Raw genomic sequence first — 230686 nt, 5'->3', positions numbered from 1 at the left:
TACCGACTCGGCAGGAAGAAGGGACTTAATGCACATGCGGCTCACTACGCCAACCGCATTTATCCGCTACAATGGCGCCAATGTGGATTCGGATTATTCCCGCCTTGACGATTGGTTTGAGCGTTTGAAAGTGTGGATTGAGCAGGGTATTGAGAACATTTACTTTTTTGTACACCAAAATCACGAGGAAGCCTCTCCCCTGCTGTCCACTTATCTGATCAAAAGATTGAATGATGAACTGGGAATGACATTGCAGGTACCACAACACCCAGCTACCGGCGGACAAACGAAGCTGCTTTAATTATTTAGAAATTCAATGGAATACCCTGTTGCGGAAAGATCAGCTTGACGCCCAGGGTATTTTCCTTTTTCAGCTCGGAAGTTATTTTCTCTTCATTAGTCCCAACCGGCTTGATATGCGTCACGACCACATTCAGGTTTTGCATTGCTTTTTGTCCGGTAAATCCGGCCAGTTTTTGCAGCTCTTTAAAAAACCATTTGGGAGTTAAATGTCCGAACAGGCTTTTGTCGGGCTGGCTGTTGGGATAGGATACTTCCAGGAAGATCGCGCGTAACTTTCCTTCTCTGACGAGCGGCGCGACTGCTTTCCAGACTATCTCCATTTTATCGGATTTTTCAACTTCATCAGGTCCGGTGTCGCCAAAATACAACAGGTAACTATCGCCGCTCCGCACCAGGAAAGCTGCACTTTCGGTAGGGGCACCGTGGCTGAGCCTGAAAGCGCGCACGTGCATGGCGGTACCGGCTAATGGAATTTCATTTTCTTCTGAAAGTATGTTATAAGTGTACTTTTTCAATGTCGGCGCTGCGCCTTCGTTGGTGAAGTTGGGCCAGCTTTCCCAATTGAAATAATGCGTTTTCAAAACCTTCATGCAATTTTCAAATCCGTAAATGTGCTTGGCGGTATCCTCCACTGCATTCAGCAGCATTCCCGAAACATGGTCGAGATGGGGATGTGAAATCAGGTAGCCTTTGATGTACTGCTTCAAAACGACTTCACCTGAAACCGGAAAGGTACCCTGTTGCACTGCGGACCGGATTCCATTAGTCAGCGTACCTGCATCCAGGCAAACAAATGCATTGCTACCTGCTGGCGCGACCATATAAGCAGACAAATTTCCATCATTCACCCCGCCTTTTACACCCAATGGAACTACCCTGAATGCATTTTGACCATAACCCGGAGCACACCAGCACAGGAGCGTAATAATAACTGAGAGCAGCGTTCGCATGATTTTAATAACTATTTCCGACGGATCTTTTTTGGTTAAAGGTAGGTAATTGCTCTTAAAACGGCTTGTTATGAAAATGGTTACGCTGGTATTTCCTCATCAGTTATTCAGGCAGAACCCTGCCGTAAGTGCCGACAGAAATGTGGTTCTGGTGGAAGAATACCTGTTTTTCAAACAATTTAATTTTCACAAACACAAGCTGTTTTACCACCGCGTATCCATGCAGGCCTACCGGCAACTTCTGGAAGATCAGCAGCTGCAAATCGACTACATTGAAGCGCACGAAGACCATAGCGACGTAAGAAAGCTGGTACCCTATCTGAAAAAGAAAGGGGTGGAAGAGATTCATTACGTGAATGTAACTGACGACTGGCTCCAAAGAAGACTGCAAAAAGCGGCAAAAAGTGCGGGAATTGAGCTGATATCTTACGAAACGCCGATGTTCATCAATACACAGGAAGATCTGGACAGGTACTTCATCAACAAAAAGCGCTACTTCCAGGCTGATTTTTACGCCAACCAGCGGAAGAGACTGAAAATACTGGTTGACGAAAACGAGGAGCCGGTCGGTGGAAAATGGAGCTTTGATACCGAAAACAGACTCAAATTCCCAAAAAAACAAGAACCGCCAAAGATCCGGTTTCCGGATCGCTCCGGACTGCATGACGAAGCCGAAGCCTATGTTGAAAAATACTTTGGCAAAAACTATGGTTTGATTCCGGAAGAGATTCGCTTTCCTGCCTCGCATGAAGAAAGTCAATCCTGGCTGGACCAGTTTCTTCAACACCGTTTTGAGGAGTTTGGCAAGTACGAAGACGCGATTGTTACCTCAGAGCATTTCCTGCACCACAGCCAGCTGACCCCCATGCTGAATGTAGGACTGATTACTCCAAAGCAGGTCATTGCAAAAACCCTGCGCTATGCCGAAAAGCACGACATTCCATTTAATTCAACGGAGGGATTTGTCCGCCAGGTAATTGGCTGGCGGGAGTTATGCATGGTGTTTACGAAAATAAAGGCAGCCGCCAGCGGACGCGCAACTATTGGGGTTTCACTCGAAAAGTCCCGGAATCATTCTGGAAAGGAACTACCGGCATTGAACCGGTGGATATCACGATCAGGAAGGTACTTGCTACCGGATACTGCCATCACATTGAGCGGTTGATGGTAATGGGAAACTTCATGCTGCTTTGTGAATTTGATCCCGACGATGTGTACCGCTGGTTTATGGAGCTTTTTATTGATTCCTATGATTGGGTAATGGTACCTAACGTGTACGGAATGAGCCAGTTTGCAGATGGCGGGTTGTTGTCGACCAAACCATATATCAGTTCAAGCAACTACCTGACCAAAATGAGTGATTATAAAAAGGGAGAATGGCAGGAGATCTGGGACGGGCTTTTCTGGCGGTTTATGGATAAGCAACGGAAGTTTTTCTCGCACAATCCCAGGTTAAGCATGTTGCTCAGAACTTTCGATAATATGCCCGACGAGAAAAGAAAAGCGCATCTTGACAATGCAAATGCATTTTTGAAAAAGCTGGATAGTTGATGATCGCGGCAAATCAGCGATATTGCATTGAATGCAATTGCCTGTTTATGCTTAAAATTATACGAACCACCAGCGACAATCCGGACTTTACGAGGCTGACTGACAAGCTTGATGATGAGCTATGCTCCATTTATCAGACCAAAAAAGAAGATTTCGAGGAATATAACCGCATTACGGACCTGAAAACGGTGGTACTTGCTTACGAAGAACAAGATTTAGTAGGTTGCGGCTGCTTTAAAAAGTTCGACGAAACGACACTCGAATTAAAACGGATGTTTATCGAACCCGCATTCAGAGGCCGGGGTATTGCGTCGGCAATTGTGCAGGAACTTGAAAAATGGGGCATCGAGCTGGGATACGCATCTGCATTCCTGGAAACCGGAGAAGGCCAGCCACAAGCTATTCAGTTGTACAAAAAGCTAGGCTACGAACAGATCACAGACTTTTCAAAGTATCAGGTCTCGGATTATAGTGTTTGTATGATGAAGAGTCTTTAAAAATGAAATCCTTTTTAGAAAAATAACGACAATGCAAGCCCTAGACTCCCCTCCTTTTTACCAAAGATTATCACTTTCCCTGTTAGGAATTGGCTTGATTATGGCGGCTATTTATCTGGGAGCTGATATCATTGTTCCACTGGCACTTGCTGGATTGATAGCGGTTTTGCTGCGGCCGGTGGAAAGGTGGCTGGTGAACATGGGAATGCCGAAGGTAGTGGCAATAAGCCTCGCGGTATTGCTGGCTGTATTGATCGTCTCCGCGGTGGGTGTGCTGCTTTCCATGCAGCTGGCAGATTTTTCGGACGAGCTTCCTAAGCTCAAACGCAACATCAACGAATTTTATCACGACGCCCGCCGCTGGATTCGCCGGGAATACAGCGTTACTTACCGGCAGCAAGCCGAATACCTGAAAAACGCTCAGACCAAAACACTTGAAAATTTCCAGGGAACAGAAACCCTGGGCGCTGTCACCGGTCCATTAACTACGCTGATCCTCATACCGATATACGCGTTTCTTCTGCTTTACTACCGCACTATGCTGCTCCATTTCATGGTAGTGGTGTTTCCCGAAGAACATAAGGAGAAGATACTGGAAGGATTGGGACAAATTAAGTCGATTATCCAGAGTTACATGGTAGGCTTGCTTTTCGAAACAACGGTTGTAGCAATCCTGAATTCCATCGGTTTGCTGATCCTGAATGTACAATATGCTGTGCTGCTCTCCATTATGGCGGCTATCCTCAACCTGGTACCTTATATCGGCGGGATCGTGGCGACGGTACTTGCAGTATTGGTGACATTTATCAGCCACCCCGAAGCAGATACCGTTCTCGGGGTTGTGGGAGTTTTTATAGCTGTGCAATTCATTGATAATAATTTCCTTGTCCCCGTGATCGTGGGTTCGAAAGTGAAAATCAATGCATTGGTATCGATTGTAGGAGTACTGGTAGGAGGCGCACTGGCGGGGTTATCGGGTATGTTCCTGTCCATTCCGGCAATTGCCATGATGAAAGTAGTATTCGATCGCGTCGACGATCTGAAACCCTGGGGTATTCTGTTGGGTGACCAGACGCCGGAACAGGAGAAGAAAGCCCTCTTCAAGCTGGTAAGACGCAAGAAAATGATTGAAGAGGAATAAAAAAGGCAGACAGAAAACCTGCCTGCCCTGCAACAAGTATTGCTGTTATTACATCGCGAACTGCTTGGTTTCAACTTCTGCCTTCAAATCATGCAGCAAGCTGAACAACCCAAAGAATGTGCGGTTGATATAAATGAAATGCTTCGAGCCGCGATTCATATTCATTTTCCGCAGCTCTTTATCGTTTGCATATTTTTCACCCAACTCAGCCAGCTTTTCAAAGAAACTTTCATCCGCAAAGTCGAACTTCTCGGAATTAAAAGGTTGAGTCAAAAGGCCTAGTATATCCCTGAAAAGATTTGAGAAATAGACGATCTCTTTCTCAGTATCCTTTGGTGTAAGTATTTCCAGATCCACCAAACCCTGTCTGAAAGTCGCGGGATCATTCAGTTTTTCGGGCTCCGCCAAATCAAAGTACGGCGTGTAGAACGATTCGGGAATCTCCTTGATGCAACCAAAGTCAATGGCGATCAGGTTATCCTGTTCGTCGATCAGGAAGTTGCCCGGGTGCGGGTCCGCATGTACTTTCCGCAGCTGGTGCACCTGATACATATAAAAGTCCCAAAGTGCCTGCCCGATCTTGTTGGCAAGTGTTTGATCCGTATTTGCTTTGCAAAACTCAGACAAATGCCTGCCTTGCATCCAATCCATTGTAATCACACGCTCGCATGAAAATTCGGGATAGTAAGCAGGAAAACGCAGGTTCGGAATATGTGCGCAGGCCTCTGCAATCTCGGTACTGCTCGCTATTTCAAGATTGTAGTTCGTTTCTTCGGTCAGTTTGGTTTCTACCTCCTTGAAGTACTTGTCCGAATCCTTTGCCTGAATATTGAACATTTTCATCGCAATCGGCTTCACAAGCGCGAGGTCCGAAGAAATACTCTCGGCTACGCCAGGATACTGGATTTTCACAGCAAGCTCCTTACCATTCAAAGTAGCTTTATGTACCTGTCCGATACTGGCTGCATTGATCGCATTCGGATCAAAGCTATCAAAAAGGTCAAGCGGCGATTTACCGAAATACCTCCTGAAAGTTTTGATAACAAGCGGAGCAGAAAGTGGCGGAACCGAGAACTGAGACAATGAAAACTTCTCGACATAAGCCTGTGGAAGAAAATTCTTCTCCATACTAAGCATTTGCGCCACTTTGAGCGCGCTGCCTTTCAGGTTTTTCAGACTATCATAAATGTCCTCTGCATTGTTACTGTTCAAATTATCACGCGCCGTTTCAGGATTCGTGATCTTTTCACCGTAATACTTCAAATAATTACCACCGATTTTTACACCGGTCGAAATCAATTTAGTGGCACGTCGGATTTTAGAGGTGGGTATACTATCAATCGTCTCCATTCCTACCTCAGCTTTTCTTTAATGAGAAATTTTCCAAAATCGATAACACTTTCAAGCGGACTCGTATCGATCAGGTCGAATGTCGCACGGATTGATTTTTCGATAAAAAGATCTGTTTTTTCAAATCCGAGAGACTCGTCATCGAGCCAGAACTTCAATGTCACCAGGAACTGTATCCACGCTCCTTCCTCCAACGCATCCTGCTGCGCCTTGCGAATACGCTCGCTTCTGATTTTCAGATAACCGTCGCTGCTCTTTGAAATAAACTCTTTGAAATGCGTTCTGAACTCTTTCAATTTCATCAGTCCGCTCAGACGGTTCCTGCTTTCCTGCAATGAGAAGATCACAAAGCTCCTGTTGGCTGTAAGTATCTCAAAGTAAGTGTAATAGTAAGTCAGCAATTTATCCCTGAACCCTAATGCATCCACTTCTCCGCTTTGGTCGATCAGCTGGACAGCAAGCTTGTGAAAGCTTACAAAAACCGTTTTCTCAACCGCATCTATCGACGAAAAGTGTTTGTAAAAATCCTTTTCAACAATCCCGTTTTGCTTGCAGAACAGGTATACCGACTCCGGTTTCCTGTTGTTCTCAAGACAGTATTGCATGAATAACTCGGTGATTCTTTCGGAGGTAATCTCCTGTGCAGCAGCCGGAAGTTCTTTTAGTCTAGTTGCCATTGTTTATTTGGATTAGCACAAAAATGTCTGAAATCAATAACGTAAACAGCGCGGTAATCGTGCCAGTTGCGCAGGGCGAATCCTGCGGAACATTAACCGAACACGTTCATCTTCAGGAACTCATTTACAAATTTCCCTTTCTGATCGTACTCTTTTGCCAGTTGCCTGAATTCACCGAGCTTTTCATACCTTTTTGCAAGAAGAGCGGGCGCGACAGTGAAAAGCTTACCCCAATGCGGCCGTACATCATAAACGGAAAGTTCCTTTTCAATAAACGGCAGTAATTTGCTAACAGCCGGCCAATCCTGTTTCCAGGTAAAATGAATCGCTACAGAATCCTGTTTGTAGCAAGGACTCATCCACAGCTCATCGCCTGCAATGGTTCGTATTTCGGAAGTCAGCAAATGTGGGGTAATCTGCTTTCCCATTCTCGAAATAGCCAAAATAGCATCTACGGCATTTTTTCTCGGCACAAAATACTCCGACTGCAACTCCTTGCCGCTGCTGGGCGTAAAACCCATCTTGAAATGCGGCATGCGCTCGTACCACGGACCGGCGACGCCCATTTGTTCAGTACAATTTTCAGCTGAAAGTTCGGGAATAGGATGCAGGTTTTTAGTAGCCAGCTTCCCGCCGAAAAACTCTTTTTCAGCTTTGAATGCCTTTTCACCCTCCTTGTATTTGACCCAGACTTCGGTAATGTCATCGCTGGCCCAGTTGGTAAACAAGCTTACACTGTACCCACTAGCCTCTATTTGGTCGAAATTCTCCTTCAATTGGCTCAAAGGCAGGTTTTCAAAAACGTATTGCCCCATCATAAACGTAGGTTCCACATCCAGCGTCACCTGCGTTACCACACCCAGTGCGCCCAGGTTCACCACGGCCGCATTGAATTTATCACCATCTTCTTTCCGGTTCAGCCGCACAAGCTCACCATTTGCAGTAACCATTTCCAGTGCCGATACTGCGGTGGAAAGATTGCCATTCTTTTCACCCGAACCGTGCGTAGCCGTAGCGCAAGCGCCGGCTACCGATATATGCGGCAGGGACGCTAGGTTATGTAATGCAAATCCTTTCTGATCCAACACAGGACTAAGCTGCCCGTATTTCAGTCCCGCATTGACGGTCACTGTTTTATTTTTTTCATCCAAAACAATCTGCTGCTCAGCGTCAGTTACAGAAATGAAGCGGGCTTTGGTATCCGCAATGTGATTGAAACAATGCCGCGTGCCGAGTACTTTTAGTTTCGGGTATTTGGTAACGATTTCTTTTACCTGCTGCAAATTCCGGGCTGCGTCCAGTTTGTTGGTACTGTATTCCAGGTTACCGGCCCAGTTTTTTAATTTTTCATCTGCTGCCAGACCAGATAGCGGACGGAATAGAGGAGCTGCCATTAATGCTGACGATAGTTTAATGAATGTTCGCTTTTTCATAAGGTTAGCTGCGGGCCTGTATATGATTTTACCACAAATTAGTTGAATAATCCGAAACCGCAGCACCTCTTTTCTAATGCATTTTATCGAGTATATCTTTGAGAATCAAGACTGCCTCAGTCATTTCATTTTCATTCAGATTACCAAAACCCAGCCGCACCGCGCTCAGTTTTCCTGTTTGAAATAACAGGGTTTGCGGAAGATGCAGATTTTGTTTCAGACAAGCCTTACTAACGCGCATCAGGTTGATATCTTTGCGCCATTCTGTCCAGAAAGCAAGTCCGCCGGGTGGTGATTTGAAGGTGAGGTACTCCCCCAATTGGGCGTCAAGCTGCGTACTGAGCAGGTCGCGCCGCTGATGGTAGACCTTCTGTGCTTTTTTGATGTGTCTTTGAATTTCGCCATCGTCGAGCATTTCGCCTAGTGCCTGTTCCATCATCAGGTCGCCCTGCCGGTCCATAATGCGCCGCAACTTTCCCAGCTCGGCAATCAGGTTCGCCGGCGCGACCATATAGCCCGATCGAAGCCCCGGCGCCAGCGCCTTGCAAAATGATCCGATGTAAACTACCATTCCTGCCCTGTCGGCACTGGCCAGCGGAAGTACCGGACTACTGTTGTAATGAAAATCATAATCGTGGTCGTCTTCCAGAATAATAAACCCGTATTTCGCCGACAGGCTCAGCAACTCCATTCGCCGCTCTGCCGACAATGTAACGGTAGTCGGGTAATGGTGGTGCGGGGTTAGGTATAGCATTCTGACCGAGGTTGTTTCGCACAATTTCCGAAGTGCTTCCACGGATATACCCTGACTGTCAACCGGAATGGAGATCATATTTGCACCTGCATTCTGAAAAATCATATTAGCCGTATAATAACTCAGATCACCCACTACTACCCTGTCGCCGCGCTTGATCAGCAGTGCAGAAGCCAGATAGATCCCCATTTGAACACCCCGGGTTGTCAGGATGTTTTCTGCATTGATATGTAGTCCGCGGGTATTATTGAGATAAGCAGCCAGTTTTTCCCTGAAATACATATTTCCTTCTACATGGGAGTAACCGAGGTATTTCCGGCTGTTCTTTCTGCGCAAAATTCCTGAGTAAGTTTTGGCGAGTTTGTCAAGCGGCGCCAGCCTTACATCAGGCAGCCCGTCGGTAAATTCCAGCTCTACATTGGATACAGAAACCGGCCGGTCCAAAAGCATGCTTTTATCAAATGAAAACCCGGCAGCCCGCGGGTAGCTGACAAGATCTTCCGCATTGATAAGCAACTGTTTACCCTCAGATTCCTGTAATTTGTACGTTATATAAGTGCCTTTGTTTGGCAGCATTTCTATCCACCCCTGCGCATGGAGCTCCTGGTAGGCAGCTACCACTGTTTTTCGGTGTACATCCAGGGTCTCTGCCAATGCGCGCGTGCCGGGCAGCCGGGCCCCATTGGAGAGCAACCCACGCTGGATTGCATTGATCATTTTATGAGCGATCTGCAGGTACACCGGAGTGCCCGAAAGGCGGTCGAGGAGGATTATGTTGTCGAAAGGTATTTCAACCGGACTATTCATGAGTTTAAAACCGGAGCATATAAACGGTCCGGCAAGGTAGTAGTTTTGTTGGCAAAGGAGGAAGGAGAATGGAGGAAAGGGAGGAAGTTTTAATTCTTTATATCTATGTTACGATTTTACATTTTAGTTGTTAGTTTGCTTTTGGCTGCTGCCCAATTACAGGCGCAGGATGTTTCGCTGGATCCGGTTACTGTTACTTCTTCAATTGTGGAGAAGCGGGCGTCGGAAACGGGGCGGAATATTGCTGTTATCAAAGGAGAATCTTTTCAAAACCTGCCTGTACATAGCATTGACGACCTGCTCAGGTATGTGCCAGGCGTGGAAATACAGGCACGGGGACCAATGGGATCGCAAAGCGACATTGTGCTGCGCGGAGGTACTTTTCAGCAGGTGCTGGTAATCCTCGACGGAATCCGCCTCAATGACCCGAATACCGGACATTTTAACAGCTATATCCCCATTTCGCCTGCGGAGATCGAGCGGGTTGAAGTTTTGAAAGGCGCTTCTTCGGCTATTTACGGTTCTGATGCCGTGGGCGGGGTTGTTCATGTAATATCAAAGACTTTTGCGGCCAGAACATTGGACGGGAATGAAGATGCGCCCGGTACGAAAACGAATGTCAACGCGCGTGTCTCGGCGGGGCAATATGGTCTGCTGAATGCAAGTGCCGGGGCATTTTACCAGGTCAACAAGCTGGCGGTGTCGGGCGGGATCTTATCCAATAATGCATCCGGCGTTCAGCAGCGTGGTACCAAAGGATTTTTCCACAACAATACTGCCTCGCTTTCGCTCAACTACCGGCTTTCCGATGCGTGGAATGTAGCGGTTCGCAGCTCGTACGATCACCGCGATTTTGCTGCTCAGAACTTTTATACCGTCCTGAAATCCGATACTGCAAGCGAAAAGGTTAAAACCTCCTGGAACCAGCTGCGGCTCGCTTATCGCAAAAACAAAAGCACATTTGCATTTGACGGAGGATACAAGTTTGTGGAAGATACCTATGCATTTAACCCGCATGCAATTGCGAATAACAGCAAATCGCGCCTTTGGCAGGGACTTGCTACCTGGCAGCAAGCTTTTTCACCGGCTACCAGCCTGATCGGCGGATTGAATTATCAGAACCGGAATATCGCGTCCAATGACCGTGGGAACCACTCCATTCACCAGCTCGCGCCTTTTGTTTCATTGGTTCAAAGTTTTGGTACAAATTTCACCGTGACGCCTTCTATCCGGCTGGACTGGCGGCAGAATATTGGTACGGAAGCTGTCCCGCAAATCACTTTATCATACAAAAAAGACAGCTGGCAGCTGCGCGGAAGTGCAGGCAAAACGATCCGCGACGCCGATTTTACCGAACGTTTTAACAACTACAACAAAGCCCTCGTGACCGGTGGTAATGTAGGTAACCCTGACTTGAAAGCGGAACGTTCTTTCAGCTACGAAGTGGGTGCAGACTGGTTTTTGACGACCAACAATACCGCTCAGCTCAAACTTTCGGGTACGTTTTTTCAAAGGCTGCAAAACGACCTGATCGATTATGTAACTACCCCTTATGCGCAAATGCCGCGAAAAGACAATCTATCCCCCACTGGCAACTTTGGGCTGGCGCTGAATATTGCAGAGGTGAATACAAGCGGTTTTGAGCTGGATGTGCAGTCGGCGACCAAGTTAGGCAAAGATCAGAGCCTGCTGCTGAATGCAGGATTAACGTGGCTGGACAGCCGGAACAGCAATCAGGTACCTTCGTTTTACGTATCCTCACATGCTAAATTCCTGGCCAATTTCTCTGCTATCTATCAGCTAAAGCGGTTTTCGTTCAGTTTGAATGGATTGTACAAACAAAGGGCCGCGCGCGAAGCTTCGGCGATTGAAGCAACTATCTCAAAAAACTACTTCGTAATGAATGCCCGCGCAGAATATGCCTTTGATGGCAGGATGCTAGCCGTTTTCGCGCAGGCAGACAATGCATTTGATGCAGATTACAGCGACTTACTAGGCTCTAAAATGCCTGGCCGCTGGGTTTTGGCGGGAGTACGATTTAATCTCGTGAAGTAGGAAAATCGTTATTCAGGCGCAGTTCGTATATTCAGGAGGTTAACAATCGACTATGACTTCCGGAATACGAATTGCGCTTTCTCTTTTTATGATCCTTGCAAATGCATTTGACCAAAATCTGTTTGCTGGCAAAAACCCCGGCTCTCCTGAACCGTCTAAAATGAATGTATACTTTATCAGCGGTCTTGGTGCAGATAAGCGTGTTTTTGACAAACTGAAACTGGACGATGCTATACAGGTCAACCATATTCAATGGATCAGGCCGCAAAGGAAGGAGACGATCGCGCATTATGCCGGGCGCCTGGTCGCGCAGATGGATACGACGAAACCATTCAAGCTGGTGGGCTTGTCTTTTGGTGGCGTAATTGCCAGCGAGATTTCGCGGATCGCGCTGCCTGAACAAATTGTGCTTATTTCGAGTACACCGCTAGGTATTCCCGTTTCTGCATTCAATCGCGGGTTAATACGGTTCTTCCTGCTTTCACCATTCGCCGCTCCGATTTTGAAATCGGCCAACAAGTATACTTACAGATATTTCGGTGCAGATACGCCTGAGCTGCAAGCTTTGTTAAAGAACATTTTGCACGATACAGACAGTAAATTCCTGAAATGGGCATTGATCAAAATGAGCAGCTGGGATCGGAAAACGAGGGCTGATCATATATATCACATTCACGGCAGCGCCGACAAGCTGATCCCGATTGATCTTGTAAAACCGGATGTTGTGATCAATGGAGCGGGACATTTGATGGTTTACGCGCAGGCTGACCAGATTTCTGAAATTTTGAACAAGCAGCTTTTGTCTAAATGATCAATCCCAATTATTGATCAGGATTATCTTTCCGATGTGCCCGCTGCTTTCCATTAACTCGTGTGCCTTTGCTGCTTCGTGAAGCGGGAACGTGCGAAAGATAACCGGCTTAAATGCGCCCTTTTCGATAACTGGCCAGACTTTCTCCCGAATTTCTGCTGTCAGCTGATTTTTGAATGCAACATCGCGGTTCCGCAAGGTGCTGCCTGTAACAACCAGTCGCTTTCGCATAATGAGACTGAAATCCACCTGATCTGCTTCCGGCTTTACCTTGCCACCTTTCATGGTGTTGATAAAAACGAGCCGGCCATCCTCCCGTAGTAACCTGATATTCTTCGGAATGTAATCACCGCCAATCATATCCAGGATCACATCTACGCCTTTATCTTTCAGGATTTCTTCAAAGTCTTCTTCTTTGTAGGGAATGCAAATGTCGGCACCGAGCCTGGAACAAGCCTGGCATTTTTCCTTTGAACCAGCGGTTGTAAATACACTGGCGCCAAAAGCTTTTGCAAGCTGAATGGCGGTAATGCCAATGCCGCTGCTGCCACCGTGAACCAGCAAGTGCTCGCCAGTTTTGAGATTGCCTCTCTGGAATACATTGTGCCAAACCGTAAAGACCGTCTCGGGCAGTGAAGCGGCTTCTGCATAATCAAAACCTGCCGGTATGGGAAGACAATGCCCTGCTTGCGCTACTGCATATTCGGCATAGCCGCCGCCAGTAAGCAATGCACAAACCTTGTCGCCCCGCTTCCATTCAGTTACTTCATCCCCCGTTTCCACGATTTCGCCGGCAACTTCCAGACCGGCAATGTCCGCAGGGGCACCTGGCGGCGGCGGGTATTTACCCTGCCTTTGCATCACGTCCGGACGGTTAACACCGGCTGCGTAGACTTTAATCAATACTTCGGTAGGCCGGGGTTGCGGCGTTTCCCGCTCGCCAATCTGCAAAACTCCGGGAGCGCCGGGCTGCGTGATCACGACTACTTTCATGCTGGATTTCGATTGCTGATTAATAGATTTCCTTACCGAAAGGTGTAAAAGACAAGCTCATCAGCTTGAAATGTTGCCTTGCGAACGGAAGTCCGACAATGGTAATGGCAAGAATTATTCCAAAAATCAGGTGCGTCAAAGCAATCCAGACACCGCCGAGGACGATCCAGATAATATTGAATATGGTAGAAAGGCAACCCGTATTTCCCGGCACCTCGCGCACTTGCTGGCCAAATGGAAATAGTGTTAGAAATCCGATCTTGAAGCATTGTATTCCGAATGGGATACCTACGATGGTGAGGCACAGCAAAAAACCAGAAATCATGTATTCCAGGAAGACAATAAAGCCGCCGAAAATAAGCCAGATGATGTTTCCAATGAGGTTCATAGCCAGAAGTTTTGTTTTACGATGATTCAGGTCGCATAAAACTAACAATGCCCCGGCTTAGTGTTCCGGGTTTGTTACAGGCGGTCGGGTGCGCCAGTCACTGGAAATATCGGCTGATTGCCAGTTTCTGATTTTAAGTAAATTGAAGAATGTAGTTTCTTCAATTTCGCGCACTTTACCGGGTGGCAGGTCGCCCAGTTCCAGATCTTCGATGCTTACTCTGACCAGACGCTTGCACCTGTGGCCGGCGGTACGCACCATTTTGCGGATCTGGTGAAATTTACCTTCCTGTAATGTTATTTTCAGCCAGGTATTCGGCACATTCTCCCAGTTTTCGCTCGGGTGTTTTGAAAGGATTGCTGGTCTTTCAATAATATCAACCTCGCAGGGTGCGGTGATGTATTCCTGTCCTCCTTTTACTTCTATCCCAATCCCATTGCGGAGTAGTTGCAGCGTCTGCTCACTTACATGATGCCCAACATTGACCCAGTAAGTACGCCGGTGCGGTTCTTCTCCTGTAAACAGCAGCCTGGTGACACGTTTGTTTGTAGTAAGTATCAGCAAGCCTTCGGAATGACTGTCCAGCCGTCCTATCGCATGCGTGCCTGCCGGAAAATCAAAATCAAGGTCACCCAACAGCCCCACCGGATGTGTGCTGATAAATTGGGAAACCATATTAGCGGGCTTATTAATAATGAAATAACGGTGACGCGGTTCGGTCATTTGTGAAGTTGTTAGAATTCCCAGCTCAGGCGAGCGGGATCCTGATAGCTGTTCCAGATCGTCAGGATATAAATTTCACGATCAGTTTCTTCGTAGATAATGAAACAGTCACGTACGATTTTGATCCGTACATTTTCTTCATCTGTATGTTTGCCGATTTTCGGAAAAGCTGCTATCAGCTGAATCGCTTCTTTAAAAAGCAAATTCAGCTTTTTACTGTAACTATTTGATTTATTCCTGTCAATCCAATAAGCTAAAATTGCCTTTCTATCTTCAAGAGCTCTTTGGGACCAGATTACTTTTTTAACCATTGGTCAATCTCATTGTCCGCCTCTTCATTTGTAAGGCTTTGCCCCCCACTAATTTGCTCCCTGGCTTCTGTAATTGCCTGCCTTTGTTCATTACTGAGATTAAAAGCCTTTTCTCCTTCAACTTCGAGCGCGAGCAAACGATAGGCTTCCGCCAATAAATGGTCGTTATCAATTTCCTGAATCTTCCCTATCAACCTTTCTTTTAAATCAGTGCCCGACATCATAATTAATGATTTTAGTTATTCGAAAATAGTCAGAATATCGATGGTTACCTAGTCGAATGTTTGTATTAACACGCTGGTCGATTCACCGGTGTTGGCTTTCATAATGCGCCCGCAGCATATCTTCTCCGAAATCATTGGTAAGATCCCGCACCACGGAATGGATGTGGTTGCCGCCGTTTTGGGTATTGTCAAACTCGATCAGGAATGTAGGACCGTGGATCCGGTAATAGTGGCCGTGCCCCTGACCAATTACCGGTTCGTGATCGCCCATCCAGGCAAAATGGATCTTTTCCAGGCCTGCTTTTTCCAGTTGCGCCCATTGCTGGTTTTTGAGTGTAATATGGTAACGCAGGAGATATGCCATGATCAGGTTTTTAAAAAGCGCTTTTTGCTCCCCATTCAATTCTTCCATCGCAACCCCTTCCATTTTGTCCAGCACAGCTTTGCGGGAATTGGAAGTAAATATTTCGTTTGGCGCTTTTCCGCCCAGATCCGCTTTTTTCTGCTGGGCTTCGGTGAGACTATGCAGTAACCTGAATGCAATTTCCTGCTCATCTTTCAATATAACCTTCCCTTTCTGTGGTACATCTGCAAGCACTTTTCCCGGATTACTTCCCATAAAACTCGGCGTGTAGGTAATCTGGTTTTTGATGGATGAAAAATGAAGTGATAAATGGTGGCCTTCCACACGCCAGCCCCACGGATCGCTGCCAGGTGTTCCAAAAACCAGGAATGCATAATTTTCAGGATCCCGGTAGGTATCGTTTGCCGGGCGGGTTTCTACTACCCTCAGCACATTTTCAAGATCAATAATCTGCTCTGCCTTACTATATCCTTCCTGGCTCAGCACAACCCTGATCAGCGACATAGCTGCTTTTCGCTGAGCTGCATTCATTTGTTTGAGTGACAAACCCTTACGCGCACGTGGCGTAAAATTCCAATCGAACCGCGCCGGATCCTGATAATCAAGCTGGGCCTCTTTCCGCTGCGTGTCATCGAGGGATTTCAGGAACGTATTTACCGCCACCGCCATTTGCCTGGCGAGCTTTTCGTCCTGTTCCGGTTTGGCTTTCAGGTCAGCGGCCTGCGCGCCTGGCAGCAGCCTGATCAGCAAAAAAGCAATCACTGTTATTCTAATTCCTAAATCTCTCATCAGCGCAGTAGTTTAAGAATGGCTATTTCCATTTGCAAAAAGGAAAGTAACGGGCGGCATGAAACTACCACTTCAATGCCGCCAATCGCCAGAATGTTCTTTAACTGCGCGGAAAGGAATTGACCGAAACCGACTAGTTTTACTGCATTAAGAAAATCAACATGATGAATTGGGACAAACTGCTTTCCGCCAAACGCTGGGGAAGTGAAGACAAATACAACGCAAATCCAGCCGAAGCGCGGTCTGAGTTTCAACGCGATTACGACAGGCTCATTTTTTCTTCTCCTTTCAGAAGACTTCAAAATAAAACACAGGTATTCCCATTACCCGGAAGTGTTTTTGTACATAACCGGCTAACCCACAGTCTGGAAGTGGCTAGTGTGGGAAAGTCTCTCGGCCGGATATTCTATAATAAGCTCTGCTCAGCCGACGCTGACATTGACTCAAAATATCCTTTGGTTAGTGAGATAGGGAACATCGTTTCCGCCGCTTGTCTCGCACACGATCTGGGTAACCCTGCATTCGGACACTCGGGTGAGGCAGCTATCTCGCATTATTTTACACACGGTGACGGATTAAAATACAAAACCCTTGTAAGTGAGGCACAATGGGCTGACCTGATCCATTTTGAAGGAAATGCAAACGCATTCCGGATACTGACACACCCTTATGCCGGAAAAGGCTACGGAAGTTTCGCTCTGACTTACGCTACATTAGCTGCCATTGCAAAGTATCCCTGCGAAGCCATTGCCGGGCATAATAAGGCCAATATTTACACCAAGAAATACGGCTTCTTCCAATCAGAGCAGGCTGGCTTTCAAAAGATTGCCAACGAGCTGGACCTGTATAAGGTAACCGACTCGCCTTTGGTTTATAAACGTCACCCGCTGGTTTATCTGGTGGAGGCGGCTGACGATATTTGTTACAATATCATTGACCTGGAAGATGCGCACCGCCTCAAAATCCTTTCTTATAAGGAAGTCGAAACTTTGCTGCTGGAACTTTGTAACGACCCTAAAATGCCGGCAAGGTTACAGGAGATCGACGACGACGATGCCAAGATCAGTCTGCTGAGAGCTAAATCGATCAACACGCTCATCGGGGCCTGCTCCGAACTTTTCTATGATGAACAATCCACGATTCTGTCGGGCGATCTGAACTGCAGCCTGATCGACGGAATTGCGGAACCTTACCGGAGCGCGATGAAAGAAATTGAGCGCATTTCCATCAGTAAAATTTACAATTATTCATCCGTGGTTCAGATAGAAGTAGCGGGGTACAAGGTAATCGGCGGACTGCTGGAAGAATTTGTGCCAGCCTACCTGAATAATACTTCGCATTATACCCGCAAGCTGGTAGACCTGATACCCAAACAATTCATCACATCCCGCACAGATACCTATTCCCGGATCCAGACCGTACTGGACTTTATTTCGGGAATGACGGACCTGTACGCAGTGGAACTGTTCAGGAAGATAAAAGGCATTTCGTTTCCATCTATTTCCTAGGCTAAATACCGCACTTACAATGCAATAAGCGTAATATTAATTCGAATATTAAAAGTTTTACGTAAATTGTTTTCCCGAATTATCCAGCCCTTTTAGATACGTAAACCCATGCAAATTGAACAGGTAGTTTATACCGAATCTTCCTCTCAGGTTACATTTAGTTTTAGTCCACAACTCCTATTTATATTCGGAAACCGCGAACTACTTGAGGGTAGCGGTCTGACTGCAAAGCTGGCAGCCGAATATCCCGGGGCGATCTTTTCCGGATGCTCGACAGCAGGTGAAATTGCAGATGTGAATGTGAAAGACAATACCATTATTATCACGGCGATCGGCTTCGATAAAACAGGTGTAAAAAGCTCGAAGGTTTGTCTTGAAGATATCCAGTTCAGCAGCTTTGAAGCTGGCAAGCAACTGGTAGACCAGCTTCCAAAAGAAGGATTGCAGCACGTTTTTGTTGTTTCCGACGGTCTGAAAGTGAATGGTACCGATCTGGTAAAAGGTATGACGGAGCACCTTCCGGCAGATGTTACCTTAACCGGCGGTCTTGCCGGCGACGGTTCCCATTTCGTGAAGACGGTGATCGTGGAGCCTGACGGCGCTGTGGCAACACAAAGTGTAGCGGCAGTAGGATTTTACGGGGACAGTCTGTCCATCGGTTTTGGTTCAAGAGGCGGCTGGGACAGTTTCGGGCTGGACAGAGTAGTAACCAAATCGAAAGAAAACGTTTTGTTTGAGATTGATAACCAGCCTGCGCTGGATCTTTATAAATCATTTTTGGGAGATAAAGCCAAAGAACTCCCGGCCTCGGGCCTGCTTTTTCCATTGAGCATGCGCGACAGCGAAGACCGCGCCCCTGTGGTACGTACCATTCTTGGCATTAATGAGGTCGAAAAAAGCCTCACTTTCGCCGGTGACATTCCGGAGGGTTCATTTGTGAGGTTAATGAAGGCAAACAACGACCGCCTGATCACAGGCGCGGAAGAAGCAGCGCACGCGGCGGCCGAGGGCCTGAAAAATGATCCCGAGCTCGCAATCCTGGTGAGCTGCGTCGGAAGAAAGCTGGTATTAAAACAAATGGTGGAAGAAGAAGTGGAATGCGTTTCGGAAGTATTGTCGGCTCCGTTTATGGCTGGCTTTTACTCTTATGGCGAGCTGGCACCCTTTAATCGCAATGCTTTGTGCGAGCTCCACAATCAAACCATGACCATTACCACTTTCAGGGAACTGTAATGTCTGCTATTGAAATAACGGAAACCAATTACCACCGGCTGCTTAAACGGCAGATCCGGAAATCATTGCCTTTGGAGCTGGCCGAACATCCTGGCTTACAGGATTTCCTTTTATCGGTCCATTTGGCTTATACCGAATACCAGGACGATCTTACGAGGGTTGAACATATCCTCGAACAAAGCTCAGGCGAGCTTTTCAAGGCAAACAGGGAACTGACCCGCGTTGCGCAGGAGAAGACCGAGGAAGCTGCACTGACCAGCAAAAGACTGGAACAGGTTGTCAGCAGCATTTCAGAGATACTCTTGCAACTTGATCGTGACGGTACCATCATCTATCTCAATAATGCATGGGAAACTGTTACCGGCTACACCGTAGCCGAAACGCTCAACCGTAACTGGATGGATTTCTTCTCCGAATCGGCTGATCAGATCAATGAAGTTCTGAATACGGAGCAGAATGCGGTGGATGCGATTATCAAAATCCACACGGCCGGTAAAAAAGAGATATGGGTCGGCGGATCGATTACCAAACAATATGCCGGAGACGAGCTCGTAGGTTACATTGGCGCACTTTCGGATGTGACCGAAAAGGTTAATTCCGAAAGGAAACTGAAATCCTACATGCGCGATCTGGAAAGGATCAATGCAGAACTTGACCAGTTTGCATACGTGGTAAGTCACGACCTGAAAGCGCCGCTTCGCGCCATCAATAACTTGTCTGAATGGATTGAAGAAGACATTAACCATTTGCTGGAAGGAGATACGCTCGACCAGTTCAAGCTGCTGCGCGGCCGCGTGCATAGAATGGAAAGTCTGATCAATGGGATCCTGTCGTATTCAAGGGCTGGCAGGATTAAAACTTCGAAGGAACGTTTTGCATTGAAGGCGCTGGTTGACGATCTGTCTGAAACTTTCAGCAGCAAAAAACCTGTACGCTTCAAACTGGACGGTGACGCAAGTCTTGAACTCGAAACAGAGAAGATTACATTGACCCAGATTTTACAGAACCTGATTTCAAATGGCGTCAAATACAACGACAAGCCGGAGATAGAGATCACGATCGGCTGGCGGGAGAAAGACACTCTGTACGAATTTTACGTAGGCGATAACGGCCCCGGAATCAGCCCCGAATTTCATGAAAGAATATTTGTGATTTTCCAGACTTTACAGGCGCGTGACGAAGTTGAGAGCACCGGTGTGGGACTCGCAATTGTGAAGAAAATACTGGATGAAAAAGGCGGCGTGATCCGGATAGAGTCTCAAATGGGTGAAGGGACCAAGTTCTTCTTTACCTGGCCGAAGAACGAATTGAAGAATACTGAAACCTCTCTCAAAAACAATCCATTTCAATAACAGCAAATATTTAAATGTCACTCTCCAATCCAGTTCCTATGACAATCCTTCTTGTAGAGGATGACGAAGTAGATGTTATGAATGTCAAACGGGCATTCAAAAAAAACAATATTTCAAACCGTTTGGTCGTAGCTTCGAACGGAATAGATGCCCTCGCTATGCTACGCAATCCTGAAAATGAGTTTGCAAGGCCAAAGATTGTATTGCTGGACCTCAATATGCCGAGAATGGGCGGGATCGAATTTCTGAAAGAAATCCGTCAGGACCCGGACCTGAGTTCGCTTTCTGTATTTGTGATGACTACCTCTAATGAAGACAGCGACAAAATAGACGCTTTCAACCTGAATGTAGCCGGATATATCCTGAAACCATTATCGATGGACCGGTTTATTGCCGCTGTATCCACATTGAACAGCTACTGGACACTTTGCGAATTTCCCGAATAAAAATCTCAGCGTTATCTCTTAAAAATCATGATCAGTCCCGATATCCTGTTAGTAGAAGACGACGACATTGATGCGATGTACTTTATGCGTGCAATGCAGAAGTCTTTGCTGGATGTTGGCGAGGTCAGGATTTGTAAATATGCGGAAGAGGCGCTGCAGATGCTCGACGTATGGATTCCTTCCTGCATTTTTCTCGATTACCAGCTCCCAAAGACGAATGGACTGGAATTGCTGAAAAAGATCAAGCGCATTGTTCCTAACCTGCCGGTTATTGTACTCACTTCGCAGGGAGATGAGCGTATTGCTGTCGAAATGATGAAGGCGGGCGCAATGGATTACTTTCCCAAGTCGGAAGTTACGCCGGAGAAGCTGACGAAGACGTTCCATACAATGGGGCAAATGCTCGAAGCCGGGAAAGGAAGAGAGCAGGCCAAGCAGGAACTGGCTGAAAAGGAGGAGTTTATCAACAAAATCGCATTACTCTCCCCTAATATCATTTATGTAATCGATATTGAAAAATGGACGAATATCTTCCAGAATAAGCAGATATCGAAAATACTGGGCTACTCCGACGATGAGCTTCTGCCGGAAAGCAGCAATGCCCTTTCGCGGATTGTGAATGATCAGGACCAGCTTACATTCCGCCGGCATTACCACTATATGCGGCACTGGGTGAAGGATTCGGATGTGGTGGAGAAAGAATTCAGGCTGCTGCACCGTGACGGATCGGAAGTTTGGATCATCACCAGGGAAGTACCTTTCAAGCGCAATGCAAACGGAACTGTGCAGGAAGTGCTGGGTACTGCTATTGATATTACCAGTCGCAAAAACGTTGAAAAGGAACTGATCAAGGCGAAACGCGACGCGGAAGAAGCGACGCGGATCAAATCTGATTTCCTCTCTACGATGAGCCACGAAATCCGTACGCCCATGAATGGGATTATCGGCTTCACCGACCTTTTAATGACGCGTGATTTTCCCGATGAAGACCGCGAGTATCTGCAGATGATCAAGTATTCGGCAGATAATTTGATGGTCATACTGAACGACATACTCGATTTCTCTAAGATAGAAGCTGGCAAGTTTGGCCTGGAAAACTTCGATTTCGACCTGAGGGAGAAACTGAGCTACCTGATCAAAACCTTTGAAGTTAGAGCAAAAGAAAAGGCCATTGATCTGACTTATCAGTTTGACGAAAACACGCCGACACTGCTGACAGGAGATGCTTACCGGTTGAATCAGATATTGGTCAACCTGGTGGGGAATGCGATCAAATTCACAGAAGAAGGCGGCTTTGTAAAAGTGATCGTATCGCTTCACAAAGATCTCGGAAGCAGCGTAGACCTAAAAATTGATGTGGTTGACTCGGGAATAGGTATCTCGGAAGACAAGCTGAGCGTCATTTTCGAAAGCTTTTCGCAGGCACATAAGAACAATGCGAAACACTATTTCGGCGGTACCGGGCTTGGATTGAGCATTACGCGTAAGATTGCGGAGCTGATGAACGGAAGCATTACAGCTCAAAGCAAACTGGGCGAGGGCGCTACATTCAGCGTGATACTTAATTTCGGCAAAGCAGAGAAAGACCTCAATGTAGTACAGGCTGATCCGGTTGAACATATCTCGCTCAAAGGTTACCGTATCCTCGCTGCCGAGGACATTATTGCCAATCAGATCCTGCTGAAACACCTTTTATCCAAGTGGGAAGCTGATTTTGTGATTTGCAACAATGGAAAAGAACTATTGGAACACCTCGACCATGCAGAGTTTGACCTGATCCTGATGGACATTCAAATGCCGGTAATGGATGGTATAACAGCTATGAAAACAATCCAGGGATCGTATCCGCACCTCATCAATGTCCCGGTGATTGCATTTACGGCAGATACTTTCGCTGAAAAGGAGCTGGAAGGTGTCAGGTTCAGCAGCTTTGTAACAAAACCGTTCAAAGCCGATGAACTGATCAGCGTGATCAGCCGCAGCCTGAAAGAACTACCCGCTCCCGTAGCCAGATACTAGCTGTTTGAACAATTTTGAAAGTAGCAGCCTGCATTGAATGCGGGCTTTTTTTTTGCATTAGTTTAAATAACTAATAAAATAGTTTTGAAACTAAATGAATAGTCTTAACTTTGAGATAATACCAAGTTAAAATTTAATAATACAGCTCAAAATTATGGAAGTACGCACATTGACACGCGCTGAGGAGGAGGTAATGAGGATTCTATGGCAACTTAAAAAGGCATTTGTAAAAGACATACTGGCCGAAATGCCTGAACCCAAACCTGCTTACAACACCGTTTCGACGATCATCCGGATCCTGGAAAAGAAAGAAGTTGTGGGCTACACAGCGTATGGAAAAACGCACGAATATTACCCGCTCATCAGCGAAGAGGAGTATAAGCGCCACGAGATGAAGCAATTGATGGTCAATTACTTTGATAACTCATTGCCTAACCTGGTTTCATTTTTCGTAAAGGACAATGATCTGAAAACGAAAGATCTGGACGAAATCATGAAGCTGATCAATCAGCACAAAAACGAACAATAAAAACCCTGTTAGCCATGGAAATGCTATTGTATCTCGGCAAGGTGAACCTGTATTGGATCCTGCTTTTTGCCTGTTATCGTCTGATGCTCCGGCAGCACACTTTTTTTCAGCTGAACCGGTTTTATCTGCTTGGCTCCCTTGCCGTTGCATTTGCATTACCATTTGTAATCTACCCCGAAACCGCACCTGCGCTGCCGGTTATTTACGAGGTGAATACAGCAGCAGTTTCCATTTCGGCTGTTCAGGAAGAGCAGCCGCTGATTACCTGGGTGCAGGTCGCGTGGATTTTGTATGCGATCGGGCTGCTCATTTCGGGTTATCTGCTTTTCAGGCATATACATCAGCTGCGGAGGTTTTTGATGGCAGGCGAAGTGATCGAGCTGGAAGATTGTACCGTCGTGATGATCGACTCCAACCAGATCGGCTCATTTTCCTTTCTGAAATGGATCGTGATCAACAGAAACGATTATGAAAGCCATTTTGACGACATTCTTTGCCACGAAATGGTACACGCAAAGCAGTGGCACAGCGCCGATATACTCTTTGTGGAGATCATGAAAGTGTTCTTCTGGTTTAATCCCGTTCTCCTGCTTTACAAAAGAGATTTGCAGGAGGTACACGAATTCCTCGCCGACTCGAAAGCTTCAAACCGCGAAAATTACGCCCGCTTTCTGGTGAGTTATGCGTTGAATGCGCCCATTGCTTCATTGACAAACCATTTTTTCAAACCATCACAAATTAAATCCCGAATCCAGATGATCTACAAAAACCGGAGTCCGAAATGGCTGCTCAGCACTTACCTGTTTGCTGCCACAATGATAGGAGCCACTGCATTGCTGGTTGCTGGCTGCGAGAAGGAAGATTACAGCGAGCCTGAGGTAGCGAAAACAGAAGAGGAAATATTGCCTGCGAAGGTTTTTACGGTTGTTGAAACCCAGCCTGAATTCCCGGGAGGTACAGATGCAATGCATCGGTTTTTAGCGCAAAAGATCAAATATCCCACTGCCGCTGTAAAGGCCAATGTACAGGGAAGGGTGTTCCTCTCATTTATAGTGACTGAAACAGGTAAGATACAGACCATTAATGTACTGAAAGGAATTGGTTACGGATGCGACGAGGAGGCAGTACGTGTTTTAAGGAGCTTTCCTGACTGGAAGCCCGGCGAGCAGAGCGGACAAAAGGTTAACGTTAAATATGTACTTCCCATTAATTTCCAGTTGGAAGAAGCAGATAACCAGGCTAAGCTGAACATACAAACTGGTGAAAAGGCGCCACTGTATGTTGTAGACGGCAAAGAACTTGAAAACGCTGATGATGCCAGAAAGCTGTCTCCAGACCAAATCGCCTCAGTGAATGTGCGGAAGGATTTCAAAACCACTTCCATTTATGGAAACAAAGGCAAGAATGGGGTCATTGAGATTACAACCAAACCAAATTCGACTGAAACGATCAAGACGGCCACTGTCACTGCATTCGTGCCGCTTGCCGGAGCTACCAACCAGCCTACTGCAAAAGTGCAGCAATTAGACCCGGAGCCGCGTTCCGGAATACAGATCAGAGCCAATCCTAACCTGTCTGTTGCCAAGGTTCCTTTATACATTGTAGACGGTGTTAAGCTGGCAAATGGCGATGGCGTGAGCAAGATGGACCCGAATATGATAGAATCTATAAGTGTGCTCAAAGAGACGGGTGCCACTACGATCTACGGAGAAGAAGGCAAAAATGGGGTAGTGCTGATCACAACAAAAAAATAGCTCCCACTATATGGAAATGCTCATTTATCTGGCCAAAGCCAACCTGTACCTAATCCTTTTCTATTGCTGCTACTGGCTGTTTTTTCGCCAACAAACATTTTTTCAATGGAACCGGATCTACTTGCTGGGTTCAATCGGAGCTTCGTTCCTTCTCCCACTTATCGTGTTTTACACACCTGTGGAGGTTGCGGAGCAAAGTACAGAAATGATGCAGCAGGTCGCAGCGAATGCGGTAACACCCGCGGCACCGGAAGAGCAGGTTAGCTGGTCGCAAATCTTGTTTTGGGTGTATGTGTCGGGTTGCATGTTCATGCTGGCTAAGATGTTACGGTCTTTTCAAAAGTTATTTGTTTTGGTCAAAAATGGCGAGCGCATTCAGCTGGAAGCGTATACCCTTATTTTTCTAGACTACAAACAAGCTAAAAAGACGAACTCCGGTTCATTTTCATTTTTCAAATGGCTGGTTGTCAACCAGGCCGATTATGAGAACAATCCTGACACCATTCTCCGGCACGAACATGTGCATATCCGCCAGTGGCATAGTCTGGATATCTTACTGATTGAAATTCTCAAAGTTCTATTCTGGGCCAATCCGGTGGTTTGGTTCTACAAAAGATCATTGCAGACTTTACATGAATACCTGGCAGATATGGAAGCTGCCAATCGTGACACCTATGCGCATTTCCTTGTTTCCTACGCGTTGAATGTACCCGGACAGGTACTTACCAATCATTTCTCAAATGCTTCGTTACTTAAAAACCGCATCAAAATGATTTACAAAAACCGCACATCCAAATGGCTCCTGAGCAAGTATCTGCTGATCTTGCCTATTACAGTCACCGCTGTGTTCTTAACAGCAGCCCGCGAATATATCCCTCAGCCGCGAACCGCAAGTCCCGCGATACTGACCGATCATGCAATGATTAAGGGAAGAATTTCAGATAAAAATGGCAAGCCGATACCAGGCGCAATTGTGATCGTTAAAAACAAAACACAGGGCGCCGCGACGGATAAGGATGGAAATTTTGAATTAGAAAATGTAGCAGCGGGCGCGTCGCTGGTCGTTAGCCACATTCAGTTCAAGTCGAAGGAAGTGGCTGTTACCAAAGGGAAATCTACATACGCCATTGTCATAGAACCAGACGATACCGTTTTAAAAGGTCCGACGATTACAGCTACCCCGAACAAACCAGAGCCTGCTGCTCCCAAAGCCGCTGCGCCGAATGGGAAACCTGCTAACAAAACTTTTACAGTAGCGGAGCAAAAACCGGAGTTCCCAGGCGGGCAGGCGGCCATGATCGAGTATCTGAAAAGCAATACCAAGTATCCTGCTCCTGCACTCAAAGCGAATGTAGAAGGCACCGTTATTGTTAGGTTTACAGTTGACAAAGAGGGCGGCCTGCAGAATGTGTTAATAGTGAAAGGTGTAGGCTTCGGATTGGATGGAGAGTCTGTTCGCCTGGTTAAAGGTATGCCTAAATGGAAACCCGGCATTCAGAATGGCGAGCCGCTGGAAATGACGCAGACCATTGAGATCAAGTTTGACCTGGCTGCTGCAAAAGGTGATAAACGGCAGGGATTTCAGTTGCCAAAAACGACTGGATTTACGAATGCTTTTCAGGTAGCCAAAGTAGAAGTTGAAGATCTGTTTAGCTCGTCACTTGCCTATTTTGAGCCAAAAACATTTAAACCCTCCGTAGATCCGCCGAAAGCACAGTACAGGTATCAAGCCGATTCAAGCAGCTATCGGTTTATGAACTATCAGAGTTCCAATCATCCCGCTTTTGCAATGAGTCTTCAAACAACAGGAAAATACAAGTATCAAAAACAACAGTTGAAGAAAGACAATTAATGCGATAGCTAGCCAGGCTGTTATTTCTGATAATGTTTCCATATTTTACGGCAAACATCATTGGAGATAACAGCATGTCACTTCTTAAAGCCGCTATTATCGGCGGCGGCCACATAGCCGACCAGAATCACATTCCCGCATTAAAGCGCTTATCGGACCGGGTTGAAGTTGTTTCAATTTGCAGCAGGGTTAAGGAAAAAGCCCGTGCGCTCGCCGACCAGCACCAGATTCCCTTTGCTTACGATAGTGCCGAAGAAATGTATGCAGGCGAAGGCCGGCCTGACTTTGTCGTGATTTGTACTGCAAACAACCTGCATTATCCATTTGCCATGCAGGCACTTGAAAACGGCTGTCACGTATTTTGTGAAAAACCACCTGCATTAACCGCCGCGGAAGCTGCGCAAATGGCAGATCTTGCCCAAAGCAAAGGCAAGGTTCTCGCCTATAATCTGCAACTCCGGCAAACGCCTGAATTCGGCTTCATCCGACAAGCCAGACAGGAAGGAACATTAGGTCAGATTTACCATATCAATGCACGCTACCTGAGACGGCGCGGAATACCGGGCTGGGGCAATTTTACCAATAAATCTGTGCAGGGCGGCGGCGCTTTAATGGACCTGGGCGTACATATCCTTGATCTGGCGTTGGAGATGATGGATTATCAACTGCCAGACAGAGTGGTGGCTAACACTTATGATTTTATCGGAAAAGCCGGCGGCAAAGGTTTGATGGGTGAATGGAATGCAGACAGCTTTGAAGTAGAAGATGCCTGTTTTGCACACTTATCATTTCCGAACAATGCCAGCATTACTTTGTCAGCCTCATTTGCATTGAATATGGAGGCAGAAAAAGACGTGAACCTGGAAGTATTCGGCACAAAAGGAGGAGCAATGTACAAGCCGCTTGGGCTCTTTACGGAAACGGGCGGAGAACTGGCAAACACCCACTTCCCGCACCTGGCAGAAACAGATATCCAGCTCAAAAACACGACTGCATTCCTGGATGCCATTGACGGAAAGCCTAGCAATATCTGCAACGCCCAACAAGGAGCTATTTTACAGGAAATAGTTGGCAGGATTTATGAAAGTGCTGGGAATTAAAGGGAGGATGGAGGAAAGGGACGAAAGGGAGGAACGAAAAAGTAGATCGAAAGTAAAAAACAGAAGATGGAAGCTACAATCTTGTATTGTCAGTCTGAGCGGAGTCGAAGACAGCTGCAGAATGTCTTCGACTCCGCTCAGACTGACAAATCCTTTATCTATTCTCCATAATGGCTACTTCGCAGTAGCCATTACCATTTTAATATCGTTCTTGGCGCCTAGTTCGAGTACGTCTACCAGGTCTTGTACTGCGAGGTTTTTGTCTACTCTTAAAACGACTGTGCGCTCTTCTACGTTGGCGAAAATGCTTTGCAATTCAGCTTCCAGCCGGTCGAATGGGATTGGTTCTTTGTCGATGAAATAGCCTTTATTTTCATCCACAGACAGTGTAATCTGCTTTTTGTACATCTGCTGCGTTGCCGATGCTTTTGGAAGCATTAGCTTGATCACGTTCGGATTTGACATCGTGGAGATGATCAAAAAGAACAGCAGCAGGAAAAACATAATATCGTTGAGCGAGTGTGTGAACACCTCGGGGGCAAACCGGCTCTTGCGACGTATTTTCATAAATAAATTGTCTTTTTACTTCGCAGCCACCGGCTTTTGTAATACATCCAGAAAATCAGAAGCCGCCATTTGCAAACGCAATGCAAACCCGTCGATTTTCATGTTCAGCAAGTGGTAACCCGCATAGGCGATCAAACCAATGATCAGACCTGAGCCGGACGTAATCATTTTTTCATACATACCCCCAGCGATTGTGCTGATATTGAAGTCGTTTGAAATGGATATATCGTAGAAAATCCGGATAATACCAGAGATCGTACCCACAAATCCAAGCATAGGCGCAATACCGGCAATTACACCGAGGTAAGGCAAATTCCCTTCCATGCGCTGGATTTCGATCTGACTTGCGTTTTCGATGGTGGTTTCAATATCCTTAATCGGATAACCAATGCGGCCAATCGCTCTTTCCAGAATGCGCCCGGCAGCATTGCGCTGGTTACGGCAAAGTGACTCGGCAGATTTAAGGTTTCCCTGCTGAATAAAATCTTTTACATTATCAACAAACTGATGCTCGATCTTTCCGTTCGCATTAATTCCTAAGAAGCGTTCGATAATCAAAAAAAGAGTTGCCAGAAAAAGCAATCCAAGCGGTAACATAACCCAACCCCCTTTTGCGAGAAGATCTATAATGGAAAGTCCCTGGTCAGCAACAGGCGCGGCTACCGTAGAGTCAGTAAGTGCTTGCAGAAGCATCATATTAAATATAATAGTGAAAGTTTAAGCGAATGGAACAGAGGTCAATCCTGGAAAAATGACTTTGAACATAAACGGAGGCAGGCCTCCCATATTGTTTAAAGGGCAAATATAGAAAAATTACTCTATGGGAACAGTAATGCACATTTTTAGGTAGATACATAAAAGATAAATGAGGCAATTGCACGAAAACAAAACCTCATTTCGCATAAATACCGCCTATTTTCTGTTATATTCTTCAGGTAAATACCTTCGTTCTGTTTCCCGATAGTTTATGAAAAAATACTCCTCAGTATCTGTCGCCATTACTTTCCTTGCACTGGCGCTTTTTCAACTTTCCTGCTCTAACGATGATGAACCGACTGTCGAATCAGGCAGTATGCTCGTGCATTTCGACAATATGGTCGGCAATGAAGACCTGGTTTTAAACAGCGGCAATTACATCAATGTGGCCGGAGAAGACTTCACTGTGACGCGGCTAAATTATTATGTATCAAACATCAGGCTCACCAAAGCCGACGGCAGCAGCTTTACGGTACCGAAAGATTCGAGCTACTTTTTGATCCGTGAAGGAAATGTACCCTCGCAAACCGTCAGGATCAACGATATCCCGGTGGGCAATTACACCGGAATAGAATACGTAATTGGGGTAGACAGCCTAAAAAGTATCGACGAGCCTGAGAACAGAAAAGGGATTCTGGATATATATACCGGCCCGACCAATGAAGAAACAATGTACTGGAACTGGAACCCGGGTTATATTTTCCTGAAATTCGAAGGGAAATCAGAGGTGTCGACCACAGCTAATGGAAAATACGAGTACCACATTGGTGGTTTCGGCGGCCGAACCGAGAAGACGCTTAATAATATCAAAACTGTTAAACTGAGTTTTGGAAATCAAACGGCAGCTGTGTCAACCACTACGTCGCCGCAGGTCTACATTAAAGCGGATATCCTCAAAATCTTTGATGGACCGACGCAATTGAGCATTGCGAAAAACCCGGGTGTGATGTTCATGCCTTTCTCGGCAAATATCGCGGCTAACTATGCAAATATGTTTAGTGTAAAGGAAGTGCAAGCCAACTGATTACAAGTCAGTAGTCTGGTATGAAAAACGTTTTCAAATTTTTGGTAATGCTCGCCTGGCTTGCGCTGGTCGCATTTTCTTGTGGAAAGGAAACCGAAAATCCGAAGCCTGAGCCTGAGCCAACGGGTCCTAAATCCGTACAATTTAAAAAGCCCTCGTATTTTCCGGAGCCTGTTTACGATCTGTCGAAAAATCCATTGACAGAAGAAGGAATCGAGCTGGGCCGGTTTCTGTTTTACGACGGTATTTTGTCACGAACAGATAAAATCGGATGCGGAACCTGCCACCAGCAGCAGGCTGCCTTCACCCACCATGGCCACGATCTCAGCCACGGCGTCGACGATCTGATCGGCACGCGGAATTCACCCTCGGTACAGAATATGGCCTGGAGTACCTCATTTTTCTGGGACGGCGGCGTGCATGCTATGGACGAAGTTCCCCCGGTACCTATTCAAAATGAAGTAGAAATGGGCGAACGTACCGGCAATGTGATTGACAAGCTTAAAAAAACGCCGGTAGCAGGTGCAGCCAAGCAGGTTGATTATCCCAAAATGTTTAAAGCAGCTTTTGGAACAGAAGAAATCACGGCGGATAAGATGATGAAAGCATTGTCGCAGTTTATGATGACGATGGTATCAGCTACCTCGCGCTACGACTATTATTTACAAGGCGACGCTTCTGCATTGAATGCACAGGAAAAGGAAGGATTGTCTGTTTTCAAACAAAAATGCAGTTCCTGTCACGCTACGGAGCTTTTCACCGATCATAGTTTCAGAAACAACGGACTACCACCCAACCGGATCAACGATCAGGGCAGGTATGCGATCACTTTAAATGAAAATGACAGGTTAAAATTCAAAGTACCCAGCCTGCGTAACATCGGGCTAACCGCGCCTTACATGCACGACGGCCGTTTTAATACGTTGGAGGAGGTACTAAACCATTATGCCAACGACAATGTAAAATCCAGCATCCACGAATCGGTTACCCTTGATCCGCTTCTGAAAACCGGCGCAAAGCAAGGTATACAACTTAATGCAACTGAAAAGCAGTCCATCATCGCTTTTTTGCGGACATTAAATGACCAGCAGTTTATCAGTGACAAACGCTTTTCAGATCCGGGCGTCGGGACATCGTTCTAGGCTATCGGCTTTCGGCAATTAGTTTTCAGCGTTTAGCTTTGGTGGTTACTTTTAACTTTTAATACTAAAAGTTATACTTTATCCACTGACTAAGGTCATGATTAAACATTCATTAAAATCAAGGAAAATTGCGATGCGCATTGTTTCTTTGCAGGGAATTCAAAAAAGCAGGTAAGTAAAATATGCAAAGCGGAGAAAAAAATGCACAGCCCTGGTTGGGCAAAATGCAGGAAAGATGGGGTTTGGAAACAACCAGGCAAGTTCTGATCGTACTGGCTGTTTTTAGCTTGGCAGGTTCTTCGGTAGTGTGGTTCAGAAAAGGACTTTTTTACCTCCTGGGCTACGATGATCTTACTCCGATGTGGCTTAAAACCATCACCTACATCATTTTTATATTCCCGATGTACCAGACGCTGTTGCTGGCTTACGGGTTTCTGCTGGGCCAGTTTTCGTTTTTCTGGGAAAAAGAAAAGAAAATGTTCCGCTGGGTTGCAGCCAAGTTTAAAGGCAACAAATAAATCAAAGATATATCCCGCATTGATTTTCAAGGAGTACAGGATTCCCTTTCCTGTACTCCTTATTTTATTTATACATTTGTGATTATTTCAATTCAGATCCAGAATAATATTTTATAATCCATGTTTGAGAACTTACAGGATAAGCTAAACAATGCCTTTCGCACACTAAAAGGAAAGGACAGGATATCCGACATAAATGTTGCCGCAACTACCAAGGAAGTACGTAAAGCATTGGTCGACGCCGATGTAAACTTCAAGGTTGCAAAAGAAATTACAGACCGGATCCGCGACAAGGCGCTTGACAGGAAGATATTGATCTCGGTTGAGCCGGGACAAATGTTCGTCAAGATCGTGCAGGAAGAGCTGACCGAATTGATGGGCGGCCAGGCAGAGGCAATCAATATCAAAGGAGATCCTGCCGTGATCCTGATCGCAGGTTTGCAGGGTTCGGGTAAAACGACATTCTCTGGTAAGCTCGCTGCATTGCTGAAAAAACAGGGACGCCAGGTATTGTTAACCGCTTGCGACGTGTACCGTCCGGCTGCGATAGACCAGCTGAAAGTGCTCGGCGAGCAGGTTGGAGTCGAAGTGTATTCGGAGCCTGAGAACAAGAATGCAGTGAACATCGCGCAAAACGCCGTGGCTCACGCGAGAAAAATCGGAAAGAAAATCGTGATCGTGGATACTGCGGGCCGTTTGGCTGTAGATGAAGTGATGATGAAAGAGGTGGAAGATATCAAATCTGCGGTGCGCCCCTCCGAAATCCTTTTCGTTGTGGATTCCATGACCGGACAGGATGCGGTAAATACAGCCAAAACATTTAATGAAAGACTTGATTTCGACGGGGTTGTTTTAACAAAACTCGACGGTGACGCACGTGGTGGAGCGGCGCTTTCTATCCGTCAGATTGTCGACAAGCCGATCAAATACATCAGTACCGGCGAAAAAATGGAAGCCCTCGACTCCTTCTATCCAGACAGGATGGCGAGCAGGATCCTGGGTATGGGTGACGTAATCTCCCTTGTTGAGCGCGCGCAGCAGGCTTTTGACGAAGACGAAGCGAAGCGTATCAATGCCAAAATGCGTCAGAATAAGTTTGACTTTGACGATTTCCTTGGCCAGTTACAGCAGATCAAGAAAATGGGTAATGTCAAAGACCTGATCGGCATGATCCCGGGAATGGGAAGCGCAATGAAAGATCTCGATATCAGCAATGAATCGTTCAAACCTATCGAGGCGATCATTCAATCAATGACCAAAAAGGAGCGGGAAAATCCGGATATGATCGACGGCAGCCGCAAAAAGAGAATTGCTGCTGGTAGCGGAACTACTATTTTGCAGGTAAACAACCTAATCAAGCAATTTGATGAAATGCGCAGAATGATGAAGAAAATGAACACGATGCAGGCAGCTGGAAAGCTGGGTAAAGCAATGCGCCGCTAGTAATGAAAAAACTGCTCTGCCTCTTCATATTTATTTTTACATTAAGTACCGGAACGTTGCAAGCACAGGCTTCCGTGGGTTATTACCCGTGGAGCAGCCTGCTTTCCATCAGTACCAATTCACGGAAAGCCATTTGGCTCGATACACGGTTTCAAACCAACTCACTATTTAGTAGTTTGAGCGTGGATCTGCTTCCGATGATCAACCTGAAAAGAGGCGAAGTGGTACAATGGTACATTGGCGGCGGACTTCGCCTGAATCCGCTTTACCGCATTGCAGACGCGGACGCAGATTTGATCACCATCGATGGATATTCGCTTAATGTAGGTGTACGGATTTCACCTTTACCTCAAAACCGGAACATTCAGCTCGCTCTCGAACTGAACCCGTATGTAAAAGATGAATTTGACAGCGGGGTATTGAAAAGCCACTTTGGGCTGGTTTATGTTTTTGGCAAAAAGAAAAAGACAGAGACAGTACCTGAACAGCCCGTCAATCCCTGACATTTAATAATTTCTTAGTACCTGAATGCTCTCAAATCCGGCAAAATCACCGTTAATTTGAGGGCATTTTTATTTTATCACGAATGAAATTTCTACGGTTAACCCTCCTGAGCTGCGTGCTGCTGACTTGTCAAAACGAAAGCATTCTTGCGCAAACAAAAATCAAAAAGACACTTTTTGTGATCGTTGACGGAATTTCAAGTGACAGTAAAGAGAAAATCCCCACACCTAACCTCGACGCAGTCGCAAAAACGGGCGGTTATACCCGCGCACACGTCGGCGGCGACAAAGGTACTTACTCAGAAACACCTACAATCTCTGCTGTGGGTTACAACAGCCTTCTGACCGGCACCTGGTTTAACAAGCACAATGTACCTGATAACGATATTAAAGATCCGAATTACCACTACTGGACTCTTTTCCGCTTTCTGGAAAGTCAGTACCCTTACAAAAAGACCGCCATTTTCTCAACCTGGCTTGATAACCGCACCAAGCTGGTAGGTGAAGGTTTGGAGCAGACCAACAAATTACAGCTCGACTATTCCTTCGATGGCTTCGAGCTGGATAACATCCATTTCCCGCACGACAAGCAGGCAGAGTACATTCACAAAATCGATGAGAAAGTAGTTGACGATGCTGCGGCTTACATTTACAACAACGGACCCGATATGTCGTGGGTATATCTTGAATATACTGATGATATGGGCCATCGTTTTGGCGACAGTAACCAGTTTCACAAGGCCATTCACATTATGGACGATCAAATGGGTCGGCTTTGGAAATCGATCCAGTATCGTGAAAAAACCTTTAATGAAGATTGGCTGCTCGTTGTTACCACCGACCACGGGCGCGACGCCAAAACAGGTAAGGGACATGGTGGGCAGTCGGACAGGGAACGGGGAACCTGGATTGTGACCAATGCGAAAAATCTGAATGCAAACTTCAAAAACAACCCTGGTATCGTGGATATCATGCCAACAGTAGCGCGCCACATGGATATAAATATTCCAAAAGACCAGGCATTCGAGGTAGACGGAATTGCATTCACGGGCAAATTGTCGGTAACAAGCCCCGTTGTGAAAAAGGAGGAAGGTAAGCTGCTGGTTTCCTGGCAGGCAATGGAGAAGGACGGAAATGTGAAAGTGTGGCTGACAACTACCAACAACTTTGCCAAAGGCTCGCGCGATCTTTACCACCTGGCGGCCGAGGTACCTGTTACAAATGGAAAAGCCGAAATAGATATCAGTAAATATCCATCCGGCTTTTTCAAAGTGGTGTTAGAAGCTAAATATAACAGCGTTAACCGCTGGGTTGTCGAAAAGTAGCGATCAGTTTCCGCCGCGCCCTGCTTTATAGGAATCGTATTCTTCCAGTAACTTCATGAGGTCGTCGTCGCCGGCAAAGTCCAGCTGCTGTTCCCGGATCACATATTGCATTTTATTCTTCTCATCCGTAAGCAGTTTCAGGAAGCTGTTGCGATTTTTCAGATCTACCAGGTTCATTTTCCCGTCCTTCAAAATGTAAAGCTTTGCCGAGGGGTCCATTTGCATGGTTGCGCTCGCCTTTTCCACCTTGATCGGCTTCACGTATTTTTTCAAAAGCTTTGTATTTCCATCGTACATCAGGCGGTAAAAGCTTTTCTCGGATTGATCGGCAACAGCAGGGTAGCCACTTCTGAATGTATATAAGTCAGTACCAGTTGGAAGATTGAATTCTTTGATCCCTCCCGAAACCCGGTACATACCAGAATCCGCTTTGTACTCCAGCTCGTCTTTATTCACATCGTACCGGATTTTGATCCCGTCATGCACGCGGTCGTCACTGGTGCGGACACTTCCGGTGTACCATTCTTTGAAAAGATAATGCGAGCCGTCGCTGCTTGCCGAAGCTTCATTATAGGGAGTACCTGCCAGGCCGGTGGAGTCCTGGGCAGTTGCAAGCTGGGCCAGAAGTATCGGTGTCAGGAGAAAAAATCTTCTAAGATATTTCATGATTTAAGTTGGTTAATTTGATAAGTTCGAAGTCGGGTAGCCGCTCAGGCTGGTTTCCCTGCCATCTTTAAGTACTTTTGCCAAAAAAATTGTACCCGTTCCATTGAATATAAGCGAGCAGCTCATACATATACGCCAAAGTTTAGCAGGCATCGTTCCGGAAATTTTCCTGGCTTTTCTTTTTTGTTTCATTCTGCTGGCTGAGCTGCTGTTTTTGAAGCGGGTTGATGCCAAAAAATCTGCCGCTTACCTGAGTAGCATTGCGCTCGCTGGAAGTGTGATTGTCATTTTGCTTCTGCTTCTGCAATGGAATGCCGAACCTTCGTTCCGCTTCCATCCGCTGCTGTTTCTGGATCGCCAGGCCGTTTTTTTCAAACTACTGATCGCATTTGCGTGGCTGTTTACATTGCTGCATGTCCGGATACTCAAATATGATTTCCCTCCCGAGTTCAATGCATTGCTGATTGCGGCGGTTGCAGGAATGAACCTGTTGAGTATGTCAACACATTTCCTCTCCATTTACCTGTCGCTCGAACTGATCTCAATCAGCTCTTACGTGCTGGTAGCGCTGTCGCCTTACCGGAAAGCAGCCGAAGGCGGGATCAAATACCTGCTTTTTGGATCAGCCAGCTCAGCGGTCATGCTTTACGGGATTTCCCTGGTTTACGGAATTACGGGAACAATGGACATCACCAGTGAAATGATGACGATCGGGCTGACCAACAATCCGGATTTTGTGGTAACGGTAACCATTGTACTGACAATCGCCGGGCTCCTGTTCAAGTTATCGCTTGTTCCTTTTCACGTCTGGACACCCGATGTTTACGAAGCCGCACCTACCCCACTCGTTTCATTCCTCTCCGTAGCGCCAAAAGCTGCAGTGATATTGGTGTTAATGCGACTAGCGGGAATTCTGCCTGCACAATACTTTCCGATTTTGGGAGGTATCGCGCTGATCAGCATTACTGTCGGGAATGTGGCTGCACTCTGGCAAAGCAATATACGTAGGTTACTCGCTTATTCTTCCATTTCACAAGCCGGTTACCTACTCGTGGGTATTGCAGCATACAGCAGATTTGGCTTTGAATCGGCTGTATTTTACACAGCAGCTTATCTGATTATCAATATGGCTGCATTCTTCCTGGTTGATTTACTCCAGCCCAGATCCGAGACCGCATTTACGGATTATGAGGGATTAGGTAAAAAATCGGTGTGGATTTCGGCGGCTTTAACGATTGTAATGGTCGCGCTGGCCGGACTGCCGCCTACCGGTGGTTTTACTTCAAAGCTGCTGGTGTTTTCGGCACTTTGGGAAAGTTACCATCAGCAGGAATTCCCCTGGATGCTATGGTTACTGATCGGCGGTATTTTGAATGCGGCGGTTGCACTCGCTTATTATATGAAGCTTCCCTATCTGTTGTTTTTCAAGAATGCGGGAAACAAACCTTACAGCGGAAATGATGGGTTTGCGGGTAAGATTGTGGCTGGTTTGCTATTGGCCGCCGTGCTGTTGCTGTTCTTTACGCCCGAGCTGCTTACCACCTGGATCTCTTCTTTTTGATCTGAGCTTAAAGAACAGGCCGGATTTTGTATCCCTGTTTCCGGAGCAATGCGATTACACCACGTTCGCCGCCCAGGTGGGCCGCTCCCACTGCAATGAACGTCGGCTTTTCTGAAACGATCTTCTCAATGCGCGAGATCCATTTTTTATTTCTGTCAAACAGCATAATTTCCTCGTTTCCGTCGAGGCCAAACTCACTTTTTAACGTCAGTTTGTAAAGCTCGTTGATGTTCTGCGTTTTGTAGAGCGCAACAAGCTCTTTGAACTCATTCCGCGCTTTTGGCAGATTATCGATCATCGCCAGGATCATTTTCACCTGGTCTTTGTAAGGTATTGAATCAAAAACGGCCATTTGCTCGTCCATCGATTCTATCCCTATCACTTCTGATTGCTGTTTTTTGGCAAGTTCCACGAGGGACATTTCGTACGATTGCGGCTGACAATTCAGCACTGCATTAAACAGCGGCCCCATTAGTACAAAGGGTTTAGCCTTCGCAAACATTCCAATCCCAACTCCCACAGAATCTTTGTAAAACTGATCGAGCTTGTTGTATTCCGATTCGGAAACGAGTTTTTTCAACTCGTTTCCGTCCCGCATATTCATCGACTTCATCATATTCATCATCATGCCCGGATCGTCCATATCCATTTCCAGCGCCACCTGCTCTGTTTTTGATAGTGCAGATTTAACCGAATCACTCAGCGCAAAATCAGCCGGGCAAATCAAATGAATGGTACCAAAGAGATAGGAAGGCTTGGGTTGCCCTGGTTTGGTGATCTCCCAAAGCAATGCATTTTCAGTAGGTGCCTGGGCAAAGCCTGCACCTGCAGAAATCAAAAAAGCAAAAACCCAAACCAAAACCTTCATATAATAAGTGTTTATTCCTGTCAGTCTGTCTTCGACTGCGCTCAGACTGACAAGTTTCATTCTCCTTCCTCCCTTTCCTCCCTCCTCCCTTTTCTCCATCAAAAAAACTACTCCTTATTGCTATCCACCAAAATCCGCTCGTCCCGGTTAACTAGCTCCCAGGCTGTATGGAAAACCAGCTTCACGATCGATGATTGTTTGTCGAACAGGATTTTTTCCACATCGTCACCTGGTTTGTGATAATCTTCGTGCACGCCGGTAAAATAGAAAATGACCGGCACGCCAACTTTGGCAAAATTGTAATGGTCGGAGCGGTAGTAAAACCGGTTCGGATCTTTCGGATCGTTGAATGTGTAATCAAGCTTGAAGTTGACGTACTTCTTATTTGCTTCTTCACTGATCTCGTGCAGCTTCGAAGACAGCTTGTCTGAGCCGATCAGATATACATACTTGTGATCATTTCTGTGCGCTTCGTCAACCCGCCCGATCATATCGATATTCAGATCGGCGATCGTGTTTTTCAATGGATAAAGCGGATTTTCGGAATAATATTCAGATCCAAAAAGCCCTTTTTCTTCGCCGGTCACATTCAGGAACAGGATACTTCTTCTTGGTCCTTTTCCTTCGGCTTTGGCTTTACTGAAAGCCTCTGCGATTTCAAGCAGTGACACAGTCCCCGATCCGTCGTCATCTGCTCCATTGTTGATCTCTCCATTCGGCGAGATACCGATATGGTCAAGGTGCGCGCTGATCACCAGCACTTCATCCTTCTTGTCGCTACCTTCCATAAATGCAGCAACGTTTTCGGTGTCAATCGTCTCGCTGATCCGCTCCACTTTCATCGACACCGAGCCTGTCGGATTTTTGGTCAGCGCTTTGCCCGATTTCTCAATTGACTCCCGGCTTTTGGCGAGTTTCGCAACTGAAGTATTGAGGATTTTTGCGCCTAAATCCTGCGACACACCAAATGCCGCAATGTTATTCGGATTCTCCTGAACCGGTTTCAATGTGGGAGCACTGAACCTGCGCGCCATTGCTGCACGCTGGCGGATCTCCTTATCAAGATCGTCCCCAGTTTTGTCAGTAATGATAAATACATATTTCGCTCCCTTTTCATGGGCCAGCTTCACTTTGTTCTGCCAGCCGACAGTCGCGCCCCATTTACTCTTTTCAGTAGTACCGCTGAGGAGGTATTTTCCGTCCGCACTTTTAGGCTCGCCTTCGAAGATGATCACCGACTTGTCTTTAACATCCAGGTTCTTATAATCAGAATAAGCCTGGTCCTCGATACCAAATCCCGCAAGTACAACATTGGCCGAGATCTCTTCCGGCACGGTCAGCAGTCCATTGAGGTAAAAGTCCTTATTGAACTCAAACTTCTTACCGCCTGCTTTTACATACACATCGCCGTAGCTTCTTTTATAGAGCGTGTACTTCTGAAGATAGCTTTTTGAACCGTCGGCAGCAGTTGCAGCAGGCTGCAAACCGAATTGCTTATAGTATTTTGAAACATATTCAGCCGCTTTTTTCTGCCCCGGCGAACCGGTATCGCGACCTTCCAAACTGTCAGAAGCGATAATTACAAGGTGTTTTTTAAGATCTTCCGGGGTAATGCTGTTTGCGTATTTGACAGCATCATCCTGCGCATTTGCAATCGTTGCAGCGGAAAGAAGTATCCCGGCCAGCAAGTTTTTGTTCATAGTAATGTTCATTGTTATGTCAATTGTTACAAAGTAACTAAACCCCGTGCCGAATGCAAAATGCAGGTGATTTGCGAATGGATTATAGTTGTAAATTTGAACTTCACTTATACACACTGTTTTATGCCCGAAATAAGCCGCTTTCTGGGAATTGTTATTCGCATGTTTTTTGACGACCACAACCCTCCGCATTTCCATGCCGAATTTCAAGATTTTAAAGCTGTCATCGGAATAAAGAATGCAGAGCTGCTTGAAGGATATCTTCCGTCAAAACAATTAAAATTAGTACAGGCCTGGGCAATTATTCACGAAGCAGAATTGTTAGACAATTTTACCCGCCTGGGAGAAGATCATAAATCGTGGAATAAAATAGATCCGCTTAAATAAGATGCTTTACTATATCAAAAAGATCATTTCAGTTGAAGATTATACAGTGAAGTGCCTGTTTAATACCGGTGAAGTGCGTGCTGTCCATCTTGAAAAGGTTATAGAAAGATATAAACTGATCAACGATGGACTAGTAAGCCGGCTGGCTGATCCTGACTATTTTAAATCAGTAAATCTAGATTCTTACGGAACATTAACCTGGGATAATGGTGTTGATTTTGACCCCGATAATCTTTATAAAATGTCAGAAGCAGAAATAGTCACATTCTGATAATTTCTATTAGATATTGCACTTCTTCGAGTATAAAGCCCCATTTTCAGCCGGTAACAATTATTTAATTGTAAAATACTGTTATTCAGCAGAAAATGTAGTACATTTGCACCTTATTTTGACACTACTTCAGTCAAAACAAGCATAGCGGGGCCTGTTAAAACATCCAACTATCCAATTCAGGTTTCGTAAACAATTGATCTATAAAACAATGCAAGCCATTCGTAACATCGCAATTATTGCGCACGTTGACCACGGTAAAACCACATTGGTTGACAAAATCATCCACGCTTCAAAGCTCTTCAGGGACAATCAGGAGTTCGACGACCTGATTCTTGACAACAATGACCTGGAACGCGAACGTGGAATTACAATTGTTTCTAAGAACGTATCGGTGCGTTACAAAGATGTTAAAATCAATGTAATTGATACACCAGGTCACGCAGACTTTGGTGGTGAAGTGGAACGCGTACTTAAAATGGCGGATGGCGTATTGTTGCTGGTCGATGCATTCGAAGGCCCAATGCCGCAAACGCGCTTCGTATTAGGAAAAGCGATCGATCTGGGATTGAAGCCGATCGTAGTTGTGAATAAAGTAGATAAAGAAAACTGCCGCCCGGAAGAAGTTCAGGAAAATGTATTTGACCTGATGTTCAACCTTGGTGCAACAGAAGATCAGCTTGACTTTGTAACTGTTTACGGTTCGTCGAAACAAGGCTGGATGGGCCCGGATTGGCAGAAACCAACTGATAACATTACTTACCTGCTGGATACGATCATCGAATCGATTCCTGAGCCGAAGATCGACGAAGGTACTTTGCAAATGCAGATCACTTCGCTTGACTACAATGCATTCGTAGGTCGTATCGCGATCGGACGTGTAAAACGCGGAACAATCAAAGAAGGATCTACATTGTCACTTTGCAAAGCTGACGGTGTGATCAAGAAAGTGAAAGTGAAAGAATTGCAGACTTTTGAAGGTCTGGGAAGAGTGAAAGTGTCAGAAGTTACAGCGGGAGATATTTGCGCAGTAACCGGGATTGAAGATTTCGAAATTGGTGATACCCTCGCTGATCTTGAAAATCCGGAGCCAATTGCACGTATCGCTGTGGATGAGCCAACTATGAACATGCTCTTCACGATCAACAACTCTCCATTCTTTGGTAAAGAAGGTAAGTTTGTGACATCACGCCACTTGCGTGACCGTTTGCTGAAAGAAACTGAGAAGAACCTCGCATTGCGCGTTGAGCCAACAGATACAGAAGATAAATTCCTTGTATTTGGTCGTGGTATCCTTCACTTGTCGGTATTGATCGAAACAATGCGTCGCGAAGGTTACGAATTGCAACTGGGCCAGCCTCAGGTTCTTTTCAAAGAAGACGAAAACGGCGAGCGCCTTGAACCAATCGAAACATTGGTTGTAGACGTTCCTGAAACAACAGCTGGTAAGGTAATCGAATTGGCAACGCAGCGTAAAGGCGAGCTTTTGATTATGGAGCCAAAAGGTGATTTGCAACACCTTGAATTCCTGATTCCTTCAAGAGGTTTGATCGGTCTTCGCTCAAACGTATTGACTGCAACACAAGGTGAAGCTGTGATGACGCACCGTTTCAAAGAATTCGGTACATTCCGCGGACCAATCCCTGGACGTATCAGCGGTTCTATTATTTCTAAAAACACAGGACCAGCAACTGGTTACACCATTGATAAATTGCAAGATCGCGGCCGTTTCTTTGTAGAGCCGGGCGACGAAATCTACGGTGGACAGGTTATCGGCGAGCACAACCGCCCGAACGATATCGTAGTAAACTTGCAGGAAGCGAAAAAACTGACCAACATGCGTGCTTCTGGTACAGATGATGGTTTGAGAATCGCACCGAAAATCAATTTCTCTCTGGAAGAAGCAATGGAATATATTCAGAAAGACGAGTATCTTGAAGTTACGCCTCAAAGTATCAGAATGCGTAAAATATACCTGGAAGAAAACGACCGCAAGCGTTATGCTTCTAAATTGGAGATGGTTTAAGCCGGATCTTATTTGCTGTTAAAAAACGAGGAAGCGCTGGCGCTTCCTCGTTTTTCTTTTTCTGACCTATAACATTTCCGGCTGTTAGACAGCTATTCAGAATTTGAAGTTTTGATTATTTCGTTGAGCGCCTCAACTTGCTTCTGATGCGTCTGTCTTGTGAGAAATATATAAATCAGTAGTCCAACTAACACAAAGCCCAGAATTTTCATCGGATTTGAACTCAGCCTTTCACCAGCTTGGTATTTTATAAGACCTAATAGTACCAGGAAGAGCAGAATTGATGCATCCAAAATCAAAGGCAAAGGTGATCTAAACATGAGTTCCCTATAAAGGAAGAATGAAAGTGCTACCCGGGTAATTACCAGCAAGATGATAATTCCGGATACTGGTCTTTTGAATGTTTTTATATTGCTCATAAGCTACATAATGGTTCAGATATGTATTCAGCATCCGGCAGAGCAAGTACCAAGCGTATCAAAAGCGGTATTTTCACAATTAAAATAAAGTGAAACGGAGACAATCAGACCTGCCGCGCCGGCCATTCCTCCCGAAATTATTCCAGCTGCTAAACTTCCTCCAATTTCCAAAACAAGCTCGTTTTCGCAAGATGCCATATCAATATTGAACTGTTGGCTACACATACCCGGACAATTTGGGAATTTCATGTTTGCAAACCGCTTATTGAGAGATTTTATCGAGATTTGTTTAACAAGCATATGCGCGAAGCTATTGGTATTTACCTTCTCTGTTTCAAGATACTGAGCTATCTTCTGAAATTCTCTAATAGCTTCGAAAACACGATCAGGGTCTCCTCCCGCTTTGATTTACAAATTCCCGAAGATCTTGCTCCGACTTTGTTTTTTGAAGCTTTAAGATCTCTATACTAGAAAGATTACGCTTTTTGACGGGAGACACCAAGTTGGCATTGATGAATAGCAGAAGATCAGCTGCTGCTTCTGCTGCCGTTTCTTGAGAAAGATTGTTGGCATCGACTCTTAGCAGCTTCAACTCGCTACTTGCCTTTCCAATCTGGGCTTTGTCACGTGCAGGCAGCGCATCTCGCTCGTTATTGCACGATAAGGTTGAAATAATGACGAACAAACTGCAAACGAATACTTTGAATAGCTTTTTCATCTTACTGTTTTTTAGTTGTTGATTAATCACTGACTAACATTAGATCTCGATTGAGACCAGGACTAATCAACTCCCAAAAACCTCTTTTCTCCAATCCGTTTATTTTTCGGCTGGCGCCAATGATCAAGGTAATTTTCTACAACCGTTCCTTCTCCTCGTCTGACGCATTATTGTTGTGCCTCCGCTTTCTTGCAAAGGTCTCCTTGCCGAAGCGATAGGTGAATGCAGCTCCGACCCGCCGGGTATCTGTTCTGTTCGTCTGGAAGTATTCCGACCGGATTAAGCTGATAGATCTGTTGTGGTAAACCCAGGAATGAAATATGTCTTCTACTGAAAGCCGGATACTCGCTTTTCCATTCCAGATCTTCTTCTGAACAGAAGCATTGGCGCGGTACATTCCGCTGGTGACAGTTTGGCCTGTAAAATCCCGGCTGGCGTAGTAGCCGCCCAGCTCGGCAGTCATTGTTTTGCTTAACGTGAAGTAATTATTGAGTTCAAAACGGGCGATATTGCTTTTAAAATCAAGCTCTTCGGTAAGTACCTTCCCTTTCAGCCCTACTCTCGAAAGCCGCAAAGTCGTGTTAGTATACCACCATTTAGTAATCGATGCAGAAACTGTGGTGTTGAGCAGCGCCATAAAACCTCCGCCAATGTTGTCCGGCCGGTTTATAAAGATCGTATCGATCGTTTGGGTGGTCGGGAAAATGGTACTGCTGAACTTGTTATAGCTCAGGCCCATATTCAACCATTGCTTACGCTGGTATTTCAGCTCCGCACGGGTCTGGTACTGCGGGTTCAGATCGGGATTCCCTGAGCTATAAGTATACTGATCGCGCTGAAAAAGGAATGGGTTCAGCAGCTGGTAATTTGGCCGGCTGATCCGCCGCACCAGCATTAGACCGAAGGTATTATCGCCTTTTTTGTCAGGTTTGAAGCTTACAAAAGCGCTTGGGAACAAGCCTGTGTATTGTTTCCTGAAAGTGGTGCCGGCAATTGCCTCATTACCCAGTTGAACGCCCTCGATATTTGTGTTTTCAACCCGCAGCCCAAGTTGCACTCCCATTTTGCCCCAGTTCTTTTGTGCATTCAGATAAGCTGCATTGATGTTTTCTTTGTACTTGAAATGATTGGATTGTGTGTTGTTGATGCTCTCACGACCATTTTCAAGATTGTAGTAGTTAAATACATTATCAGTATTGATCAAACTCGACTTAAAACCCGCCTCGATTTTTCTCTTTTTCGCAAACGGATGCACATAATCCGCTTTGGCTGTATATATGTTGAAATCGGCCGGAATGCGGTAAATAAAATCCTCCCGCCTGATCATTTCACCCGAAGGCTCGAATGCGACGTTCCGTAAAAACTGGTTTCCATTATTTACGTAATGCAGGTAATTAGCATCTACGGCCAGCTCGCGCCCTGCTGTATTAAACTTGTGCAACAAATTAAAATTCAATCCTGTATTGTTCCGCGTGTCGCCGCCGCTTGTTCCGCCGGAGCCGGTTACTGCCAGTTGATTAGATGCATCGTAATTCCTGCTGTCGTAATCGAAGTTCCCGTTTCTTTTGGTTCTGTTCAAATTCAGGATCAAGCCCAGCGTGGTTTTCGGCGTCGCTGCAAAGTCGATACCTACATTAGCATTGACACCATTGTTTCTATAAACCTGCTCATTCGTCAGGTCCACCCGCGAAGCCAGCCCGCCTGATTCAGTATAAAATCTTCTGTCAAATACATCTTCACTGTAATTTTTCTCAAAACCATATCCCAGATTGGCAAAGGCATTCCACTTTTTATAGTTGTAATTCAGGTTCAATGCATTGTTTGTTCTTGCATACTTACCCTGGCTCAATCCCGCAGAGAAGCTGCCTGTCAAACCGCCTATCCTGTTTTTCTTTAAGCGAATATCGATCACTGCGTTCCCGCCCGCATCGTATTTCGCCGAAGGATTGTCTATCAATTCTATCTTGTCCAGCAAACCGCCCGGCAGCGATTTCAGGTAAGCAGCCAGATCTGCACCCGACATGTAAGTACTTTTCCCATCAATTAAAACCAGCACGCCACTTTTTCCATTCAAACTGATTTCCCCATTCCCATTTACAGAAATGCCAGGTGTTTTTTCCAAAACCTCCATTGTATTGCTCGTCGCACTGCTGATCATCGATTCCACATTCACAACCGTACGGTCAATTTCCTGCTCAATAAGCGGCTTTTTAGCTTTTACGGTTACTTCTTTCAACTCGATGTTCTTAGCTGGAAGCAATACAATTACCGGCAGCACGATAGAGGAATGCGCACTGTCGAGTGTCATCGGCACGCTTATGAATCGTTTTTGGCCAATCGAGGATAAATCCAGCAAAAATGTCCCGCTTTCCAGTGCATTGATCTGGAACTTGCCGCCCGCATCGGTAATCCCGCCTTTTACAAAAACAGAATCAGGCATTTTCAAAACGCGTACGGTCACTCCGGGCAAAACCTCATTTCCGGCATCTTTCACCGTACCCGAGATTGCATGCGGCGCTGTTTGGGCATATAGTCTGCCGACAAAAAGAAAAATGGTTAAAAAACTGCTTATCGTTTTCATGGCTTCATCAATTTGAAAATGTTCTGATGAAGCAAATATTCACAGCAGCGCAGGCGACAGAAAATAATAGTGTCGTAACTTTCCAAATGGCTGACAGACGCTGCAAACAGCGGGTCGAAATGATTGAAAGGGATATTTCTGCATTCTGTCAGGAATTGCGGTGCGTCCGGCAGAGAGATTTGAGATGTCAGATCGCGAAATGCACATTTGTGATCTCATAAAATGACAAGTTGAAATGGAAACGAAAACGGATATCTGGACAAAGACCGGTTTTTCAACGCGGGATAAATACATTTTCCTTTCTGCCTGCGCCGCCGGGCCGATCTGGGTAGCGATGCATTTTTTCCTGAATATCCTCGGCGTAAGTGGTGATGAAGCGCTGGCAGCAGCTTTAACTGCGTTTTTTCTAGGAGGTGTATTCACCGGCCGCTACTTCGCTGAACTGGCCATTGTGCGGATCAAAAAGCCACAAAAGTTGCTGTTGTTTGTTCTTTGCATTTTTGTAGTCAGCTTTATTACAGTGCTGGCGCAACTTGGCTTTTCACAGGAACGCTTATCAGCATTCGGTCTGCTGCTGGTGTGGGTGCTTTTCATGATCATCAGCATCACACTCGGCATGTTCGTCAAGCTCGTACGTGCAATTGGTCTCGATGAATTACAGGAAGCACGGAGCCAGGCAGCGCATAGTAAAAGCGAGTTGCATTTGCTCCAATCGCAATTAAGTCCGCATTTTTTGTTTAACACATTGAATAACCTGTACGGACTATCCATTACGCAGCACGAAAAAATTCCGCCTCTGTTGCTCAAACTGGCTGATTTGCTGCGCTATTCCGTTTACGACGCCAGCGAAATGTTCGTCCCGCTCAAAGATGAGCTGGCTTATATTGAGAACTACATTGATTTCGAAAAAATCAGGATTGGCGAGCGGCTGCAACTGACTACGGATATTGAAAAAGTAGTCGATACACAAATTCAGATCGCGCCGATGCTGCTGATCGTATTTGTGGAAAATGCATTTAAACACTCAAAGAACACAACCGACGAGAAGATTTACATCGATATATCCATCAAAACCTGGAATGGACTGATCTTGTTTTCTGTCAAAAACTCGCGCGGACCGGCGAAAGAGGAAGTGAAGATCTTTGAAAAAAACAGTGGTTTTGGACTGCCGAATGTAAAAAAACGCCTCGAACTGCTTTATCCAAATGCACACGAGCTGACGATCAAAGAGGAGGCGGATTCTTACCAGGTCATTTTGAGACTTAATGCGCATTAAAATGCAGAAAATCAATTGCCTCATAGTCGACGACGAGCCCATCGCGCGGGATATCCTCAAAACTTACTGCGCGCATTTTCCCTATCTGAATGTGGCAGGTTCAGTTGGCAACGCATTGGAAATCAAGCCAATCTTATTCGAGCAAAAAGTCGATATTCTTTTCCTGGATATCAATATGCCGGTAATGGACGGAGTTACCTTTTTGAAAACACTCAAAAATCCGCCGCAAGTCATTTTCACAACTGCTTACCGCGAATATGCGCTCGATGCATTCGAACTTTCAGCTTGTGATTACTTATTGAAACCGTTCTCGTTGGAACGCTTTGTTGTGGCAGTCGACAAAGCGGTCGAACGATTGCAGCCAAGTAGCCCGCCGGCTATCGAAACTTCTGCGCAAAAGCCTGATGATTTTATTTTTATAAAAACCGACGGCAAAATTTTCAAAGTACTGTTTAATGAACTGCTTTACGCGGAAGCCAGTGGTAACTACATCAAAATAGTACTTACAACCAGCACGCTGCTCCCGGCAATGACATTCTCGAACTTCGAAGAAATGCTGCCAAAAAGCACTTTTATCCGCATTCACCGCTCCTTTATCGTCAACAAATCAAAGATCAGCCACATTGAAGGCAACCGCATTTTCCTCAACCAAACCGAGCTACCGATCGGGACGAGCTATCGGGAGGGTTTATTGAAAGAGCTCGGGCTGAATTCATAAGTAACTTCTTACTAAGCCGCAAGTTGTTCTCATTATTTACCAGTCAATAAGTCATATCCGCCGACAGCACATCGGCAAAGAAGCCGTATACAGTACTTCATACATTGTTAACAGATCTGCCTGACTTCAATGCGATCTATTATAACTCTTGTATCAGGTCTGCTATCAATGAATTGTTCCCGAATATTGCCACGTCTGATATGTACCTGCATTATCTTCTCCTACTTTTTCCTGATCATACTGCATGCTGTTAACATCCCAAGGGGTGACGACCTTTATTGTCTGCTGTTGTTTACCCAATCTTTCAGGGATGCCAAAAGCTGGACACAATGTTTTCAGTTGCTGTTTGAACAATGGGTCGAGCATCGCATCATCTACTCCCGACTCACTGCGCTGGCTTCCTACTGGCTGCATGGCACCCTGAATTTCAAAACGATTATGATAATAGGCAATGCGTCGCTGCTTGGCATCACATTTCTTATTTACAGACTCCTGCAAAGAATTGGCTTATCGATTTCCTATCTGTTACCAGTGGTATTAACACTTTTCAGCCCGGTTATGTATGAAGGAAATCTCTGGGCAGGAGCAGCTACGGTTTACATGCCGGTATGTTTTACCGGCATGTTATCTATTTACTTACTTACCGTTCCTTCGCGCATCGCTTTCGTATCGGCAGTGTTTGCTGCAATATTAGCTACCTATTCTTTTGGCAATGGGATGTTTACTTTTCTTGCTGGATGCGCCGTTTTACTGTATCTGAAAAAAACTCTGACAGCCTGCCTGTGGATGCTCGTTGGTCTGGCCGCTGCACTAATATATTTTGGTGGTTTCAAAACCCACAGTGCAACGAGCGCATTTGACTGGGCAGTTCATTTCCGATATCCCGCATACATTTTCTACAATTTTTCCGCGTTTGTAGGAGGAATATTCAACTACTATGAGAATGTCAATGGCCCAGTTGCCTTACAGAATATTCCCGCCATTTTGTGTGGTGTCGCAATATCTGTTTTTATAGCTTGGAGCCTGTTTAAAATTGCTACCACTCGGTCGCACGATGAGCGCGGAATGTTCGCTGTCAAAGCTACGTGGATAGGATTTGTTATTTTTATCGGCATTACTTCTGTGGTAATTGCCTATTCCAGAACCTCGGCACCACAAATGACGGTGGTTTCCAGCAGGTACAAGATCTACTCAATGACTGCCTTTCTGCTGGTTTACCTGTGGTGCCTTATCTCTTTTAAAAAGCAAAGGACTATCGGGATTATTTTTGCGACTACCAGTGCAATTCTGCTCGTATTTAATTACTTTGTTTACTATGAAAAGTTTGTTAACTATAAGTCGCACAGCTTAGCTGGCCTCTTTAATTATACAAACCGTGGCCAATGGATCATATACAACGGCTCATACTTTGAAGGTGCAAGCAAGCTGATTTGCGATAGTATCCGCAACAACCCTAAGCCGGTTTTTCATTTCCAGCCTGTTTTCCACGAGCTTAGTAGGGAAGCACTCAGCAAAGCACCTGCTTTGCTTGATGTGCGGGTTATTGAGAACAAACATTCTTCCAACCGATTTATAAGCAGTATTTCTGTTGGCACTAATGCATTTCCTACCACGCCCAATATGTCGCAGGGAGTGTATTTGGTTATGTACAATGAAGAAGATATCGTTCTTTTTGCTGCAAATCCATTGAAAAACGGGAGGTTTAATATGCTGCGGCAGCGGAATTATTTCAAGCCTGGATTTTACCTGGAAGAAGACATCCATAGAGCGATGCGCAAGGGCAAGGTCTACAAACTTGCCGTGTTCTGTCCGACAGAAAAGGAGAAGCTCAGGCTGATTAATCACCAAATTACGGGTATATAACCCCCGGAGATACTGAGCCAAACAGCCCCCGTCAACTCTTTTTTCGCATTTTAGTTTTGAGTAAAATGCATTCATCAAATTTGGAGTAATTGCGCTATACCAGCAATTTATTCTGACATTATGACTACCATAAAACAATCTATTTTCTAACACTTATTATACTATTTCAAGAATTTTTAGTTTTTTGTTTTTATGTGAACAAATCCTGTATGTTTGTGTTGTTAAATACACATTATTCATTAACATACTTTATTTCAATTAGTTATAAAATGTCATATATAGAACCAGCTCCCATTAAGGACAAAGAAAATCCTTTGGAGTCAATGATGCAGCGTTTTGATAAAGCAGTGGACATTCTAGGAATATCCGAAGAAATGTACCATATATTGAAAGTACCACGCAAGCAGGTAATTGTCGGTTTGCCAGTCACAATGGACTCAGGCGAGATCCGGACTTTTGAAGGTTACCGCGTGATCCACTCTACCATCCTGGGCCCGAGCAAAGGCGGTATCCGTTTTGATCCGGATGTAAATCTCGACGAAGTGCGCGCGCTTGCCGCGTGGATGACGTGGAAATGCGCAGTAGTGGATATTCCTTACGGAGGCGCAAAAGGTGGCGTTGCTTGTAATCCAAGAGAAATGTCTGCCGGTGAGATCGAACGTTTGATGCGCGCTTACACCACTGCATTGCTCGATGTTTTCGGCCCCGACCAGGATATTCCTGCACCGGATATGGGAACTGGCCCGCGTGAAATGGCGTGGTTAATGGATGAATACTCTAAATCGAAAGGAATGACAGTACCCGCAGTGGTAACAGGAAAACCGCTCGTCCTCGGCGGGTCACTGGGCCGAACGGAGGCAACGGGCCGCGGCGTAATGGTTTCGGCACTTGCCGGAATGGAGAAGCTGCGCATTAATCCTTACCGCGCTACTGCGGCTGTGCAGGGTTTCGGTAATGTAGGCTCACACGCGGCTATGCTGCTCCGCGACCGTGGCGTGGCTATTCACGCGATCAGTGATATTTCCGGTGCTTATTACAACGACAAAGGAATTGATATTGCTGCCGCAGTAGCTTACCGCGACGGCAATAAAGGTTCGCTCGAAGGCTTTGCAGGCGCAGAACTTATCCCAGGCGACGATCTGCTCACATTACCTGTCGACGTGCTGGTACCAGCCGCCAAAGAAGACGTAATTACCCGCAAAAACGTATCCGGCATTCAGGCAAAAATGATCGTCGAAGGCGCAAATGGGCCTACTTCTTCCAAAGCCGACGATATTATCAATGAAAAAGGAATTATGGTTGTGCCGGATATTCTGGCTAATGCGGGCGGCGTGACTGTTTCTTATTTTGAATGGGTTCAAAACAGGATCGGCTACAAATGGACGCTCGAACGAATCAATCGCCGTACCGACCGGATCATGAAAGATTCATTCGATAAAGTCTACGAAATTTCTCAAAAACACAAAGTATCACTCCGCATCGCTGCATACATCGTGGCGATCGACAAGGTTTCCAGTACTTATAAGTTTAGAGGCGGGTTTTAGGAAGTCATTTGTTGTCATTGTGGTCATTTATTGTCATTGAGGTCATTGAGGTTATTTATGTTGTAGTAGATGTTTAGGCAAACTAGCACACTTCCGACACTAACAACAACAATGACAATTAATGACTATTAAATGACCACCAATAACCCCCTTTCCATCAACATTACCCCTACATTAACAAACCCCGCTGCTGCATCTTCTTAAAGACAGAAATGTTAACTTTAAGGCAACAAAGCAGCTCAGTATGTCATTAAGTCCGCGTTTTATCGCATTTATCCTCGCGTTCCTTATCTCGCTCATTACCACTACATTTCTTGCATTTGTAGACGGTGTTTCAAAGGGTATGTTGTTCGTTGTGGCGATTGCCTCCTTCATCTCATCCTTCTTCCTCGTATTGTATGCCGTCGACATCCTGGTTTTCCGGGAGGTGAACAAAATGTACCGTACGATACACAAGCTGAAAATGCGCGATTTCAATATGGCGCCGCGCAAAAAGCTGATCCAGGAATCAAATCCCCTGAAAACGATCAACGATGAAATTTTTGTTTATGTAACCAAAAAACAGAAAGAGATCGACGAGCTTAAAAAGCTGGAATTGTTCAGAAGAGAGTTCCTGGCCGACGTTTCGCACGAATTCAAAACACCTATTTTCGCAGCTCAGGGCTTTATTCACACATTGCTTGATGGCGCCATGGAGGACGAGAATGTACGTGAAAGGTTCCTCAGAAAGGCCGCGAATAACCTTGATAGTCTTGATGTACTGGTTAAAGACCTGCTGGTTTTATCCCAGATGGAAACCGGCGATATTAAGATGAACCTGCTGCCTACGGACATGCGTCAAATGACAATCAACATTTTTGGCCGGCTTGAAAATATCGCCAAAGCCAAGAATGTAGTGCTGAAAGTGAAACCCGACGAGCTGCCGGAAGTCTGGGTAATGGCCGACGCCGACCGGATGGAGCAGGTAATGCTCAATCTGATCGAGAATGCGATCAAATACGGAAATGAAGGGGGAAAAGTAGTTGTACAGTTTAGTGAAGGCAAAAAATACATGGAGGTGGCTGTGAGAGATACCGGCCCGGGTATCCCACATGAACATTTGAACCGTATATTTGAGCGTTTCTATCGGGTAGACAAAAGCCGGAGTAAGGAAATCGGCGGCACCGGTTTGGGACTGGCGATCGTAAAGCACATCCTGAATGCGCATAATACCAAAATTGCAGTGATGTCAAAGCCCGAGAAAGGAACGACTTTCTCATTCAAACTTGAAAAAGCCTTTGGTACCACACACGCCGAGGCTGGGGAGGAAGAAATAACAGCCCAGTTGAATTCTTAACATTTCAAATCCATAAACCATTAAGCATGTTTGTACATAACGTATTTTTCTGGCTCAAAGAAAAAGACAACGCGGCCGCGCGGGAACAACTTCTGGCAGGTATCAAGTCCCTGGAAGCAATCGAATCCATTGAATCCGTTTACATCGGCACCCCAGCCGCAACCCGTCGCCCGGTCATTGACGCCACTTACGACTTTGCCGAAATCCTGGTCTTCGCCGACGAGGCTGCACACGACGTGTACCAGGTTCACCCACTTCACAAAAAATTCGTAGAAGAGAACTCGCACCTTTGGGAGCGCGTGCTGATCTACGACGTAGAGGCATAACCGAATGCAAACATTTGTTAACAAGTTATCCACAACCAGCATGTGGATAACCTGTTAATAAATCCACATTAACCGCAAATACAGCGCGTTAACCTGCATTTACGAGTTATCTACACTGTGGATAACTTATTTGACAATACGTTTGCCAGCTGCCTGATGGCACTATTCACGGAATGGGATCGTTTTATAGAAAGTACAAAACGAACGAAGCCATGAGAACAAACAGAGTCATGTTGTCGGTGATCGTAACGATTATTACAGCAATAAGCATTTCATCCTGTACCTACCGGTCCTCCTACAATCCAGGCTATGATTATGGTTACAGGCACGGGCATCGGTATTATTACCGCGCACCAGCTCCACCGCCACGTGTAGTGGTCGTGAAGCCGCACCGCCGGGTAATACATGCGGATCACTACAGACCAAGCCGACAAAATGATAAAGTATACAGACGTCAGTATAACCGGGGCAACCGATATGGTCATGGAAACAGGACCAGGGGACCAAGATGACGTAACCATTTTAAGCCTTAATTAAACAGGCCGGAAGCCGGAGATAACTCTTCGCTTTCCGGCCTGTTCTTTTATCTATGCATATACTCGATATACTGGAATCAGATGCTGAGTTGTATCCGGGCAAACTGGCTTACGGCTTTATAGGCAAAGACGGCGAATTGACCGAGCAGATATTTTACGCTGAGCTAAGTCAGCAAGTAAATGTCATTTCGGCCGGGCTCTCCGATCGGTATCCGACAGGCTCGCGCGTGCTGATCTTGTTGCCTGCGGAGGCCGCCTTTATCCGCTTCTTTCTTTCGTCTCTGAAAGCAAAACTCGTTGCGGTACCTTGTCCGATTGGTTACTCCGAATCGGGTATTCACCGGATCCTGAATATTATCCGCAATTGTGAAGCGGCAGCGATCATCACCAACAGAAAAACCTTTAAAATGCTTTTCCAAAGGCAAAATGATGCCGTAAAATCGTTACAGGATTGTTCTGTTGAGTGGCTGTTTACCGATGAAATGGCATTTGATACCGCGCCTGTCAGCAATGCGGTTCAGAAAATTGATCCTCACCAAACGGCTTACCTGCAATATACCTCCGGCTCGACTAGCCTTCCTAAAGGAGTGATGATCAGTCACGCCAATCTGGTGGCTAACCTGAGTGCGATCAACAACTGTTTTGGAAGAACTGCCGATGATGTTTCGGTGACCTGGCTGCCGCATTACCATGATATGGGTTTGGTAGACGGGCTTTTATCTCCTTTGTATACGGGCGGAACAGGGATTGTCATTTCTCCTCTTTTATTCATTACCAAACCGTTTTTGTTCCTTCAGGCTATCAGCAACTACCGCGCAGGATTTTGTGGCGGTCCCGGTTTCGGACTTGATCATTGTGTTGCCAGAATATCCGGCGAACAGCTTGCAACACTGGATCTGAGTTCTTTGCGCGTGCTATATGTAGGTGCGGAACCGATACGCATATCCAGCCTCGAAAGGTTTGCTGAAACCATGAAAGTCACCGGGTTCCGGCGCAACAGCCTGGTACCCGCCTATGGATTGGCCGAAGCTACACTGGCCGTGAGCTTACATTTGAATGGAACGCCGATGGTCTACCACAAAACAGCTGACCATTCCAAGGAGGTAGTCGCCTGCGGGCCGCCGGTGGAGTTTACCGAAGTTGCGATCGTTTCGCCAGAGACAAAGCAGGCATTACCACCGACCGAAACAGGTGAGATATGGGTCAAAAACGCTGGTGTGGCATTGGGATACTGGAAAAACCCGGAAGCTACGCAAGCTACTTTTCGGGCATATACCAGTGATGGCGACGGACCTTATCTGAGAACGGGGGATCTGGGCTTTATGGAAAACGGGAAACTCTTTATTACCGGCCGCACCAAAGAGCTGATTATCATCCGCGGCGTGAATTACTATCCGCAGGATATTGAAGAGGTGGTCGCCGAAAGCCACGTGGATGTTCAACCCAATGCAACTGCCGCCTTCTCAGTCAATACCGAAATTGGCGAATCGCTCGTGATTGTAGCAGAAGTAAGACGTATAGCACAGACAGATGAAGATTCGGATCAGATCAGGAACAAGGTCGCGCACAGTGTCGGGCTTGCATTTGGATTGATTCCTCACAAAATCCTGCTGATTCCTCCCGGTAAGCTCCCCAAGACTTCCAGTGGGAAAATTCAGAGGCTGCATGCAAGGGAATTATTTGGTAGTTTTGACTAAAACAATGAATTACTATAATGAATAAAACATTTACAGAAATCTCTGGTTGGATCGTTGAAAGCATAGCGCGCCACGCAGAAATGGATCCTTCGCAGGTACAGGTAGACGCGGACATCGTCAATTTCCGGCTGGATTCCCTTATTTTGGTCAACATCACAGCCGACCTGGAAGAGTGGCTCGGAATGGAGCTCAGTCCATCCATATTCTGGGAAATGGGCACGATCGAAGCTACAACCCACTGGATATTAGAGAATCAAGAAGTTTAGCATATATTGCTGCCTCTTATCTACTTACTCAATCGTTCATAATCAGGAATCTATGTCTGCAACGACTATCTGGTCGTCACAAAATGAGATTAGCCAAAACTATTCTGAGCTGATCGGAAATATGCGACAATCCAATCCGGTTCATTTCAATATGTTCGGAGACCTGGTCGTCATGGATTACAAGAATGTCAAGCGGGTATTCTCAGATTCTGAAAATTTCAGAAATTTCGACTTTACCGAGCGATTCAAGATCGTGTCGGCTATTGCGAACAATGATCCCGCCCTGCTGGAATTCGGCGAAAGCCTTCGTTACTGGCTTTTGTTTATGAACGGCGACCGGCATGCTGAACACCGCCGTTTCGTAAATAAGAAGTTTTACGAGGCCGATTATGAGAAAATAACACACGACGCTATTCACGATGTACTGACCACGTACCGGGACAGGGAAGAAGCTGATCTGGTTGAAGTTGCACGAAAATTCAGCTTTCTGATTATCAGCAAGATCATCAATCTTGAAAGTTCTGATTACGATTTTATTCAGAAATTCTCCTATGTCATCACACTGATATTTGAAAAAACGCTTTCTGTGAAAGATTTACTGGAATGTGCCAGTATGTCGAGACAGTTCAGCAGCTATCTCTCCCAAACACTCAGCCGCCAGGAAAAAGACCTAACCCGCAGCCTTCTGGTGGAAATGAATGAGATAATGGGTACTTCCCGCATCCATGAACTGATTGGTACCTGGGAATTTCTGGTGAATGCAGCCACTGAAACCACCACCCTCCTGCTGACCAGAAGCATTGCCACATTAATCGACAACAAAGACAGGCCAATTAACTGGAATTCACACACCGAATGTGCAATAGCAGTAGAAGAACTGATCCGTTATGTAAGCCCTGTCAACTGGATTCCCAGGCAAATTCACCAATCCATGGAGTTTGAAGGTCTTGCATTGAAAAAGGGAAAAACGGTGCTCGTCGGAATTGCCTCTGCCAATCGTGACCCTGCTGTTTTTCAGGATCCGGATACATTTATACCTACCCGCAAACCCAATCCTCATATCGGCTTTGGCTTTGGCATACACCATTGCGTCGGCGCCAGACTCTCCCGATTTGAGATGCAAAAATTCCTTCCTGCATTTATGTCGGCCTTTCCGAATATCCGGCTACACCCTGAGAAACCCTGTGAATGGGATTCCAAAGTATTTTTCCGGGGGTACAAAAGTTTGCCGGTATTGTTAAGATAGTGGCATAATGATCAAGTTTACAGACTTCTCATACTTCCTATTCCTGCTGCTGATCGTCCCTGCATATTACTGGACGCCCAACACCCGCAAATGGATCCTGCTGCTTGCATTGAGTATCCTTTTCAATATCAGCTGGAGTGGCTGGTATGTACTTGTCTGGATTGTACTTGTTACGATTTGCTACTTTTCGGGAAAATACCTGGCAAACCAGACGCATTCCAAACAGCGACGAAAAACGGTTTTAACCTTTTCCGTGATCGTTTGCTTATCGCCGTTGCTATTTTTCAAATACCTGATTCCGGTTAGTAATTCTTATTCTGCGGTTGCCCTCAACTGGCTTGCGCCTATTGGCATCTCCTACTACACTTTTCTGATCATCGGTTATTTGACTGATATTCAGAGGAGATACATTAAACCGGAGCAACACTGGGGTTACCTCGCATTGTATCTGGGCTTTTTTCCGACGATACTGGCTGGCCCCCTGGAACGTGCGCGGCAATTGCTGCCGCAACTCCGAAATCCGGTCAGCTACCAGCCCGACAATATCAAAGCAGGTATTTACTTTATTGTCTGGGGTTTATTCAAGAAAATCGTACTGGCTGCGAGACTAGCTGAACTGACTGATCCCGTTTTCGCGAAGCCTGAAAATTTCACCGGCTTCTCAGTAATGCTCGCCATTCTGTTGTTTTCAGTGCAGCTATACTGCGATTTTTCCGGCTATTGCGACATAGCAATGGGCTCTGCCAGGATGCTCGGGATTCGGCTAAGCAAGAATTTCGCCAATCGCTATTACTTCACCCCTTCCCGCACCGAATCCTGGAATCTCTGGAACATCTCTGTGACATCCTGGTTTCGCGATTATGTCTTTTTTAATATCAGCAAAGGCGTTACTAACCCGGCAAGACTGGAATTAAACCGCCTGTTAACCTTTATTATCACCGGTTTGTGGCACGGGCCGAGCTGGTCATTTGTGATATGGGGTGCGCTGCAATGGGCTTACATTAACTTCGAGATGCGGACGAAACATTTCTGGCAGAAGTTTTATTCAAAGCTTGGATTTCAGCTCGGCTCTTCGTCGCACAATGTCTGGCGCATCATTGTCAGGCTATTAACCGGCACGTTGATCATGGGCTGGTTCCGCGCTGCGGAGCTAAGTGCCGGGTTGCGTTTGTACGGAAGCATGTTCGGGTTTTCTTCCGGTACCATGTCGCTGATAAGTCCTGCTTTCCTGCTTACCCTCAGTTTATTTCTGATTATGGATTATTTCAATTATCAGATGGGCGAGAAAGAAGACATCGCGTCGTACTTAATGAAAAGAACCACTGCAAGACGAAGGGTTTCTCTGCTTTTACTTACCCAAATCATCCTAATATTTGGAAGACCCTACGTAGCCAATTTTTACTATATTCAATTCTGATTCGCAGTGCAAAACGTGATCAAAATATCGGGGCAAAATGGTTAGTACAATTATCAAATGGCTGCTGGTAATTATTGGAATCAAACTCATTGTGGTTTTAATCACTATTCCATTCACCCCCGATCCGAGAAGGGATCTCGCTGTCAGAGAAGAAATGTACCGCAAGTTCAATCCCAATGCCGTTTTCATTGGTACCAGCCGGACTCTGTATGCATTGGATTCCCGGTTATTTGACTCCCTGAACCGAAATGAAACGCGAACCTACAACATGGGTCTTTTCAACCTGCCTGCTTCCCAGGCGTTCAATATCGCTGAGCGGATCATTGAAAGAGATACCGCTGTAAGAAACATCTTTATAGAGTTAAGTGCCTTGGATTACAACACCATACTTTTAAGTCCAACCCGTGTTCTCCCCGATTTTGTATTCAGGACAAAGGTTATGGCCGGCTGTTCCACTATCGAAGTTTCGGATAAAATAGAAAGCTTCCTGGCCGGGCTAAATACATCGTTGTATCAAATGCTTTCGATTGCACCCCAGATTGTTTTGGCAAAAAAAGCAATGCGTACCTCGTCAGATCCGATCGAAGGCACTCCATGGTTGCGGCCCGACGGTCACCAGCCCGTCAACCTGGGAGGTACTAACCAGACTGCATATATCCACAGAAGCAAAAAATCGACTGCGCAAATGATGGCGGCGAGGCAAACCAAAGAAGCCAATCAGTATTACATTGACCAGATTAACGGCCTCATTCTGAGCGCAAGCAAACGTAAAAAGAAGATCACGTTTTACTTTCCTAATAACCTTTTGCATACCGAATTCCTCATTCTTTCGCAGGTAGCTCCCTATATTCCCGAGCATAACCTGATCCGTTTGCCCGCTGATTCGCGGTTTGAAGCACTTTTTGATCCAGGTAATTCCTTTGACGCACATCATCTAAACCAGCAGGGAGCGAAAATATACACGCGATTTCTGCAAGAGGAATTTTCAAAGAGATCACACCCTTTGACCGATAATATCTGATGCTTGTTTTCGCCATTCTTGCCTATCTGCTCGCAAATCTCGGCATCGGCCTCTGGGCTTCGCGGCGCATTTCTACCACGCAGGACTTTGTACTGGCAGGCAGGCGGCTCCCGCTGGTATTGGCGGCGTCGGCTACCTTTGCGACCTGGTTTGGCTCCGAAACAATCATGGGCGCGCCGAATGAATTTGTGAAACACGGTTTGCTCGGCGTGATAGAAGATCCTTTTGGCGCAGCACTTTGCCTGTTGCTGGTCGGACTGTTCTTTGCCCGCAAATTCTATGAAATGAACATTATCACGTTCTGTGATTTTTTCAAAATCCGCTACGGCCGGAAAGCTGAACTGTTGTCTGCTGTTTTGATAATACCCTCCTATTTCAGCTGGATTGCCGCACAGTTGCTGGCAATGGGATTTGTGCTGAATGTAGTGCTAGGCTGGCCTCTCACCACCTGCATTATCGGCAGCTCTTTCGTTGTGATCGTTTATACGATCTGGGGCGGAATGTGGTCGGTATCCATCACGGATTTCTTCCAAACGATTATGATCATATTCGGTCTGATTGCAGTCGCAGTGGTGCTTTATCAGGAAGTAGGCGGCTTTCAACCGCTGATCAATGCAGTTCCTGAGGACTTTTTCCAGTTTTATCCCGACATTACTTTCAAAGGTTACGTCGAGTACTTCGCTGCCTGGATCACGATCGGCTTGGGTTCTATTCCTCAGCAAGATGTTTTTCAGAGGGTTATGTCCGCAAAAACGGCAAAAATTTCAGTGCAGGCTACATTGCTTTCCTCGTTTATGTACATCACAGTCGCATTAATCCCCCTGTTTATCGGCTTGTGCGGCAACTATCTTTATCCCGGAGGCGACACAAACGATCAGCTGGTAATCCCCAAAATGGTCATGAAACACATGGGACTTCCTTTGCAGATCGTATTTTTTGGCGCATTGGTCTCAGCTATCCTGAGTACGACCAGCAGCGCGATCATGGCGCCGGCAGTGGTGTTGGGAGAAAATATTTTCAAGTTTTTCAGACCGGAACTTACGGACAAAGAGCTCCTGAGGATTATCCGCGTGGGTATTGTCGTGATCACTTCCATTTGCATTGTACTGGCAGTTACCCGCGAAAGTATCTTCGAGCTTGTGGCTGAATCTTCTGCTTTTAGCCTGGTTTGCCTGTTTGTTCCGCTGGCTGCGGGCGTATACTGGAAAGCCACCAACGAAATAGGTTGTCTGCTGGCAATGGTGGCAGGATTGATCGTCTGGATCGCCTGTGAGTTTGCGGGCACCGAATATCCCGCGTTGATATACGGGTTGCTCGCCAGTTTGCTGGGAATGATCCTGGGTATAATCCTGGAAAGACTATACCCGGATCAGCTTCGCCTGCGTACTAAATAATGAACTTGGCCACGCCGCCGTCTACTTTCAGCGCGGACCCGTTGGTGCCGGACGAAAGCGGGCTCGCTACATAGGTAACGAGATTGGCAATCTCCTCAACGGACGCAAACCTTTGCAGCAAAGAAGTAGGTCGGGCTGTTTTAAAGAAATCTTTCTCCGCCTCCTCAAATGACTGATTATTAGCTGCGCCAAGCTGCTTTACAAAATCGGCTACACCTTCGGATTTCGTTGGTCCTGGCATGACGGTGTTTACAGTCACGTCCGTGCCTTTTGTCAGCTCAGCGAGTCCGCGGCTTACACCCAGCTGCGCCGTTTTTGTGGTTCCGTAATGGATCATTTCTTCCGGGATATTCACCGCCGATTCGCTCGAAATAAAAATGATACGGCCCCAGTTTTTGGCCAGCATTTTAGGCAGGAAATAGCGCGAGAGTCTTACGCCGCTCATTACATTGACTTCAAAAAACTTGAACCATTCTTCATCCGTGATATCGGTAAATGGTTTTGGTTCAAAAATCCCTGCATTATTCACGAGGATGTCAATTTCAGGTAGTTTTTCCAGCAAACCTTTTACTTCTTCTGCTTTGGAAAAATCAGCGGCAATGCCGGAGATAGCCGCGCCGGGAATTGCCTGCTGCAACTTTGCAACAGCTTCATTTACTTTACCTTCCGATCTTCCGTTAAGAATGACACTAGCGCCTTCCTGCGCCAGACTGCGGGCAATCGCCAATCCTATTCCCTGCGTTGAGCCACTTACAAACGCCGTTTTCCCATTAAGTTGTAAATCCATAATTTTTTAATATTATTCAAAGAAAATTCACTCCTGACCAGCGCCTTTTTGACTTGGCTGCTCATATAAGGAGTCGATTGGATAACAAGCTATACCCTAAAAACATCCACGCATGAGAACACTTTATCTCTTTGCATTTTTGCTCTGCCAAACCGTTTCCTTCGCGCAGGGACCCAGGATTTTGATCGTTACCGCCCACCCCGACGATGAAACAATGTTTCCGGTAACTGTTTTCAAAACCACCCGCGAGCTGAAAGGTTCTGCTGATCTTGCATTGATTACCGACGCTTCCGGCGGCTATAACGGACTTGTGGCTTCGAGTTATTACGGATTAAATATGGTTGATTCGACAACAGGGAGAAAACATCTGCCTTTGATACGAAAAAAGGAAATCATGGCTTCGGGAGAGATCCTGGGAATTGGCAATTTCTTCTTCTTTGACCAGCGAGATGATTACTACAACCTGAATGAAAAACCTTATCTGGAAGGTAAAAACTGGGATATCAGGTACATTGAAAAGAAGCTCGACCAGATTCTGGCTCAGGGTAACTACGATTTTGTTTTCTGTCTGGTCCCGCATGAAGGGCAGCACGCGCACCACAAAACAGCATCCATCAGTGCCATTCGTGCAGTTCAGCGATTTAAAGGTGCAAAAAAGCCTATTGTGCTGGGCGGACAAGCGCAGAACAAAGGATACACTTTCAAGTTTTCAGGACTGGCCGGTTATCCCGAGACTAATATTGCTTCCGATGCGCCTGTGTTTGAATTTGATAGGTCGGCAGGTTTTGGAGAGGATAACAAACACAGCTACATGATAGTGGCTGACTGGGTGAAAGCGGCGCACAAATCTCAGAGCGGCGATATGAACCAGGCAATGCACCGCGGCGACCTGGAAACATTCTGGTATTTCTCGCTGAATGGAGAAGCAGGCATTTCGAAAACAAAAGCCTTTTTTGAAGCAATCAACAATGCAGGATATTCCAAAAAGTAACGCTATTCGCTCTGCATTACCATAAATAAGGAACTGCCAAATGGAGCTTTCTGCAGCAATGCAGATTCGGTTTTAGTAACTGTCCTGAGAACGGAGTTAATGAAGTTACCGGGGTATTTTACGTCTGAATCAACTTCATCGACATTGATTGCCTTCGATTTGATCTGGTACTTCTGCCACTGGCGGACTGCCAGAATGGGAAGCGACAGCAGGAAAGGCCAATAGGTATTATGTGCAATTTTCAATCCGGCTGCTTTGCTGTATTTGTCAAAATCAGCAATCGTAAATCTGCGCTGGCTTCCTACTGCGAGATCGTGAATGCCCGAAAACGCCTCAAATGCGTGGATATTGATTAATAAAAGTCCATTAGCACGCAACCGCGACCCGAAATGCTGTAATGCATTGACAATCTCTTCATCCGTAAGAAAGTAAAACGCATCGTTGCAGCATATCACATCGAACGTTTCACCTGGCTGAAACAAATGCACATTTCGTAAATCGCCGAAAGTGACGTTCAGCTTTCGCTCGCCTGCAAAGTCGATCGCGTGTTGCGAGTAGTCAAATCCAGTCAGATTATGATAGCCATTTTCCTGCAAAAAGGACAGCAGTCCGCCGGTACCACAAGCCGCATCGAGTATTTGAGCTGATTTATTATTTTGCCCTAAATACTTCTGAATCTGACTTAAAACCCGCCCGTGCAAGCTCTGATACCACCAGAGCTGCCTTTCCACTTCATACATGCGCTGATATTCCAAGCGGTTGTCGATCATACGGGCTCCTCGCTGTTATATTTGATCACATACTGCGGCTGGCCACTTTGTGCCATGAAACTTTTACCAATATATTCTCCCAAAACACTCAGCAGCGTGCATTGTATCCCGCCAATGAAGATGAAAGTAGCGGTTACTACCTGCCAGCCTTTCGGATCCGGCCCGATCAGCCATTGAATGGTCAGAAATAACAAAAGGAAGAACCCTAATGCAAATAACCCGACTCCGATAGGCATAAAGAGGCGGATGGGCAGGGAAGAATAGCAGAAAAGGATATTCAGAAAAAGCGAAATCAGCTTCTGCCAGTTGTAATTGGAAACTCCTTCCTCCCGCTTCAAATGCGCTACTTGTACCGTACCAATGTTTCTGGTGATCCTGAAAATCAGCCCGTCAATGTAAGGATAGGGTCCCTGGTATTTGATGATTTCCCGCACCACTTCTCTCCGGATCAGCTTGAAGCTTGACAGGTAGAGATCCTTGGGTTTGTTGAGCAGGTAGCTTGTCAGCCAGTTTACAAACCTGCTTCCAAGGTTGCGGCTTACGGAGTGTTGTTTTTTGGAATAATAGGTATAAACGACATCGTGCCGCCCGTTTTCCGCTACCTCTATCAATCTCAGGATTTCTTCCGGCGGGTTCTGAAAGTCGTCGTCGATCATGACGCAATATTCACCGTAAGCCCAATTGAGACCACACATTACTGCATTGAATTCACCGTAATTACGACGAAGCGAAATGAAACGCACATTGGTAAATGCATCAGCAATTTGCAAACAGACCGCCTCTGAATTGTCGCGGCTGCAATCATTTACCAAAACAATTTCAAAAGTGATATCAGATAGTGCCTGTTGTAATTTTTCCACCAGCGGTCTCAGGGTCTTCTCGCTGTTGTACACTGGAATAATAACAGACAATTTCATGAATGAAAAGTGAATTGATTGACGGTTTCGATGATGTAAGTGACCTCGTCCTCTTTCAGAACGGGATTAAGCGGCAGACTGACTACCTCGCGGTGAATTTGCTCGGTAATGGGAAAACTCAGGTCGTTCAAAGATGCATAAGCCTGCTGCTTGTGGATCGGTAAAGGATAATGAACGTTGGTCTGTATATTTTTTGAGTCCAGATATGAAATCAACTCCTGGCGCTGCGGATGCCGCACGACAAACAAATGCCAGGAATCCTCCTGAATGCGGTCGGCTGGTGGCAGGGTAAGTTCTTCCAGATTGATCTCTTCGAGGTACCTTTTGGCAATCTGGCGCCTTGTTGTGTTTTCTGCATCGAGATAAGGCAGTTTCACATTGAGAATCGCAGCCTGTATTTCGTCCAGCCTGCTGTTGACACCCTGGTAATCATTTTTATAGCGCTGCAAAGAGCCGTAATTGCGCAAGTACCTGATCTTTTCAGCAAGTTCCGCGTCCGATGTGACCACCGCGCCTGCGTCGCCCAATGCACCCAGATTCTTGGTAGGATAAAAGCTGAATGCAGTTGCATGCGCTATTCCGCCTGTTTTTTTATGCTGATAATAAGTGCCGTGCGCCTGGGCGGCATCGGTGATCACTTTCAGATTATGTTTCGCGGCCAGCTGCATAATCTGGTCCATTTCACAGCTTCTTCCGTATAGATCAACTGTGATGATCGCCCTGGTTTCCGAGGTAATTGCCGCTTCTATCAGAGCAGGATCGAGCAACATCGTATTCCAGTCGGGCTCTACGAAGACGGGTTTCAAGTGAAGATAGCTGAGTGGCAGTACCGACGCGATGTAAGTATTGGCAGGCACGATCACCTCACTTCCAGGTGGAAAATCCAAGGCTTTTAAAATCAGGGTAATTGCATCCAGCCCATTCGCCACGCCCACACAATGCTGTGCTTCACAATAGCCGGCGAAAGCTTCTTCAAATGCTTTGAGTTCGTTACCCAGGATATACCAGCCAGACCTGATCACGCGCAAGGAAGCTTCTTCAATTGCCTTCAAATACGGCGCATTGACCAGGTTTAAGTCCAGGAAAGGGATCATTGCGTGAGCAGCTGTTTCAGAACGTAAGGTTCGTCGATATAATCCGCCTTGTCGTAATACTCATTGGAAAGTACCAGCAGAATCGCATCAGCAGAAAAGGTGTCCATGGTATGCCAGTCGCGGGGTTCCAGGATCAGGCAGGATGCAGGATTATCCAGTGTGAAATATTCCTCCGTTTCGCCGTTATTGGAATACACCCGGCAGCTTCCGTGAATGCAGATCAATGCATTCCAGGTTTTATGGTGCCGGTGCCCGCCACGCGACGAGTCCCCTGTACCATAGATATAGAACACGCGCTTTATTGTTCCGGGAATAATCTTCTCGAACACGGTCAGATTACCCGAATCGGTATTGAAAGTATCTAAAGTAATTAATAGCGGCATATATAATACCCTGTTAGGAAGCGGCTTGCGCCATTTGAGTTGTATAGCTGAAACCAGGACCGAAGCTCATGCTCCCTTGAAAATACACAAATATTCCCGACATAAAAAAGACGGTGAGCGAGCGGCCTTTATGGATTATTTTATAACTATTTGGTTTCAAGTTACAAATAGTGAAAGATCGGACACTCTTAACAAATTATTAATCAAACATTTACAAAAATAAAATAGACGAAAGGTTACCTGAAAAAATTCCAGCCGAACACATGATCTAAGTACATTAAAACTTTAACAGGAAGTGGTTCCAGCCAAAGAATCCTGTTGTAACCCATGTAAAACACCTGAGGATGAGTGACACAGACAACTGCCGCAAAGAACAAAATCACCCGCAGCGAGCGTACAGAAGCTGTCTGATGCAGGATGAAAAAGGACAGCAGCACGAATGGAAATCCGTAAGCCAATGCCCTGTCCAGATCGTGTACGTAAATGCCGGTAGCCACAAGCACTGCAATGCCGATCGTCAATGCGGCGATCAGCCAGTAGCGCCGCGTCAGCCACAATGCAAGCAATGCAGCCAGCATAATCAGCCAGGTACCTTCGAAAGTAGCCCAAATACTACTGCCCAGTCCATTCCTGTGTGCATTGGCAAACAGCACGGGCGTGCCGATCGTGGAGTAGCTGTGATTAGGGAAATATTCGGCCTGCACATAAAACCGGATCGCAAAATACACAGCCCACGAAACCCACATAACCAGACTCTGTCCTGTAAATACGCGTCGTAAAAGACCGGAGAAGCTGAAATCATTCAATTGATACGCCTGGATTACCATCCAGAAGAGCAGCAGGTACCCGCCTGCCACCACTGCGCGCTCGTCGGTAAAGAATGCCGCCTGAAGACTCATGAAAATGACAAGAGGATTCCGGCTCAGCAATGCAGCAAGGAGGAAGAAATAGGCAAGTCCGTCGCCGTAACCGTGTACATCGGCAAATGCCCAGACACTCACGAACGTGTTTGCGATGGCGAGAATGGAAAGTGCGGTAAGTGCCTTGTCTGCACAAACCGAGTAGATATAGTCTCCGATCCTTTTCAGGAACAAAACCCCGAGTACCGCCTGAATGACCAGTATGATGAGGATATTACCGTTTGTCAGAAACGACAGCAGTGGCAGAGTCCAGCGGAAAATCATGTTTTCGCGCCTCACATCGTAGTCCATATCCTTCGGGTGCAGCAGGTCCTGCGCCTGGTTGTGGATAAAAACCCAGGCGTCGAGCTTGGTTCCCCCGTCGCGGAAATGATCAATCAGGAGTGTATAAGGCGGAAATGCCAGGAACAGCGCCAATGCGACAGAGGCAAATGTGACTTTCCACAACCAGCTACTATCCGACAGCCGTAATTCAATCGACGCAAAAAACGACTTGTAGAAGTTCTCTAAAAGCATTGAGGCTAAATGTATACCGGCTCAAAGATACGTTGATTGAAATCTCACTTCCAACTAGCCTCGATCCGGCTGCCCTCCTCACTTTCAATGATCCTCAGATAAGTCTGGATTTCCTGCTGCAAATCCTCCACGTGGCTGATGATACCGACAATGCGGTTTTCCTTGCGAAGCGACTTTAAAGTTTCAAAAACGGTTTGCAATGCATTCTTATCAAGCGAGCCGAAACCTTCGTCCAGAAAGAAAAAGTTGTGCGTTGATTCATTCCGGATATGAATATGGTCGGCCAGTGCGAGCGCAAGCGAGAGTGCAGCCTGAAATTTCTGTCCGCCGGAAAGCGTTTTCAGCAGCCGCAAATGTCCGCCATTCAATAAATCCCTGATCCAGAAACTGTTCCCTTCACCGAGTTCCAGATGCAGCTGCTGGTGCGTCATCTGGTGAAAGCGCGTATTGGCAGCTTGTATCAGATTTTTCAGGTAAATACTGGAAGCATAGTCCACAAAGCCGCTGGAACGGAAGAGCTTTGCAAGATCATCCAAATGCTCTTTTCTAAGCTTCAATCGTGCCTTTTCCTTTTCCAGCACCTGCTTTCTGGCCAGATCTTCTTCCATTTTCCTGACCAACCTGTCGAGACCGCCTTCTTCCTTTTGATGCGCATTCAGGTTGGCGGTTAATGTTTGTTTAGCAAGAACCGCGGCTTCATGCTGTTCTTTATTGTATTGCTGACCGGTATTTTCCTGTAAAAGCTGCTGCAAATCGCGGCTGGTGCTTTCCAGGGCAAACCTGAAAGTTTCGATCGCCTTTCGCTCCGCATCAATGTGGAGCGGGTTCTTCAATATGGTTTCAACCTGCAACTCCGAATCAAATTCATAACGGGCCAGCTGTAAATCAATGTTTTGCTGAGTCTCTCCGAGATCATTTCGATAGCTATCCAATGCAGATTGTAAAGTCGCCTGACTGCCGGCAAGTACATTGTTCTCGGTTTCAAGTGCGTCCAACTGCTTTTCGGTTTGTTCAAATAGCGTGGTAACTTCCTTGTAACCCGACTTTAATGCATTTATCTTTTCAACTATGGCAGATTCAGGCTGCGTCTTAAAATCTGCCAGCTTCACCTTTTCAAGCTGCTCGGATAATGTCAAAATCGTGTTTTCCAGCCTGATAATCTCGTCTCGCAAGGCTTGAAGCGGCTTTTCTACTTTCTCGCTTTTCTCCTGAATTTCTGTTTCAAGCTGCAATGCTAGCTTTTTAATAGCTGCTTCTGCTTCACGGATAACTTGCTGGCTTTGGGTTACGGTTTCAAAATGCTTTTCGAAGCTCTCCGGATCATTCTTATCAAATTTTATCCAAACAAAAAGCGCGTCGTGCTCCTCTGTCTTTTTCTTCGCAAGCAGCCAGCGTTCACGAATGGATAACTTTTGCTTTTCAAGCTGGTCTATCTGATTAAACAGCCTTTCGACTGTTAACTGCACCTTCCGGATCGCACGGTCATTTGCTTCCAGCTGCCTGGTACTTTTGTCCACCGCTTCAATGTCTGCATGGAGCGACTGATCGGCATGCAGTACCATGGGGTGGTGCGCCGAGCCGCAAAGGGGGCAAGGTTCTCCATCCTCCAAAGCGCCTGCATACTGCTGCAATGCAAGCTGGGTATTAATTTTCAGCAGCTTGACAGAAAGTACTTTCCTGCTTTCTTCGTTATTGTTCGAATATTCCTGAACTGCATTCCGGAACACATCTATATTTGTCTCAATCGGCAAGCCCGGGATGAATGCGGTTCTTACATGCTCCATTTGCGCTTTCAGGGTAGCCTGCTGCGCTTCAATTTCCGTCTTCAGATCGTCGGCCTCTTTCTTGATAGCCTGTCTGTTTTCTGCCAGATTTTGCGCAGACACAAACCAGGACTTCACCTGACTTAACTCCTGAATATCTGCAATCTGTACCTTCCGTACTTCGTTTTCGCGTTCGCTTTGCGCAATCTTATCCCTGAGCTGCTCAATGGATTTCTCCCTGCTTTTCAGCTGGTCTTCTCCCCGCGTAAGTGCCTCTTTCCGTTTCTCGACTGCCGCTTCGTTTTCCAGAATGCGGATTACTTTTTCAAGCTCTTCGGCGGTATCGAGCAGTTCCTCCCGCGTTTCGTAGCGTGGTTTCAGCTCGCTAAGTGTCTGCTTCTGTTTTTTTATCAGTACTGCAAGTGATTCGCTTCTCAGCTGGTTGTTCAGAAACTGCTTTTCGTCGCGCTCAGTATCTGCTGTCAGCTTTCTTTTTTGGTCAAAAAGCGATTTGAAATGGAGGGAGCAGATTTCGTAAATGCGCATTGCTTCTTCCCGAAGCTGCATTCCCGGAGCTTGCAATTCGAGTTCTGCTTTCTGTTTCTGAAGTAAATCAATCTTTTCAGCTGACGATTTCAACCTTTGGAAAAGACCTTCCAATTCGGTTTGAAGCAATAATTCCGCGCTCACCCTCCTGATTTCCTCCCGCACCAGCTCACGCTTTTTTTGCTCTTCTGTGATCATTTCCTGAGTTACCTCGCCCAGCCCGGTAAGCTGCCCGTCCAGGTTCGACAATGCGATATCATTCTGCTTGCTCAGCGAACCCACATTCCTGCTCAGGTCATACTTTTCGAGTTGAAAGAGCTCCTTCATCATACGCGTGCGCTCCGCGTCCCGCAATTCAATAAACTCCTGAAAACGCCCTTGCGGAATAATGATCGTGCGTCGAAAGTTATCATAACTCAGACCTATTATATCCTCAGCGGACTCATTTTCGGGCAATGGTACCCAGTTTTCATCCGACCAGATATAGGCCCTTCTTTCAAAAGTCTTTACTTCCTTAAAGTTTTTCGTATTTCTTTTTCCACGGACTGTGAATCTGTAACGATCGCCTTTCTTCCCTGCAATGCATTCAAAATCAATCAGCAGCTCGTCCGAACGCAGGTTCATCATATTGTAAGTCCGGTCGTCGCCAGACTTGTTGAGCCGCTCGGTATCTCCGTACAATGCAAAAGTTATAGCTTCCAGGATGGAAGATTTACCGCTACCAACCGCACCAAAAATGCCGAACAAGGAAGAATCGGTCAAAGGACCGAAATCAATCTCCTGCTCGCTCTGGTAAGAATAAAGTCCTTTGATTTTAAGGTATTTGGGGATCATTTTCGGGGCTTTCGGCCATCAGCTGTCGGCCGTCGGCTTTTTTTATCAAAATATTAATGTTTGTAAATGAAAACTTCGGCTTTCGGCAGTCAGCTTTCGGCTTTTTTATTTGAAGCGGGGAAGTCAACAAAATACATTTGCATTCAGACATCGGATGTCAAAAACAACTCAATAGCCGAGTGCCGATAGCTGACAGCCTACCCAATCCCTTCCAGCAAATCATCCAAATACTCCCTCGTGTTACTTAATCTCGGCACTTTGTTCTGGCCGCCGAGCTTTTGGCGCTTGCCCATCCAGGCGTAGAAGGTACCTGCGGGTACGAAGTGGATCACAGGCGGCAGCAGCGCCATATCCTTGTATCTTTTAGCATCATAATCGGAGTTGATTTCGCGCAATGCATTGTCCAGTGCCTCACTGAAAAGTTGTTCATCTTCCGGCGCTTTGGTGAATTCGATCACCCATTCGTGGCTACCGCGGGAGCCGTCGCCCATATACACCGGGCCGGCGGTATAGTTGGCCACCAGACAATCCGCCTTCTGAGCCGCTACTTTGATCGCGTGATCTGCATTTTCAACAATCACTTCTTCTCCAAATGCATTGATAAAGTGCTTGGTACGCCCGCTTACTTTTAGCCGGAACGGATAAACGGAAGTAAATTTGACGGTATCTCCAATCAAATAGCGCCACAATCCTGCATTGGTCGAGATCACCATTGCATAATTCTTCCCTACTTCCACTTCGTCTAGCAATAGGGCTCTCGGATGCTTTTTACCAACTTCCTCAACTGGTACGAATTCGTAGAAAATACCGTAATCAAGCATCAGCAGCATTTCTCCTACCCTATTCACATCATCCTGAATCGCGAAAAAACCTTCCGACGCACTGTAAGTTTCGAGATATAAAACCTGGTCCGACGGGAAGTATTTGGTCATAAAAAGCTCACGGTAAGGTTCGAACGAGACTGCACCGTGTACAAAAACTTCAAAATCGGGCCACACTTCGAGCATATTCTTCTTGCCGGTCAGTTCAAGTATCTGATCCAGCAGCACGATGGTCCAGGTAGGTACGCCAAGAATGCTCGTCACGTTTTCCTGCGAGCAAATGGAAGCCATTTTTTCGAGTTTGTTTTCCCAATGGTCCATCAATGCCACTTCGAGCGGCGGAGTACGCATAAATTCTGCCCAGGAAGGCAGATTTTGCATAATCACCGCCGAAACGTCGCCGACCTGGGTATAATCATCGAATGGATTGGCGTGCAGCGTTCCGCCGATAGATAAACCTTTACCGTCGAAAACACGCGTATCCGGGCGGTTGTTGATGAGGAGTGTCATCATATCTTTTCCTCCCTCATAATGGCATTCTTCCAGCGCCTCCGGCGATACCGGGAGATATTTGCTTCTCGCATTGGTAGTACCCGACGATTTTGAAAACCATTCGATTTGTGAAGGCCACATGACATTAGGCTCGCCTTTGAGTACGCGCTCGATATAGGGATAAAGGTCCTCGTAAGTAGATACCGGCACCTGTTCCTGAAATTCCCTGACTGTTTTGATCTGACTGTAATTGTACCTGCTTCCCCACTCCGTATATCGCGCGGTTTCAATCAATTCCGAAAAGATGCGTTGCTGAGTCTCAATGGGATATTTCCTAAACTGCTCTATTCTCTCAAAGCGGCGCTTTAAGAACCAGACAGTCATATCGTTAACCAGCTTCATTGTATTTACTCAGTTTGAAGTGCCAGATGCAAGACCGTAAAAATAACAATAAAAAATGGTGGGAGAACAGTTTTTGAAGCTGTTTCCCACCATTCTGTTCCGAAGAATTTTATGATCTGGAGCTAAATTTCCGGTAGATAAAAAGAAGCAAAATTGCACCTAAGATGGCAATGAAAAGGCTTCCAAAATTAAATCCGTCAACAGTCCCGTAACCCAGCATAGATGAAATCCAGCCCCCGATCACGGCACCTGCGATACCAATCAATATGGTAACAATAAAACCGCCCGGATCTTTTCCCGGGTGAAGTGCCTTTGCAATAGCACCGGCAACCAGTCCGACGATAATCCACGTTAAAACTCCCATAATGCTTAGTTTAGATTAGATGAATGTGATTACATCCCTATTCTCAAAAACTATGCCCTACCAGAATCATTTATCATAAAACATATTGCTGCCGCCTGCTTTCTTTACAACCGAGGAAGTAATTTCCTGACTTTCTTCTTCCTGCAAAGTACGAGCGCCGCGGCCCTGACGCACTACCCGGCTTCCCGTGATCTTGAACAAAGCTTCCCCAAGCAAAGGGTCACGCGGATCTCCGTAGCGATAGAGGATATTGCCCTCGCTGGCGGGGATATCAGGAACGAAGCCTGTGTGGTAATCCGATTTTTTATCTCTGTTCAGCGATTTGGAAACAATCGGCTGTAAGCCCCATTTAATACCTTTATCCTCTCCCGTCAATGTCACCGAGCCTACGTTTTTACCGACTGTTCGGGTACCAACAAGGGTAACATCCATGTAAGGCTTTAACCCGTTGATCAGCAACTCACTGGCGGAAGCAGAACGCGATGAAACCAGGAATACGAGATTGTTCAGGTTGCCGCCGATGTTTTGTGTTTTGGTAATAAACTTATCGTAAAAATAGCTGTCGCCAAACTTCTTACGGTTGGTCTCCGTCACCTCATCGTTGTATTCTTTATAGTAAAAAATGTCATTCGAACTACCTTTCACGATCAAACTGGCCAGGTTGGTTGCGGAACTGACATAACCACCCGGATTATACCTCAGATCGACTACCAATGCATTTACATTATTTCGCTGAAAGCTTGTAAAGATGTTATCCAGCTTTTTATCGTACTGTCCGTTGCTTGTCTTGTAAGGCTGCGGGATAAACTGATGGTAAACTACATACCCTATTTTGTTGGGCCCGTACGTGAATATTGTATCAAAAAAGACGGGATCTTCCTGCAAAACAATCGGTGCAAGCTCCCTGCTGGTCGTTGTTTCTTCCAGTGCAGTACCATTAATTTTTGCCAGTTTGAATGTCTTTTTATCCTCGGTATTCAGTAGCTGACTGTAATTGCTCCCGGTCAGTTTCTGATCATTTACACTATTGAAAATATCCCCCCGCACGAATCCGGCTTTGTCGGCCGGTGAATCGGGGATTACGTACAATACAATCCCGATTACATTGGTGGAGCCACTTGGAAAATACACCAGCTTGTACTCCATTCCGGTCGTTTTGGATTCTCCTGCCAGCGAAGCCTGCAATTCATCTGCACTTTCCTGTATCCACGAAAAACGATCCCCGTCAGGCCGCGCATTTGCATCGAACCTGTACAATAAGGATTCGAAAAAATCGTCCGGCTTTTTTGTATAATCCGGTGAAGCGGTGATGTGGTCATTCCAGTAGTACCAGTACTTCATATTGGCGTAAATCCATTCGTTGGTCTGCGTTTCCGTAGCAGGATCAACGTTTTTTTCACGACAACCATTAAAAAGCGCACCTGTGAGCAGGAGGATCAGGAGGTATTTAGTTTTCATAATGCGTTGTTAAATGCGAGGAAAACTTCTTTGATAATGTCACAAGCCTGGTTCATTTGTTTTTCATTGATCACCAGCGGGGGTGCAAAACGAATTTTGTTGCCGTGGGTAGGTTTACATAGCAAGCCTTTTTCCATCATTTTATAACAAAGTTCCATTCCGGTAGTACCTTCTTCACCATCACGAATTACAATCGCATTCAGAAGCCCCTTTCCTCTAACGCTTTCAATCAGAGAACATTGTTGTTGTAAATCCTGCATTCTTCTTCTGAAAAGAGAACCCATTCTGTCCGCATTTTCAGCCAGGTTTTCATTTTCTACCACTTCCATGGCAGCGATGGTCACAGCACAAGCCAGCGGGTTACCGCCGTAAGTAGAGCCGTGCTCGCCTGGCGCGATCGTGAGCATAATTTCATCGTCGGCAAATGCAGCTGAAACCGGCATTACACCACCTGAAAGCGCTTTTCCCAGAACCAGTATATCCGGTTTTACACCTTCCCAGTCACAGGCAAGTCGCTTCCCTGTTCGCCCGATGCCGGTTTGCACTTCGTCAGCTATGAAAAGCACATTGTATTGGGTACACAAATCACGCACTCCTTTCAGATAACCTGCTTTTGGTACTACCACGCCGGCTTCTCCCTGGATCGGCTCAACCATAAAACCGGCTACATTAGGATCGCTTTTGAAAATAGATTCCAATGCATCCAGATCATCGTAAGGAATGATTTCATAACCCGGCAAAAACGGCCCGTAATCATCGGTGCTGGAAGGATCGGTTGAAGATGAAATAGCGGCCAGTGTCCTCCCCCAGAAGTTACCCGAAGCATAAACTGTTTTGGCTTTTCCAGGCTCGATTCCTTTTACTTTATATGCCCATTTCCGGGTAAGTTTCAATGCGGTTTCGCCGCCTTCCACGCCCGAATTCATCATTAAAACCTTATCATACCCAAAGTACTCGCACAGGTACTTTTCACATTCTCCCAAACGGTCGTTGTAAAATGCACGCGAAGTAAGGGTCAGTTTCTGTGCCTGCGAGATCAATGCATTGATGATATGCGGATGGCAATGCCCCTGGCTGACGGCACTATACGCAGAGAGAAAATCGAGGTACTGTCTGCCTTCCACATCCCAGACATGCACGCCTGATCCTCTTTCCAGCACGACAGGCATTGGTTTGTAGTTATGAGCGCCATAGCGGTATTCGAGCTCTATTGCCTGCTGTGAGCTGCTGATCGTGTCTGTATAGTCTGAGATTTTTTCCATCGTTATATTGTCTTTTCTATCTTACGTAAAAATAGAGAAAAGCATTGAGGGAATCAGTGATTTTACAGTAAGCCTTATAATCTTATATTTGTAAAAGATCACAAAATCAAAGATCATGAAAGCGCACTATAATCCAGATTATCAAAACATCCTGACTCGCATATTTATTCCCGTACAGGAATGGAACTCCCTCAAGTCCGAACCTTCTGACATTGAAAGTGCAGGAGCATATCAAATTCCTGACTGGCAAAAAAAGATCGTCCTGAATAGAATGGAAGCATTTGATGCCGGACTGGAAGATTCGCTGGATTTGGAAGAAGCCATGAGAGAGATTGAAAAGGATCTTTAATGTACAGAATTCAGATTCCACGCTCTGCCCGGCGTGATATCAGGGAAGCTGCACAATGGTATGATAAACAGCAACCCGGCTTGGGCAGGCGATTCACACACTTGGTCAAAAGAAAACTCGAATTTATAGGTAGCAATCCCTACTTATATGAAATTCGATATAAAAATGCCCGTGTGGCTCGGATACCAATCTTTCCCTTTAACATACATTTTAGGATTGACGAAGTAAAAAAAAAGCGTCGTCGCTTTCGCTATTTTTCATACAAGTCTGAATCTCGATAGACTGGAATCCAGAAAAGAATAGCACTGTCTTCGCTTGAAACGTCAATTTCGCTCAGTACTTTTGCAACCATAATCTCAAAGGGGTGCCCTACCTGACGGGCTGAGATCATACCCATAAACCTGATCCGGGTAATGCCGGCGTAGGAAGAGAAAGCTGGAATAATCCATTGCTTCTAAGTTTCATTTATTGTTTTAAACCAAGATAGGTGGCCCCTGCCTGTTGTAACTATTTATCTCGCAATGCGAAACGTTACTACCTATCTGCTTATGCTGATTTTCAGCGTGGCTTTTTGTACCAATACCTTTGCACAACGCACCATTTCCGGTCGCGTTACCGACGCCGAAGACGGCAAGCCGCTCCCCGGAGCGACCATCGTCGCTTCCGATATAAGAGGTACCAACTCCGACCAGAACGGAAACTTCTCCCTCCGCAACATCTCGGAGAACGTCGGCCAGATCGAAGTCTCTTACATTGGCTACCAAAGTATTCAAATCCAGTTAACGGGACAAAATCAGCTGGAAGTCAAGCTGGTCCGCAGCACTTACCAGGCCGATGAGGTAGTGATCAATGCAACCCGCGTGAATGAAAAAAGCGCCATGGCATTTACGAATGTGAGCGCCGCGGCTATCGACAAGCAAAATCTTGGTCAGGATTTACCGGTATTACTCAACTTTACCCCTTCGCTGGTAAGTACAAGCGACGCGGGCGCAGGTGTGGGTTACACCGGAATCAGGATCCGCGGCTCTGATGCAACGCGCATCAATGTGACCGTCAACGGAATACCTTATAATGATGCTGAAAGCCAGGGCGTTTTTTGGGTGAATATGCCCGACTTTGCCTCGTCCGTGAGCAGCATTCAGATCCAGCGCGGCGTAGGTACCTCTACCAATGGAGCCGCTTCTTTTGGCGCAACCGTCAATATCAACACCAATGCATTGCGTAAAGAAGCTTATGCCGAGCTGAACAATGCTTACGGATCTTTCAATACTTTCAAAAACACATTGAAAGTGGGTACCGGCTTGATCAAAGATAAATTCACATTTGACGCGCGGCTTTCCCGTGTTTCGTCGGACGGTTTTGTGGACCGCGCTGCTTCTGAGCTGCATTCCTATTATTTGTCAGGTGGTTATTTTGGCAAGAAAAGTTTTGTGCGGGTGAATGTATTTTCGGGAAAAGAGCGGACGTACCAGTCGTGGAACGGGGTACCAGAAGCTAAGTTGCGCGGAAATCGCGAGGGAATCTTAGGCTATATCGACAGAAACGGGTTGGACGAAGCAGATGCCCAAAACCTGCTCAACTCCGACAACCGCACTTACAATTCATATACTTACAAAAACGAGGTGGATAACTACCGCCAGGACCATTATCAGATTGTTTCTTCGCATAACCTGAGCGACAAATGGAACTTCAACCTGAATGCATTTCTGGTAAGAGGTTTGGGATATTACGAACAGTACCGGGAAGGTGATGATTACGCGAACTATAACTTGCCCAATGTAGTAATCGGCCCGGACACGCTGGAAAGCACCGATCTGATCCGCAGACGCTGGCTTGACAATTACTTTTACGGAACTACCTTTTCACTGGATTATAACAGTTTCAAAAAGCTGACTGCCAGCATCGGCGGTGGCTGGAATAAATACGATGGTGACCATTACGGACAGATTATCTGGGCGAGAAATGCGGGAAATATCGAAAATGAGCATCGGTATTATTACAGTCAGGGAATCAAAAAGGATTTCAATGTTTATGGAAAACTGTATTACCAGTTTACCGACAAACTCAATGCGTTTGCAGATCTGCAATTCAGGACTGTAAGTCACGCCATTCATGGAACAGACAATGACCAGGTCCAACTGGCGGTTGATCAATCGTACTCTTTTTTCAATCCAAAAGCTGGCTTAACTTACCAGATTGCGGACCAAAGCAGTGTTTATGCCTCTTACAGTATTGGTAACCGCGAGCCGAACCGCGACGATCTTACAAACACAACCGCCGTTTTATTTCCAAAAAATGAAAGTCTCCAAAATGTGGAAGCGGGTTTCCGGACACAGCAGGGAAAATGGGCTTTTGCGGCCAACTATTATTTAATGCATTACAAAAATCAGCTGGTACTCACCGGGCAGATCAATGACGTCGGCAATTCAATCCGCGTGAATGTTCCGAAAAGTTACCGTACAGGAATAGAGCTGGAAGGCGCAGTGGCTTTCAACCGCTTTTTGAAATGGAATGTAAATGCAACTTTCAGCCGGAACAAAATCGATAATTTCACCGAGTATGTGGTTGATTATGATAATGGAGGCTACCAAACCATAAATCATGGAAAGTCTGACATTTCTTTCTCGCCAAATGTAATCGCCGGAAGTCAGTTGACTTATTCAATCTACAAAAACGTGGAGCTCGCATTACTGACGAAGTATGTAGGGAAGCAATATCTCGACAATACCTCCACAGAAAGCCGGAGATTGGATGCCTATTTTACGAATGATGTGCGTTTATCGTGGACGATCAAACCGAAATGGGCGAATGAAATTGCATTCAACCTGCTTGTCAACAACATCCTGGCTGAACAATATGAATCCAATGGCTACACCTACGGCTACATCGCCGGAGGCGCATTAACACAAGAAAATTTCTACTTCCCGCAAGCCGGCAGAAACTTTCTGGTAGGGGTCAATTTTAGGTTTTGATTTCGACTTTCTGGCTACCTTTGCCGCATGGAACTCAAAAATGACCTTTTACTCCGTGCGGCGCGGGGCGAGAAAACGGAGCGGACGCCGGTTTGGATGATGCGCCAGGCTGGCCGGATTTTGGCTGAATATCGGGCTGTCAGAGAAAAAGCCGGCAGCTTCATCAAGCTTGCTACTACACCGGAACTGGCAGCCGAAGTAACATTGCAACCGGTTGATTTACTCGGCGTTGATGCGGCTATCATATTTTCAGATATTCTCGTAATCCCCGAAGCAATGGGGCTGCCTTATGAAATGGCCGAGCAGCGCGGACCGGTTTTCCCGGCAACCGTGCATTCCATGCAGGATCTTGCAAAGCTGCATATCGCCGAGCCTGAAACAGATCTGAAATATGTGCTGGATGCTATCAAAATCACCAAGCAGGGACTGGAAAATCGGGTTCCGTTGATAGGTTTCGCAGGAGCGCCATTTACGATTTTCTGTTATATGACAGAAGGAAAAGGCTCCAAGACGTTTTCTGTCGCCAAAAAGCATTTATACGCAGATCCTGAATTCTCGCACGCATTACTTCAAAAAATAACAGACAGCACCATTGCTTACCTGAAAGCGCAGGTTGCAGCAGGTGCCAATCTCGTGCAGCTATTTGATTCCTGGGCGGGCATTCTTTCGCCTGAGCAGTACCGCGTCTTCTCACTTCCCTATATCAAGCAGATTTGCGACGCGATTAACGAAGTACCAGTTACTGTTTTTGCCAAAGGTGCATTCTTTGCAAGAAAAGAGATCAGCGAACTGAGCTGCGATGTGGTGGGGCTCGACTGGAATATGGATATCCGTGAATCGCGTGAACTGATCCCGAACAAAACGCTGCAAGGAAATCTGGATCCCTGCGTATTATATGCTTCGTACGATCAGATCAGGATTGAGGTGAAGAAAATGCTGGAACAGTTTGGCACACAGAGATACATTGCCAACCTAGGCCACGGCGTTTATCCCGATACTGATCCTGATAAGGTAAGATGCTTCATTGAATCCGTTAAAGAATATTCAAGCCTGTAATGACAGTACCAAAAACCAAATGCGTTTTCCTTGACCGCGACGGCGTGCTCAATGAAGATTGTCCGGACTATATGTACAATCTCGACGAGCTGGTGATTCCGGAAGGTGTACCGGAAGCTTTGAACCTGCTGAAAAATGCGGGCTATCTGCTGATTGTGGTAACGAACCAGGCCGGAATTGCAAAAGGGCTGTACGGACCTGAAAACGTGTACGCGATTCACGAAGCGATGCAGCAGGCTTCCGGAAATGTACTGGACGATCTGTACTTTTCTCCCTATCACCCACAATATTCCGGCGCTTCACTATCGAGAAAGCCGGGCTCGCTGATGCTGGAAAAGGCAATCGGTAAGTACAACATTGACCCTGAACAATCCTGGATGATCGGTGACCGTGACAGGGATATGCAGGCTGGAAAAAATGCGGGAGTGAGAACAATTCACATTGTTCCTGAAAATGAAAGATCGGAGGGTGATTATGCGGCTGTTAATTTATTAGAAGCAGCCAAAATCATATTGAAAGCCGGAAACTAGGCTTTTACTATCGGAGCAGCTTGCGGCGCTTTCTGGATTGAGCCGTAAGCCGGGCAAGCATGCTTGGTGCAGGCAGAAGCTGCCAATGTTCCGCAAATAGCGAAAAGTACCAGTATCTTCTTCATTTTTCTGTTCGTATAAGATTTTGTCACCGTAAAAATATAAAAAAAGTTCTTTGAACGAGCGTTACTATCTGACTAATAACGAACTCATCCAAAGAACTTTATATTAAGCGGTTAAATTTTTGTTTCAACCAATTCTTCCTCTACTACTTCGGCCAGCGCTGCCGGTGCATCTTCCTTGCCATCATTATTATTGATCTGGCTCGTAAAAGGCTCTTCTTTAAAGCCCAGAATCCGAAGCATTGAATCGCTGTTTTGTTCTTCTGCGAAAACACGCGTTGTAATCTTGCCATCTTCATCCTTATCCACCAAAACGTGTTTTGGCGCCGGGATTAGACAGTGCTGGATTCCGCCGTAGCCTCCCAGAGATTCCTGGTAAGCGCCAGTATGGAAAAATCCGATGTATTGTTTTTCGGTTTCTTCTTCAAAAATCGGCATGTACAGATCGGCGCTGTGCATTTCACTGTTGTAGAAATCCTGCGAATCACAAGTAAGTCCGCCTAGGTTCACCTTCTGGTACGGACTGTCCCAGTTGTTGATCGGGAGCATGATATACTTCTGGTTCATACCCCACGAATCTGGTAGCTGAGTGATGAATGATCCATTGATCATGTACCAAAGCTCTTTATCGTTTTGCAGCTTTTTGTCGATGATTTCATAAATCACCGCGCCACTCTCGCCTACTGTATAGCTTCCGAATTCCGTAAATATATGCGGAACGGGAACGTTGTTCTTGTTGCAGATCCACTGGATGTTTTCAATGATCTCGTCGATCATCTGCTGATAATCGTAGTTGGATTGCAGGGAAGTCTGAATAGGTAACCCGCCGCCGATATCGATAGAATCAAGCTCAGGGCAGATTTTCTGCATTTCGCAGTATTTGAACATAAACCGGGTAAGCTCACTCCAGTAGTATGCACTATCCTTGATACCTGTGTTGATAAAGAAGTGCAGCATTTTGAGCTTAAACCGTGGGTTTGGCTCGATCTTCTCTTTATATAGCTGCTGCACATCGTGGTAACGGATACCCAGACGCGAAGTATAGAATGCAAAATTTGGCTCTTCATCCGTAGCAATGCGCATTCCGAAATTCACAACATCCGCAGTAACCTGCTGCTCATAAGATTCGATTTCTTTGAGGTTATCCAGAATAGGGATCACATTGAAGCCTTCATTGATAAGCTCGCTCAGATACTGCGTGTAGCGCGGTAGCTTGTAACCGTTAGCGAGAATATAGGTACTTTTAGTAACCTTTCCGCGGCGGTACAATTCCCGGATAATGGGAATATCAAACGCGGATGAAGTTTCTATGTGAATGTTGTGTTTCAAAGCCTCTTCCAGTACAAAACTGAAATGTGAGGACTTGGTACAATAGCAGTAGGTGTAAGTTCCTTTGTAATTGTGCCGCTTGAAAGCATTCCGGAAAAACATATTCGCATTTTCGATATGCTCCCCGATTTTAGGTAAATAATTTATTTTAAGAGGCGTACCGTGCTCCCTGATGATATCCATCAGAGGTACATTGTTGAACAGCAATTCGTTATTATCAACGTTGAACTCCATGGTCGGAAACTCGAACGTCTGCTCAATAAGATCAATGTAGCTGCTTTTCATTATTTGCTTTGTCGCGGTTGTAATGAATGAATTGTAAGTAAAAAAGGAACAAAAAGACCCGAAATTTGGCCAGAATATATCTCATATGCAAACATTGAACGGGCTGAAATCATTCATTTCTTCACCTATTTATCGGCCGATTCAATCGGTTCATCCTTCAAATACCCCGCTTGATTATTTTTCAATTGATCCTGCTGCATTGCTGTGCCTATTTTTAGTCTGTTGAAAGATCAAAACAGGATCAAACCTTCACACGTAGTTACACCGGCTTGTCTCAATCCGCAATAGAATTTATTTAAATAATACAAATAAATTATTGTTAAGATTTCACCGGCAAGAACGTGGGGGCAGGAGGTTGCACGGGTTTCTTAATACTTTAAAAAAAAGAAGACTGGCTAAATAGCTGATTTCAGATGCATTGCGGAGATCGTTAAGCAACTTGCTTCAGGAAAACCGGCTATTATCAGGCAAAAAATTAGAAAACTTTAAAAATACCCGGAGTTTCCTTAGTTTTTATCATTCGAATATTTCAAATTTGAAACGTGAAAGATCGAATTATAAAATCAGCATTAAATCTGTTCTGGCGCTATGGGATCAAGAGCGTCACAATGGATGATATTGCCAGAGACCTGGGGATTTCGAAAAGGACCATATACCAGCATTACTCGGATAAGGAAGCGATTTTGGCCCTTGTAATACAGGAAGAGCTCAACTCCCAGCAATGCGAGCTGGAAAAGCTCGATGAGCGGGCCGAAAATCCTATCGAACAGTTGATTTATTCTTCCGTACAAATGCGCGAGACCATGGCGAACATGAACCCGACCTTCCTGTACGACCTTAAAAAGTATTATCCTGATGCATGGGGCCTATTTCAAACATACAAACATGAATATATCATCAAAAGCCTCCGCGACAATCTGCTCAAAGGGATCGAGCTGGGATTGTACCGACCGGAAATCGACGTGGATATCCTCGCATTGTTGCGCGTCGAACAGGTTGTGATGGGTTTCGACCCGACCATTTTCCCGCCCCGGAAATTCGATATGATGCAGATCCAGATGCAGTTTCTGCTGCACTTTCTGAGGGGGGTTTTATCCGAAAAAGGATTTGAATTTTACAACACCATAAAAGATAAATCAGCACTTGAAATTAACATCCATGAAAAATAACATTACAATACGTGGCAGTCTCGCACTGCTGGCCGTTTTGCTAAGTTTCGCCTCCATACGCGCACAAGACGGCGGCTACTCGCTCGAACAGGCCGTCGACTATGCGATCAAGCACAACCTGAATATTAAGAACGCACAACTGGATGCGACTTCCGCAGAAGCCCGCATTGGTGAAATCAGGGCAGCAGGTTTGCCTCAGGTAAGTGCGGCCGTGTCGGTGACAAACAACATTATTATCCCGAGGTTCTTTCTTCCTGCCAATGCTTTTGATCCTACTGCACCTGCCGACGCGCCGCCGGCTGCGGTTGAGTTTGGTATCCCCTGGCAAGGTTCGGCCTCTGCCAATTTGAACCAGCTCATTTTTAACGGTTCCTACTTTATTGGTCTGAAAGCAGCAGCAACTTATCGCGAGCTGGCGCAGAAATCGACGACTTCGTCGAAAGTGCAGGTAGCGGAAGCAGTTACAAAAGCTTATTACTCAGCACAGGTTGCCGAAGAACGAGCTAAGCTGCTTGATCTGAATATTTCGCGTGTTGATTCATTGATGCGTGAAACCAAGGCGATGAATGCAAGCGGCTTTGTTGAGCTTCTGGATGTAAACAGGCTGGAAGTGCAGATCAACAACCTGCAAACCGAACGTCAGAAAGTTCAGAACCTTATTGAGCTCAGCTACGCACTCCTGAAATACCAGATGGGAATGCCTGCCAACGAGCCGATCAACCTGACAGATGATATCAATGCAGTGAATGTGGACTCGCTCAGGACAGCGACTGTGGGTTCTGACCTGAGTTATGAAAACCGCATTGAATACTCGCTGTTAAGTACTCAGGAAAAGTTAGCCGGCCTCGACCTGCGCAATGTCCGCAGCGGGTACCTTCCAAGCTTGTCGGCTTCGCTCGGTTATGGATATAATGCGGGTTACGACAAGTTTGCACATTTATTTTCCCGCAACTGGTTCAACAATATGGTGTTAACCGTAAACCTTAACGTCCCGATTTTCGACGGTTTTTCCAAAAGATACCAGATCAACCAGAAAAAGATCGCGATTGACAAGGTTAAGAACAGCCAGACTTTGCTGAAACAATCGATTGATCTCGAAAACAACCAGGCGGGGATCAACATCAAGAATGCATTTGCAACGCTCGAAACGCAGAAGCGCAACCTGACACTTGCAGAGGAAATTGTGCGCGTTTCCAAAATCAAATACAAAGAAGGCGTAGGCTCAAATATAGAGGTAATCAATGCAGAATCTTCGCTGAAAGAAGCGCAGACCAATTACTTCACAGCACTCTACGATCTGATGATCGCCAAAGTTGATCTGAGCAGAGCCAAAGGAGAACTTTATACAGAGAAATGAGCATCACATTAACACCGAAACAAAATTTGAAACTGCTATTTACCTATATCATGAAAAAAAATATTCTATTAATAACAGCCATGACAATCCTGCTGGCAGCATGCGGGGGCGAAAAGAAAGAAGGCCTGGAAGGTAAGAAAGAAGAGCTTGCGAAGCTGAAAGCAGAGCAGGTTGAGAACGAGAAAAAGATCAAAGCGCTTGAAAGCGAGATCACGAAACTGGATCCGAAAAAAGCGGCAGAGCCAAAAGTGAAGCCGGTATCCATTGACACATTGACGCCTGAAACTTTCCGTCACTACGTAGAGCTGCAGGGTACTGTTGATGCAAAAAACAATGTAATGGTAACCCCGAAATCGGGCGGCGCAGTGACTGCGATGTACGTAAAAGAAGGCGATTTTGTGAAAGCAGGAAGCATTATCGGCAAGGTTGACAATAGCCTGCTGCTTGAATCGGTGGAAGAGCTGAAAACCCAACTGAGCCTTGCCAACACGCTTTATGAAAAGCAAAGAAACCTTTGGGACCAAAAAATAGGTACCGAACTGCAATACCTGCAGGCGAAGAATAACAAGGAATCCCTTGAAAGGAGAATGAGCACGCTGAATGCACAGCTGTCACAAACCAACATCGTATCGCCAATGGCGGGTGTGGTAGATATGGTGAATGTAAAGGTTGGCGAAATGGCTTCTCCGGGAATGGGCGTGGTTCGCATTGTTAACCTGAGCAACCTGAAAGTATCTGCCAAAGTATCTGATACCTACGCGGCCAGTGTAAAAAAAGGCGACGAGGTGATCGTGAAATTTCCTGATCTGGATAAAGAATACAAAGCCAAGGTTTCATTTGTGAGCACTGCTGTGGACCCGCTTTCCAGAACATTTACGATCGAAGCAAACCTGCCTTCTGACAAAAGCATCAAACCCAATATGATGGCCAATGTACAGATCAACGATGCTACCAGCAAAAATGCATTGGCGGTTGACCAGAACTTCGTGCAAAGCACAGAAAAAGGTAACGTTGTGTATGTAGCGGTAACTGAGGGCAACAAGAAGATTGCCAAAGCACGTGAGGTTAAAACCGGTTTGAGCTACAATGGGAAAATCGAAATCCTGTCAGGACTTTCCGCAGGTGATCAGCTGATTACATTGGGCTACCAGGAGGTTTCCGACGGACAGCCGATTAGTTACTAAAATGCAGAATGACGGCCGTTAGGCCATTTGTAGTCAGGGATTGTCATTAAGTGCACAATTCAGTCATTCACTCATTCAGTTATTGAGTCATTCAAAATTGATCACATGAAATTTAGCGAATATAAAACCCTTGGGTTCACCAACTGGTGCGTAGAGAACCGGACTACGATCTACATCTTTACGTTCATTATCACGTTGGCCGGGTTTATGGTTTATAATAACCTGCCCAAAGAACAATTCCCTGATATCAAGATCCCTCAGATCTATATCAACACCGTTTACTTCGGTACTGCACCTGCGGATATCGAAAACACGATCAACAAACCCATTGAAAAGCAGCTGAAATCGCTGAGCGGGGTTAAAAAGATCAAGTCCAACGCATTGCAGGACGTATCCGTAATCCTGGTGGAATTTACTCCGGATGTTGCGGTGGAAGTTGCCTTGCAAAGAGTCCGCGATGCGGTGGATAAGGCGAAGACCGACTTACCTCAAAACCTCGACTCAGGTCCCACAGCTCAGGATGTGAACTTCTCAGAGTTCCCGATCATGAACGTGAACATTGCAGGTAACTACTCGCTGAAACAACTTAAACAATACGCAGAAGATTTGCAAGATGGCATTGAAGCACTGCCTGAAATTACCCGCGTGGATATCCTCGGCGCATTGAACCGCGAGATTCAGATCAATGTAAACCTGGACCGGATGAAGTCAACCGGACTTACCTTTTACGACATTCAAACTGCTGTTCAGGGTGAAAACATCAACGTTTCAGGCGGTGAGCTGAATGTTGACGGTGTAAGAAGAACTTTGCGTGTAAAAGGCGAGTACACCAATGTTGCCGATATGGCAAATATCCGCATTCGTACCGCAACTGGCGCGACGATCCGACTGGGCGATGTTGCCGATGTGAAAGATGATTTTGAAGAACAGCAGGATTTCGCACGTTTGGCCAACAAGTCTGTAATTACATTGAACGTGATCAAACGTTCGGGAGAAAACCTGGTAGACGCGGCGGACAAGATCGAAGCGACAATCGCAGACTATAAGGAAAACCGCTTCCCGCAGGGACTGGATATCAATATTACTGCCGACCAGTCTATTCAGACAAGAGCTGACCTGCACGATTTGATCAACACCGTTGTACTCGGGTTTATTTTCGTGGTAATGGTTTTGATGTTCTTTATGGGTGTGCGCGACGCGATTTTCGTCGGCTTGTCAGTGCCGCTTTCCGCACTGGTTGCATTCGTAATGATGCCGATCATCGGCCCGATGGTAGGTACCGAATTTACATTGAACACGATCGTACTGTTCGCGTTTTTGCTGGGGATCGGTCTGGTGGTGGATGATGCAATTGTGGTAATTGAAAATACGCACCGCCTTTTTAATCAACATAAAGACTGGACGATCCAGCAGGCTGTGAAGGCGGCTGCAGGCGAGGTATTTATCCCGGTTCTTTCAGGTACGCTGACTACGATTGCGCCATTCTTCCCGCTGCTTTTCTGGACAGGTATAGTCGGGGAATTTATGAAGTTCATGCCGCTGACGCTGATTATTACACTTGGCGCTTCACTGTTTGTTGCTTATGTAATGAACCCCGTATTTGCTGTGTCATTTATGGGCCGCCACGATGACGAAAAAGAGGCGCACGATACCAGCTTCAAAGCAATCCGCCGACCTGTGATCATTCTGGCAGTAGCCGCAGCGATAGGTTACGTTATTGACCGCGGGCTTGGTAACTTCCTGGTGTTCATCCTGGTACTATGGATGTTCAACCACTACATTCTGACACCAAGAGTGCTTGTTCCATTCCAGGACCGTTTGCTACCCGCATTGAAAAACAATTACCGTAAATTCATTGACTGGCTGCTGCACGGCTGGCGGCCTGTCATTGCGATTGTTACGATGCTTGTCATGCTGGTGGCTACATTCATCATCACCGGTATAGCGCAGCCCAAGGTATTGTTCTTCCCAAGCGGCGATCCGGATTATGTATATGTATATAACAAAATGCCGATCGGAACAGACGCCCGGGTAACCGACTCTGTTACCAAAATCATTGAAAAACGTGTTTTTGATGTTTTGGAGAAAGAGAAAGCAATGGATATGGTTAACTCGGTCATTGCCAACGTTGGTAAAAATGCCGGTGATCCGTACAACCCCGACCGTGCTGCGACGCCGCATAAATCGAAAGTGACCGTTGCATTTGTTTACGGAACCGAGCGTGGCGGAAGATCTTCCGAAGCTATTCTTCGCAAAATCCGTGAGGCAGTTACAGGTATCCCGGGCGCTGAAATTTCGGTGGAACGGGAAGCAGTAGGACCACCAACAGGTAAGCCTATCTCCATTGAAATTTCAGGAGATGAATTTGACGAGTTGCAAAAACTCGAAAAAAGCGTGATGCAGCGCGTTCAGCAATCGGGAATTGAAGGAATTGACCAGCTCCGTTCTGACCTGGTAACCAACAAGCCTGAAATTGTAATTGATATCGATCGTGAAAAAGCGCAGCGCGAAGGTATCAGCTCGCAGCAGATCGCCCTGGCAGTCCGTACCGCATTGTTCGGTCTGGAAGTTTCGAAATTCCGTGACGATAAAGATGAATATCCGATCATGGTAAGGTTGAACAAAGACGATCGGGAACAGATTGAGAAGCTGCTCAGCCTGAATGTGGTTTACCGGGATATGAATATGGGAGGTGCATTGCGTCAGGTTCCGATTACCTCGGTTGCCAATATCCACTACTCGACTACGTTCAGCCAGATCAACCGCCAGGACCAGCGGCGGATCGTAACCCTGGGTTCCGATGTTTTGCCGGGGTATAATGCCAATGAAATCGTTGCGCAAATCCAGACGCTTATCGAAGATATGGAGGTACCAAACGGATATACGATTAAAATGGGAGGTGAGCAGGAAGAGCAGGCTGAATCTATGGCTTTCCTTGGAACTGCATTCGGGGCGGCGATCTTGCTCATTTACCTGATCCTTGCGACGCAGTTTAACTCGGTTGTCAAACCATTCATTATCTTCTTCACGATTGTTCTTTCACTGATTGGGGTATTGCTGGGTTTTGTGATTTTCAACAAAGACTTCTCCGTGATCATGTCCGGTGTGGGTATCATCGCATTGGCAGGTATTGTGGTAAAAAATGGTATCCTTCTGATCGAGTTTATCGAAGAGCTGCGTGGCAGGGGTTACCCGATGCGCGAAGCAATTATTGAGGGTGGCGCAATCCGCCTGACTCCGGTACTACTTACTGCTTCGGCCGCTGTATTAGGGCTTGTGCCGCTCGCATTGGGTATTACGGTCGACTTTGTTGGTCTGTTCCGCAACCTGGAACCCGACCTGGTTATCGGCGGACCGAGCTCAATCTTCTGGAACATCCTGGCGTGGACGATCATTTTCGGTCTTACATTCTCAACGGTACTGACACTGATCCTTGTACCCTGTATGTATTATGTCAATGAAAGAGTACGGGAAAAGTGGTTCAGAAAAGAGAAGCCGGAAGTGGTGAACCCGAACTGGCAGAATGAGACGATTTAGAAACTTTAAAAAAATGCTGCCTGTTTCAATTTTCTTTAAATTGGAATAGGCAGTATTCTAAAAATTCCTAGATTTGCAACCCCAAAGAGTTCGGGAACTGAGTTACTCAGTAAGTAATCTCGGGATGTAGCGCAGCCCGGTAGCGCACTAGCATGGGGTGCTAGGGGTCGCAAGTTCGAATCTTGTCATCCCGACAAGGCCTGGTCGAAAGACCGGGCTTTTTTGGTTTTAGAGTGAATTGACACCAGCTCATTGAGTTTTTGTTGGCAATACGAGCCAGAAGATCTGAATCTGACTATTTCAAGTGGTTACAGTTGGACTTCTGCCGACAAAATCATAGATTTCAGCCTTGTATTGCAATATTTAGATACTAAACACACTTAATAATGCTCTTTGACCCGCCCAAATTAGTCTTTCGTCCCATTACCAAGGAAGACACCTACTCCGTTTGTTTGCTACTCGAACAATTATCTGAATTTCCTGGCGGCGTGGATGCAATTGATTTAGAAGACAGCTGGAACAACTTTTCCGCACATCCTAATATTTACGGAGTGGTGGGAATTGCCGACGACAAGATCGCCTGCTACGGGAGTGTAATCATTGAATATAAAATCCGGGGCGGAAGGTCGGGCCATATTGAAGATATCGTTGTAGATCACCAATATCGGCGAAAAGGGTTCGGAGAGCTGTTGATATCACATCTTGTCAGTTACTGCGAAACGGCCGGATGCTACAAAGTAATTCTCGATTGCTATGAAGAAACGGTCCCGTTTTATAATAAGCTTCATTTCAAGGAAACTCATTTTGGAATGTCAAGATATTTGTGAGTTTTAAGTAGGACTTATGCTGACGAACGGAACAATTCTGACATTTATGCGCTCTTCGGAGAATCTTCCATGTTGTGTCGGCATACCCTTCGTCCATTTGGACGTAAGTATATAGTTGCCATCTCACTTTCGTTATTGCCAGGCAAGTGAATTCAACAAATCACCATTTAAAAGGAAATACCCTATCGGGTTTAAGTCCATATCATTATGATTCCATTTAACAAACCATATCTTACAGGAAAAGAAGCCCACTATCTTTATCAGGCTGTGCTGTCCGGCAAAATTTCCGGAGACGGGATCTTTACAAAAAAATGTCATTCCTTCTTTGAAGAGCGTTATGGCTTCCAGAAATCGCTTTTGACAACATCGTGTACCGACGCGCTGGAAATGGCCGCGATCCTGGTGAATATCGAGCCAGGTGATGAGGTGATCGCGCCTTCATACACATTTGTCTCTACTGTTAATGCTTTCGTATTGAGAGGCGCCAAAATTGTTTTTGTAGACTGCCTGCCCGATCACCCCAACATGGACGTGTCACAAATCGAAGCACTGATTACCAAGAAAACAAAGGTGATCATCCCTGTCCATTATGCGGGAATTGCCTGTGATATGGCTGAAATAATGGACCTGGCAGCAAAATACGGTCTTTTTGTTGTAGAGGACGCTGCTCAGGCCATCGACTCTTACTTTAATGGCAAACCTCTTGGTTCAATAGGTCACCTCGCCGGATTTTCATTTCATGAAACAAAGAATATCATTTCCGGAGAAGGCGGAATGCTAGCGATCAATGACTCCGGCATGACAGAACGTGCGGAAATTATACGGGAAAAAGGGACAAACCGGTCGCAGTTTTTCAGGGGAGAAGTAGATAAATACTCATGGGTTGATATTGGCTCATCATTTTTACCATCAGATATCATAGCAGCGTTTCTGTTTGCACAGCTTGAACACCTGGAAGATATTCAGGGCAAACGAAAGGAAATCTGGAATCTTTACGAAAAAGAGCTGAGACCACTTTCAGTTTACGGGGTGCAGCTACCCTACTTTCCTGAATACGCAGTCAACAATGCGCATATGTTTTACCTGGTCTGCAACTCAATCGACGAAAGAACCAGTTTGATCCAGTTACTGAGAGACAATGGAATTCTGTCTGTTTTCCATTATTTATCTTTGCACAAATCGACATTTTACTCGGAAAAACATGACGGGAGAGATCTTCCGGAAACTGACCGCTATGCAGATTGCCTGGTTCGACTGCCGCTATTCTATGAATTGGAAACGGAACAGATATTCAAAATTACTGACGTGATACTGGGATTCTACCACAACCGTTTTTCGGCATGATACTACACTTAATGCACGACGAAAAATTTTGTGATAACACCATCAACAATTTTGAAAAAGTAAATCCGGGCGATAATAAATATCTCGTGTTCAAAGCCGATAAAGACAGAGGGATTTTTCGGCATATCAGTCAGCCAGAGCTTACCTGTGAATATTTTTATGAACACGATAACTTAAATGATCATGTTACTGCTATCCCAGCAATTCGGGGGATCATAGCTCATTCCATAAGCGCGCTCACAGCGTCTGCTATTTCACAACTGCAACAAAGAATTAAGCTTTACTGGATTGTCTGGGGCTACGATATCTATCAAATGCCGAGAATCCAGCCGGGATTATACGCACCGAAAACTCTGTCTTATTTAGCTAAGGAAAAGCCCCGGTTAAGCCTTCTCTGGACTATAAAAAAGTACAAACCACTCCGATTTCTTTTCTACACTGCCCGAGGAAAAAAGAATGTCCTGAACTTACTGGAGTCGACACAAAAGGAAGTGGACTATTTTGTAACCTACATCCGGGAAGATTATGAGCTATTTAAAGAAAGATACCCCGATACCAAATGTAAATTCTTCAACGCAGCCTTTTTTGATCTGAATCAATATGTCGGTCAAGCTTTTATGGACAAGAGAATTGTTGGTAAAAACATACTGATTGGCAATTCAAATTCCACGGAGTCTAACCATTTGGACGTTATTCAGTTTTTTGAAAAAGTGCCATTGGAAAATGAAACAAAGGTTTACATTCCCCTTTCCTACGGGGAGGGCGGCAGCTACAAAGAGGCGGTAACAAAAAGTGCTGAACAAGTGTGGGGCCCACGCTCATTTCCGCTGCTAGGCTTTATGCCTTTGCAGGAGTATGTCGAGATACTGTTGACCTGCGGCGTTGGTATCTTCTACCATTACAGACAGCAGGCAATGGGTAACATCATTGCCATGCTATGGCTTGGGGCACGCATTTATATGGCCGGAGTGAATCCTGCCTTCCAGTTTTTCAAAAGAATTGGTGTTCATGTATTTGATCTACAGCATGATTTTCAGAATTACGGGCTGAGCCCGCTGACTGAAAAACAAATTAGCACAAACAGAGCAATCCTGACGGAAGCATTCTCAGCTGAAAAAGTAGCGCAGGATTATGCGAATCTGGTCAGGAATATTTATGAATAACAATTTTTCATGTCACTGAAACAAAAAGCATTTGGAGCGGCAAAATGGACGTCTTTGTCGGCCGTCGCTACTTCCCTGATGCAGCTGTTACAAATTGTCATCCTGTCGAGATTTATTGACAAGGCAGATTTTGGTTTGATGGCGATCGCCATTTTTGTGATCGGACTTTCCCAGATATTTATGGATATGGGAATTTCAAATGCAATTATTCACAAAAAAGATGTCACGAAAGCCCAATTAAACACCTTGTTCTGGCTTAATATCCTTTCGGGTATATCCATTTACATTACACTATTTATCTCCTCCCCTTTCATTGCTGATTTTTATCGGGCTCCTGAACTTGTGAGCATTATCCGGTGGACGTCCGCTACTTATCTGATTGTCCCTTTTGGTCAGCAATTCGAAACTCTCCTGGTAAAAGAGCTTAACTTCAAATCGTTGTCCATCAGAGATGTAATTGGAAAAACAAGCGGCTTTTTGGTGTCTGTTCTGCTGGCATTTTGGCACTATGGCATTTATGCACTCGTGTACGCCAATTTTATCCAGGCGTCGGTATCTACCTTGCTGCTTGTAATCTATGGCTTGAAGGTTTTTAAGCCAAAATTCGATTTTGACTGGCACAGTTTAAAAGATGGAGGCTTCTTTTCATTTGGGCTCTTCCAAATGGGTGAGAAAACCGTTAATTATTTTAACTCTCAATTCGACACACTCCTGATCGGAAAACTCCTCGGCATGGAAGCTCTTGGAGTCTACAACATTGCCAAGACACTTGCATTTAAACCATATCAAATCATTAATCCGATTGTGACCAAGGTCGCATTTCCCGTTCTCGCAAAAATGCAGGATGATATCGAAAAGCTAAAACGCGCTTATCTTCAGATCCTTCGTTTACTCACTTATGCCAATGCACCTGTTTATGCAGCAATGATAATCTTTGCCAAGCCTCTGATTATCCTATTCTTTGGGGAGGCCTGGACTGAATCGATACCTTTTCTCAGAATTCTTGCCATAACAGCTCTTTGTAACAGCATCGGCAATCCTGTTGGGGCATTGTTACTGGCAAGAGGTCGGGCTGACTGGGGTTTCTACTGGAATCTGGGTATGCTGCTGTTTATGCCGCTTTGTATTTGGATGGGCAGTTTTTGGGGTTTAGAAGGTGTTGCGTGGGGACTTACCTTATTTAAGGTTGCAGTAATGCTTCCTGCGTGGGGCTTATTTGTATATCCCCTCTGTAAGGCTAAGTTTCTGGAATATTTCGGAAGTATTGGCAAGCCTATCTTGCTTGCTGCAATCAGTTCCGTTGTGGCCTATTTTCTTTCCCCATCCATGACCAATAATTATCTTGCACTGGGCATAGGGCTGGCAATACTCGGAGCTGTGTATGCTATCCTTGGAATGCTGGCTACAAACAAGCAGGAAAGAGCATCCCTGATGTTGTATTTTAATAACAATAGAAAAGCTGGCCCGTAAAATGATCTGATCATACTTTTGTTGCCCACTCTCATTTTAATGGCTTCAAATGCGGAGCCTGCATGCAAAAACGAGTTGCTTGGATGTACTACGCCATCCAAGCTGGCAAGCGAATTCCAGTCCTACATAAAAAGCTCCTTATAAAACCGCAACCCTTCCTCCGCCAGTTCGTCGGCGCTGTTTGCGAGTGGGCGCCAGATGCAGGCTGCCCGGGCCAGTTCTTTGGAAGGTTGGCCGAAAGTTTCTATTACCACAGCACCTTCGTACCCGATTTCCTTCAATGCGTCTCTGATACCTTCCCATTCAAGATGCCCGGTTCCAGGTGTTCCGCGGTCACTTTCGTTGCCTTGCACGTGGCAAAGCAACTCCTTTCCTATCTTCCGTATTGAAGCGGGAATATCCTTTTCTTCGATGTTGGAATGAAAGGTATCCAGAACGATTTTGAGACTTGAATGCGACACTTCGCGAACAATGGAGAGCGCCTGATCAACCGTATTGACCATATCGGTTTCAAACCGGTTCAAAGGTTCGAGTCCAAGCGTCACGCCTTCTGATTTGGCGATATCGCTTACTTCGTGCAGCGTTTCAATGCACCAGGCGCGTTCCTGCCGTTTTTGTTCTTCGGAAACAATCCTGGTTTTCCCTACGGCCGAATAAAGCGGTCCGCCAAAAACCGGGCTCTCCATCTCCGCAGCAATCCGAATGCAATCGGTAATGTAATCCCGCCCGATCTTTCGATTGGCAGGATCAGTGCTTGAAATGTCGCGTTCCGGTCCGAATGCGCCGCTGATCGTGATTTTAAGATCAAGATCCCTGCAGGCTTGCTTCACCAGCTTCCAGTCAATAAGCGTTTTGTCTTCAACAGCTATTTCAACAATGTCATAGCCAAAGCCTTTTACCTTTTCGAAAAGAGGAATATTGGCCGTAGAAAACGGTGAGAACCAGATAAATGTACTTGCGCCAAAAAGCATTTCAGTTGATTTTATTCTTCAAAACTTGGCACATCCACTCGGATACCCCCATTCATTGCAGACTCATGCGCGCATATTCCTGCGCAGGTGTAGTTAGCAGCCAATGCAGCATCCACCGCCGAATCGCGCTCTTCAATGATCGCGGCTACAAACTCCTGTACCAAATGCGGGTGTGATCCTCCGTGACCCGCTCCCTGCAGAAACGATACGTGATTTGGATCGTCAATTTTTTCGCGTTTTGTAAAATGTTTGATCGGTTCAATCAAAAGCTCGTCAGTATCGGGTACGTCAATGCGTTTTGCATTTTCACCTCCATCAAAAATCACATGGCTTTCATCCTGCAACTGCTCCCATTCAAAGGACATTTTAGTCCCATACACATCATAACTCTCGCGATACTGGCGCACCACATCAAAGAGCGATCTCGTAGCTTCCGCAACAACATCTGAATTTTTGAGTGTAAAAGTAGCAGTTTCAACAGCAAACGGAGATCCGTACCTGCTTGCCAGGTCTTCCGAAAGCCGGCCTGATCCGTGGCAAACTACTGTTTCAGCAATCGTATTGTTGATTTTTAATAATGGCGAAATGGCGTGCGTTCCATTCAGCATCGGGGGATACCCTTTCCAGTATTCACCCCAGCCTTCCATGCTCATATCCTGAATGTGTGAGCCCCGGACAAACTGAATACGTCCAAGATCGCCACTCTCCGCCAGTTTCAATCCATATAAAAACTCGCGCGTATAAAGCGCCGTTTCCATCATCATATATACTTTTTTGGCCTTTCTTTTAGCAGCTACGATCGCTTCGCAGTCCTCTTTCGTCATGGCCATCGGGATTGTGCAGGCTGTATGTTTTCCTGCATTGAGCGAAGCCAGCGTCATGCGTGCATGCTCAGGAACTGGTGTTACGATATGGATTGCATCTACATCGTCCCGCTTCGGAACATCTTCGAAATGCTCAAATACCAGGTTGCTATCGAGGTTGAACTTCGCTGCCAGTTCATCCCGCGTCTCTTTGCTGCGTGTACATATTCCGACAGCTTTGATATTTGGATGACTTTGGTAAATAGGGATAAATTCCTTCCCAAAACCCATTCCGACAATAACTACTGTGATCTGTTTCTGACTCATGCTATGCTAAATTAATTTTCAAAAATTCTAAATCTCTATCTGAATTCCCCGGGCTTAAGCCCGGGGTAATGGATTGGAGCGGCGCTTTGCGCCTCGCCATATTTCTGCATTGACCTGCGGTCAATGCACATCCATTTCCGTCGATTTCAATCGACGGAAGAAGCCCCCGCCCCCGCACCCGCACCCGCCGAGCCGCCGGCTGCCCATTGCACGGCATTGCGGATCATGGTTTTGTAGGGTTCGATGGTGTGTGATGCTGCGTCGTGGCCCAATGCAATCCCTACAATTCTGCCTTTTGGATATTTGACGATGAACAAACTGGGATAGGTATTCTCGGAAGTGGTTGCTTTCCCTGTTGCCAGTATCTCAATCGGAGTTGCAGCCGGGTCCGTTTTGAAGTAGTACAGCTCGTCGTCAAGATGGAAAGTAGCCGGGATACCTTTCGTTAATGGATGTTTTTTGTTTGTGATCGTAACATCGAAAGGTCCGTACTTATCATGACCTCGCGAACCTCCGCCCACCAGTTTTGCATTGTATTCAGGCCAGTCTTTCCAGTTGTACCAGATCGCAGGATGCGCCAGGATCAAACCTTTTCCCGCATCCGCAAATGCGAAAATGGCTTTTCTGGTAGCTTCATCGGCAATAGGCTGGTTATTTGCCAAAAACAGCACATCCGTTCCCGGAAGCTGCGACAAAATACTGGCAGGATCGCTGGTGTAAGTCACTTTCGCCAGTCCGCCTTTTTCCAGGGTAGCTACATCTTCCTGTTTGTACCAGCGGTCAAAATCGTGAGAGGAGCCGCCACCGACCATCAAAACTCGGATGGTCTTTTTAGGCGGCAAACCTCCATTTTCTGCTAATAAATATCCTGTTGACAATACAACCGCGACGAGCAGCAGCACCAGTTTTTGAATGGATCTGAACATAAATCGTATTTGAAGTTTACAAAATGCTTGTTTGTTATCTGGTAACCCGGAGAATTCCGTTCATCCCGCGCCAGTGTCCCGGAAATGTACATACATAGGGATAATCGCCAGGCTCATTTGGAACGGTAAATTCAAGAGTAACTGTCTCACCGGAGCTCACGAGCCGGGTTGAATGCAGTACCTCCGGAATTTTGGGCACATACTGCTTTTCAGCCGCCTGCGGATCACGCAACATTTCGTCTGCCGCCTTTCCAACTTTCTGCAAAGTTCCCGGCTTGATGATCAACAGATTGTGCTGCATTCCGTCGGGGTTTTCAAGGTTAATGACCACTTTCTGGCCGGCTTTTACATTAATCAGCTTTTTGTCAAACTGCATGATCTCCTTCTCTACTTTCATCTCAATGACCGTAGCGCCAGACTTTGTGCCGGCTGACTTGGTCTCAGTAACAGCGACTTCTGACTTTCCTTCTTCCGGTTTGTTGAATTCCAGGCTGGCTTTCTGAAAATTGCCTGCAAAGCCAAACTTACCCTCGTACTCGCCGATGTTATTCTCCCCTTCCATATCCTCGCCTGTTCTTACCGTATTTTCAAGCGGCATTGCAAAAAGCATGTGCGCCTTTCCTTCGGCAGCAGGTTTCCCGTCAATGTTAATGAAGATCTTCCCATCCTTTTTCAAGCCCGCTTCCACATCAAACTTCTCCGGAAGCGGTTCCTTTGTGACAGCTTTGGATAACATGCCATGCTGCTTTACAGCCATAATCAGCTTTCCATCCTGAATATAAAGTGCATATCCGCCTTCCTTGCCGCCCTGTCCCGCGATAAATCCCTGCAAAGCGCGGTCTTTTCCTTTCGCCACACTCGCCTTAATGGTAATTTCCTTTCCGGTTACATCCGGCGGGAATTGAAGACTTCCTCTTCTGCCCAAAACATAAACCTCTTTCTTTAATGCGCTCGCAATCTGGTCCGCCAGTGCAGACTTACCGGTTTGCCCGGCCGAAGCAGCCATAAAGCCATTTTCGTGCTGGATACCCGCGGCCAGTAATGCTTTTGATAACCACTTATCCTTTGCATTTTCGGCATCCAATGAAGCCTGGTAAACAGCGGCACCGATTTTGTCGGAAGCAGGTATTTCTATCAAAGCAATAAAAACCGCCAATCTTGTGTTCAGATCAGGATCTTTCATCAGCTTTTGTAATTGCTCAAAACTCTGCTCGTTCTTCGGAAGTACCGACGCAGCTGCCTTGCGAACACCTGGCGCAGGATGTGAAAGTGCTTTATTCACCACTTCCAGACTTTTCAGATCAGATCCGTCCATTACACCCAGGCCGTGCAAAGTCCACAATGCATGTACAGCCGGACTGTTCAATCCGATTTCGTCCACTTTCTGATTCTCAATAATTTTGTACAGATCAGGTACTACCGACCGCTTGCCTGACTCAACCAGCAGTCGCTGTGCTGTCATTCTCCAGAACATATTATCGTTTTCCAAAGCCGCAACCAAACCTGGCAGATCGTCTTTGGAGAGTTTCAGCGGCGCAGCTTTCTTTCCGTTTTTATAAACAACCCGGTAAATGCGCCCGTGATTGAGGTCGCGCATCGGGCTGCTGAATGCATTACCCTGTCCGTGCGGCTGCTCTTTGAATGGGATAATAAATTCCGCCGGCGACTGCGCAGGTACGAATACATTGTGCTGGATAATGAAGTTGTACCAGTCCGAAACCCAGACAGCCCCGTCCGGACCAACCTCGGCGTGCACCGGGCCAAACCATTCATCGGAGCTGGCCATGAAATTCCAGCCGTCTTTCTCCTTGAAACCAGCGCCGTCCTTTTCAATAATAGCTTTGTGGACCAGCCTGATCGTAGGTTCAGCTACGAATGCAATGCGGTTCCAGTATTCTTTTGGAAATGCGCGCGCTGTGTAAAAATGGTGACCGGCAGCAGAAGTATATCCCCCTACCACATCCACCTGACGCAGGTTCGGCGTCATCGAATGCGCATCATAATGCCCGTCTATTTTCTGTACCGACTGGATACCCGGCTCCTCACTTTCAACGGAACGCTGCAGGTATTTGGCCGCCATGGAATAATAGGCGCTGTGCGTATTGTTCGCGGTTGACAAAAAGACGTTGTTGTCTTCTGTTACCCCCAGCCCCCAGGTGTTGTTGCTGCTACTGCCAAGGTATGCAAAGTCTTTCCCGTCGGGTTTGAAATGGTAAACACCCTGCGAGAAATTATAGGCTTTTCCATTGATATTACCTTTAAAACCCGAGTACCCGTTTACGCCCCAGATCTTGTTGTCAAAACCATATTGCAGATTGGACGGACCAGCGTGGGTATCGTTTTTTCCCCAGCCAGTCATGATCACCTCACGTACATCGGCCTTATCATCTCCATTGGTATCTTTCAGGAAAACAAAGTCAGGCGCCATGGAAACGATGATCCCGCCATTTGAAAAGACCATACTGGTGGGAATATTGAGCTTATCTGCGAAAACAGTAAACTTATCTGCCTTGCCGTCGCCATCTGTATCCTCACAGATCTTGATCCGGTCATTGGCGGCTCCGTCTGTTTCCTTAAATGTGTTCGGATAATCCACAGACTCTACCACCCACAATCTCCCACGCTCGTCCCACGCCATCGCGATCGGATTGGTAATGTCAGGTTCTGCGGCAAAAAGCTGGATTTCAAAGCCAACAGGTACCTGCGTCAGTTTGTTCGACTCGGCAGGCGGCAGTGATTCCTGCATTTTGGACACTACGTGTCTTTTGGTATAATGTGCGATCGTGTCGGCGTCATAAATATCCGGGTCAGGGAGTTTCAATGCGGCAATGCTTTTTTGAACATTGTCCCCAACCGCCCAGAGTACGCCGTTTCTAACCAGGTCTAGAAAACCGCGATTGGTCCAGGTACTGTCTTCGTGCCCATAAGCGGTATAAAATACCCGGCCTTTTCCTTCATTTCTGACCCAGGTATAAGGTTCGTGGTGATCGCCTTCAACCCTTTCAGCCAACACTGTTTTATCGGGGTTCAGATTCTTGTGTACATAGGTTTCATCCCAGGTCTCGAAGTCCGTAATACCCTTCATTACCGGATGTTCGGGTTTTAAAATGGTGTTTTTGAAAGTACCTACCTTATGTGAGGCAAACTGTCCGCCCACTGTTTTGATATACCATTGCGAATTCCTGAAACAGCCTGTTGCTGAATGCAATGGGATTAAACCTTTGCCGCTTTCAACAAAAGCTTTCATAGCGCTTTCCTGGGCAGGCGGAAGTGAATCATGGTTTGCGTAAATGATCAAACCATCGTATTTGGAAAGATTTTCGGCAGTGATATCGCTGAGATCGGCGGTATAGGTCATATTGATCCCGCTCCTGAACAGCTTAATCGCCAGCCAGGGCGCGTACTTACCCGAATCGTGGTGTTTGCTGTTGTGTCCCAGGAACAATACCTCAGCACGTCGAGCCGATCCGGAACCTGCATTGCTGCCTGTATTTCCAGAAGGGTTCCGGGCGCAGGATACAATGATAATCGCGGCAATAGTAATCAGGATGTTTTTCTTCATCAGATAAGAATTCAGGGTTTAGGCCCTTGTCCCTCGCGGGTTTGGGAAATAAGTCATGCAGGTCTGGCGCGGCCAGCTTCGCGCGACCAGCGTGGCTGCGTCAGACCTGCATGAAAAGGACTATAAATCGATTTTTTGAACGGGCGAGAAGATCATATCTTCCACATCCTTGATTTTCACACCAATCCTTGCAAATACATAACCCTGAGCAGGTACAAGCGCCGGTACATTCACCGACATAGTGATATTGTTCAGGTCTTTGATGTTCGCAGATGCAAGATCGGTTGTGCCAATATTGGTTGCCCGCGAAACAAAGTTTGTTTTATTAACATACAAAGACACCTGTTCTACTGCTTTTGCATTCGCACCGGTTACAATTTGTTCCAGCTTTAATGAAGCTGAAACTTTGCCTTCCCCTCCATTGAAGGACGGATTGCGGATCATAAAGTAAGGCTGTACTTCCACGTCAAGTGTCTGGTTTCCATTCACCGTAACATAGACCGTATCCTTTTTCGCAGCATCCTGCTGAATGGTCCGGAATGGGCCGCGGCCAGCAGGGAAAACGAGTTTATAGTTTCCATTAAAAAGCAGCGCCGAGAAGCGGCCTTCCTGGTCAATGGGCGCGTCGATGGGAGCGAGCTTACCGAAGCCAGGCTGCCAGAGCTGCATCCGAACCTGATTGAATTCCACACCAATGGGTTCGCCATTATATACAATGCGGCCGGATAAGGTAGACTTGGGTGCCGTGAAATTATCTTTGTCACAAGACATTACCCCCAGTCCGAGTAATAATATAGCTAGAAGCTGAACTGTTACTTTCATGATCTGATATTTTAAAATGCCTTAATGATTAGGGTTACGGACGATCTTTGGATTGTTGTTGATCACATCATCGTTGATGTAGGAATAATAATTCCCGAGCTGGAACCTGTCTGCACCAGTTACGCGGCTCAAACGGGTTACTTTGTAAATCCACTTCCCATTGGTAGGCGCGCCGGGATTGTAGATTTTGTAAGGCCAGAGTCCGTAAGGCTGGGTATTGCGCTTGGTAGCTTTGCCAAGATCCTTGGAAAGTTCTGCAGGCGCAATCGCGTTTCCGTCCATGATCAGGTGCGCAATGCGCCATCTTTTCATATCGTAGAGATAATGTCCTTCAAAAGCCAGCTCTACGCGTCTTTCATGTACAATGCGGTCAAAATTGATCTCGGAAGATTTCAATGGAGTGACCAGCCCGGCACGTGCGCGTACCATATTCATGTACTCGGCTGCAACTGCGGGTTGTCCCAGTTCAAATGCTGCCTCAGCTGCATTCAAAAGCACTTCTGCGAAACGGTATCTTACCAGCCAAACCTCACTGTTAACCCCGCGCTGACCTGAACCTACAACCGGATCTAGGTACTTGCGAAGATAAAATCCTGTTTGTGCAGTGAATTCAAAACCATCGATAGGTCCGTCAAAACCGACTACCTGCTCGGGTACTGTTTTGCCGGGCAATGTTTTTTGTGCACCGCGGTCGTCGCCGCTTACGATGGTTCCATTCCCTAACTGAAAACCAGCCCAGATATCCACAGCTCTTCCTTTGAAGGTAGTGCCGGGCAGCATGACGGTACCGGCAAGACGTGCATCTCTGCCCGCGAAGATATCTACCTGATTGTCATAGTAAATAGGCGCGCCTGTTGCGTTGGTGGTAGGAATTGGAGCAAAAGTATTGTCGAGTTTCTCAAAAGCCTCAACAAAATTCAGGGAAGGATTAATACGGCCGCCTTCCTCTTCCTCGGCACCATACCTCGGCTGGTTCCAGCCTGTAAAGTAATGCACCTTGCCACTTTGCAGCTTGTAATCCTCCACAAAAATCACCTCCGGATTATTCGCCTTATCATAAAATATGCTCGCGAAGTTTTCAGACAGATCAGGTTTTTTGGTATAAAGTGCATAAGTACCTGCCGAGCCGGTTATGATTTCCTTTGCCGCTGCCAGCGCTTTGGTATAATAACCTTGTGACATGGAAGCAGGGATACCAACTTCGCCGCCTGACAGCATCACAGAAGGTGTATTCACGCCGTATTTGGCGATAGAAGCGGCATACAATGCGGCGCGCGCCTCCATTGCAAGTGCTGCGCCTTTGGTAGCCCGCGATTTTTCACCTGCATTTGAAGGCAAGTCTCCCTTAATCGCTTCTGCCTCTGCGATCACAAAATCATATATCTCGGATTCTTTGGCACGTGGGCGTTGCAGGTAAGTCGGATCGCCGCTGAAATCGTAGGTAAGCGGTTCCAAAATCAATGGAACACCGCCCATTCTTTTCACCAGCTCAAAATAATATGATGCACGCAGAAACCTCGCTTCTGCCAGAAAGCGGGCTTTTACACCTGCGTCCAGCTTTTCGGAAGCGCCGCATTTTTGAATAAACAAATTCATTTCCCGGATGTAACCATAATCCCAGGCACCCCAGGAACGAACATCCCAACCCGAGTTCTGAAAAGCATTGTAGCGTCCTGCTTCCGACCAGAATGCCTCATTGAAATCGCCGACTGTCATCCAGCCGGGGATATCGTTGATCGTTTTGAAAGTTGAAATATCGACATAACGGTTGTACAAATCCCCCAGCACCGAGAGTATCTGCTCTTCACTGTTCCAGATTTGTTCGTCAGTCAGGATATTGGTGGGTGGGCGGTTGAGGAATGCGTCGTCGTCGCAACTCCAGCCCAGCATTAAAACAGCGATCAGTAAAGTATAAAATCTCCTTTTCATTTGAATCTGACGGTTTTTAGATTGAAAGATTGATACCCACATTCACAAACTTGGCTTGCGGATATTGAAGTCCGTTTTCGTCAGCCACTTCCGGGTCTATACCGAACTCTTTCAGGTTATCGATTGAAAACAGGTTATATCCATTGATATAGAAGCGGGCTCTTTGCATTTTGAGCTTTTCCAAAACCGATTTCGGCAGCGAGTACCCCAGTTCCAGTGTGCGCGCACGGATGTATTTCACATTATGCACCCAGAAAGTGGAGTTCTTATTGTTGTTGCTGTGCGAGCCGTCGTTGTAGCGCAATGCAGGATATTTGCCCGGGATCCATTCACTGTTCAGATCGAAAGGATCTTTGCGGTGCCACCTGTCAAGGAAGATACTGTTGAGGGCGCCGTCATTCTGATAAGCCCAGCGCTGCTCCCAGTTCTGATTCCAGGTGTACATTCCGCCACCGGAAAAGTCTGCTGCAAGCGTAAATCCTTTCCAGCTTACCGACAGGTTCAGACCAAAGTTGATGTTAGGCTGGCCATTTGTAGTGTAACCAATTGGCCTTTCGTCGAGGTTATTGATCACATTATCTCCATTTATATCCTTGTAAATCAAATCTCCCGGAAGCAAAGTGCGGTTTCCCTGTCCGTCGATATTAACCGGATATTCAGAGATCTGCTGCTGCGACTGGAACTGGCCAACCGTTTCATAACCCCAGAAAATGTTGTCGTAGCGATTCTCCCGCGAAGCACGGTACTGATCCTGTGCATTGTTGAAGATCGGCTTGTAAGAAGACACAAACTTGGTCCTTGAAAATGATACATTACCACCAATCGAGTAATTAATATCCCCAGATTTTCCATTGTATGTCAATGCACCTTCCCAGCCTTGCTGCGAGTCACTGTTTACATTTTCTTCCGGCAGCGCATACCCTAGCTCGCTTGGCACGAGCAGGTCGTACTTACGTCCGAGCAGACCTGTGCGCAGTCTGTAAAAATAATCCACCGAACCAGTCACTTTCGTGCCCAGTAAAGAGAAGTCTGCCCCAATGTCCGTGATCTTGCTTTTAAACCACGAAATATTGTTGATGATCTGACCTTTATCCCTGGATGTAACAACCGCATTGCCGCTCAGGATCACATTTCCCTGGTTGTAGTTGTAGCCGGGCAGGTAAGCATAGGGACTTAGAGGGTTGTTCGGATCATTGTTAAAGAGGATATTATCATCTCCCAGAATACCGTAAGAAGCCCTGAATTTAAGATCATCCAGAATGCTCCGCGAGCCCAGCAGGTCCTTGATAAATTTCTCTTCGGTAATTCTCCAACCCACAGAAGCAGACGGGAATGTACCAACCCGGCGATCCGGAGCAAACTTCCATGAAGCGTCGCGGCGGGCAGAAAGTTCAAGATAATACTTACCGCCATAATCATAATTTACTCTACCGATATACCCTATACGCGCAAGCTCCGATTCCGAATCATTGTAGGTATCCATGGTCGGGAAGTAGATCAGAGGAAGCACATTGGTTTTCGGTACTGCGTGTACCCATTGATCCTGTACCTGCTCTTCCTGGCGCTCCGCTACGAAAGTTGCACCTACGGTATGTTTGCCAAAAGTATTGTTATAATTCAATTGGCCCTGATACACATTCCGCATCACTTTCCTGGTACCACGCTCTCTCCACGGGTTTGTACTTCCGCCGGTCACGGTGTAGGTATCTTCGGTTGGATTGTAAGTGTAGGCTTCGTAGGTATACTCGTGCCCGTTCATTACGCGGTCGGCGATGTAGTAGGAGTACATTCCTTTCGCTACCAGTCCTTTAATGCCCGGAATGGTGTACTCTCCCGTAAAGTTGGTTTGCAAAACACGCCAGTACTCCGTCCAGTAACCTCCCAACTTTTTGTTATTGTAAGCCCAGTTGGTCTCATTGTGTTTGATATCATTCAGATAATTAGGATTATCGTTGGCGTAAGGCCGCTCGAAAGGACGGTTTCTCAGGATCGCAAAGCGGGGCAGCCAGTAATCATCGCCACCCGGGATACCAGGCTGATCACGGTTTTCAATGCGACCGTTGATCTGCACACCCAGTTTCAGCCGATCTGTAATTTTCGCATCTACATTACTCTGAATGTTGGTTCTTTTAAATGTAAACTCTCGTCCTAAAACAGCAAACTGTTTCAAATGCGTCGCAGAAATGTAGTAGCTGATCCTGTCGGAACCGCCGGTCATGTTCATGTTCAATGAATAGAGCGGCGCATTCTTTTTAATGATAAAATCCTTCCAGTTAAATGTCTGGTAACCAGGCTCCGTACCAGCTTTGTATTTTTCGAGTTCGGCAGGTGTAATGGACGTTTTACCGTATTGGTTCATTTCCGCCTCTGCCCGGCCGAGCATCCATTGGTACGAATCGTTAACCACATTCGGGAAGCGAGACCAGTTTTGCCAGCCTGTGTAAGCGTCAATATTGACGGTATTTTTGGTCCCGTTCTTTCCACGTTTGGTTGTTACCACCACAACGCCATTTGCCGCACGAACACCATAAATAGCCGCAGAAGCATCTTTCAGCACCGAAATGCTTTCGATATCGTTGGGAGAAATGTTGTTGAACTGACCAGCATCCTGCTGTATACCATCAATTACAAACAGCGGGTTACCCATATTCCGGATCTGCACATTGGCACTTGCGCCTGGACGGCCGTCGGGCATACGGAAGGTAACACCCGGTATTTTACCTGCCAGGCCCGAGCTTACGGTGGAACCACCATGTACACGCTCGATATCCTTGCTCGTCACAGTGGAAATAGCGCCGGTAAGTGATTCTTTCTTTTGGGTACCATAACCTACCACAACTACTTCTTCCAGCGCTTTATCATCTACTTTCAGGGCCACATCCACTTCCGTTTGTCCCTCATTAACAATGATTTCACGCGACAGAAAACCTACAAACGAAAAGATCAGCGTGGCTTCGCCATTCGGAACAGTAAGTGAAAATGCGCCTTTTTCGTCGGAAGAGGTTCCCGTTTGTGTACCTTTTAACACAATGCTGACACCAGGTAATGCAACTCCGGCTTCATCTTTAACTGTCCCGCGAAGGGTGCGGTCCACCGCTTGTGCCACGTCCGGGGCGGCCTCGGGCTGCACCACGTCAGATACCTTCACTGGCGTCTTGTCAGGCTTGATCACAATCAGATCTTCACTTACCTTATAGCTAAGCTGCAGCGGTTTCAGCAGCTGGTCGAGCACCGAAGCCAGTTGCGTGTTGGTTACCTTAATGGTCGCTTTCCTGTCAGACTGGATCAGCCTGGAACTGAATACAAACTTGATGTTTGTTTGCTTTTCGAGCTCTTTTAAAACTTTTTTAACATCCTGATTCTGAATATCAAGAGTTACTTTCTGGGTGAGAGCCGACTGTGCCCTGCCGTCAACTGCCCACGACACTCCGGCAAACAGGCACACCAGAAAACATTGCAAGACGGTTATACGCATAAGAGTTATGAGCAGGTCATCGGTTCGTCGAACTTTTTCCATATTTTTGATTGATTTGTTGGTTAAGGCGATTTATTCAACAATATCTTCCCGGGCGGCCACTTGCTGTGGCTGCGAGTAATTAGCGTTACTTTCGGGAATCCGAATCAGTCATGTGGCAGCATGGCTGATTTTTTTTCGACAGTATGGCTCTATGTCATTTGTATGTTAGGTTTGAGTGATAGGACTTACTGACTCCGGCAATACTCATTTAATTTTGCTATTTGCACCCATTGCCCGTGATCCTGACCTGATCCCCATTGATCTCGTAAGTAGCGTCAATGGCATTGCATATCACAGCCAATTTCTTGCTGAAAGGTTGTCCGACCAAAGTGGCAGTTAGCGGACATTTTTCCAGCGCATCGACATTATAAATGATCTTCACATTATAAGCTGCTTCCAGCGCCTTGAAAACTTCGGTCACCGGGGTTTCGTCAAAAACAAAAAGCTGTGACGAGATATCCTGCTGATCAAGCTCCCTGATGCTGGCTTCCACAGGTTTAAGCACCTTTCCGCTGCCGGCTGTCAATGCAATGCGCTGGTCGGGATAAAGAATAAAACCCTTCTTTTCTGCATTGCTTACTTCCATTTCCGTAGCGCCGGTACTTACCGGAAAAACGGTAACCTTCCCCGTTTTCACTTCCACTTTCACCTGACCCGTTTTTTCTCTCGCATCTACACTGAAACTGGTACCTAATACTTTCGTCACAATTCCCCGTGAGTACACCAGGAATGGTTTTCCGGGATCTTTAACAATTTCAAAAAAGCCTTTTCCAACTAAGGTAACTTCCCTTTTCTGGCCGGTTTGCATTTTCTGATAGCTGAGCTGCGAGCCCGGATCCAGCACTACGGAACTACCGTCGGGCAGTAACACAATGCGTTTTGCCGCCGATGCATTAACTACCTCGATTGATCCTTTACCAGCAGGCGCAACTTTTTGTCTCAGGGAAATCATTTCGCCTGGTCGAAGGAAATACCAGAAGCTCATTGCGCCTATCCCGCAGATCAATGCCACCGAGGCTGCTACCCTAAGCCAGCGCCAGGCGTGCACTACGGGCTTTTCCTCTTCGGCTGCAACAGGTTCCTCCACGTACATGCTGTCTTCCACTACCTTCCACATTTTGCTGCTCTGCGCCTCTGTTGGCCTGTTTCTGCCTGTGTCCTCTGCCAGCAAATAAATATACTCCCTCGCTGATTCGACAGTTTTCGTCTTTTCAGGATATTGTTCCAGAAAGCCTTTCCAGTACGCATCGCTCTCTGCATCGGGATTCAAAACCCAGGCAATGAACGCATCGTGCCTGATCAGGTCCGTCAGAGAATAAGGAGTGTATTTCATTTGGGTAAAGAGGCTGAATGCCCTCCAAATACAAAGAGCGGAGATGTGCGGATTTGACCTCTTTGAAATGAGATTATTTTTACAAAAAATTTTAAAAAATGGGCAATGCGCAGATAATCAGGAGGAAGTTGATGATAAAATTCTGCGTCTGCCTGAAAGCAGTGAGGGCTTTATAAAGAAAATTGCGGACCGACTTTTCATTTACACCCATAATCTGCCCGATTTCTTCAATGCTGAATTCGTCGAAATAGCGGAGTGTTATCGCTTCCAGCTGTCGCTCGGGGAGCAATGCGAGCAGTTCCCGGATTCGCTGCGCACGGATCAGGTTGGATTCGGATTCGATCAGTAACGTTTGGGAATCCGAGAATGAAAGCGGCATGATATCCGGCTCACTGAGGTCGGTGATCTCTTCGGTGGCGGGGTACTTGTCGAGCGTCTGGTGAATGCGCCGACGCAATGTCCGGTACAGATAAAATTTAATCGAAGAAATGTGCTCTGTGAGGTTAGCCCTCAAACGCCAGATATCAATAAAGATATCCTGAATAGCATCTTCGGTTACGGCAGTGTGCGTGGTCAGCTTGCAGCCGTAGTTATAAAGTGTACGGTGATACTTTTCGAAGATAAACGTAAACGCCTGCTCATCCCCTTGCCTGAGCGCGAGCCAGAGCTGCTGCTCGGTTTCCCACCTGCCAAAAGTATCCTCTGTGACCAACGTGTTCTTTTTTAGACAAAGTTTAAGGCAACGAAATTATACTATAAATACTATTTAATATCAATCTATTTACATAAATAAAATCCGGAAGCTTGCATTTAAAATACTGCTTCCGGACTGCCTGTTTAAGGCTGTTTACCGCAGGGTAAGTGATTTAAAATTGCGCGTCAGGTCGGTAAGTGACTGCTCCACGCCCATTCTTTCCAGCGACGACGCACCTACGAAACCGTGGACATCTGTTTTCTCTAAGATTACCCTCACATCCTCGGGCGTATTAACCGGTCCGCCGTGGGCAAGAAAGAACAAATCAGGGTTTACTTCTTTGCCCGCTTCCATGATCGCCTGTGTTGCTTCCACAGCCTGGTCCATTGAAACTGATGCATTGACCACACCAATCGACCCTCCTACGGTTGTCCCCACGTGTGCGATAATCGCGTCTGCGCCGGCCTCAGCCATTTGCCGGGCTTCTTCGGGCTTGGCTACGTAGACAATGGAGAAAAGATCCATTTTGGTAGCAAGCCGGATCATTTCGACTTCTTTCTCGAAACCCATTCCCGTTTCTTCCAGCACTTGCCTGAAATGCCCGTCTACAATCGAGTGAGTGGGAAAGTTATTTACACCTGAAAATCCCATTTCCTTTACTTTCAGCAAATGGTGCCACATTCTCCGTCGCGGATCAGAACCGTGCACGCCGCAAATGACAGGCACTTCCTCTACTACCGGCAGTACTTCAAACTCGCCAATCTCCATTGCCACTGCATTGGCATCACCATACGCCATTAACCCGGCGGTAGAGCCGTGCCCTGCCATTCTGAACCGGCCCGAGTTATAGATAATGATCAGATCGGCACCTCCTTTTTCAATAAACTTCGCACTGATCCCGGTACCGGCACCGGCAGCGATAATGGCTTTTTTCTGGTTGACAGTAGCCCGCAGGCGCTCGTTGACCTCCTGTTTGGTGTAAGGATTTCCCTTACCTGTCCACGGATTTGGCATAGTATAATAATGAGTTATAAAAATGAAAATCGGTATGTATGCTATTTCTGGTTGAGCAGCGCCAAAAGCCGGGTTACCAATACTTCGGCAAATGCCGCATCATTGATGTGCATATCGCATTGTATAATTTGTTCTTTCGAGCCGATGTGTTTTTCCACTGATTCAAGCAGGGCAAGATCTGCTTCCGGGTCATGGAAAATGCCTCCTCCGCTATCTACCTGCGAGATACCTTGCAATGGAAATACAAACTGCACCGGACCGCCGGCTGCATTGATCTTCTCAGCGATTTCTTTCCCCAGCAGTGCGTTTTCTTTCGCATTGGTCCGCATTAACGTTACATCAGGCGCCCAGCTGTACAGCTTTCTGTCCTGATACTTTTCAGGAACAGAATCCAAATGTGCGAAATTAACCATATCGAGGCAACCCGGAACTACAATCTGCGGGATACCCAGCTCACTGGCAGCAGTAAGACGAGCAGGACCTGCGCTGCATATTCCGTCACAGAGGTTATCTGCCAGCTCGGTAGTAGTAATGTCGAGCACCGCTTCAAAACAGCCTTCCCGGATCAAAGCTTCCATTGCTTTTCCCCCCACTCCATTGGCATGAAAAGCAAGAACTTCATATCCTTTCTCCCGAAGCAGCGCCGTACATTGGTCTACGCACGGCGTTGTGTTCCCAAACATGCTCACCGCGATACTTCCCCTCGCACTCACCCCGGCCAGTTGCGCCGAAGCTGCCATGGCGCAGATAGCGCCCGCAGCCTGGGTAATCAGCAGCCGGAGTATGCTGTTCAAGCCTGCCACATCAACAATGGACGGCATCAGCGTAATATCTTTATGACCAATCTGCCTTGTAAGGTCTTTTGTTGCCAGCGTACTGAGGCACAACTTGGGAATTCCGAGCGGGATTTCCTGCATGGCTGACAGGGTAATGTAAGTGCCGCCGCCGCCGCCCATTCCGATTGCACCTTTGATCCGGCCACTTTCAACCAATTGGCGCACGACGCGTGCTGCGCCCCGGCCCATTACATCCATTGCATAACCCCTGTCGCGCCTTGTACGCAGCGCTTCAATGGTTGCTCCTGCTTCGGCAACGACCTGGGCGGCTGTAAAATCTACCGGAAAAGCGGGCAATGCAGCAAGCACTCCGGTATCAATTGTTATCACCGTTTCACCCAGATTTATAATGCATTCTCTGAGGTAAGAAAAAGCTTCACCCTTGGTGTCGAAGCAACCGATAATTAAGATGGATTTGTCAGTCATGAAATGTTGCTGGTTCCGGCAGATAAACCTGTGCTAAAACAAAGAAAGGGCGGAACCGAGTCCGCCCTTTAAAATTATCGTAAAAATTTCTCTTTCATCAGCTGTGCTTTGAAATTACCCACATCCAGTTTGCAGGCCAGTAGTCTGTGCTGATACCGTCGTGTTTTACAATGCGTTCATTCACCACTTCGTAGCCGGTCAGGTGTCCGCCATGGCTTTCTACATCCGCCTTTGCGTAGTTGTATAATTGCAGCCATACTTCGGCACTGATGTTCTCCTGCGAGACAAATGTGAGCTGCTTCCATTTAGGATCTGTGGAGTTGTTAACATAGCGAAGCAGGAGGTAATGCTTAAATGTGTCGTTGTTAAGCGACATAACAGCGCGTTTACGATTTTTCATGAGTGAGGTAGATTTGATCGATACAGGGATGTATATGTTATTAGTTAAGCTATATACGAGGCAAATACCCATTACGGTTTACGGCAATGTGACGATTATTGAAATAGTTCTACACGCAATATTCAAACTATGTTTATTCACACTTATAGCTGGAAAAATTAACATTTAGCATGGCACGAGATTTGAAGCTGGCTCGTACTACGTTATAAAAAGAACTACGGATGGTGACGCTAAATTTTGTTAAAGGCGATTGGGTGAAAGAAAAGAATGGATCGAGGGTAATGCGGGTAGATGAATATCAGATCGTGGAAACGGTACAACATGCAAACGGAAGTCATTCAACTCCGGTTGCCAGGCGGGCTTATAGCGGGAAAGTGTGGTGTACGTGGGTAAATGAAAACAAAACGGTGGTAACGCAACCGTTTTGGCAGGACGATCTGGAACTGGCATCGCCAACTGATTAATGACATCATGCATTTGAATCAAACACACTATGATTTAAACAAAAAATCCCGGAATTGCTTCCGGGATTTTTTGTTGTATGATGCGCTTAATTACTGCTTTCTTGCCGGGCCGGAACCACTGGTTGAAGTAGTATCGCCTGTTTCAACTGTTCCTTTCCTGTTTTTTCTGCGGTTCATCCGGTCTTCTTTCCTGTTCGATGAAGGCATTAATGTGTCTTTTATAACCGCGCCGGAACTGGATTGTCCTTTGATCAATGTATCCTCGGAAGGGATTGTCGCAGGTCTTGTTGGTGATTGCGGCGCATTGAAATCCGTCTTCTTTTCAGTTGCCGGCGTAGTTGTAGCCGGGTCCTGCGTCGGTACGGTCTGAGGTACCGAAGTACCCGGAGTTGTGGTCGTTTGTGCGCTCACCATTCCTGCTGCCGCAAGCAAAGCGCCGAATGCCATGGTTATGATCTTTTTCATTTTCGTCTGGTTTTTAGTTGGTTACAGTGATGTTATTGTAACTAACAAAAGCATTCCAGCGACGAAAATCAAGTCAACAGGAGTTTACTTATTTCAATTTTTTATTGAATAAAAATGAGTAAGCCCTGATAAGTTAACCAGAGTGATATTTGCTTACTTAACTGTTGTTAAGGCACTTATCCACAAATTGCGCATTCAAATACCCATTAAACCTGCTATCGCTTTAAAAATGAATTGTTTACCTGTTTAGAAATATTTCGCAGCGCTAGTTATAAACCCGGCGCATTCTGATTTTCTCGCTTGGCGTCAAAACAAGCGGTACCTTTTCCACTTTCACAGCACTGCTGTCCAGTCCAAACCACTTGTCCTCGGAGGTAGTTATTCCTTTGATAGCAAAGTAGATTTTCATGATCAGCTCTTCCCGGAAAGGCAGGTTGTTTTCGAGGGAAAGATACCGTTCCAGTACAACAAACCTGAAATCGCCTGTAATATTCTGCCTGTTGAGCGATTCGTAGCGGCTGGTTATATCCACTTCTTTATTCATCACCATATCCTCTACCACTTTCCTGAAAAACAGATTAATACGCTGCTCAATCCTGAAACCAAGGCGGAATGTAACTTTAATCACGTCGTCCTCAGCCAGGATATTCACGTGATAATCCATTGTGTAAGGTTCGTCAGTGGTTTCCACGTGCACAAACCAGTAGATATCGGCCCGCTTCGGACGTTTGTAAAAAATCGAGTAAATGATCTTGGTCTCGATCTCCGATTCGTGTGACGCATTGGACATGAAAATAAGGTGCGTCGAGTACTTGGGAATACTGATATCATTGCTCAGCTCGCGGAGCGGACTGATGTATTTTTCAAGATTATCAAATTCAGTCAACCTCAGTTTGATGTAATATGCTTTTAACCAAACTGTAATTACAAATGCGATCACGCTGGCAAGTAACAACGAAACCCAGCCTCCATGCATGAATTTCAAAAGATTGGCGGCCAGGAACGAGCCTTCAATAGCAAGGTACACGATCAGGAACACGGCGAGCAGCCATTTTTGTACCTTATGCACATAGAGGTAAACCGACATCAGAATGGTGGTCATGATCATCGTGAGCGTGATAGCCAGACCATATGCCGCTTCCATGTGCGACGATTCTTTGAAATAAAGCACAATGCCAACGCAGCCAGCCCACAGGAGCCAGTTTACGCTTGGTACGTAGAGCTGTCCTTTTTGATCGCTCGGATAAATCAACCGCACCTTTGGCCAGAAGTTAAGCCGGATCGCTTCTGAAATCAATGTAAACGATCCGCTGATCAAAGCCTGGCTGGCGATGATAGTAGCCATTGTGGCTATCGCAATGCCCGGCAGCAGCCACCATTCAGGCATCATCGCAAAAAACGGCTTGCGTCCGTTAAGGTAATCGCCGGAATGGACAATGAGCCAGGCGCCCTGACCGAAGTAGTTAAGGATCAAACAGGTTTTAACAAAAATCCAGCTGATCCGGATATTTCCCCTTCCGCAATGCCCCAAGTCACTGTATAGGGCTTCGGCGCCCGTTGTACAAAGAAATACTGCGCCCAGCATCCAGAAGCCGCCGGGATGATTGGCGAGCAGCTGATAACCGTAATAAGGATTAAGCGATTTAAGGATCTCCATGTGATCGATCACCTGCGAAAGGCCCAGTACCGCCAGCATCAGGAACCAGATCAGCATGACGGGACCAAATGCGCGCCCCACAATGGTGGTACCGAATATCTGAATGATAAAGAGCAAGGTAAGTATCCCGATTACGATGGGGATTGTTTGAATATCCGGATAAAGTATCCGCAGACCCTCCACCGCAGAAGAAACCGAAATGGGCGGCGTTATAATACCGTCTGCAAGCAAGGTACTGGCACCAATAATTGCAGGAACAGCCAGCCAGGAGGCATTTTTCCTTACCAATGCAAACAGTGCCAGAATTCCGCCTTCTCCTTTATTGTCGGCCCGCAGGATCAGGATCACGTACTTCACCGTCGTTTGTAAAGTAAGCGTCCAGAAAATACAGGATACTGCTCCATACACCACTTCATCAGAGATTGCGCTTGTACCGATAATCGCCTGCATTACGTACAATGGCGATGTGCCTATATCTCCGAAAATAATCCCTAATGCGACCAGTAACCCCGCTGCAGAGGCTTTGTCAAGATGCTTATGAGAACCCATTGGTTTTTACAAAAAATGAGGATTATAACAATCCTCAAACATTTTAAAGTGTATAAAATTCATAATTGACTTTCCAGCTAACTTCTTTGCCCGGCTCCGCAGCAATGCGGATGTAAGGCTCCGGACAAGAGGTAGTGGGACAAGCCCAGTAAACAAGCTTTTCGAGGGGTTTATCACAGGTTATTCTGACCCCGGCCCGGCTTTTGGTATTTTCAATGCGGATATCGTAGTCTTTTGCCGAAGTTCCAAAACCTGTCAAACCACTGCTGAATACCTGGTCGCCTGGCTTTACTTCTCTTGCATAAGTAAGTTGTTTTCCTTTTGCATTGATGATACTGCCAAATCCGCTGCCCTCACCGGATACATCAAACGGAAAAACGATCCTGATATTTTCATTGGAGCGCTCATTGTCAATCATGAAAAAATTATGATTGTAAGTGCTTGTGGCGATTGCCTTTGTTCCCGTGTTTTTGAGGTTGTGTTCCAGCACCAGCCCGGGCTTGCCAGGCACGAGTCGCACTGTTTTCGTATAAACATATCCGTACCCGGATTTATCTTTTAGCTCATGGGTAAATGCTACCTGATCTTTTCCCTTCTTCACTGTCCATTTACCTCCGTTTTCAAGTTTATAATTAGTTGCAAACGCATACTTTTTATCGTCGGGCTTCACCAATGTGCCCACACCTATTTTCACGAAAGTATCTCCTGGCTTAACCTCATCGAAATCCAGGGCAACAAATTCTTCTACCGGACCCATAATCGCGTCGTGCAGCTCCGGATCGTAAGGAGCCTGGTTCCATTTGCCGAAGTAGGAATGCCCTTTATATTCCAGACTGTGAATTACGCCGGCCCAGTCAAACCGCTTTCCACGATAGTAACCCGTTTTGCTGTCGGGCAGGTACAATTTAGCCTGAACAATTCCATTCGATATTTCGGTACCCGGATAATCCGCTACTTTGAACGCGCTCACGCACATACAAATGAATGCGACCGACACTACAATTAGGTTTTTCATTGAGTTTTAACAGTACTGAATTTATAAGTATCAGCGGAAAAATGGAGTTGTAAAAAAAGACAGTAAGATAGAAATGCAATGTTACATTTCTTCTTACTGTCTTTTCAAATTATCGTTAACAATCTTACGATATTCCCTTAAAAGCTTCTTCGTTGATAAACGGCTGATTTCTCAGGCGCTGCTTGGTTGCTTTATAAAATGCGTTGGCTGCTGCGCCGCCGGTAGGTGGCAATGCAGGTTCGCCGAGACCGGTCGGAGATATCCCATTCTCTACAAAATGAACTTCCACTTCCGGAATCTCATTCATGCGGATCAGTCTGAAACCATTAAAATTGCTTTGGTCCGGCGTTCCGTCCTTGAAAGTCATATTTCCGTACATCGCGTGTCCTAGTCCATCGACAACACCGCCCCGTACTTGCTGCAGTGAGCCGCTTTTATTGATTACAATGCCGCAATCCACAGCAGCAATCACGTTTTTCAGAACCGGCTTGCCTTTTTCAACTACTACTTCGCCCACCTGGGCCACATAAGACCGGTGCGAGAAATAGACGCTGAAACCCTGATGAACTCCATTCTTTTTACCCCAGTTACTTTTTTCAGCTGCCAGCTTAATTACGCCAATCATTCTGTCAACATCGTATTTCACTTCACCGGCAGGTGATTTTTTGGCTTTCTCAAGAAGCGCAAGTCTGAATGCAACAGGATCTTTGCCAGCAGCCTCGGCTACTTCGTCTATAAACGATTGCTCTGCATAAGCCAGGAAGTTGGTAATCGGCGCTCTCCACGGCCCGGTTGTGATCGGTGATTTATGTTCAACCGAATCGATCAGCAGGTTATCCACGGAGCCGGAAGGAAAATTATCTTCCCTGGTCGGGTTACCCGAGTTGATACCTACTCCGCGAAGCTTGTATCCGATCATTTCACCATTCTTGTCCAATGCAGCTTCAAAACGGTATCTTACTGCCGGCCGGTAAATGCCGCCTGTCATATCATCTTCCCGCGTCCAGATCACTTTAACCGGTGCTTTTACCAGCTTGGACACGTGTGCTGCTTCAATTACATAATCTGCCGCAAGCCTTCTTCCGAAACCTCCGCCCTGGCGCGTGATTTCAACCGATATCTTTTCGGGCGCGATTCCCGTAAGTTTTGCTACCTCTGCTCGGGCGCGATCGGGTGTTTGGGTCGGACCAACCAGCTCAACGCCATCTTCACGCACGTGTGCGAAGAAATTCATAGGTTCAAGCGGGCTGTGCGGCAGGAACGGGCATTGGTACTCCGCCTTGATTACCTTGGCAGCACCCTTGAATGCAGCTTCTACATCCCCGTTTTTTCTCCGGACAGTCGCTTCTCCATTGTCCATCAATTGTGAGAAGATCCGGTTATGATCGGCAGAGCTTTCCAGATCAGCCGCTTTTTCATACTCGATCTTCAAAGCTTCGCGGGCCTTTTTCACCTGCCAGGTAGACTTACCAACTACGGCGACGCTGTTTTCAAACGTAACTACGTCGACGATTCCCGGCATTTTCTTCGCCGCATCTGCATTAACCGATTTCAGTTTTAACCCAAAAGCTTTGGGCCGCTGAACCAGCGCAAACAACATTCCTTCCCGATAAAAATCGAGGCCGAAAAGCGGCTTGCCTGTTGCGATATTGTTATTATCAACATTCCTGACGGATTGGCCGATCAGTTTGAAGTTCTTTTCGTCTTTTAATTGAACCTCTTTGGGTGCTTCAAGCTTGGATGCGGCTTCTGCAAGCTGACCGTAAGTCAGTGATTTGCCGGAAGCTTTATGCAAAACTTTTCCATTCTCGGTTGTACATTCCGCAGCGGGCACTTTCCAGGTCGAAGCGGCCGCTTCCACAAGCATATACCTCGCAGTAGCACCCGCTTTACGCAATCTGTCCCACGAGTGAGGTACTGCGCCACTTCCTCCGGTGAGCTGCCTTTCGAAAATATTTGTATCTAAATTCCCTTGTACCGTTTTTACCTGCTTCCAATCGGCGTCCAGTTCTTCGGCCACGACCATCGGAAATGCGGTTTTAATTCCCTGGCCAATTTCCGGATTGGGCGAAACAATGGTAATAATATCGTCAGTCCCGATTGAAAGATATGCATTGAAATTGATCGTGCCGGCTGCAATGGATTTTGCATCAACAACCACTGGAAGTGCATTGGAGTTGGACCAACTGAATCCCAGGAACAATCCGCCACCTGCTGCCGCCGCGACTTTCATAAAATCACGCCGGGAAGTCTGATCTAGTGTCTTCATGATTAATTGGATTTAGAGGCTGCTACTTTCACTGCTTCCTTAATGCGGTGGTAGGTACCGCAACGGCACAAATTGCCGCTCATGGTTGCTACGATTTCTTCGTCGGTTGGCTTTGGTTTTGCCTTCAAAAGAGCTGCGGCTGTCATAATCTGTCCAGCCTGGCAATAGCCGCATTGCGCCACATCCACTTCGTCCCAAGCTTTTTGAACAGGATGATCGCCTTTTTCAGAGAGTCCTTCGATTGTTGTCACTTTGGACTTTCCGACTGCTGATACGGGAAGGACGCAGGATCTTACAGCCTTACCGTCCAGGTGTACGGTACATGCGCCGCATTGGGCGATCCCGCAGCCGTATTTTGTACCAACCAATCCGAGGTTGTCCCGCAATACCCAGAGAAGCGGAGTGTCCTGCTCCACATCCGCCTCGACGGTGCGGTTGTTAATTGAAAGTTTGAATAAAGCCATGGTGAATAGGTTGAGTCTTACAAAGCTCACTGAGCAGCGAACTTTCCGAAATTACAAAAAATCCCAAAAAGATACTGGCTATTAACATTTTATCTGGCGACGATAATCACGCTTCGCCTCCCGGACCTCCGAAGCTGATAGGGAAGTTAAAGGTCGGATCATTGTCCTGCGAGCTTGGGATAGGACCATATTGATCCTCGTATTTCTGTATATTATCTTTCAATGCGGCCACTAAACGCTTGGCGTGTTCGGGTGTGACGATAATCCTCGCTTTTACCTTGGCTCTTGGCACACCTGGCATCAGCCGGATGAAGTCCAGGATAAATTCGCTGTTTGAATGTGCTATCATTGCAAGATTGGAGTAAACACCCTCAGCCATTTCCTCAGACAATTCTACATTGATTTGTTGTTCGCTTTCCTTTTCTTCTTTCATTGGTTGGTTTTGATACAGCCGGAGCTAGAATGGATCATGGAAATTACTAAAAAATTGCAGCTACCAAAAGCAAAAAGGCCGGCTCACATTGCTGCGGGCCGGCCTTTTACCTGATTTACTATACTATGCCAATTCTTTTTTCTTACGCGACTGTCTGTCACGGGAATCGGTCAATGCATCGAATTCTTCTTTTGATCCAACGATCAGGCTTTCGTATTGACGCATTCCTGTTCCGGCTGGGATCAAGTGACCTACGATCACGTTTTCTTTCAAGCCTTTCAGTTCGTCGCGTTTTCCACGAACAGCTGCTTCGCTCAATACTTTGGTTGTTTCCTGGAATGAAGCCGCAGAAACGAAACTTTCAGTACCCAATGAAGCTTGTGTGATACCCATCAAAGTAGGTTTCGCCACAGCTGCCTGCGCATCACGCGCAGTAACCAGTTTAAGGTCGCGGCGTTTCAAGCTTGAATTTTCGTCACGCAGGCGGCGAACAGAAACGATCATACCTGGTTTCAATGTTTCGGAGCTACCAGCATCCTCTACCACTTTCAGATCCAGGATCTTATCATTTTCTTCGCGGAACAGAACGCGGTCAACCGGCTGCATTTCAAGGAAGTTGGTATCACCTGCATCCAGGATCTCCACTTTCTGCATCATCTGGCGTACGATACATTCGATATGCTTATCGTTGATCTTCACACCTTGCAGACGGTATACTTCCTGAATTTCATTTACCAGATATTCCTGAACTGCGGTCGGTCCTTTGATAGAAAGGATATCCGCAGGTGTAATCGCTCCATCAGAAAGCGGATCACCAGCTCTTACGAAGTCACCATCCTGAACAAGAATGTGTTTCGAAAGTGCCACCATGTAGCGACGCTGCGTTCCGTCTTTTGATTCAATATGGATTTCGCGGTTACCACGCTTAACACCACCATAAGATACCACACCATCGATCTCAGAAACCGTAGCAGGGTTAGATGGGTTACGTGCTTCAAAAAGCTCAGTTACACGTGGAAGACCTCCGGTAATGTCACGGGTTTTACCAACAACACGCGGGATCTTAGCAAGTGGCTGACCAGCTTTGATGTTGGTACCAGCTTTTACTACTAAACGTGCTCCAACAGGAAGGTTATAGCCTTTTTCAGTCTGATCTTTCAACAACGTAGACTTACCTTTTACCACGATAGCCGGGTTTTTGGTTTTATCACGTGTTTCAATGATCACCGACTCCTGGAAGCCTGTTTGCTCATCAAATTCTTCACGGTATGTAATACCTTCTTCAATTGCATCGAAAGAAACTGCTCCCGTGAATTCAGAAAGAATTACTGCGTGATATGGATCCCAGGTACAAAGTTCTTGTCCTTTGAAAACCTTTTCACCGTCTTTGACCAACAGGTGCGCACCGTAAGGTACGTTGTTTGAGATCAGTAATTGTCCGGTTTCAGGGTTGGTAATTTTAACTTCACCTGAGCGGCCCATTACTACTGTTACCTCATCTCCTTCGGAATTTACCGACTGTACAAGACGAAGATCTTCGAAACCGATCACCCCGTCAAACTTCGCCTTGATATTTGCTTCAACAGAAATGTTGGAAGCAGTACCACCGACGTGGAATGTACGAAGGGTCAGCTGCGTACCTGGCTCACCGATTGACTGAGATGCAATTACACCCACAGCTTCACCAATGTTCACCATGTGCGCCGAAGCCAATGAACGTCCGTAGCATTTCGCACATACTCCATTGCGGGTTTCGCAAGTCAATACAGAACGAATTTCTACTGTTTCAATGCTGGTTTCGTCGATGTATGCGGCAATCTCTTCTGTAATTTCCTGTCCGGAAGCAAGGATCATTTCATTTGACAATGGGTCAAATACATCATGAACACTCACGCGGCCAAGGATACGCTCAGAAAGTGGCTCAACGATATCTTCGTTGTCTTTGAGAGCAGAGATTGCGATACCACGAAGTGATCCGCAGTCTTCTTCAACTACAACCACATCTTGCGCCACGTCATGCAAACGACGTGTCAGGTAACCAGCATCCGCAGTTTTCAATGCAGTATCGGCCAAACCTTTACGCGCACCGTGGGTTGAGATAAAGTATTCAAGTACGTCCAAACCTTCTTTAAAGTTAGAAAGGATTGGGTTTTCAATAATTTCACCGGCGCCACCAGCAATGTTCTTCTGTGGTTTCGCCATCAAACCCCTCATTCCACCCAGCTGACGGATCTGCTCGCGCGAACCACGTGCACCTGAGTGCATCATCATATAAATGGAGTTGAATCCGCCTTTGTCTGTTTCCAGCTGCTTCATCAAAGTCTCAGTAATCCGTGAGTTAACACGCGTCCAGATATCAATAACCTGGTTGTAACGCTCATTCTCGGTGATAAGACCCATCAGGTAGTTGTTCCAAACGTTCTCAACGTCCCCTTTGGCTTGCTCGATCAGCTTCTCTTTTTCTTCCGGAACCATTACGTCGTCCAATCCCATTGACAAACCCCCTTTGAAGGCCATTTGGAAACCAAGTTCTTTGATTTCATCCAGGAACTGAGCGGTACGTGCCACACCAGCTTGCTTGAAAACCAAACCAATGATTTGCTGCAATTTCTTCTTAGTCAGCAATTCGTTGATATAGCCCACTTCTGCCGGAACTGCCTGATTAAACAACAAGCGACCAGCAACTGTATCGATCAATTTAACCTCGAAAGTTCCGTCATCATTACGAACACTTACGCGGCATTTAATATTGGCATGTTTTGAAAGCTTGCCTTCATTGATCGCGATGATAACTTCATCAGGACCATAGAAAATCTTGCCTTCACCAACAATCGGATATTCAGGCGTACTTACGCGGCCTTTTGTTACATAATACAGACCCAAAACCATGTCTTGAGAAGGTACAGTAATCGGCGCACCGTTGGCTGGGTTCAAAATGTTGTGCGATGACAACATCAGCATTGATGCTTCCAAAACAGCTTCCTGACCAAGTGGTACGTGTACCGCCATCTGGTCACCGTCAAAGTCAGCGTTGAATGCCGTACAAACCAATGGGTGCAGCTGGATCGCTTTCCCTTCGATCAGCTTAGGCTGGAATGCCTGGATACCCAAACGGTGAAGTGTCGGAGCACGGTTAAGAAGAACAGGGTGTCCTTTCAAAACGTTTTCCAAAATATCCCAGATCACAGGATCCTTGCGATCCACAATCTTCTTCGCTGATTTTACAGTTTTAACAATTCCACGCTCGATGAGCTTGCGGATAATGAACGGCTTGAATAGCTCTGCCGCCATATCTTTTGGCAAACCGCATTCGTGCAATTTCAATTCAGGTCCTACTACGATAACCGAACGACCAGAATAATCGACACGCTTACCGAGCAAGTTTTGACGGAAACGGCCTTGCTTTCCTTTCAGCATATCTGAAAGTGATTTCAATGCACGGTTACCTTCTGAACGTACTGCATTCACTTTACGGCTGTTATCGAAAAGCGAATCTACCGCTTCTTGCAACATCCTTTTCTCGTTACGCAAGATCACCTCAGGTGCCTTGATTTCGATCAGACGTTTCAGACGGTTGTTACGGATAATCACACGACGGTAAAGGTCATTCAAATCCGAAGTTGCGAAACGGCCACCATCAAGAGGTACCAATGGACGCAATTCCGGTGGAATAACAGGTACCATTTTGATCACCATCCATTCAGGACGGTTTTCAATACGTGTATTTGCATCACGGAAAGCTTCAACTACTTTCAGGCGTTTCAAAGCTTCTGCTTTACGTTGCTGAGAAGTATCTGTTGCAGCCTGGTGACGGAGTTCGTATGAAAGTTCATCCAACTTAATGCGGCTCAATAGCATTTCCAATGCATCAGCTCCCATTTTCGCAATGAATTTGTTGGGATCTGTGTCAGGAAGCAATTGATTTTCGCGAGGCAATTTGTCGATGATATCGAGGTACTCGTCTTCTGTAAGGAAGTCAAGGTAACCTACGCCATCTTCTTCTTTAACACCTGGCTGAACAACTGCATACCGCTCATAATAAATGATCTGGTCAAGCTTCTTGGTAGAAAGTCCAAGCAAGTAACCGATTTTGTTAGGCAAAGAGCGGAAGTACCAGATATGTGCTACCGGAACCACCAATTCAATGTGTCCCATACGTTCACGACGTACTTTTTTCTCAGTTACCTCCACACCGCAACGGTCGCAAATAATGCCTTTGTAGCGAATGCGCTTATATTTTCCGCAGTGACATTCCCAGTCCTTCACAGGCCCGAAAATACGCTCGCAGAACAACCCACCCATTTCCGGCTTGTAAGTCCGGTAGTTGATGGTTTCAGGCTGGGTTACTTCACCGAAAGAGCTCTCAAGGATAGACTCCGGTGAAGCCAGACTGATGGTCATTCTGGAAAAGTCACTATTTAATTTTTTGTTCTTTTTGAAAGACATAATAAAAAGTCGTTTGTCTGTTAGTCGAAAACTAATCTGATTTCATTAATGGCGCCTTTCGGCGCCACGACTAGAAATTAGTCCAGTGTAATCTCCAATGCTAGTCCGCGAAGCTCGTGAACAAGTACGTTGAATGACTCCGGAATATTTGGTTTTGGAAGGTTCTCACCTTTCACGATCGCTTCATAGGCTTTTGCACGGCCAACCACGTCATCAGATTTCACGGTAAGGATCTCCTGAAGAATGTGTGATGCACCGAATGCTTCCAAAGCCCACACTTCCATCTCTCCAAAACGCTGACCTCCGAATTGTGCTTTACCACCCAATGGTTGTTGTGTAATCAAAGAGTACGGTCCGATAGAACGGGCGTGCATCTTATCATCAACCAAGTGACCAAGTTTCATCATGTACATCAGACCAACAGTTACAGGCTGATCGAATTTGTCGCCAGTAAGACCATTGTACAGATAAGTACGTCCCCAATCAGGTAACCCTGCTTCTTTCAATTCCGCTGCCACTTCTGCTTCTGTTGCTCCGTCGAAAATAGGCGTTGCATAGCGACGACCCAGTTTCAGACCTGCCCAGGCAAGAATGGTTTCGTAAATCTGACCGATGTTCATACGTGAAGGTACCCCAAGTGGGTTCAACACGATATCAACCGGTGTTCCGTCTTCAAGGAATGGCATATCCTCATCACGAACAATACGGGCAACTACCCCTTTGTTACCGTGGCGACCTGCCATTTTATCTCCAACTTTCAGCTTGCGTTTTTTAGCGATATAAACCTTCGCAAGTTTCACGATACCTGCTGGCAATTCATCACCAACTTCAAGCGCAAAACGATCGCGTTTGAAGCGTCCCATGATTTCACTTCTTGCATTGAGGTAGTTTTTCAAAACAAGAGAAATCTGGCGGTTTGTATCAGCATCCTCAGTCCATGAGTCTGTTAATACATCACCAATAAGGTTTACCTCCTCAGGAACGGCATACTGGCTCTCATCGCGGTAAGGGTTATTCGCTGGGAACAAGTTCTCAGAGATATTTCTCACGTTGAACTTCATTCCTTTGCTGATCAACTCATCTCCGAATTTGTGTTTAACACCCTGAGTCGTTTTGCCATCTGTTAATTGAACAAGCTTGTCGATAATGCGGCTGCGCAATGCAGTCAGATCACGGCTATACTTCTTCATTAAAAGACGCAGCTCGTCTTTATGTTTCGCACGCTCCTCCTTAGTTGGGCGGGAGAAAAGTTTGGTATCGATAACCACACCTTTCATTGATGGCGGCGCTTTCTTAGATGCGTCTTTTACATCACCAGCCTTATCACCAAAGATTGCACGAAGTAGTTTTTCTTCCGGAGTTGGATCGGATTCTCCTTTTGGAGTAATCTTGCCAATCAGGATATCACCTTCTTTAACCTCGGTACCAACCTGAACGATACCATTTTCATCCAGATTTTTAACAGTCTCCTCACTTACGTTAGGGATTTCAGCTGTTAATTCTTCTTCTCCACGCTTTGTGTCACGAACTTCAAGTTCGAATTCTTCAATGTGGATAGAAGTAAAGATATCGTCGCGAACAACTTTCTCAGAAATCACGATAGCATCCTCAAAGTTGTATCCCTGCCAAGGCATGAATGCAACCAAAAGGTTGCGGCCTAATGCAAGTTCACCACCTTCTGTACCATAACCCTGGCAAAGCGCCTCACCTTTCTTCACTTTCTGGCCTTTCAAAACCATAGGTTGCAGGTTAAGGCAAGTATCCTGGTTGGTACGACGGAATTTTACCAGATCATACGAAACGCTGTCCTCGATAAAGCTAACCAGACGATCTTCATCTGTTCTATCGTATTTAACAACAATTTTCTTCGCATCAACAAATTCAATCACACCGTCGCCTTCTGCAACAACCAATGCACGTGAATCCATTGCAACACGTTTCTCTAGGCCTGTTCCAACTATAGGCGCTTGTGGGCGCAATAATGGAACACCCTGCCGCTGCATGTTAGATCCCATCAATGCACGGTTTGCATCATCGTGTTCCAGGAACGGAATCAGCGAAGCGGCTACAGATACGATCTGGTTCGCAGCAACGTCCATGTAAGATGCCTGCGAAGGATCTACCATCGGGAAGTCACCTTCGAAACGTGTCTTGATTTTTTCTACCGTAAAGTTTCCTTCTTTATCAACAGACGCATTTGCCTGTGCGATATACTTAGAATCTTCTTCCTCGGCAGTCATATAGATAAGCTCATCTGTCAGCTTACCTGCGCCGTCAATAACGCGGTAAGGAGTTTCGATGAAGCCCATTCCATTCACTTTTGCAAAAACGCAGAGTGAAGAGATCAAACCGATATTCGGTCCTTCCGGAGTTTCAATCGTACACAGACGACCGTAATGCGTGTAGTGAACGTCACGAACCTCGAAACCGGCTCTTTCACGGGAAAGACCACCAGGTCCAAGTGCCGACATACGACGCTTATGCGTAATCTCAGCCAATGGATTCGTTTGATCCATGAACTGTGACAATTGGTTTGTACCAAAGAATGAGTTGATAACAGAAGACAATGTCCGCGCATTGATCAGATCAACAGGCTTAAAGTCTTCATTGTCACGCACATTCATACGCTCTTTAATCGTACGCGCCATACGCGCAAGACCTACACCAAACTGAGCATAAAGCTGCTCGCCTACTGTACGTACACGACGGTTTGACAAGTGGTCAATATCATCGACAACCGCTTTTGCATTGATCAAACCGATCAGATACTTCACGATGGAAACGATATCACCTGTTGTCAGAACGCGAACGTCAAGACTTGTGTCAGAACCTAGTTTTTTGTTGATCCTGTAACGGCCAACATCACCAAGGTCGTAACGTTTGTCACTGAAGAACAAGCTCTGAATTACATCGCGAGCAGTTTGTTCGTCCGGTGCCTCAGCATTACGCAATTGGCGGTAAATTTGCTCAACTGCCTCTTTGTCAGAGTTCGAGCTATCTTTTTGCAGGGTATTATAAATGATATTATAATCCGCTACGTTCATATCTTCTTTGTGAAGAATAACTGATTTCTGACCTGATTCGGTGATTACATCGATATCATCAGCCGAAATAGTAGAATCACGTTCCAGCAATACTTCATTACGCTGAATGGAAACTACTTCACCAGTATCTTCATCTACGAAATCCTCTGTCCAGGTACGAAGAACCCTTGCAGCCAAGCGGCGGCCTACTGCTTTCTTGAGGTTTGCAGGAGTAGCGCTGATTTCTTCAGACAATCCGAACAGGTCCAGAATGTCCTTATCAGACCCGAATCCAATTGCTCTCAAAAGAGTTGTAACCGGGAACTTCTTCTTACGGTCGATGTAAGCATACATCACGTTATTCACGTCAGTCGAGAATTCAATCCAAGATCCTTTGAACGGAATAATACGCGCAGAATATAGTTTTGAACCATTTGTGTGCTTGCTCATAGAGAAGAACACCCCTGGCGAACGGTGAAGCTGAGATACGATAACGCGCTCAGCACCATTGATTACAAATGAACCTCTTTCGGTCATGTAAGGGATATTTCCTAGGAAAACCTCCTGTTCAATGGTTTCGAATTCTTCATGATCAGCATCGTTACAGATCAAACGTAACTTTGCTTTAAGGGGCACTGCATAAGTAAGCCCGCGATCAATGGATTCGTCAACAGAGTATTTTGGTGGTTCAAGAAGATAGTCAATGAACTCTAAAACGAAATTGTCGCGTGAATCCGCAATAGGAAAGTTTTCAGCGAAAACTTTGTACAATCCTTCTCCAGAACGATCTTCTACCGAAGTATCCAAACTGAAGAAATCCCGGAACGATTGTACCTGGATTCCTAGCAAGTCCGGATAATCGATAATCTGATTGATCCTTGAGAAGTTCTTTCTAGGTGTTGTTGCTTTAATTGTAGCCAAGGCTATGTTTGATTTGGGTTAGAAGAAAAACCAGTGCGTCGAACTGAGTGTCGGGCATGGTATTAATTAGTTTTAAACCTAATCTAATGCCTCGTAGAGAATAAGATAACGGCCCCTTTTCTATCTTTTCTACGAGTAAAGAAGTGTTTCGGGCAGACTATCGGAGAAGATGGAGGTATACACAGCAAAAGCTGCTACCTCTAAACCAAACGTCAAAAAAAAGTTTTTCGTTTGGTATATACTCAAAATAGGAAAAGACCTGACGATTGTCAGGCCTGTTTCCTGTAATTATAGGATGCTGTTGAAAGCAAATTATTTTACTTCAACTTCTGCACCTGCTTCTTCAAGTTGTTTTTTCAAAGCTTCTGCTTCGTCTTTAGCAACTCCTTCTTTAACAGGTTTTGGAGCACCGTCAACTAGTTCTTTCGCTTCTTTCAGTCCAAGACCAGTAAGATCTTTAACCAATTTCACAACAGCCAGTTTGCTTGCACCAGCTGATTTAAGAATAACGTCAAAAGAAGTTTTCTCTTCAACTGCGGGAGCATCAGCACCGCCACCGCCAGCAGGACCTGCTACCATAACTGCACCAGCAGCTGCAGGCTCAATACCGTACTCGTCTTTAAGAATTGTAGCCAATTCGTTCACTTCTTTAACCGTTAGGTTAACAAGCTGTTCTGCGAAAGCTTTCAAATCTGCCATTTTATTTTTGATTTTTTGATTATACAATAAGATGATTTAAAAAGCTCCAATTTTCTTGACCCGGAGAGCTAAGCCTGGCTATTTAACTAGTCTTCTTTTTCAGACAAAGTTTTGAGGATACCAGCCAATTTGTTGCCGCCGCTTGAAAGAGCACCGATAACATTTTTAGCAGGTGATTGCAACAATCCGATAACTTCTCCGATCATCTCTTGTTTCGATTTGAGAGAGATCAGAACGTCAAGCTGGCTTTCGCCAACAAAAACCGCAGTATCCACAGAAGCTCCTTTAAACTTAAGCTTGTCGCTACCTGATTTTTTCTTGAATTCTTTTATCAGTTGTGCAGGAACTTTACCTGACTCCGGATGAAACATTACACCAGAAAATCCTTTCAAAACTTCATTGAATGAAGAATAATCCGTGTCTAACGTTTCGAGCGCTTTTCTAATCAATGTATTCTTAACAACACGATACTCAATACCGCGCTCAAAGCACAATCCTCTTAGCTGGTTAACCTCGCTAACAGACATTCCACTCGCGCTTGTAATATAGAAGTACGGAGTGCTAGCGAATTTTTGACTTAACTCGTCTATAATTACTGCTTTCTCTTCCCTTGTCATATTATAATCCTGGAATCGTGTTTTTATCAATAACAACACCCGGGCTCATCGTACTAGACAAGTGAATGCTTTTCACGTAAGTACCTTTTGCCGAAGATGGTTTAAGGCGTACCAAGGTGTTGATAACTTCCTGAGCGTTTTGTGCAAGCTGGTCAGTTCCGAAAGAAACTTTTCCTACGCTGGTGTGAATGATCCCTGTTTTATCAACTTTGAAATCAATCTTACCTGCTTTTACTTCTTTAACAGCTTTGCCTACTTCAGGGGTTACCGTTCCCGATTTAGGGTTTGGCATTAATCCGCGAGGACCTAATACTTTACCTAAACGTCCCACTTTTGCCATAACACTCGGCATAGTGATGATTACGTCGATGTCAGTCCAGCCTTGTTCTATCTTTTGGATATACTCGTCAAGACCAACAAAATCTGCTCCTGCTTCTTTCGCTTCTGCCTCCTTATCTGGAGTGCAAAGTACCAAAACACGCACCTCTTTTCCGGTTCCGTGTGGCAATGTCACCACGCCACGTACCATTTGATCAGCTTTACGAGGATCCACGCCTAAACGAACGTCGATATCCACAGATGAATCAAATTTGGTATAAGAAATCGTTTTAAGAACGTCCGCTGCCTGCTCCAGAGAGTAAGCTTGATTTGGGTCGTATTTCGAAAGAGCTTCTTTTTGCTTTTTGGTCAGTTTTCCCATGTTCTTTGTTTCGTTAGCGTATTAAAACCTACGCTTAGTTGTTTTCTTCCCATGGGGCTTTGCCTGCCACAGTGATACCCATACTACGAGCCGTTCCCGCTATCATCTTCATGGCAGAATCAATTGTAAAGCAGTTCAAATCTGGCATCTTAGTCTCAGCGATTGTACGAACCTGATCCCAAGAAACCGAACCTACTTTCAGACGGTTAGGCTGCGCCGAACCAGTCTTCACCTTTGATGCTTCCAGAAGCAAAATCGCGGCCGGGGGGGTCTTAATGACGAAGTCAAAAGACTTATCCTTATAGTATGTAATAACTACCGGCAATACCACACCCATTTTATCCTGGGTACGGCCATTGAATTGCTTGCAAAACTCCATGATATTCAAACCCTTCGATCCTAATGCAGGACCGATTGGAGGTGAAGGGTTGGCTTGGCCACCTTTTACCTGTAGTTTGACGTATCCACCTATTTCTTTTGCCATTGTTTTGGAATTTGTTGGGTCATTGATCAATCACGGTTCTAGTGCAAGTGGAAGCTTACCTGCCCGCTCTTTCTCAACTATCCTTTTCTACTTGTGCGTAACTGAGTTCCACGGGTGTATTACGCCCGAATATCTTAACAACTACATTGAGTTTTTTCTTCTCATCGAATACCTCCTCAACAAGTCCGATAAAGCCACTGAATGGACCGTCAACAACCTTGACAGTTTCTCCTTTGATAAAGGACATACTTGGAGCTTCTTCATGCTGCTCCGCCTCATCCACTTTACCTAAAATCCTGTTAATTTCCGATTGCCTGAGCGGAACCGGCACTTTCGAATTCCCCTCCGCATTTCCCAGAAATCCGATTACACCAGGGATACTTGTTATAATGTGGAGCACCTCACCTTTTGAAAGGTCAGCCGAAATGATGATGTAGCCAGGAAAAAAATTCTTTTCTCTGACACGTTTCTTACCATTGCGCATCTCATATATCTTCTCAGAAGGTATCAGGATCTGCGGAACAAACTCGGTTAATTTCTGCCGTGTTATTTCATTTTCAATGTAGGACTTGATTTTTTTCTCCTGTCCAGACACTGCTCTTAACACAAACCAATTTAGACTACTCATACCATTTAGGGGTTAAAATAGCCTCAGAAAGACTGATAAAACAGTTTTAATGCATTTTCGAACACGAAATCCATCACACCAACAACCAAAGCAAAAATGAGGGAACCCACCAGAACTAGAGTTGTATTTGCCTGCAATTCGTTGAAAGGAGGCCATGTAACATGCTGGGTGATTTCTTCCCAGGAAGCCTTCAAGAAAGAAGTAAACTTTTCCATTGTTCCTTTTAAATATGCACGGGTGGAGAGATTCGAACTCCCATCAACGGTTTTGGAGACCGCTATTCTACCCTTGAACTACACCCGTTTATCACTCAACCCATCCTTTCGGGCTGCAAAGATACGATTTATTTATAAAAAACAAGTGCACTCCGTAAGGAAATGCACTTGCTATTATTGCTTTCTTGATTAGTCAAGAATTTCAGTCACCTGACCAGCACCTACGGTACGTCCACCTTCACGAATCGCGAAACGAAGACCTTTTTCCATAGCGATCTTGTTGATCAACTTAACTTCAATTGTGATGTTATCACCAGGCATAACCATTTCAACACCAGCTGGAAGGGTAATTTCACCTGTTACGTCCGTGGTACGGAAGTAAAACTGAGGGCGATATTTGTTGAAGAATGGAGTGTGACGACCACCTTCTTCTTTCGAAAGAACGTAAACTTCACCTTTGAATGCAGCGTGAGGTTTTACTGAACCTGGCTTGCAAATTACCATTCCGCGACGGATATCTTCTTTGTTAATACCACGCAGAAGAAGACCAACGTTGTCACCAGCTTCTCCACGGTCAAGGATTTTACGGAACATCTCAACACCAGTAACGGTAGATTTAAGACCTTCTGCACCCATACCCAGGATATCAACAGGATCACCAGAGTTGATCACACCACGCTCGATACGACCAGTTGCAACAGTACCACGACCAGTGATCGAGAATACGTCTTCAACAGGCATCAAGAATGGAAGATCTGTCATACGTGGAGGAATTGGAATATAGCTATCAACAGCATCCATAAGATCTTCGATAGTTTTTACCCATTTCGGCTCACCATTCAAACCACCCAAAGCAGAACCTTGGATTACAGGAATGTTGTCTCCATCATATTCGTAGAAGCTCAAAAGCTCACGAATTTCCATTTCAACAAGCTCAAGAAGCTCAGGATCATCAACCATATCCACTTTGTTCATGAATACTACAAGTTGAGGAACACCTACCTGACGAGCAAGAAGGATGTGCTCACGAGTTTGCGGCATTGGCCCATCAGTAGCAGCAACTACGATGATCGCGCCATCCATCTGAGCAGCACCAGTTACCATGTTCTTCACATAGTCAGCGTGACCTGGACAGTCCACGTGCGCATAGTGACGATTGGCTGTCTGGTATTCTACGTGTGAAGTATTGATGGTGATACCACGTTCTTTCTCTTCAGGAGCATTGTCGATTGATGAGAAATCGCGTTTTTGTGCGAAACCTTTGTCAGCAAGTACAGTTGTAATTGCTGCTGTAAGGGTGGTTTTACCGTGGTCAACGTGCCCGATAGTACCGATATTTACGTGGGGTTTCGAGCGGTCAAACGTCTCTTTTGCCATGACTTAAGTACGCTTAAAATTAAAAGTTATTACGAATTTATTTAACACTACTGATTGATCCTGTTCAGCTTACAAAACCCAAGCGCTTCAAAACCAATTAACTAAATACAGAATCAAAATCTTACCGAGCTTTTGAGGGGATTTTAACCGCGCGGCGGACCGCGGCACCGGCCGCCCGGCCCTAACCTCTTCCTTACCAAGGAATGCTCTTTAAACTTACCGAGCTTTTGAGGGGATTTGAACCCCTGACCTCTTCCTTACCAAGGAAGTGCTCTACCCCTGAGCTACAAAAGCAAAACCCTTGTAAGAACCAAAAAGCGATTAGCGAAAAAGTTACAATTGAATGTTTTCGCTAATCGCTTCGACGGTGCTTCTAAATGAGCGGAAGACGAGGTTCGAACTCGCGACCTATAGCTTGGAAGGCTATCGCTCTACCAGCTGAGCTACTTCCGCATTTGTTATGCCCGATCCTGACTGGTAATATACAGGATTGTATTGGCATTAACTGTGGGGGCGGATGGATTCGAACCACCGTAGGCATACACCAGCAGATTTACAGTCTGCCCCATTTGGCCACTCTGGTACACCCCCGTACATCATTTCAACACTACCGCGAAACCGTTTGTTTCACTTTTTGGAGTCGCAAAATTATGGCCTTTTCTTAAATTCTCAAATTCTTTCGAAAAAAAAATAAATAAAAATACGGACTAAATCGAAAATCGTCGATTTCAGCCCGTATTGGCGTATTTCTCGTTTAAAATAGTCTTACACCAAAGCTCAGCATCCGTACTGCGGGTCCTCTGTTTTGCTCATACAGATAGTTTAAATCATAGTTAACAAAAAGGTCAGGAAATTTTCGGATCCCAATTTCGGCTGCCAGTCCGTACTTCAGATCTTCGATGTAAAAGTTTTTGCGAACGTGATCTACATCCTTACTTCCTACTTTCCGCAACTTGGTATAGCTGCCAAGCCGGTATCCGCCATACACGCCCGCACTCAGATAGGAAATAAATGAGCGGGAAAAACTGACTGTCGGCATAATGGAGAGGCTGACATAAGGGACAACCAGCTTACTTTTTTTCATCTCGATCTCTTTCCCATCTTCCATTACCGGCAAAAACTCGACCTTATCACTACCCTTAACCACTGTATGATTGTTATCAAACATCTGATTGTACCACGAGAAGTCGGCACCAAAATCAAGGTGGAATCCTGCATTCTTTCCTCTCGCTAATGTAGCGCTTGCAACATAACCCAGACTAATAAACCGCGAGCCAAAAGGCTTCAACTCATAACTTACCTTGTCGTAACCCGGCGTACTTTCATTAGCGCCGTATGTATTAAGACCAACAGCAACATTAAACCCTTTTCTCGGACTTGTACCCCAGCTAGGTCTGTAAAAACGCTTACCAGTCCTCCTGTACGTTGACTCAGTAGACACTTCCTCATCGCCATCTCTTACCTCAACTCCTTTGCCATTGATGGTAACCCTGGTATCGCCATCTTTCACATGAATACCACGCAAACCAATCCTGACGTAATCCTTTTCTTCCTTATCCCCGGGATCTTTGAGATAGTTAACTCCATTAAATTCTTCCCTTAAATAAGTTGTATCTGCATCTGTGCTGTCCAAACGTACCTTTAAATCTTTCAGCAATGCATTAAGATCGTACTTCATGATCTTTTCCAACTCCCTGCGGTTTTCACCGTAGATGATCAGCCGGGTTTTGTCTCCGAATGTTACAATAATGGAATCCCTTTCCGACGTCTCCTTCCGTTCATTATTCTTTGCAAATACTCCAACAGAGATGAATAGGAAAATCATTGTGAGCGAGGCAACTATTCTATTTTTCATGGCTAACAGATTACAATTTTGTTCTGGGGTTCTGATACTTTTCTGTTTTTTCTTCTTTGCTACGAAGCCGATCGTCAACTTTCGCGACCAGCGTTTTGGGATTAAACCCTACTTCATCCCAGTCGACTCTTTCACCAGCTCTCGCATTTTTCAGCTGGCGGAATACTTTCGAAAATTTTGAAGCCTTGGGTTTGTCTTCGTCATGATCCGGTTCAGATTCGACGGCCACAACAATTGTCCGCGTAGGTTCTGTTTCCAGGCTCACGATTGACGGCGTACTTATTTGTGGACTTACTGATTTCAGATTGACAGGCTCAGAAATTTCACGCATTAACGGAGTTTCATTTTGAGCTTGATCTTTCCCGGATTGCACAACTTCCAACTTTGCCAGATCCTGCTTTTGATTGCCGACTGAGTTATCAATGAGATCTGATTGTACCTTCTGGGTTTTCAAATCCGATTTCGCCGGCAAAACTTTCTTCAACAACTTTTCCTCGGGCACTTCGGCAATTTGGCGTTCGGCGTCAGCTGCATTCTCCATCGTTTCGCGCTGCAAAGCATCGACCGGTTGCTCTGGCTTAACCACTTCCTGCCTGCTACTGATCGCCTTTTCAGTTGTCAACGGACTATTTTGCAGAATCAGATATCCGCCTAATGCTCCTACCAGCACACTCGCCGCAGCATACCTCACCCAGCCAATAACCCTGGATTTTGGTTGTTGCTTTTCCTGAATTCTGGCCCAGGCATTTGCCGAAGGTTCCTTTTGTAAATCAGTCAGCTTGCGTTTGAAAAGATCATCAACAGGATGCTTTTTCATAGTCTACTTTTTTTTTAAATTCATTCTCCCACTCCAATACCATTTTCTGTAACAATGCTCTTGCTCTATGCAACTGCGACTTCGAAGTACTTTCGGTGATACCCAGCATTTCCGCGATTTCTGAATGGGCATAACCTTCAATTGCATACAAGTTGAAAACTGTTCGATAACCTGCCGGCAGGCGCTCGATCAATTCCAACAATTCCTGTGCTTCAAGATTTTGATCAGCCTGAATGTAGTCGGGGATGTTATGAGCCTCGTCGGACAGATTATCCTCCAGAATCCTCTTTTGCTTCCTGAGATAACCCAGCGACTCATTGACCATAATCCGGCGGATCCAGCCTTCAAAACTCCCGTCACTATTGAATTGATCAATTTTCCCGAATACTTTCAAAAAACCCTCAACCATCACGTCCTCAGCAGCCATTTCATCACATATATACCGGAAGCATAAACCCAGCATGCGAGTGCTGTATTTATGGTAAACCTGTTGCTGCGCCTTGGGATCTTCCCTTTTAAGTGCTTTAACAAGTTGTGCTTCCTGGCTAAATAGTGCTAAAATTTTACCCATTCTAACTGGTGGTTTCGGCTACAAGATGCTCATTCCTCCCGACGAGGTTGCACGTGCCCGATAACTTTTCTAAATTTTTGTAAAAAATATTCTGTCAGCTTCTTATAGCTTTGGCGCATCAATCTACTTTATTGCTTTAATATGCTCGACTCAGCTGCACCGATAGGAATTTTTGATAGCGGAATTGGCGGAATGACCGTCGCCAGCGCAGTTACGAGGCTCTTACCTCAGGAAAACACCATTTATTTCGGAGATACCGCGCATCTTCCCTACGGCGACAAATCTACTGCTGCGATCCAGGCTTACTCCATCAAAATCTGCAATATGCTGCTACAGCAAAACTGCAAGTTGATCCTAATTGCCTGTAATTCTGCCTCTGCGGCTGCATATGAACTTGTACGCGAATACGTTGGGAGCAAAGCCAAAGTCTTGAATGTAATTGATCCGGTCGTAGACTATATCAAAGAGCATTACGACGGCAAAACTATTGGACTGATCGGGACAAAGCAGACTGTATCTTCCAATGTGTACAAGAAAAAAGTGGATGCAATTGGAAAAAACATCCATTTAAAATCACTTGCAACGCCGCTGCTGGCTCCCATGATCGAGGAAGGTTTCTTTGACAATACGATCAGCGAGAGCATTGTTGCCAGCTATTTGTCTGATCCCGCTATTTCCTCCATTGAAGCTCTGATACTAGGATGTACGCACTACCCATTGATCAAAAATCAGATCAGTAAATTTTATGGGAATGAAGTAGAAATTCTTGATACTTCTGAAATCGTCGCCCATTCACTGCGGGCGTGGCTGGAACAGCATTATCTTGTCAATGAAAAAGGTAGTGGAAATCGTCAGTTCTACGTGTCAGACTATACTTTGTCCTTCGAGCAATCAACTTCCATATTCTTCGGCAAACAGATCCAATTAGAGCACTACCCGCTTTGGGAATAATGTTATCTGTAAAGTAGCCGCACAGGGCCCAGCAGGCCTGACGGCATCGGTTCCCAGCTCTTTGCGTCAAACTTTTTGTAAGTGATATCAACGATATTGATGTCCTGAAATTTCTTCCAATCTGGTTGCTGCGTGTCGCGGAGCCGCATGTAGTTTGCTGAGAGATTAGTTACCTCGATGTCGAGTACATTGCCCTTTGACTTCAAAACGTTTGACGGGATTGTTCCAAGGAATGGAACGGACCAGAAAGTACCGAGCTCCTTTCCATTGATCTTCACACGTGCAGACTCCCGCACATCACCTAAGTCCAATTCGAATGATTCTCCTTTCAATATCTCTGCTGGCAGATCGAAGGTAACCTGGTATTTTGCCTTACCAGAAAAATATTCAGCAGAATCAGGCAATGTAGTCCATGAACTAAGTCTCGAAAGTTTTGCGGAAGCTGGTAACGAAGGTTTTCCCTCCATAAAAGTAAGGTTCCAATTCCTATTAATCTCAAATATTTGCGCCGGCTTTTCAGGCGCTATTTGTGAAGCTGACTGGCTGCCTACTTCCAAAAAGCAGGATTGTCCTGGCTTTAACTTCAGGAATACTTCTGCCTTTTCACCAGAACCTCTCTGAGCAAGTGCAGCTCGGCCATTCAGCGGATCGAGTTTAAAGAATCTTCCTTTTGCATTTAGCTTGATCCATCCTTCCTGGAAAGTATTGCCAAGATTTGTCACAAAATAAACCGGTCGCCCATTTTGATCTTTCTTCCTGATATAAGTCAAACCCTTGTTCGCCATTTCCTCCGGGGCAATGTTGATCTCACTTAGAAAGCGATTCAGTTCTGTTCCGATTTTGACATTTTCAAGGCGAGCTAGTCTGACTGACATTTTCTCGAATTCTGCCTGCTGAGTGGCGTGATCGTCAAAGCCGGTAACGATGGAAGGCATTTGCTTTTCAAAAATAATCTTTGCGCCAGCTTCTGCCAATCGGTGCAATTTGGAGAGCGTCGACTTTGGCATGTAAGTACTTGCCGGAATGACAATCGCTTTATAAGATGCATTTCTCGAGGTCAATGTACCGGATGCGGATATTTTCAGTTGTGCTAATTGAAGATCCGAAACAAAATCAAAGGAATACCCCTCTTTCCAGAGCTTTTCGGACAATTTTCCAAAAGGTAGACCCAGCAACCAGCGATCCACGTGATGCACTTCCAACAAATGCACATTACCCGAAGATTTCGATTTGGTCGCCCACAAATCATGAATAGGGAAATAAACAAGCAGGTCATTGTCGGGCTTGGTATCTTGGAGAATACTTTGGCATTTCTCTACATACCGGTTTAATAAAGGAAATTCACGCGCAAAATGAGAAGTAGGTCCAAAGTTGGTTGACGCATAAAAGAGCCAGCCCGGATACGCTTCATTTTGCGGTGAATAGGTAGTTCCGTGATAAAAAATGTGGTTGATTCCCGCTGCAAATAATTCATCAATCTGCGGCTTCAATTGGGATAAAGAAACTTTGAAATGATTGGCGAGCCAGGTTCCGGTTTCTGAGCTGACGAGCTTCTTACCATTGAAATTAGCTGCTGAGGAAGCAAACTTCATCGCCAGCGCATTGGGCGTGCCAAACTGATCAATGGAATAATCAGGATCAATGCGTACGCCGGGAATATCAAAGCGGCTGGTACCAAATGACTCGGTCTCCGGAATGTCCGCAGCTGCATACAGATCGAGCAAGTTACCTGGCGAACCGTGTGCCTGGTAACGCGTCATAAACCGATGTTCCCGGCTCCACTTCGTCCATGGCAATGCATATCTCTCCAAAAGCAATTCTGCCAAAGTCTGGTGATAATCTATTCTGATCAATGTACTGTCCACATTGCTCGTCGAGTCGGATAATGCAGGTAGATGTTGCACTAATGTATACTGCCTCCTTTTTGCAAACTGATCTGCAAAATCATTGGTCCAGTTCGCACCATAAGCTTCGTAGGAATCCATATACATAGACCGCGGCAGTCCTTTAATATTCCTGAAAGCAGAATCAAACCTTGTCAGGTACTGCGGCATTGCGTCGGCATGAAATGGATCCAAAACGTATCCTTCGCCTCCGGGTGCCGCGCGCTTCACTTTCTGGCCGGTAGGTTTTACTTCAATCCTGCCATTAACAATGGACATATTCTTCGCTGCCATCTCGGCGCTCGCATTCGGCCCGCCAAATGGCCAGCCGGTCCCCGTGGTCAGGTCCACTCCAATACCTAGCTTCTTTCCTTCTTCCACCGTGAATTGCATTACATCAATCCACTCGGCTGACAGAAAAGGAATCGCCTGCTGCTCCTTACCTTTTACACCATAAATGGGTATGATATGAACCCCGCCGACTCCGGAATTTTTGAAGAGTAGAAGTTGAGCCTTGATATCGGGTTTCGTAACAGTACTTCCCATCCACCACCAATATGTCCAGGGCTTAGTAGTAGAAATGGATTGCGCCTGTACATTCAGGCTTACAAACAGGATTAGTATAAATAGTAGCTTTCGCATAATTGCTTTTCTGGTTAAAGGCAATGGGCTCAATTTCTACGCAAAACGGAACAGATTTTGCGTTCCTAGAAACAAAAAAGGCGAAACCTGATCGGTTCCGCCTCGTAAAATGCTGTAAGTTTTGGTTAGTGCTGAAAAGCCTGCTTTACCCTGGAAGTAATAAACCGCCGTTCATCCCTGGCGCGCTTGCTGTTCCTATACCAGAAATAGGCTATCCCGGCAACCAGCAGGTAAGGCATTACAAACAGGTACATAATACCCGTGTTCAAACCCACGCCTACATTATTTCGGCCATTTCCCATGGAACTTTCTACTGAGCCGCGGCACATTGCGCATTGTGCCCAGGTATCCGTGCCCAACGCAACAAACAAAAGAATCAAAGTAAATACGATCAAGAACCTTTTCATACGTAATAGGGACTTATCATGAGGTAAACAATAACTCCGGAAACACTTACATAAAGCCAGATCGGCATTGCCCACTTCACTGCTTTCCTGTGTTGGAATATGTCATTGGTATAGCCGAAGTAAATGGCACGCAGTACAAACCAAACGACAACTATTGACAGTACGATATGGGAAATTAGTAAAAAGTAGTACACCGGTCTGAAAAAACCTTGTCCACCGTACGGAGTAGCTTCATTCGACACGTGGTACAAAATGTAGCAAACCAGAAAAACCGCGCCTAATAAAAAGGCAGCGGTCATCGATCTTCTGTGACCTGCAACATTCCCTTGTTTGATAAAGTAAAAGCCCGCGATTAGCAAAACGGACGTTAATGTATTGATCATGCCGATAACATGAGGAAGCATTTTCGTCCAGGTACCTAAGTCTATTTTCTGCCGGATTCCAAGCAAAACTGCAACCGCCAATGGAATTGCAATTGCCAGAATATTGATGATACGTTCGTACTTCGGCTTTTTCTCAATAATTAAAGTTGCCATACTATTTGGTTACATTGCCTTCATAGGCAAGAATCTTGATTTCGGCCATAAGCCGTTCTATTTCTTCGGGATCAACTCCCTTGTAATATCCTCTTACAAATCCATTCGCGTCTACCAGAATAATCAAGTCCTGAGCATTTTCAAGTTGACCCTTTTGTATGCCCAGCTCGTTTTCAAAAAACGAAGTAATTTCACTTTCAGGATATGTGAACAACTTCCACTCCTTTCCATTCGCCCCAGGAACTTCCCCATTCCGATTAGCAATCCCCTGCGATAAGGTCAAAACATTCAATTCCAGAATTTCGGAATGCAATGCACTGATTCTTTGAAGTTGCGAGACTACCAGCTTACAAGTGTCCCCGCAGGTTTCCGGTAGATAGTGTAGCACCGTAAGTTTACCGCTAAACTTCACTTGCTTCTGTGTAAAAATACGATCAGAAACTTTATGAAACAGGGTATCGCCATTTTGAACTATAACAGCATCGGCTTTATTCCGTTCCGGATTGAAGTATGGCAGATCGTAATGATTGCGTGCGAAGAACTTCAAAAAGATAAAAATCAAAGCCGGTATCACTAATGTTACGATTAGTAATCCGGCTTTGGGAAAATTTTTCATTCGGGATTCTTAACTAAATACGGCCTCAAAAATCGCATTTCCTTCAAGTAGCAGCGCTAAAATAAGCCACATTACGAATAGGATCGGAACCAGAATTGACCAGATCAAGGATTTTGTTTCATGCTTTAAGTGCATGAATTCTCCCACTATATAAAATGCTTTCACGATGGTCATGACAATGAAGATAGACACCTTCAATACTCCGTGAGGAACTGTGAATGCGATTAAGAACTCTAGTGCTGTCAGGATCAACAGAATCCAGAACGTCTTCATAATCGCCTTGCGTTGCTCTGCGCCTGCGTTTGGATCCTGATTATGGATATGATGTGCGTCCGCCATTTTTATCTTAAATAATTAGAAATTTTGAAATTAAACCAGATAGAAGAATGTAAACACAAACACCCAAACCAAATCCACAAAGTGCCAGTAAAGACCTACTTTTTCGACCATTTCGTAGCTTCCCCTCTTATCGTAAAAACCCGTAGCAGCACGGAAGAAGATCAGAATATTTAAGATCACACCACTAAATACGTGTGTTCCGTGGAAACCGGTAATGAAGAAGAAGAAGTCTGCGAATGCAGGAGGACCATATTGGTTCTCGGTCAGGTTAGCCCCGAATATTGTCTTCTCTACCCAGGTTCCGTTCTCAATAACTTTCATTACACTTCCTGTGTCGGTACCATGGATAAAGTGAGACCACTCCCAAGCCTGGCAACCCAGGAATGTAAAACCACCCAGAATCGTCCAAAGCATGTATTTTTCAACATTCGCTCTGTCCATTCTATGTCCGGCTTCTACTGCAAGCACCATTGTAACACTACTCGCAATAAGAATAAAGGTCATTATACCAACAAATACCAACGGCAGAGATATTCCATGCAGAAAAGGTACGGCCTCATAAACTCTTTCAGGAACCGGCCAGTACATATTGGAGAATGTGAAATCTTCACGATTTCCTTCGAATGCCGGAAAACTAAACCGGGCTGTACCATAAGCCACCAAGAGGGCGGAGAAAGTAAAGGTATCGGAGATGAGGAAAAACCACATCATCAGTTTTCCGTAACTTGCTTTCATGGGCTCTATCCCCCCCAACCACATTTTGGGTTCCACAGCACCAGGTGTTGTTACATTTGCAGCCATTGGTAAATAATATAATTAATTAAAAGTCAATAAAAATACAAAAAGGTATAACCAGAGAATATCTAAAAAATGCCAGTAAGTCGCACAGATCTGAATTCTTCTCAAATTCTTCTTGTGTACTCTCATTTTAAATGCCGCAGTCAGCGAAACGAACAACACAATCAGACCCGTAATAATGTGAAATCCGTGTAATCCGGTAAACACATAAAAAAACGATCCCGAAGGGTTTCCAACGAAATAAACGTTCATTTCAACCAGCTTACTCCACCCTTCAAATTGCATCCAGAGGAAAAGCAGGCCGAGTACAAAAGTAATAGAAATTGCTATTTTCAATTGTTTGAACTGATCTTTTTTTGCCGATATATAGGCCCATTGCATTGCCAAACTGCTTATTAGCAGAACTCCAGTGCTGTACCAAAAAATACGCGGCATTTCAAACTCAAGCCAGTTACCTTCCGCTCTCCTTACGAGGTATGCACTTGTCTGAGAAGCAAAGAGCATGATAATCGTAACCAAGAATAACCACAAAATAAACTTGATCGGATCCATTGACAATGTCTCCTGTGGTTCTTTTTCTATTTTTAAATGCTGAACATTTTCCATTTTTCTACACTGTTTCAAATTCACAATTTATCCAACAAAAACGCGATCTGCACGATGGGCAGGTATATAAACGAGCCAAACATGAGCTGTTTCGCTGTCTTGTCCGTGCAAGTACGCATCAGGTGAAAAGTCTGAGCCAGGAACAGTACTCCGAAAACCGTAGCAACAAATGCAGAGTTGATACCAGTCATTCCCAGCTCGTAAGGCAACCAGCCAATGGGCAACAGGAATAAAGTATAGATCATAATCTGCAATGTTGTATCAGAATCTTTGAGACCGTTTGCCGGAAGCAACTTAAACCCTGCTCTTTTATAATCTTCATCTAAAACCCAGGCAATCGCCCAAAAATGGGGGAATTGCCAAAAAAACTGGATAGCGAACAGGATACCTGGTTCAAGTCCAAAGTGATTCGTGGCCGCCACCCAACCGATCATTGGAGGAAATGCACCCGGAAATGCACCCACGAAAACTGCAATTGGACCAACGCGCTTCAATGGAGTATAAACAAAACCATATAGCACAAGTGATAAAAGCGAAATCAATCCGGTACTAAGATTGAATGTGCTGATAAAAATAGCCAGTGATGTAACTCCTAAAACAACCGCCCAGATAGCCGCTTGCTGGACAGTTATTCTGCCGCTCGGCAAAGGCCTGCCAGCAGTTCTCTTCATCAATTTGTCAAAATCCTTTTCCAGGATCTGATTGATAATATTTGCAGCTCCGGTAATTCCGATTGATGCAAGAATAAACAAAACCAATTCTCCCGAATTTACATTCTTAGCTCCCAGGCAATATCCCATAGCGCCAGAAAAAGCGATCAGAGATGCTAGACGAAACTTCAACAGCTCGAACAAAATGCCCAGCCGCTCTCTCACCCTGTCAAAACCACTTACCCGCTCCTCTACTGAAATCATCTTTAATTCTATTTTACTAAACTGAATGCGGCTGCACGCCGGCATTGTCATTATACTTCAAATAAGTCTTTCCATTTATTACTAACCAACTTACAAATTGCAAGCCGATCAAAACGATCGCGAATGTCAGGTGCAATGGCTGAGCATATGGCGGAACTCCCAGGTACGCCATTAAAATTCCGGTTGCAATCTCAGCCGCCAACACCCAAGCACATCCGAGGGCTACTTTGCCAGCAAAGCTTGATTTACCTTCAAGCTCCCAAACTCGTCTGATCCATAGTGTGTTTACAAAAAGCACAATAATGGAAAACGAGCGGTGAACATAAAATTCAGTCCCCAGCTGACTGATCCACTCGCTTCTCGCAGCATATCCGAGTTCGAAGATTACATGATCAATAGCTTCACGAACCTGGGTTCCAATGAGGATCTGAACAAGAGAAAGGCCAAGTACCAACACTCCAAGCGTGTTCAAACTCCCTTTACTGCTTTCATTAATCTTGAGAAGCTTGTCTACATATCCCGACCAGGTCAGCAAGTAAAGCAGCATAAAAACGATCACGATCGCCAATAGCATGTGTAGTGTCACAACCACCGGTTTCAACTCGAACGAAACCACTTTTGCTCCAAGCCAGCCCTGAAATCCTACCAGAATGAAAGCAGCAAGGCTTAAATAAAAAATCTGCTTATTTCCCGATCTTAAAAACGGTAGGGAAGCAAGCAGAGTCAGAAAAATCATTATTCCGGTAAATGCTCCCAGAAGCCGGTTTACATATTCTGTCCAGGTCTTAACTGGATTAAATTCTACTTCGCCTTTCAGTTTTGCTCCGTAGATCTGTTTGTAGTCAGGTGGTAGTTGTGACGCGTCTGTTGGAGGGATCCAGGTTCCGAAGCACTTGGGCCAATCGGGACAGCCCATACCAGAACCAGTACTCCGCACAACTCCTCCTGCTATAATCAGGAGATAGAGTGTGATAACTGTATTTAAAGCCAACCGACGGAAACGTCGGTTGGCTTTTGAATTAATGTGCTGAGTTGAACTGGTCATTAAAATTTTGTGACTCAATAGTCTTCTCTAACGAAATCAACTCATTCTCATGTGGGAAGTTTGATTCGAGTGTTTGAGAATATGGTATATTCTGAGGGATAAAATCCTCTTTCGCACCAGGCTTGCTGTAATCATAAGACCAACGATATACTGCTGGAATTTCGCCTTCCCAGTTACCATGTCCAGGATTGATAGGAGCAGTCCATTCGAGCGTATTTGAACGCCATGGATTCTGAGGAGCTCTTCTTCCTTTGAAAATGCTGTAAAAGAAGTTCCACAAGAAAATGAATTGCGCCAGGAAAGTCAGGATCGCTGCGATAGAGATGAACATGTTCATGTCCATGAACTTATGCGTAAAATCGTAGCTGGTGAACTGATAGTAACGACGAGGGAAACCGGCAATCCCTACATAGTGCATTGGAATAAATACCATGTAGATCCCTATGAAAGTAAACCAGAAGTGGATCTGACCAAGCGTTGTGCTCATCATTCTTCCAAACATCTTAGGGAACCAGTGATATACACCTGCGAACAATCCGAACGCAGATGCAGCTCCCATTACCAAGTGGAAGTGGGCTACTACAAAGTAGGTATCGTGCAATTGTATATCCAGCGCGCTGTTTCCAAGAATAATACCTGTCAAACCACCAGACACGAACAGCGATACCAGACCAATAGAGAACAACATTCCAGGTGTGAAAACGATGTTACCTTTCCACAATGTAGTAATGTAGTTAAAGCCTTTCACAGCAGACGGTACCGCAATAATCAATGTAAGGAACATGAATACAGATCCAAGGAAAGGATTCATACCAGTTACAAACATGTGGTGAGCCCATACGATAAACGCAAGGAAGGCGATACCTAGCATAGAGGCAATCATCGCGCGATAACCAAAGATCGGCTTGCGTGAATTAGTTGCAATTACCTCAGACGTGATTCCTAAACCTGGAAGCAATACAATGTAAACTTCAGGGTGGCCAAGGAACCAGAATAAGTGTTGGAATAGAATCGGGCTACCTCCTACATTAGGCAATGCTTCACCGTTAATGTAGATATCAGACAGGTAAAAGCTTGTTCCAAAGTGTCTGTCGAAAATAAGCAGCAATACAGATGAAAGAAGTACAGGGAAAGAAATCAACCCTAATACAGCTGTAATAAGGAAGGACCAGATCGTCAGCGGAAGACGATCAAAAGACATTCCTCTTGTACGCAAGTTGATAACTGTAGTAATGTAGTTAATACCACCCAGTAGCTGAGAAACGATGAAGAATGCCATACTGGTCAACCAAAGCGTCATACCCATTCCTGATCCAGGGTGAGCCTGTGGCAATGCACTTAGGGGAGGGTAGATAACCCAACCACCGGCTGCTGGTCCATTCTGTAGGAAAAGTGAGGCAAACATGATCACACTGGCTAGGAAGAAGAACCAGTAAGAAAGCATGTTCATAAAACCGGACGCCATATCGCGGGCACCGATTTGAAGTGGTATTAAAAAGTTACTGAATGTACCGCTCAATCCCGCTGTTAATACAAAGAATACCATGATGGTACCGTGCATTGTAACCAGAGCAAGGTAGAAATTAGGATCAAGTTTACCCGAATCACTGATCCATCCTCCAAGAATAGGCTTTAACCATGACAGGTTAGAGTCAGGCAAACCAAGCTGGATACGGAAAATAATCGACATTGTAATACCTATTACCGCCCATAGAATTCCGGTAATCAGGTACTGTTTTGCTATGACTTTATGGTCCTCAGAAAATACATATTTCTGCCAAAAGTTTTGTGCTTCATGGTGGTGATCATGCTCCCCTGCGTGATGGTGAGCTGTTTCCAATCCTTCAATAGCTGACATATACTTTTAATGTATTTAAATTTACTAATTAGCGTAGACTAGAACTTGTTCCTACTCCTCCTCCTGAAGTTGTGCTGTCTGCTGGTGCTGCAGGTGCAGCTGCCTCAGCCGGCAGGTACTTCATTGCCTTGGCCTTCAGATTCTCAGGTACCTTTGCAAGATACTCGGGATAAGTCTGAAGGAACGTAGCTTGTTCCGCACACCATTTCTTATAAGAGGCTTCATCTTCAACTACCAAACGCATCTTCATTGAAAAATGTCCTTGTCCGCAAACCTCGGCACAAGCTATTTCATAATCAAACTTAGGATCACCTAATTCAGCGCGCATCTCAGCGGTAGTCTTGTCCGGAACGAACCAGAACTTTGTTGGCATACCTGGTACCGCATCCATTTTAACCCTCATGTGTGGGATGAAAACACTGTGCAATACATCACGTGCTCTGATTTTTAATAAAACAGGACGATTTACAGGAATATGCAGCTCACTTGGATTGGTAAAATCATCAAATGAATTTTCGTCAGACAAGTCAATACCAACTTCGTTCTGCGGATCGATCAGCTTGTAGTTATAATTCCCAAGCTTGTTGTCACTCACTCCCGAATATCTTGCAATCCAGTTGAATTGCTTACCTGTGATCTCAATTACCTCTGCATCTCTTGGTGCATCAGAAGTAATGTCAGACCAGGCTTTCCAACCTGTAAAAACCAATAGAGCCATAACAACTGCCGGAACAATAGTCCAGATCAATTCTAGTCTGTGGTTCTCAGGATAGAAGGTGGCACGGTGATCCTTTTTATGCTGATACTTCCATGCGAAAAAGAAAATAAGGAAGTTGACAATAATGAATGGAATGGTCAGAATTCCCATTGAGAACCAAAACAGATCATCCGTTCTCCGTCCATGTATAGAAGATGCTTCAGGCAAGAAGAATTCACGAGCATGAAGATATGACCATGTGATAGCAACAGCTCCAATCAGAAGCACGATGATAAACATAGCGCCATTAACCTTGTTTCCGGAAGTATCAACTTCTGTTGACTCTGCTTTATTAATGCCCTTCAGTACACCCTGCAGCTTCGATACAACGACACCTACTAGAACGATAAAAAGAAGAGCAACTAACGCGATAATGATATACATGATAATAAACTGGTTTTGCAATTAGGCAATATCGTGATGCAATGATTCCTCCAACATAGGGTGGTTACGCGGGATCAGATTAGCTTTCTCCAATTGGCTTGCGATAGTATATGCAAATGCACAAAGGAACAAAAGGAAGAATCCCCACTCCAAAGCTCCGAGTTCAGCGCCTGCTCCAACTGATCCAGGCATAATATTCGTGTAAAAATCCATATAATGACCGATGATTACGCTCCAGCAAGCCACTTTCAAAATTGAATGTGTATACTTTGCATCGCGGGTCATTAATACCAGGAATGGAAAGAAGAAGTTCAAAAACAAGGTGATAAAGAACGGAGCTTTATAGAATCCACCATATCCTCTGAAACGTTCGATAAAGTAAATCGTCTCTTCCGGAAGGTTAGCGTAGTAGATCAAAAGAAATTGAGCGAACCAAACGTACGTCCAGAAAATACTGAAGGCAAATACAAATTTTCCAAGATCACGCATGTGACTGGAGTTAACTGCTCTCAGATAACCTCTTTCTCTCAGCATAACAACAGTCAATGTAATAACTGCTAATCCTGCAACGTGCCAGCTAGCTAATGTATACCAACCAAACATGGTACTAAACCAGTGTGTGTCAATAGACATCACGAAATCCCATGCAGAAGTAGATGATGTTACACCAAACACTACAAGGAAAGCTGTACCAAAACGTATTGATTTTTCATAGAATTCAGTACCTCCGATTTCATCTTCCTGCAAAGACAGATTACGTATCACTCTCCACAAGCCGTACCACACAACAAAATAGATAACAAGTCTGATCAGGAAAAAAGGGGTATTTAGAAATCCTCTTTTACCTGCAATAATGCGGTCATATTCGGGACCTCCCACTTCATACAAACCTTCGTGCGTCCAGTGAAAAAGATCATGTCCACCAAAAATGAATGTAAGCAGTAATACAACTCCTGTAAATGGCAAAAATGCTGGTAGAGCTTCGGGTACTCTTTTGAAAACAGCTGACCATCCTGCTTGCGCCAGGTAGTTATAAGAAATGAAGAACATTCCGATAACTGACATTCCAGTAAAGTAGACGCCGTTCACCCACAGGTTCGCCCAAATTCTGGCGACCCAGCTCTTTTCATGATGACTACCCGCTGCCGCACTTACTGCTTCATGACCGGATGCACCATGTTCAGCAGCTCCATGACCCACAGCCGCAGCAGCATGTTCTGCGCCATGTGCCGCAGCTTCATGTCCGCCTCCGCCAGTAGCTGCCAAATATGCTCCCAAAGCTATCAGGGCTAATCCTACACCACCGCCTATTAGTAAATTCCTCTTAGCTCCCGATGTAAATTCAAACCGTTCTTCAATAGAAGGAATCGAATGTGCTGATGCCATTATCTAATTATATTTCTGTTAATCAATTTAATGTTATGCTCCTTTCTGAAGCTTCTGTACATAGTGTACAATTTTCCAGCGCTCAGCAGGATCTATCTGAGATCCATGTGGCCACATCCGGGCTTTTCCGTATGTAATCACGTGAAAGATATGACCTTCATTCATAGTCTTATAAGCATCACTGGCGTAATTAGGTACCCCTTTATACATGGCACCGACCTTACCATCGCCAGCGCCAGTAGCACCGTGACAATGCTGGCAGTATCTTTCGTACAAAACTTTCCCCTCAGCCAAAGTACCTTCATTAAAAGGAATCGGATTTTTCAAAACCTTTTCAGCAATTGAGATACTGTCAGCCGGTATGTTGTAAACCATCAGATCAACAGTTGCAGAATCGCTTTCTCCAAACGTTGTTTTGTAGTTCCTCCTCGCTACTGTACCTGCAACCGGCAATCTCATTGTCAAGCCCATCGGGTTGATTGGATTTGCCTTTTCTTGCTTGTAAGGTTCGTAACCTACTGGCAAGTACATATTAGGCGCATATTCTTTTCCAGGATCACTTGGATCCTTCTTACAGCTCGATACAGCTGACAAGAACACAGCAGCAACAAACAGACCTTTATATAAACTCTTAAATTTCATCGTCTCAAACTTCATTAAAATTGCTTGATGTTGACTTCCTCAGCGCCACTGTCCTTTAATGCTCTTGATATTTCGTCCACTGTCATTGAGTTTCTTCCAAGATCAATCGCCATCACAAACTTGTTATCTGTTGAGCGTAGATCGAACCTTGGATGAAAATGGCTTCCAGGTCCAAGTCCATTCGAGATAAAGAAGGTAGTAACCATCCCGAAAGCCGTAAAAAGTACAGTTAACTCAAATGTGATAGGAATATAGTTGGGGATAGAGATTGGGTCTTTACCACCTACAATCATTGGCCAGTCAATACCCATAGTCCAGATCATCAAGGTAAGTGCACAGATGCATCCAGTTACTCCAAACATAAATGCAGCAATACCAATCCGCGTCCGGGGATGACCGAGTGCTTCGTCCATTCCGTGGATTGGGAAGGGGGAATACACCTCTTTGATTTTTACGCCTGCCTTTCTAAGCCTTGGCACTGCGTGAAGCACAGTATCGTCATCGTCATAAACTCCGACCAAATACTTACCAGATAATTCTGCCATACTATAACTTATAATTAAATATCAGAAAGTCCCTTATTCCTTGTCTTTATCGTAAGCCGGTTCAGCTGTACCACGCTGCCTAACCTTGGCAACCCCGGAGATTTTAGCAGGTAACTGAGCTGATGTAGATCGTAACACTGCCTTCACCTCTGCCATATTAACCACGGGTAAATATTTCGAGAACAACAGGAACAATGTAAAGAATAACCCGAATGAGAAAATATAGTCACCGATGTCATAACGTGTCGGCGAGAACATGGCCCAGCTGGAAGGCAGATAGTCGCGATGCAATGAGGTAACGATAATTACAAATCGTTCGAACCACATACCAATGTTTACAACTACGGAGATAAAGAATGTAAATGTGATACTGCGACGCAGTTTTCTTGACCAGAATAACTGAGGAGATATTACGTTACATGTCATCATCGCCCAGTACGCCCACCAGTAAGGTCCTGTCATACGGTTAAAGAAAGCATAATATTCATATTCAACACCTCCGTACCAGGCAATAAAGAACTCGGTGATGTAAGCCACACCAACAACTGATCCGGTAAGTGTAATTACCTTATTCATCGTTTCGATGTGTTCAAGCGTGATATAATCTTCAAGCTTGTAAACAACCCGTGTAATAAGCATCAGGTTTTGAACCATTGCGAAACCTGAGAAAATCGCACCGGCAACGAAGTAAGGAGGGAAGATCGTTGTATGCCACCCTGGAATAACAGAGGTTGCAAAGTCCATACTTACAATCGTGTGAACCGAAAGTACAAGTGGTGTAGAGAGACCCGCAAGGATTAAGCTGATGTACTCGTAGCGAGCCCATGTCTTTGCAGAACCGTCCCAACCCATTGCAAACGTTCCATACATAAACCGGGAAACTTTGCTGGTAGCGCGGTCACGGATTGTTGCAAGATCAGGTATCAAACCAATGTACCAGAATACAAGGGAAACTGAGAAATAAGTACTAATCGCAAAAACGTCCCAAACAAGCGGTGAATTGAAGTTAACCCAAAGTGAACCAAATGCATTAGGAAGTGGCAAAGCCCAATATGCCATCCATGGACGGCCCATGTGCATCAGAATGAAAGATGCTGCGCAGATAACAGCGAAAATGGTCATCGCTTCTGCTGCACGGTTAATTGAAGTTCTCCACTTCTGCCGAAATAGCAAAAGGATCGCGGAGATCAGGGTTCCGGCGTGACCAATACCTACCCACCATACGAAGTTGGTAATATCCCAGGCCCAGCCTACTGTCTTATTCAAACCCCAGACACCGAGACCTTCCCACCAAGTCCAGGCAAGGCAGACAGTTCCGTATGCCAAAACTACAAGCGACAGGCCGAATGCTATTTTCCACTCCTTGGTAGGAGCACTTTCAACATGGCGGCATATATCTTCCGTTACGTCTGCGTACGTCTTCCCACCTTGAATCAGGGGTTCTCTTACAGGTGATGTAACATGCATACTATTATGTTTTTATAATGATTTATCTTCAAAAACTAAGCTCAAATTACGCGTGTTCTTTCTCACTTGCAGGCTTCGCGGCAGCCACATCCTTGTTCCGTATTTTAGTCAGGTAAGACAATTGCGGTCTGGTGTTGATTTCTTCCAACACGTGGAATGCACGTCCCTCCTTCTCTGTTTCAAGAATTTTGGATATTCTACTTTCCGGATCATTCATGTCACCAAATGTGATTGCATTGGTTGGGCATGAAGATGCACATGCAACATTCACCTCACCATCCACAATACGTCTTCTTTCTTTTCTTGCAGTAAGTTTAGCTTCCTGAATTCTGTGAACGCAAAGTGAACATTTCTCAATAACCCCTCTTGAACGTACAGTTACATCAGGGTTAATAACCATCTTACCAAGATCATTATTGAAGTGGTAGTCGTAGTTATCGTTGTCAAAATATTTGAACCAGTTGAAGCGACGTACTTTGTATGGGCAGTTATTTGCACAATACCTTGTACCAACACAACGGTTGTAAGTCATTTGGTTTAATCCTTCTGAGCTGTGCGTAGTTGCCAATACCGGGCAAACAGTTTCGCAAGGCGCATTATTGCAATGCTGGCAAAGCATCGGTTGGAAGGTAACTTCCGGATTCTCAGAAGCAATTTCCAAACCCCTCAAATCTTCAACATCTGCATCGCTGCTGTAATAACGGTCAATACGCAACCAGTGCATCTCGCGACTGTTGATTACTTCCTGACGACCTACAACAGGTACGTTATTCTCATTCTGGCAACTAATCACACATGAACCACAACCAAAACAAGTGTTAAGGTCGATCACCATTCCCCATGAGTGATTCTTGTATTTATGTCCATTCCAAAGTGTTAGATCTGTGGCGTCAACTGTTCCCTCCGAAGTTGGGATGGTTGGAGCAAATCTGCCTGCCATCGGATCTTTTTGGAAATGAGCTAGTACTGTTTCCTGAAGAACTGATTTACGGTTCATCACAGTACTATGTGTCTGCGTTTGAGCAATTTCCCTGGTATCCCCAGTTTTTGAAATTGTTACTTCACCAGGAGCAAAGGAAAGATAGCCGTCAGTAAATGTTGCAAAGGGATAGATATTCTTACCCACACCATTAGCAGACTTTCCAGCCTTTTCGCGACCATAACCAATGGAAATTGCAACAGTTCCATTAGCAAGTCCAGGTTGAACAATCACAGGAAGTTCAACCGACTTTCCTTTAAATTCAACCTTTACAACATCACCTTGTGCAAGGCTCAGCTCAGTTGCTGTTTTTTGAGAAAGACCTGCGTGGTTGTCCCAGCACGCTTTCGTAATAGGATCCGGCAATTCCTGCAACCATGGATTGTTTGCAGATGCACCATTCCCTACGCCAACATTCTCGAAAATAGCAAGTTCGATACCTGATGTTGACGCTTTATAAGTTTTAGAGATCGCCGAAGCAGCAGCACTTAGATTGCCATTAAACGCAACACTTCCAGCAGCAGCAGCGGTATTTGATTCAAATACGCCGTCGTGCAAAGATTTCACCCAGAACTGCTCGAAACTGCCGGTTCCGCCCTGAGCAAAAATGTTCTTTCTCCAGTATGATTTAACGTATTCGTGGTAATCTGTTGAAAGACCAGCCCATTTCAATAAACTTGACTGTCCTTGTCTTGTATTAAAAATCAGACTGATTGCAGGCTGAGTTAAGCTGTATGAGCCAGCAACAGGCTCAGCGTCGTTCCACGACTCCAAGTAGTGAGGAGCAGGAAGAATGTATTTGAAAAGAGAGGATGTTTCATCAGCGCGATCATTGAATGATACACTTAATGAAACTTTTGGAAGAGCCGCGGCCAGTTCGGCACCACGTGGGTGATCATAAACAGGATTTGCACCCCATAGAATAACAGCTGAAACTTTGCCGCCTTTAACTTCGTCGACAAGCTGGTTCATCGCTACGTCATTTCCCTGACGATAATAAGCTGGCTTGTCCAGGTTGATCAAAGTGCCATAAGCGCCCAGCAGATTGTTCAATGCATTAACAACCACTTGTACCGAAGGATCGTTAATTCCACAAACGACCAAAGCCTGACCTTTTGCAGCTATTAACTCTGCTGCTGCCTTATCCAGATTTGGAATGTTAACCGCAGCAACTGAAACAGGTGAACCACCTAATTTAGCAGCTACTTTATTATATAATGCAGCCGCAACCAGCCCAAGCTGAGAAGGTTTTACCGCAGTACGGTAATCTGCATTCGATCCTGTCAAAGACAAGATTGATTCAAATTGATAAAGGCGGGACATATCTTTCTTGCCACCTTTCTCACTGCTCACACGACGTGTTTCAGCGAATTGTGCGGAATAGAGATCCGGTGCAAGCCAGGTTCCCAGGAAATCTGCGTCAATTCCAACAATGACCTTCGCTTTACTGAAATCATAAGAAGGAAGTACCGCTTTGCCAAATGAGGTCTCATTTGCCTTTACAATTCCGTAAGCAGAATTTGCATCATAAACTACATGGCTGGTAGTAGGATATTTAGCTGTAAAATCAGCAATAACCGCCTTTGTAGATGGGCTTAGAACAGTAGATGTAAGAATACGGATAGCTCCGCCTCTTGCAGAGATCTGAGAAAGCTGGTCCTGGATTTCCTTATCAACTGTTTCCCAACTAACCTTTGTATCGTCACCCTTTTTAGGGCCTCTTAATTTTTCATTGTCATACAAACCCAACAGGGATGCATGCGCTCTTGAACTAACTCCGTAAGAAACCTTTGAAAGCGAGTTACCTTCAATCTTAACAGGTCTTCCCTCGCGGGTTTTTACTAAAATGCTTGTGTAGTCTCCACCTTCCGCATAAGTAGATGCATACCAGTTTGCGATTGTCGGAAATTCACCTTCCGGCTTGTTCACGTATGGAATTGCCTTTTTAACAGGGGTTTCACATGCAGCCAAAGATACCGCTGCCATACCAAAGCCAAGGACTTTCAAAAAATCACGACGATGCGTACCAGCTCCGTCCACCAAACTTTCATATTGGCTTTCGGTTGGTTCACCAGCAAACTCTGAACTTGCGTCCTTTATAAACTTCTCGTCGTTACGCAACTCCTCAAGTCCCCGCCAGTATCTTTTACTATTGTTTTCCATAAAACTATTCAATACAATGAGTCGTATTCTCGGGTATTATTTTCTCTTATTGATTAATAGTGGCACTTAGAGCATTCCAGACCACCTATATCAGCTACTTTCAAAGCTTCCTTACTTTCCGAAGCGTGCAGCTGAACCAGCTTGTCATAGTATTGATTGTCCTTGGTATTTACTTCTGTTTTACGGTGACAATCAATACACCATCCCATTGTCAGAGATGAGCGCTGTTGAATAACTTCCATTTTCTCAACTTCTCCATGGCAATTCTGGCATTCCAATCCACCTACATTTACGTGCTGGGCGTGATTAAAGTACGCCAGATCAGGAAGGTTATGCACCCTCACCCATTCGATCGGCTGATTGTTTTCAATTGAAGTATAAATTTTTTGAATTTCGGGAGATTCCTTCTTGATCACTCCGTGGCAGTTCATACAGATGTTCGCTGATGGAATGTGCGCAGACTTCCCTCTGTTAACACCTGTGTGGCAGTAGTTACAGTCAATTTTGTATTCTCCTGCATGCAATTTGTGAGAGAATGCGATAGGTTGCTTAGGAGCGTAACCTTGCTGAACACCAACACTATAAGCACCATCGATCGTAGCCTTAAGTACCAGGAGAACAAAAATCCAGAGCGTCGCTGATCTGATAGCAGGGTCTGAAGAAATCTTCTTTAAAGAACTGCCGAGTCTTGTCATGAAGTCCGGCTTCGTACCCGACTCCACTTCTCCGCCAACAGCCTTCGACAAAAGTGATACGATTACAAGCAGAACGCCCAGCACAAGGATCATTACAACAACCAATGCACCAAGAACTACCATAAACAAACCGGAAGGACCTTCACCACCCGACTCACCGCCACCTCCCGCAGCAGGACCTCCACCGGGAGCAGCCGCAGCTGCAGGTGCAGCAGTAGAAGCCTGATCCACGTAAGCGAAGATTCCCTTAATATCGTCATCAGACAAGTTAGGGAAACTTGTCATCTGCGCCTTAGAATATTCGTTGTAGATTTTAACGGCATAAGGATCGCCTGCCGCGATCATAGCCTGTGAGTTACGTACCCACTTCGAAAGCCAGGCAAAATCGTGACGGGAGCTGGCACCTTTCAAACCAGGACCTACTACTCTTTCGTCAGTCACCGCATGACATTGCGCACAATTGTTTTTGAAAAGTGCTTCACCTTTAGCAGCATCACCGCCACCTGCAGGAGCTGCCGCCGTAGCTGTGCTATCCTGCGCAGAAGCAAGATTTTGCACACTCAAAAGTAGCCCTACGGCGATGGTGAAAAGGATTCTTGAGTAACTAAAGTAGGAACAAAACTTAGCGTTCTTACGGAATGATATATTCATAATCAACTATTCATTATTCTTCAACAGACAAAACTAGCTTACGATTTTTTATCCACAAAAGTATTTAGGGGATATTTTGAAGCACCATCTTATTTATAATTTGTCTAATTTATTAGCCATTTTTGCAGGATTAATGCAACAGGAACAACATTGATTTTCAGCATATTGACAAAAAAAAGTACCATTTGGAGGCATAACAAACTGCCCTTACCAAATGGTACTTTTTGAGTAATTATTTGTGCCCAAAATGCAGTGCCAATTACCCGTAAATCTGATGAGGTTCCGAGCGGATTCGAACCGCTGTACGAGGTTTTGCAGACCTCTGCCTAGCCACTCGGCCACGGAACCAAATTTGGATTAGCTGCAAGCTGTTAGGCATACAGCTAATCCGGGTGCAAAAGTATTAATTTTTCTGGCTATTCGCCATTATTAATTACTTTTTGCTCTTTTTTTCGCTTTCTTCCATTTGTTCTTTCAATGCAGAGAGAACACTAAGGTCGCCGAAAGTAGATTTTTCTGCGTCTTTTGCAGGAGCGTCAGTATTAGACGCTTTCGCTGGAGCCGACTTTGCAGGTCTTTCTTCTTTCTTTTCCTCAGCAGAAACGTGCTTAACTTTTGAATGCGTCAAAACGATTTTCTTCTCATCTTTCAGGAATTCAAGAACTGTGAAGTCAAGGCTCTCACCTACTTCTGCAAGTGTACCATCTTCTTTTGCAAGATTTTTGATAGCTGCAATCCCTTCGATTCCGTAAGGAAGCTCAAGTGTAGCAAACTTATCGCCTTTTGCAACGATGGTAGATTTATGTACTGAACCTACTTCGAAGATGCTTTCAAAAGTATCCCATGGATTTTCTTCCAATTGCTTGTGGCCAAGAGCAAGACGACGGTTGTCGGCATCAAGTTCAAGAACTACAACTTCCAGCTCATCATTTACTTTCACGAAATCAGATGGATGCTTGATCTTCTTAGTCCAAGAAAGATCTGAAACGTGTACAAGACCATCGATACCTTCTTCAAGCTCAATGAACAAACCGAAGTTTGTCAGGTTGCGAACCACTCCTTTATGACGTGTTCCAACTGCATATTTCTCTTTAAGAGAAGCCTGAGTCCAAGGATCTTCAGTCAGTTGTTTGATACCAAGAGACATTTTACGCTCCTGACGATCCAATGTCAACACTACTGCACTGATCTCGTCATTTACATTCATGAATTCCTGAGGATTGCGCAGGTGCTGAGACCATGACATTTCAGAAACGTGGATCAAACCTTCAACACCTGGCTTGATCTCAAGGAATGCGCCGTAATCTGCAACATTAACAATGCGGCCTGTAACTTTCGATCCAACCTGGATTTCCTCATCAAGAGAATCCCAAGGGTGAGACTGAAGTTGTTTCAAACCAAGTGAAATACGTTTTTTCTCCTCATCGAAGTCAAGAACAACAACATTGAGTTTTTGGTCAAGTGACAACAGATCCGATGGGTGGTTAATACGTCCCCACGAAATATCAGTGATGTGCAACAATCCGTCAACTCCACCAAGGTCGATAAACACACCGAAGTTGGTCATGTTCTTAATTACACCTTCAAGTACCTGACCTTTTTCAAGGTTGTTCAGGATTTGCTGACGTTGTGCTTCAAGATCTTTTTCGATCAGTACTTTGTGAGATACTACTACGTTGTCATTTGCGTAGTTAATCTTAACAACTTTAACCTCCATACGTTTTCCAACAAAAATGTCGAAATCGCGGATTGGCTTAACATCAATTTGAGAACCTGGCAAGAATGCTTCAATACCGAAGATATCAACGATAAGACCACCCTTAGTTCTTCTTTTAACATTTGCATCAATAACCACATCCTCATCAAACGATTTCTGGATGTTGTCCCATGCAGTAATAACTTTCGCTTTTTTGCGTGATAGAACAAGCTGACCTTGTGCGTCCTCCTGATTCTCCACGTAAACTTCCACCTCGTCACCGATTTTCATTCCCGGCAAATCGCGGAATTCGTTAGATGAAACGATACCGTCAGATTTGAAACCGATATTCAGGATCACTTCACGGTCAGTAATACCAACTACTACACCTTTAACAACTTCTTTTTCCTGAACAGGAGAAAGAGTAGTCTCATACATTTGTTCCAGACTGGTACGGTCAGCGCTTGAATAGCCTGTACCAAAACCTTTGTCTGCTGCTTTGTCCCAATCGAAATCAGGAAGAGGTTGATTTTGTTTTTCCTTAGACATAAATAGGAATTATAGCTCTTGGATACATCAGCTTGCGAGCTACCTAGCTGAAAATTAGTTAAACAAGCATTTTAGAAAAATGAGAGCGCAAAAGTACGCGTTTCAGGATAAATTCCGAAGGGATGTGGGGAATTTTATTTGAAGGCAAAGAGGAGGGTAAGCCCAGCAAGGAACAGGCACTTACGAAAGCAATGTAGTTAGTAATTTCAATATGTTCTTTCCTTGGAGCCCAAATATGGTAGCCACTCATCATCGGCCAGACCTGAAAAGTCCCTTATAAACATTAGAAAAGATGGACGGAAGGGACGTTGCCTGAGCGGCATATCAATTTCTTCGGGTGTATGGTCGCCTTTCCTTGAATTGCAGCGCTTGCAGGCAGTAGCCAGATTGTCCCATGTAGTTTTGCCGCCTCTGGATTTCGGGATGACGTGGTCTAATGTAAGATTGTCGTGCGTTCCACAGTACTGACACCGGTTACCATCCCTCTTAAAAAGATTTTGCCGGGTCATGACAACACCTCGATACGGAATATGTATGTAGCGGTGGAGGCGTATGACAACCGGCATGGGATACTGATCGTTTACTGTACGTAAATACTGCCTTCGGGACTCGGCCAGCATTTCAGCTTTGTTCATGTAGACTAATAAAAAAGCCTTTGGAACCGTGCAAACACTTAATGCGCTGTAATCTTGATTAAGAACCAGTACTTTACCCATGACACATCGAGGTAATTATTTCTGACAATATAACAAAAATCCGTCAAAAAAATCCGCTGCGCAGGTGCAAAAATACTGAGCACCAATTCAATACCCGGCCCGGTCGTTCTCGCGCTTTACATCTCTTTCCTTGATGCTGTCGCGCTTGTCATAGAGCTTTTTACCTTTTGCCAGTGCAATATGCAGCTTAGCAAGCCCCCGGTCGTTGGTGAACATTCGCACAGGAATAATCGTCAAACCCTGGTCTTTCAGACCCTCAGTCAATTTTCGCCGCTCGCGCTTCGTGATCAAAAGCTTTCGATCCCGCATTGGCTCGTGGTTATAGTGGGTACCTTCCGTGTAAGGCGAAATGTGCAGGCTCCGGATGTACAATTCGTTGTCCATGAAAAGGCAATATGCGTCCTGAAAATTGACCTTACCTTGCCGGATAGACTTAATCTCTGTTCCCGTCAGTGCCATTCCCGCCGTAAACTCTTCCAGAAAAAAATACTCAAACGAAGCCCTGCGATTCTTTATATCTACTTTTTTAACTATTTTTTCAGACATATCATAAATTGTAAAGGGCTCAAAATTAATTTTTTGTTAAAACTATACCAACACATGAAATCACACCTGACGCGATCAATGCAAACTGCATTTGTACTCGCATTGCTTATGCTAGCTGTCCCTGATGTAAATGCACAGGATAAATCTGCCGAAGTGAAAGCCGTAGTTGATAAGATGTTCGATGCAATGCGCGCCGGAGATTCACTATCTCTCAGAAGCGTTGTCACAGCAGACTGCGCATTAACATCATTGTCCAGAAACAAAGCTGACTCCGTCATTGTGCATACAAGCAGCATGCAGGGATTTATCAAGGCAGTCGGCACACCTCACAAAGAGAAATGGGATGAAAAAATCTATGACGTGACAGTGAGTATAGATGAACCCATGGCGATCGTCTGGGCACCTTACAAGTTTTATCTCGGCGAAACCTTCTCTCACTGCGGTGTCAATGTTTTTACATTAACACATACAAAAGCTGGCTGGAAAATCAATGCGATTACAGATACAAGAAGAAAGGAGAATTGCCCGTGATGCTCAAAATTTGACCATTTGCCGCCACGTACCTTTCAGGCGGTTGTACTTGATCGTACTTGGCAGTGCCTTCCACCAGTATTTGTTCATTTCTACTGCAAATGAAGGCTGCATATAGCAATTGATCACGCAGCCCTCGCAAGCCGGCAGGCGCCCCTCCAATGCAACCAGCTTCTGAACCTCATCTGAATGGTACAGCTCAAACAGGCTGCCATTAATTGGAAAGTCTTTTAATCCCAAATGGTAACAGGGCAGCACAAGCTTGTTTTCCGGTGAAATGACGATTGTTGTACTGGCAGCTTTGCAAACGGGAGCCTCTACATGATTTCCGCCATCAAGCCGCAATTGCACAAAGGCTTCGTTGAGGTACACATTTTTTTGCTTCGCCCACCACAACAATTCCTTTAACGCTGATTCGGAAAGGTTTGAACCAACTTTATCGTACTCAAATACCGGATTCAGGATCAGTACAAGATCATTGGGAATGCATACTTCTTCCCATAGCTGCCGGATCTTGCCAATATTATCTTCAAAAACGGTAAAAATGATATCCGGTCGCTCTCCAAGTGATTTGGCGATTGCAATGGACTCCATCACTTTGTCAAAACACTTCACACCCCTGGATTGATCGTGCTCGTCACGGTCGGGAGAATCAAGCGAGAAATGCAGCATATCTATCAGCCCGCGCAGCTTTTCTGCCTGCTTGGGATAAAGCAGTCCATTGCTTGTGACGGTCGTGATCATCCCGTGATCCTTTGCTTCTTTCAAAAGCACGTCAAGCTGCCTGTGAAGCAAAGGCTCGCCACCGGTAAAGTCAATGACCTTAACGCCCAGCTTTTTTAAATCCCGTAAATTCTCGCGAAGATTTTCAACTGTAATATAAGGCGAGGGCTTCTCCCAGATATCGCAAAATCCGCAGGATGCATTGCAACGATAGGTTACATAATAATTGCAAAGTACCGGGTGGGAGACCAGTCGCATATTATTTCAGCATAGAGAGAAGACTTGTTAATTTATCTTTCAGATCCTTTCTGTCAACGATGAAATCGAGAAAACCATGTTCTAAAACAAATTCAGCACTTTGGAATCCTTTCGGCAGATCCTTTCCGATCGTTTCGCGGATAACGCGTGGTCCCGCAAATCCGATTAGAGCTTCTGGTTCAGAAATGTTAAAATCCCCCAGCATCGCATAGGAAGCAGTAACACCGCCAGTAGTCGGGTCAGTCAGCAACGAAATGTAAGGCACTTTGGCCTCTGATAGCTGGGCCAGACGGGCAGAGGTTTTGGCCATTTGCATTAATGAAAATCCTGCTTCCATCATCCTGGCGCCGCCCGATTTTGAGATCATCAAAAACGGGAATTTATGTTCAAGCGCATACGAAATAGCCCGGGCAATTTTCTCACCTACCACAGAGCCCATTGATCCACCTATGAAATTGAAGTCCATACAGGCAATAACAATGTCCATTTCGTTCATCTTGCCGTGGCCGGTTCTGACCGCATCTTTCAAGCCCGTTTTTTGCATTGTCGACTTGATCCGGTCCGGATAAGCTTTGGTATCTACAAAATGCAACGGATCTCCGGATGTTAAATCAGCGTCCAGTTCAATGAATTCGTTATCGTCAAAAAGCAGGTTGAAATAAACATCAGATCCTACTTTCTCGTGGTAATTACAATGCGGGCAGGTGAAAGCATTCTGCTTATGTTCTCTGGTAGGAGTAATCTTCTTGCAATTTGAACACTGATACCACAAACCATCAGGCGCCTCGCGCTTCATTTCTGTTGGTGTATTGATACCTTTCTCTTTCCGAATGAACCAGGACATATTTCTTGTGGGTTGATTATAAATATAAAAGCTTCGCTACGAGCAGCTTATATTAATTTCGTGATGAATACCAGACTCAAATATAAGAATAAATGTTTTTTTATGCGGGTATCCAGATTATACCTGCGGCCGAAGCATGTAGCAGCCAGTCTGGTATGAACAATTTTCAAAGTAATTTGTTACTATAAAACCGACGGTTTGACGGTTTATTTATAATTTAAATGAGTACAGCTCCTTCACCAATCGTGATCATCGTTGGAACCAACAGGCCCAGCTCCATGTCACGGAAAATTGCAGAATACTATCAGTCCATTCTGAATCACCTCAATGCGCCGAGCATTATTCTTGATTTAGTTAATTTGCCCGACGATTTTACAGTATCTGCTTTATATGCAAATTCAGGCAAAAACGAGGACTTCAACAACCTCAGGTCTCTTTTGGAACAAACTGATAAATTCGTCTTTATCGTTCCGGAATACAATGGATCTTACCCTGGCGTATTGAAGGCATTTATCGATGGGCTGCCTTATCCGAACAGTTTCGCGAATAAGAAAGCTGCCCTGGTCGGATTATCTTCCAATATGCAGGGAGCAGCAATTGCATTAAGTCACCTCAATGATGTATTCAGCTATCTGGGAATGAATACACTTGCATTGCGAGTAAAGCTTGCCCAGATACGCTCGCATTTTCATGATAATGTCATGTCAAATGCATTGTACAAGGAACTTCTCGAAATGCAGGCTGGGCAGATCATCCACTTTTGACATAAAAGAAAAAAGGGAGCTAAGTGCTCCCTCCCAATTATTTTAGCCAGTGCTGTTCCATTTCGAAAGCCGGAATCGCCGGTCTCTTCCAAAGCTCGGCCCGGCTTCTTCTGAATGCAGGCCCTTCCAGATCTGCAAACTTCACCAGTCCGTCTTTAAAGGAGTCAATCATAATTCGCAAATCCTCATTATCCTCTTCCGACCATTCGTCATTCTCTCCAACCTCAGTCAGTGATATATTAACCGGTTCGAAAGCGGTTGAAACTGATTCTTTTTCGATCACAAGATCCACTGAACTGGTCGGTGTATTTTCAAAAACATCTTCTGTCATCACGATCTCTTCCTGTTCAGCAGAAATTTCCTCTTTCGCATCAAACCCGTTTACTGCTGTTTCAATAGTTCCGGGGAATTTGTGTGACAACTTAATGCCTGGGATCGGAGATTCAATACTGTCAAATCCCGCTGCTACAATCGTCACGCGCAACTTATCAACAAGTGAATCGTCGATAATCGTACCTAATTTGAACATACGCGCTTCGCCGCCTACCTGAGACAATACGTAACTCCAGATTTCGCGCTGCTCTTTCATTGTAGCCTCCTTTTTCTTGCTGGTAGCAAGCGTTACCAGGATACGTTTCGCGCCGCGGATATCCCTGTCGTTCAAAAGCGGGGAATCCAGTGCTTCCTTAATCGCAACCTGCGCGCGATCGGTACCAGTCGCTTCGGAGGTTCCCATTACAGACTGACCTGCCTTTTTCAGTACTTTCTCAACATCTTTAAAGTCAGTGTTGATATTTCCATTTGTCGTAATGATTTCGGAAATACTTTTCACTGCATTCAAAAGAATTCCATCTGCTTCGGCAAATGCCTGTGTGATGGTCATATCTTCAAACAGTTCTTCCAGTTTATCATTCAAAACAACCAGTACCGTGTCGCAGTACTTTTTAAGTTGTTCGATACCTTCGAGTGCCTGTTCTTTCTTGTCAAATCCTTCCCACGTATAAGGTGCAGTAACTACTGCGACGGTCAACTTGCCCATTTCTCTGGCAAGCTGCGCGATTACTGGTGCGGCGCCTGTTCCGGTTCCACCACCCATACCTGCGGTAATAAAAACCATTTGCGTTGATCCGCCCAGCAGCCCCTTGATTTCTTCAATCGTTTCAAGAGCGGCTTCTTTACCTTTTGTTGCATCCGTACCAGCTCCAAGTCCCTGGGTCAATGTAGCGCCAAGCTGGATTTTAACGGGAACAGGACTGTTAGCGAGTGCTTGTCTGTCGGTATTACAAACAGCAAATTCCACATCTTTGATCTTACGTTCAAACATGTAGTTTACGGCATTGCTACCGCCGCCGCCTACTCCGATTACCTTGATAATAGCAGGTTCCTCCTGCTCGTCGACTGGAAAATCCTTTACGATTTCGTTCACAATATAATCCTGATCTAGTGCTTGCAACAAGCTTTTGTTCAATGTCTTTTCCGGGGTTGATTTGGTCATAATTTCTACTGATTATCAATAGTCGCCTAAACTATCGTCCTTTTTTCCGATAATATTATTGATGTTATCCCAAAATGTGCCACCCGTCTTTTTGACCGGCTCTTTAACTTCTTTCGGCTTTTCCTTTTGCACAACCCCCGTATTGAATGCAGTTGCCGGCTTACAAACCGACTTAACCCGCGGATCGATAGATCTGATACCAGCCCAGGCCAGTCCGATAGCAGTACTGAACGTGGAGTTACTTACCGCGTCCGCCTTGGCAGTCCGTTCCAGATTTTCCGGGTAACCCACCCTTACCGACATATCCGTTACTTTTTCAAACAGCAGCTCAATTTCGTCAATATTCGCCGAGCCGCCAGTTAGAACAATGCCGCCTATCAGCTTATCCAAATAGCCGGATTTGATGATTTCAGCGTAAACCATGGCTGCTATCTCCTTCAACCTCGCTTCGATAATCAGCGCTACGTTTTTCTTCAGAACAGGTTTAGGCTGTCTTCCACTTAAATAATTGATCAGGATCTCAATATTAAGCGGTATGTCGGCGGAAATGGCCGCACCGTATTGCTTTTTCAGTTGTTCCGCATTTTCATACTGAATACCGCAGCCAACTGCCAAATCATTTGTAATATGTCTTCCACCTACCGGAAAGGTAGCAATGTGCCTGATAATGCGATCCTGGTATATAACCAGATCAGTAGTATGGTCGCCGATATCAACCAATGCAATTCCGGCTTTTATTTCATTATCTGTTAAAACAGCAAGACTGGTAGCCAGTGGCCCCAGTACCATTTTATCACATCTTAAATTCTGGTCCGCGTCAGCAAGGCTTTTCTTTGTCCGCTGAATGGATTGGTTGTTGGCAGAAACGATCAGGAAGTTACCGCCAAGCTTAATACCCGTCCGGCCTACCGGCTCTTTCACACCTACCGAATTATCTACCATGAAATCCATTGGCAGTACATGCAGTACATCGTAATTAGGCTCGATCTTGGCGCGGTACATATCGTCCACTAGCTGGTCCACATCGCGCTGGGTTACTTCTTCACCTGAAGAGGCAGACGGCCTGATCACCCCGTCGCTGTGCGCACTCACTTTCACGTGGGTTCCGCTGAAGCTGACATTCACAATACCAATATCAAGGTCTGAGCGCAGCGATGCTTCCTGCAAAGCTTCTCTGATGGCGCCGCCTACTTGTTTTATATTTTCGACTGATCCGTTAACAACTGCTCCTGCAGGCACTGGAACTTCACTAAAACCCAGAATTTCTATGTTGCTCTGGCGTGAACCGGAAGAACTTCCCTGCGCAGCGATCACGGCTATTTTAGTACTTCCAATATCGACTCCAACTACAATTTTCTCGTGTGCCATGCTAAAGGTGAATTATTATTCACAAACTATTTGATCTTGAAACTTAACACTAATTTTTCTATATCTGCTCCAATCCTGACTCAGTACTTTATCGTAAAATATCCTGAGCTTTCTAAATTTCGACTGGTAGTCCTCGGCGCTTCCGAGTTCAATTTGCTGATCACCCACTACGGTCATCAGGCTGATCTCGCCATCATTATCCGCATCCAGCTGCGTAACCTGCGCTTTCCAGAAAGGATCAGAATTCAAGAAATGCAATAAATCCATTACAGAAGCCCCTTTTGCGGTCTGTAACTTTTTAGCATCATTGAAAAATGAGCCTGAAACCAATAACGTTCTTGCTGAATAACTTTCTGATAGAGGAAAAAAAATGCCCTCATCGCTAATATAGTATCCCGACGTATTCCGCGTTTCTCCATTTTCAGAAGTGTTAATCCAGCGCGCTAACGGCTTCTCTTGTTCTACTTCAACAACTATATTACCTCTAAGGTCACGAAATACCTGGCACTTCTTGATCAACTTGTTCCGCTTCACCCGATTCTCCAGATCGTTCAATGCCACGTTACTTAACTTATTGCCCAACAGAGGATCGCCCCCATTTTCGGTAAGTAACATCCGGACATCCATTTGATCGAGAAAACGTGTTCCTGAATCTCCCTGAATGGAAATGGTCAGGTTGGTACAACGCTGTTGACTCAGCCTGCTTTCTGCCATACCAATTCCGGCAATAGGCAGAAGAAGCCACAAACTACGTTTCAACAAAAGCCATGAATAGTCAAATTTACGTAACATCTCAGTAATATTAACAATGCTTTTATTAATTATTCGCAAAGGGATTTTTGAGCTGGTTACGTATCGGATCCACCAAAGTATCGATGTCTCCGGCACCAATTGTAACCACAATATCCGTATCTAAATCACGTAAAATGCTAAGTACTTTGTCTTTAGAGACCAGGTGTTTGTCTTCAGATGTTACTTTTTCCAGGATCATTTCTGAGTTAACACCCTCTATCGGCAACTCTCTCGCCGGATAAATATCAAGCAGCAGCAAACGATCAGCGAGCGACAGGCTTTCCGCAAACCCATCTGCAAAATCCCTGGTCCGGCTGAATAGGTGCGGTTGAAAAATCGCGGTTACGTGCCGGCCGGGATATAATCCTTTTACCGAAGAAAGAAATGCCTCGATCTCTGTCGGATGGTGGGCATAATCGTCTATATATATTTTTCCGTCCTCTTCTAACTGATATTCGAATCGCCGCTTGACACCGCCGTAAGTTTCAAGGGCCGCTTTAATTTGATCGGGTGCCACGCCCACGTGCAAAGCAACCGCACTCGCCGCAATGGAATTTTCAATGTTATGATAACCCGGGATTTTCATTGCAATGCCTTCAATTACCCCGTCAGGATAAACAAAGTCGAACACAAATCTCCCATTCCTGATCGTGATATTCCTCGAATGAAAAACGCCCGAATCAAGCGAATAGGATAATACTTCTGCTTTCGTACTACCGGAAAGTTCAAGTCCCGTCCGCATAAACAGCACACCATTTTCGTGAATCTGCCCGACATATTCCCTGAACGATTCCAAAACGGCCTCGTGCTTCCCGTAAATGTCAAGGTGATCGGCGTCAGTAGAGGTAACTATCGCGATCTCCGGAAATAATGTTAAAAATGAGCGGTCAAATTCATCGGCTTCTACTACGCAGAAAACTTCTTCCAGATGATCCGTCGGCTCATTCAGAAGCAGGTTAGTGCCATAATTTTGTGTGATGCCACCCAGAAATGCAGTGCTGTTTACACCGGCATACCGGAGAATATGCGCTACCAGGGATGATGTGGTCGTTTTTCCGTGCGTGCCCGCTACACCGATCATGCGGAGGTTTTTGGTGAGAATACCAAGTACTTGCGACCTTTTCAGGATCAGGAAGTTATGGTCCCGGAAATACAGCATTTGATGGTGCTGCACAGGTACGGCAGGCGTGTATATAACAAGCGTTTTATCGGAATCATGAAGGAAAGGTGCAGGAATCGTATCAATGGAGTCTTCCAGCGTTATCTCAATTCCTTCTTCTTCCAATTTCTCAACCAGCGCAGTCCTGGTTTTGTCATAACCTGCAACCTCAAAGCCATTTGCCTTAAACCAGCGTGCCAGCGCACTCATTCCTATTCCGCCAATTCCGACAAAATAAATATACTTCCAATCGGTCATTGAAGATGACATTCTATTAAAGGACAAACGGTTATGATCTGATTAATTTCAATACTTCTGCTGCAATATCATCCGCGGCTGTCGGCCTGGCGAGCTTACGGATATTCGTTTTCAGGTTTTCCTGCTGCGCAAAATCATTCATTAAAGCCAGTGCACTAGGTACCAGCTCAGCTTTTGCACTAGCGTCTTTCACCAGCAAAGCTGCATCTTTTTCAACCAGTGCCAACGCATTTTTGGTCTGATGATCTTCTGACGCGGCTGGAAATGGCACCAGAATGGAAGGTTTCGCAGCCAGGCACAATTCTGAAACCGAAAGCGCTCCTGCTCTTGAAACCACTACGTCGGCAATTGCATACGCAAGGTCCATTGTATAAATAAAATCAAAAGCCTTAATCAAATGGGTATTTAAGCCTTCAATTAATGCTTTTGCTGTATCAATGTAATTTCTTCCTGTTTGCCACAAAACCTGATAACCTTGCGCCAGAAATTCTGAAAGCCCTGCTGCGATGCTCTCGTTAATGGACCTGGCCCCAAGACTGCCGCCCATGACAAAAAGCGTCTTTCTTTCAGGATCAAGCCCAAACTCGGCGAAAGCTTCCCGTTTCTTGGAAGAAACATCGACGATATCACTCCTGACAGGATTTCCAAGCATTGCAATTTTCTCTTTTGGAAAAAATTCTTCCATACCCGGATAGGCTACACAGATTTTTGACGCTCTTTTTGCCAGCAGCTTATTGGTAATTCCTGCATAGGAATTCTGTTCCTGAATCAATGTAGGTATTCCCTGGAAAGAAGCCATCATTAATAACGGTCCGCTCGCAAAGCCGCCTACACCCACAGCTACATCAGGCTTAAAGTCCCGGATAATCGACTTTGCTTTATTTAAACTCTTGATCAGCTTAAATGGCAATGCAAGATTGTCAAGAGAAACTTCCCGCTTGATCCCGGCAATAGGTAACCCTACAATTTCGTACCCGGCCCGCGGCACCTTTTCCATTTCCATTTTTCCCAAAGCACCTACAAAAAGTACTTCCAGATCCGGGTCTTTCCGGCGCAATGCATCGGCTATTGCAATGGCAGGATAAATATGTCCGCCGGTTCCGCCGCCGCTTATAATTACTTTTTTTGACATACTAAATCCGTTTCTCTTCGAGTATTTCACCGCGGCTTACACTCAGGATCATGCCCATCGCCATTCCCGTAAACAGCAGCGACGTTCCTCCCTGACTGAAAAATGGTAGCGTTTGTCCGGTTACGGGCACCAAACCGACGGTTACCGCCATTGCCGAAAATGCCTGACTGACTACAATGAATGTAAGCCCGGCAGAAAGCAGCCCGCCGAACGGGCGCTTCGTGGCTTCAATTGCTTTCAGGCCGCGATAAAGTAAAATGAGGTAAAAAATGATCAGTATAGTCCCACCCACTGTGCCGTATTCTTCAACAGTAACAGCAAAAATGAAGTCCTTTTGAGGTTCAGGTAAAAATCTCCGTTGCCGGCTCTTGGCAACACCTTCCCCGTACAATCCGCCCCGCGCCATCGCCATGTATGATTGCTGCGACTGGTATACGACCACATCTTTGTCAAAAAATGCGGAAATACGGTTTTGTGCCGTACCGGCGCGCTGAGTAGAATTAAGTAGAATGGCGATCGTAGCGAAGAAAACAAGTCCCAGTGCTGTAAAGGCGAGGTAATGCAATGGCACTTTGCCCACAAACATGAGCAGAAAGCATATTCCCGCGAGCATAACAGCCGTGGACACATTACTCGTGAAAATCAGTCCGCAAACTACACCTACCAATGAAAGCGGCTCCATAAAAAGCTCGCGTGTGTTCCAGCCACCCTTAATATGCCGCGCGAGAATAAGCGATAAGTGCGCGATTAAGGCAACTTTCGCCCATTCCGAAGGCTGAAAACGCTGACCAATGACGGGTATCTCAATCCACCTGGCCGCATCATTAACGGAGGTTCCGAAAAACATCGTAAAAACAAGCAGCAGAATGGAGCTCCATACAGCCAGCCTGGTAACGTACACAAACTTGATGTAGGGAATGCGGTGAACAAAATACATTACCGCCAGAGATAGCACGCAGAGTACCACATGTTTGTAGAGGTAGTATTCTGTATTTCCGCCCATTTGGCTATAAGCATCCTTAACACTCGCACTGTAAACGACAACAATGCTCCACAAAAGCATTATAATGCAAATGCCCCAGATCCACGGATCTCCTTTCAGATTTTTGGTAAACCAGGCTTGCGTATCCTCCCTGGTTTTGTTCAGCATATCAATACTTGTTGATGCCATTGAATAAATCAGGTTTTTTTAACGGACCAAATTTCTTACCGCTGCCTTAAACTGCTCCCCACGGTCTTCATAGTTTTTGAATAAATCAAAACTGGCACAAGCGGGCGACAACAACACGATATCCTTATCTACTGCCCATTCACGGGCTTTTTCAACTGCCTCCCGGATATTATCAGTTTCAAAAATTGCAGGAACTATCCCGGTGAAATACTGCACGAGTTTCTCACGGTCTTTACCAAGAACTATCAAACCCTTTACTTTATTACTTACCAGCGCTTCAATTTGACTGTAATCATTCCCTTTATCAACACCTCCCGCAATCAGGATCACTGGCTGGCTATAACTGCCCAATGCATAAAAAACAGAATCAACATTGGTCGCCTTAGAGTCGTTAACGTAGGTAACGCCATCAATTTCTTCCACTACTTCCAGCCTGTGCGGAGCGTTTTTGAAGGATTTAAGTCCCTCGGTGATCTTAACGTGATCAATGTGCAACAACTGCGCCACTATGATAGCTGCCATTGAATTAACCGAATTGTGCGGGCCTTTCAGAGGTAGCTGGCTGAAATCCGTTTCATATACCTCATCATTCACCTGAGAAACAATCACGTGATCACGCAGCCAGGAACCTGGAATCACCGGCCGGGTCAATGAAAATCCTACTTTTTTTACCGGCGGGTTTCTTTTGCTCAGCTCCGCTTTAATTACTTCACTGTCTTCAAAATAGATAAAGTAATCGTCCTCATTTTGATTACGGATGATATTGAATTTCGAGTCGATGTAGTTTTGGAAATCGTATCTGTAACGGTCTAAATGATCCGGAGTTATATTCAATAAAATGGAAATGGCGGGATGAAAACTGACGATATTATCCAGCTGGAAACTGCTTATTTCCAGAACATAATAGTCGAAATCCTGCGTTGCAACCTGCCACGCAAAACTATCGCCGATATTCCCGGCGAGGCCGGCATGTAAGCCGGCATTTTTTAATAAGTGGTAGGTTAATAAAGTTGTTGTTGTTTTCCCATTGCTTCCTGTAATTGCTATCAGTTTTGCACGGGTATAACGCGAGGCAAATTCAATTTCGGAGATCACAGGAATTCCCTTTTTACGCAGCGCGACGATCAACGGTGCCGTGTCAGGTATACCGGGACTTTTTACGACCAGCTGGGCATCGAGGATATTTTCTGTGGTGTGTTTTTCGTGTTCAAATGCAATGTTCTCCTCTAAAAGAACCTGCGAATACTTGTCCTGGAGCTTACCTTTATCTGACAAAAAAACATCAAAACCTTTGGACTTCGCGAGAATAGCTGCCCCAACGCCACTTTCCCCGCCTCCCAAAATGACTACTTTTTCTTGCACAGGAATCAGAATTAAATATTAAAAATCGCCTTAACTACGAAGGTAAATCTTTTACAGAAAACTTTTTTTACTCTTCCAGCAATTAAGGCGAATAAAAAAGAGGCATATCAGATATGCCTCTTTGCAACAATAATTTAGTGTTTACAACTCTTTTTTCATCGATTCAGAAAGCCTTAAACGGTTGGCAAGCTTAACGATCAGGAAGATCACCCAGGCGATGATAACAAACTGGATCAGCACCTGAATAAAGTTACCGTACTTTACAGCCACCTCGGGCGTGTCCCCTACAGCTTCCTTCAACACGATTTTCAATTGCGTAAAATCTACTCCGCCGATGATCAATCCTAGAATTGGATTAATGATGTCCTCAACCAAAGATGTTGTAATCTTTCCAAAAGCGGCGCCAATAACTACGCCGACAGCCAAATCCAGCACATTGCCTTTGGCAATAAAAATCTTGAATTCCTGAAGCATAACAAGTTGAGGTTAGTTGGTGATTAAAACTGATACAAAAATCCGATACTAAGTGCCTGCGCAAACTGGATTTTACTACTTTGGTCCGCATCGTAGACCAGGATTGCGCCCAGATTTACATTGACAAACTTATTAATCTTAGCTGTAAGCTGCGCGTCCAAACGGTTATCTATATTCAATGGATGTTTGAAGCTGGAATACATCAGATACCTGAATTTCAGGTTTACATCTTTGGCGATATCTTTATCAAAATTGGCAACCACCTGGATCAGCGCTACCTCTGTTCTCACGCGCCTGCCTATAGGTACGCCATAATTATTCTGGTCCGGCGTGTTTACGTACAAATCTGTGTCTATGACGATCGTCTGACGCAATGCACCCGGCGCGAAATCAACGAAGAAATAAGGTACCGGCCGGTATTCGATACCAATTGCCTCCGTGAGGTATGCAGGGGAAAGAATGCCGGAAACCTTTCTCTTAATGCTTGCTGAGTCTGGATTATCGTCATAGGTATAGCCGGCCCCGAACTGCGACAGGAAGTTTACATTCGCAAAAAGGCTCCATGTAGCGGTAAGTTCACGATTGTATTTGGTGTCGAAAAATATTCTGTCGACGTTCTTTCTGCTTTGCTGGCCTTTGTTTCTTACAATACCATACTGAGATTGAAAATCATTTCGCCAGGCGTTTTTACCCTTCTTCTTTTCATTTAATGCATTAAAAAAAAGCCCGAGTGCAACCGAATTGACGCCCCCGCCCGTCCAGTTTCCGCTGAATGATCCCTGGTTGAGATTGGCGCCAAATTCTATTTTTTTCCATATCGTGTCGCCAGGCAATTTCAGCCTGCCTGCGTTGATTGGGTTTGATAAATCGACATTATTCTGTGAAAATGCCTGTACTGAGATGAAAAGAAAAAACAGGGAGACGACATAGTGTGAACCACGCAGTTTGCTGCTCATTATCAACGGATTTGGTGAGTGAGGTAATTGAGTAAAAGGGCATTGAGCCGACAGTAAGTCGGACAAAGTAAAGGAATTTTTTGAAACTATGCCAGATCAATGAAACAGAACTGTCTCCAGATACTTCTTTCTAAGTTTCTCACGGGACCTCATTAAACGCATTTTCACGGCGCTCTCAGTCATTTTAAAAATGTGGGCGATTTCTCTGATCGTACGGTCGTCGAGATACTTAAGGTACAGCAAAGACTTCTCCTCGAGGTCTAAATGAGTGAGTGCCGCTTTCAGACTGATCGTGTTGACCTCCTCCACTTCAAATATCCTCTGAATATCGAAATCGTCTTCCTGATCGGCATTTTCTACATAAATGGTTACGATCTTTCGCCTGCCGGATCGCATTGTATCCATGCAGTGATTGTAAGTAATTGAAAAAAGCCAGGTGGCAAATTTGGCGTCTTCCTTGAAAGAGCTCATTTTAAAGAGCAGCTTAAGAAATATATCCTGAGTGAGGTCTTCCGAGCGGGAGATGTCTTTGGTGAAGGAAAGGCATTTTTGGTAGACTTTAAAAGCGTAGCGCTCGTAAAGTTTCTGAAAATAGCGGTTGTCTTGAGAATCCAAAAAAAGCTTGACTAGCTCTTCGTCCGATACATTATGCTGCGCATAATCTTCAAATAAAAGTTCAATCATCCTGGTTCGCAATTCGCTGATAGCGTGTGTAAAAAACTAAGAGGGTATATTAATTTTCCGTAAATATTAAAAAACAACGCCTGGTATACAAATAGATACCAGGCGTTGTCAACATTATTTTATTTCGAAAAATCTTTATCCTCCAATCGATACACGCTTGAAAGATGTAACAGACAATCCTTTGGCTGTTTTTTCCAAAAGCTGACGAATTGTCAAAGAAGAATCTTTCACGAATTCCTGGTTCAGCAATGTGTTGTCTTTATAGAATTTCTGCAGCTTGCCTTGTGCAATTTTCTCTAGCATTGCTTCTGGCTTGCCTTCTGCACGTGCCTGCTCTTTACCAACTTCGATTTCGCGCTCGATAGTAGCAGCGTCCACTTCGTCTTTGTCCAAAGCGATCGGCTTCATTGCGGCAATCTGCATGGCAACATCTTTACCAAGTTCAGTCACATCAGTTCCATTCACACCATTGAATGCAACCAATACTCCCAATTTGCCATTTGAGTGGATGTAAGGAACAACCTGGTCAGCAGTTACATTTTCGTAAGCAGTGATTTCCAGTTTCTCTCCCAATTTACCAACAAGGTCAACGATATGCTCGCTTACCGGGCGGCCGTCAGCCAAAGTAGCTGAAAGAAGTGCTTCTTTGTCGGCGATGTTATCTGCAACAGCTTTGTCCAGAATGCTCTGAGCAAGGTTTTTGAAGTCTTCAACATTTGAAACTGGCTCAGTTTCGCATGCAAGCGCTATCAATTTTCCATTGGTACCATCTTCGCTGATTTTCACCAGTACTGCACCTTCGGAAACTGTATTATCAGCGCGTTTCGCAGCTACTTTCTGTCCTTGTTTACGAAGAATGTCAACGGCTTTGTCAAAATCACCATCAGCTTCCTGCAGTGCTTTTTTACAATCCATCATGCCCGCCCCGGTCATTTGGCGGAGTTTGTTTACATCTTGTGCGGTAATTGCCATGATTTTATTTAATATGAATTATTAACTCGTTTAAAAAATGATAGCCCATAGCGAAATGGCTATGGGCTATTTTATCTAATCAGATACAAACATGGATTTCAAAACCCAAGCCATATCGCCCTAATTTTTATTCGTCATCACCTTCGGCTACTGCTTCTTCAGCAACTTCTGCGCGTGGTGCAGCAGGAGCAGCTTCCTCGTTGCCTTTGTCAACCTGACGTTTGGCTTCTTCCTCCTCTACCATGCGCTGATCGTCTTTATCTTGTTTGCGTTCCATCAAACCTTCCTCGATTGCTTTTCCAATCGCCAATGTGATCAACGAGATTGCTTTGTAAGCATCGTCATTACTTGGGATTGGGAAGTCAACCAATTCTGGGTTTGAGTTGGTGTCGCAGATTGCAAAAATGGGGATGTTCAATCTTTTTGCTTCTGAAACGGCAATGTGCTCGCGTTTTACATCAACGATGAAAAGGGCAGCAGGAAGACGTGTTAAGTCAGCTACACCACCTAACACTCTTTCCAATTTATCCTTTTCACGTGTAAGCATCAGGCGTTCTCTCTTCGCTATATTGCTAACCGTGGTTTCGTCTTTTAGCATCTTCTCAAGAGTCTGCATTTTTTTCAAAGACTTGCGAATTGTGCCGAAGTTTGTAAGCATACCACCCAACCAGCGATCAGTTACGTAAGGCATTTTAAGGCGTTTCGCCTCTTCCGTTACAATTTCCTGCGCTTGTTTTTTAGTAGCAACAAACATGATCTTACGTCCTGAACGAACGATTTGCTTCAACGCAGCCTCAGCGTCGTTAATGCAGCTCAAAGTTTTGTTCAGGTCAATGATGTGGATCCCGTTCTTCTCCATGAAGATGTATGGAGCCATACGTGGATCCCACTTGCGGGTAAGGTGACCAAAGTGGACACCTGCATCCAATAGTTCTTTATATTCTATTTGTGCCATTACAGATTAATGTTTTTGAAAAATGTCTTGATAAAATTACGCAGCACAGAACATCGGGCACGATAAGTACTGTCTGGACATTTGAATATTAACGTTTCGAGAACTGGAATCTCTTACGAGCCTTAGCGCGACCGTATTTCTTACGTTCAACCATACGAGGGTCACGGGTAAGGAATCCTTCTTTTTTCAACGCGCCACGGAATTCTCCGTTGTATTCGCAAAGTGCGCGGGAAACAGCCATACGGATTGCTTCCGCCTGTCCTGAAATTCCACCGCCTCTTACATTTACTTTAAGATCATAACCATTACCTCCGCTGATCACAGCAAAAGGTTGCTGAAGAACGATCTGGTGAACTTCAAATGGAAAGTATTCTTTGTAATCGCGACCGTTTACTTTGATATCTCCTTTACCGGGCGTCATATAAATACGGGCCACGGCTGTTTTTCTTCTACCTATTGTGTTGATAACTTCCATGAATTACAACTGGATTTCTTTTGGTTGCTGCGCGCTGTGCGGATGTTCCGGCTTAGCGTAAACAAACAGATTAGTAAACAAACGACGTCCCAAACGATTCTTTGGAAGCATGCCTCTTACGGCTTTCTCGATTACACGCTCTGGGTGTTTTTCGAGCAACTCACGGGGAGTCTGAAAACGCTGACCTCCTGGATATCCGGTGTGACGAACATAAACTTTGTCAGTCATCTTCTTTCCTGTCAACTTAATTTTGTCGGCGTTGATAATGATAACATTATCACCACAGTCCACATGAGGAGTGTAGCTTGCTTTGTGTTTGCCTCTGATAATTTTAGCAACTTCACTAGCCAAACGGCCTAAAATTGCATCCTGAGCATCCACAACAACCCACTCCTTGTTCACTGTGTTTTTGTTCGCCGAGATGGTTTTGTAGCTTAACGTATCCACGATTAACAAAAAATTTAATTGATTTTCAATATATTACACTGTAACAAGACAGTCCCATCGCAAAATGGGAGTGCAAATATAGAGTTTAACAAATTGAATTACAAGAATGTATTGGAAATTTCCGGCAGAGATCAATAGATGGGGAAGCTAAGCGCCACATAAGGCATGTTATACAGGTTGTAAACGCGGCGTTGTCTGTTATCCAGCAACACCTTACGGTCATTCTGCTTGCGCGTTACATATGCAATTTGCCCATGCAGGTAACCCAGCTTTACACCAAGCCTTTTAAACAGGAAAATTCTAGCATAAACCTCTGATTGACCATTGAAGTTCTTCAAAGCCAGGGGAGCAAAGTTGAAAATTACCGGAGAAGTTGATATCCATTGCTGATAATAAGGTGCTCCGACAGTCGGCTCTATACTGGGCTCTTTATCGTAAAAACCGCGCCGCTTCGTACCGTAAGATGCACCGATCAAGTCCGTATTTACACCCAGGTCTACCCGCCAGATCCTGAAATTAGCGCCGATTACAAAACTGACTCCGTTTGCAGAAACATCGGTGTATTCAAGAAAGTCGCTGTCCGATTTCTTTGAGTATAGATTAGTACGTCCTGCATAATATCCCCAGGCCCTGAACCCAAGTCCCGCGCGCAGCCAGGGCACATTGTTCGGACTGATTTCTTCATGGTAAAGAACCGAAGCTGCCCACGAAGAGCTGTTAAATCCTGATCCGACATCCACCCCCGCGCTTACCTGCGACTGGCGCTGCCCGAAAGCAATGCTGCTGGCTAGTGTGAGAATCAGAAGCGGTAGTATGTGAATAGTTCTCATTCAAATGCAACTGGATAAGTGATGATTTTTACAGCCTCAAAGTTATGACAGGCAAATATAACTTGCAGCACCAGAAGATTTGCGATATTGCAAATTTCGAGCCGCATTCCATTTCCTGATCACAAGTTTAAAACTAAACCCATGAAAACACATTTCACCAAAACCCTACTGAGCAAAGCTTTATGCGCTGTCTTTATTCTTATTTTCTGTTCCAAAACGCTCGTTGCCCAGGACTCCGGTGAACTTGCATTCAGGCCATTGTTTAATGGAAAAAACCTGAATGGCTGGGTGGATGTAAACACCTCCAAAGAAACCTGGAAAGTAAAAAACGGAACGCTGATCTGCTCGGGGAAGCCGATCGGCGTCATGCGGTCTGACCGGCAATATGAAAATTTCATTCTTGAGGTTGAATGGAAACACATGGAAGCCGGCGGCAATTCGGGCATATTCGTTTGGAGTGAGGGAACACCGCAGGAACACGATCCGCTGACAAAAGCAATTGAAGTACAAATGCTGGAACTGGAATATGCGCCGCAACACAATGCGACCGAAGATTATGTTCACGGAGAACTCTTCCCTACAATGGGCATGACCGCCATTCCTGATAATCCGCGTGGTATCCGCAGCAAGTCGCTCGAAAAACGGTGTAAAGGCAAGGGAGAATGGAATAAATACGTGGTGGTGTGTGTAGATGGTACCGTAAAGCTGTCGGTCAATGGAAAGTTTGTAAACGGGCTTCGTAATTCAGAAAGAAAGAAAGGCTATATCTGCCTTGAAGCAGAAGGTGCCGAGATCCATTTTCGAAATATGAAAATCATGGAGCTGCCGGGCGGCATTACCTCGCCGGAACAAACCGCGCCGCTTGTCGATTGATTGCGAACTTGATTTTCTGGATTAACTTACGACAGCTATAACATTTCTTTTACATGAAAATCTCCTTCGTCGGAGCCGGGAACGTGGCCTGGCACCTTGCTCAGGCTTTTGAAGATGCCGGCCACTGGATCTGTGAGGTATATAGCCGCGACACGCAAAAAGCCCGGCAGCTTGCTTCTTACCTGTACGATACCAATATCCAGCCGGACCTTAACTTTTCCGAAAGCGAAGCAGAAGTAATCGTTATAGCTGTGAGCGACGACGCGATTGAAAGTGTTTTGGAACGCATTGTGCTTCCCGAAGGAGTGATACTGGTTCATACCTCAGGCACACGCTCCCTGGTGGAATTCCAGAACCTGGTTGAAATTTACAGTGACGTATTTGTGCATACCGGGGTATTTTATCCTTTGCAGACTTTTACCAAAGAAGTCGAAATGGACTACCGAGAAATACCTTTTTGCATTGAATCCAAAACGGAGCTGATTGAGAACAAGCTGATGCAACTCGCCCAGAGTATCAGCGATCAGGTCAACAGAATGGATTCGGATGAGCGCTTTATCCTGCACGTAGCCGCGGTTTTTGCCAGTAATTTCACCAATTACATGCTAACCGTTTCAAATGATATACTGGAAAGAGAACAGCTCAATTTCGACCTGCTGAAACCTTTGATCCAAACCACAATCTATAAAGCACTTGCCTCCGACGACCCTTCACTGGGACAAACCGGACCGGCCCGGCGCGGCGACTGGAAAACAACCGCCAGGCACCTTGAATACCTACAGGAAACCAATGAAGACTGGACTGAGATATACCGGCTTTTGACAGACAAAATCAGGAATACATACATCTCAAAGTAGCAAATCCTGCGGGCGGGAAAAAAGTTAGCCTATATTTGCAGCATTCCCAATTCACCATTTCATGAGCGCTAACCTGACCGAGCGGTTCAAACAGATTACTACTTTTATTTTCGATATCGATGGTGTGATGACCGATGGAAGCGTTATCGCACTGGAAACCGGAGAACAACCCAGGTCCTTCAATGTAAAAGACGGCTACGGAATCAACCGTGCCATTAAGATGGGCTACCGGGTAGCTATTATCTCAGCCCAGAACCAAATGGGCGTACGGAAAAGGCTCGAGTACCTCGGAGTAAAAGACATTTTCATTGGCACCTCTCCTGACGGAAAACTCCCGGTTTTCAAAAAATATCTTGCAGAAACCGGCCTGAGTGAAGCTGAGATTGTTTTTATGGGCGACGATTTGCCCGATTACGAGGTAATGCGTACCGGCGTACTCTCCGCCTGCCCCGCCGATTCTACTGACGAAATTCTTGCATTGTCCGACTATATTTCCCCGAAAAACGGCGGCCACGGCGCAGTTCGTGACCTGATCGAGCAGGTGATGAAAGTGCAGGGAAAGTGGATGGCCTGGTTTGAATAAATACATCCAAGTGGAAAAAAGGCGGTACTTCCCTAATCTCAATGGCATTCGCTGCATTGCGGCACTTCTGGTTGTGTTCCATCACCTGGAACAGGCAAAGCATGCATTGGGGATTGCCAATTTGTACGAGCTGCCAATTATTCAGCACGCAGGAAGGTTGGGTGTCGGTCTGTTTTTCGTCCTCAGCGGATTTTTGATCACTTACCTGCTACTTGACGAAAGAGGCCGTTTCGGCAATGTGGACGCGCGCAAGTTCTATCTCCGCCGCATATTCCGGATCTGGCCCATTTATTTCCTGATCATTATCCTTTCCTTTTTCGTTTTCCCCCACATTGATATTCTTGACTATCCGGGGATTGACGAAAAGCTGAGCACAAACTCGGTTGAAAGATTAACGCTCCTTTTTCTGGTCTTGCCCAATTATGCATTCGTGCTGTACGATCTGCCTTACTGGTGTGCACAAGCCTGGTCTATCGGGGTAGAAGAGCAATTTTACTATTTATGGCCGTGGTTAATTAAATACCCGAAAAGGCGCATTCCGATCATCATTGCCTTTCTTGCTATCTCAGCGCTACTGCTTTATGCCGGCATTACGCTGCTGGATCCTTCCGAAGAATCAAGGAATGCGATTATTTCTACTTTCCTGGGACAATTTCGTATTCAGACAATGGCGCTTGGCGGGGTTTGTGCCTGGCTGGTCTACAATGAAAAAAATGCGATACTCGATCTGCTTTTCAGGAAAGATGTACAGGTGGTTGCCTATATCATGCTTGCAGCACTGTTCCTGTCAGGTGTCCACTTTTTCGGCTTTCTGGAAGTGTACGCACTCTTTTTTGCGTTCTTTATCCTCAATGTTTCCTGCAACCCGAAGTCCATTATAAGCCTGCAAAACCCGGTAATGGATCATTTAGGTAAAATCTCCTACGGACTTTACATTTACCACGTGGTTGTCATTGTCCTGATCATCAACCTGCTGAATAAATACCTGCCCGACTGGAGTGGAACAACTTATCATATCGCATTATACGTACTCACATTCATCGGCTCAGTTGCAGTAGCTTCGTTCTCATTTTCCTATTTTGAAAAACCCTTACTGGAATTCAAAGACAGGAAATTTGGCAGGTAAGCCTTACTTTTCGACCAGCTCCGACATTGTATAAAAATCGAGATTCTCCTTTTGGGCTTCTTTCAAAATTGCCTCTAAAAAACGCACACTGAATCCATACGCTCCATTCTCAGGCGCTTTATACAATGGTTCGTGGCCGAAAAGCATTAAACAAGTGCCTGTTGCATTCGCCTTTTGCATGGCCTCTTTCATTTCCTGGATCGTCAGACCTGAGTCAGTATCTATCAATAGCGCATCTACTGCGTTTTGCTTGTCATAATCATAAAAAATCCAAGGCATTAGCCTGGGCGCCAGCGCATACATTTGAAATCCGAGCAGCTTGCGTTTTGAAATGGCGACGTCCCGGATGATTTTAAAACCATTTGCAAACAGTACAGAGTCCACCTGCGCATTATGATTTCCGCCGGGGTGCGCGTAAGAAGTGGGTTTAAATCCCGCCGCTAACATATACCCCATTCCAGGTTTGATTTCCGTTTCATGATATCCCTTCGGCCCCTCCGCTTCAATAAGCTGGGTAGATCTGCCGTGGATTGTTCCATGAAAGCCGATCTCGTGACCATCCTTTTCAAGCTGGCCTAGCTTGGTTATCTCGTCAGCGGACAAGCTATTGGGGCAAGTGATAAAGAATGTAACTTTCGCATTGTACTTCTTAAAAAGCGGCCGCAGGTTGTACCACTCATTGATAAAATGATCGTCAAAAGAAATTGCAATCCCGCCCCGGCGATCCGCATTTTTCTTCTGCTGACAGCCCGCGCCAGTTACCCAGATGCAGACAAGGACAAAAAGCATTACTGCATTATTTCCGGCGATGAGCTGTTTCAATACTTCGGGAATGAAATGTTATTTTCGCTAAATTAATCACACAAATGAAAATACTGCACACGGCCGACTGGCATATCGGCAAAAAGCTTGATCTGTATTCGCGGCTTGATGAACAAAGGCTGGTACTGGAAGAAATCTGTGAAATAGCGGAGCGCGAGCAGGTTGATGCGGTAGTGATCGCCGGTGATCTTTTTGACAATTTCAATCCTTCCTCCGAAGCGACGGAGTTACTATACAGCACCTTACACCGACTTTCCTCTAACGGAGCACGCGCGGTGATCGCAATAGCCGGCAACCACGATTCCCCCGAACGCATTCAGGTACCCGACGCACTCGCAAAGGTATGCGGCATCTTGTTTGTCGGATTTCCAAACACGGAGGTAAAACCATTCTGCACCCAGGGGAAAGTCGACGTAATCCGCACTGCAAGGGGATTTATCGAAATAAACTTACCAAACTGCAATTTCCCGCTACGAATTTTACATACGCCTTACGCCAATGAACAGCGCCTGAAAACCTTTCTGGGCGTGGAAGATTCAGAAGAATTGCTCCGGCTGCATTTGCAGGAACATTGGCAGATGCTGGCAGATGAATATCTGGATGAAAACGGATTTAACCTTTTGGCAACACATTTGTTTGTCATGAAAAAAGGCGACCCGGTACCCGAGGAGCCGGAAGAAGAACGGCCGATTTTACATATTGGCGGCGCGCAGGCCATTTACACTGAAAATTTCCCCGATAAGGCGCATTACATTGCACTCGGACATTTGCATCGGTTCCAGGTTGTTGATAAAAAGCCTGCACCGGCGGTGTATTCGAGCAGTCCGCTGGCTTACAGCTTTTCAGAAGCCAATCAGACAAAGTATGTGGTTTTGATTGAAGCCGCAGCCGGAAAACTGGTCAGCTACCAACCTGTTGAGCTAACGAAGGGAAAAAAGCTGCGAAGAAAGAGCTTTCACAGTATTGATGAGGCGCTTGTGTGGCTTGCTGAATACCCGGAGGATCTAATGGAGCTCACTATCATTTCTGATAATTACCTGGAAGCTTCTGATAAAAAGCGGTTAATGGAAGCACACCCGGGTATCATTCAGATTATTCCTCAAATCAAAAAAGCCGAACTGGCTGACAGTACTTCTGAAATCGATCTTTCACTCAGTATGGAAAAGCTGTTTGCGGAGTATTTCAAAAGCAAAAACAAAGGCCAGGAGCCTTCGGAAGGTTTGCTGGAAGTTTTTCGGGAGGTGTTGGGATCGGAGGAGGACTAAGGGGGTTTGTCATGCTGAGCGGAGTCGAAGCATTGTGCTTTATGCTTCGACTCCGCTCAGCATGACAAAAAGAAAAACAGCATGACAAAAAATAAAAACAGCGAAAAAAAACAAAAAACAGGCTACTCCTTTGGAAATAGCCTGTTTTTATGTTTAACGCTCTTTATATCTTAACTCGCTCTCCTCAACTTCGCTTCGATAGTCTGCTGCGTGTGCGGTACAATGCGAAGGCGCTCTTTCGGAATCAATTTGCCTGTGTCAATGCAAATTCCGTAGGTACCGTTTTTAATGCGGATCAATGCATTTTCGAGCTGAACAGAATATTTCTGAAGACGGGCTGCCAACTGGCTCAGGTTCTCACGCTCACTTGCATCTGCTCCATCTTCCACCAACTTCGCCGAACCCGCAGTTATATCAGTTCCACTGTCATTCTTTTTACTCAATCCTCCTTTAATGTAATTGAGCTCGCTCATAGTAGCATCCAATTTTCCACGAATAAGCTCTTCAAACTCCTTTAATTCTTCCTCTGAATATCTTGTGCGTTCTTCTTGCATGATCTTAATGAATTATGTTATCTATATGAAGGAGCGTTTTCAAATACAAAAATACGAGTATTCCAGCTATTTATGCACATTTAAAATCCGCAACCGCTTTCCTACAAGAAACTTACTAACACTGATATGAGGGTTATAACCAACAAAGCCACAACCTGTTCAGGAAATGGCTTTGCTGTATAACAATGCATTTTTACTTGTACATAACCGACTTCACGGCATCTACTACCCGCTTCGTGCTTGGTAATATTTCTTCGATCAGGGTCGGTGCGTATGGAAGAGGTACATCCCGGTTTGTTACGCGGATTACAGGTGAATCCATATAATCAAATGCGTGACGCTGAATGTGGTAAGTTACCTCTGTGGCAATAGAGCCCAGCGGCCAGGCTTCCTCCACAATCACGCAACGGTTTGTTTTCTTAACAGATTCAACGACAGTAGCATAGTCGATCGGACGAACAGTCCTTAAATCCACTAATTCCACATCGATCCCTTCTTTTTCAAGTTGCAGGATCGCCGGCATTACCACTCTCGGGATCATTTTACCAAACGAAACAATGGTAACATCTTTTCCCTGGCGCTTCACATCAGCTTTGCCAAGCGGGATCAGATATTCCTCGTCAGGGATCTGCATTTTATCTCCGTACATAACCTCGGATTCCATGAAGATCACCGGGTTATTGTCACGAATGGATGATTTTAAAAGTCCTTTTGCGTCGTAACCATTGGAAGGAACAACTACTTTCAAGCCCGGCGTGTTGGCATACCAGTTCTCAAAGTTCTGAGAGTGCTGCGCACCCAGCTGGCCTGCATTTCCGGTTGGTCCGCGAAATACGATGGGGCAACCATACTGACCGGCAGACATCGAAAGAATTTTAGCCGCACTGTTGATGATCTGATCAATTGCAACCAGCGAAAAGTTGAAAGTCATGAATTCAACGATCGGGCGAAGTCCGTTACCGGCTGCTCCTACCGCGATACCTGCGAAACCAAGCTCAGCAATCGGTGTATCGATCACGCGTTCCGGCCCGAATTCGTCCAGCATTCCCTGACTGGCTTTGTAAGCTCCGTTATATTCTGCAACCTCTTCCCCCATCAAAAAGACACTTTTGTCAAGGCGCATCTCTTCCGACATTGCGTCGCGAATGGCATCTCTGAATGCTAATTCTTTCATTCGTAATTATATAATTATTTAATCTTAGAAGAAACCTTCGCAAAATCCAGCTAATTCAATCAACTACTTTGCCCGGTTACATTAAAAGAGGTTTGATAAACTAGTTTTCAAAACGTCTGGTAAAATTAGAGAAACAAGGCCAATTCTCAAATGTTTAAAAACCATTCAGGCAAATATCACGCCCTTATTTGAAGCAGGCTGTGCATTAAACAGGAATTACGTCCACTTCCACGGTAAGCGTATGTTTGCCGTAGCTGAAAATGATCCCTTTCAATGGCGGCACATCGCTGTAATCACGTCCCCAAGCCGTCACAATATGCCGCTCACCGGCTACTACATTGTTCGTGGGATCAAAATCACACCAGCCAAAATCGGGTATAAATACCGATATCCAGGCATGCGATGCATCAGAACCCTGCAACTTGGGCCTGCCGGGAGGCGGGAGGGTTTCGAGGTACCCGCTAACATATCTCGTGGCAAAGCCGAAGCTTCGGATACAGGCTATCGCCAAATGCGAAAAGTCCTGACAAACGCCTTTTCTTGCAGCCAGTACCTCCTTAATCGGCGTGTGGACTGTCGTGAAATCAGGTACAAAGTCGAACTCCGTGTAAATTTTACGGCAAAGATTCCGGACGCATTCATAAAGCGGAACGCCGTCTACAAAACAATCCCGGCCAAATGCGACGATCTCCTCGTCCCATTTCACCAATGGACTTGGCAGCATGTATTCAAGCAATGCGATCTTCAAAGACCGGTCACTGACCAGCCGATGCCGGGCCGCCGAACAGGTAATGTCAGAAGGCATAAACAGCGTACCTGTATTCGCCTCCGACCTTTCCACAATGCTTGTTGTAAGTACCGTCAGCTCTTTATGCGGCGCATGCAGCGAGAAGTAATGCGTTTTATTTCCGTAAAAATCCGTGCGCTCTACAATCTGTGAAGGCTCCGGACTGATCTGAATGCTGAAATTGCTGCACGATTGATTCGGCAGGTTCCGCGGGGTGAGGCAAAGCAGACTGTGGTAGTTATTCACTGCCTGCGCGTACTTGTACTTCGTTTTATGTACCAGCTTATATTTCATCGGTGTTGTAATCGGCCGGTTCAAAGAAAGAATGATGCATGATCGCGTGACTGAAATACATGTTGGTGAGGCTGGTAGATACAGAGCTGATCAATTTGGCAGCTTCCGAGAGCAGGTTGAACAATTCTGTCCGTTCCAGAACCGCATTGCTTTTACACAAATCCGCCACATTTGCGAGCTTTACCAGCGTGGCCGCCTTCAAAACGGACCTTTCTGCTTCATTCAGCCTGTCGCCACGTGTGGTAACCGGCAGTTGGGCCAGGTTTTTTTTCAGCTCGTCGAGCATATATACCAGCGAATAAGGCAATGTTTTTTCCAACAAAACCATATCCAGCATTGCCTCTGCACTCAAATGCGATTTATAGATCTGCCGGTAGTTTACCAGCGAATGGTGGTTGATCAGGGTAGCTTCGATCAACTCATTTTCAACGGCCTGAGAGTTTCGAACACCGAAATTAGACTGTATCACACTGATTCTTGACAAAATCCGCTCGATCAGCTTACCCGTTTCTAATAAAAGAAAACTATTGTCGCGCGGCATACTTTCCGCAATTACGCCCAGGAAAGTGAACATGTTGTTGAAAAGCCCGTCGAGCGTTTTCTGGATATTGTTGCTGTTCATGCTCGACGCATTCCTGATCTCATGGAATCCATTATCAATCAGGTCCACGATCCGCCAGATTTCCAGGTCCCACTGGTTCCGGACCGCGCCCACCGCATTCAGAAACGCGCCAATGTTGGAGGCGATTGAGCCTGGGCGGTTTGTATTGGAAATCAGATCAATAATTTCAATATATGGATCCTGAAAATGGTCCGTTTCTTCATCCAGGAAGCCGGGGTAAGTCGCTGACAAATGCGTTACCGATTGCAGTAAGACCTTGATATGCTCCTGCTTGGCAGACCCGCCAAAGTTGCGGTCGAGATTAAGTACGTTGATGGTAATGTTCATAAACTTGATCACCGCCATTGCGCGCTCACAATACCTCCCTACCCAGAACAAATTCTCGGCGCTGCGGCTAGGCAGCGAAACGTGCTTGTTAACTGCCGCAGGGCTCGGCAAACTGATCTTATCCTGAGTATCCTCTGTTTTGTCCGAAACAATCCAGGTATCCTTCGACAAGCCGCCGTATTGATTGGATATCACAAACCTGTCTTTCACAGGCGAGCTGCGCGTCAGGCCGCCCTGCATTACGTGATACCCGTTTTCGTCGGCCACCATAAATGCGCGCAATGCTGCGTATCGAGGCTCAATATTGCCGTCGACCAATGAAGGTGTGGTAGATAGGCTGACTTCCTGCTGCGCTATAAATTCGTGCGGACTTTGCGAGATCATCCGCTTTACCTCCTCCTTTTGCTGGTAGCTCAGTAACCGGCCATAAATGGACCGGAATTTTGTTTTGCGGTTGGCCTTTTTGATGATCAGCTCGTCCAGGTGGTCTAGTACGTAGTTGAGCTCTTTGGTATGCCCGCACCACCAAGTCGCGACGGAGGGCATGATCAGTTTCTCACTCAAAAAGTATTGACTGATATTTTCGATAAATGCAAGAAATGCATGGTTTTCCAAAACACTCGAACCAGGTGCATTGACTACCTGCACATTTCCCATTCTGATCGCCTGCAACAATCCGGGAACACCGAGCCGCGAATCTTCACGCAGTTCGAGGGGATCGCACCAGTCATCGTCAATACGGCGCAGGATCACATCCACTTTTTGTAAACCGTCAATGGATTTCAGCCACACACAGCCGTTACGAACCAGCAGGTCGTCGCCTTGAGCGAGCGTATAACCCAGGTAAGAAGCCAGATAGGCGTGCTCAAAATAAGCTTCGTTACTTGGCCCGGGTGTCAGATAAACGATATTGGGAGCATCCTTGCTTTTATCGGCAAGGCGCAGAACAGTGTTTTGAAGATTATTAAAATAAGGCGCCAGCTTGCTTACATACATTCCATCGGCCAGCTCGGGCAGCAGCTTGCTCATTACAACCCGGTTTTCGAGGGTATAACCCGAACCTGATGGAGCCTGGGTGCGGTTATCGACAATCCACATTTGTCCATCAGGGCCGCGTGCCATATCTGCGGCATACAATGTGAGCTGGTTGGCGCCTGGGACTTTGATATCAATGCAAGGGCGAAAAAAGCCGGTATTATCGAAGACGAGCTCGGCAGGAATGATCCCGTCTTTCACCAGGTTTCTGGGACCGTAAAGGTCTTTCAGCATCAGGTCTAGCAGAACAGCCCGCTGCTGCAAACCCCTGGCAATGTGATTCCATTCTTTTTGTTCGATCAAAAACGGAATGGGATCAAGCTGCCAGGGGCGGTTCATTCCGTCGGGGGAACCGTAAACGTTGTAGGTAACCCCATTCTCACGCAGCTTGCCGATGATTTCCTGATTGCGGCTTTTCAGTTCTTCCAGACCCAGCTTTTCGAGCGTCGCGAACAATGCATTCCAATGTGGCTTGACATTCCCGCGCAAATCGAGCACCTCATCGTAAGAGCTCAGGCCACTTTTATAGGATTGTAAAAGATTCACGGAAGCCTCGGTAAGCATAAAATGTCAGGGATATACAGCGGAAACTATTTCGATTTCCAGTATTTACGTAAATCCAGTGTATTGGGATACTCCGGATTAATTAATTCAATAGGTGTATCCGCCTTCATTTCTTTCTTGGTTTCTGCAATGAAACGCGAAACCGTACCCGACGATTTTTCCATGATCTGCACTTCCTGCCGCGAAGAAGGCGTGTGTCCAAAACCTTGAAACAAGCTGATCTTACGCGATTCTGCCTCAAATGCATTTACAGGATGTGTGTCAAAAGCACGTCCGCCAGGATGCGAAACGAAGTAGGTACATCCGCCCAATATACGGTTATTCCAGGTATCCACAATATCAAAAACGAGCGGCGCATCGGCCCCGATCGTGGGGTGTAATGCCGACGGCGGGTTCCAGGCTTTGTACCGGATCCCGGATACATATTCTCCCTTGATACCCGAGCTACGCAGCGGCACGCGACAGCCGTTACATACCAGAATATGCCTTCCTTCCACAAATCCGCTCACTTTTACCTGCAATCGTTCCAGTGAAGAATCGACGAAACGCGCAGTGCCGGAATTGGACAATTCTTCCCCGAGCACGTGCCAGGGTTCAATGCCCAGCCGGAGATCGAGCTGGATATTGTCTACCGTAATACCACCGTAATGCGGAAAGCGGAACTCGAAAAATGGATCAAACCACGAAATATCAAAGTTATATCCGGCTTCTTTCAGGTCATTCACCACATCTACCATATCGAGATAGGCAAAATGCGGCAGCAGGAAGCGGTCGTGCAGCTCAGTACCCCAGCGGATCAGCTTATGTTTATACGGATTTTTCCAGAATTTGGCGATCAATGCGCGGATCAGCAGCGTTTGAACCAGGTTCATATGTTTGTGAGGCGGCATGTCGAATGCACGAAATTCGAGGATCCCCAATCTTCCCGTTGACGAGTCAGGGGAATAAAGCTTGTCCATACAAAACTCCGATCGGTGCGTATTGCCCGTTATATCCACCAGCAGGTTCCTGAAAATCCTGTCGACCATCCAGAAAGGCACTTCTTTGTCTTCCGGAATTTGATCAAATGCAATTTCAACTTCATACAATCTTTCATCTCTGCCTTCGTCAATGCGCGGCGCCTGGCTGGTGGGACCGATGAACGGACCTGCAAAAAGGTAACTCAATGCAGGGTGATGCTGCCAGTAGGTAAGTAAGCTGCGGAGCAAATCGGGCCGGCGCAGGATCGGGCTGTCGGCCGGCTTCGCGCCGCCGATCGTAACGTGGTTACCGCCGCCAGTTCCGGTGTGGCGACCATCGACCATGAACTTATCAGTACCTAATCTTGAAAAGAATGCCTCCTCATACAATGCACTGATATTATCAACCAGCTCCTGCCAGTTTTTCGCCGGATGTATATTCACTTCAATCACTCCCGGGTCGGGGGTAACGATCAGCTTTTGCACCCGGTAATCGGAAGGCGTAGGATAACCCTCAATGCGAACAGGCATTTTCAGTTTTTCCGCAGTCGCTTCGATAGAGGCGATCAGGTCCAGGTAATGTTCGAGATAGTCAGTAGGAGGTAAAAAAACATAGATAATCCCATCACGCTCCTCCACACAAATCGCAGTCGTCACAACAGGAACATCAAACAAAACTCCTGTATCTTCTTTGTCACCCTGAGCATTATCGAAGGGCCCTTCCCCAGGTTTTGTCACCCTGAGCGCACCGGGCCGCCGGGCGGTCGAAGGGCTTTCCTCCTTATTCACAGGCAACTCGTAAGCGGGCGCGACCGAACCGTAGCGGTTTTGCACAGCATATTTATAATCAGGCAATGCAGGCAGATCTTCAAAAGGGCTGCGTTCGACGGGCTGCTCCCGTTTTTCCTTCGCAACTTCCGGCAACGCTTTCAACGGGAGTCTGTAACCCATTGCAGAGTTCCCGGGGATCAGAAAGCAATTGTTCCTCCTGAACTGCCACACGGAACTCGTCCAGTGATCTCGTTTTTCATCCCATTTAACCGGCAATACAAATCCGGCAGGATTGTTCAGGCCTCTTTCCAGCACTTTCGCGAGCGTTCTTCTTTCAATAGAATCTTTGAGATTAACCTTCAAAGGATCCACATTGACCGGCAGCTTGCCTTCCTCCATTGCCCAGTAAATCGGGTCTTCGTAAGCAGGTGTGATATTGTTGGTATCAATGCCGAGGTATTTCGAAAGCTCGGTCGTAAAAGCCTCGGCTTCCCGGAAAGTAAATTTCGTCCCGTTTTCTTTGGCTACCAGCTCATCGTTGCGCCACATCGGCACGCCGTCGTTTCTCCAGTACAATGCATATTGCCAGCGCGGAAACTGCTCGCCCGGGTACCACTTACCCTGGCCAAAATGCAGCAGCCCGCCGTGAGCAAATCGTTTTTTTAATCTGAGTGAAAGATCGTAAGCCAGCTGGCGCTTCATGGGACCGTCGGCCGCCGTGTTCCATTCAGGTGATTCAAAATCGTCTATTGAAATGAATGTAGGCTCACCACCCATCGTGAGGCGGACATCATTTTCCTGCAAATCCTTTTCCACATCGTACCCTACCTGCATAACTGAGGCCCATTGCTCTTCGGTGTAGGGCTTGGTAACGCGCGGGTCTTCGTGAATCCTGTAAACTTTGTTGTCGAACTCAAAGGTAACCTGCGCAATGTCAGTTGCGCCGGACACCGGCGCCGCACTTGCGTAGTCAGGTGTGCAGCAAAGCGGAATGTGCCCCTCACTGGCAAACAGACCCGAAGTAGGATCCAGCCCGATCCATCCTGCACCCGGAACATAAGCTTCTGTCCAGGCATGCAAATCGGTAAAATCTGCCTCCGGGCCAGAAGGTCCGTCAAGCGACTTGATATCGGAAGTAAGCTGCACAAGGTAGCCGGACACAAAGCGCGCCGCTATACCCAAATGCCGCAATACCTGCACGAGCAGCCAGGCAGAATCCCGGCAGGAGCCGCTTTTGATGTTCAGCGTACTCTCGCAGGTTTGCACCCCGGCTTCCATGCGAATATTATAATGGATCGCCTTATAAAGTTCCTGGTTCAAATGCACCAGAAAATCGACTGTCTTGATATCCCTGTGAACCTTCGATTTTTCAACAAAATCCATCAGCATCGGCCCCGATTCTCTCGGTTCGAGGTACGGGCCAAGCTCCATTTTGAGCGTAGGATCGTATTGGAAGGGAAACATTTCTGCATATTCCTCTACGAAGAAGTCGAAAGGATTGATTACCTGCATTTTGGCAATCACTTCCACGTCAATGCTGAGTTCAGTCGTTTTTTCAGGAAAAACAACCCTCGCCTGGTAGTTTCCAAATGGATCCTGCTGCCAGTTGATGAAATGGTTTTCAGGGGTAATTTTTAACGAATAACCTTCAATAGGTGTGCGGGAATGCGGGGCTGGGCGCAGCCTGAAAATATGCGGGGAAAGTGAAACACTCCGGTCAAACTGATATTTGGTCTTGTGCGAAATTGCAACTTTTATAGCCATAGTTGGAGTATTACAATAAATCAAAGTAATTTGGTATTCAGGATTATACCTGATCCTAAAAAAGCGGTTTATAGTTGTTTTTCAAAATATATACCTGCATTAAATAATAAGTGCAAAATTTTATTTTTCATATTAAATGGAGGGGAATCGGGTATGCCTTTGCGGCCATCACAGGAGACAATGTTAGGAACGTGCAGACGGCTTAATTCATTCCAAAACAAATAAGCCCTAAATAGCCGGGCCAGGCTGATAATTCCTCCAAAAGTTGCGTAATTCGCCTTGATCCTAACCATTTATCTGTCATTAATTTCAAATGAAAATCGCGATTATCGGCTGCGGCAACATGGGAATGGCGTTTGCACGTGCCTTTCTCAAATTTGACCTTGTTAAAAAAGAAGACTTTTTACTGGTAGAGAAAAGCGTAGACAGGATGGAGAGCCTGACCAGTTTTCAGCCCGGCGTGATTACAGGCGTGATCGGGCCGCAAATCGGAGAATATGATCTGATTATACTCTCTGTAAAGCCGCAGGATTTTGCGTCGGTGGGCCAGAGCTTGCAGGAAGTAGTGAAGCCAAATCAGGTTGTATTGTCGATTATGGCCGGTATTACGATCCAGAGCATTCAAAATACATTACAACACAAAGCGGTGATCCGTGCGATGCCGAATACACCTGCGATGCTGGGAATGGGCATTACCGCCTACGCAGCTTCGCCGGAAGTAGATATACAGCAGTTAAGAAGAGTCGAAAACCTGATCAATGCGACAGGCAGATCGGTTTTCCTGGAAAATGAAGAACAGCTCAATGCGGTAACTGCATTAAGCGGCAGTGGGCCAGCTTATTTCTTTTATGTGGTCAAAGCGATGATCGAGGCGGGTAAGGAAATGGGTTTTGAAGAGTCAGTAGCTGCATTGCTGGTAAAACAAACCATGCTCGGCTCTTATCACCTGATCAACACCGCCGACAAATCGCTCGACGACCTGATCAAAGCAGTAGCTTCAAAAGGTGGCACGACAGAGGCGGCATTGCGGGAGTTTGAAGGCGGCGAACTGGACGATACTTTGAAAAAGGGCATTATTGCGGCGCAGGTACGGTCAACCGAACTATCGAAAGGCTAAACTGCTTTTTAAATTTTTACACACATTCAATCAACTATAATGGAAGCAAAATCAGACAAGCTGGCCACACTGGACATTGTCCTGGACGGGCTGATGCGGAGGTACAAAGAGCGTGTTCCCGATGTGGGCACTATCCTGAATGCGATGGTGAACACAGGTATTGTTAAAAATGCCGGCGAGATTGAAAACGACCACATTGCATTCCGGACCATGGGTGTACCCCAGCTCGGCGTGCAGTCTTTTGAAAAGATCTTCCTGCATTATGGTTATGAAAAGCGCGACCATTATTTTTTTGAAGGGAAAAAGCTTGATGCCTGGTGGTACAGTCCGCCACGCGAGACAGACCCGCGCATTTTTGTCAGCGAGCTGCGTGTAGGTGATCTTTCGGAAGAGGCGCAACGCATTATCCGCAGCTATACCGACGAAGTAACAAGCGACCCTGCCGATTCGCTGGATCTGGATAATGGTTTGGAGGTAGATGCATTTCTCCACAAGCCGCTCTGGCGCACGCCGACTGTAGCGGACTATCAGACTTTACTGAAAGAAAGTGAATATGCAGCCTGGGTGATTTACAACAGATATTACCTCAATCACTTCACGATCAGCGTACATAACCTGCCAGAAGGTTATAATACAGTTGCTGATTTCAATGTGTTTTTAGAAAAGAACGGGATTAAACTCAATACGTCGGGTGGAAAGGTAAAAGAAAGTCCTGACGGCGGTTTGCTGCAAAGCTCGACAGTAGCGGAAATGATCGACGCGGAATTTGCGAATGGCGAAAAGCTGCGGATTTCAGGTTCCTACGTCGAATTTGCTGAGCGGAAAGTATTGCCGGCATTTAAAGATATCCCCGCTGAACAAATTCAAAGAAAACACCGCAGGGACGGTTTCGAAGCAGGTAATGCAGACAAGATCTTTGAAAGTACTTATACTACGCAGACTGGGAAGTAAAAGCTTTCATATGATCAAAGAAATCAGAATGTTTTCCAGAATCGAAATCGGATAATCCTTCCCCGATCGCTGCTTTTGTTTTATCGTCAAGACCTTCCCAGAAATCTTCTTGCGATTTGGCCTCGCGAGAAAGTAGAATAAGATACGCCTGCAAAACTGCGGTATTGTCGATACCATCTATCAATGCATGCAGGCTGGATTTAAGATCGTTTTTTGACTCATACTTTACCAGTTTAGCGTTAATTAAATTAAGACGCCTTCAAACCTGCGTGACTAAAACAAATCAAAAAAGTCTACACTGAAACACCGTCAAACCAGTTGCGACAGGTCGAACAGTACATCAGGATCGAAGTCGAGTGGAGCCGGAATTGGCTTTCCATCATAATCCAGCATTTCAGTCACATTCTCCCAATAGATTGTCCTTCCGTCAGACTTGGCTTTGCTGAATGTTTCAGGTTGTAAGATTTTAAAGAAAACAGTATCCTCTTTCTGAAAGTACTCCGCAAGAAAAACGCCAAAATCAATCATACGCATTTGGTTATCCGACCACAGAGCCGTAATAACGAAAGGTTTGACTGAAATAATTTTTTTAACTCTGGGATTCATTATTGCAGCGGTCTAATTTTCCTGAATCGAGCATCGTCTTTCTGAGATTCGAAATAGTTAAGATACAACTCTTCACGATAAAGTTCAACCCAAGCCTGAACGAGACGAGTTTGTTTACGAGGAAAATCTCCTGCTATTACATTACCTGTCTCAATCGAGAACTGCGCTTCCTGCCCGGCATACTCCGCATGAAAATGCGGCGGCAGGTGGTCTTTGAAATACATGAAAATTACAATTCCGAAAAAACGGGAGATCTCTGGCATAAGTTCAGGGGATAGTGTGTTAAAACAACTCCCCAAAAATAACCTTTATTCCGCAACCAGGAAATGCACGATACGGCAGGCGGTACCAGCGCTTTCTTTGTTCTTTTCAGAAGATATTGTCAGTTTCAACGTGTGTTTGCCGGAAGATAACTCGTCGTCTAGCATGAGGTACCAGGGTAAATGCAGCTGCGTACTCCACCTTGTAAACAAATCAATCGTTTTCGGCTTCTTGCCGTCGATAGAATAGGAAATAATTCCCGCATCCGGACCCGAAATGATCGCGATCCCAACTCCCCGACCTTTAAACGAAAGCTCGAATGAAGCATTTGCAGTTTCGCCAACAAGCATTGGTACATTCACAAAACCTTCGCGGGTAGACAGTTTTGTTGCCGGCTTCCAGCTTGGATCCAATGCAAACCCTTTAAGGTTTTTAGCTTCTTCGATGGAATGATAACCTGCCTTTTCGTAGGAGAATTTATCAATTGCATTTGGGAATTGGGTCGTTGCTTCTGCGGCGCCGAAATCCTTCTTTAACAGCTCCTTTATAGTCTGAAAATAGATCTCCTGTCCAAATGGGGACGGATGTAAATCCTTGAAATCGTACTCCCAGGAAAACTCTCCCGCTTTAATCCGGTCGTAAACTTCTTTGGCAAGATTGATATATGAAGCGCCATAATATTTGGCAATGCGCTGATGCACGGCCACCTCCTTAGGCTCCTTCCCTTTCTCATAGTCGGCGTTTTTCATTGGTTCCGCGAAAGCCATTAACACGACATTTGCTTTGGGATTTGCAGTATGCATTTGTCTGACAATCCCTTCCAGCGCACGAACCTGCGCTTTTTCACTAAATCCATTTCCACGATCATTGACAGCCGATTCAAGGAACAGCAGATCGGGGGTACCTTTGGCTAAAACATCGCGGCTGAACCGGAATGCGTGCGGGGTACTTCCCAGTGACGGGATACCTGCCGTAATAAATGTAAATTCAGTGTCGGGAAAACGTTCCTGCAGATATTGCGAGGTCTTGTTCCGCCAGCCGGGGTTGTGCGTAATCGAGCCGCCTAGAAACGCGACGGTACCTTTTTTAGTTGTCTTAAATTTTTCAAACGCATTTCCCAATCCCGCATTAACCTCCATGTAAGGTTCATGCGAAAGCGGCTTTGTTACCGGAACACTATTTTGCTCGATGAAATTGGCGAAAAATTCGGGGTGCTCGATTGGGAAATGGTGCCCTTCCAGGGTCTGCTCACCGCGTGTCATCGGGTAAACGACACTAGGACCGCCGAGTTGCTGGTAATTTTTGATAAGCAAATCGCTGTTTTCGGAAGGAGGAACCAGCTTGTCGTTTAAACCAATCACATGAACTACCGGTACTTTGTAGGCCGCTAATCCGGCAAGATCATTTAATGGGATATCAGTGAATTTGGCTGCTTCTTCCTCATTCTTTTCAAAGAGTTTGAGCCACTCAGCCCAATCCTTTTCCGAACCGGCACCTTTTCCTTTACCTCCCGGCCAGCTTCTGGGATCACATACCGGTGCCTCGGCGTATATGCAGCTTACCTTGTCGGGGTTCCTTTTTGCCCAACCATACACATACAAGCCTCCGCGGCTAACTCCCTCCAATGCTACTTTGGGAGCAAACTGCTTTTCTTTGACCAGGTAATCGTAAAAAGCATCCCACACCTGCATCGCTTTGGGATGAGCAAAGAGATCGTTGGTATTTACATAAGCAATGTGAAACCCGCGCGACAGCAGGATACTATCCATTTCGGTATGCCAGGTGGGGAAATGTGCCCGCCAAACCCACGGTTTGCCCGGTATTTCCTTAATCGGCTTTACATACCAGGCTTCGCGGTTCTCAAATGTGATTGTTACCTTTTCAAATCCTTTCCAGGAAGTGCTTTTCTCGGCTTGTTGTGCGACGATAATGTGCGTCGCAAGCGTCAAAACACCTATAAAGAGCCACTTTGCATATTTTTTTACCATAACCGATAAAGTTGAGATCGCGCGGAATTTACCGCATTCGCCGGCTCCATGGTATGATATTTGAGTGTACTGTTTCTAAAAACAAGCTAAGAACTTATGGATAAGATCGAAAAGTTTAAATCCATGGAGAAGATTCTCCGTGAAATTGAAGATTTGAAAAACAGTGAAACTGCCGTTATTAAAAAGATCGGACAGATTGAAACAGAGAATATGAACCTGAACATTCAGGACCTTGATAAATCACTGAACGAGATTTATGACGGTGCTTACAAAAACCTTGAAAATGTGGAAACACTCCATAATTCTTTCACGGAAACCGTTTCGAATTTCAAAGAGAAAAACAACATTACTGATGAGATGTTAATGGAAATCAGAGAGTAATCTCATACTTCCTTTAAGACAAAAAAAGCTGCATTGAGCAGCTTTTTTTGTCTTAAAGCGTATTTCGTTAAAGTCCGGCATCGTCGGAAGCGCCTTTTGCCAGAGCTACCCAATCCAGTTTAGACCGGTCTTTCGCCAATGCGGATACAAAACGGTTTTTGACCAGATCAGCGAGCGGCATGGGTGCATTTACCTTGGCCGAAGCCTGTAACGTAAGGTTAATATCTTTCAAGCCAAGTGGAAGACTGAACAGTACCGGCTCGTAGGTATGCTGTGCCACCATCTTACCATAATTTTGAAAAATCGGTGCGGCAAACAAGGTGGATGTGAGCATTTCATAGATGTTCTGGCGCGGAATGCCGCTTTTTTCAGCCAGTGTAAATGCTTCTGCCATCATTTCAAGGCTTGCAGCAATCATGAAGTTTCCGCAAAGCTTGATCACGTTAGCGGCGCCCGGATCATCCCCGAAGTCGAAAACACCTTTTACAAAGTTTTGCACCAAAGGTTTCACCCGCTCCCGCGCCGAAGCTTCTCCCGAGATTACAATATTGCCCATTCCTGAACGTACCGCATCAGGACGCGCGAAAATCGGTGCCGCTACGTAGCTTACACCGTGCCTTTTGTGTGTCTCGGCCAGTTTCCGCGAACAATCGGGTGAGATCGTACTCATCGAAACATGCAGTGCACCTTCGCCCAACTTTGCCAGCAGCTCCTCAGAAAATGTCGTTTCCACCGCATTGTCATCTGCAAGTACAGAAAATACAATTCCGCCGGGAAGAATCGCTTCTACCGGGCTATCTGCCACTTTCGCTCCCGATTTGGCGAGTGGCTCTGCTTTCGAGCTGGTTCGGTTCCAGACTGTCAGCTCAAAACCCGAATCCATCAATCTTTCTGCTATTGGTGCTCCCAGGTTACCAAGACCAAGAAATGCAATTTGTTCAGCCATAATACAATTGAAATGTGGATATGAATACTTAATGAATGCGATTTAAACCTGCATAATTCCAACATTGAAGGGTTTTTCGATCGGCGCCTGGTCGGCGGCCTGTATCCCTGCTGAAATGATTGTCCTCGTCTGCACAGGATCTATAATTCCGTCAACCCAAAGCCGCGCGGCAGCATAGTAGGGAGACAGCTCCTCGTTGTAGCGATCGGTGATTTCCCGAAGCAATTTCTCTTCCTGCTCAGGTGTGATCACTTCTCCTTTTGCTTTTAATGTGGCTGTTTGCACCTGTAACAATGTTTTGGCCGCAGTAGCGCCACTCATAACGGCTATTTGTGCTGTTGGCCACGCAAAAATCAGTCGGGGATCATAAGCCTTTCCACACATTGCATAATTTCCCGCGCCATAAGAGTTACCGATAATGAAGGTAAACTTCGGCACTACTGAATTGGCTACCGCATTTACCATTTTGGCCCCGTCTTTGATGATACCACCCTGCTCAGCCCGGCTGCCTACCATGAATCCGGTTACGTCGTGGAAGAAGATCAGCGGGATTTTTTTCTGGTTGCAGTTCATGATAAACCGCGCCGCCTTGTCGGCAGACTCTCCGTAGATGACGCCGCCCATTTGCATTTCACCCTTTCCTGACTTCACCATTCTCCGCTGATTGGCCACTATCCCCACTGCCCAGCCGTCGACCCGGGCGTAAGCGCAGATCAATGTCTTGCCGTAATCCGGTTTGTATTCGTCCAGCTCGGAGCCGTCCACGATACATTCCAGAATAGGAAGTACATCGTACGGTTTCAGCCTGTCGACAGGAAGCAGGTTGTATATTTCTTCGGGGTTGCGTTCGGGAACTATTGCAGGCTTCCGGTCAAATCCGGCCGAGAGTGGCCTTCCGATCTTATCAATATGCCGCCGGATTGCGTCCAGGCACGATTTATCGTCTGGAAATTTGTTGTCAGTTACTCCGGAGATCTCGCAATGCATGGCTGCACCGCCAAGTACTTCGGCATCTACATCTTCCCCAATGGATGATTTTACAAGATAGGGCCCTGCCAGAAAAACAGACCCGGTACCCTCCACAATAAAGGCTTCGTCGGACATAATCGGCAGGTACGCGCCGCCTGCGACACAGCTTCCCATAATCGCCGAGAGCTGTACAATTCCCATTGCAGACATTTGGGCATTGTTCCTGAAAATCCGGCCGAAATGCTCTTTATCAGCAAATACCTCTGCCTGCATAGGAAGATAAACGCCGGCGCTATCTACCAGATAAATCACAGGTAAGCGGTTTTCCATCGCAATTTCCTGTGCACGCAGGTTTTTCTTGGCTGCAATCGGGAACCATGCGCCTGCTTTGACAGTCGCGTCGTTGGCTACGATCATGCATTGCTTTCCTGAGACTATCCCAATCCCTGTCACCACGCCGCCCGAGGGGCAGCCGCCTTCTTCGGCGTACATATTATCTGCTACGAATGCGCCAATCTCCACGAATTGTGATCCCGGATCAGTAAGATAATCAATCCTTTCGCGGGCAGTGAGCTTTCCTTTTTTATGCTGCGCTTCGATCTTCTTGATTCCGCCGCCCAGTTTTACCTGATCATATTTCTGATGGAGTATTTGCAGCAGTTGCGGGAGACTTTCCTGTGTAGTCATAAGGCAGATCAAGTGTGGATTGTTTCACAAAATAAAAAGTCGTTTACCCGCAAGCAAACGACTTTCACACTTATTGAGAAATACTTTTCTATTTGATCACCGTCGCGGTATCCAGCGGCGATTCAGACGGGCCTTTGTCTTTTTTGCCAAAAACCGAAATGTTGATATATCGTTTCGGATGTTCTCTCAGGTTGGTCAGCAACTTGTTAAGGCTCACGATCGTCCTGTCGATATTTGTGTAAAGTGTTTCGTCCTTGATCAGCTTACCCGCGGTACCTTTTCCGGATTCCACACTTGCGAGCAGGTTATGCAGCTCGCCGATCGTGCGGTTTGCATTGCGGACTGTTTCTCCAAGCTGCAATGCATTCAGGGAATCGGCCAACGTGCCCGTTTTGGTCAGAAGCGGCTTGATCTCCTTTTCAGTTTCTACCAGGGAAGTTGAAAGCTTATTGAGATTGGAAGTAAGTGCGAGCAGATTGGTGCGGTTTTCAGTTAACAATCCCTGCAGGCTGCTGCCTGTCTGATTGTAGTTTTTAAGTACCTGATTTAAGATAAGTCCCGTTTCTTCAAAACCCGCCACTACCTGGTTCAGGTTTTTGATCAGCGAGTCGGCGTGGGTTACAAGCGGCAATGCCTGTTGCTGCAAAACGGTTGTAATACCTGCCTCCTTTTTGGCCAGAAGCGTGTCCCCATCCTGCATTGGAGCTCCGGTACCAGCTGACAAATGGATTACTTTCCCACCAAGCAAACCGCCGTCCGCGAGAATGGCAGCACTTCCACCCGGGACGTCAATGCCTTTTTGAATATCCAGTGAAACCAGCAGTTGATTTTGACGGTCCTGCAACAACCTGATCTCCCGCACCCGACCAATATTCAGTCCATTGAGGAGCACCGGGTTAGAGGCCGTGAGGCCATCGATATTGTCATAAATCACATAATACTGCTTGGTTCTTGAGAAAACGTCGGAACCTTTGAGGATATGGAAGCCGAAATACAGCATCACCATTGCGGCAATTGCCATTATTCCAACTTTTGCTTCTCTTGATAATTTCATGGACTAAATAATTTCCTGCATCAATCAGCGGGCAGGTATGGGCAGTACTAAGTTTAAATCGGTTGCTTAAAGGTCAAACATCAAATTATCAAAAATTGTTTTGACAATTCAAAACATCGGCGAGCCGGTTACTTAACGGTCCATATCTTTTTTATACGCCATAAATGCCTGGTGGATCGACTCGGCTACTTCCTCTTGTCCGTCCTTCGAGCTGAGGTAATCCTCTTCATCGGGTGAGGACAAAAAGCCTGTTTCGATCAGCACACTGGGCATAGCGCAGCGCCACAAAACAAGAAATCCGGCCTGCTTAACTCCCCGGCTTTCGCGGTCAGATACAGACTGGAATTTTTTCTCGATCAGGTCGGCAAGCCGCAAGCTGCTGGAAATGAACGCACTCTGGTAGTTGGCCAGCATAATATGGGCTAGCGGAGAGTTAGGGTCAAAACCCTTGTATTTCTGTTTGTAGTTGGTTTCCTGCAAAATTACCGAGTTCTCCCTCTTCGCTACTTCGAGGTTACCTTCTGTTTTGTGCAAACCCATTACGAAGGTTTCGGTACCATGGACTGTTTTGGACCGTGGGGTTGCATTGCAGTGAATGGAGATAAAAAGATCGGCGTTGTTGCGGTTGGCAAATGCAGAACGTTCGCCCAATTCGATAAAAACGTCAGTGGACCTGGTGTAGAGTACTTTCACATCCGGCGTTGCATCCTTGATCTTCCGGCCCAGTTCCAGCGCGACGCTCAATGCAACATCTTTCTCCTTCGTGTTACGTCCTCTTGTTCCCGGGTCTTTTCCTCCGTGACCCGCATCAATCACCACTGTATTTACTCTACTTGATTTGGAAGCCGCAGGTTCCTGTTGAAATACGAAAGCAAGACTTGCCAGCAGGAAACTTGTAGCAATTACTGATTTAAGAACTTTTAACATTATTTTTTAATTGGGGCGTTACTCGTTCGAGGTTTCTCTGCTAATTTTGAAAATCGTTATGCAAAAATACTCTATTTGTTAAAACTGAAAAGAAAGGCGATTATTATATCGTCAGTGGTTGCGGCGTTTCTCCTGTTCAGCACTTTAGCCTGTGTGCAGCAACGCTCCAAGGGGTCCGGGAAAAAACAGAGTAAGCAGAATGTTTCATCTTCTGAAAAGCAATCAACCGATCCTCTTCTTACCGATAAACAAAAAGCCGGTACTGACTCTTCAGGTACCGGTAAGCCTCGTACGTCCCAGCTAGTTACGGCCGCAGATTCTTTGCGCGTCAATCTTGCCGACTCCACGCAGGCCGACTCTGTTGCTGCCGATACTATTTCAAATCCTGACGATTTACAAAACACCGTTGAATACAGCGCGGTAGATTCCACCATTATGGATGCGGTCCTCAAACAGGTGCATTTGTATGGAAGCGCGGAGGTAAATTACGGGACGATCAACCTGAAAGCCAATTACATCCGGCTCAACTGGGTTACCAATGAAGTATATGCAATAGGCACCTACGATTCCACGGCCAAGAAAATGGCAGGCGAGCCTATCTTTCAGGATGGGCCCGAGACTTACAATACAAAGGAGATCAGGTACAACTTCAAATCACAGAAAGCGCTGATCCAGGGGATTGTGACGCAGGAAGGTGACGGTAATATCCGCGGGGAAAAGGTTAAAAAGGACGCTGAGGGTAACTTTTACATTCGTCACTCCATTTACACCACCTGTAACCTCACCCACCCGCATTACTTTATCAATGCGCCGAAAATCAAGATGGTAAACAAAAAGCAGGTGATATCAGGGCCATTCAACCTGGTCATCAGCGACGTTCCATTGCCCATTGCGCTGCCTTTTGGTTTTTTCCCGTTTCCAAAGAAAAAAGAAAGTGGTACAAGCGGGATCATTGTCCCTACTTACGGCGAAGAGCCGAACGGGCGCGGATTTTACCTTCGTGAAGGCGGCTACTATTTTGCAATCAATGAATATGTAAATGCAATTGTGACCGGGCAGATCTATTCTTCCGGAAGCTGGGGGCTGGGCGTAGCTTCCACATACATCAAACGCTACCAGTACAGCGGTAACTTTTCATTTAGGTTTAATAAAAATAAGCCAAGTGATGAAATAGACAGACTTCTTGGTCGGGGCGTAACAAACGATTTCAGTGTGGTATGGTCGCATTCTCCCAAGCCGAGAGGGAATTCGCAATTCTCTGCGAATGTGAATGTGAGTAGTAACAGCTATAACCAATTACAGGCGTTTGATACAGAAAGATATACATCCAATGTGGCGAGCTCATCGGTACAGTATAACCGTACTTTCGGGCAGTATGCGAGAGCGGCGGCCAGCTTGCGTGTGAATCAAAACTTCGGTCAGATCAACCCTCAGACACAAAGACGCGAGAACGGAAAGACGAACGTTTCCACCGATTTCAGCTTTGGCATCAACCAAATTGCCCCGTTTGCATTAAAAGGTGGGCGTGGTCGCTGGTACGAAAGCTTCCGCCTGGGTCTGGATTTCAGCGGAAACTACGCGTTGACGAACTCGCTGACTGCAATTGATACTTCTTCCGCCCGGCTTGGTTTTCAGATCTCCAATACGGTTGACACCACCCGCGTAGGTGTAACGAAGGTGGTACCATTCAATCTGAGTACATTACCAGATATGTTGAAAGATGCGCAGTTTACAGGCCGGTACAGCCTGCCTATTTCGCTGCCCAACTTCAAGGTATTGCGTTTTGTGAACGTAACACCGAGCCTTTCGCTGCAAGGTGAAGTTTTCACAAAACAATATGCCTATTCGGTCGATACGCTAACAAACAAGGTGCGCATAGATACACTGAAGCAGGCTGGCACTGAGTATTCTTATAATTTCGGGGCGGGTATTAACACCCGTTTCTACGGCACATTCTTTATCCGGGGGCGGCGCCTGGAAGCGATCCGGCACACAGTTATACCTTCGCTTTCATTCACTTATACGCCAGACTTCACTGGTGACGCTTTTGGTTTTTATCAAAAAATCAATGTGCGGGACAGAGAGGGGGAGATAAAAGAATATTCACTTTCGAGGTTCAGGGGAATCGGGCAGAACATCGGTAACGGGCGCGCCAGCAGCGTCGTTTCATTCAGCTTGAACAACTCTTTTGAGATGAAACTCAAGTCAAAGAGTGACACGGCTGCGCAACAGTTTGAGAAGGTGTCCTTACTCGACAATTTAAGTTTGGGTGGAAGCTATAACCTCCTGGCCGATTCATTGAACCTGTCCAATATTACAGTCAATGCCAATGCAAGGATCGGGCGTAATCTGAACCTGAACTTTAATATGAACCTCGATCCCTACGCGTACGAGGCCAATCCGAACATTCTGACCAATCAGGTTGGATATAAGGTGAATAAATACGCGATTACGCAGGGGCAAGGTTTGGCCAATCTTCAAAACCTCGGATTTACATTGGGTACCAGCTTCGCGCCGAAAGGTTCTGACAAAACCAAAAAGCCCGTAGTAAATGGCCCCACTACCGATCCTGCTAGTACCGCCACAGAAGAGCAGCGCGAGTTCATCGCTCAAAATCCGGAGCTATACGTGGATTTTAATGTACCCTGGACGCTTTCTCTTAACTATAACTTTGGTCTGACTAAGCCGGGCTTATCGCGGGCAACGCTAATCCAGGCGGTACAAGCGACGGGCGACCTGAGCTTGTCCAAGAACTTCAAGGTCAGCGTGAGCAGTGGTTTTGACTTTGTCGCATTCTCCCCCACTATTACACAACTTACGCTTTACAGGGATTTGCATTGCTGGGATATGAGTTTCAGCTGGACCCCCTTTGCCGGTAGCGCGGCGCGTATGAGCAATTACAGCTTCACATTGAAAGTGAAATCAGCTATTCTGCAGGATTTGAAAGTGACCCGCCGCCGCTCATTCTACGACAGATCAGCTTACTAATTGGCAATTTGGCTTCCCTTTGAAGTTTGCATTGGGCACAAAAAAGGGCCGCCTGAAAGGCAGCCCTCGAAAAGATCTTCTGGCCTGATTACTTGGAAGAAGGTTTAGCTGCCGATTTCGGAACAACTTCACCATTCAGGTATAAAGTAATTGAACCACCTTCTGTGTTACTGAAAACAGTAACAGGCTTATTGAAAGGACCAGCTGCTGCTGCATTAAAGGTAGCTTTTACAGATCCTGTTTTTCCTGGTAGTACCGGCTCTTTTGACCAAACCGGAGTAGTACATCCGCAAGACACAGTCACATTGGATAGAACCACCGGATCACTGCCCGTGTTTGTAAAGACGAACTCGTGAGTAACTGGTGTTCCCTGAGGTACTTTACCAAACTTGTGCGTTTCCTCTTTGAATTTCAAAACACCTTTCTGAGCAAAACTAACGGTACTTAGGCCTACCAATAGAACCAGCGCTGAAAAAAATACTTTCATAACTTTGACTATACATTAAGTGGTGAAAAACTATTTAGCAAACAAGATTAATGTTTAAAAATTAAATTTAATAATCGTTAACCAATATTAACAGAAGGCATTGATTGATCGTGCCTGAGGCGATTATTATTTTGACACATAATTTTGGCTTGCATTCAAAAAAACGTAATTTAACTACGGATTCATACCCGAAAATTTTGCTTATGCTTCAAAATGATAGTTTGACTGGTGCCGGTATTTTAAGTAAAGAAAACATTATCAGTGACTACCGTCTTGCATGTGAGAGTCGCCAGGTAAGTTTGCTGGGCAGAAAGGATACTATGGGCGGGCGGTCTAAATTTGGCATTTTCGGAGACGGTAAAGAGGTAGCCCAGATTGCGCTCGCGCGCACTTTCAGGCCAGGAGATTTCAGGTCCGGCTATTACAGGGACCAGACGATCGAAGCAGCAGTAGGTAACCTGACCTGGCAGCAATTTTTTGCGCAAATGTACGCGCACGCAGACCTCGAACACGAACCTAATACAGGTGGAAGGTCGATGAACGGCCACTTTTCAACACGCTGGCTGGATGAAAACGGGCAGTGGCTCGACCAGACAAAGCTCTACAATTCTGTTTGTGATATTTCTTCCACGGCCGGACAAATGCCTCGCGCTGTGGGCCTTGCTTACGCTTCCAAATTATTTAAATCGAATAAACAGCTGCATAACCTGACCAGGTTCTCACGGCAGGGAAATGAAATCGCGTACGCAACTATTGGCGATGCTTCTACTTCTCAGGGCATGTTCTGGGAAGCCATGAATGCGGCCGGAGTACTGCAAGTTCCATTGCTCACTTCTGTGTGGGATGATGGTTACGGAATTTCTGTACCCATTGAATATCAGACTACAAAAGGCAGTATTTCCAAAGCACTTGCAGGTTTACAGCGGAATGAAGATGAGCCAGGAATCGAAATCCTGACCGTAAATGGCTGGGATTACCCAGCTTTGATTGAAACCTACGAGAAAGCCGCGAATATCTGCCGGACCGAGCACGTGCCGGTTTTGGTACATGTTACTGAACTGACCCAGCCACAAGGCCACTCTACTTCTGGCTCTCACGAGCGGTATAAGTCCAAGCAAAGGCTGCATTGGGAAAATGAACGCGACTGCAACCTGCGTTTTCGCGATTGGATCCTCAAAAACGGCTATGCAACGGATGAAGAACTGGAGCAGATTGAAGCCGAGGCAAAAGAGACAGCTTCTCAGTCACGGAATAAAGCGTGGCAGGCTTACCGGAAAGACCTTGACAAAGAATACCTGGAAACCATTCAGCTGATCCAGAATGCGGGACGCGAGAGCCGGTTTACTACGGAGCTCAGCAATGTGGTCAACGAGCTGTCGCGCACTTACCTGCCTGTGCGCCGGGATATGATCGCCAGCGTCCGAAAAGTGCTCCGGATCATCGGAAAAGAAGATAATCCTTTTAAAACGGCGCTGAAAGATTCCCTGAAAAACAGCATTCAGGAAAACCAGGCGCGGTTCAATACGCACCTTTACAGTGAAACTTCGGAATCTCCTTTACATGTACAACCGGTAGCACCGGCGTTTACAGAAGACAGTCCGGTGGTGGACGGGCGCGAGGTGATACGTACCTTTTTCAATGCAACTTTCGAGAAAAATGAAAAGGTAGTTGCACTGGGAGAAGATATCGGGATGATCGGTGACGTGAATCAGGGATTTGCAGGCTTACAGGAAAAATTCGGCGCGTTACGTATAACAGACACAGGTATCCGCGAAACGACGATCATCGGCCAGGGAATAGGAATGGCGATGCGCGGCTTGCGGCCGATTGTTGAAATCCAGTATTTTGACTACATCTACTACGCACTCGCTACATTAACCGACGACCTCGCTTCATTGCGTTATCGCACGGCCGGCGGGCAGAAAGCCCCGTTGATTATCAGAACCCGGGGGCACCGGCTGGAAGGAATCTGGCATTCGGGTTCGCCTATGGGCACGATGCTCAGCAGCTTGCGAGGTTTGCACGTGATTGTACCGAGGAATTTTGTACAGGCAGCTGGTTTTTACAATACATTATTGCGTGGTGATGATCCGGGATTAATCGTAGAACCACTTAATTCTTATCGTCAGAAAGAAATTTTACCAGATAACATCGGTGAAATCTGCATTCCGCTGGGACAACCCGAAATTTTAAAGGAAGGAAAGGATATTACAATTGTGACCTACGGCTCAATGTGTCGTATAGTAATGGAGGCCGCTTCTCAATTGCAAAGTGCAGGCATTGAAGTTGAAGTAATCGACGTGCAGACACTTTTACCATTTGATATTAACAGCAGCATTGTAGAATCCATTAAAAAAACGAACAGGGTGATCTTCGCTGATGAAGATTTGCCAGGTAGCGCGTCAGGTTACATGATGCAGCAGGTTTTGGAAAAACAGAACGCTTACCGCTGGCTGGATTCAGCGCCGGTGACGATTTCTGCTAAAGACCACCGCCCGCCTTACGGGTCAGACGGCGACTATTTTTCCAAACCTAATATGGACGATATATTTGAAACTGTTTATCAAATCATGCGCGAAGCAGAGCCCGAGATTTATCCGGAACTGTTTTAGCGTTTGATTGCATGTATCAAAAATCAGGAAAAAGAATTTTAGATATCACAATTGCGGCGACAGGGATTTTCCTCCTGTGGCCGCTTTTTGTTTGGGTACTGCTTATTGTTTGCATTGATTCACGAGGTAAGCCACTTTTCTTACAGCAAAGACCAGGACTGAATGGAGTGCTTTTTACAATAATCAAATTCCGTACAATGCGTGACGGCACTCCCACCCGCATTGGTCGCGTACTTAGAAAAACTTCCATTGACGAAATCCCGCAGCTCTGGAATGTGCTCCGCGGCGAAATGAGTATCGTCGGCCCCCGGCCGCTACTTGCTAGCTATCTCCCGCTGTATAATGCATTTCAAAACCGGCGGCATTCTGTTTTGCCGGGTATAACCGGGCTCGCGCAGGTAAATGGGCGCAACGCAATCAGCTGGCAGGAGAAGTTCGAATACGATGTCTGGTACACTGAAAATGTTTCCCTCAGGCTGGACGTGCAAATTCTTCGGCAGACATTTTCAAAGATGCTTGATCGGAAGCAGGTGGATTTAGCGGAAAGTTCTGTGGAAGAATTTATAGGAAACTAAGATGCTGCTATATGGAGCCGGCGGCCACGCCAAGGTTGTGTTTCAAATGCTTCTGGAGGCAGGAGTGGAAGTTGAAGCTGTTTTTGACGATCAGTTTTCATCTATCTTCCATCATCACCCTGTCGGACAGTACGACCCAAAAATCTTTGCCGGAAAGCCGCTTCTTATTACGATCGGTGATAATCAGGCAAGGCGGATTGTAGCACAGAAGGTACAGCATCCATTTGGAAAGTTGATTCATCAAACCGCATGGATAGGCGCTGATGCAAACCTAGGCGCAGGCTCGATGGTCTTCCACCTTGCTGTTATTCAGGCGGAAACGCAAGTTGGGGACCACGTTATCGTAAATACCGGCGCTATCATAGAGCACGAATGCCAGCTTGGAAACTTCGTGCATGTCGCGCCACGAGCTACGCTTTGCGGGAATGTGCGGGTCGGAGAAAATACGTTGCTGGGAGCAGGCTGCATTGTTTTACCAAATATCACTATCGGCGCAAACTGCATTGTAGGTGCGGGATGCGTCGTCACGAAAGACATTCCTGATGATACAACCGTTGTCGGAAACCCTGCACGGAAACTTACATTTTAAACACACACATGAAATACAAAATCTGGCTGTCGCCTCCGCACATGGGAGGCGCCGAACTCAGGTACATTCAGGTAGCTTTCGAGAGCAACTGGATTGCGCCCGTTGGCCCGCACCTGGACCAGTTTGAATCGCAGCTCTGTGCTTATACAGGCAGTACGAATGCGGTCGCGCTTTCTTCGGGCACAGCTGCAATCCATCTGTCACTCGCGGTTGCTGGTGTGCAAAAAGGAGATATCGTACTTTGCCAGTCACTCACTTTTGCAGCCTCGGCCAATCCGATTCTTTATCTCGGCGCGACGCCGGTCTTTATCGATAGCGAGCCACAAACCTGGAACATTTGTCCTGATGTGCTTGAAACCGCCATCAAGAGCGGTTTAAATACGCATAAAAAGCCCAAAGCACTGGTTTGCGTACATCTTTATGGAATGCCTTGCCAATTGAAAGAAGTAGCAGATCTATGTGACAGGTATGGGATTGTTTTGATTGAAGATGCGGCAGAAGCAATGGGTTCTACCTACCAGCAAAAGCATTTGGGTTCATTCGGGCAAATGGGAGTTGCTTCTTTTAACGGCAATAAAATCATCACGACTTCTGCAGGAGGGGCATTGTTTACAGACAATGCAGATCAAGCGCAAAAGGTAAGGTTTCTGGCAAGTCAGGCCAAAGACCCGGCGCCCTATTTTCAGCATTCGGAGTTAGGATATAATTACAGGATGAGCAATGTGTGCGCCGCAATCGGGCTTGGTCAGTTGAAAGTACTGGATGAGCGTGTCGCAGGGCGGCGCAGGAATTTTGAATGCTACTTAAATGCGCTTCAAACAATTCCGGGTATCTCATTTCAGAAAGAAGCAGACGCAATGTTTTCAAACCGTTGGCTTTCCACTTTCCTGTTTAACCCTGAAAAGTCAAAGCTGAATCCAGATCGGATCAGGTTACATTTGGCTGGAAATGGCATTGAAGCAAGACAAGTCTGGAAACCGATGCATCTGCAGCCCCTGTACAAAGACGCGCAATATTTCGGAGGCAATGTGGCAGAGGGTATTTTCACAAACGGGATTTGCTTCCCCTCCGGTTCGAATTTGACAGAATACGAAATTCGCGAGATATGTGACGGCGTTACCAAGCTTGCCGGAATGTAAAAGAGCTGCTGGAGATTTCCGGCAGCTCTTTTGAAAACTTCCACTTAAACTACCTCGATGCTTTAGATTTAAATGGAGCCCGGGTAGTTAAACGCCTTGAATAATGCACCATTGCATTTACCTAGATCCTAATTACGCCCAAAAGATAGCCAGACATAAGCATGTTAATTTGAATTTAATATGAAAATAAGAAAGTTGTGCTTGATACTACTGTGGCTCCTGTCTGATAGTTATAAGCTGACGCCGAAATTGGAACACTCAGGTTCTTAATGTCACCCTGGACATTGTCGAAAATTGTTACATCTATACTTGCAACTCCACTTTCAACATACTGGCCGCTTACTGGATTGTATTGAAGATTACAAACACCACATGGTGCATAGAAAGCTTCGAAACTCCAAGAAGCTTCATATTTTTGAGGAACACGTAAAGCTAATCCGCCAAATGCTTGGCGATGATAGAAGCTAGCAAGCAAGTCTATTGACTGTCGCTTTATAATAAAAAATGGATTAGTTGGATTTGGAACTTCATAATACCTTCCAACTAATCTGGTATGCATAAAATTAGAATTGCTCGAGCCAGGTTCTACGCCATAAATCTCATTTCCATCTTGACTCAGTTCCCATGGCGCAACTCTGGCATTTGTACTTTGTAATGGAGTCATTTCTACAACTGGTTTCGAAAGTACCTTACCTGACCTAGTTGTACTAATTAAATCTTTTAAACATTCCTGGGTATACCCATCGATAAACGCAACTTCTTTCGCTGAAAATAAGTAAGCTGCACTTCCAATGATAACTAGACCGTCCCGATTGGTTAACTTAGCTATATTTACATTTACGCTGTTAACATCATAAGTGCTGTCCTTAGTATTAAAGATAATCGAAGAGGAGCCAACAATTTCGCTAGTTCTTTCATCAAGACTCACCAATTTTTTATATTCAGAATACCTGGAGGAGAAGTTGACTTCCTCTTCCCACATCTGAAATTCATCAGTTTTCAGCATTCCAACACTATCAGCAATCCTAAAAAAATCATTTAGATCGTCAAACATTAGTATGCCGTCAACATTTTTGATTTGATGTGCAGTTCCACTTTTTAACGAATCTTGGAATTCATTTTCAACCAACGTCTGATCACAAGAAAATAATAGCAAAGAAGCAGCAGCTAACAGAAAAATCTTTTTCATTGTAGAAGTGTTTAAGTGAATTGTTCTAGTTTGTCCTACAAATATATACATTCAATTAATTCTACAAAAATGCAAAGCAACTTATATTACTACTGGTTACATTTTGTCATTTAGTTCACGGGATATATAGGAGTTTGTTCATTTACTAAGCAAAATTTCAAGATACTTCAACTAGCCTATGAACCTAAAGTACCTCTACTTCAAATGTGAGAGGAGAATAGGGAGGAATTTTGCCAGCCCCACGACTTCCATAGGCTAATGCTGAAGGCATAATAATGATTGCCTTCTCGGTTTTCTTCATTTTTCTGATAGCCTTATCCAAACCAAAGGATGCTGTTCCCACTGTTGCTATACCGGTGGTAAGAGCAAACGTTCCTTCATCAAACTTTTCGTCGCTAAGAAATCTTCCAACGTATTTAATACTTACAGACTTACCAACGCCCAGGGTATCGCCCGTAACCGTGTTTGTTCTGATAATTACTAGATTGTCAGCGGTACGTTCTGAGACCGGGAACTGCTTTTTGGCCAGAAAATCGTCGATCTGCTGCGCTTCGTTGCGTGCTTTGATGAATTCAAGTTCCAGTCTGATTACCGAATAAGCCGGAATGTTAACCCTGTCCACATTTCCGAAAGCCAGGTAAAACGGAATCAGAAATGTCGCTTTTTCGCCGGTTCTCATCAGCTTAATTCCCCTTTCCAAACCAAAAATCTGAGTTGAGAATCCGTCAACGGGGAAAGTGAAAGTTGAGTCTTTCTCAATCGACAGTACTTTGGTTCCGTTCAGCAGGTATCCGTTGATCCTTACCGTTGCTGCTTCACCTGTTTTTGCCTTCTGCCCGCTTGGGTTCGACTTTCTGATAATGTAGTAAAGTCCTGTACTGTCGCGGATCGCCGAGGTGCCGAGGCTGTCGGTTTTTAAAAATTCCTTGATTTCGTTATCATTTTCGGTAATTTTCTCTTCATCCTGGTTTTTGTCCGAATTCATACAGCCGGACAGACTTACCACCATAGCCAGTAAAATAAACAATGCTAACTTCGTACGCTTCATTTGATTTCTTCCTTTCTTAAATTTAATGGGATTGATATTTTAAACGATAGACTCTGCAAAAAGCATATTGGTTGTAACTACGATTTCGAAACTTCTGTAAGTACATTTTTTTCAAAGAATTTACAAAAGGAAGAAAGCGGGCACTGCATGCATTTAGGGCTTCTCGCTATGCAGATATAACGACCGTGAAGGATAAGCCAGTGATGTGCTTTGTGCACAAGCTGTTTTGGAATATACTTTACCAGTACTTTCTCAACACTGAGCGGCGTAGTGGCAGTTTTAGGAACCAGTCCAAGCCGGTGTGACACCCTGAAAACATGCGTATCCACCGCCATTGCAGGCTGGTTGAAAATAACGGAAGCAATCACATTGGCCGTTTTTCTCCCTACACCTGGCAATTTTTGTAACTCCTCCACAGATGCAGGCACTTCCGATCCAAACTGCTCCACCAGCATTCGCGCCATTCCTACGAGGTGCTTGCTTTTATTATTTGGGTAAGAAATGGAGCGGATGTAAGTAAAAACTTCTTCCGCGTTGGAAGCTGCAAGCGACTCCGAATCAGGGAAACGCTCGAACAAAGGCGGGGTAACAATATTTACACGCTTGTCTGTGCATTGCGCCGACAATATCACTGCTACCAGCAGTTCATACGGACTTGAATATTGCAGCTCGGTTTCGGGTTCAGGAAAGTTTTCAGTGAAATAATCCAGAAATAATTTAAAACGCTCCTGTCTGTGCATAAAGGGAAAACATACTCTGATACAAACAACAAAATCCAGCTATCCGATGAATAGCTGGGCAAAAAAAACACCTGCTGCTTCACTTAATAGTGAAGAGCAGCAGGTGTTTTTGATGAGAATTGCCGGGAATATTTGAAAACTTCTGAAACCACCTTATCGGAAGGAGTCCGGGTGATTTTGTTCATCTGTGTCTGAATCTCCAATGAATCCAGATAGAAGTTCATCAAATTATCGTCAAGTGCAAGCGCCTCAACAATCAGTTCATTTTCATTCTCTGTTGTCTCGGCATATAAATACCTTACAACATCATCGTAGGTAAAAGTTTTTGTCATACTGTGGGGCACGTTGGTTAAATTGCTTACGCAGGTTTATCAACGCGTAACGCATTCTCCCCAATGCCGTATTAATACTCACCCCCGTTGCATCCGCAATTTCCTGAAAGCTCATGTCCTCATAATGACGCATGATCAGTACTTGCTTCTGCACATCGGGTAACCGCTGGATCATCTCCCGCAGTTGTTCATGTGTTTCCTGACGAATCTGGATTGACTCAACGGAATCTTCCGAAAAATCCAGCGTATTAAAAACACTGCTTCCATCTTCGAACACTACATTGGGGTAGCGTTTATCGCGTCTGAAATAATCAATGGCGAGGTTGTGTGCGATCCGTATAATCCATGGCAGGAATTTGCCCTCATCGTTATATCTACCTCCCTTTATCGTATCGACGGCCTTAATAAATGTATCCTGTAATAAATCCTCGGCTACATACTGGTCCTTAACAATTAGATAAATAGTGGTGTATATTCTTGATTTGTGGCGCTGGACGAGTTTTTCGAAAGCTTTCTCATTCCCGCGGATATACAACGTCACCAACTCACTGTCGCTAACTTGGACTTTCTCCATTTTTATTATTCGATTTAGTTAACGTAGAGCGGTTCGTCGATATTGTTTCTCCTTTCTGTCTGGTGAAAAAATTGAAGTAATTATCTGTATTTCAAATTATACGAATCAAAGAAATAGATTTAGCAAATAATTTGCAAATGTTTGAGTTTCTTTTTTTTCGAAATCGATTTTCATTAACACATGTTAACAACCAGGCAGCTTTTTAAGCCTTAATCGTGATTTACTGCGTATATATGTCCCTTTTAAAATATTTAATAGAACTTATCATATAAATATACGCTTATTCCGGGGAGATCGACTTATTTGTTCACATTATCTTTATTGCGCAGCCGGCAAAAATTGAAATTTCACTTTTTTGATAAATATTGAACTTTTCACAGAATGAAGTACAAGCATATTTTTTTCGATCTCGATCACACACTGTGGGATTTTGATAAAAATTCATCCGAGTCTCTGGAAGAAATTTTCCATAAGCTTACACTCCAGAATCATGGAATAAGCTCTATGGAGGACTTTATACAATGTTTTTTGAGAGTTAATATGTCTTTATGGGACATGTTCGACCGCGGGCAGATTCACCATACCTATATACGTCAAAACAGGTTCCGGCTCGTTTTTGAAGACCTGGGCATTCAATGTCCGGAAAATCATGAAGAAATTGGCGAGTTGTATCTGAATACCCTGCCTGACAAGAAGCATTTACTGGAAGGCGCACTCGATCTGCTCAATTATGCAGTCGCTACCGGCTACAGAATGCACATTATCACCAACGGTTTCAATGAAATTCAGGCAAGAAAGCTCGCGGGTTCTCAGATCGGGCACTTTTTTGAAAATGTGATCACTTTTGAAAATGCCAGCGCCAAAAAGCCGGATCCAAAAATTTTCGAATTCGCATTGAATGCAGCTCAGGCAAGTCCCGGGGAATGCATAATGGTAGGCGATAACTGGATTGCGGACATTCTGGGTGCCAAACAGATCGGAATTGATACTGTTTACCTTAATCCGGCGGGACTGCAATTTGATGAAAAACCTACCTACGACATCACAAGACTGGAAGAGCTGCTTCTTATTTTATGATGGTCAATAAGTAAACAGTACAGGATTAAGCTCGCTGTCTGCCGCGCCACCCACAGGCCGGGACAGCAGCCAGGTTTCCCAGTCGGCCTGCTGGTACTCATTTCTCGGTTGCGTCACTTTTTGATCCTGATCCATATAAATCATCGTCATTACTTTACGCGGACTTCCGGACGTATTGGCCCCGGCGCGGTGAAACAGCCAGCCAGCATGAAAGCTGACTTCACCGAGTTCAAATGGCGTTTCGTTCAGCTCAAATTGTTTAAGCGCCTCGTTCATCAGTGCCTCACTTTCATCACTGATCTCCAAATCACGTCCTATTTCAACATGGTGGCTTTTTTCTGCAAATGCAAGCGGGCCCATTTCCATTGATGTTGCTTGAAGCGGTATCCAAACCGTTGCCGTTTTTGGCGAGGAGAGCGGCCAGTAAAATTGATCTGCATGCCAGGGAGTAATACCGCCAGAAGACTCCTTGTAAAGCGCCTGGTCATGGTATAACCTGACGCCGGAACTTTGCAACAGGTCGGCAGCAATCTTTGCGAGCCTTTTTGAGAATACAAACTCTTTGACCTCTTCGCTTTCCCGCCACAAATTCATCACCTGCAGAAAAGCGCGTTCATAAGTTGTACGCTCCTCCATTGGCTTGGTCAGTTTATTCAGCCTGAAAACAAGGTCGGTGATCAACTCTCCGTAATAAGCGAGCAGATTTTCACTCAGAACATTTTTAAGCTTTACGTATCCGTAAGTATTAAAATGTGCGACAGCTCCTTCGGGAAGAACAAATGGTTCCGAAAGTTCGCTTTGGATCAGATCGTATTGCAGGTCAGTCATAGTCAGGATCTTTATGCTTTTAAAAGATTTGACTTTCTTAAAACTACCTGGTTAATCCTGTTCGTAGAATTTGATTTTTTTCTCCCTTAAAAATTGTTTGATCACATCCACATGCACGCATTGACCTACATTCAGGAAGGGATAATTGGATACTCTTCTTCGCTGTCCGTCGGATACTACTTCCCTGTTAACCTGATCAAATCCGAGGTGAAGGTGCCGGGTCGCGCTTTGCATTCCGTAAATGGTCCCGCTTGGATCAAATAGTGGGCCGCCGCTTTGACCTCTCAGTCCCGGCGTGCTCATTTCTATCCCGGTAACCTCGCTGCCTTCTCCGATATGGCGGGTAATAATGCCGTCGATTGGAAAACTCGGCGTTTTGGAACGACCTTCCTTAGTCCATTCAATATCGCCGGAGACTTTGTTGTATTGGTAATTGGTGAATTCCGGAAAAGGATAACCTAACCTGCACAGGTACCTGCCTTGCTTTACAAGCCGTGAATCTTTCAAAAACTGTGCATACCCCTGGTACTGCACCGATTCAAATTCCCTAAACTGTATAATTGCGAGATCCTGTGTGGGGTGCAGATGTATGGTCATCGCTTTATAGGCAGAGACACACTGAATGAAGTTGAAAAGAACGCGAATGGGGTTAGCTGCGGATATCTTGTATTTGTTTTCAAGATTCGTCCGCTGTGTTTCAAATCCCGGATCCTTCTCAAACTTCCTGAGTTCGCCCCGAAATTTGAGATAATTCTCGTAGATGGAATTCGCGTAAAGTATCTGTCGCGCTACGTGCCTGCAGGTAATTGCGAAGCCTTCTTCGTTTACAAAAAATAAGGTGGCTGTACCGGGTACGATATCGCTGCCCGTGTAGTAACGGAATATAAAATGGATCGGACGGGTAAACTGGTCTACTTTTTCAATGGCTCCAACAAACATGCGGGCAAAGGTAGCAAACCAATCTTATTTGTGTGAAAAAGGAACAATGGCTTCTGTCTGGTCCCAGCTAAGGATCATATTGACACCATTGGGGATTTCCTCAAAGTAGATATCAAACAACTCCTGCACAGAGGAGCGGATACGAATGGGAACTTCTACCCGGAGCACATCTTTCCCATCGTTATAATTGGTGCCCCACTGACCGACCTCCGAATTCAGGATGATCTTCCAGCTTCCCTGGCCGGGAACTGAGTAAAGTGAATAGGTACCAGCCTGCACCGGCTTTCCAGCAATTGTAAGTCCGCTACCTATTTCGATGATAGTAGCCTCGTTAGCGCCTGTTCTCCAAACCTTTCCGTAAGGCAGCAATGCATTATCCTGTTCGCGCCCGAAAATGAGCCTGCCTTTCTTGCTTGGTTTGCTGTAAGTAACCTTTACGCTGACGCCATTCTTATTTGTTTCGGCAACCGCTTCGGGGCTAAATGATTTGGTATACATCCGCATACCGGCAAATCCTATCAGCGCAGCAATAACAACGCCCAGAATGATCAGGAGAGGTTTCTTCATAGGATCAGGGACAAACGATTTTGTAAAATGTGTAACTTACCGAAAGTCTAATATAGTAATAGTTGTCTTTCAGGGAAGGATCTCCCTGCTGTAATTTGTCTGTATTAACCGGCTTTCCACCAAGATCATCCAGGTAGTCTGTAAAAGTCTTTCTGGCACCATATTCCAGTCCGATATTCCATGGCCGCCGGATCTGATATTTGATACCAACGCCGTACGGCAGAATGAACGAGGATGTTCTATAGTCGCTGGTTTTGGTCTGAGGATTGAACCTGGAATAACCTACTCCACCAAAAAGGTATGGACTCCAGTTAACCGCAAAACGGCGCTCCTGGAAATTGAGAAAGTTATACTCCGCTACCGCAGAGCCTTCAAAAATGCCTGACCTGAAAGACTTGTTGCGCGCAACCTGAAAAGGGTCTTTGCTATGCTTGTCCGCCGCGCCTATGATCCCGCCCGCCACTTCTGCCCGCAGTGATAATGCCTGAGTAGGGTTAAAACGGAAAAAAAGGCTGCCGCCCGGCTTAACAAAGCGCAGCCGCTGTGAAGGGGAAATATCTCCTTTGTAATTGAACCCGCCAATGCCCGCGCCCAACTCGATTTTCTGAGCTTTGGAGGAATTTACAGAGACAAAAAAATAAATACCTGCAACGAAGAGACGGAGCAAGTATTTATTAATCCTGTTTGAAAATAATGATTTCAATGTGTGCTTTTATTTAAGCGGAGGACATTTGATCTGCGAAGGCAGCATGTAATTCAGGTGGATCATTCCAAAAAGGTAGTTGTCAGTCAATGTAGGACTGTTTCCGCGCTGTGTACCTGGTGCTGCAAAGCCGGTCGCCGGAAGAGCTGCAAAAGGATCGTTGGTTTCCACCTGATAATTGACTTGTAAAAACTTAACCAAAGATCCCGTACGGTCTGCACCTTTTCTGACAGCGACACGCTCCGTAGATCTGTTGGACAGTGCCAATGCAAGTGGATTGTCTGCAAAAACTGCCGGATCGGCATAATTTCCGTGCGCATCATCAAGATAATCCGTAAAGGTTTTTCTGAAACCCAGCTCCACCGAAACATCAAATCGCTGATTGATTTTGTATCTTAAACCAATGCCCACAGGGACTGCAAATTGAACAAGTGAATATGGTTTCGCATAACCTTCATTACCCTGCCCTTCTGTTCCGAGCGGCTGCAACTTTACCCAGTCACCATTCAATGAATCCAGCGCCTTAGGGTTGTGAGCGGTTAATGCTACACCTGCAAAAAGATAGGCTCCAAACTGGGGCCTTCTATCGTAGCTTCTGTTATCAGGAATAAGCTTGAAAATACCTTGTACCGAAAACTCTTTAAGATCATTTCTGAAATGCAGGTTCCTGGCATAGAAAATGTTTGTTTCGTATTTCGGCCTCCGGTTCATAATGTAGTCGTCGCCAGCAATGCGACCATAAATGAAGCTAGCCCTGGCTGCCAGACGTGGTGTAAAGTGCCTTGTGTAATTGCCGCCGATGCTCCAACGCATCATGTTAAATACAGAAGCTACGTGCCTTCTGTATGGAGCGAAATCGCCAAAATAGCTGGATGTACCTACGCCAAAGCCTGCTGTAGAGTAAGGAACGAAAATGCCTCTGCTCTGCGCGCTGGCATCTTTTCCTGTTAATAAAAGTCCAAAAGTCATGATCACTGCAAGCGCCCCGGATACTCTTTTGAAGTCAAAATGTCTACGCATTTTCAGATCGTTTTTTTGCAAAAATAGGATAGTTGTCGGTTTTATTACGGCTTCAACACCATTTCAACGTTTTAACAATAGATTTATTTGTAGCTGGGAATTTTTTTAGAATGAATGCCGGTCTGCCAAATTCCGGTACCCGGAAATCCGCTGATGTGGACCACAACCGTGCATTAACACACGTTTTAAATTGACGGCCAAAAAAACTTTGCTATCATTGCAGACTAAAAAAGATCCAGGAAATGATTACGAGTCACAATCTCAGGTTTTCGTACTCTCCCCAAAAAACTTTCCAATTTCCTGATATCAATTGCGGTGACAAGGAAACCTTACTGATTTTAGGCCAGTCCGGGAAAGGTAAAACCACATTACTTCATCTTCTTGCCCTCCTGCTCCGCCCCGAAAGCGGAGAAGTATCCGTAGGCGGCAGGTCGATCAGCCACCTGGAAGCGGAGCAGATTGCGTTGATCCGGGCCAAAAGCATCGGGATCATTTACCAGCGCGCGCATTTTGTTAGTGCATTGTCGGTGATCGATAACCTGCTGCTCTCCAATTTTCTTGCCGAAAAACCACAGGACAGAAAAAAGGCAATTTTCCTCGCGAACGAACTGGGTTTTGCAGAGCATTTAAACAAAAAAACAGCGCAGCTGAGCCAGGGCGAGCAACAGCGGGTAAGTATCGCGCGTGCATTGATGAATGAACCCAATGTAATCCTCGCCGACGAACCTACTTCAAACCTCGACGACATCAACTGCCAACGCGTTATCGAGCTGCTCAAAATGCAGTCCGCATTAATAGGTGCGAGCCTCGTGGTGGTTACGCACGACCAGCGGCTAAAAGATGAATTTTCCAACCAGGTCATTTTATAACGGATCAAGGCTGCTCTCCGGGCGGCAAAAATCAACGCAATGAACCTTTTCAAAATCAGCATCGCCAATATCAAAGAAAAAAAGCTTAACAGCTTCCTGAGTGCACTTTTACTTGCGCTCGGTATTGGCATGATCTCGTTGCTTCTGCTCCTGAACCAGCAGCTTGACGAGCAGTTCCGGAAGAATATCAAAGGAATTGACATGGTAGTAGGCGCGAAAGGCAGCCCCTTGCAATTGATCCTGTCCAGCATTTACCAGATCGACGCGCCCACAGGCAATGTACCACTGGCAGAAGTAGATGCATTAAGAAAAAATCCGTTTGTAAAAACAGTTATCCCACTTTCAATGGGAGATAATTACCAGGGATTCAGGATCCTGGGAACCACGCCCAAGTACATTGAGCATTATAAGGTAAAGGTAGCTGAGGGGCACGTATATAATGCATCTATGGAAGTAACACTCGGCAGCAAGGTGGCCCGGGTAGCAAGACTTAAAATCGGCGATACTTTCGCAAGCTCTCACGGACTGGACGGAGCAGGTGATGTGCATGGCGATCGTAAATACAAGGTTACAGGTATCTTCCAACCTAGTGGATCGGTAGTGGATCAGCTGATCCTGACCCGGTTATCCAGTATCTGGGATATCCACGATCACGAAGAACCCACTACTGAAAAGCATCAGGACCATGCCGGGGAACACGCCGGCGGCGAGCCCGACGAAGATGGAAAGGATGTTACCAGTGCATTAATCCAGTTTCGTAATCCGATGGGTTTAATGACAATTCCGCGGCAGATCAACCAGAATACATCTATGCAGGCTGCATTGCCGAGCATCGAGATCAACCGGCTTTTTTCGCTGCTTGGTGTAGGAATCGAAACACTGCGGGCGATCGCCATTTTTATTATTACCATTGCTGGAATAAGCGTTTTTGTTTCGCTTTACAATTCTCTGAAAGAACGTAAGTACGAAATGGCATTGATGCTTTCCCTTGGCGCTACACGAACTTTCCTTTTCCTGATGTTGCTAATTGAAGGATTGTTCCTGGCGGTAATCGGCTTTTTGTCCGGTATTATTCTCAGCAGGGTCGGGTTGTGGTTTTTTTCGAAAGCAGCCGAGCAGGATTTCCATTATACCCTCGGCAGGTTCGCGCTTCTGCCTGAGGAAATCTACCTTCTTTTTGCCGCATTGGCAGTTGGGGCAATTGCGGCGGCGCTTCCTTCGGCAGGAATTTACCGGTTGAATATATCCCGCACACTGGCAGAGGAATGATAATCTGCTTAAATTTGTTTATCAGGTTCAATCCCTTTTAAATAGAAGAGCAAATGAAATCGTTGAAAGCGGCCATCTTATTTTTTTGCATTACCACACTCCTGGCATTCAAGCCGGCCAACGAACCCGTTAAGGTGACCTGGGAGACTTTACGCGATGTGACTTTCAAGAAAAAGTGGTATGCAGAAGAATCCATTTACATGCTCCACCCTACTTTTGGCCCAAGTGTTCAGAAGTTGAAAAATCAGCAGGTAGCTATTACCGGCTATATTCTCCCGGTTGACCTGGATGCAAACTTGTACGTGCTTTCCGCATTTCCATTCAGCGCATGCTTTTTTTGCGGAGGTGCCGGACCTGAAACGGTAATGACCCTGAACTTCAAGAAAAAAGATGGCCGGAAGTTCAAAACCGATGAGCGGCTTACTTTTACGGGAACATTGAAGTTGAATGCAGATGATATTTACCAGATGAACTACATTCTTGACGGAGCAGAAATTACTAACTGATACCGATCAAACGCCAGACGCCGGAAATAAAGAAGAGAACCAGACCAACCGGCGTCAGTACCTTCCAGCCTAAATACATCAGCTGATCCACGCGAAGCCGGGGCAAAGTCCACCGGGCCCACATTTGCAGAAGAATACCAAACATCGCCTTACTTAAAATCCAGAAGATCCCGGTAATGTATCCAAACCAGGTTCCGGGTTCTCCGCTTGTCCAATCTGCCAAACGAAGCGGGCCGATATTAGGAAGCGGTGTGTTCCAGCTTCCAAGAAAGAGAATAGCGCCCAGGAGCGAGACCAGCAACATCATTCCATATTCGGAGAGCATAAAAAGCGCCCAGCGCATTCCGGAATACTCTGTATGAAAACCGGCTACTAATTCAGATTCTCCCTCAGGTAAGTCAAACGGTGCACGGTTACATTCTGCAAGAGAGGCTATGAAAAACACGACGTAGGCTATCAACAAGAAAGGATTTCTGACAATATTCCAGGTCAGTATCCCGCCTACCTGGGTTACATCCACGCCCAATTGTTTCATTCCAAAGAGGTAAACGGGCTCAGTCGAGTAAATGCCCTGCTGAAAGCTGATCACTTGCAGATCAAGCGTTTGCGTTAGCATTACTACGCAGAGAATTGACAAACCAAGTGGTATTTCGTAGGATATGATTTGTGCCACAGCGCGCATTGCCCCGAACAATGCGAATTTATTATTAGAGCCCCATCCAGCCATTAACAGCCCGACAACATCTACGGAAACGATCGTTAAAAGAAAGAAAACGCCGACTGCCGCGCCTGAACCTGCAAGCTCCGGCGCCAGCGGAACTACTGCAAAACCTGCAAATACAGAGATGAAAATGATAAAAGGCGCGATCAGAAAGAGGCGCCTGTCGGCTGCTCTAGGAACAATGTCTTCTTTTTGCAACAGTTTAAGCAAATCTGCAAAAAGCTGCAAAAGACCCCACTTACCTACCTCCATTGGCCCCATTCTATCCTGAATAAAGGCAGATACCTTTCTTTCAAGATATACACCGATTACCACAAAACCGGGTACCAGGAGCAGGAATATAATGAGGGTAAATGGCATTAAAGGCTGGTTGAGTTAACTGGATTTGGCAAAAGTAAATAAAATCTACTCTACTTTGTCCGGCTGGCCGCTATAACCCGATTCCTGCAGGATCCGGCTTGCATTCTCAATCTCCATCAACTCAACAATAGATACTTCCCTGTTTTCTTTCATAAACAAATTCACAATGCGCCATCCTACCCAGCGGGCGATAGCACCCGGCACTTTCTGCCCGATTTCTGTTGTAAATGGTCGCTCTTCGATGAATTTACGCTTTTGCAACACATTCTTTTCATAAAGTAACTTGCTCGCGATAAAGTACGCCCAGATATCCTGCTGACTGTTATAGGTCTTTTTCAGGTTATCCTCCGAGTAGCCGATAATCAGACTTTGCGGCGTTCCGGGCATCATATATCTCACAAATTCATACCCTTTCCCATACCCGATCATATCGGCCAGTAAGGTTTGATCACCCGGACTGATTTTGTTGAACCTGTTTGAAATAAAGAAAATAATGGAAGGAACAATATACTCTTTTTGATAACGGCGTAACTGGTAATCAAATACATCGGGACGGTACATTGCACTCGGGCCGCCGAAATAATCGAGACCAATGATGATAAGAGAGTCTGAAATGTACAGATCATTACCTGCGAAACCGGAGACCATAAATTCAACTTTTGGTGCGGTAAATGCAGGGTAGTAGTACTTAATGTGTTTGAATGCTTTCGTGAGTGAATCTACGATTACAGTTTGCCGGTCGCCAATCAGCGAGTCGAGCTGCGTCTTGAATGTCCTGAAATCCTGATTTTGAAGAATACTAAAGAGATAACCTGCCAGTTTACCAGGCTCAACCGGTGCATCTGAAAAGTAATACCTGCCTAAATTCGGATGTTTGTTCAAAAAATTTTGTACTTCTGTCTCCGACTTGCAGGCAAATAGCTCCTCGTCGAGATTTTCAGAAACAACTTTTAAATCTATATCACTTATATCAGCAACAGCTCTGTTGTCAGGCTTGCAGGAAAATGAAAAGACTGCCAGTAGCGCAATAAGACTGATCTGTTTTAAATAAACCATTCGACTATCAGGAAATATATGTCAGGTGAAGCTTCAAAAATAGAAAAAAAACGAATAAGCATTCTTGGCTGCGGTTGGCTGGGAATTGCACTAGCACAACGTTTGGTTGGTGATCCTATTACATCACAAATCAAGTGCAGTACCACTTCTGAATCCAAACTGGCTAAGTTCAATTCGCTCGGGTTCGAAGGTTTCCTGCTCGATCTTACTCCCGGTTTTACGGTAGATTCGGAGAAGGTAAATGCATTCTTTGATGTGGATTCACTGGTTGTCTCGCTTCCGCCGCGTTCAAGTCAGCACGAGCCCGGCTTTTATGCACAGCAAATACAGGCGGTTGTTTCATCCGTCAGGGAATCTCCGGTGAAAGAAGTCCTTTTCATCAGTTCGACCAGCATTTACCCGGATCTCAACCGAACGGTTACGGAAGAAGATGTAACCACTCCGGAAGAATCAGCTTATTCCGAAATGGTGCAGGCAGAGCAGCTTATCACTTCTCTGCGGCCACAATGCACAGCAAGTATTCTTCGCTTCGGCGGGCTCCTGGGCTACAATCGCATTCCCGGAAAATATGTACAAGGGAAAAAAGATATGACTACCGGCACAGTCCCGGTCAACTACATTCACAGGGACGATGGGGCCGCGATTATCCTGGAAATGCTCAAACAGGGAGTAAGTAATGAGACTTTCAACATAGTTGCCCCGCTTCACCCAACCCGAAGCGAAATATACATAGATACCTGTGCGCAATTTGGTTGGGAGGCGCCCACGTTTGCCGACGGAGCGCAGCCTGATTTCAAGATTGTTTCAAATCGTAAATTAACTGAAACATATAAGTACGACTTCCTATATCCGGATCCATTACAGTTTCTTTATTCTCTTGAAGATCCGATCTGATACCATTAACAACAAAAAACCCGCAGGATTATCCCCGCGGGTTTTATTATGATATAACCAAAAAGATATTATTGGGCACCCAGTAATTCCATCAGCTTACTTTCAAGAGCTGGCCCCCGCAGGTTTTTAGCGATGATTTTTCCGTCTTTATCAATCAGGAACGTAGCTGGTATTGCATTCACCCCGTAGGTTTGCGCCACGCCCGAATTCCATTTTTTCAGCTCCGATCCGTGCTGCCATTTCAGGTTATCTTTTGAAATGGCCGTTTTCCAGGCTTTCTCATTATCGTCCAGAGATACTCCGTAAATGTCAAAACCTTTATCCTTGAACTTATCATACATTCTGACCACATTCGGGTTTTCCATTCGGCACGGTCCACACCAGGAAGCCCAAAAATCGATCAACACATATTTTCCGCGAAGCGACGAGAGTGAAACAGGCTTTCCTTCCGGACTGTTGAGCGTAAAATCCGGCGCCTCCTGCCCCACTGACACACCTGCAAAACGTTTCACCTGACCGATAAAACCTTTGGCAAGCGTAGGAGTTGGCTGCACCTTTTCATAGTCGGCCGCCAGCTTTTTCAATGTTTCAAGATCAGTTTCGGGGTTCAGGAAATTGTTCGCTGCAAACAATGCAACCAACGAAGTACCCATTTCAGGCAGCATTGATTTAATAGCTGTCAAGCGTTCCTGATCCGCCTTTGTAAAATTCTGCTGGATTTCCGCTATTTTCTTGGTATCCTTTTTTTCTTCTGCGGCCGCATATTCTTCATTCCAAACAGTCACCTTGGCGGCAAAAGCCTGCATCAGCTTGTCAAGCTGCGCGTAGTACTCCATATTTTTTGAGCCGGAAACCTCGGCTTTTCCTCCATTTCCCTTGGCATCACGGGTGGTACCATCCGCCTGGACATTCAAATTTTCGCCTCCTTCAACCAGCAGTACTACTTTTTGTCTGTCGGCAATGTTAAGCGTGAAGAAACTTCCGCGGTCTCTTTCGGTACTTTTTAACGAGAAGCTACCGTCAGCGGCCAGTTGCGTGGAATCCAGCTTAACCGACGAGCCGGCTGCCGTGGATTTGGAAAGAATGACCTTTTCACCCTTCGCGCCGTTTTTAACTTTCCCGGTAACGGTAAAATCTTTGGGATCAAGCTGCTGTGCCCAGGATTGTACTCCGGCAACGAGCAACACAGATAATATACCCCCTTTTAAAAACCCCTTCATAAGCCTGAAAATTTCTGTTAAGAAACTGTTTTATGATAATTTCTGCGCCAGTAACTGGTTGACCAGCTTGGGATCTGCAGTATTGTTCGACTTCTTCATCACTTCTCCGACGAACAATCCGATCAGTCCTTTTTTACCTTTCCGGTAAGCAGCTACTTTGTCTGGCATTGAATTAATTACCTCTTCTACCAACGATTCCAGCTCGTTTGTATTGCTGTTTTGCAGCCAGTTATTCTCTGAAGCAATGTCCCGCGGCACCCTTTGCGGCTCAGCCAGGAGTACCGGAAATATTTTTTGTGTGGCAACAGAGTTACTGACCGTACCCGACTCCGAAAGCTCGATCAGCTCGGCCAACGTTTGCGCACTGATCGGGAACAAGGCGATGTTTCCTCCATTATCGTTCAGAAATGATTTCACCGGTCCCATCAACCAGTTCGAAGCTGCTTTGTAGGCAGATGTTTTACTGCACACTGCTTCGAAATAGTCCGCAACTTCCTTTGTATCTGTCAGTACCATTGCGTCGTAAGCAGGAATCCCGTACTGGTTTACAAACTTCTCCCGCAATTCGTGAGGCAAGGCGGGCATGCTGCCTTTTATATCATTCAGCCACTCTTCCGAGACGATCACGGGCGAAAGGTCCGGATCCGGAAAATAGCGGTAATCGTTCATGGTTTCTTTAACACGCATTCCGTAAGTCTGGCCATTATCCACGTCAAACATCCGTGTTTCCTGCTGCACTGTTCCGCCGCTTTCGAGCAGAGCCACCTGTCTTCTTTCTTCAAAGCCGATCGCCCGCATCATATTCCGGATTGAGTTCATATTCTTGATCTCAACCTTTGTCCCAAATTCCGCTGCGCCATTCTTTCGAACAGAAACGTTCACGTCGCAACGGAGGGAGCCTTCTTCCATATTTCCATCACTGATTCCAAGGTAGCGGACCAGTCTTCTTATCTCAGTAACAAATGCGCCGGTTTCCTCTGCAGACCTTAGATCCGGCTCGGAAACCATTTCTACCAGCGGAGTTCCTGCGCGGTTATAATCCAGCAAAGTCTCCACCTGATCGCCCTCGTGAACAGATTTTCCCGCATCCTCTTCGAGGTGAATGTGGTGAAAGCGGATTAATTTCTCTGTTATCTTACCTGTTGCGTCTTTAGTCGAGATAGTTACACCACCGTTTTCGCAAATCGGTTTTTTATCCTGTGATATCTGGTATCCTTTGGGAAGATCAGGGTAAAAGTAGTTTTTACGGTCGAAAACTGTCTTTCTGCTAATGGAGCAGCCACATGCAAGCCCAAGGCGAACTGCATACTCTACTGCTTTTTTGTTGATTTTGGGCAGTGTCCCAGGCAACGCGAGTGTCAGCGGACCGATGTTCGTATTGGGTTCTGTTCCAAAAAGATTGACATCCCTGGTAAACAACTTCGATTCTGTCAACAGCTGACAATGCACTTCAAGCCCGATCACCGTTTCATAGGTTGCGAGCAATTCATCCGTAATATCAGCAGGTTGCAGTGTGGTATTGGTCATAATTAATGTAAAATGCTATAACAAAGATATGCATACGGGCCGTCCATAGCATGAACGGCCCGTATTTTAAAAGACTCGAAATGGATATTATAATGAGTTGATCCAGTTGGCAATCACAACGATATCTGCTTTTGGAACATGAGGCAGAGGCGCCATTGGAGGATAACCAGGCCAGTGCTCAGGTTTTGGACTGTGTACAAGCGCTACGATCTCGTCAGCTGAGTACTTCTTTTTGGCAACTTCGGAGTAAGCTGGTCCGATTACTTTATCGTAAGCCTGGTGGCAGGCAAAACAAGCGTGTTTGTTAAGTAACGCAGATACGTCGGCTGGAACCGGCTTTCTTTTTGGAGCCGCTGCTACTGCAGGAGCCGCCGCAGCTGGTGCTGCTGCCGAGTCGCCGGCTTTTGCAGAATCGCCAGGAGCAGCAGGTGTTGCTGCTGCGGCAGGAGCTGCTGCCGGTGTTTCAGGTTGATTTTTTCTGTCGTTAGCCAGCTTTACAAGTGCTGTTTCTTCTCTTGACTTACTGCCTGAACCATAATAATGATCGTATTTATCGCGATCTTCCTTTGAAGAGCAGCCTGTAATGAAGTAAACTGCCAAGGCCATAACCGCCAAAGAAGTGCTTTTACTGATAGTCATTGTTTTCAATTTTAAATTTCCGCCAGATTAAGGATTTTATGCAAACATCCACACGAAGAAAGCATGTTTGCTCCATATTTCCTTCATTTAACGGGCATAAATTAGATTTTAGAGGCAACTTTATACACGTTACCGGTTTGTATGACAATCTGTTAAGCAATCGGTTGTTTGTAAAAAATGCCCAAAATTTCTGCTGATATTTTTGACTTGATTATTGTGTTTAAATTAAATGTTGTTACTTTTGCACTCCTGTTTGTAAAAATGATTTAAAGCAATGGCTAAGAAAGGTAATAGAGTGCAGGTTATATTGGAATGCACAGAACAAAAAGATAGCGGTGTTCCAGGAATGTCACGTTACGTGACTACAAAAAATCGCAAGAATACGCCAGGCCGTATGGAATTGAAAAAATTCAATTCTTTCCTGAGACGCTATACTATACATAAAGAGATTAAATAAGTTTTAAAACTTTAACGATATACAGACATGGCAAAGAAAGTAGTTGCTACCCTGAAAAAAGAAGGCGGTAAAGCATTCGCGAAAGTGATTAAAGCCGTAAAATCTCCTAAAACAGGAGCTTATACCTTCAAAGAAGAAATCGTACCCCTTGACGGTGTTCAAGGTGCATTGAAAAACTAGTCTTCGACTGCCCGGCCGCCTGGTACGCTTAGATTGACAACAACCTTATGATTGTCACCCTCAGCGGGTAAAAGGTAGGTTTTAAACATGAAGTTATTAAAAAGTCCCTTTTTGGGACTTTTTTTGTTTTATTTTTGATCCATTAACATTTCTGGATTATGAGTTTATTCGGCTTTTTTTCAAAGGAGAAAAAAGAAACACTAGATAAAGGGCTTGAAAAAACCAAGGACAGTTTCTTTGGTAAACTTTCACGCGCTATTGTGGGTAAAACCACTATTGATGAAGACGTTCTTGATGAACTGGAAGATATTCTGGTGAGCTCCGACGTAGGAGTTGAAACTACCGTGAAGGTGATCAAGCGCATTGAAGAGCGTGTAGCCCGGGACAAATATGCAACCACAGCTGAGCTCGACAGCATTCTGCGTGAAGAGATAGCAGCGTTGCTCACAGAGAATAAATCCATTGATATAAAAGACAGCTTTGAAACACAGCACCTGCCTAAACCTTACGTAATTATGGTGGTAGGTGTGAATGGAGTCGGCAAAACAACCACTATCGGAAAGCTAGCCCACCAGTTTCACCAGCGGGGCCACAAAGTTGTGTTGGGTGCAGCAGATACCTTTCGTGCTGCGGCGGTAGATCAGCTTAAACTCTGGGGCAAAAGAGTTGATGTCCCCGTGATAGACCACGGAATGAATACTGATCCTTCGGCTGTTGCTTATGACGCTTTGAAAAAGGGCGGGGAAATAGGCGCGGATGTAATTATCATTGACACCGCAGGTCGTTTGCATACGAAGGTCAATCTGATGAACGAGCTTTCAAAGATCAAAAGGGTCATGCAGAAAATCATCCCCGACGCGCCGCATGAAGTCTTGCTCGTATTGGACGGAAGCACCGGCCAGAATGCAGTGATCCAGGCACGCGAGTTTACCAAAGTCACTGAAATTACGGCTCTGGCCATTACCAAGCTTGACGGAACTGCCAAAGGCGGCGTGGTAATCGGTATCTCCGATGAATTTAAAATTCCCGTAAAATACATTGGTGTAGGAGAGAAAATGGATGATTTACAAGTATTTGACAGAAGTGAATTTGTAGATTCTTTGTTTAAGAAAATTGGCTAGTGACCAACTGGGAGACATTCATTCTAGTAGTGATAGCACTGGGCGGAAGTGCAGGCCCGCTATTGTTAATCGTAATCACCGGCGCCCGGCAAAGCAATGAAGTTTACGCAGTTCTCAAAGAACCAAGAACCTATAAAACAACCTTCTCCTATTTCTTCTTAACAATCGATACCTTTTTCACCTACCTGCTCACCTTTGCTGCGGGCATTATGGCTGCCATTTTGCTGAACCTGGACGTGTATCCTTCCGAGGGAGATTGGCGGGCGTATCTGATGTTTTCCCTGCTAATCATCCTGATGCTTTTTGGGGCTGCCTGGGTTCACATTTTATATATCAATCACTGGAAACACTCTAAAAACTTGGCGGTTACTTTTGATCCTGCTAGCAAAACGGTTTGGGTCGAGAAAGATGGACAGGAGTATATCCTGCGGGAAGGTACCATTGAAAGCGTGGAATGTTACAGCAATCAGGGACCAAAGTTTTTGTTTCAATACTTTAAGTTTAACCTGACCGGCAACACCAGTTTTTACATCTCGGGCCAGGCCAAAGGTGTACCGGCAATCATGGAATATTTTAAGAAGATTCCAGTCAAACTTTACCGGCGCAGGTATCCGCTCATGCCCTGACCTCGTTATTCTGATATTTTTTCCCGAACTTTGCAGGCCATTTTGAAGTTCATAATCAACTACTTCGCTGGTGACAGCATCCATTTAATTTTCCATTCATAAAGCAAATAGCTAAAAGCTAACCGCCAATAGCTAATCCCAATGAAAACCAAAGGAATAGTAAAAAACAAAGTCAATATTGTCACGCTCGGTTGTTCCAAAAACGTGGTTGACTCGGAAGTTTTGTATACGCAGCTTAAAGGAAACGGTTTTACGGTTGCGCACGAGTCCAAAAAAGATGATTCGCAGATTGTCGTAATTAACACCTGCGGCTTTATTGATAATGCCAAGGAAGAATCCATCAACACCATTTTGCGCTATGCAGATGCAAAAGCAGCCGGAATGGTGGATAAAGTATATGTTACAGGCTGTTTGTCGCACCGCTACAAAGACGAACTTTCGGTAGAAATCCCCACTGTTGACGCGTGGTTCGGCACCAATGAACTGCCCCGCTTGCTCAAAACCTTGAAAGCAGATTACAAGCACGAGCTGGTTGGGGAACGCTTGCTAACAACGCCGACGCATTATGCTTACCTTAAAATAGCCGAAGGTTGCGATCGTCCATGTAGCTTTTGCGCGATACCAATTATGCGCGGCGGCCACATATCCCGTCCGATTGACGAGTTGGTTAAAGAAGCGAAATCACTTGCAAAACGTGGTACCAAGGAGCTAATCCTCATTGCGCAGGACCTGACCTACTATGGTCTTGATATTTATAAGAAGAGAAATTTATCAGATCTGATCGCCCAGCTTTCAGATGTGGAAGGAATCGAATGGATCAGGCTGCAATATGCTTACCCGGCTGGCTTTCCGATGGACATTCTCGACATTATGAATG

General features: G+C 45.6%; 207 protein-coding genes, 6 tRNA genes and 1 riboswitch (2 of these 214 running past the window's edge). Of the genes, 80 read left to right on the top strand and 133 right to left on the bottom strand.

Features of this window, described 5'->3' with window-relative positions; translation table 11 throughout:
• On the top strand, nucleotides 1-301 hold the final stretch of the coding sequence (locus AC1XTG_RS15370) for a DUF72 domain-containing protein (RefSeq protein ID WP_056292034.1). 596 nt of this gene lie to the left of the window's left edge; the window shows 301 of its 897 coding nt (coding positions 597-897); its start codon lies off the left edge, out of view; its stop codon occupies nucleotides 299-301.
• A 4-nt stretch (nucleotides 302-305) separates the two neighbouring features.
• On the opposite strand, the gene AC1XTG_RS15365 is transcribed toward AC1XTG_RS15370, so the two are convergent.
• A complete protein-coding gene (locus AC1XTG_RS15365) occupies nucleotides 306-1253 on the bottom strand; it encodes an MBL fold metallo-hydrolase (RefSeq protein WP_484842546.1) in 948 nt (315 codons plus the stop codon).
• A 70-nt stretch (nucleotides 1254-1323) separates the two neighbouring features.
• Between AC1XTG_RS15365 and AC1XTG_RS15360 the strand changes: the two genes are divergently transcribed.
• The 4 genes from AC1XTG_RS15360 to AC1XTG_RS15345 are packed head-to-tail and all read left to right on the top strand — an operon-like array spanning nucleotide 1324 to nucleotide 4442.
• Nucleotides 1324-2418 (top strand): cryptochrome/photolyase family protein, encoded by a 1095-nt coding sequence (locus tag AC1XTG_RS15360; RefSeq protein ID WP_484842545.1) that lies wholly within the window; start codon nucleotides 1324-1326, stop codon nucleotides 2416-2418.
• Complete coding sequence (locus AC1XTG_RS15355; protein ID WP_484842544.1) at nucleotides 2358-2804, top strand: hypothetical protein; 447 nt, start codon at nucleotides 2358-2360, stop codon at nucleotides 2802-2804. Before AC1XTG_RS15360 ends, AC1XTG_RS15355 begins: the two co-directional genes overlap by 61 nt.
• A 47-nt stretch (nucleotides 2805-2851) precedes the next feature.
• Complete coding sequence (locus AC1XTG_RS15350) at nucleotides 2852-3301, top strand: GNAT family N-acetyltransferase (RefSeq protein ID WP_056292333.1); 450 nt, start codon at nucleotides 2852-2854, stop codon at nucleotides 3299-3301.
• Between the two features lie 31 nt (nucleotides 3302-3332).
• Nucleotides 3333-4442 (top strand): AI-2E family transporter, encoded by a 1110-nt coding sequence (locus AC1XTG_RS15345; protein ID WP_484842543.1) that lies wholly within the window; start codon nucleotides 3333-3335, stop codon nucleotides 4440-4442.
• 48 nt (nucleotides 4443-4490) lie between these two features.
• On the opposite strand, the gene AC1XTG_RS15340 is transcribed toward AC1XTG_RS15345, so the two are convergent.
• The 4 genes from AC1XTG_RS15340 to pdxR form a co-directional block, all read right to left on the bottom strand.
• Nucleotides 4491-5792: an ABC1 kinase family protein gene (locus AC1XTG_RS15340; RefSeq protein ID WP_056292050.1), complete on the bottom strand. Its 1302-nt coding sequence runs from the start codon at nucleotides 5790-5792 to the stop codon at nucleotides 4491-4493.
• A gap of 2 nt (nucleotides 5793-5794) precedes the next feature.
• A complete protein-coding gene (locus AC1XTG_RS15335) occupies nucleotides 5795-6469 on the bottom strand; it encodes a TetR family transcriptional regulator C-terminal domain-containing protein (protein WP_484842542.1) in 675 nt (224 codons plus the stop codon).
• Between the two features lie 92 nt (nucleotides 6470-6561).
• The gene (locus AC1XTG_RS15330) at nucleotides 6562-7902 is read right to left on the bottom strand and encodes a D-arabinono-1,4-lactone oxidase (RefSeq protein ID WP_484842541.1); all 1341 of its coding nucleotides are present in this window, start codon (nucleotides 7900-7902) and stop codon (nucleotides 6562-6564) included.
• Nucleotides 7903-7975: 73 nt separating this feature from the next.
• Nucleotides 7976-9463 carry a MocR-like pyridoxine biosynthesis transcription factor PdxR gene (pdxR, locus tag AC1XTG_RS15325; protein ID WP_484842540.1) on the bottom strand — a complete coding sequence of 496 codons (1488 nt, stop codon included), beginning with the start codon at nucleotides 9461-9463 and terminating at the stop codon, nucleotides 7976-7978.
• A 105-nt stretch (nucleotides 9464-9568) separates the two neighbouring features.
• On the opposite strand from pdxR, the gene AC1XTG_RS15320 reads away from it, so the two are divergent.
• Together AC1XTG_RS15320 and AC1XTG_RS15315 are read left to right on the top strand one after the other, a co-directional pair.
• Complete coding sequence (locus AC1XTG_RS15320) at nucleotides 9569-11518, top strand: TonB-dependent receptor plug domain-containing protein (protein WP_484842539.1); 1950 nt, start codon at nucleotides 9569-9571, stop codon at nucleotides 11516-11518.
• A 52-nt stretch (nucleotides 11519-11570) separates the two neighbouring features.
• Entirely contained in the window at nucleotides 11571-12329 is a 759-nt protein-coding gene (locus AC1XTG_RS15315; protein WP_056292069.1) for an alpha/beta fold hydrolase, read from the top strand.
• On the opposite strand, the gene AC1XTG_RS15310 is transcribed toward AC1XTG_RS15315, so the two are convergent.
• From AC1XTG_RS15310 to AC1XTG_RS15285, 6 genes are all read right to left on the bottom strand, one after another.
• On the bottom strand, nucleotides 12330-13322 hold the full coding sequence (locus AC1XTG_RS15310) for an NAD(P)H-quinone oxidoreductase (RefSeq protein WP_056292070.1): 993 nt from the start codon (nucleotides 13320-13322) through the stop codon (nucleotides 12330-12332).
• A 19-nt stretch (nucleotides 13323-13341) separates the two neighbouring features.
• On the bottom strand, nucleotides 13342-13710 hold the full coding sequence (locus AC1XTG_RS15305; RefSeq protein WP_056292073.1) for a YccF domain-containing protein: 369 nt from the start codon (nucleotides 13708-13710) through the stop codon (nucleotides 13342-13344).
• 57 nt (nucleotides 13711-13767) lie between these two features.
• Nucleotides 13768-14433 (bottom strand): pseudouridine synthase, encoded by a 666-nt coding sequence (locus tag AC1XTG_RS15300; RefSeq protein WP_056292077.1) that lies wholly within the window; start codon nucleotides 14431-14433, stop codon nucleotides 13768-13770.
• Nucleotides 14434-14444: 11 nt separating this feature from the next.
• A complete protein-coding gene (locus AC1XTG_RS15295; RefSeq protein ID WP_056292080.1) occupies nucleotides 14445-14744 on the bottom strand; it encodes a type II toxin-antitoxin system RelE/ParE family toxin in 300 nt (99 codons plus the stop codon).
• A complete protein-coding gene (locus AC1XTG_RS15290) occupies nucleotides 14729-14968 on the bottom strand; it encodes a hypothetical protein (RefSeq protein ID WP_056292082.1) in 240 nt (79 codons plus the stop codon). The genes AC1XTG_RS15295 and AC1XTG_RS15290 overlap by 16 nt, the downstream gene beginning before the upstream one ends.
• A gap of 82 nt (nucleotides 14969-15050) precedes the next feature.
• A complete protein-coding gene (locus AC1XTG_RS15285; protein ID WP_484842538.1) occupies nucleotides 15051-16121 on the bottom strand; it encodes a DUF3500 domain-containing protein in 1071 nt (356 codons plus the stop codon).
• A 161-nt stretch (nucleotides 16122-16282) separates the two neighbouring features.
• Here AC1XTG_RS15285 and AC1XTG_RS15280 point away from each other — a divergent pair, with 161 nt between their 5' ends.
• From AC1XTG_RS15280 to AC1XTG_RS15240, 9 genes are all read left to right on the top strand, one after another.
• Nucleotides 16283-17629 carry a deoxyguanosinetriphosphate triphosphohydrolase gene (locus AC1XTG_RS15280; RefSeq protein ID WP_484842537.1) on the top strand — a complete coding sequence of 449 codons (1347 nt, stop codon included), beginning with the start codon at nucleotides 16283-16285 and terminating at the stop codon, nucleotides 17627-17629.
• Between the two features lie 108 nt (nucleotides 17630-17737).
• Complete coding sequence (locus tag AC1XTG_RS15275) at nucleotides 17738-18862, top strand: FIST signal transduction protein (RefSeq protein ID WP_484842536.1); 1125 nt, start codon at nucleotides 17738-17740, stop codon at nucleotides 18860-18862.
• The gene (locus tag AC1XTG_RS15270; RefSeq protein ID WP_056292089.1) at nucleotides 18862-20214 is read left to right on the top strand and encodes a sensor histidine kinase; all 1353 of its coding nucleotides are present in this window, start codon (nucleotides 18862-18864) and stop codon (nucleotides 20212-20214) included. The genes AC1XTG_RS15275 and AC1XTG_RS15270 overlap by 1 nt, the downstream gene beginning before the upstream one ends.
• Nucleotides 20215-20252: 38 nt before the next feature.
• Nucleotides 20253-20660, top strand: a complete 408-nt coding sequence (locus AC1XTG_RS15265) for a response regulator (RefSeq protein ID WP_229238855.1) — start codon at nucleotides 20253-20255, stop codon at nucleotides 20658-20660.
• 27 nt (nucleotides 20661-20687) lie between these two features.
• Entirely contained in the window at nucleotides 20688-22679 is a 1992-nt protein-coding gene (locus AC1XTG_RS15260) for a response regulator (protein WP_056292095.1), read from the top strand.
• A 154-nt stretch (nucleotides 22680-22833) separates the two neighbouring features.
• Nucleotides 22834-23208, top strand: coding sequence for a BlaI/MecI/CopY family transcriptional regulator (locus AC1XTG_RS15255; RefSeq protein ID WP_031528244.1), 375 nt, complete (start codon nucleotides 22834-22836; stop codon nucleotides 23206-23208).
• A 14-nt stretch (nucleotides 23209-23222) separates the two neighbouring features.
• Nucleotides 23223-24962, top strand: a complete 1740-nt coding sequence (locus AC1XTG_RS15250) for a TonB family protein (protein ID WP_484842535.1) — start codon at nucleotides 23223-23225, stop codon at nucleotides 24960-24962.
• A 10-nt stretch (nucleotides 24963-24972) separates the two neighbouring features.
• Nucleotides 24973-26814: a TonB family protein gene (locus tag AC1XTG_RS15245; RefSeq protein WP_484842534.1), complete on the top strand. Its 1842-nt coding sequence runs from the start codon at nucleotides 24973-24975 to the stop codon at nucleotides 26812-26814.
• A gap of 74 nt (nucleotides 26815-26888) precedes the next feature.
• Nucleotides 26889-27914 (top strand): Gfo/Idh/MocA family protein, encoded by a 1026-nt coding sequence (locus AC1XTG_RS15240; RefSeq protein ID WP_056292339.1) that lies wholly within the window; start codon nucleotides 26889-26891, stop codon nucleotides 27912-27914.
• A 174-nt stretch (nucleotides 27915-28088) separates the two neighbouring features.
• On the opposite strand, the gene AC1XTG_RS15235 is transcribed toward AC1XTG_RS15240, so the two are convergent.
• Together AC1XTG_RS15235 and AC1XTG_RS15230 are read right to left on the bottom strand one after the other, a co-directional pair.
• Nucleotides 28089-28481: an ExbD/TolR family protein gene (locus tag AC1XTG_RS15235; RefSeq protein ID WP_056292104.1), complete on the bottom strand. Its 393-nt coding sequence runs from the start codon at nucleotides 28479-28481 to the stop codon at nucleotides 28089-28091.
• Between the two features lie 15 nt (nucleotides 28482-28496).
• The gene (locus AC1XTG_RS15230) at nucleotides 28497-29177 is read right to left on the bottom strand and encodes a MotA/TolQ/ExbB proton channel family protein (RefSeq protein WP_056292109.1); all 681 of its coding nucleotides are present in this window, start codon (nucleotides 29175-29177) and stop codon (nucleotides 28497-28499) included.
• A gap of 271 nt (nucleotides 29178-29448) precedes the next feature.
• Here AC1XTG_RS15230 and AC1XTG_RS15225 point away from each other — a divergent pair, with 271 nt between their 5' ends.
• The 6 genes from AC1XTG_RS15225 (at nucleotide 29449) to AC1XTG_RS15200 (ending at nucleotide 35192) form a co-directional block, all read left to right on the top strand.
• Nucleotides 29449-30261: an MbnP family protein gene (locus AC1XTG_RS15225; protein WP_484842533.1), complete on the top strand. Its 813-nt coding sequence runs from the start codon at nucleotides 29449-29451 to the stop codon at nucleotides 30259-30261.
• Nucleotides 30262-30281: 20 nt separating this feature from the next.
• Entirely contained in the window at nucleotides 30282-31403 is a 1122-nt protein-coding gene (locus AC1XTG_RS15220; RefSeq protein WP_484842532.1) for a cytochrome-c peroxidase, read from the top strand.
• 182 nt (nucleotides 31404-31585) lie between these two features.
• The gene (locus AC1XTG_RS15215) at nucleotides 31586-31921 is read left to right on the top strand and encodes a DUF6787 family protein (RefSeq protein ID WP_056292120.1); all 336 of its coding nucleotides are present in this window, start codon (nucleotides 31586-31588) and stop codon (nucleotides 31919-31921) included.
• A 120-nt stretch (nucleotides 31922-32041) separates the two neighbouring features.
• Nucleotides 32042-33364 carry a signal recognition particle protein gene (ffh, locus tag AC1XTG_RS15210; RefSeq protein WP_031528253.1) on the top strand — a complete coding sequence of 441 codons (1323 nt, stop codon included), beginning with the start codon at nucleotides 32042-32044 and terminating at the stop codon, nucleotides 33362-33364.
• 2 nt (nucleotides 33365-33366) lie between these two features.
• A complete protein-coding gene (locus AC1XTG_RS15205; protein ID WP_056292123.1) occupies nucleotides 33367-33867 on the top strand; it encodes a hypothetical protein in 501 nt (166 codons plus the stop codon).
• A gap of 83 nt (nucleotides 33868-33950) precedes the next feature.
• Nucleotides 33951-35192 (top strand): alkaline phosphatase family protein, encoded by a 1242-nt coding sequence (locus AC1XTG_RS15200; RefSeq protein WP_484842531.1) that lies wholly within the window; start codon nucleotides 33951-33953, stop codon nucleotides 35190-35192.
• 3 nt (nucleotides 35193-35195) lie between these two features.
• Here the strand turns inward: AC1XTG_RS15200 and AC1XTG_RS15195 are convergent, their stop codons facing one another.
• On the bottom strand, nucleotides 35196-35858 hold the full coding sequence (locus tag AC1XTG_RS15195; protein ID WP_056292129.1) for a hypothetical protein: 663 nt from the start codon (nucleotides 35856-35858) through the stop codon (nucleotides 35196-35198).
• 103 nt (nucleotides 35859-35961) lie between these two features.
• On the opposite strand from AC1XTG_RS15195, the gene AC1XTG_RS15190 reads away from it, so the two are divergent.
• The gene (locus tag AC1XTG_RS15190; RefSeq protein ID WP_484842530.1) at nucleotides 35962-37419 is read left to right on the top strand and encodes an NADH-quinone oxidoreductase subunit N; all 1458 of its coding nucleotides are present in this window, start codon (nucleotides 35962-35964) and stop codon (nucleotides 37417-37419) included.
• Between the two features lie 7 nt (nucleotides 37420-37426).
• Here AC1XTG_RS15190 and AC1XTG_RS15185 read toward each other — a convergent pair whose 3' ends face one another.
• Together AC1XTG_RS15185 and AC1XTG_RS15180 are read right to left on the bottom strand one after the other, a co-directional pair.
• A complete protein-coding gene (locus AC1XTG_RS15185; RefSeq protein WP_229238858.1) occupies nucleotides 37427-38386 on the bottom strand; it encodes a TraB/GumN family protein in 960 nt (319 codons plus the stop codon).
• A gap of 8 nt (nucleotides 38387-38394) precedes the next feature.
• Nucleotides 38395-39987 (bottom strand): M28 family peptidase, encoded by a 1593-nt coding sequence (locus AC1XTG_RS15180; RefSeq protein WP_484842529.1) that lies wholly within the window; start codon nucleotides 39985-39987, stop codon nucleotides 38395-38397.
• A 123-nt stretch (nucleotides 39988-40110) separates the two neighbouring features.
• Between AC1XTG_RS15180 and AC1XTG_RS15175 the strand changes: the two genes are divergently transcribed.
• The 3 genes from AC1XTG_RS15175 (at nucleotide 40111) to typA (ending at nucleotide 42671) form a co-directional block, all read left to right on the top strand.
• Entirely contained in the window at nucleotides 40111-40374 is a 264-nt protein-coding gene (locus AC1XTG_RS15175) for a DUF4160 domain-containing protein (protein WP_484842528.1), read from the top strand.
• Between the two features lies 1 nt (nucleotide 40375).
• Nucleotides 40376-40645, top strand: a complete 270-nt coding sequence (locus AC1XTG_RS15170; RefSeq protein ID WP_484842527.1) for a DUF2442 domain-containing protein — start codon at nucleotides 40376-40378, stop codon at nucleotides 40643-40645.
• 211 nt (nucleotides 40646-40856) lie between these two features.
• Entirely contained in the window at nucleotides 40857-42671 is a 1815-nt protein-coding gene (gene typA, locus AC1XTG_RS15165) for a translational GTPase TypA (protein WP_056292139.1), read from the top strand.
• Between the two features lie 446 nt (nucleotides 42672-43117).
• On the opposite strand, the gene AC1XTG_RS15160 is transcribed toward typA, so the two are convergent.
• The 3 genes from AC1XTG_RS15160 to AC1XTG_RS15150 form a co-directional block, all read right to left on the bottom strand.
• Complete coding sequence (locus AC1XTG_RS15160; RefSeq protein WP_484842526.1) at nucleotides 43118-43390, bottom strand: hypothetical protein; 273 nt, start codon at nucleotides 43388-43390, stop codon at nucleotides 43118-43120.
• An 85-nt stretch (nucleotides 43391-43475) separates the two neighbouring features.
• On the bottom strand, nucleotides 43476-43808 hold the full coding sequence (locus AC1XTG_RS15155) for a hypothetical protein (RefSeq protein WP_484842525.1): 333 nt from the start codon (nucleotides 43806-43808) through the stop codon (nucleotides 43476-43478).
• A 136-nt stretch (nucleotides 43809-43944) separates the two neighbouring features.
• The gene (locus AC1XTG_RS15150; RefSeq protein WP_484842524.1) at nucleotides 43945-46389 is read right to left on the bottom strand and encodes a TonB-dependent receptor; all 2445 of its coding nucleotides are present in this window, start codon (nucleotides 46387-46389) and stop codon (nucleotides 43945-43947) included.
• A gap of 235 nt (nucleotides 46390-46624) precedes the next feature.
• Here AC1XTG_RS15150 and AC1XTG_RS15145 point away from each other — a divergent pair, with 235 nt between their 5' ends.
• The 13 genes from AC1XTG_RS15145 (at nucleotide 46625) to AC1XTG_RS15085 (ending at nucleotide 61029) form a co-directional block, all read left to right on the top strand.
• Nucleotides 46625-47665 carry a sensor histidine kinase gene (locus AC1XTG_RS15145; RefSeq protein ID WP_484842523.1) on the top strand — a complete coding sequence of 347 codons (1041 nt, stop codon included), beginning with the start codon at nucleotides 46625-46627 and terminating at the stop codon, nucleotides 47663-47665.
• 1 nt (nucleotide 47666) lies between these two features.
• Nucleotides 47667-48383, top strand: a complete 717-nt coding sequence (locus tag AC1XTG_RS15140; RefSeq protein ID WP_484842522.1) for a LytR/AlgR family response regulator transcription factor — start codon at nucleotides 47667-47669, stop codon at nucleotides 48381-48383.
• A 186-nt stretch (nucleotides 48384-48569) separates the two neighbouring features.
• Nucleotides 48570-50246 carry a hypothetical protein gene (locus AC1XTG_RS15135; RefSeq protein ID WP_484842521.1) on the top strand — a complete coding sequence of 559 codons (1677 nt, stop codon included), beginning with the start codon at nucleotides 48570-48572 and terminating at the stop codon, nucleotides 50244-50246.
• Nucleotides 50247-50515: 269 nt separating this feature from the next.
• Nucleotides 50516-51790 (top strand): Glu/Leu/Phe/Val family dehydrogenase, encoded by a 1275-nt coding sequence (locus AC1XTG_RS15130; RefSeq protein ID WP_056292163.1) that lies wholly within the window; start codon nucleotides 50516-50518, stop codon nucleotides 51788-51790.
• A gap of 244 nt (nucleotides 51791-52034) precedes the next feature.
• Nucleotides 52035-53126, top strand: a complete 1092-nt coding sequence (locus AC1XTG_RS15125) for a sensor histidine kinase (RefSeq protein WP_484842520.1) — start codon at nucleotides 52035-52037, stop codon at nucleotides 53124-53126.
• Nucleotides 53127-53152: 26 nt separating this feature from the next.
• Nucleotides 53153-53452, top strand: coding sequence for a Dabb family protein (locus AC1XTG_RS15120; RefSeq protein WP_056292172.1), 300 nt, complete (start codon nucleotides 53153-53155; stop codon nucleotides 53450-53452).
• A gap of 212 nt (nucleotides 53453-53664) precedes the next feature.
• Nucleotides 53665-53964 carry a hypothetical protein gene (locus AC1XTG_RS15115; RefSeq protein ID WP_484842519.1) on the top strand — a complete coding sequence of 100 codons (300 nt, stop codon included), beginning with the start codon at nucleotides 53665-53667 and terminating at the stop codon, nucleotides 53962-53964.
• A 77-nt stretch (nucleotides 53965-54041) separates the two neighbouring features.
• Nucleotides 54042-55685 carry a fatty acyl-AMP ligase gene (locus tag AC1XTG_RS15110; protein ID WP_484842518.1) on the top strand — a complete coding sequence of 548 codons (1644 nt, stop codon included), beginning with the start codon at nucleotides 54042-54044 and terminating at the stop codon, nucleotides 55683-55685.
• A gap of 17 nt (nucleotides 55686-55702) precedes the next feature.
• The gene (locus tag AC1XTG_RS15105; protein ID WP_484842517.1) at nucleotides 55703-55951 is read left to right on the top strand and encodes an acyl carrier protein; all 249 of its coding nucleotides are present in this window, start codon (nucleotides 55703-55705) and stop codon (nucleotides 55949-55951) included.
• Nucleotides 55952-56003: 52 nt separating this feature from the next.
• Entirely contained in the window at nucleotides 56004-57197 is a 1194-nt protein-coding gene (locus AC1XTG_RS15100) for a cytochrome P450 (protein ID WP_484842516.1), read from the top strand.
• 7 nt (nucleotides 57198-57204) lie between these two features.
• Nucleotides 57205-58614 carry an MBOAT family O-acyltransferase gene (locus AC1XTG_RS15095; RefSeq protein ID WP_484842515.1) on the top strand — a complete coding sequence of 470 codons (1410 nt, stop codon included), beginning with the start codon at nucleotides 57205-57207 and terminating at the stop codon, nucleotides 58612-58614.
• Nucleotides 58615-58651: 37 nt separating this feature from the next.
• Nucleotides 58652-59635: a hypothetical protein gene (locus AC1XTG_RS15090; RefSeq protein WP_484842514.1), complete on the top strand. Its 984-nt coding sequence runs from the start codon at nucleotides 58652-58654 to the stop codon at nucleotides 59633-59635.
• Nucleotides 59635-61029, top strand: coding sequence for a high affinity choline transporter 1 (locus AC1XTG_RS15085; protein WP_484842513.1), 1395 nt, complete (start codon nucleotides 59635-59637; stop codon nucleotides 61027-61029). Before AC1XTG_RS15090 ends, AC1XTG_RS15085 begins: the two co-directional genes overlap by 1 nt.
• On the opposite strand, the gene AC1XTG_RS15080 is transcribed toward AC1XTG_RS15085, so the two are convergent.
• Entirely contained in the window at nucleotides 61022-61816 is a 795-nt protein-coding gene (locus tag AC1XTG_RS15080) for an SDR family NAD(P)-dependent oxidoreductase (protein WP_056292202.1), read from the bottom strand. The genes AC1XTG_RS15085 and AC1XTG_RS15080 overlap by 8 nt on opposite strands.
• A gap of 112 nt (nucleotides 61817-61928) precedes the next feature.
• Between AC1XTG_RS15080 and AC1XTG_RS15075 the strand changes: the two genes are divergently transcribed.
• Entirely contained in the window at nucleotides 61929-62807 is an 879-nt protein-coding gene (locus AC1XTG_RS15075; RefSeq protein ID WP_484842512.1) for a PIG-L family deacetylase, read from the top strand.
• A gap of 2 nt (nucleotides 62808-62809) precedes the next feature.
• On the opposite strand, the gene AC1XTG_RS15070 is transcribed toward AC1XTG_RS15075, so the two are convergent.
• From AC1XTG_RS15070 to rocD, 10 genes are all read right to left on the bottom strand, one after another.
• Nucleotides 62810-63577, bottom strand: a complete 768-nt coding sequence (locus tag AC1XTG_RS15070; RefSeq protein WP_484842511.1) for a class I SAM-dependent methyltransferase — start codon at nucleotides 63575-63577, stop codon at nucleotides 62810-62812.
• Nucleotides 63574-64494 carry a glycosyltransferase family 2 protein gene (locus AC1XTG_RS15065; protein WP_056292211.1) on the bottom strand — a complete coding sequence of 307 codons (921 nt, stop codon included), beginning with the start codon at nucleotides 64492-64494 and terminating at the stop codon, nucleotides 63574-63576. Before AC1XTG_RS15065 ends, AC1XTG_RS15070 begins: the two co-directional genes overlap by 4 nt.
• On the bottom strand, nucleotides 64491-65588 hold the full coding sequence (locus AC1XTG_RS15060; RefSeq protein ID WP_484842510.1) for a DegT/DnrJ/EryC1/StrS family aminotransferase: 1098 nt from the start codon (nucleotides 65586-65588) through the stop codon (nucleotides 64491-64493). The genes AC1XTG_RS15065 and AC1XTG_RS15060 overlap by 4 nt, the downstream gene beginning before the upstream one ends.
• Nucleotides 65585-65971 (bottom strand): sugar 3,4-ketoisomerase, encoded by a 387-nt coding sequence (locus AC1XTG_RS15055; RefSeq protein WP_056292217.1) that lies wholly within the window; start codon nucleotides 65969-65971, stop codon nucleotides 65585-65587. Before AC1XTG_RS15055 ends, AC1XTG_RS15060 begins: the two co-directional genes overlap by 4 nt.
• Before the next feature lie 236 nt (nucleotides 65972-66207).
• A complete protein-coding gene (locus tag AC1XTG_RS15050; RefSeq protein ID WP_484842509.1) occupies nucleotides 66208-67407 on the bottom strand; it encodes a hypothetical protein in 1200 nt (399 codons plus the stop codon).
• Between the two features lie 44 nt (nucleotides 67408-67451).
• Nucleotides 67452-70550 (bottom strand): AAA family ATPase, encoded by a 3099-nt coding sequence (locus AC1XTG_RS15045; protein ID WP_484842508.1) that lies wholly within the window; start codon nucleotides 70548-70550, stop codon nucleotides 67452-67454.
• 197 nt (nucleotides 70551-70747) lie between these two features.
• The gene (locus AC1XTG_RS15040; RefSeq protein WP_484842507.1) at nucleotides 70748-72265 is read right to left on the bottom strand and encodes a GH3 auxin-responsive promoter family protein; all 1518 of its coding nucleotides are present in this window, start codon (nucleotides 72263-72265) and stop codon (nucleotides 70748-70750) included.
• Between the two features lie 109 nt (nucleotides 72266-72374).
• A complete protein-coding gene (locus AC1XTG_RS15035) occupies nucleotides 72375-72629 on the bottom strand; it encodes a GlsB/YeaQ/YmgE family stress response membrane protein (RefSeq protein ID WP_056292229.1) in 255 nt (84 codons plus the stop codon).
• 66 nt (nucleotides 72630-72695) lie between these two features.
• Nucleotides 72696-74087, bottom strand: coding sequence for a S41 family peptidase (locus tag AC1XTG_RS15030; RefSeq protein ID WP_484842506.1), 1392 nt, complete (start codon nucleotides 74085-74087; stop codon nucleotides 72696-72698).
• On the bottom strand, nucleotides 74084-75349 hold the full coding sequence (rocD, locus tag AC1XTG_RS15025; protein ID WP_484842505.1) for an ornithine--oxo-acid transaminase: 1266 nt from the start codon (nucleotides 75347-75349) through the stop codon (nucleotides 74084-74086). The genes AC1XTG_RS15030 and rocD overlap by 4 nt, the downstream gene beginning before the upstream one ends.
• 115 nt (nucleotides 75350-75464) lie before the next feature.
• Between rocD and AC1XTG_RS15020 the strand changes: the two genes are divergently transcribed.
• The 4 genes from AC1XTG_RS15020 (at nucleotide 75465) to AC1XTG_RS15005 (ending at nucleotide 80256) form a co-directional block, all read left to right on the top strand.
• Nucleotides 75465-75698, top strand: coding sequence for a hypothetical protein (locus AC1XTG_RS15020; RefSeq protein ID WP_484842504.1), 234 nt, complete (start codon nucleotides 75465-75467; stop codon nucleotides 75696-75698).
• A gap of 350 nt (nucleotides 75699-76048) precedes the next feature.
• A riboswitch (TPP riboswitch) is annotated at nucleotides 76049-76143 on the top strand.
• 76 nt (nucleotides 76144-76219) lie between these two features.
• Complete coding sequence (locus tag AC1XTG_RS15015) at nucleotides 76220-78670, top strand: TonB-dependent receptor (protein ID WP_484842503.1); 2451 nt, start codon at nucleotides 76220-76222, stop codon at nucleotides 78668-78670.
• Nucleotides 78671-78697: 27 nt separating this feature from the next.
• On the top strand, nucleotides 78698-79726 hold the full coding sequence (gene hemE / locus AC1XTG_RS15010; protein WP_484842502.1) for a uroporphyrinogen decarboxylase: 1029 nt from the start codon (nucleotides 78698-78700) through the stop codon (nucleotides 79724-79726).
• On the top strand, nucleotides 79726-80256 hold the full coding sequence (locus tag AC1XTG_RS15005) for a D-glycero-alpha-D-manno-heptose-1,7-bisphosphate 7-phosphatase (protein ID WP_484842501.1): 531 nt from the start codon (nucleotides 79726-79728) through the stop codon (nucleotides 80254-80256). The genes hemE and AC1XTG_RS15005 overlap by 1 nt, the downstream gene beginning before the upstream one ends.
• Here AC1XTG_RS15005 and AC1XTG_RS15000 read toward each other — a convergent pair.
• Together AC1XTG_RS15000 and AC1XTG_RS14995 are read right to left on the bottom strand one after the other, a co-directional pair.
• Nucleotides 80253-80381, bottom strand: a complete 129-nt coding sequence (locus AC1XTG_RS15000; RefSeq protein WP_255356560.1) for a hypothetical protein — start codon at nucleotides 80379-80381, stop codon at nucleotides 80253-80255. The genes AC1XTG_RS15005 and AC1XTG_RS15000 overlap by 4 nt on opposite strands.
• Before the next feature lie 111 nt (nucleotides 80382-80492).
• On the bottom strand, nucleotides 80493-81992 hold the full coding sequence (locus tag AC1XTG_RS14995; protein ID WP_056292250.1) for a type III PLP-dependent enzyme domain-containing protein: 1500 nt from the start codon (nucleotides 81990-81992) through the stop codon (nucleotides 80493-80495).
• 542 nt (nucleotides 81993-82534) lie between these two features.
• On the opposite strand from AC1XTG_RS14995, the gene AC1XTG_RS14990 reads away from it, so the two are divergent.
• From AC1XTG_RS14990 to AC1XTG_RS14950, 9 genes are all read left to right on the top strand, one after another.
• Nucleotides 82535-83161, top strand: a complete 627-nt coding sequence (locus tag AC1XTG_RS14990; RefSeq protein WP_157474967.1) for a TetR/AcrR family transcriptional regulator — start codon at nucleotides 82535-82537, stop codon at nucleotides 83159-83161.
• Nucleotides 83151-84518, top strand: coding sequence for a TolC family protein (locus AC1XTG_RS14985; RefSeq protein WP_056292254.1), 1368 nt, complete (start codon nucleotides 83151-83153; stop codon nucleotides 84516-84518). Before AC1XTG_RS14990 ends, AC1XTG_RS14985 begins: the two co-directional genes overlap by 11 nt.
• A 50-nt stretch (nucleotides 84519-84568) precedes the next feature.
• Nucleotides 84569-85702 (top strand): efflux RND transporter periplasmic adaptor subunit, encoded by a 1134-nt coding sequence (locus AC1XTG_RS14980; protein ID WP_056292356.1) that lies wholly within the window; start codon nucleotides 84569-84571, stop codon nucleotides 85700-85702.
• A 105-nt stretch (nucleotides 85703-85807) separates the two neighbouring features.
• Nucleotides 85808-89239 (top strand): efflux RND transporter permease subunit, encoded by a 3432-nt coding sequence (locus tag AC1XTG_RS14975; protein WP_056292257.1) that lies wholly within the window; start codon nucleotides 85808-85810, stop codon nucleotides 89237-89239.
• Between the two features lie 120 nt (nucleotides 89240-89359).
• Nucleotides 89360-89433, top strand: a tRNA-Pro gene (locus AC1XTG_RS14970).
• 192 nt (nucleotides 89434-89625) lie between these two features.
• Complete coding sequence (locus AC1XTG_RS14965) at nucleotides 89626-90066, top strand: GNAT family N-acetyltransferase (RefSeq protein ID WP_056292260.1); 441 nt, start codon at nucleotides 89626-89628, stop codon at nucleotides 90064-90066.
• A 207-nt stretch (nucleotides 90067-90273) separates the two neighbouring features.
• A complete protein-coding gene (rffA, locus tag AC1XTG_RS14960) occupies nucleotides 90274-91410 on the top strand; it encodes a dTDP-4-amino-4,6-dideoxygalactose transaminase (RefSeq protein WP_484842500.1) in 1137 nt (378 codons plus the stop codon).
• 86 nt (nucleotides 91411-91496) lie between these two features.
• Nucleotides 91497-92573: a TDP-N-acetylfucosamine:lipid II N-acetylfucosaminyltransferase family protein gene (locus AC1XTG_RS14955; RefSeq protein WP_484842499.1), complete on the top strand. Its 1077-nt coding sequence runs from the start codon at nucleotides 91497-91499 to the stop codon at nucleotides 92571-92573.
• Between the two features lie 9 nt (nucleotides 92574-92582).
• A complete protein-coding gene (locus AC1XTG_RS14950; protein WP_056292271.1) occupies nucleotides 92583-94043 on the top strand; it encodes an MOP flippase family protein in 1461 nt (486 codons plus the stop codon).
• Nucleotides 94044-94165: 122 nt separating this feature from the next.
• On the opposite strand, the gene AC1XTG_RS14945 is transcribed toward AC1XTG_RS14950, so the two are convergent.
• From AC1XTG_RS14945 to AC1XTG_RS14890, 12 genes are all read right to left on the bottom strand, one after another.
• Nucleotides 94166-95014 carry a sugar phosphate isomerase/epimerase family protein gene (locus tag AC1XTG_RS14945; RefSeq protein WP_484842498.1) on the bottom strand — a complete coding sequence of 283 codons (849 nt, stop codon included), beginning with the start codon at nucleotides 95012-95014 and terminating at the stop codon, nucleotides 94166-94168.
• Nucleotides 95015-95025: 11 nt separating this feature from the next.
• Nucleotides 95026-96144: a Gfo/Idh/MocA family protein gene (locus tag AC1XTG_RS14940; RefSeq protein WP_056292276.1), complete on the bottom strand. Its 1119-nt coding sequence runs from the start codon at nucleotides 96142-96144 to the stop codon at nucleotides 95026-95028.
• A gap of 146 nt (nucleotides 96145-96290) precedes the next feature.
• Nucleotides 96291-97070 (bottom strand): ThuA domain-containing protein, encoded by a 780-nt coding sequence (locus tag AC1XTG_RS14935; RefSeq protein ID WP_484842497.1) that lies wholly within the window; start codon nucleotides 97068-97070, stop codon nucleotides 96291-96293.
• A gap of 34 nt (nucleotides 97071-97104) precedes the next feature.
• Nucleotides 97105-100632: a PVC-type heme-binding CxxCH protein gene (locus AC1XTG_RS14930; protein ID WP_484842496.1), complete on the bottom strand. Its 3528-nt coding sequence runs from the start codon at nucleotides 100630-100632 to the stop codon at nucleotides 97105-97107.
• Nucleotides 100633-100752: 120 nt separating this feature from the next.
• Nucleotides 100753-101454 (bottom strand): DUF3823 domain-containing protein, encoded by a 702-nt coding sequence (locus AC1XTG_RS14925; protein WP_056292286.1) that lies wholly within the window; start codon nucleotides 101452-101454, stop codon nucleotides 100753-100755.
• Nucleotides 101455-101475: 21 nt separating this feature from the next.
• On the bottom strand, nucleotides 101476-103383 hold the full coding sequence (locus tag AC1XTG_RS14920; RefSeq protein WP_484842495.1) for a RagB/SusD family nutrient uptake outer membrane protein: 1908 nt from the start codon (nucleotides 103381-103383) through the stop codon (nucleotides 101476-101478).
• 16 nt (nucleotides 103384-103399) lie between these two features.
• Nucleotides 103400-106858 carry a TonB-dependent receptor gene (locus AC1XTG_RS14915; RefSeq protein WP_484842494.1) on the bottom strand — a complete coding sequence of 1153 codons (3459 nt, stop codon included), beginning with the start codon at nucleotides 106856-106858 and terminating at the stop codon, nucleotides 103400-103402.
• 259 nt (nucleotides 106859-107117) lie between these two features.
• Nucleotides 107118-108233 (bottom strand): FecR family protein, encoded by a 1116-nt coding sequence (locus tag AC1XTG_RS14910; RefSeq protein ID WP_056292293.1) that lies wholly within the window; start codon nucleotides 108231-108233, stop codon nucleotides 107118-107120.
• A gap of 91 nt (nucleotides 108234-108324) precedes the next feature.
• Nucleotides 108325-108945 carry an RNA polymerase sigma factor gene (locus tag AC1XTG_RS14905; RefSeq protein ID WP_056292295.1) on the bottom strand — a complete coding sequence of 207 codons (621 nt, stop codon included), beginning with the start codon at nucleotides 108943-108945 and terminating at the stop codon, nucleotides 108325-108327.
• Nucleotides 108946-109080: 135 nt separating this feature from the next.
• Nucleotides 109081-109941, bottom strand: a complete 861-nt coding sequence (locus tag AC1XTG_RS14900; RefSeq protein WP_056292298.1) for a phosphoenolpyruvate hydrolase family protein — start codon at nucleotides 109939-109941, stop codon at nucleotides 109081-109083.
• Nucleotides 109942-109982: 41 nt separating this feature from the next.
• On the bottom strand, nucleotides 109983-111203 hold the full coding sequence (locus tag AC1XTG_RS14895; RefSeq protein WP_056292301.1) for a Tm-1-like ATP-binding domain-containing protein: 1221 nt from the start codon (nucleotides 111201-111203) through the stop codon (nucleotides 109983-109985).
• A gap of 97 nt (nucleotides 111204-111300) precedes the next feature.
• A complete protein-coding gene (locus AC1XTG_RS14890) occupies nucleotides 111301-111603 on the bottom strand; it encodes a hypothetical protein (protein WP_484842493.1) in 303 nt (100 codons plus the stop codon).
• 221 nt (nucleotides 111604-111824) lie between these two features.
• Here AC1XTG_RS14890 and AC1XTG_RS14885 point away from each other — a divergent pair, with 221 nt between their 5' ends.
• Nucleotides 111825-112067 (top strand): immunoglobulin domain-containing protein, encoded by a 243-nt coding sequence (locus AC1XTG_RS14885; protein ID WP_056292306.1) that lies wholly within the window; start codon nucleotides 111825-111827, stop codon nucleotides 112065-112067.
• A 90-nt stretch (nucleotides 112068-112157) separates the two neighbouring features.
• Here AC1XTG_RS14885 and AC1XTG_RS14880 read toward each other — a convergent pair whose 3' ends face one another.
• From AC1XTG_RS14880 to AC1XTG_RS14775, 22 genes are all read right to left on the bottom strand, one after another.
• Nucleotides 112158-112532: a hypothetical protein gene (locus AC1XTG_RS14880; protein WP_484842492.1), complete on the bottom strand. Its 375-nt coding sequence runs from the start codon at nucleotides 112530-112532 to the stop codon at nucleotides 112158-112160.
• A 265-nt stretch (nucleotides 112533-112797) separates the two neighbouring features.
• Nucleotides 112798-114738 carry a KUP/HAK/KT family potassium transporter gene (locus AC1XTG_RS14875; protein WP_056291163.1) on the bottom strand — a complete coding sequence of 647 codons (1941 nt, stop codon included), beginning with the start codon at nucleotides 114736-114738 and terminating at the stop codon, nucleotides 112798-112800.
• A 43-nt stretch (nucleotides 114739-114781) separates the two neighbouring features.
• Nucleotides 114782-115753, bottom strand: a complete 972-nt coding sequence (locus tag AC1XTG_RS14870) for a hypothetical protein (RefSeq protein ID WP_056291162.1) — start codon at nucleotides 115751-115753, stop codon at nucleotides 114782-114784.
• A gap of 124 nt (nucleotides 115754-115877) precedes the next feature.
• Nucleotides 115878-118022 (bottom strand): xanthine dehydrogenase family protein molybdopterin-binding subunit, encoded by a 2145-nt coding sequence (locus AC1XTG_RS14865; protein WP_056291160.1) that lies wholly within the window; start codon nucleotides 118020-118022, stop codon nucleotides 115878-115880.
• Between the two features lie 2 nt (nucleotides 118023-118024).
• Nucleotides 118025-118486, bottom strand: a complete 462-nt coding sequence (locus AC1XTG_RS14860; protein WP_056291158.1) for a (2Fe-2S)-binding protein — start codon at nucleotides 118484-118486, stop codon at nucleotides 118025-118027.
• Nucleotides 118487-118592: 106 nt separating this feature from the next.
• Entirely contained in the window at nucleotides 118593-118919 is a 327-nt protein-coding gene (locus AC1XTG_RS14855; protein ID WP_056291156.1) for a DUF3467 domain-containing protein, read from the bottom strand.
• Between the two features lie 123 nt (nucleotides 118920-119042).
• Nucleotides 119043-123365 carry a DNA-directed RNA polymerase subunit beta' gene (rpoC, locus tag AC1XTG_RS14850; protein WP_484842491.1) on the bottom strand — a complete coding sequence of 1441 codons (4323 nt, stop codon included), beginning with the start codon at nucleotides 123363-123365 and terminating at the stop codon, nucleotides 119043-119045.
• Between the two features lie 77 nt (nucleotides 123366-123442).
• Nucleotides 123443-127309 carry a DNA-directed RNA polymerase subunit beta gene (gene rpoB, locus AC1XTG_RS14845; protein WP_056291152.1) on the bottom strand — a complete coding sequence of 1289 codons (3867 nt, stop codon included), beginning with the start codon at nucleotides 127307-127309 and terminating at the stop codon, nucleotides 123443-123445.
• Between the two features lie 312 nt (nucleotides 127310-127621).
• Entirely contained in the window at nucleotides 127622-128008 is a 387-nt protein-coding gene (gene rplL, locus AC1XTG_RS14840) for a 50S ribosomal protein L7/L12 (protein WP_056291214.1), read from the bottom strand.
• A gap of 86 nt (nucleotides 128009-128094) precedes the next feature.
• Nucleotides 128095-128625 carry a 50S ribosomal protein L10 gene (gene rplJ, locus AC1XTG_RS14835; protein WP_031528320.1) on the bottom strand — a complete coding sequence of 177 codons (531 nt, stop codon included), beginning with the start codon at nucleotides 128623-128625 and terminating at the stop codon, nucleotides 128095-128097.
• A gap of 1 nt (nucleotide 128626) precedes the next feature.
• On the bottom strand, nucleotides 128627-129325 hold the full coding sequence (gene rplA / locus AC1XTG_RS14830; protein WP_031528321.1) for a 50S ribosomal protein L1: 699 nt from the start codon (nucleotides 129323-129325) through the stop codon (nucleotides 128627-128629).
• A 34-nt stretch (nucleotides 129326-129359) separates the two neighbouring features.
• Entirely contained in the window at nucleotides 129360-129809 is a 450-nt protein-coding gene (gene rplK, locus AC1XTG_RS14825) for a 50S ribosomal protein L11 (RefSeq protein WP_026631777.1), read from the bottom strand.
• A gap of 73 nt (nucleotides 129810-129882) precedes the next feature.
• The gene (nusG, locus tag AC1XTG_RS14820) at nucleotides 129883-130437 is read right to left on the bottom strand and encodes a transcription termination/antitermination protein NusG (protein ID WP_031528322.1); all 555 of its coding nucleotides are present in this window, start codon (nucleotides 130435-130437) and stop codon (nucleotides 129883-129885) included.
• 23 nt (nucleotides 130438-130460) lie between these two features.
• The gene (secE, locus tag AC1XTG_RS14815) at nucleotides 130461-130652 is read right to left on the bottom strand and encodes a preprotein translocase subunit SecE (protein WP_056291150.1); all 192 of its coding nucleotides are present in this window, start codon (nucleotides 130650-130652) and stop codon (nucleotides 130461-130463) included.
• Between the two features lie 17 nt (nucleotides 130653-130669).
• A tRNA-Trp gene (locus AC1XTG_RS14810) sits at nucleotides 130670-130740 on the bottom strand.
• A gap of 101 nt (nucleotides 130741-130841) precedes the next feature.
• Nucleotides 130842-132029: an elongation factor Tu gene (gene tuf, locus AC1XTG_RS14805; RefSeq protein WP_031528324.1), complete on the bottom strand. Its 1188-nt coding sequence runs from the start codon at nucleotides 132027-132029 to the stop codon at nucleotides 130842-130844.
• 222 nt (nucleotides 132030-132251) lie between these two features.
• Nucleotides 132252-132323 (bottom strand) — tRNA-Thr (locus tag AC1XTG_RS14800).
• Nucleotides 132324-132409: 86 nt separating this feature from the next.
• Nucleotides 132410-132482 (bottom strand) — tRNA-Gly (locus tag AC1XTG_RS14795).
• A 55-nt stretch (nucleotides 132483-132537) separates the two neighbouring features.
• A tRNA-Tyr gene (locus AC1XTG_RS14790) sits at nucleotides 132538-132620 on the bottom strand.
• A 163-nt stretch (nucleotides 132621-132783) separates the two neighbouring features.
• Complete coding sequence (locus AC1XTG_RS14785; protein ID WP_056291148.1) at nucleotides 132784-133884, bottom strand: hypothetical protein; 1101 nt, start codon at nucleotides 133882-133884, stop codon at nucleotides 132784-132786.
• Nucleotides 133885-133894: 10 nt separating this feature from the next.
• On the bottom strand, nucleotides 133895-134701 hold the full coding sequence (locus AC1XTG_RS14780) for a hypothetical protein (protein ID WP_484842490.1): 807 nt from the start codon (nucleotides 134699-134701) through the stop codon (nucleotides 133895-133897).
• The gene (locus AC1XTG_RS14775) at nucleotides 134682-135272 is read right to left on the bottom strand and encodes an RNA polymerase sigma factor (RefSeq protein ID WP_484842489.1); all 591 of its coding nucleotides are present in this window, start codon (nucleotides 135270-135272) and stop codon (nucleotides 134682-134684) included. Before AC1XTG_RS14775 ends, AC1XTG_RS14780 begins: the two co-directional genes overlap by 20 nt.
• 141 nt (nucleotides 135273-135413) lie before the next feature.
• On the opposite strand from AC1XTG_RS14775, the gene murI reads away from it, so the two are divergent.
• Entirely contained in the window at nucleotides 135414-136223 is an 810-nt protein-coding gene (gene murI / locus AC1XTG_RS14770; protein ID WP_056291144.1) for a glutamate racemase, read from the top strand.
• Nucleotides 136224-136225: 2 nt separating this feature from the next.
• On the opposite strand, the gene AC1XTG_RS14765 is transcribed toward murI, so the two are convergent.
• From AC1XTG_RS14765 to smpB, 21 genes are all read right to left on the bottom strand, one after another.
• Complete coding sequence (locus tag AC1XTG_RS14765; RefSeq protein WP_484842488.1) at nucleotides 136226-138748, bottom strand: glycosyl hydrolase; 2523 nt, start codon at nucleotides 138746-138748, stop codon at nucleotides 136226-136228.
• Between the two features lie 125 nt (nucleotides 138749-138873).
• On the bottom strand, nucleotides 138874-139155 hold the full coding sequence (locus AC1XTG_RS14760) for a hypothetical protein (protein WP_484842487.1): 282 nt from the start codon (nucleotides 139153-139155) through the stop codon (nucleotides 138874-138876).
• Entirely contained in the window at nucleotides 139152-139691 is a 540-nt protein-coding gene (locus tag AC1XTG_RS14755; protein WP_484842486.1) for a DUF420 domain-containing protein, read from the bottom strand. The genes AC1XTG_RS14760 and AC1XTG_RS14755 overlap by 4 nt, the downstream gene beginning before the upstream one ends.
• Nucleotide 139692: 1 nt before the next feature.
• Nucleotides 139693-140307 (bottom strand): hypothetical protein, encoded by a 615-nt coding sequence (locus tag AC1XTG_RS14750; protein WP_056291137.1) that lies wholly within the window; start codon nucleotides 140305-140307, stop codon nucleotides 139693-139695.
• Between the two features lie 9 nt (nucleotides 140308-140316).
• Nucleotides 140317-140646, bottom strand: a complete 330-nt coding sequence (locus AC1XTG_RS14745; protein WP_056291135.1) for a cytochrome C oxidase subunit IV family protein — start codon at nucleotides 140644-140646, stop codon at nucleotides 140317-140319.
• A gap of 30 nt (nucleotides 140647-140676) precedes the next feature.
• Nucleotides 140677-141447, bottom strand: a complete 771-nt coding sequence (locus tag AC1XTG_RS14740; RefSeq protein ID WP_056291133.1) for a cytochrome c oxidase subunit 3 — start codon at nucleotides 141445-141447, stop codon at nucleotides 140677-140679.
• A gap of 15 nt (nucleotides 141448-141462) precedes the next feature.
• Nucleotides 141463-142050, bottom strand: coding sequence for a cytochrome c oxidase subunit 3 (locus AC1XTG_RS14735; protein WP_056291131.1), 588 nt, complete (start codon nucleotides 142048-142050; stop codon nucleotides 141463-141465).
• 20 nt (nucleotides 142051-142070) lie between these two features.
• A complete protein-coding gene (gene cyoE, locus AC1XTG_RS14730; protein WP_056291129.1) occupies nucleotides 142071-142964 on the bottom strand; it encodes a heme o synthase in 894 nt (297 codons plus the stop codon).
• A 16-nt stretch (nucleotides 142965-142980) separates the two neighbouring features.
• A complete protein-coding gene (locus AC1XTG_RS14725) occupies nucleotides 142981-143955 on the bottom strand; it encodes a COX15/CtaA family protein (RefSeq protein WP_484842485.1) in 975 nt (324 codons plus the stop codon).
• Nucleotides 143956-143983: 28 nt separating this feature from the next.
• On the bottom strand, nucleotides 143984-145867 hold the full coding sequence (locus AC1XTG_RS14720) for a cytochrome c oxidase subunit I (protein WP_056291126.1): 1884 nt from the start codon (nucleotides 145865-145867) through the stop codon (nucleotides 143984-143986).
• 28 nt (nucleotides 145868-145895) lie between these two features.
• On the bottom strand, nucleotides 145896-147008 hold the full coding sequence (locus AC1XTG_RS14715; RefSeq protein ID WP_484842484.1) for a cytochrome c oxidase subunit II: 1113 nt from the start codon (nucleotides 147006-147008) through the stop codon (nucleotides 145896-145898).
• A 21-nt stretch (nucleotides 147009-147029) separates the two neighbouring features.
• Complete coding sequence (locus AC1XTG_RS14710; protein WP_484842483.1) at nucleotides 147030-148394, bottom strand: quinol:cytochrome C oxidoreductase; 1365 nt, start codon at nucleotides 148392-148394, stop codon at nucleotides 147030-147032.
• Nucleotides 148395-148427: 33 nt separating this feature from the next.
• Nucleotides 148428-149051 (bottom strand): c-type cytochrome, encoded by a 624-nt coding sequence (locus tag AC1XTG_RS14705; protein WP_056291122.1) that lies wholly within the window; start codon nucleotides 149049-149051, stop codon nucleotides 148428-148430.
• Entirely contained in the window at nucleotides 149051-149581 is a 531-nt protein-coding gene (locus AC1XTG_RS14700; RefSeq protein ID WP_056291120.1) for a DUF3341 domain-containing protein, read from the bottom strand. Before AC1XTG_RS14700 ends, AC1XTG_RS14705 begins: the two co-directional genes overlap by 1 nt.
• A 33-nt stretch (nucleotides 149582-149614) precedes the next feature.
• Entirely contained in the window at nucleotides 149615-151048 is a 1434-nt protein-coding gene (gene nrfD, locus AC1XTG_RS14695) for an NrfD/PsrC family molybdoenzyme membrane anchor subunit (protein ID WP_056291119.1), read from the bottom strand.
• A gap of 46 nt (nucleotides 151049-151094) precedes the next feature.
• Nucleotides 151095-154190, bottom strand: a complete 3096-nt coding sequence (locus tag AC1XTG_RS14690) for a TAT-variant-translocated molybdopterin oxidoreductase (RefSeq protein WP_056291117.1) — start codon at nucleotides 154188-154190, stop codon at nucleotides 151095-151097.
• Between the two features lie 53 nt (nucleotides 154191-154243).
• Nucleotides 154244-155536, bottom strand: a complete 1293-nt coding sequence (locus AC1XTG_RS14685; protein WP_056291115.1) for a c-type cytochrome — start codon at nucleotides 155534-155536, stop codon at nucleotides 154244-154246.
• Nucleotides 155537-155813: 277 nt separating this feature from the next.
• Nucleotides 155814-155884, bottom strand: a tRNA-Cys gene (locus tag AC1XTG_RS14680).
• 85 nt (nucleotides 155885-155969) lie between these two features.
• Nucleotides 155970-157781, bottom strand: a complete 1812-nt coding sequence (rpsA, locus tag AC1XTG_RS14675; RefSeq protein ID WP_056291114.1) for a 30S ribosomal protein S1 — start codon at nucleotides 157779-157781, stop codon at nucleotides 155970-155972.
• A gap of 206 nt (nucleotides 157782-157987) precedes the next feature.
• Nucleotides 157988-158497, bottom strand: coding sequence for an HNH endonuclease (locus tag AC1XTG_RS14670; protein ID WP_056291112.1), 510 nt, complete (start codon nucleotides 158495-158497; stop codon nucleotides 157988-157990).
• Nucleotides 158498-158584: 87 nt separating this feature from the next.
• Nucleotides 158585-159043, bottom strand: a complete 459-nt coding sequence (smpB, locus tag AC1XTG_RS14665) for an SsrA-binding protein SmpB (protein WP_056291110.1) — start codon at nucleotides 159041-159043, stop codon at nucleotides 158585-158587.
• Between the two features lie 54 nt (nucleotides 159044-159097).
• Here smpB and AC1XTG_RS14660 point away from each other — a divergent pair, with 54 nt between their 5' ends.
• Nucleotides 159098-159574 (top strand): nuclear transport factor 2 family protein, encoded by a 477-nt coding sequence (locus tag AC1XTG_RS14660; protein WP_082489382.1) that lies wholly within the window; start codon nucleotides 159098-159100, stop codon nucleotides 159572-159574.
• A 3-nt stretch (nucleotides 159575-159577) separates the two neighbouring features.
• Here the strand turns inward: AC1XTG_RS14660 and AC1XTG_RS14655 are convergent, their stop codons facing one another.
• Nucleotides 159578-160555 (bottom strand): radical SAM protein, encoded by a 978-nt coding sequence (locus AC1XTG_RS14655; RefSeq protein ID WP_056291108.1) that lies wholly within the window; start codon nucleotides 160553-160555, stop codon nucleotides 159578-159580.
• A 1-nt stretch (nucleotide 160556) separates the two neighbouring features.
• Nucleotides 160557-161399: an acetyl-CoA carboxylase, carboxyltransferase subunit beta gene (gene accD / locus AC1XTG_RS14650; RefSeq protein WP_056291106.1), complete on the bottom strand. Its 843-nt coding sequence runs from the start codon at nucleotides 161397-161399 to the stop codon at nucleotides 160557-160559.
• Nucleotides 161400-161620: 221 nt separating this feature from the next.
• Between accD and AC1XTG_RS14645 the strand changes: the two genes are divergently transcribed.
• Entirely contained in the window at nucleotides 161621-162163 is a 543-nt protein-coding gene (locus AC1XTG_RS14645; protein WP_484842482.1) for an NADPH-dependent FMN reductase, read from the top strand.
• 37 nt (nucleotides 162164-162200) lie between these two features.
• On the opposite strand, the gene ftsZ is transcribed toward AC1XTG_RS14645, so the two are convergent.
• The 15 genes from ftsZ to AC1XTG_RS14570 form a co-directional block, all read right to left on the bottom strand.
• Nucleotides 162201-163631, bottom strand: a complete 1431-nt coding sequence (gene ftsZ / locus AC1XTG_RS14640; protein ID WP_484842598.1) for a cell division protein FtsZ — start codon at nucleotides 163629-163631, stop codon at nucleotides 162201-162203.
• 42 nt (nucleotides 163632-163673) lie between these two features.
• A complete protein-coding gene (gene ftsA, locus AC1XTG_RS14635; RefSeq protein ID WP_484842481.1) occupies nucleotides 163674-165026 on the bottom strand; it encodes a cell division protein FtsA in 1353 nt (450 codons plus the stop codon).
• Between the two features lie 15 nt (nucleotides 165027-165041).
• Nucleotides 165042-165818: a cell division protein FtsQ/DivIB gene (locus AC1XTG_RS14630; RefSeq protein ID WP_484842480.1), complete on the bottom strand. Its 777-nt coding sequence runs from the start codon at nucleotides 165816-165818 to the stop codon at nucleotides 165042-165044.
• 25 nt (nucleotides 165819-165843) lie between these two features.
• Nucleotides 165844-167235, bottom strand: a complete 1392-nt coding sequence (gene murC / locus AC1XTG_RS14625; RefSeq protein ID WP_484842479.1) for a UDP-N-acetylmuramate--L-alanine ligase — start codon at nucleotides 167233-167235, stop codon at nucleotides 165844-165846.
• A gap of 31 nt (nucleotides 167236-167266) precedes the next feature.
• The gene (gene murG / locus AC1XTG_RS14620; protein ID WP_056291099.1) at nucleotides 167267-168367 is read right to left on the bottom strand and encodes an undecaprenyldiphospho-muramoylpentapeptide beta-N-acetylglucosaminyltransferase; all 1101 of its coding nucleotides are present in this window, start codon (nucleotides 168365-168367) and stop codon (nucleotides 167267-167269) included.
• Between the two features lies 1 nt (nucleotide 168368).
• Nucleotides 168369-169538, bottom strand: coding sequence for an FtsW/RodA/SpoVE family cell cycle protein (locus AC1XTG_RS14615; protein ID WP_229238816.1), 1170 nt, complete (start codon nucleotides 169536-169538; stop codon nucleotides 168369-168371).
• 18 nt (nucleotides 169539-169556) lie between these two features.
• Nucleotides 169557-170900 carry a UDP-N-acetylmuramoyl-L-alanine--D-glutamate ligase gene (gene murD / locus AC1XTG_RS14610; protein WP_484842478.1) on the bottom strand — a complete coding sequence of 448 codons (1344 nt, stop codon included), beginning with the start codon at nucleotides 170898-170900 and terminating at the stop codon, nucleotides 169557-169559.
• Nucleotides 170901-171041: 141 nt separating this feature from the next.
• Entirely contained in the window at nucleotides 171042-171374 is a 333-nt protein-coding gene (gene mscL / locus AC1XTG_RS14605; protein WP_056291096.1) for a large-conductance mechanosensitive channel protein MscL, read from the bottom strand.
• A 23-nt stretch (nucleotides 171375-171397) separates the two neighbouring features.
• Nucleotides 171398-172330, bottom strand: coding sequence for a DUF3078 domain-containing protein (locus AC1XTG_RS14600; protein ID WP_056291094.1), 933 nt, complete (start codon nucleotides 172328-172330; stop codon nucleotides 171398-171400).
• Between the two features lie 96 nt (nucleotides 172331-172426).
• Nucleotides 172427-173014: an RNA polymerase sigma factor gene (locus tag AC1XTG_RS14595; protein WP_484842477.1), complete on the bottom strand. Its 588-nt coding sequence runs from the start codon at nucleotides 173012-173014 to the stop codon at nucleotides 172427-172429.
• Between the two features lie 135 nt (nucleotides 173015-173149).
• Nucleotides 173150-173986 carry a translation elongation factor Ts gene (gene tsf / locus AC1XTG_RS14590; RefSeq protein ID WP_056291090.1) on the bottom strand — a complete coding sequence of 279 codons (837 nt, stop codon included), beginning with the start codon at nucleotides 173984-173986 and terminating at the stop codon, nucleotides 173150-173152.
• A 127-nt stretch (nucleotides 173987-174113) separates the two neighbouring features.
• Entirely contained in the window at nucleotides 174114-174941 is an 828-nt protein-coding gene (gene rpsB, locus AC1XTG_RS14585) for a 30S ribosomal protein S2 (RefSeq protein WP_056291089.1), read from the bottom strand.
• Nucleotides 174942-175029: 88 nt separating this feature from the next.
• Nucleotides 175030-175416 (bottom strand): 30S ribosomal protein S9, encoded by a 387-nt coding sequence (gene rpsI, locus AC1XTG_RS14580; RefSeq protein ID WP_026631735.1) that lies wholly within the window; start codon nucleotides 175414-175416, stop codon nucleotides 175030-175032.
• A 3-nt stretch (nucleotides 175417-175419) separates the two neighbouring features.
• Nucleotides 175420-175863, bottom strand: coding sequence for a 50S ribosomal protein L13 (gene rplM / locus AC1XTG_RS14575; RefSeq protein ID WP_056291207.1), 444 nt, complete (start codon nucleotides 175861-175863; stop codon nucleotides 175420-175422).
• Nucleotides 175864-175994: 131 nt separating this feature from the next.
• A complete protein-coding gene (locus AC1XTG_RS14570; protein WP_484842476.1) occupies nucleotides 175995-176693 on the bottom strand; it encodes a hypothetical protein in 699 nt (232 codons plus the stop codon).
• 141 nt (nucleotides 176694-176834) lie between these two features.
• On the opposite strand from AC1XTG_RS14570, the gene AC1XTG_RS14565 reads away from it, so the two are divergent.
• The 4 genes from AC1XTG_RS14565 (at nucleotide 176835) to AC1XTG_RS14550 (ending at nucleotide 180132) form a co-directional block, all read left to right on the top strand.
• The gene (locus AC1XTG_RS14565) at nucleotides 176835-177566 is read left to right on the top strand and encodes a 3-keto-disaccharide hydrolase (protein ID WP_056291085.1); all 732 of its coding nucleotides are present in this window, start codon (nucleotides 176835-176837) and stop codon (nucleotides 177564-177566) included.
• 53 nt (nucleotides 177567-177619) lie between these two features.
• Nucleotides 177620-178423 carry a Rossmann-like and DUF2520 domain-containing protein gene (locus tag AC1XTG_RS14560; protein WP_056291083.1) on the top strand — a complete coding sequence of 268 codons (804 nt, stop codon included), beginning with the start codon at nucleotides 177620-177622 and terminating at the stop codon, nucleotides 178421-178423.
• 61 nt (nucleotides 178424-178484) lie between these two features.
• Nucleotides 178485-179006 (top strand): KdsC family phosphatase, encoded by a 522-nt coding sequence (locus AC1XTG_RS14555; RefSeq protein WP_484842475.1) that lies wholly within the window; start codon nucleotides 178485-178487, stop codon nucleotides 179004-179006.
• 10 nt (nucleotides 179007-179016) lie between these two features.
• Nucleotides 179017-180132 (top strand): acyltransferase family protein, encoded by a 1116-nt coding sequence (locus tag AC1XTG_RS14550; protein ID WP_229238814.1) that lies wholly within the window; start codon nucleotides 179017-179019, stop codon nucleotides 180130-180132.
• Nucleotides 180133-180135: 3 nt separating this feature from the next.
• Here the strand turns inward: AC1XTG_RS14550 and AC1XTG_RS14545 are convergent, their stop codons facing one another.
• Nucleotides 180136-180954, bottom strand: coding sequence for a polysaccharide deacetylase family protein (locus AC1XTG_RS14545; protein ID WP_484842474.1), 819 nt, complete (start codon nucleotides 180952-180954; stop codon nucleotides 180136-180138).
• A gap of 44 nt (nucleotides 180955-180998) precedes the next feature.
• On the opposite strand from AC1XTG_RS14545, the gene AC1XTG_RS14540 reads away from it, so the two are divergent.
• On the top strand, nucleotides 180999-182219 hold the full coding sequence (locus AC1XTG_RS14540; RefSeq protein WP_484842473.1) for a metallophosphoesterase family protein: 1221 nt from the start codon (nucleotides 180999-181001) through the stop codon (nucleotides 182217-182219).
• 170 nt (nucleotides 182220-182389) lie between these two features.
• Here the strand turns inward: AC1XTG_RS14540 and AC1XTG_RS14535 are convergent, their stop codons facing one another.
• The 5 genes from AC1XTG_RS14535 to AC1XTG_RS14515 form a co-directional block, all read right to left on the bottom strand.
• The gene (locus AC1XTG_RS14535) at nucleotides 182390-182776 is read right to left on the bottom strand and encodes a TraR/DksA family transcriptional regulator (protein ID WP_056291076.1); all 387 of its coding nucleotides are present in this window, start codon (nucleotides 182774-182776) and stop codon (nucleotides 182390-182392) included.
• Between the two features lie 190 nt (nucleotides 182777-182966).
• Complete coding sequence (locus tag AC1XTG_RS14530) at nucleotides 182967-183947, bottom strand: pyruvate dehydrogenase complex E1 component subunit beta (protein ID WP_056291074.1); 981 nt, start codon at nucleotides 183945-183947, stop codon at nucleotides 182967-182969.
• A gap of 205 nt (nucleotides 183948-184152) precedes the next feature.
• Entirely contained in the window at nucleotides 184153-185028 is an 876-nt protein-coding gene (locus tag AC1XTG_RS14525; RefSeq protein ID WP_484842472.1) for a transglutaminase family protein, read from the bottom strand.
• Nucleotides 185018-187558, bottom strand: coding sequence for a circularly permuted type 2 ATP-grasp protein (locus AC1XTG_RS14520; RefSeq protein WP_484842471.1), 2541 nt, complete (start codon nucleotides 187556-187558; stop codon nucleotides 185018-185020). Before AC1XTG_RS14520 ends, AC1XTG_RS14525 begins: the two co-directional genes overlap by 11 nt.
• Before the next feature lie 44 nt (nucleotides 187559-187602).
• Entirely contained in the window at nucleotides 187603-191070 is a 3468-nt protein-coding gene (locus tag AC1XTG_RS14515) for a transglutaminase family protein (protein ID WP_484842470.1), read from the bottom strand.
• Between the two features lie 313 nt (nucleotides 191071-191383).
• Here AC1XTG_RS14515 and proC point away from each other — a divergent pair, with 313 nt between their 5' ends.
• The gene (gene proC, locus AC1XTG_RS14510) at nucleotides 191384-192187 is read left to right on the top strand and encodes a pyrroline-5-carboxylate reductase (protein WP_056291064.1); all 804 of its coding nucleotides are present in this window, start codon (nucleotides 191384-191386) and stop codon (nucleotides 192185-192187) included.
• Nucleotides 192188-192226: 39 nt separating this feature from the next.
• Nucleotides 192227-193138, top strand: a complete 912-nt coding sequence (locus AC1XTG_RS14505; protein ID WP_484842469.1) for a 2-oxoadipate dioxygenase/decarboxylase family protein — start codon at nucleotides 192227-192229, stop codon at nucleotides 193136-193138.
• A gap of 309 nt (nucleotides 193139-193447) precedes the next feature.
• Here AC1XTG_RS14505 and AC1XTG_RS14500 read toward each other — a convergent pair whose 3' ends face one another.
• The 3 genes from AC1XTG_RS14500 to AC1XTG_RS14490 all read right to left on the bottom strand — a co-directional run bounded on the left by AC1XTG_RS14500 (nucleotide 193448) and on the right by AC1XTG_RS14490 (nucleotide 195993).
• Nucleotides 193448-193672, bottom strand: coding sequence for a hypothetical protein (locus tag AC1XTG_RS14500; RefSeq protein WP_484842468.1), 225 nt, complete (start codon nucleotides 193670-193672; stop codon nucleotides 193448-193450).
• A gap of 71 nt (nucleotides 193673-193743) precedes the next feature.
• Nucleotides 193744-194007, bottom strand: coding sequence for a DUF4160 domain-containing protein (locus AC1XTG_RS14495; RefSeq protein ID WP_056291057.1), 264 nt, complete (start codon nucleotides 194005-194007; stop codon nucleotides 193744-193746).
• A 45-nt stretch (nucleotides 194008-194052) separates the two neighbouring features.
• Nucleotides 194053-195993 (bottom strand): SGNH/GDSL hydrolase family protein, encoded by a 1941-nt coding sequence (locus AC1XTG_RS14490; protein WP_484842467.1) that lies wholly within the window; start codon nucleotides 195991-195993, stop codon nucleotides 194053-194055.
• A gap of 96 nt (nucleotides 195994-196089) precedes the next feature.
• Between AC1XTG_RS14490 and AC1XTG_RS14485 the strand changes: the two genes are divergently transcribed.
• A complete protein-coding gene (locus AC1XTG_RS14485; RefSeq protein ID WP_484842466.1) occupies nucleotides 196090-196374 on the top strand; it encodes a hypothetical protein in 285 nt (94 codons plus the stop codon).
• A 67-nt stretch (nucleotides 196375-196441) separates the two neighbouring features.
• Here AC1XTG_RS14485 and AC1XTG_RS14480 read toward each other — a convergent pair whose 3' ends face one another.
• From AC1XTG_RS14480 to AC1XTG_RS14465, 4 genes are all read right to left on the bottom strand, one after another.
• A complete protein-coding gene (locus AC1XTG_RS14480) occupies nucleotides 196442-197320 on the bottom strand; it encodes an NAD(P)-dependent oxidoreductase (protein ID WP_484842465.1) in 879 nt (292 codons plus the stop codon).
• 42 nt (nucleotides 197321-197362) lie between these two features.
• Nucleotides 197363-198976 carry an acyl-CoA carboxylase subunit beta gene (locus tag AC1XTG_RS14475; protein WP_484842464.1) on the bottom strand — a complete coding sequence of 538 codons (1614 nt, stop codon included), beginning with the start codon at nucleotides 198974-198976 and terminating at the stop codon, nucleotides 197363-197365.
• 88 nt (nucleotides 198977-199064) lie between these two features.
• The gene (locus AC1XTG_RS14470) at nucleotides 199065-200030 is read right to left on the bottom strand and encodes an MlaD family protein (RefSeq protein WP_056291049.1); all 966 of its coding nucleotides are present in this window, start codon (nucleotides 200028-200030) and stop codon (nucleotides 199065-199067) included.
• Between the two features lie 132 nt (nucleotides 200031-200162).
• Entirely contained in the window at nucleotides 200163-200957 is a 795-nt protein-coding gene (locus tag AC1XTG_RS14465; protein ID WP_484842463.1) for an N-acetylmuramoyl-L-alanine amidase family protein, read from the bottom strand.
• A gap of 75 nt (nucleotides 200958-201032) precedes the next feature.
• Between AC1XTG_RS14465 and AC1XTG_RS14460 the strand changes: the two genes are divergently transcribed.
• Nucleotides 201033-203945, top strand: coding sequence for a putative LPS assembly protein LptD (locus AC1XTG_RS14460; protein WP_484842462.1), 2913 nt, complete (start codon nucleotides 201033-201035; stop codon nucleotides 203943-203945).
• An 88-nt stretch (nucleotides 203946-204033) separates the two neighbouring features.
• Here AC1XTG_RS14460 and AC1XTG_RS14455 read toward each other — a convergent pair whose 3' ends face one another.
• Nucleotides 204034-204432, bottom strand: a complete 399-nt coding sequence (locus AC1XTG_RS14455) for a DUF1573 domain-containing protein (protein WP_031528390.1) — start codon at nucleotides 204430-204432, stop codon at nucleotides 204034-204036.
• 203 nt (nucleotides 204433-204635) lie between these two features.
• Between AC1XTG_RS14455 and AC1XTG_RS14450 the strand changes: the two genes are divergently transcribed.
• From AC1XTG_RS14450 to AC1XTG_RS14435, 4 genes are read left to right on the top strand one after another with little or no spacing between them, the layout of a single operon-like run.
• Nucleotides 204636-207044, top strand: a complete 2409-nt coding sequence (locus AC1XTG_RS14450; protein WP_484842461.1) for an alpha-ketoacid dehydrogenase subunit alpha/beta — start codon at nucleotides 204636-204638, stop codon at nucleotides 207042-207044.
• Nucleotides 207045-207055: 11 nt separating this feature from the next.
• A complete protein-coding gene (locus AC1XTG_RS14445; protein WP_484842460.1) occupies nucleotides 207056-207619 on the top strand; it encodes a sugar transferase in 564 nt (187 codons plus the stop codon).
• Nucleotide 207620: 1 nt separating this feature from the next.
• Entirely contained in the window at nucleotides 207621-208208 is a 588-nt protein-coding gene (locus tag AC1XTG_RS14440; protein WP_484842459.1) for an acetyltransferase, read from the top strand.
• A gap of 8 nt (nucleotides 208209-208216) precedes the next feature.
• On the top strand, nucleotides 208217-209347 hold the full coding sequence (locus AC1XTG_RS14435; protein ID WP_484842458.1) for an aminotransferase class I/II-fold pyridoxal phosphate-dependent enzyme: 1131 nt from the start codon (nucleotides 208217-208219) through the stop codon (nucleotides 209345-209347).
• A gap of 175 nt (nucleotides 209348-209522) precedes the next feature.
• On the opposite strand, the gene AC1XTG_RS14430 is transcribed toward AC1XTG_RS14435, so the two are convergent.
• The 5 genes from AC1XTG_RS14430 to AC1XTG_RS14410 form a co-directional block, all read right to left on the bottom strand.
• Nucleotides 209523-210536, bottom strand: coding sequence for a hypothetical protein (locus AC1XTG_RS14430; RefSeq protein ID WP_484842457.1), 1014 nt, complete (start codon nucleotides 210534-210536; stop codon nucleotides 209523-209525).
• Nucleotides 210537-210720: 184 nt separating this feature from the next.
• Complete coding sequence (locus tag AC1XTG_RS14425; protein WP_484842456.1) at nucleotides 210721-211584, bottom strand: FKBP-type peptidyl-prolyl cis-trans isomerase; 864 nt, start codon at nucleotides 211582-211584, stop codon at nucleotides 210721-210723.
• A 77-nt stretch (nucleotides 211585-211661) separates the two neighbouring features.
• Nucleotides 211662-212324 carry an endonuclease III gene (nth, locus tag AC1XTG_RS14420; RefSeq protein WP_484842455.1) on the bottom strand — a complete coding sequence of 221 codons (663 nt, stop codon included), beginning with the start codon at nucleotides 212322-212324 and terminating at the stop codon, nucleotides 211662-211664.
• Nucleotides 212325-212407: 83 nt separating this feature from the next.
• The gene (locus tag AC1XTG_RS14415) at nucleotides 212408-212656 is read right to left on the bottom strand and encodes a hypothetical protein (RefSeq protein WP_056291036.1); all 249 of its coding nucleotides are present in this window, start codon (nucleotides 212654-212656) and stop codon (nucleotides 212408-212410) included.
• A complete protein-coding gene (locus tag AC1XTG_RS14410; protein ID WP_026632052.1) occupies nucleotides 212631-213230 on the bottom strand; it encodes an RNA polymerase sigma factor in 600 nt (199 codons plus the stop codon). The genes AC1XTG_RS14415 and AC1XTG_RS14410 overlap by 26 nt, the downstream gene beginning before the upstream one ends.
• 381 nt (nucleotides 213231-213611) lie before the next feature.
• On the opposite strand from AC1XTG_RS14410, the gene AC1XTG_RS14405 reads away from it, so the two are divergent.
• Nucleotides 213612-214307 carry a YjjG family noncanonical pyrimidine nucleotidase gene (locus tag AC1XTG_RS14405; RefSeq protein WP_056291034.1) on the top strand — a complete coding sequence of 232 codons (696 nt, stop codon included), beginning with the start codon at nucleotides 213612-213614 and terminating at the stop codon, nucleotides 214305-214307.
• 3 nt (nucleotides 214308-214310) lie between these two features.
• Here AC1XTG_RS14405 and AC1XTG_RS14400 read toward each other — a convergent pair whose 3' ends face one another.
• The 5 genes from AC1XTG_RS14400 to AC1XTG_RS14380 are packed head-to-tail and all read right to left on the bottom strand — an operon-like array spanning nucleotide 214311 to nucleotide 218364.
• Nucleotides 214311-215135, bottom strand: coding sequence for a phytanoyl-CoA dioxygenase family protein (locus tag AC1XTG_RS14400; RefSeq protein ID WP_484842454.1), 825 nt, complete (start codon nucleotides 215133-215135; stop codon nucleotides 214311-214313).
• 51 nt (nucleotides 215136-215186) lie between these two features.
• Nucleotides 215187-216074: a trypsin-like peptidase domain-containing protein gene (locus AC1XTG_RS14395; RefSeq protein WP_056291031.1), complete on the bottom strand. Its 888-nt coding sequence runs from the start codon at nucleotides 216072-216074 to the stop codon at nucleotides 215187-215189.
• 24 nt (nucleotides 216075-216098) lie between these two features.
• Entirely contained in the window at nucleotides 216099-216641 is a 543-nt protein-coding gene (locus AC1XTG_RS14390; protein WP_056291029.1) for a DUF2911 domain-containing protein, read from the bottom strand.
• Between the two features lie 4 nt (nucleotides 216642-216645).
• On the bottom strand, nucleotides 216646-217344 hold the full coding sequence (porG, locus tag AC1XTG_RS14385; protein WP_484842453.1) for a type IX secretion system protein PorG: 699 nt from the start codon (nucleotides 217342-217344) through the stop codon (nucleotides 216646-216648).
• 9 nt (nucleotides 217345-217353) lie between these two features.
• Nucleotides 217354-218364, bottom strand: coding sequence for a hypothetical protein (locus AC1XTG_RS14380; RefSeq protein WP_484842452.1), 1011 nt, complete (start codon nucleotides 218362-218364; stop codon nucleotides 217354-217356).
• Between the two features lie 242 nt (nucleotides 218365-218606).
• On the opposite strand from AC1XTG_RS14380, the gene AC1XTG_RS14375 reads away from it, so the two are divergent.
• The 3 genes from AC1XTG_RS14375 to AC1XTG_RS14365 are packed head-to-tail and all read left to right on the top strand — an operon-like array spanning nucleotide 218607 to nucleotide 221008.
• Nucleotides 218607-219233 (top strand): ABC transporter ATP-binding protein, encoded by a 627-nt coding sequence (locus AC1XTG_RS14375; protein WP_484842451.1) that lies wholly within the window; start codon nucleotides 218607-218609, stop codon nucleotides 219231-219233.
• 39 nt (nucleotides 219234-219272) lie between these two features.
• Nucleotides 219273-220502 carry an ABC transporter permease gene (locus AC1XTG_RS14370; protein WP_484842450.1) on the top strand — a complete coding sequence of 410 codons (1230 nt, stop codon included), beginning with the start codon at nucleotides 219273-219275 and terminating at the stop codon, nucleotides 220500-220502.
• 53 nt (nucleotides 220503-220555) lie between these two features.
• The gene (locus tag AC1XTG_RS14365; protein ID WP_056291023.1) at nucleotides 220556-221008 is read left to right on the top strand and encodes a YEATS domain-containing protein; all 453 of its coding nucleotides are present in this window, start codon (nucleotides 220556-220558) and stop codon (nucleotides 221006-221008) included.
• On the opposite strand, the gene AC1XTG_RS14360 is transcribed toward AC1XTG_RS14365, so the two are convergent.
• Together AC1XTG_RS14360 and AC1XTG_RS14355 are read right to left on the bottom strand one after the other, a co-directional pair.
• Nucleotides 221001-222089 (bottom strand): complex I subunit 1/NuoH family protein, encoded by a 1089-nt coding sequence (locus AC1XTG_RS14360; RefSeq protein ID WP_484842449.1) that lies wholly within the window; start codon nucleotides 222087-222089, stop codon nucleotides 221001-221003. The genes AC1XTG_RS14365 and AC1XTG_RS14360 overlap by 8 nt on opposite strands.
• A gap of 45 nt (nucleotides 222090-222134) precedes the next feature.
• Nucleotides 222135-223145 carry a gliding motility protein GldB-related protein gene (locus AC1XTG_RS14355; RefSeq protein ID WP_484842448.1) on the bottom strand — a complete coding sequence of 337 codons (1011 nt, stop codon included), beginning with the start codon at nucleotides 223143-223145 and terminating at the stop codon, nucleotides 222135-222137.
• Between the two features lie 18 nt (nucleotides 223146-223163).
• On the opposite strand from AC1XTG_RS14355, the gene AC1XTG_RS14350 reads away from it, so the two are divergent.
• The gene (locus AC1XTG_RS14350; protein WP_484842447.1) at nucleotides 223164-224039 is read left to right on the top strand and encodes an NAD-dependent epimerase/dehydratase family protein; all 876 of its coding nucleotides are present in this window, start codon (nucleotides 223164-223166) and stop codon (nucleotides 224037-224039) included.
• A gap of 68 nt (nucleotides 224040-224107) precedes the next feature.
• Here the strand turns inward: AC1XTG_RS14350 and AC1XTG_RS14345 are convergent, their stop codons facing one another.
• From AC1XTG_RS14345 to AC1XTG_RS14335, 3 genes are all read right to left on the bottom strand, one after another.
• Complete coding sequence (locus AC1XTG_RS14345; RefSeq protein WP_056291015.1) at nucleotides 224108-225259, bottom strand: TlpA disulfide reductase family protein; 1152 nt, start codon at nucleotides 225257-225259, stop codon at nucleotides 224108-224110.
• A 30-nt stretch (nucleotides 225260-225289) separates the two neighbouring features.
• Nucleotides 225290-226786 (bottom strand): Asp-tRNA(Asn)/Glu-tRNA(Gln) amidotransferase subunit GatB, encoded by a 1497-nt coding sequence (gene gatB, locus AC1XTG_RS14340; RefSeq protein ID WP_484842446.1) that lies wholly within the window; start codon nucleotides 226784-226786, stop codon nucleotides 225290-225292.
• 87 nt (nucleotides 226787-226873) lie between these two features.
• Nucleotides 226874-227425, bottom strand: coding sequence for a c-type cytochrome (locus AC1XTG_RS14335; protein ID WP_056291012.1), 552 nt, complete (start codon nucleotides 227423-227425; stop codon nucleotides 226874-226876).
• A 274-nt stretch (nucleotides 227426-227699) separates the two neighbouring features.
• Here AC1XTG_RS14335 and rpmG point away from each other — a divergent pair, with 274 nt between their 5' ends.
• The 5 genes from rpmG to rimO all read left to right on the top strand — a co-directional run.
• Entirely contained in the window at nucleotides 227700-227882 is a 183-nt protein-coding gene (rpmG, locus tag AC1XTG_RS14330; RefSeq protein ID WP_031528413.1) for a 50S ribosomal protein L33, read from the top strand.
• Nucleotides 227883-227909: 27 nt separating this feature from the next.
• Entirely contained in the window at nucleotides 227910-228062 is a 153-nt protein-coding gene (locus AC1XTG_RS14325) for a DUF4295 domain-containing protein (RefSeq protein WP_015813059.1), read from the top strand.
• Between the two features lie 158 nt (nucleotides 228063-228220).
• Nucleotides 228221-229183, top strand: coding sequence for a signal recognition particle-docking protein FtsY (gene ftsY, locus AC1XTG_RS14320; RefSeq protein WP_484842445.1), 963 nt, complete (start codon nucleotides 228221-228223; stop codon nucleotides 229181-229183).
• Nucleotides 229183-229809: a PH domain-containing protein gene (locus tag AC1XTG_RS14315; protein ID WP_484842444.1), complete on the top strand. Its 627-nt coding sequence runs from the start codon at nucleotides 229183-229185 to the stop codon at nucleotides 229807-229809. Before ftsY ends, AC1XTG_RS14315 begins: the two co-directional genes overlap by 1 nt.
• Nucleotides 229810-229950: 141 nt before the next feature.
• On the top strand, nucleotides 229951-230686 hold the 5' portion of the coding sequence (rimO, locus tag AC1XTG_RS14310; protein ID WP_484842443.1) for a 30S ribosomal protein S12 methylthiotransferase RimO. Its footprint extends 575 nt past the window's final position; only the first 736 of its 1311 coding nucleotides appear in the window; it begins with the start codon at nucleotides 229951-229953; its stop codon lies off the right edge, out of view.

The sequence above is a fragment of the Dyadobacter sp. HNCC25DJ183 genome, assembly GCF_056895175.1.
This window is presented reverse-complemented; position numbering and strand designations above follow the sequence as displayed.

Bases quoted from the DNA above. Each gene is read 5' to 3' on its own strand.
- AC1XTG_RS14715 (WP_484842484.1), bottom strand. From the start codon at position 147,008: ATGTATATCATTATCGCGTTAGTTGCTCTTCTTTTTATCGTTCTAGTA.
- AC1XTG_RS14875 (WP_056291163.1), bottom strand. From the start codon at position 114,738: ATGGGTTCTCATAAGCATCTTGACAAAGCCTCTGCAGCGGGGTTACTG.
- AC1XTG_RS14780 (WP_484842490.1), bottom strand. From the start codon at position 134,701: ATGAAAAAGCATCCTGTTGATGATCTTTTCAAACGCAAGCTGACTGAT.
- nth (WP_484842455.1), bottom strand. From the start codon at position 212,324: ATGCACAGACAGGAGCGTTTTAAATTATTTCTGGATTATTTCACTGAA.
- AC1XTG_RS15335 (WP_484842542.1), bottom strand. From the start codon at position 6,469: ATGGCAACTAGACTAAAAGAACTTCCGGCTGCTGCACAGGAGATTACC.
- AC1XTG_RS14530 (WP_056291074.1), bottom strand. From the start codon at position 183,947: ATGAAAGAATTAGCATTCAGAGATGCCATTCGCGACGCAATGTCGGAA.
- AC1XTG_RS15150 (WP_484842524.1), bottom strand. From the start codon at position 46,389: ATGAAAACGATAAGCAGTTTTTTAACCATTTTTCTTTTTGTCGGCAGA.
- cyoE (WP_056291129.1), bottom strand. From the start codon at position 142,964: ATGATTTCAGTAGAGGAGCGGGTAAGTGGTTTTGACAGGGTGAGAGAG.
- ftsY (WP_484842445.1), top strand. From the start codon at position 228,221: ATGAGTTTATTCGGCTTTTTTTCAAAGGAGAAAAAAGAAACACTAGAT.
- AC1XTG_RS14760 (WP_484842487.1), bottom strand. From the start codon at position 139,155: ATGAAAAGGTTCTTGATCGTATTTACTTTGATTCTTTTGTTTGTTGCG.
- AC1XTG_RS15330 (WP_484842541.1), bottom strand. From the start codon at position 7,902: ATGAAAAAGCGAACATTCATTAAACTATCGTCAGCATTAATGGCAGCT.
- mscL (WP_056291096.1), bottom strand. From the start codon at position 171,374: ATGCTTCAGGAATTCAAGATTTTTATTGCCAAAGGCAATGTGCTGGAT.
- AC1XTG_RS15020 (WP_484842504.1), top strand. From the start codon at position 75,465: ATGAAAGCGCACTATAATCCAGATTATCAAAACATCCTGACTCGCATA.
- AC1XTG_RS15360 (WP_484842545.1), top strand. From the start codon at position 1,324: ATGAAAATGGTTACGCTGGTATTTCCTCATCAGTTATTCAGGCAGAAC.
- AC1XTG_RS14490 (WP_484842467.1), bottom strand. From the start codon at position 195,993: ATGGTAAAAAAATATGCAAAGTGGCTCTTTATAGGTGTTTTGACGCTT.
- AC1XTG_RS14475 (WP_484842464.1), bottom strand. From the start codon at position 198,976: ATGACTACACAGGAAAGTCTCCCGCAACTGCTGCAAATACTCCATCAG.
- AC1XTG_RS14390 (WP_056291029.1), bottom strand. From the start codon at position 216,641: ATGAAGAAACCTCTCCTGATCATTCTGGGCGTTGTTATTGCTGCGCTG.
- AC1XTG_RS15015 (WP_484842503.1), top strand. From the start codon at position 76,220: ATGCGAAACGTTACTACCTATCTGCTTATGCTGATTTTCAGCGTGGCT.
- AC1XTG_RS14375 (WP_484842451.1), top strand. From the start codon at position 218,607: ATGATTACGAGTCACAATCTCAGGTTTTCGTACTCTCCCCAAAAAACT.
- AC1XTG_RS14630 (WP_484842480.1), bottom strand. From the start codon at position 165,818: ATGTTACGTAAATTTGACTATTCATGGCTTTTGTTGAAACGTAGTTTG.
- AC1XTG_RS15100 (WP_484842516.1), top strand. From the start codon at position 56,004: ATGTCTGCAACGACTATCTGGTCGTCACAAAATGAGATTAGCCAAAAC.
- AC1XTG_RS14980 (WP_056292356.1), top strand. From the start codon at position 84,569: ATGAAAAAAAATATTCTATTAATAACAGCCATGACAATCCTGCTGGCA.
- AC1XTG_RS15000 (WP_255356560.1), bottom strand. From the start codon at position 80,381: ATGAAGAAGATACTGGTACTTTTCGCTATTTGCGGAACATTGGCAGCT.
- AC1XTG_RS15340 (WP_056292050.1), bottom strand. From the start codon at position 5,792: ATGGAGACGATTGATAGTATACCCACCTCTAAAATCCGACGTGCCACT.
- AC1XTG_RS15310 (WP_056292070.1), bottom strand. From the start codon at position 13,322: ATGAAAGTAGTCGTGATCACGCAGCCCGGCGCTCCCGGAGTTTTGCAG.
- AC1XTG_RS14880 (WP_484842492.1), bottom strand. From the start codon at position 112,532: ATGAAAAAGATCATAACCATGGCATTCGGCGCTTTGCTTGCGGCAGCA.
- AC1XTG_RS14410 (WP_026632052.1), bottom strand. From the start codon at position 213,230: ATGGAGAAAGTCCAAGTTAGCGACAGTGAGTTGGTGACGTTGTATATC.
- AC1XTG_RS14710 (WP_484842483.1), bottom strand. From the start codon at position 148,394: ATGGCATCAGCACATTCGATTCCTTCTATTGAAGAACGGTTTGAATTT.
- gatB (WP_484842446.1), bottom strand. From the start codon at position 226,786: ATGACCAATACCACACTGCAACCTGCTGATATTACGGATGAATTGCTC.
- murG (WP_056291099.1), bottom strand. From the start codon at position 168,367: ATGTCAAAAAAAGTAATTATAAGCGGCGGCGGAACCGGCGGACATATT.
- AC1XTG_RS15065 (WP_056292211.1), bottom strand. From the start codon at position 64,494: ATGAAATTGTCTGTTATTATTCCAGTGTACAACAGCGAGAAGACCCTG.
- AC1XTG_RS14890 (WP_484842493.1), bottom strand. From the start codon at position 111,603: ATGAAAAATCGTAAACGCGCTGTTATGTCGCTTAACAACGACACATTT.
- AC1XTG_RS15040 (WP_484842507.1), bottom strand. From the start codon at position 72,265: ATGAAGCTGGTTAACGATATGACTGTCTGGTTCTTAAAGCGCCGCTTT.
- AC1XTG_RS14540 (WP_484842473.1), top strand. From the start codon at position 180,999: ATGAAAATACTGCACACGGCCGACTGGCATATCGGCAAAAAGCTTGAT.
- rplL (WP_056291214.1), bottom strand. From the start codon at position 128,008: ATGGCAGATTTGAAAGCTTTCGCAGAACAGCTTGTTAACCTAACGGTT.
- AC1XTG_RS14735 (WP_056291131.1), bottom strand. From the start codon at position 142,050: ATGGAAAATGTTCAGCATTTAAAAATAGAAAAAGAACCACAGGAGACA.
- AC1XTG_RS14415 (WP_056291036.1), bottom strand. From the start codon at position 212,656: ATGACAAAAACTTTTACCTACGATGATGTTGTAAGGTATTTATATGCC.
- AC1XTG_RS15080 (WP_056292202.1), bottom strand. From the start codon at position 61,816: ATGGATTTACAACTTAATGGGAAAACGGCGTTTGTAAGTGGCTCAACG.
- AC1XTG_RS15265 (WP_229238855.1), top strand. From the start codon at position 20,253: ATGACAATCCTTCTTGTAGAGGATGACGAAGTAGATGTTATGAATGTC.
- AC1XTG_RS15085 (WP_484842513.1), top strand. From the start codon at position 59,635: ATGCTTGTTTTCGCCATTCTTGCCTATCTGCTCGCAAATCTCGGCATC.
- proC (WP_056291064.1), top strand. From the start codon at position 191,384: ATGAAAATCGCGATTATCGGCTGCGGCAACATGGGAATGGCGTTTGCA.
- AC1XTG_RS14755 (WP_484842486.1), bottom strand. From the start codon at position 139,691: ATGGCAACTTTAATTATTGAGAAAAAGCCGAAGTACGAACGTATCATC.
- AC1XTG_RS15195 (WP_056292129.1), bottom strand. From the start codon at position 35,858: ATGAAATATCTTAGAAGATTTTTTCTCCTGACACCGATACTTCTGGCC.
- secE (WP_056291150.1), bottom strand. From the start codon at position 130,652: ATGGAAAAGTTTACTTCTTTCTTGAAGGCTTCCTGGGAAGAAATCACC.
- AC1XTG_RS14865 (WP_056291160.1), bottom strand. From the start codon at position 118,022: ATGAAGACACTAGATCAGACTTCCCGGCGTGATTTTATGAAAGTCGCG.
- AC1XTG_RS14860 (WP_056291158.1), bottom strand. From the start codon at position 118,486: ATGGCTTTATTCAAACTTTCAATTAACAACCGCACCGTCGAGGCGGAT.
- AC1XTG_RS14925 (WP_056292286.1), bottom strand. From the start codon at position 101,454: ATGAAAGTAACAGTTCAGCTTCTAGCTATATTATTACTCGGACTGGGG.
- AC1XTG_RS14940 (WP_056292276.1), bottom strand. From the start codon at position 96,144: ATGAGTCAGAAACAGATCACAGTAGTTATTGTCGGAATGGGTTTTGGG.
- AC1XTG_RS14690 (WP_056291117.1), bottom strand. From the start codon at position 154,190: ATGGAAAACAATAGTAAAAGATACTGGCGGGGACTTGAGGAGTTGCGT.
- AC1XTG_RS14495 (WP_056291057.1), bottom strand. From the start codon at position 194,007: ATGCCAGAGATCTCCCGTTTTTTCGGAATTGTAATTTTCATGTATTTC.
- rplA (WP_031528321.1), bottom strand. From the start codon at position 129,325: ATGGGAAAACTGACCAAAAAGCAAAAAGAAGCTCTTTCGAAATACGAC.
- AC1XTG_RS14445 (WP_484842460.1), top strand. From the start codon at position 207,056: ATGTATCAAAAATCAGGAAAAAGAATTTTAGATATCACAATTGCGGCG.
- rpsB (WP_056291089.1), bottom strand. From the start codon at position 174,941: ATGGCACAAATAGAATATAAAGAACTATTGGATGCAGGTGTCCACTTT.
- AC1XTG_RS14910 (WP_056292293.1), bottom strand. From the start codon at position 108,233: ATGAAATACACTCCTTATTCTCTGACGGACCTGATCAGGCACGATGCG.
- AC1XTG_RS14355 (WP_484842448.1), bottom strand. From the start codon at position 223,145: ATGGTTTATTTAAAACAGATCAGTCTTATTGCGCTACTGGCAGTCTTT.
- AC1XTG_RS15300 (WP_056292077.1), bottom strand. From the start codon at position 14,433: ATGACCGAACCGCGTCACCGTTATTTCATTATTAATAAGCCCGCTAAT.
- AC1XTG_RS15230 (WP_056292109.1), bottom strand. From the start codon at position 29,177: ATGATGCTTCTGCAAGCACTTACTGACTCTACGGTAGCCGCGCCTGTT.
- AC1XTG_RS14930 (WP_484842496.1), bottom strand. From the start codon at position 100,632: ATGAAGAAAAACATCCTGATTACTATTGCCGCGATTATCATTGTATCC.
- AC1XTG_RS15235 (WP_056292104.1), bottom strand. From the start codon at position 28,481: ATGAAAATACGTCGCAAGAGCCGGTTTGCCCCCGAGGTGTTCACACAC.
- AC1XTG_RS14455 (WP_031528390.1), bottom strand. From the start codon at position 204,432: ATGAAAGTATTTTTTTCAGCGCTGGTTCTATTGGTAGGCCTAAGTACC.
- accD (WP_056291106.1), bottom strand. From the start codon at position 161,399: ATGTCCTGGTTCATTCGGAAAGAGAAAGGTATCAATACACCAACAGAA.
- AC1XTG_RS14405 (WP_056291034.1), top strand. From the start codon at position 213,612: ATGAAGTACAAGCATATTTTTTTCGATCTCGATCACACACTGTGGGAT.
- AC1XTG_RS15245 (WP_484842534.1), top strand. From the start codon at position 24,973: ATGGAAATGCTCATTTATCTGGCCAAAGCCAACCTGTACCTAATCCTT.
- AC1XTG_RS14870 (WP_056291162.1), bottom strand. From the start codon at position 115,753: ATGAAAAACCTAATTGTAGTGTCGGTCGCATTCATTTGTATGTGCGTG.
- AC1XTG_RS14700 (WP_056291120.1), bottom strand. From the start codon at position 149,581: ATGGCAGAATTATCTGGTAAGTATTTGGTCGGAGTTTATGACGATGAC.
- AC1XTG_RS14855 (WP_056291156.1), bottom strand. From the start codon at position 118,919: ATGAAAGAAGAAAAGGAAAGCGAACAACAAATCAATGTAGAATTGTCT.
- AC1XTG_RS14515 (WP_484842470.1), bottom strand. From the start codon at position 191,070: ATGGCTATAAAAGTTGCAATTTCGCACAAGACCAAATATCAGTTTGAC.
- AC1XTG_RS15120 (WP_056292172.1), top strand. From the start codon at position 53,153: ATGTTTGTACATAACGTATTTTTCTGGCTCAAAGAAAAAGACAACGCG.
- murC (WP_484842479.1), bottom strand. From the start codon at position 167,235: ATGACCGATTGGAAGTATATTTATTTTGTCGGAATTGGCGGAATAGGA.
- AC1XTG_RS14480 (WP_484842465.1), bottom strand. From the start codon at position 197,320: ATGGCTGAACAAATTGCATTTCTTGGTCTTGGTAACCTGGGAGCACCA.
- AC1XTG_RS15280 (WP_484842537.1), top strand. From the start codon at position 16,283: ATGATGAATTGGGACAAACTGCTTTCCGCCAAACGCTGGGGAAGTGAA.
- AC1XTG_RS15140 (WP_484842522.1), top strand. From the start codon at position 47,667: ATGCAGAAAATCAATTGCCTCATAGTCGACGACGAGCCCATCGCGCGG.
- AC1XTG_RS15220 (WP_484842532.1), top strand. From the start codon at position 30,282: ATGAAAAACGTTTTCAAATTTTTGGTAATGCTCGCCTGGCTTGCGCTG.
- AC1XTG_RS14670 (WP_056291112.1), bottom strand. From the start codon at position 158,497: ATGGGTAAAGTACTGGTTCTTAATCAAGATTACAGCGCATTAAGTGTT.
- AC1XTG_RS15035 (WP_056292229.1), bottom strand. From the start codon at position 72,629: ATGGGAGTTTTAACGTGGATTATCGTCGGACTGGTTGCCGGTGCTATT.
- hemE (WP_484842502.1), top strand. From the start codon at position 78,698: ATGGAACTCAAAAATGACCTTTTACTCCGTGCGGCGCGGGGCGAGAAA.
- nusG (WP_031528322.1), bottom strand. From the start codon at position 130,437: ATGAGTAGTCTAAATTGGTTTGTGTTAAGAGCAGTGTCTGGACAGGAG.
- AC1XTG_RS14335 (WP_056291012.1), bottom strand. From the start codon at position 227,425: ATGACTATCAGTAAAAGCACTTCTTTGGCGGTTATGGCCTTGGCAGTT.
- AC1XTG_RS14560 (WP_056291083.1), top strand. From the start codon at position 177,620: ATGAAAATCTCCTTCGTCGGAGCCGGGAACGTGGCCTGGCACCTTGCT.
- AC1XTG_RS15050 (WP_484842509.1), bottom strand. From the start codon at position 67,407: ATGCTTTTAGAGAACTTCTACAAGTCGTTTTTTGCGTCGATTGAATTA.
- AC1XTG_RS15070 (WP_484842511.1), bottom strand. From the start codon at position 63,577: ATGATCGACAACCGCTTGGAATATCAGCGCATGTATGAAGTGGAAAGG.
- AC1XTG_RS14895 (WP_056292301.1), bottom strand. From the start codon at position 111,203: ATGACTGACAAATCCATCTTAATTATCGGTTGCTTCGACACCAAGGGT.
- AC1XTG_RS14525 (WP_484842472.1), bottom strand. From the start codon at position 185,028: ATGAAATATAAGCTGGTACATAAAACGAAGTACAAGTACGCGCAGGCA.
- AC1XTG_RS14660 (WP_082489382.1), top strand. From the start codon at position 159,098: ATGAAATCACACCTGACGCGATCAATGCAAACTGCATTTGTACTCGCA.
- AC1XTG_RS14645 (WP_484842482.1), top strand. From the start codon at position 161,621: ATGAGTACAGCTCCTTCACCAATCGTGATCATCGTTGGAACCAACAGG.
- AC1XTG_RS15175 (WP_484842528.1), top strand. From the start codon at position 40,111: ATGCCCGAAATAAGCCGCTTTCTGGGAATTGTTATTCGCATGTTTTTT.
- AC1XTG_RS14465 (WP_484842463.1), bottom strand. From the start codon at position 200,957: ATGTTAAAAGTTCTTAAATCAGTAATTGCTACAAGTTTCCTGCTGGCA.
- AC1XTG_RS14885 (WP_056292306.1), top strand. From the start codon at position 111,825: ATGGTGACGCTAAATTTTGTTAAAGGCGATTGGGTGAAAGAAAAGAAT.
- smpB (WP_056291110.1), bottom strand. From the start codon at position 159,043: ATGTCTGAAAAAATAGTTAAAAAAGTAGATATAAAGAATCGCAGGGCT.
- AC1XTG_RS14935 (WP_484842497.1), bottom strand. From the start codon at position 97,070: ATGTTCAGATCCATTCAAAAACTGGTGCTGCTGCTCGTCGCGGTTGTA.
- AC1XTG_RS15260 (WP_056292095.1), top strand. From the start codon at position 20,688: ATGATCAGTCCCGATATCCTGTTAGTAGAAGACGACGACATTGATGCG.
- AC1XTG_RS15125 (WP_484842520.1), top strand. From the start codon at position 52,035: ATGTCATTAAGTCCGCGTTTTATCGCATTTATCCTCGCGTTCCTTATC.
- AC1XTG_RS15115 (WP_484842519.1), top strand. From the start codon at position 53,665: ATGAGAACAAACAGAGTCATGTTGTCGGTGATCGTAACGATTATTACA.
- AC1XTG_RS14505 (WP_484842469.1), top strand. From the start codon at position 192,227: ATGGAAGCAAAATCAGACAAGCTGGCCACACTGGACATTGTCCTGGAC.
- AC1XTG_RS15225 (WP_484842533.1), top strand. From the start codon at position 29,449: ATGAAAAAATACTCCTCAGTATCTGTCGCCATTACTTTCCTTGCACTG.
- AC1XTG_RS14685 (WP_056291115.1), bottom strand. From the start codon at position 155,536: ATGAATATATCATTCCGTAAGAACGCTAAGTTTTGTTCCTACTTTAGT.
- AC1XTG_RS14720 (WP_056291126.1), bottom strand. From the start codon at position 145,867: ATGTCAGCTATTGAAGGATTGGAAACAGCTCACCATCACGCAGGGGAG.
- rplK (WP_026631777.1), bottom strand. From the start codon at position 129,809: ATGGCAAAAGAAATAGGTGGATACGTCAAACTACAGGTAAAAGGTGGC.
- rpsA (WP_056291114.1), bottom strand. From the start codon at position 157,781: ATGTCTAAGGAAAAACAAAATCAACCTCTTCCTGATTTCGATTGGGAC.
- AC1XTG_RS14965 (WP_056292260.1), top strand. From the start codon at position 89,626: ATGCTCTTTGACCCGCCCAAATTAGTCTTTCGTCCCATTACCAAGGAA.
- AC1XTG_RS15170 (WP_484842527.1), top strand. From the start codon at position 40,376: ATGCTTTACTATATCAAAAAGATCATTTCAGTTGAAGATTATACAGTG.
- AC1XTG_RS14915 (WP_484842494.1), bottom strand. From the start codon at position 106,858: ATGCGTATAACCGTCTTGCAATGTTTTCTGGTGTGCCTGTTTGCCGGA.
- AC1XTG_RS15005 (WP_484842501.1), top strand. From the start codon at position 79,726: ATGACAGTACCAAAAACCAAATGCGTTTTCCTTGACCGCGACGGCGTG.
- AC1XTG_RS15160 (WP_484842526.1), bottom strand. From the start codon at position 43,390: ATGCTTGTTAAACAAATCTCGATAAAATCTCTCAATAAGCGGTTTGCA.
- tuf (WP_031528324.1), bottom strand. From the start codon at position 132,029: ATGGCAAAAGAGACGTTTGACCGCTCGAAACCCCACGTAAATATCGGT.
- AC1XTG_RS14395 (WP_056291031.1), bottom strand. From the start codon at position 216,074: ATGTTTGTTGGAGCCATTGAAAAAGTAGACCAGTTTACCCGTCCGATC.
- AC1XTG_RS15180 (WP_484842529.1), bottom strand. From the start codon at position 39,987: ATGAACAAAAACTTGCTGGCCGGGATACTTCTTTCCGCTGCAACGATT.
- rpmG (WP_031528413.1), top strand. From the start codon at position 227,700: ATGGCTAAGAAAGGTAATAGAGTGCAGGTTATATTGGAATGCACAGAA.
- AC1XTG_RS14655 (WP_056291108.1), bottom strand. From the start codon at position 160,555: ATGCGACTGGTCTCCCACCCGGTACTTTGCAATTATTATGTAACCTAT.
- AC1XTG_RS14350 (WP_484842447.1), top strand. From the start codon at position 223,164: ATGTCAGGTGAAGCTTCAAAAATAGAAAAAAAACGAATAAGCATTCTT.
- AC1XTG_RS15075 (WP_484842512.1), top strand. From the start codon at position 61,929: ATGAGAACACTTTATCTCTTTGCATTTTTGCTCTGCCAAACCGTTTCC.
- AC1XTG_RS15320 (WP_484842539.1), top strand. From the start codon at position 9,569: ATGTTACGATTTTACATTTTAGTTGTTAGTTTGCTTTTGGCTGCTGCC.
- AC1XTG_RS14920 (WP_484842495.1), bottom strand. From the start codon at position 103,383: ATGAAAAGGAGATTTTATACTTTACTGATCGCTGTTTTAATGCTGGGC.
- AC1XTG_RS14750 (WP_056291137.1), bottom strand. From the start codon at position 140,307: ATGAAAAATTTTCCCAAAGCCGGATTACTAATCGTAACATTAGTGATA.
- AC1XTG_RS14345 (WP_056291015.1), bottom strand. From the start codon at position 225,259: ATGAAGGGGTTTTTAAAAGGGGGTATATTATCTGTGTTGCTCGTTGCC.
- murI (WP_056291144.1), top strand. From the start codon at position 135,414: ATGCTCGACTCAGCTGCACCGATAGGAATTTTTGATAGCGGAATTGGC.
- AC1XTG_RS15045 (WP_484842508.1), bottom strand. From the start codon at position 70,550: ATGATCCCCAAATACCTTAAAATCAAAGGACTTTATTCTTACCAGAGC.
- AC1XTG_RS14900 (WP_056292298.1), bottom strand. From the start codon at position 109,941: ATGCCAAATCCGTGGACAGGTAAGGGAAATCCTTACACCAAACAGGAG.
- rpsI (WP_026631735.1), bottom strand. From the start codon at position 175,416: ATGGAAGTTATCAACACAATAGGTAGAAGAAAAACAGCCGTGGCCCGT.
- AC1XTG_RS14435 (WP_484842458.1), top strand. From the start codon at position 208,217: ATGAAATACAAAATCTGGCTGTCGCCTCCGCACATGGGAGGCGCCGAA.
- AC1XTG_RS14485 (WP_484842466.1), top strand. From the start codon at position 196,090: ATGGATAAGATCGAAAAGTTTAAATCCATGGAGAAGATTCTCCGTGAA.
- rocD (WP_484842505.1), bottom strand. From the start codon at position 75,349: ATGGAAAAAATCTCAGACTATACAGACACGATCAGCAGCTCACAGCAG.
- AC1XTG_RS14945 (WP_484842498.1), bottom strand. From the start codon at position 95,014: ATGCTTTTTGGCGCAAGTACATTTATCTGGTTCTCACCGTTTTCTACG.
- AC1XTG_RS15255 (WP_031528244.1), top strand. From the start codon at position 22,834: ATGGAAGTACGCACATTGACACGCGCTGAGGAGGAGGTAATGAGGATT.
- AC1XTG_RS15185 (WP_229238858.1), bottom strand. From the start codon at position 38,386: ATGGAGAAAAGGGAGGAGGGAGGAAAGGGAGGAAGGAGAATGAAACTT.
- AC1XTG_RS14365 (WP_056291023.1), top strand. From the start codon at position 220,556: ATGAAATCGTTGAAAGCGGCCATCTTATTTTTTTGCATTACCACACTC.
- AC1XTG_RS15155 (WP_484842525.1), bottom strand. From the start codon at position 43,808: ATGAAAAAGCTATTCAAAGTATTCGTTTGCAGTTTGTTCGTCATTATT.
- typA (WP_056292139.1), top strand. From the start codon at position 40,857: ATGCAAGCCATTCGTAACATCGCAATTATTGCGCACGTTGACCACGGT.
- AC1XTG_RS14740 (WP_056291133.1), bottom strand. From the start codon at position 141,447: ATGGCTGCAAATGTAACAACACCTGGTGCTGTGGAACCCAAAATGTGG.
- AC1XTG_RS14775 (WP_484842489.1), bottom strand. From the start codon at position 135,272: ATGGGTAAAATTTTAGCACTATTTAGCCAGGAAGCACAACTTGTTAAA.
- AC1XTG_RS15305 (WP_056292073.1), bottom strand. From the start codon at position 13,710: ATGAACCTCATTGGAAACATCATCTGGCTTATTTTCGGCGGCTTTATT.
- AC1XTG_RS14370 (WP_484842450.1), top strand. From the start codon at position 219,273: ATGAACCTTTTCAAAATCAGCATCGCCAATATCAAAGAAAAAAAGCTT.
- AC1XTG_RS14995 (WP_056292250.1), bottom strand. From the start codon at position 81,992: ATGAAAAGCAGCTACATTGATCTTATTGAGCAGACGTTCGAGTTTCCG.
- AC1XTG_RS15290 (WP_056292082.1), bottom strand. From the start codon at position 14,968: ATGATGTCGGGCACTGATTTAAAAGAAAGGTTGATAGGGAAGATTCAG.
- AC1XTG_RS15200 (WP_484842531.1), top strand. From the start codon at position 33,951: ATGAAATTTCTACGGTTAACCCTCCTGAGCTGCGTGCTGCTGACTTGT.
- AC1XTG_RS14765 (WP_484842488.1), bottom strand. From the start codon at position 138,748: ATGCGAAAGCTACTATTTATACTAATCCTGTTTGTAAGCCTGAATGTA.
- AC1XTG_RS14470 (WP_056291049.1), bottom strand. From the start codon at position 200,030: ATGAAATTATCAAGAGAAGCAAAAGTTGGAATAATGGCAATTGCCGCA.
- AC1XTG_RS15055 (WP_056292217.1), bottom strand. From the start codon at position 65,971: ATGCCGCTATTAATTACTTTAGATACTTTCAATACCGATTCGGGTAAT.
- AC1XTG_RS14985 (WP_056292254.1), top strand. From the start codon at position 83,151: ATGAAAAATAACATTACAATACGTGGCAGTCTCGCACTGCTGGCCGTT.
- AC1XTG_RS15060 (WP_484842510.1), bottom strand. From the start codon at position 65,588: ATGATCCCTTTCCTGGACTTAAACCTGGTCAATGCGCCGTATTTGAAG.
- AC1XTG_RS15205 (WP_056292123.1), top strand. From the start codon at position 33,367: ATGAAAAAACTGCTCTGCCTCTTCATATTTATTTTTACATTAAGTACC.
- nrfD (WP_056291119.1), bottom strand. From the start codon at position 151,048: ATGCATGTTACATCACCTGTAAGAGAACCCCTGATTCAAGGTGGGAAG.
- AC1XTG_RS14975 (WP_056292257.1), top strand. From the start codon at position 85,808: ATGAAATTTAGCGAATATAAAACCCTTGGGTTCACCAACTGGTGCGTA.
- AC1XTG_RS14785 (WP_056291148.1), bottom strand. From the start codon at position 133,884: ATGAAAAATAGAATAGTTGCCTCGCTCACAATGATTTTCCTATTCATC.
- AC1XTG_RS14745 (WP_056291135.1), bottom strand. From the start codon at position 140,646: ATGGCGGACGCACATCATATCCATAATCAGGATCCAAACGCAGGCGCA.
- ftsA (WP_484842481.1), bottom strand. From the start codon at position 165,026: ATGGCACACGAGAAAATTGTAGTTGGAGTCGATATTGGAAGTACTAAA.
- AC1XTG_RS15365 (WP_484842546.1), bottom strand. From the start codon at position 1,253: ATGCGAACGCTGCTCTCAGTTATTATTACGCTCCTGTGCTGGTGTGCT.
- AC1XTG_RS15295 (WP_056292080.1), bottom strand. From the start codon at position 14,744: ATGGTTAAAAAAGTAATCTGGTCCCAAAGAGCTCTTGAAGATAGAAAG.
- AC1XTG_RS14500 (WP_484842468.1), bottom strand. From the start codon at position 193,672: ATGCGTATGATTGATTTTGGCGTTTTTCTTGCGGAGTACTTTCAGAAA.
- AC1XTG_RS15095 (WP_484842515.1), top strand. From the start codon at position 57,205: ATGATCAAGTTTACAGACTTCTCATACTTCCTATTCCTGCTGCTGATC.
- AC1XTG_RS14600 (WP_056291094.1), bottom strand. From the start codon at position 172,330: ATGAGCAGCAAACTGCGTGGTTCACACTATGTCGTCTCCCTGTTTTTT.
- AC1XTG_RS14705 (WP_056291122.1), bottom strand. From the start codon at position 149,051: ATGAAGTTTGAGACGATGAAATTTAAGAGTTTATATAAAGGTCTGTTT.
- AC1XTG_RS15090 (WP_484842514.1), top strand. From the start codon at position 58,652: ATGGTTAGTACAATTATCAAATGGCTGCTGGTAATTATTGGAATCAAA.
- AC1XTG_RS14555 (WP_484842475.1), top strand. From the start codon at position 178,485: ATGAGCGCTAACCTGACCGAGCGGTTCAAACAGATTACTACTTTTATT.
- AC1XTG_RS15030 (WP_484842506.1), bottom strand. From the start codon at position 74,087: ATGAAAACTAAATACCTCCTGATCCTCCTGCTCACAGGTGCGCTTTTT.
- AC1XTG_RS15285 (WP_484842538.1), bottom strand. From the start codon at position 16,121: ATGAGAGATTTAGGAATTAGAATAACAGTGATTGCTTTTTTGCTGATC.
- AC1XTG_RS15345 (WP_484842543.1), top strand. From the start codon at position 3,333: ATGCAAGCCCTAGACTCCCCTCCTTTTTACCAAAGATTATCACTTTCC.
- AC1XTG_RS14950 (WP_056292271.1), top strand. From the start codon at position 92,583: ATGTCACTGAAACAAAAAGCATTTGGAGCGGCAAAATGGACGTCTTTG.
- AC1XTG_RS15275 (WP_484842536.1), top strand. From the start codon at position 17,738: ATGCAAATTGAACAGGTAGTTTATACCGAATCTTCCTCTCAGGTTACA.
- AC1XTG_RS14440 (WP_484842459.1), top strand. From the start codon at position 207,621: ATGCTGCTATATGGAGCCGGCGGCCACGCCAAGGTTGTGTTTCAAATG.
- AC1XTG_RS15240 (WP_056292339.1), top strand. From the start codon at position 26,889: ATGTCACTTCTTAAAGCCGCTATTATCGGCGGCGGCCACATAGCCGAC.
- ffh (WP_031528253.1), top strand. From the start codon at position 32,042: ATGTTTGAGAACTTACAGGATAAGCTAAACAATGCCTTTCGCACACTA.
- AC1XTG_RS15315 (WP_056292069.1), top strand. From the start codon at position 11,571: ATGACTTCCGGAATACGAATTGCGCTTTCTCTTTTTATGATCCTTGCA.
- AC1XTG_RS15145 (WP_484842523.1), top strand. From the start codon at position 46,625: ATGGAAACGAAAACGGATATCTGGACAAAGACCGGTTTTTCAACGCGG.
- tsf (WP_056291090.1), bottom strand. From the start codon at position 173,986: ATGGCAATTACCGCACAAGATGTAAACAAACTCCGCCAAATGACCGGG.
- pdxR (WP_484842540.1), bottom strand. From the start codon at position 9,463: ATGAATAGTCCGGTTGAAATACCTTTCGACAACATAATCCTCCTCGAC.
- AC1XTG_RS15130 (WP_056292163.1), top strand. From the start codon at position 50,516: ATGTCATATATAGAACCAGCTCCCATTAAGGACAAAGAAAATCCTTTG.
- AC1XTG_RS14325 (WP_015813059.1), top strand. From the start codon at position 227,910: ATGGCAAAGAAAGTAGTTGCTACCCTGAAAAAAGAAGGCGGTAAAGCA.
- AC1XTG_RS14615 (WP_229238816.1), bottom strand. From the start codon at position 169,538: ATGGCATCAACAAGTATTGATATGCTGAACAAAACCAGGGAGGATACG.
- AC1XTG_RS14380 (WP_484842452.1), bottom strand. From the start codon at position 218,364: ATGCGTAGACATTTTGACTTCAAAAGAGTATCCGGGGCGCTTGCAGTG.
- AC1XTG_RS14570 (WP_484842476.1), bottom strand. From the start codon at position 176,693: ATGAGAACTATTCACATACTACCGCTTCTGATTCTCACACTAGCCAGC.
- AC1XTG_RS15350 (WP_056292333.1), top strand. From the start codon at position 2,852: ATGCTTAAAATTATACGAACCACCAGCGACAATCCGGACTTTACGAGG.
- AC1XTG_RS14565 (WP_056291085.1), top strand. From the start codon at position 176,835: ATGAAAACACATTTCACCAAAACCCTACTGAGCAAAGCTTTATGCGCT.
- AC1XTG_RS14595 (WP_484842477.1), bottom strand. From the start codon at position 173,014: ATGATTGAACTTTTATTTGAAGATTATGCGCAGCATAATGTATCGGAC.
- AC1XTG_RS15250 (WP_484842535.1), top strand. From the start codon at position 23,223: ATGGAAATGCTATTGTATCTCGGCAAGGTGAACCTGTATTGGATCCTG.
- AC1XTG_RS14450 (WP_484842461.1), top strand. From the start codon at position 204,636: ATGCTTCAAAATGATAGTTTGACTGGTGCCGGTATTTTAAGTAAAGAA.
- AC1XTG_RS15105 (WP_484842517.1), top strand. From the start codon at position 55,703: ATGAATAAAACATTTACAGAAATCTCTGGTTGGATCGTTGAAAGCATA.
- AC1XTG_RS14425 (WP_484842456.1), bottom strand. From the start codon at position 211,584: ATGAAGCGTACGAAGTTAGCATTGTTTATTTTACTGGCTATGGTGGTA.
- AC1XTG_RS15215 (WP_056292120.1), top strand. From the start codon at position 31,586: ATGCAAAGCGGAGAAAAAAATGCACAGCCCTGGTTGGGCAAAATGCAG.
- AC1XTG_RS14360 (WP_484842449.1), bottom strand. From the start codon at position 222,089: ATGCCATTTACCCTCATTATATTCCTGCTCCTGGTACCCGGTTTTGTG.
- AC1XTG_RS14430 (WP_484842457.1), bottom strand. From the start codon at position 210,536: ATGAAAAAGATTTTTCTGTTAGCTGCTGCTTCTTTGCTATTATTTTCT.
- rffA (WP_484842500.1), top strand. From the start codon at position 90,274: ATGATTCCATTTAACAAACCATATCTTACAGGAAAAGAAGCCCACTAT.
- AC1XTG_RS14400 (WP_484842454.1), bottom strand. From the start codon at position 215,135: ATGACTGACCTGCAATACGATCTGATCCAAAGCGAACTTTCGGAACCA.
- AC1XTG_RS15110 (WP_484842518.1), top strand. From the start codon at position 54,042: ATGCATATACTCGATATACTGGAATCAGATGCTGAGTTGTATCCGGGC.
- rpoC (WP_484842491.1), bottom strand. From the start codon at position 123,365: ATGTCTTTCAAAAAGAACAAAAAATTAAATAGTGACTTTTCCAGAATG.
- AC1XTG_RS15270 (WP_056292089.1), top strand. From the start codon at position 18,862: ATGTCTGCTATTGAAATAACGGAAACCAATTACCACCGGCTGCTTAAA.
- rplJ (WP_031528320.1), bottom strand. From the start codon at position 128,625: ATGACAAGGGAAGAGAAAGCAGTAATTATAGACGAGTTAAGTCAAAAA.